At 37.0% G+C, this 230,686-nt stretch carries 197 protein-coding genes, 5 tRNA genes and 2 pseudogenes (1 of these 204 cut by a window edge); 88 read left to right on the forward strand and 116 right to left on the reverse strand.

Translation table 11 applies throughout. From position 1 onward, the window contains the following. From BGC7_RS03775 to BGC7_RS03825, 11 genes and pseudogenes are all read left to right on the forward strand, one after another. Positions 1 to 594, forward strand: a pseudogene (locus BGC7_RS03775) (UxaA family hydrolase); the annotation flags it as partial. Between the two features lie 160 nt (positions 595 to 754). Next, entirely contained in the window at positions 755 to 2,929 is a 2,175-nt protein-coding gene (locus BGC7_RS03780) for a pectate lyase family protein (RefSeq protein ID WP_082206456.1), read from the forward strand. Between the two features lie 151 nt (positions 2,930 to 3,080). After that, positions 3,081 to 3,653: an RNA polymerase sigma-70 factor gene (locus BGC7_RS03785; protein WP_050700242.1), complete on the forward strand. Its 573-nt coding sequence runs from the start codon at positions 3,081 to 3,083 to the stop codon at positions 3,651 to 3,653. A gap of 44 nt (positions 3,654 to 3,697) precedes the next feature. Next, entirely contained in the window at positions 3,698 to 4,651 is a 954-nt protein-coding gene (locus BGC7_RS03790) for a FecR family protein (RefSeq protein WP_050700243.1), read from the forward strand. Positions 4,652 to 4,854: 203 nt separating this feature from the next. Next, positions 4,855 to 8,163, forward strand: a complete 3,309-nt coding sequence (locus BGC7_RS03795) for a SusC/RagA family TonB-linked outer membrane protein (RefSeq protein WP_185112943.1) — start codon at positions 4,855 to 4,857, stop codon at positions 8,161 to 8,163. 14 nt (positions 8,164 to 8,177) lie between these two features. Continuing rightward, positions 8,178 to 9,749, forward strand: coding sequence for a SusD/RagB family nutrient-binding outer membrane lipoprotein (locus tag BGC7_RS03800; RefSeq protein WP_050700487.1), 1,572 nt, complete (start codon positions 8,178 to 8,180; stop codon positions 9,747 to 9,749). 25 nt (positions 9,750 to 9,774) lie between these two features. Beyond that, entirely contained in the window at positions 9,775 to 10,914 is a 1,140-nt protein-coding gene (locus tag BGC7_RS03805; protein WP_050700245.1) for a glycoside hydrolase family 18, read from the forward strand. Between the two features lie 33 nt (positions 10,915 to 10,947). Next, positions 10,948 to 12,093: a DUF1735 and LamG domain-containing protein gene (locus tag BGC7_RS03810; RefSeq protein WP_050700246.1), complete on the forward strand. Its 1,146-nt coding sequence runs from the start codon at positions 10,948 to 10,950 to the stop codon at positions 12,091 to 12,093. A 118-nt stretch (positions 12,094 to 12,211) separates the two neighbouring features. Next, positions 12,212 to 14,431, forward strand: a complete 2,220-nt coding sequence (locus BGC7_RS03815; protein WP_050700247.1) for a DUF4838 domain-containing protein — start codon at positions 12,212 to 12,214, stop codon at positions 14,429 to 14,431. 29 nt (positions 14,432 to 14,460) lie between these two features. After that, positions 14,461 to 16,689, forward strand: coding sequence for a GH92 family glycosyl hydrolase (locus BGC7_RS03820; RefSeq protein WP_050700248.1), 2,229 nt, complete (start codon positions 14,461 to 14,463; stop codon positions 16,687 to 16,689). Positions 16,690 to 16,826: 137 nt separating this feature from the next. Then, positions 16,827 to 16,898, forward strand: a tRNA-Arg gene (locus BGC7_RS03825). A gap of 405 nt (positions 16,899 to 17,303) precedes the next feature. Here the strand turns inward: BGC7_RS03825 and BGC7_RS03830 are convergent. After that, positions 17,304 to 17,669, reverse strand: coding sequence for a hypothetical protein (locus BGC7_RS03830; protein ID WP_157258657.1), 366 nt, complete (start codon positions 17,667 to 17,669; stop codon positions 17,304 to 17,306). 320 nt (positions 17,670 to 17,989) lie between these two features. Here BGC7_RS03830 and BGC7_RS03835 point away from each other — a divergent pair, with 320 nt between their 5' ends. Beyond that, a complete protein-coding gene (locus BGC7_RS03835) occupies positions 17,990 to 19,801 on the forward strand; it encodes a helix-turn-helix domain-containing protein (RefSeq protein WP_050700250.1) in 1,812 nt (603 codons plus the stop codon). A 70-nt stretch (positions 19,802 to 19,871) separates the two neighbouring features. Here the strand turns inward: BGC7_RS03835 and BGC7_RS03840 are convergent, their stop codons facing one another. The 13 genes from BGC7_RS03840 to BGC7_RS03900 all read right to left on the reverse strand — a co-directional run bounded on the left by BGC7_RS03840 (position 19,872) and on the right by BGC7_RS03900 (position 35,622). Then, positions 19,872 to 20,435, reverse strand: a complete 564-nt coding sequence (locus tag BGC7_RS03840; RefSeq protein WP_050700251.1) for a hypothetical protein — start codon at positions 20,433 to 20,435, stop codon at positions 19,872 to 19,874. Positions 20,436 to 20,476: 41 nt separating this feature from the next. Next, positions 20,477 to 22,090, reverse strand: coding sequence for a PKD domain-containing protein (locus BGC7_RS03845; protein ID WP_050700252.1), 1,614 nt, complete (start codon positions 22,088 to 22,090; stop codon positions 20,477 to 20,479). 4 nt (positions 22,091 to 22,094) lie between these two features. Further along, entirely contained in the window at positions 22,095 to 22,838 is a 744-nt protein-coding gene (locus BGC7_RS03850; RefSeq protein ID WP_050700253.1) for a hypothetical protein, read from the reverse strand. A gap of 25 nt (positions 22,839 to 22,863) precedes the next feature. Next, on the reverse strand, positions 22,864 to 24,510 hold the full coding sequence (locus tag BGC7_RS03855; RefSeq protein WP_050700254.1) for a lactonase family protein: 1,647 nt from the start codon (positions 24,508 to 24,510) through the stop codon (positions 22,864 to 22,866). Between the two features lie 20 nt (positions 24,511 to 24,530). Next, a complete protein-coding gene (locus BGC7_RS03860) occupies positions 24,531 to 25,319 on the reverse strand; it encodes a hypothetical protein (RefSeq protein WP_157258658.1) in 789 nt (262 codons plus the stop codon). A 651-nt stretch (positions 25,320 to 25,970) separates the two neighbouring features. Then, entirely contained in the window at positions 25,971 to 26,843 is an 873-nt protein-coding gene (locus BGC7_RS03865; RefSeq protein ID WP_050700256.1) for a helix-turn-helix domain-containing protein, read from the reverse strand. Positions 26,844 to 26,911: 68 nt separating this feature from the next. Then, entirely contained in the window at positions 26,912 to 27,835 is a 924-nt protein-coding gene (locus tag BGC7_RS03870; protein ID WP_050700257.1) for a UDP-3-O-acyl-N-acetylglucosamine deacetylase, read from the reverse strand. Positions 27,836 to 27,864: 29 nt separating this feature from the next. Further along, entirely contained in the window at positions 27,865 to 28,293 is a 429-nt protein-coding gene (locus BGC7_RS03875) for a thioredoxin family protein (RefSeq protein WP_050700258.1), read from the reverse strand. A 10-nt stretch (positions 28,294 to 28,303) separates the two neighbouring features. Beyond that, positions 28,304 to 29,206 carry a phospholipase A gene (locus BGC7_RS03880; RefSeq protein ID WP_050700488.1) on the reverse strand — a complete coding sequence of 301 codons (903 nt, stop codon included), beginning with the start codon at positions 29,204 to 29,206 and terminating at the stop codon, positions 28,304 to 28,306. 253 nt (positions 29,207 to 29,459) lie between these two features. Further along, positions 29,460 to 29,777 (reverse strand): hypothetical protein, encoded by a 318-nt coding sequence (locus BGC7_RS03885; protein ID WP_050700259.1) that lies wholly within the window; start codon positions 29,775 to 29,777, stop codon positions 29,460 to 29,462. Positions 29,778 to 29,906: 129 nt separating this feature from the next. Continuing rightward, a complete protein-coding gene (locus tag BGC7_RS03890) occupies positions 29,907 to 31,310 on the reverse strand; it encodes an efflux transporter outer membrane subunit (protein ID WP_050700489.1) in 1,404 nt (467 codons plus the stop codon). Between the two features lie 22 nt (positions 31,311 to 31,332). Further along, positions 31,333 to 34,494 (reverse strand): efflux RND transporter permease subunit, encoded by a 3,162-nt coding sequence (locus tag BGC7_RS03895; RefSeq protein ID WP_050700260.1) that lies wholly within the window; start codon positions 34,492 to 34,494, stop codon positions 31,333 to 31,335. 24 nt (positions 34,495 to 34,518) lie between these two features. Continuing rightward, a complete protein-coding gene (locus tag BGC7_RS03900) occupies positions 34,519 to 35,622 on the reverse strand; it encodes an efflux RND transporter periplasmic adaptor subunit (protein ID WP_050700261.1) in 1,104 nt (367 codons plus the stop codon). Between the two features lie 579 nt (positions 35,623 to 36,201). Here BGC7_RS03900 and BGC7_RS17840 point away from each other — a divergent pair. The 4 genes from BGC7_RS17840 (at position 36,202) to BGC7_RS03925 (ending at position 38,791) form a co-directional block, all read left to right on the forward strand. Continuing rightward, entirely contained in the window at positions 36,202 to 36,621 is a 420-nt protein-coding gene (locus BGC7_RS17840; RefSeq protein WP_157258659.1) for a hypothetical protein, read from the forward strand. Between the two features lie 131 nt (positions 36,622 to 36,752). Beyond that, the gene (locus tag BGC7_RS03915; protein WP_050700490.1) at positions 36,753 to 37,088 is read left to right on the forward strand and encodes a helix-turn-helix domain-containing protein; all 336 of its coding nucleotides are present in this window, start codon (positions 36,753 to 36,755) and stop codon (positions 37,086 to 37,088) included. 304 nt (positions 37,089 to 37,392) lie between these two features. Next, entirely contained in the window at positions 37,393 to 37,980 is a 588-nt protein-coding gene (locus BGC7_RS03920) for a BfmA/BtgA family mobilization protein (protein ID WP_050700491.1), read from the forward strand. A gap of 1 nt (position 37,981) precedes the next feature. After that, positions 37,982 to 38,791 carry a DUF5712 family protein gene (locus BGC7_RS03925; RefSeq protein ID WP_087880041.1) on the forward strand — a complete coding sequence of 270 codons (810 nt, stop codon included), beginning with the start codon at positions 37,982 to 37,984 and terminating at the stop codon, positions 38,789 to 38,791. A gap of 17 nt (positions 38,792 to 38,808) precedes the next feature. Here the strand turns inward: BGC7_RS03925 and BGC7_RS03930 are convergent, their stop codons facing one another. The 3 genes from BGC7_RS03930 to BGC7_RS03940 are packed head-to-tail and all read right to left on the reverse strand — an operon-like array spanning position 38,809 to position 40,937. After that, positions 38,809 to 39,372, reverse strand: a complete 564-nt coding sequence (locus BGC7_RS03930) for a hypothetical protein (RefSeq protein WP_050700264.1) — start codon at positions 39,370 to 39,372, stop codon at positions 38,809 to 38,811. An 11-nt stretch (positions 39,373 to 39,383) separates the two neighbouring features. Further along, the gene (locus BGC7_RS03935; protein ID WP_050700265.1) at positions 39,384 to 39,896 is read right to left on the reverse strand and encodes a hypothetical protein; all 513 of its coding nucleotides are present in this window, start codon (positions 39,894 to 39,896) and stop codon (positions 39,384 to 39,386) included. A 3-nt stretch (positions 39,897 to 39,899) separates the two neighbouring features. Continuing rightward, entirely contained in the window at positions 39,900 to 40,937 is a 1,038-nt protein-coding gene (locus BGC7_RS03940) for a hypothetical protein (RefSeq protein WP_050700266.1), read from the reverse strand. 458 nt (positions 40,938 to 41,395) lie between these two features. Here BGC7_RS03940 and BGC7_RS18285 point away from each other — a divergent pair, with 458 nt between their 5' ends. From BGC7_RS18285 to BGC7_RS03955, 4 genes are all read left to right on the forward strand, one after another. Next, complete coding sequence (locus BGC7_RS18285) at positions 41,396 to 41,557, forward strand: helix-turn-helix domain-containing protein (RefSeq protein ID WP_369799072.1); 162 nt, start codon at positions 41,396 to 41,398, stop codon at positions 41,555 to 41,557. Positions 41,558 to 41,560: 3 nt separating this feature from the next. Further along, a complete protein-coding gene (locus tag BGC7_RS03945; protein WP_050700267.1) occupies positions 41,561 to 41,845 on the forward strand; it encodes a DUF3876 domain-containing protein in 285 nt (94 codons plus the stop codon). Positions 41,846 to 41,848: 3 nt separating this feature from the next. After that, positions 41,849 to 42,130: a helix-turn-helix domain-containing protein gene (locus tag BGC7_RS03950; protein WP_050700268.1), complete on the forward strand. Its 282-nt coding sequence runs from the start codon at positions 41,849 to 41,851 to the stop codon at positions 42,128 to 42,130. Between the two features lie 114 nt (positions 42,131 to 42,244). Then, positions 42,245 to 43,198, forward strand: a complete 954-nt coding sequence (locus BGC7_RS03955; protein WP_050700269.1) for a hypothetical protein — start codon at positions 42,245 to 42,247, stop codon at positions 43,196 to 43,198. Between the two features lie 61 nt (positions 43,199 to 43,259). Here the strand turns inward: BGC7_RS03955 and BGC7_RS03960 are convergent, their stop codons facing one another. The 19 genes and pseudogenes from BGC7_RS03960 to BGC7_RS04050 all read right to left on the reverse strand — a co-directional run. Continuing rightward, a complete protein-coding gene (locus tag BGC7_RS03960) occupies positions 43,260 to 44,492 on the reverse strand; it encodes a site-specific integrase (RefSeq protein WP_050700270.1) in 1,233 nt (410 codons plus the stop codon). 645 nt (positions 44,493 to 45,137) lie between these two features. Then, positions 45,138 to 46,505, reverse strand: coding sequence for a Fic family protein (locus BGC7_RS03965; protein WP_050700271.1), 1,368 nt, complete (start codon positions 46,503 to 46,505; stop codon positions 45,138 to 45,140). Positions 46,506 to 46,507: 2 nt separating this feature from the next. Further along, complete coding sequence (locus BGC7_RS03970) at positions 46,508 to 48,895, reverse strand: amidohydrolase family protein (protein ID WP_050700272.1); 2,388 nt, start codon at positions 48,893 to 48,895, stop codon at positions 46,508 to 46,510. Beyond that, positions 48,889 to 51,603: a P-loop NTPase fold protein gene (locus BGC7_RS03975; RefSeq protein ID WP_050700273.1), complete on the reverse strand. Its 2,715-nt coding sequence runs from the start codon at positions 51,601 to 51,603 to the stop codon at positions 48,889 to 48,891. Before BGC7_RS03975 ends, BGC7_RS03970 begins: the two co-directional genes overlap by 7 nt. A gap of 11 nt (positions 51,604 to 51,614) precedes the next feature. After that, entirely contained in the window at positions 51,615 to 52,310 is a 696-nt protein-coding gene (locus BGC7_RS03980) for a M48 family metallopeptidase (RefSeq protein WP_050700274.1), read from the reverse strand. After that, on the reverse strand, positions 52,310 to 55,411 hold the full coding sequence (locus BGC7_RS03985) for a type I restriction endonuclease subunit R (protein WP_050700275.1): 3,102 nt from the start codon (positions 55,409 to 55,411) through the stop codon (positions 52,310 to 52,312). Before BGC7_RS03985 ends, BGC7_RS03980 begins: the two co-directional genes overlap by 1 nt. Before the next feature lie 5 nt (positions 55,412 to 55,416). Continuing rightward, positions 55,417 to 57,252, reverse strand: coding sequence for a restriction endonuclease subunit S (locus BGC7_RS03990; protein WP_050700276.1), 1,836 nt, complete (start codon positions 57,250 to 57,252; stop codon positions 55,417 to 55,419). Further along, positions 57,249 to 59,684, reverse strand: coding sequence for a type I restriction-modification system subunit M (locus BGC7_RS03995; protein WP_050700277.1), 2,436 nt, complete (start codon positions 59,682 to 59,684; stop codon positions 57,249 to 57,251). Before BGC7_RS03995 ends, BGC7_RS03990 begins: the two co-directional genes overlap by 4 nt. Next, positions 59,674 to 59,889: a helix-turn-helix transcriptional regulator gene (locus BGC7_RS04000; RefSeq protein ID WP_050700492.1), complete on the reverse strand. Its 216-nt coding sequence runs from the start codon at positions 59,887 to 59,889 to the stop codon at positions 59,674 to 59,676. The genes BGC7_RS03995 and BGC7_RS04000 overlap by 11 nt, the downstream gene beginning before the upstream one ends. Positions 59,890 to 60,051: 162 nt before the next feature. Beyond that, positions 60,052 to 61,587, reverse strand: a complete 1,536-nt coding sequence (locus BGC7_RS04005; RefSeq protein WP_050700278.1) for an AAA family ATPase — start codon at positions 61,585 to 61,587, stop codon at positions 60,052 to 60,054. A 139-nt stretch (positions 61,588 to 61,726) separates the two neighbouring features. Then, positions 61,727 to 61,915 (reverse strand): hypothetical protein, encoded by a 189-nt coding sequence (locus tag BGC7_RS17770; protein WP_185112944.1) that lies wholly within the window; start codon positions 61,913 to 61,915, stop codon positions 61,727 to 61,729. Between the two features lie 186 nt (positions 61,916 to 62,101). Continuing rightward, entirely contained in the window at positions 62,102 to 62,509 is a 408-nt protein-coding gene (locus BGC7_RS04010; RefSeq protein WP_050700279.1) for a hypothetical protein, read from the reverse strand. Between the two features lie 18 nt (positions 62,510 to 62,527). Continuing rightward, positions 62,528 to 63,445 (reverse strand): DUF5712 family protein, encoded by a 918-nt coding sequence (locus BGC7_RS04015; protein WP_050700280.1) that lies wholly within the window; start codon positions 63,443 to 63,445, stop codon positions 62,528 to 62,530. 1 nt (position 63,446) lies between these two features. Continuing rightward, positions 63,447 to 64,034, reverse strand: a complete 588-nt coding sequence (locus BGC7_RS04020; protein ID WP_050700281.1) for a BfmA/BtgA family mobilization protein — start codon at positions 64,032 to 64,034, stop codon at positions 63,447 to 63,449. A gap of 305 nt (positions 64,035 to 64,339) precedes the next feature. Next, positions 64,340 to 64,675 carry a helix-turn-helix domain-containing protein gene (locus tag BGC7_RS04030; RefSeq protein WP_050700283.1) on the reverse strand — a complete coding sequence of 112 codons (336 nt, stop codon included), beginning with the start codon at positions 64,673 to 64,675 and terminating at the stop codon, positions 64,340 to 64,342. Between the two features lie 159 nt (positions 64,676 to 64,834). Continuing rightward, positions 64,835 to 65,080, reverse strand: a complete 246-nt coding sequence (locus tag BGC7_RS04035) for an RteC domain-containing protein (protein ID WP_242034339.1) — start codon at positions 65,078 to 65,080, stop codon at positions 64,835 to 64,837. Between the two features lie 97 nt (positions 65,081 to 65,177). After that, a complete protein-coding gene (locus BGC7_RS04040; RefSeq protein WP_050700285.1) occupies positions 65,178 to 65,447 on the reverse strand; it encodes a hypothetical protein in 270 nt (89 codons plus the stop codon). Between the two features lie 639 nt (positions 65,448 to 66,086). Beyond that, positions 66,087 to 67,145, reverse strand: coding sequence for a zinc-dependent alcohol dehydrogenase family protein (locus BGC7_RS04045; protein WP_199318937.1), 1,059 nt, complete (start codon positions 67,143 to 67,145; stop codon positions 66,087 to 66,089). 57 nt (positions 67,146 to 67,202) lie between these two features. Continuing rightward, positions 67,203 to 67,811: pseudogene (locus tag BGC7_RS04050) on the reverse strand (NAD(P)H-dependent oxidoreductase); the annotation flags it as partial. A 173-nt stretch (positions 67,812 to 67,984) separates the two neighbouring features. On the opposite strand from BGC7_RS04050, the gene BGC7_RS04055 reads away from it, so the two are divergent. Next, entirely contained in the window at positions 67,985 to 68,326 is a 342-nt protein-coding gene (locus tag BGC7_RS04055; protein WP_050700287.1) for a winged helix-turn-helix transcriptional regulator, read from the forward strand. 171 nt (positions 68,327 to 68,497) lie between these two features. Here the strand turns inward: BGC7_RS04055 and BGC7_RS04060 are convergent, their stop codons facing one another. After that, a complete protein-coding gene (locus tag BGC7_RS04060) occupies positions 68,498 to 68,845 on the reverse strand; it encodes a YciI family protein (protein ID WP_050700288.1) in 348 nt (115 codons plus the stop codon). A 71-nt stretch (positions 68,846 to 68,916) separates the two neighbouring features. Further along, on the reverse strand, positions 68,917 to 69,723 hold the full coding sequence (locus tag BGC7_RS04065; RefSeq protein WP_242034340.1) for a helix-turn-helix domain-containing protein: 807 nt from the start codon (positions 69,721 to 69,723) through the stop codon (positions 68,917 to 68,919). A 330-nt stretch (positions 69,724 to 70,053) separates the two neighbouring features. On the opposite strand from BGC7_RS04065, the gene BGC7_RS04070 reads away from it, so the two are divergent. The 3 genes from BGC7_RS04070 (at position 70,054) to BGC7_RS04080 (ending at position 71,453) form a co-directional block, all read left to right on the forward strand. After that, on the forward strand, positions 70,054 to 70,338 hold the full coding sequence (locus BGC7_RS04070; RefSeq protein WP_050700290.1) for a helix-turn-helix domain-containing protein: 285 nt from the start codon (positions 70,054 to 70,056) through the stop codon (positions 70,336 to 70,338). 7 nt (positions 70,339 to 70,345) lie between these two features. Continuing rightward, positions 70,346 to 70,645: a helix-turn-helix domain-containing protein gene (locus BGC7_RS04075; RefSeq protein ID WP_050700291.1), complete on the forward strand. Its 300-nt coding sequence runs from the start codon at positions 70,346 to 70,348 to the stop codon at positions 70,643 to 70,645. A gap of 265 nt (positions 70,646 to 70,910) precedes the next feature. Continuing rightward, positions 70,911 to 71,453, forward strand: coding sequence for a cyclase family protein (locus BGC7_RS04080; protein WP_050700292.1), 543 nt, complete (start codon positions 70,911 to 70,913; stop codon positions 71,451 to 71,453). 49 nt (positions 71,454 to 71,502) lie between these two features. On the opposite strand, the gene BGC7_RS04085 is transcribed toward BGC7_RS04080, so the two are convergent. From BGC7_RS04085 to BGC7_RS04095, 3 genes are all read right to left on the reverse strand, one after another. After that, positions 71,503 to 72,720 (reverse strand): site-specific integrase, encoded by a 1,218-nt coding sequence (locus tag BGC7_RS04085; RefSeq protein ID WP_050700293.1) that lies wholly within the window; start codon positions 72,718 to 72,720, stop codon positions 71,503 to 71,505. 237 nt (positions 72,721 to 72,957) lie between these two features. Next, positions 72,958 to 73,030, reverse strand: a tRNA-Phe gene (locus tag BGC7_RS04090). A gap of 208 nt (positions 73,031 to 73,238) precedes the next feature. Continuing rightward, positions 73,239 to 73,685: a cold-shock protein gene (locus BGC7_RS04095; RefSeq protein WP_050700294.1), complete on the reverse strand. Its 447-nt coding sequence runs from the start codon at positions 73,683 to 73,685 to the stop codon at positions 73,239 to 73,241. Positions 73,686 to 74,059: 374 nt separating this feature from the next. Here BGC7_RS04095 and BGC7_RS04100 point away from each other — a divergent pair, with 374 nt between their 5' ends. Next, positions 74,060 to 74,638, forward strand: coding sequence for a DUF2284 domain-containing protein (locus BGC7_RS04100; protein WP_050700295.1), 579 nt, complete (start codon positions 74,060 to 74,062; stop codon positions 74,636 to 74,638). A gap of 70 nt (positions 74,639 to 74,708) precedes the next feature. Here BGC7_RS04100 and thiL read toward each other — a convergent pair whose 3' ends face one another. From thiL to BGC7_RS04120, 4 genes are all read right to left on the reverse strand, one after another. After that, a complete protein-coding gene (gene thiL, locus BGC7_RS04105) occupies positions 74,709 to 75,737 on the reverse strand; it encodes a thiamine-phosphate kinase (RefSeq protein ID WP_050700296.1) in 1,029 nt (342 codons plus the stop codon). A 348-nt stretch (positions 75,738 to 76,085) separates the two neighbouring features. Beyond that, complete coding sequence (locus tag BGC7_RS04110; protein WP_347339001.1) at positions 76,086 to 76,547, reverse strand: DUF3836 domain-containing protein; 462 nt, start codon at positions 76,545 to 76,547, stop codon at positions 76,086 to 76,088. Between the two features lie 145 nt (positions 76,548 to 76,692). Further along, on the reverse strand, positions 76,693 to 77,382 hold the full coding sequence (locus tag BGC7_RS04115) for an SGNH/GDSL hydrolase family protein (RefSeq protein ID WP_050700494.1): 690 nt from the start codon (positions 77,380 to 77,382) through the stop codon (positions 76,693 to 76,695). A 19-nt stretch (positions 77,383 to 77,401) separates the two neighbouring features. Further along, on the reverse strand, positions 77,402 to 78,010 hold the full coding sequence (locus BGC7_RS04120) for a hypothetical protein (RefSeq protein ID WP_185112945.1): 609 nt from the start codon (positions 78,008 to 78,010) through the stop codon (positions 77,402 to 77,404). A gap of 534 nt (positions 78,011 to 78,544) precedes the next feature. On the opposite strand from BGC7_RS04120, the gene sppA reads away from it, so the two are divergent. The 3 genes from sppA to BGC7_RS04135 are packed head-to-tail and all read left to right on the forward strand — an operon-like array spanning position 78,545 to position 82,187. Beyond that, positions 78,545 to 80,311: a signal peptide peptidase SppA gene (sppA, locus tag BGC7_RS04125; RefSeq protein WP_050700298.1), complete on the forward strand. Its 1,767-nt coding sequence runs from the start codon at positions 78,545 to 78,547 to the stop codon at positions 80,309 to 80,311. A 3-nt stretch (positions 80,312 to 80,314) separates the two neighbouring features. Next, positions 80,315 to 81,415 (forward strand): tetraacyldisaccharide 4'-kinase, encoded by a 1,101-nt coding sequence (gene lpxK, locus BGC7_RS04130; protein WP_050700299.1) that lies wholly within the window; start codon positions 80,315 to 80,317, stop codon positions 81,413 to 81,415. Then, positions 81,372 to 82,187, forward strand: a complete 816-nt coding sequence (locus BGC7_RS04135; protein WP_050700300.1) for a purine-nucleoside phosphorylase — start codon at positions 81,372 to 81,374, stop codon at positions 82,185 to 82,187. The genes lpxK and BGC7_RS04135 overlap by 44 nt, the downstream gene beginning before the upstream one ends. Before the next feature lie 73 nt (positions 82,188 to 82,260). Here BGC7_RS04135 and BGC7_RS04140 read toward each other — a convergent pair whose 3' ends face one another. The 15 genes from BGC7_RS04140 to BGC7_RS04210 all read right to left on the reverse strand — a co-directional run bounded on the left by BGC7_RS04140 (position 82,261) and on the right by BGC7_RS04210 (position 97,978). Beyond that, positions 82,261 to 84,918 (reverse strand): TonB-dependent receptor plug domain-containing protein, encoded by a 2,658-nt coding sequence (locus BGC7_RS04140; protein WP_050700301.1) that lies wholly within the window; start codon positions 84,916 to 84,918, stop codon positions 82,261 to 82,263. A gap of 167 nt (positions 84,919 to 85,085) precedes the next feature. Next, positions 85,086 to 85,158, reverse strand: a tRNA-Gly gene (locus tag BGC7_RS04145). 8 nt (positions 85,159 to 85,166) lie between these two features. Continuing rightward, positions 85,167 to 85,249: transfer RNA gene (locus BGC7_RS04150), tRNA-Tyr, on the reverse strand. A gap of 36 nt (positions 85,250 to 85,285) precedes the next feature. After that, positions 85,286 to 85,783 carry a 6,7-dimethyl-8-ribityllumazine synthase gene (gene ribH, locus BGC7_RS04155; RefSeq protein ID WP_050700302.1) on the reverse strand — a complete coding sequence of 166 codons (498 nt, stop codon included), beginning with the start codon at positions 85,781 to 85,783 and terminating at the stop codon, positions 85,286 to 85,288. A gap of 45 nt (positions 85,784 to 85,828) precedes the next feature. Further along, entirely contained in the window at positions 85,829 to 86,695 is an 867-nt protein-coding gene (deoC, locus tag BGC7_RS04160; protein WP_050700303.1) for a deoxyribose-phosphate aldolase, read from the reverse strand. A 1-nt stretch (position 86,696) separates the two neighbouring features. Next, complete coding sequence (locus BGC7_RS04165) at positions 86,697 to 87,023, reverse strand: nucleotide pyrophosphohydrolase (RefSeq protein ID WP_050700304.1); 327 nt, start codon at positions 87,021 to 87,023, stop codon at positions 86,697 to 86,699. Next, the gene (dtd, locus tag BGC7_RS04170; RefSeq protein WP_050700305.1) at positions 87,023 to 87,475 is read right to left on the reverse strand and encodes a D-aminoacyl-tRNA deacylase; all 453 of its coding nucleotides are present in this window, start codon (positions 87,473 to 87,475) and stop codon (positions 87,023 to 87,025) included. Before dtd ends, BGC7_RS04165 begins: the two co-directional genes overlap by 1 nt. A gap of 2 nt (positions 87,476 to 87,477) precedes the next feature. Next, a complete protein-coding gene (locus BGC7_RS04175; protein WP_050700306.1) occupies positions 87,478 to 88,995 on the reverse strand; it encodes an ArnT family glycosyltransferase in 1,518 nt (505 codons plus the stop codon). 103 nt (positions 88,996 to 89,098) lie between these two features. Beyond that, complete coding sequence (locus BGC7_RS04180; RefSeq protein ID WP_050700307.1) at positions 89,099 to 89,683, reverse strand: HdeD family acid-resistance protein; 585 nt, start codon at positions 89,681 to 89,683, stop codon at positions 89,099 to 89,101. 66 nt (positions 89,684 to 89,749) lie between these two features. Then, entirely contained in the window at positions 89,750 to 90,829 is a 1,080-nt protein-coding gene (locus BGC7_RS04185; RefSeq protein WP_050700308.1) for an acyltransferase, read from the reverse strand. A gap of 38 nt (positions 90,830 to 90,867) precedes the next feature. Next, entirely contained in the window at positions 90,868 to 92,667 is a 1,800-nt protein-coding gene (gene uvrC, locus BGC7_RS04190; RefSeq protein ID WP_050700309.1) for an excinuclease ABC subunit UvrC, read from the reverse strand. 72 nt (positions 92,668 to 92,739) lie between these two features. Next, complete coding sequence (locus tag BGC7_RS04195; RefSeq protein ID WP_369799070.1) at positions 92,740 to 93,291, reverse strand: adenine phosphoribosyltransferase; 552 nt, start codon at positions 93,289 to 93,291, stop codon at positions 92,740 to 92,742. Between the two features lie 83 nt (positions 93,292 to 93,374). Further along, positions 93,375 to 95,249, reverse strand: a complete 1,875-nt coding sequence (gene mnmG / locus BGC7_RS04200) for a tRNA uridine-5-carboxymethylaminomethyl(34) synthesis enzyme MnmG (protein WP_050700311.1) — start codon at positions 95,247 to 95,249, stop codon at positions 93,375 to 93,377. Between the two features lie 111 nt (positions 95,250 to 95,360). Then, positions 95,361 to 96,095 (reverse strand): copper homeostasis protein CutC, encoded by a 735-nt coding sequence (locus BGC7_RS04205; protein WP_050700312.1) that lies wholly within the window; start codon positions 96,093 to 96,095, stop codon positions 95,361 to 95,363. A gap of 50 nt (positions 96,096 to 96,145) precedes the next feature. After that, a complete protein-coding gene (locus BGC7_RS04210) occupies positions 96,146 to 97,978 on the reverse strand; it encodes a YgiQ family radical SAM protein (protein WP_050700313.1) in 1,833 nt (610 codons plus the stop codon). A 118-nt stretch (positions 97,979 to 98,096) separates the two neighbouring features. Between BGC7_RS04210 and BGC7_RS04215 the strand changes: the two genes are divergently transcribed. The 9 genes from BGC7_RS04215 (at position 98,097) to BGC7_RS04255 (ending at position 111,078) form a co-directional block, all read left to right on the forward strand. Continuing rightward, positions 98,097 to 100,406 carry a translocation and assembly module lipoprotein TamL gene (locus tag BGC7_RS04215; RefSeq protein WP_050700314.1) on the forward strand — a complete coding sequence of 770 codons (2,310 nt, stop codon included), beginning with the start codon at positions 98,097 to 98,099 and terminating at the stop codon, positions 100,404 to 100,406. A gap of 108 nt (positions 100,407 to 100,514) precedes the next feature. Further along, on the forward strand, positions 100,515 to 101,276 hold the full coding sequence (locus tag BGC7_RS04220; RefSeq protein WP_050700315.1) for a lipocalin family protein: 762 nt from the start codon (positions 100,515 to 100,517) through the stop codon (positions 101,274 to 101,276). A 208-nt stretch (positions 101,277 to 101,484) separates the two neighbouring features. Beyond that, positions 101,485 to 102,372 (forward strand): DMT family transporter, encoded by an 888-nt coding sequence (locus BGC7_RS04225; RefSeq protein ID WP_369799071.1) that lies wholly within the window; start codon positions 101,485 to 101,487, stop codon positions 102,370 to 102,372. A 122-nt stretch (positions 102,373 to 102,494) separates the two neighbouring features. Then, entirely contained in the window at positions 102,495 to 103,313 is an 819-nt protein-coding gene (locus BGC7_RS04230) for an enoyl-ACP reductase FabI (RefSeq protein WP_050700317.1), read from the forward strand. Between the two features lie 96 nt (positions 103,314 to 103,409). After that, entirely contained in the window at positions 103,410 to 104,018 is a 609-nt protein-coding gene (locus tag BGC7_RS04235) for an L-threonylcarbamoyladenylate synthase (RefSeq protein ID WP_050700318.1), read from the forward strand. Between the two features lie 89 nt (positions 104,019 to 104,107). Beyond that, positions 104,108 to 105,619 carry a S41 family peptidase gene (locus BGC7_RS04240; RefSeq protein ID WP_082206460.1) on the forward strand — a complete coding sequence of 504 codons (1,512 nt, stop codon included), beginning with the start codon at positions 104,108 to 104,110 and terminating at the stop codon, positions 105,617 to 105,619. Positions 105,620 to 105,649: 30 nt separating this feature from the next. Further along, positions 105,650 to 108,091: a bifunctional aspartate kinase/homoserine dehydrogenase I gene (gene thrA, locus BGC7_RS04245; protein WP_050700320.1), complete on the forward strand. Its 2,442-nt coding sequence runs from the start codon at positions 105,650 to 105,652 to the stop codon at positions 108,089 to 108,091. Positions 108,092 to 108,159: 68 nt separating this feature from the next. Beyond that, a complete protein-coding gene (locus BGC7_RS04250) occupies positions 108,160 to 109,371 on the forward strand; it encodes a cofactor-independent phosphoglycerate mutase (protein ID WP_050700321.1) in 1,212 nt (403 codons plus the stop codon). Between the two features lie 243 nt (positions 109,372 to 109,614). Beyond that, positions 109,615 to 111,078 carry a hypothetical protein gene (locus BGC7_RS04255; protein ID WP_050700322.1) on the forward strand — a complete coding sequence of 488 codons (1,464 nt, stop codon included), beginning with the start codon at positions 109,615 to 109,617 and terminating at the stop codon, positions 111,076 to 111,078. Positions 111,079 to 111,304: 226 nt separating this feature from the next. Here BGC7_RS04255 and BGC7_RS04260 read toward each other — a convergent pair whose 3' ends face one another. Both BGC7_RS04260 and BGC7_RS04265 read right to left on the reverse strand, forming a co-directional pair. After that, complete coding sequence (locus tag BGC7_RS04260) at positions 111,305 to 112,129, reverse strand: MBL fold metallo-hydrolase (protein WP_050700323.1); 825 nt, start codon at positions 112,127 to 112,129, stop codon at positions 111,305 to 111,307. A 91-nt stretch (positions 112,130 to 112,220) separates the two neighbouring features. Continuing rightward, positions 112,221 to 112,553, reverse strand: a complete 333-nt coding sequence (locus tag BGC7_RS04265) for a zinc ribbon domain-containing protein YjdM (protein WP_050700324.1) — start codon at positions 112,551 to 112,553, stop codon at positions 112,221 to 112,223. 170 nt (positions 112,554 to 112,723) lie between these two features. Here BGC7_RS04265 and BGC7_RS04270 point away from each other — a divergent pair, with 170 nt between their 5' ends. From BGC7_RS04270 to BGC7_RS04280, 3 genes are all read left to right on the forward strand, one after another. Further along, a complete protein-coding gene (locus BGC7_RS04270; protein WP_050700325.1) occupies positions 112,724 to 114,496 on the forward strand; it encodes an ArnT family glycosyltransferase in 1,773 nt (590 codons plus the stop codon). A gap of 9 nt (positions 114,497 to 114,505) precedes the next feature. Further along, positions 114,506 to 114,979 (forward strand): GtrA family protein, encoded by a 474-nt coding sequence (locus BGC7_RS04275; RefSeq protein WP_050700326.1) that lies wholly within the window; start codon positions 114,506 to 114,508, stop codon positions 114,977 to 114,979. A gap of 136 nt (positions 114,980 to 115,115) precedes the next feature. Then, complete coding sequence (locus BGC7_RS04280) at positions 115,116 to 116,246, forward strand: NUDIX hydrolase (protein WP_050700327.1); 1,131 nt, start codon at positions 115,116 to 115,118, stop codon at positions 116,244 to 116,246. Positions 116,247 to 116,307: 61 nt separating this feature from the next. On the opposite strand, the gene BGC7_RS04285 is transcribed toward BGC7_RS04280, so the two are convergent. The 6 genes from BGC7_RS04285 to BGC7_RS04310 all read right to left on the reverse strand — a co-directional run bounded on the left by BGC7_RS04285 (position 116,308) and on the right by BGC7_RS04310 (position 123,121). Next, a complete protein-coding gene (locus BGC7_RS04285; RefSeq protein ID WP_050700495.1) occupies positions 116,308 to 117,198 on the reverse strand; it encodes a transporter in 891 nt (296 codons plus the stop codon). 129 nt (positions 117,199 to 117,327) lie between these two features. Further along, the gene (locus tag BGC7_RS04290; RefSeq protein WP_050700328.1) at positions 117,328 to 119,946 is read right to left on the reverse strand and encodes a valine--tRNA ligase; all 2,619 of its coding nucleotides are present in this window, start codon (positions 119,944 to 119,946) and stop codon (positions 117,328 to 117,330) included. A 138-nt stretch (positions 119,947 to 120,084) separates the two neighbouring features. Beyond that, a complete protein-coding gene (locus BGC7_RS04295) occupies positions 120,085 to 120,780 on the reverse strand; it encodes a head GIN domain-containing protein (RefSeq protein ID WP_082206462.1) in 696 nt (231 codons plus the stop codon). A gap of 26 nt (positions 120,781 to 120,806) precedes the next feature. After that, positions 120,807 to 122,036 (reverse strand): DUF4097 family beta strand repeat-containing protein, encoded by a 1,230-nt coding sequence (locus BGC7_RS04300; protein ID WP_157258660.1) that lies wholly within the window; start codon positions 122,034 to 122,036, stop codon positions 120,807 to 120,809. Positions 122,037 to 122,047: 11 nt separating this feature from the next. Beyond that, entirely contained in the window at positions 122,048 to 122,584 is a 537-nt protein-coding gene (locus tag BGC7_RS04305) for a hypothetical protein (protein ID WP_050700331.1), read from the reverse strand. 6 nt (positions 122,585 to 122,590) lie between these two features. Continuing rightward, a complete protein-coding gene (locus BGC7_RS04310) occupies positions 122,591 to 123,121 on the reverse strand; it encodes an RNA polymerase sigma factor (RefSeq protein WP_050700332.1) in 531 nt (176 codons plus the stop codon). A gap of 644 nt (positions 123,122 to 123,765) precedes the next feature. Here BGC7_RS04310 and BGC7_RS04315 point away from each other — a divergent pair. Continuing rightward, the gene (locus BGC7_RS04315; RefSeq protein ID WP_050700333.1) at positions 123,766 to 124,845 is read left to right on the forward strand and encodes a DUF4831 family protein; all 1,080 of its coding nucleotides are present in this window, start codon (positions 123,766 to 123,768) and stop codon (positions 124,843 to 124,845) included. Between the two features lie 5 nt (positions 124,846 to 124,850). Further along, a complete protein-coding gene (locus tag BGC7_RS04320; protein ID WP_050700334.1) occupies positions 124,851 to 125,327 on the forward strand; it encodes a CYTH domain-containing protein in 477 nt (158 codons plus the stop codon). Positions 125,328 to 125,339: 12 nt separating this feature from the next. Here BGC7_RS04320 and BGC7_RS04325 read toward each other — a convergent pair whose 3' ends face one another. Next, on the reverse strand, positions 125,340 to 126,677 hold the full coding sequence (locus tag BGC7_RS04325) for a dihydroorotase (RefSeq protein WP_050700335.1): 1,338 nt from the start codon (positions 126,675 to 126,677) through the stop codon (positions 125,340 to 125,342). A gap of 91 nt (positions 126,678 to 126,768) precedes the next feature. After that, the gene (gene miaA, locus BGC7_RS04330) at positions 126,769 to 127,686 is read right to left on the reverse strand and encodes a tRNA (adenosine(37)-N6)-dimethylallyltransferase MiaA (protein WP_050700336.1); all 918 of its coding nucleotides are present in this window, start codon (positions 127,684 to 127,686) and stop codon (positions 126,769 to 126,771) included. Positions 127,687 to 127,873: 187 nt separating this feature from the next. Between miaA and rsfS the strand changes: the two genes are divergently transcribed. The 4 genes from rsfS (at position 127,874) to BGC7_RS04350 (ending at position 132,746) form a co-directional block, all read left to right on the forward strand. Next, positions 127,874 to 128,233 (forward strand): ribosome silencing factor, encoded by a 360-nt coding sequence (gene rsfS, locus BGC7_RS04335; protein ID WP_050700337.1) that lies wholly within the window; start codon positions 127,874 to 127,876, stop codon positions 128,231 to 128,233. Positions 128,234 to 128,313: 80 nt separating this feature from the next. Then, positions 128,314 to 130,347, forward strand: coding sequence for an ATP-dependent zinc metalloprotease FtsH (gene ftsH / locus BGC7_RS04340; RefSeq protein WP_050700338.1), 2,034 nt, complete (start codon positions 128,314 to 128,316; stop codon positions 130,345 to 130,347). Between the two features lie 158 nt (positions 130,348 to 130,505). Next, the gene (locus BGC7_RS04345) at positions 130,506 to 131,795 is read left to right on the forward strand and encodes an acetylxylan esterase (protein ID WP_050700339.1); all 1,290 of its coding nucleotides are present in this window, start codon (positions 130,506 to 130,508) and stop codon (positions 131,793 to 131,795) included. A 120-nt stretch (positions 131,796 to 131,915) separates the two neighbouring features. Further along, positions 131,916 to 132,746, forward strand: coding sequence for a phosphatidate cytidylyltransferase (locus BGC7_RS04350; protein WP_050700340.1), 831 nt, complete (start codon positions 131,916 to 131,918; stop codon positions 132,744 to 132,746). 28 nt (positions 132,747 to 132,774) lie between these two features. Here the strand turns inward: BGC7_RS04350 and BGC7_RS04355 are convergent, their stop codons facing one another. Then, the gene (locus BGC7_RS04355) at positions 132,775 to 133,746 is read right to left on the reverse strand and encodes a polyprenyl synthetase family protein (RefSeq protein WP_050700341.1); all 972 of its coding nucleotides are present in this window, start codon (positions 133,744 to 133,746) and stop codon (positions 132,775 to 132,777) included. A gap of 221 nt (positions 133,747 to 133,967) precedes the next feature. Here BGC7_RS04355 and BGC7_RS04360 point away from each other — a divergent pair, with 221 nt between their 5' ends. Next, positions 133,968 to 134,525, forward strand: coding sequence for an NAD(P)H-dependent oxidoreductase (locus tag BGC7_RS04360; RefSeq protein ID WP_050700342.1), 558 nt, complete (start codon positions 133,968 to 133,970; stop codon positions 134,523 to 134,525). A 77-nt stretch (positions 134,526 to 134,602) separates the two neighbouring features. After that, complete coding sequence (locus tag BGC7_RS04365) at positions 134,603 to 135,058, forward strand: hypothetical protein (protein WP_050700343.1); 456 nt, start codon at positions 134,603 to 134,605, stop codon at positions 135,056 to 135,058. A 189-nt stretch (positions 135,059 to 135,247) separates the two neighbouring features. Here BGC7_RS04365 and BGC7_RS04370 read toward each other — a convergent pair whose 3' ends face one another. The 6 genes from BGC7_RS04370 to BGC7_RS04395 all read right to left on the reverse strand — a co-directional run bounded on the left by BGC7_RS04370 (position 135,248) and on the right by BGC7_RS04395 (position 140,644). After that, on the reverse strand, positions 135,248 to 135,952 hold the full coding sequence (locus BGC7_RS04370) for a 16S rRNA (uracil(1498)-N(3))-methyltransferase (RefSeq protein ID WP_050700344.1): 705 nt from the start codon (positions 135,950 to 135,952) through the stop codon (positions 135,248 to 135,250). 1 nt (position 135,953) lies between these two features. Next, positions 135,954 to 137,042 (reverse strand): hypothetical protein, encoded by a 1,089-nt coding sequence (locus BGC7_RS04375; RefSeq protein ID WP_050700345.1) that lies wholly within the window; start codon positions 137,040 to 137,042, stop codon positions 135,954 to 135,956. A 12-nt stretch (positions 137,043 to 137,054) separates the two neighbouring features. Next, positions 137,055 to 137,624 (reverse strand): xanthine phosphoribosyltransferase, encoded by a 570-nt coding sequence (xpt, locus tag BGC7_RS04380; RefSeq protein WP_050700346.1) that lies wholly within the window; start codon positions 137,622 to 137,624, stop codon positions 137,055 to 137,057. 12 nt (positions 137,625 to 137,636) lie between these two features. Next, positions 137,637 to 139,019 carry a nucleobase:cation symporter-2 family protein gene (locus BGC7_RS04385; RefSeq protein WP_050700347.1) on the reverse strand — a complete coding sequence of 461 codons (1,383 nt, stop codon included), beginning with the start codon at positions 139,017 to 139,019 and terminating at the stop codon, positions 137,637 to 137,639. A 21-nt stretch (positions 139,020 to 139,040) separates the two neighbouring features. Then, on the reverse strand, positions 139,041 to 139,709 hold the full coding sequence (locus BGC7_RS04390) for a DUF2625 domain-containing protein (RefSeq protein ID WP_050700348.1): 669 nt from the start codon (positions 139,707 to 139,709) through the stop codon (positions 139,041 to 139,043). A 143-nt stretch (positions 139,710 to 139,852) separates the two neighbouring features. Continuing rightward, a complete protein-coding gene (locus BGC7_RS04395) occupies positions 139,853 to 140,644 on the reverse strand; it encodes a class I SAM-dependent methyltransferase (protein WP_050700349.1) in 792 nt (263 codons plus the stop codon). Positions 140,645 to 140,928: 284 nt separating this feature from the next. Here BGC7_RS04395 and BGC7_RS04400 point away from each other — a divergent pair, with 284 nt between their 5' ends. From BGC7_RS04400 to BGC7_RS04415, 4 genes are all read left to right on the forward strand, one after another. Beyond that, the gene (locus tag BGC7_RS04400; protein ID WP_050700350.1) at positions 140,929 to 141,873 is read left to right on the forward strand and encodes a phosphoribosylaminoimidazolesuccinocarboxamide synthase; all 945 of its coding nucleotides are present in this window, start codon (positions 140,929 to 140,931) and stop codon (positions 141,871 to 141,873) included. Positions 141,874 to 141,984: 111 nt separating this feature from the next. Beyond that, the gene (locus BGC7_RS04405; protein WP_050700351.1) at positions 141,985 to 142,557 is read left to right on the forward strand and encodes a zeta toxin family protein; all 573 of its coding nucleotides are present in this window, start codon (positions 141,985 to 141,987) and stop codon (positions 142,555 to 142,557) included. 24 nt (positions 142,558 to 142,581) lie between these two features. Next, positions 142,582 to 143,322, forward strand: a complete 741-nt coding sequence (gene ubiE / locus BGC7_RS04410; RefSeq protein WP_050700352.1) for a bifunctional demethylmenaquinone methyltransferase/2-methoxy-6-polyprenyl-1,4-benzoquinol methylase UbiE — start codon at positions 142,582 to 142,584, stop codon at positions 143,320 to 143,322. 154 nt (positions 143,323 to 143,476) lie between these two features. After that, positions 143,477 to 144,280, forward strand: coding sequence for a M48 family metalloprotease (locus tag BGC7_RS04415; RefSeq protein ID WP_082206466.1), 804 nt, complete (start codon positions 143,477 to 143,479; stop codon positions 144,278 to 144,280). A gap of 96 nt (positions 144,281 to 144,376) precedes the next feature. Here BGC7_RS04415 and ffh read toward each other — a convergent pair whose 3' ends face one another. Further along, positions 144,377 to 145,696, reverse strand: coding sequence for a signal recognition particle protein (gene ffh / locus BGC7_RS04420; RefSeq protein ID WP_050700354.1), 1,320 nt, complete (start codon positions 145,694 to 145,696; stop codon positions 144,377 to 144,379). Positions 145,697 to 146,203: 507 nt separating this feature from the next. Between ffh and fsa the strand changes: the two genes are divergently transcribed. From fsa to BGC7_RS04445, 5 genes are all read left to right on the forward strand, one after another. Continuing rightward, a complete protein-coding gene (gene fsa / locus BGC7_RS04425) occupies positions 146,204 to 146,860 on the forward strand; it encodes a fructose-6-phosphate aldolase (protein ID WP_050700355.1) in 657 nt (218 codons plus the stop codon). A 191-nt stretch (positions 146,861 to 147,051) separates the two neighbouring features. Then, a complete protein-coding gene (locus BGC7_RS04430) occupies positions 147,052 to 147,621 on the forward strand; it encodes a DUF5063 domain-containing protein (RefSeq protein WP_050700356.1) in 570 nt (189 codons plus the stop codon). Then, complete coding sequence (locus tag BGC7_RS04435) at positions 147,615 to 148,199, forward strand: 3'-5' exonuclease (RefSeq protein WP_050700357.1); 585 nt, start codon at positions 147,615 to 147,617, stop codon at positions 148,197 to 148,199. Before BGC7_RS04430 ends, BGC7_RS04435 begins: the two co-directional genes overlap by 7 nt. Positions 148,200 to 148,208: 9 nt before the next feature. After that, positions 148,209 to 149,132: a DnaJ C-terminal domain-containing protein gene (locus tag BGC7_RS04440; RefSeq protein ID WP_050700358.1), complete on the forward strand. Its 924-nt coding sequence runs from the start codon at positions 148,209 to 148,211 to the stop codon at positions 149,130 to 149,132. A gap of 18 nt (positions 149,133 to 149,150) precedes the next feature. Further along, positions 149,151 to 149,441 (forward strand): chaperone modulator CbpM, encoded by a 291-nt coding sequence (locus BGC7_RS04445; protein ID WP_050700359.1) that lies wholly within the window; start codon positions 149,151 to 149,153, stop codon positions 149,439 to 149,441. Between the two features lie 61 nt (positions 149,442 to 149,502). On the opposite strand, the gene BGC7_RS04450 is transcribed toward BGC7_RS04445, so the two are convergent. Both BGC7_RS04450 and BGC7_RS04455 read right to left on the reverse strand, forming a co-directional pair. Continuing rightward, complete coding sequence (locus BGC7_RS04450) at positions 149,503 to 154,053, reverse strand: translocation/assembly module TamB domain-containing protein (RefSeq protein WP_050700360.1); 4,551 nt, start codon at positions 154,051 to 154,053, stop codon at positions 149,503 to 149,505. A gap of 12 nt (positions 154,054 to 154,065) precedes the next feature. After that, complete coding sequence (locus BGC7_RS04455; RefSeq protein WP_050700361.1) at positions 154,066 to 154,425, reverse strand: arsenate reductase family protein; 360 nt, start codon at positions 154,423 to 154,425, stop codon at positions 154,066 to 154,068. Between the two features lie 148 nt (positions 154,426 to 154,573). Here BGC7_RS04455 and BGC7_RS04460 point away from each other — a divergent pair, with 148 nt between their 5' ends. The 4 genes from BGC7_RS04460 (at position 154,574) to BGC7_RS04475 (ending at position 157,825) form a co-directional block, all read left to right on the forward strand. Beyond that, positions 154,574 to 155,446, forward strand: coding sequence for a YicC/YloC family endoribonuclease (locus BGC7_RS04460; RefSeq protein WP_050700362.1), 873 nt, complete (start codon positions 154,574 to 154,576; stop codon positions 155,444 to 155,446). Positions 155,447 to 155,452: 6 nt separating this feature from the next. After that, positions 155,453 to 156,016, forward strand: a complete 564-nt coding sequence (gmk, locus tag BGC7_RS04465) for a guanylate kinase (RefSeq protein ID WP_050700363.1) — start codon at positions 155,453 to 155,455, stop codon at positions 156,014 to 156,016. Next, a complete protein-coding gene (gene nadD, locus BGC7_RS04470) occupies positions 156,013 to 156,591 on the forward strand; it encodes a nicotinate (nicotinamide) nucleotide adenylyltransferase (protein ID WP_050700364.1) in 579 nt (192 codons plus the stop codon). Before gmk ends, nadD begins: the two co-directional genes overlap by 4 nt. A gap of 61 nt (positions 156,592 to 156,652) precedes the next feature. Next, positions 156,653 to 157,825 carry a M24 family metallopeptidase gene (locus BGC7_RS04475; protein WP_050700365.1) on the forward strand — a complete coding sequence of 391 codons (1,173 nt, stop codon included), beginning with the start codon at positions 156,653 to 156,655 and terminating at the stop codon, positions 157,823 to 157,825. A gap of 116 nt (positions 157,826 to 157,941) precedes the next feature. Here the strand turns inward: BGC7_RS04475 and BGC7_RS04480 are convergent. The 4 genes from BGC7_RS04480 to guaA all read right to left on the reverse strand — a co-directional run bounded on the left by BGC7_RS04480 (position 157,942) and on the right by guaA (position 161,457). Then, positions 157,942 to 158,015: transfer RNA gene (locus tag BGC7_RS04480), tRNA-Ile, on the reverse strand. A 107-nt stretch (positions 158,016 to 158,122) separates the two neighbouring features. Then, the gene (locus tag BGC7_RS04485; protein ID WP_050700366.1) at positions 158,123 to 158,827 is read right to left on the reverse strand and encodes a CDP-alcohol phosphatidyltransferase family protein; all 705 of its coding nucleotides are present in this window, start codon (positions 158,825 to 158,827) and stop codon (positions 158,123 to 158,125) included. 5 nt (positions 158,828 to 158,832) lie between these two features. Continuing rightward, positions 158,833 to 159,498 carry a phosphatidylserine decarboxylase family protein gene (locus BGC7_RS04490; protein WP_050700496.1) on the reverse strand — a complete coding sequence of 222 codons (666 nt, stop codon included), beginning with the start codon at positions 159,496 to 159,498 and terminating at the stop codon, positions 158,833 to 158,835. A 438-nt stretch (positions 159,499 to 159,936) separates the two neighbouring features. Beyond that, complete coding sequence (gene guaA, locus BGC7_RS04495) at positions 159,937 to 161,457, reverse strand: glutamine-hydrolyzing GMP synthase (RefSeq protein ID WP_050700367.1); 1,521 nt, start codon at positions 161,455 to 161,457, stop codon at positions 159,937 to 159,939. Between the two features lie 466 nt (positions 161,458 to 161,923). Between guaA and BGC7_RS04500 the strand changes: the two genes are divergently transcribed. From BGC7_RS04500 to BGC7_RS04515, 4 genes are all read left to right on the forward strand, one after another. Beyond that, a complete protein-coding gene (locus tag BGC7_RS04500) occupies positions 161,924 to 162,505 on the forward strand; it encodes a bifunctional nuclease family protein (protein WP_050700368.1) in 582 nt (193 codons plus the stop codon). Between the two features lie 252 nt (positions 162,506 to 162,757). Beyond that, positions 162,758 to 163,144 carry a DUF6249 domain-containing protein gene (locus tag BGC7_RS04505; RefSeq protein WP_050700369.1) on the forward strand — a complete coding sequence of 129 codons (387 nt, stop codon included), beginning with the start codon at positions 162,758 to 162,760 and terminating at the stop codon, positions 163,142 to 163,144. Further along, the gene (locus tag BGC7_RS04510) at positions 163,144 to 163,704 is read left to right on the forward strand and encodes an RNA polymerase sigma factor (RefSeq protein ID WP_050700370.1); all 561 of its coding nucleotides are present in this window, start codon (positions 163,144 to 163,146) and stop codon (positions 163,702 to 163,704) included. The genes BGC7_RS04505 and BGC7_RS04510 overlap by 1 nt, the downstream gene beginning before the upstream one ends. A 21-nt stretch (positions 163,705 to 163,725) precedes the next feature. Next, positions 163,726 to 164,091: a hypothetical protein gene (locus BGC7_RS04515; protein ID WP_242034342.1), complete on the forward strand. Its 366-nt coding sequence runs from the start codon at positions 163,726 to 163,728 to the stop codon at positions 164,089 to 164,091. Positions 164,092 to 164,111: 20 nt separating this feature from the next. Here BGC7_RS04515 and BGC7_RS04520 read toward each other — a convergent pair whose 3' ends face one another. After that, positions 164,112 to 165,059, reverse strand: coding sequence for a hypothetical protein (locus BGC7_RS04520; RefSeq protein ID WP_050700371.1), 948 nt, complete (start codon positions 165,057 to 165,059; stop codon positions 164,112 to 164,114). Between the two features lie 189 nt (positions 165,060 to 165,248). Here BGC7_RS04520 and ychF point away from each other — a divergent pair, with 189 nt between their 5' ends. From ychF to BGC7_RS04565, 9 genes are all read left to right on the forward strand, one after another. Continuing rightward, complete coding sequence (ychF, locus tag BGC7_RS04525) at positions 165,249 to 166,352, forward strand: redox-regulated ATPase YchF (RefSeq protein WP_050700372.1); 1,104 nt, start codon at positions 165,249 to 165,251, stop codon at positions 166,350 to 166,352. 22 nt (positions 166,353 to 166,374) lie between these two features. Further along, positions 166,375 to 167,199 (forward strand): alpha-1,2-fucosyltransferase, encoded by an 825-nt coding sequence (locus BGC7_RS04530; protein ID WP_050700373.1) that lies wholly within the window; start codon positions 166,375 to 166,377, stop codon positions 167,197 to 167,199. Between the two features lie 20 nt (positions 167,200 to 167,219). Then, positions 167,220 to 167,648 carry a GNAT family N-acetyltransferase gene (locus tag BGC7_RS04535; protein ID WP_050700374.1) on the forward strand — a complete coding sequence of 143 codons (429 nt, stop codon included), beginning with the start codon at positions 167,220 to 167,222 and terminating at the stop codon, positions 167,646 to 167,648. 120 nt (positions 167,649 to 167,768) lie between these two features. After that, positions 167,769 to 168,419 (forward strand): HAD family hydrolase, encoded by a 651-nt coding sequence (locus BGC7_RS04540; protein WP_050700375.1) that lies wholly within the window; start codon positions 167,769 to 167,771, stop codon positions 168,417 to 168,419. A 194-nt stretch (positions 168,420 to 168,613) separates the two neighbouring features. Then, complete coding sequence (mutS, locus tag BGC7_RS04545; protein WP_185112950.1) at positions 168,614 to 171,196, forward strand: DNA mismatch repair protein MutS; 2,583 nt, start codon at positions 168,614 to 168,616, stop codon at positions 171,194 to 171,196. Between the two features lie 62 nt (positions 171,197 to 171,258). Next, positions 171,259 to 172,197 (forward strand): UDP-glucuronic acid decarboxylase family protein, encoded by a 939-nt coding sequence (locus BGC7_RS04550; protein WP_050700377.1) that lies wholly within the window; start codon positions 171,259 to 171,261, stop codon positions 172,195 to 172,197. Positions 172,198 to 172,258: 61 nt separating this feature from the next. Continuing rightward, complete coding sequence (locus BGC7_RS04555) at positions 172,259 to 174,100, forward strand: ArnT family glycosyltransferase (RefSeq protein WP_050700378.1); 1,842 nt, start codon at positions 172,259 to 172,261, stop codon at positions 174,098 to 174,100. A gap of 65 nt (positions 174,101 to 174,165) precedes the next feature. Next, on the forward strand, positions 174,166 to 175,728 hold the full coding sequence (locus tag BGC7_RS04560; protein WP_050700379.1) for a glycosyltransferase family 39 protein: 1,563 nt from the start codon (positions 174,166 to 174,168) through the stop codon (positions 175,726 to 175,728). A 106-nt stretch (positions 175,729 to 175,834) separates the two neighbouring features. Next, complete coding sequence (locus BGC7_RS04565) at positions 175,835 to 176,551, forward strand: glycosyltransferase family 2 protein (protein WP_050700380.1); 717 nt, start codon at positions 175,835 to 175,837, stop codon at positions 176,549 to 176,551. Between the two features lies 1 nt (position 176,552). Here BGC7_RS04565 and BGC7_RS04570 read toward each other — a convergent pair whose 3' ends face one another. Genes BGC7_RS04570 through BGC7_RS04590 form a run of 5 tightly spaced genes read right to left on the reverse strand, consistent with a single transcriptional unit; the run spans position 176,553 to position 182,096 of the window. Then, positions 176,553 to 177,680 carry a glycosyltransferase gene (locus BGC7_RS04570; RefSeq protein ID WP_050700381.1) on the reverse strand — a complete coding sequence of 376 codons (1,128 nt, stop codon included), beginning with the start codon at positions 177,678 to 177,680 and terminating at the stop codon, positions 176,553 to 176,555. Further along, on the reverse strand, positions 177,677 to 178,714 hold the full coding sequence (locus BGC7_RS04575) for a glycosyltransferase family 9 protein (RefSeq protein WP_050700382.1): 1,038 nt from the start codon (positions 178,712 to 178,714) through the stop codon (positions 177,677 to 177,679). Before BGC7_RS04575 ends, BGC7_RS04570 begins: the two co-directional genes overlap by 4 nt. A 28-nt stretch (positions 178,715 to 178,742) precedes the next feature. Continuing rightward, on the reverse strand, positions 178,743 to 179,354 hold the full coding sequence (locus BGC7_RS04580) for a DUF4254 domain-containing protein (protein ID WP_050700383.1): 612 nt from the start codon (positions 179,352 to 179,354) through the stop codon (positions 178,743 to 178,745). 10 nt (positions 179,355 to 179,364) lie between these two features. After that, complete coding sequence (locus tag BGC7_RS04585; protein WP_050700384.1) at positions 179,365 to 180,909, reverse strand: YifB family Mg chelatase-like AAA ATPase; 1,545 nt, start codon at positions 180,907 to 180,909, stop codon at positions 179,365 to 179,367. A 53-nt stretch (positions 180,910 to 180,962) separates the two neighbouring features. Then, complete coding sequence (locus tag BGC7_RS04590) at positions 180,963 to 182,096, reverse strand: TlpA disulfide reductase family protein (protein ID WP_050700385.1); 1,134 nt, start codon at positions 182,094 to 182,096, stop codon at positions 180,963 to 180,965. Positions 182,097 to 182,372: 276 nt separating this feature from the next. Between BGC7_RS04590 and BGC7_RS04595 the strand changes: the two genes are divergently transcribed. The 6 genes from BGC7_RS04595 to BGC7_RS04620 all read left to right on the forward strand — a co-directional run bounded on the left by BGC7_RS04595 (position 182,373) and on the right by BGC7_RS04620 (position 187,156). After that, the gene (locus tag BGC7_RS04595; protein ID WP_242034343.1) at positions 182,373 to 184,484 is read left to right on the forward strand and encodes a S9 family peptidase; all 2,112 of its coding nucleotides are present in this window, start codon (positions 182,373 to 182,375) and stop codon (positions 184,482 to 184,484) included. Positions 184,485 to 184,490: 6 nt separating this feature from the next. Then, positions 184,491 to 184,871 (forward strand): tautomerase family protein, encoded by a 381-nt coding sequence (locus BGC7_RS04600; protein ID WP_050700387.1) that lies wholly within the window; start codon positions 184,491 to 184,493, stop codon positions 184,869 to 184,871. 34 nt (positions 184,872 to 184,905) lie between these two features. After that, on the forward strand, positions 184,906 to 185,268 hold the full coding sequence (gene queD, locus BGC7_RS04605; protein WP_050700388.1) for a 6-carboxytetrahydropterin synthase QueD: 363 nt from the start codon (positions 184,906 to 184,908) through the stop codon (positions 185,266 to 185,268). Next, positions 185,249 to 185,830, forward strand: coding sequence for a 7-carboxy-7-deazaguanine synthase QueE (locus BGC7_RS04610; protein ID WP_050700389.1), 582 nt, complete (start codon positions 185,249 to 185,251; stop codon positions 185,828 to 185,830). The genes queD and BGC7_RS04610 overlap by 20 nt, the downstream gene beginning before the upstream one ends. A gap of 5 nt (positions 185,831 to 185,835) precedes the next feature. Beyond that, the gene (locus BGC7_RS04615) at positions 185,836 to 186,750 is read left to right on the forward strand and encodes a ribonuclease Z (protein WP_050700498.1); all 915 of its coding nucleotides are present in this window, start codon (positions 185,836 to 185,838) and stop codon (positions 186,748 to 186,750) included. Between the two features lie 127 nt (positions 186,751 to 186,877). Then, positions 186,878 to 187,156 (forward strand): T9SS type A sorting domain-containing protein, encoded by a 279-nt coding sequence (locus tag BGC7_RS04620; RefSeq protein ID WP_242034344.1) that lies wholly within the window; start codon positions 186,878 to 186,880, stop codon positions 187,154 to 187,156. A gap of 12 nt (positions 187,157 to 187,168) precedes the next feature. Here BGC7_RS04620 and cdaA read toward each other — a convergent pair whose 3' ends face one another. From cdaA to BGC7_RS04635, 3 genes are all read right to left on the reverse strand, one after another. Beyond that, the gene (gene cdaA, locus BGC7_RS04625) at positions 187,169 to 187,951 is read right to left on the reverse strand and encodes a diadenylate cyclase CdaA (protein ID WP_082206470.1); all 783 of its coding nucleotides are present in this window, start codon (positions 187,949 to 187,951) and stop codon (positions 187,169 to 187,171) included. Positions 187,952 to 188,130: 179 nt separating this feature from the next. Beyond that, a complete protein-coding gene (locus BGC7_RS04630; protein ID WP_050700392.1) occupies positions 188,131 to 188,997 on the reverse strand; it encodes a GNAT family N-acetyltransferase in 867 nt (288 codons plus the stop codon). A gap of 176 nt (positions 188,998 to 189,173) precedes the next feature. Continuing rightward, on the reverse strand, positions 189,174 to 190,076 hold the full coding sequence (locus tag BGC7_RS04635) for a DUF2156 domain-containing protein (protein WP_050700393.1): 903 nt from the start codon (positions 190,074 to 190,076) through the stop codon (positions 189,174 to 189,176). A 223-nt stretch (positions 190,077 to 190,299) separates the two neighbouring features. Here BGC7_RS04635 and BGC7_RS04640 point away from each other — a divergent pair, with 223 nt between their 5' ends. After that, positions 190,300 to 190,908 (forward strand): LuxR C-terminal-related transcriptional regulator, encoded by a 609-nt coding sequence (locus BGC7_RS04640; protein ID WP_050700394.1) that lies wholly within the window; start codon positions 190,300 to 190,302, stop codon positions 190,906 to 190,908. 51 nt (positions 190,909 to 190,959) lie between these two features. Then, positions 190,960 to 191,625 (forward strand): hemerythrin domain-containing protein, encoded by a 666-nt coding sequence (locus BGC7_RS04645; RefSeq protein ID WP_242034345.1) that lies wholly within the window; start codon positions 190,960 to 190,962, stop codon positions 191,623 to 191,625. Positions 191,626 to 191,629: 4 nt separating this feature from the next. Here the strand turns inward: BGC7_RS04645 and BGC7_RS04650 are convergent, their stop codons facing one another. After that, on the reverse strand, positions 191,630 to 193,117 hold the full coding sequence (locus tag BGC7_RS04650; RefSeq protein WP_050700396.1) for an O-antigen translocase: 1,488 nt from the start codon (positions 193,115 to 193,117) through the stop codon (positions 191,630 to 191,632). A gap of 207 nt (positions 193,118 to 193,324) precedes the next feature. Here BGC7_RS04650 and tatA point away from each other — a divergent pair, with 207 nt between their 5' ends. From tatA to BGC7_RS04665, 3 genes are all read left to right on the forward strand, one after another. Then, positions 193,325 to 193,516, forward strand: a complete 192-nt coding sequence (gene tatA, locus BGC7_RS04655; RefSeq protein WP_050700397.1) for a twin-arginine translocase TatA/TatE family subunit — start codon at positions 193,325 to 193,327, stop codon at positions 193,514 to 193,516. Positions 193,517 to 193,584: 68 nt separating this feature from the next. Continuing rightward, the gene (locus BGC7_RS04660) at positions 193,585 to 194,007 is read left to right on the forward strand and encodes a hypothetical protein (protein ID WP_050700398.1); all 423 of its coding nucleotides are present in this window, start codon (positions 193,585 to 193,587) and stop codon (positions 194,005 to 194,007) included. 17 nt (positions 194,008 to 194,024) lie between these two features. Continuing rightward, positions 194,025 to 194,975 (forward strand): NAD(P)-dependent oxidoreductase, encoded by a 951-nt coding sequence (locus BGC7_RS04665; protein WP_050700399.1) that lies wholly within the window; start codon positions 194,025 to 194,027, stop codon positions 194,973 to 194,975. A 37-nt stretch (positions 194,976 to 195,012) separates the two neighbouring features. On the opposite strand, the gene BGC7_RS04670 is transcribed toward BGC7_RS04665, so the two are convergent. The 21 genes from BGC7_RS04670 to gltX form a co-directional block, all read right to left on the reverse strand. Further along, a complete protein-coding gene (locus tag BGC7_RS04670) occupies positions 195,013 to 195,498 on the reverse strand; it encodes a low molecular weight protein-tyrosine-phosphatase (RefSeq protein WP_050700400.1) in 486 nt (161 codons plus the stop codon). A 16-nt stretch (positions 195,499 to 195,514) separates the two neighbouring features. Beyond that, positions 195,515 to 198,301 carry an excinuclease ABC subunit UvrA gene (gene uvrA / locus BGC7_RS04675; RefSeq protein ID WP_050700401.1) on the reverse strand — a complete coding sequence of 929 codons (2,787 nt, stop codon included), beginning with the start codon at positions 198,299 to 198,301 and terminating at the stop codon, positions 195,515 to 195,517. A gap of 155 nt (positions 198,302 to 198,456) precedes the next feature. After that, positions 198,457 to 200,889, reverse strand: a complete 2,433-nt coding sequence (locus BGC7_RS04680) for a DsrE/DsrF/DrsH-like family protein (protein WP_050700402.1) — start codon at positions 200,887 to 200,889, stop codon at positions 198,457 to 198,459. Positions 200,890 to 200,937: 48 nt separating this feature from the next. After that, positions 200,938 to 201,297 carry a MarR family winged helix-turn-helix transcriptional regulator gene (locus BGC7_RS04685; protein WP_050700403.1) on the reverse strand — a complete coding sequence of 120 codons (360 nt, stop codon included), beginning with the start codon at positions 201,295 to 201,297 and terminating at the stop codon, positions 200,938 to 200,940. 160 nt (positions 201,298 to 201,457) lie between these two features. Next, on the reverse strand, positions 201,458 to 201,937 hold the full coding sequence (locus BGC7_RS04690; RefSeq protein ID WP_050700404.1) for a hypothetical protein: 480 nt from the start codon (positions 201,935 to 201,937) through the stop codon (positions 201,458 to 201,460). Positions 201,938 to 202,079: 142 nt separating this feature from the next. Then, positions 202,080 to 202,301: a DUF2795 domain-containing protein gene (locus BGC7_RS04695; protein ID WP_006800744.1), complete on the reverse strand. Its 222-nt coding sequence runs from the start codon at positions 202,299 to 202,301 to the stop codon at positions 202,080 to 202,082. Positions 202,302 to 202,364: 63 nt separating this feature from the next. Beyond that, positions 202,365 to 202,925 carry a cob(I)yrinic acid a,c-diamide adenosyltransferase gene (locus BGC7_RS04700; protein ID WP_050700499.1) on the reverse strand — a complete coding sequence of 187 codons (561 nt, stop codon included), beginning with the start codon at positions 202,923 to 202,925 and terminating at the stop codon, positions 202,365 to 202,367. Positions 202,926 to 202,938: 13 nt separating this feature from the next. Next, positions 202,939 to 203,631: a class I SAM-dependent methyltransferase gene (locus BGC7_RS04705; RefSeq protein ID WP_050700405.1), complete on the reverse strand. Its 693-nt coding sequence runs from the start codon at positions 203,629 to 203,631 to the stop codon at positions 202,939 to 202,941. A 1-nt stretch (position 203,632) separates the two neighbouring features. After that, the gene (locus tag BGC7_RS04710) at positions 203,633 to 204,340 is read right to left on the reverse strand and encodes a porin family protein (RefSeq protein ID WP_050700406.1); all 708 of its coding nucleotides are present in this window, start codon (positions 204,338 to 204,340) and stop codon (positions 203,633 to 203,635) included. Continuing rightward, a complete protein-coding gene (locus tag BGC7_RS04715; RefSeq protein WP_050700407.1) occupies positions 204,337 to 206,118 on the reverse strand; it encodes a lytic transglycosylase in 1,782 nt (593 codons plus the stop codon). Before BGC7_RS04715 ends, BGC7_RS04710 begins: the two co-directional genes overlap by 4 nt. Positions 206,119 to 206,195: 77 nt before the next feature. Further along, positions 206,196 to 206,927, reverse strand: coding sequence for a lysophospholipid acyltransferase family protein (locus BGC7_RS04720; RefSeq protein WP_087880043.1), 732 nt, complete (start codon positions 206,925 to 206,927; stop codon positions 206,196 to 206,198). Between the two features lie 155 nt (positions 206,928 to 207,082). Further along, a complete protein-coding gene (locus tag BGC7_RS04725; protein WP_050700408.1) occupies positions 207,083 to 208,543 on the reverse strand; it encodes a discoidin domain-containing protein in 1,461 nt (486 codons plus the stop codon). A gap of 38 nt (positions 208,544 to 208,581) precedes the next feature. Further along, positions 208,582 to 210,432 (reverse strand): RagB/SusD family nutrient uptake outer membrane protein, encoded by a 1,851-nt coding sequence (locus tag BGC7_RS04730; RefSeq protein ID WP_082206473.1) that lies wholly within the window; start codon positions 210,430 to 210,432, stop codon positions 208,582 to 208,584. Between the two features lie 12 nt (positions 210,433 to 210,444). Further along, positions 210,445 to 213,669 (reverse strand): SusC/RagA family TonB-linked outer membrane protein, encoded by a 3,225-nt coding sequence (locus tag BGC7_RS04735; protein ID WP_050700410.1) that lies wholly within the window; start codon positions 213,667 to 213,669, stop codon positions 210,445 to 210,447. Between the two features lie 25 nt (positions 213,670 to 213,694). Next, positions 213,695 to 215,476, reverse strand: coding sequence for a RagB/SusD family nutrient uptake outer membrane protein (locus BGC7_RS04740; RefSeq protein WP_050700411.1), 1,782 nt, complete (start codon positions 215,474 to 215,476; stop codon positions 213,695 to 213,697). 12 nt (positions 215,477 to 215,488) lie between these two features. After that, on the reverse strand, positions 215,489 to 218,380 hold the full coding sequence (locus tag BGC7_RS04745) for a SusC/RagA family TonB-linked outer membrane protein (protein ID WP_050700412.1): 2,892 nt from the start codon (positions 218,378 to 218,380) through the stop codon (positions 215,489 to 215,491). Positions 218,381 to 218,443: 63 nt separating this feature from the next. Next, positions 218,444 to 218,698 carry a hypothetical protein gene (locus tag BGC7_RS04750; RefSeq protein ID WP_050700413.1) on the reverse strand — a complete coding sequence of 85 codons (255 nt, stop codon included), beginning with the start codon at positions 218,696 to 218,698 and terminating at the stop codon, positions 218,444 to 218,446. A 593-nt stretch (positions 218,699 to 219,291) separates the two neighbouring features. Then, the gene (locus tag BGC7_RS04755; RefSeq protein ID WP_050700414.1) at positions 219,292 to 220,470 is read right to left on the reverse strand and encodes a C1 family peptidase; all 1,179 of its coding nucleotides are present in this window, start codon (positions 220,468 to 220,470) and stop codon (positions 219,292 to 219,294) included. Between the two features lie 32 nt (positions 220,471 to 220,502). Further along, complete coding sequence (locus BGC7_RS04760) at positions 220,503 to 222,578, reverse strand: HD family phosphohydrolase (protein ID WP_050700415.1); 2,076 nt, start codon at positions 222,576 to 222,578, stop codon at positions 220,503 to 220,505. Between the two features lie 72 nt (positions 222,579 to 222,650). Then, positions 222,651 to 223,889 carry a 3-deoxy-D-manno-octulosonic acid transferase gene (locus tag BGC7_RS04765; protein ID WP_050700416.1) on the reverse strand — a complete coding sequence of 413 codons (1,239 nt, stop codon included), beginning with the start codon at positions 223,887 to 223,889 and terminating at the stop codon, positions 222,651 to 222,653. A 2-nt stretch (positions 223,890 to 223,891) separates the two neighbouring features. After that, the gene (gene gltX / locus BGC7_RS04770) at positions 223,892 to 225,412 is read right to left on the reverse strand and encodes a glutamate--tRNA ligase (RefSeq protein ID WP_050700417.1); all 1,521 of its coding nucleotides are present in this window, start codon (positions 225,410 to 225,412) and stop codon (positions 223,892 to 223,894) included. A gap of 208 nt (positions 225,413 to 225,620) precedes the next feature. On the opposite strand from gltX, the gene uvrB reads away from it, so the two are divergent. Then, complete coding sequence (uvrB, locus tag BGC7_RS04775) at positions 225,621 to 227,639, forward strand: excinuclease ABC subunit UvrB (protein WP_050700418.1); 2,019 nt, start codon at positions 225,621 to 225,623, stop codon at positions 227,637 to 227,639. 35 nt (positions 227,640 to 227,674) lie between these two features. Here the strand turns inward: uvrB and BGC7_RS04780 are convergent, their stop codons facing one another. Then, positions 227,675 to 228,199: a transposase gene (locus tag BGC7_RS04780; RefSeq protein WP_050700419.1), complete on the reverse strand. Its 525-nt coding sequence runs from the start codon at positions 228,197 to 228,199 to the stop codon at positions 227,675 to 227,677. Between the two features lie 132 nt (positions 228,200 to 228,331). Between BGC7_RS04780 and BGC7_RS04785 the strand changes: the two genes are divergently transcribed. Together BGC7_RS04785 and BGC7_RS04790 are read left to right on the forward strand one after the other, a co-directional pair. Next, positions 228,332 to 230,272, forward strand: coding sequence for an NAD(+) synthase (locus BGC7_RS04785; RefSeq protein WP_050700420.1), 1,941 nt, complete (start codon positions 228,332 to 228,334; stop codon positions 230,270 to 230,272). A 133-nt stretch (positions 230,273 to 230,405) separates the two neighbouring features. Then, positions 230,406 to 230,686: the beginning of an alpha/beta hydrolase gene (locus tag BGC7_RS04790; protein WP_050700421.1), read on the forward strand. The gene runs 592 nt beyond the window's last position; the window shows 281 of its 873 coding nt (coding positions 1-281); it begins with the start codon at positions 230,406 to 230,408; its stop codon lies off the right edge, out of view.

Consider the following 230,686-nt stretch of genomic DNA (forward strand, 5'->3'; position numbering starts at 1 on the left):
CCTGAAATGTTCGGTGCTGAGACTATACTAATGAACAGGGCTGAAACAAAAGAAGTATTTGACAATACGGTATTACTGATCAACAATTTCAAGCATTACTTCCGAAAGTTTGACCAGCCTATTTATGAGAATCCTTCTCCGGGAAACAAAGCAGGAGGAATAACAACTCTTGAAGACAAATCTTTGGGTTGTACTCAGAAAGGAGGAAACTCTGAAGTAGTGGATGTGTTAGACTACGGACAGTCGGTTACCAAGCATGGGCTGAATCTGCTGAATGCTCCCGGAAACGACCTTGTGGCGGCTTCGGCGCTGGCCATGTCGGGATGCCAGATTGTACTCTTTACAACAGGGCGAGGAACTCCGTTTGGGGCATTTGTGCCTACGATGAAGATATCAACAAACAGTAAACTCTACAACTTCAAGAAAAACTGGATAGACTTTAATGCTGGGGCTCTGCTGGAAGGAAAAAGTATGCAGACGGTTCTGGACGAATTTATCAATTTCACTGTCGAAGTTTGCAACGGGAAGCATCTCAAACACGAGGAGACAGGATTTAAAGAAATTGCTATATTCAAATCAGGGGTAACCCTATAAGAAAGAAAAAAGAAGAAATTTTACATACACATCAAGTAGGGATAGCCCTCTGCTATCCCTTTTTACATCCTTAATCTTAAATAAAATATTACAAAATCATAGTCATTAAGGCCTTGTCTAATAAATATATAAGGCTAAAACCATGTAAATTAATACCATTATGAAAAATCTAAACTGGCATTTTCTGCAAATAATGCTAATCGTTTTCTTTGCTCTTTCATGTTCAGATGACGAGGTGATTAAAGAAGAGGAAAATCCTCTTAATTTTATTCAGATAGAAGAACTAACAGGAACCTACAAAGTAACAGATTATCTTATCTACAAAACAACAGAGAATCCTGTTAAAGATGAGAGTAAAATTGGCAATTTCTGGCAAATCGAGGAAAAGAATATTTCAATTGATTGTTCTCAAAAGGCCTCTTTTAGTTATTCAAATAATGTTATTACCTCCAATGGTGTACGATATAGAATAAACAAAGAAAATGATAAGCTCATAGTAACATTCATTTCAGGCAGTAAAACAGAGATATATCTCGAGCCAACCACTGAGGCCTGTCCGGATGAAGGAGAGGAGAAAGAAGAAGAGAAGCCAATTACAGGGAATGTGGAGTTAGACAAACTATACGGATACGCCGAAGGAACTACAGGGGGACAAGGAGCAACAGAAGCTAATACTCATCATTTCGATAATGGGAAGAAGTTTACAGAATGGCTCAAATTAAGAGAGAAAAACAAATCGGAAGAACCTGCCATAGTATGGCTTAGTGGAACTTTTACTAAAGAAGATGGCAGAGATTCCAGTAGTCCTTGGTTCGACATAAAGAGAACTAATAATATAAGTATTTATGGAACAAACTCTTTCAAAATGGAAAATGTTGGTTTTTTCCTGAATGGAGCTAACAATATAATTATAAGAAACATATATATTAAAATGCCAAAGGCAGATAATGGAGCTGATGGTATATCGATGCAAGCATCGAGCAAAGTATGGATAGACCATTGTACTTTCGAGTCGATGAATCAAACTTCGGACTATGAAGATGGATCTTGCGATATTACACATGCAACAAAACAGGTAACCGTATCATGGAATCATTTTATAAAAACGCAGAAAACAGCTTTAGTCGGACACTCTAACAGTGCAACTGCCGATGCTGTTATTACAGCCACTTTCCATCACAATTATTTCGATAAATCTAGCTCAAGACATCCAAGAGTAAGATTCGGAAAAGTACATGTTTATAATAATTTCTATAACGGAGTTACAACCTACGGAGTAGGTAGTGCATATGAAGCAAAAGTACTTGTAGAGTACAATAATTTCGATGCTGTTCATTTACCAACAGATATTTGCACCTTCCCTGCTAAAAAATCAGGGAGTAGTTGGGTATCGAATCTCACTGGGAGTAAGGCCGGATATCTATATGAAAGAGACAATACCTTTACCAACAAGCCTTCGAACTCATCTGACCCATATCCTTTTGTCAATACAGAATATATTGCATACAACGGAGAAAAGTTGAACACACCTCTTATTTTTAATGACTTCAAACCTGAATATGAATATATCTTAGATGATTCGGAAAAAATAAATGAAATAGTACCATCCGGAGCAGGAGTAGGAAAGCTTCCAAATTTCGAAACAGCTCCTATAGATGTAAACAATGGAAATATAACCGGAGGGAATGAAGGAGGAGGAGAAAATCCAACTCCTGACCCCGATCCAGAAGAGGGGAAGGAACTTGGTGGAGGTTGGTATGCGTTGAATATAGGAGATGCAGATGGAACGAACTCCATATCGACAGATAAGAAAGCCATTACCATGACAGGAAAAGGTAAATTTGAAAGTGGAAAACAGGAGTTTAGCTATGTATACAGAGAAATTACAGGCGATTTTGAGATAACTGTTTCATTAGACGACTACACTACAGCCAGCTCATCCAATCAGTCGGAAGCCGGGCTTTTATTCACTCCCGATATAACTACTACAGGCAATGATTTCATGCACGCACTAAGTGGCAAAGGAGGAAATGCCTTCAACTATTCCCATCGTATATCTGTTGCCAATTCGTCTAAAGGAGGACTGGATACACCTACAACTTCGGGAGGAAAAACATATTTGAAATTGAGAAGAGTTGGTAACAATTATTACTCATCCTATTCCCTTGATGGAGGAATAACATATGGTAAAGAATCGACGAAAACATTTACCATTGAATTACCGAATAAACTATATGTAGGGCTAGTTGTAAATAGTGGCAGTACAAGCCAGACAGCAACAGCGATATTTAGCGATCTGAAGATAAATGGCATAGCTTATCTGTTCGGGGATTAATAAACAAAGACAAGATATAAAGGTATAAAATTAAACGGGCTTCTATCTAAGGAAGCCCGTTTTCTGTTAAATTAGAGAACTTTATTTTTTTTATTTTCTTTTTCTAGTACTTTTGTTTATAAAGTGGGCAATACAAATATACCTTTACAGTATGGCTGAATCCTTGGGGTTACATTTTTTCAACCAATTATACACAGATTATAATCTGAGGTTTGTCCGTTTTGCCAACTCATACGTTCGAAACATTACTGTTGCAGAAGATATAGTTACCGAAGCCTTTGTTGCCTACTGGGAAAATAGAAATAATTTATCAGAGAATTCGAATATCCCTGCATATGTATTGACTATTATACGCAATAAATGCTTAAATTATCTCCAACAACAAAAAATACACAATGAAATTTTAGACAATATACAGGCTCACTCCAACTGGGTATTAGATATGCAAATATCAACATTGGAAGCCTGTAATCCGGAAGCCCTATTTTCGTCCGAAGTACAAAAGATAATAGATGATACACTTGCATCCCTACCAGAAAAGACATTAGAAGTTTTTATAATGAGCAGATATAAAAATATGTCTCACAAAGAAATAGCAGAAGCTCTACAAATAACAACAAAAGGTGTCGAGTTTCATATTACTAAGGCACTTGCCCAACTCCGTAAGAATCTGAAAGACTATACTTTTATCTTTTTAATATTATTTCTTTACAATAACCACTAGGGATATGCTTCTCTCATCTGTTATTAATATAGATAACAGATAAAATGAATTATAAATTAATATATAAATTTTTTGAAGGCCAAACTTCTATGGAAGAAGAGATGGCTCTACGAGAGTGGATTAATGAAACTCCAGATAACGAAAGACTATTTTTAGAAGAGCGTAATATATATGATGCTTTTATTCTAAATAGTGAGAATAAAACAAAGGCTGAATCCTATCCTGAAAGAAGAATTATATCTTCAAATAAGAATAAACATTATCTAAAAGAATTTCTAAAAATTGCAGCAGTATTTCTGGTAACTGCATTGGGCACATGGTACTACTTCTCAGAATCAAAGATCTCAGATACAATGCAAACAATATCGGTACCGGCAGGACAGAGATTAAACCTTATCTTACCTGATGGCACTAACATCTGGCTAAACGCAAAAACGACAATAAAATATCCAATAACATTCAACAACGACAAACGCCTCATATACTTAGACGGACAAGCATATTTTGATGTCGTAAAAAATGAAGATGTTCCATTTATTGTAGACACAAAAATAGGACAAGTAAGAGCTTTGGGAACAAAATTTGATGTATTAGCTTATTCCGACGACACCATATTCGAGACAACCTTGATGGAAGGCAAGGTAAAAGTAAATTTACAGCACAACCCTCAGCAATCTGTTATACTAAGTCCTAGAGACAAATCCGCATTAGAGAATGGAGAATTAAAAGTATCCATTATAGAAGATTTTAGCAAATATGAATGGCGAAACGGATTTATAAGTTTTAGAGACGAAACCTTTGAGAATATCATGAAATCTTTTGAAAAAATATACGATGTAAAAATTGTGATACAGAACACAAAGGTTAATAAGTTCACTTTCACAGGAAAGTTCAGAGTAACAGATGGAGTCGATTATGCCTTACGTGTATTACAAAGAGACGTGAAATTTAGTTACGAACGAGACAATGAAAAACATATAATATACATAAACCAATAGAAAACCTCAAAAAAATCTAATGCCTATGAAATAAATGAAAAAGTACAAAAAAGCCAATAAATGTTGCAGCATTTATTGGCTTAAAGAGTCAATACAATTTTTTAGATCGTATTAATTAAAAACATCGTAAATCTATGGAAAATAATGTCTTTCAAGATCATTTACACCCGAAAAATAAAAAAATTAAACATTTTTTTAGAATTATGAAAATCACAACTTTATTATTCTTTTTAGGGGTACTCTCTATTTATGCAGGAGACTCATACTCCCAAAATGCGAGGGTCACAATTAATAGAAAAAATGTTCAGTTAGAAACACTTCTAACCGAAATAGAAAAACAAACCGATTATCTGTTCATTTATAATAATCAGGTAGAGGTAAAACAGGTTGTATCAGTAGATGCTGAAAATAAGCCTGTTTCTCAATTATTAAATGATGTGCTTAAAAAAACGGATATAAATTACGTTATGGAAGGCACACACATTGTTTTATCAAACAAAAAAAATAAATCTTTTGAAGATGGGAACAGTTCCCTACAACAAAGTAAAAAAATAATAGGAACAATACGGGATGGAGCAGGAGAACCATTGATAGGAGTCAGTGTTTCAATAAAAGGCACTACAACTGGTACGATGACCGATATAGATGGAAATTTTAGTATCAACGCATCGCCTGACGATATTCTTTTATTTTCTTATGTAGGATATAACCACCAAGAAAAAAAGGTCGGAACCAATTCAACCTTTAGTATTATTCTTACCGAAAACACGACAATATTAGATGAAGTTGTTGTTACGGCATTAGGAATCAAACGTGCAGAAAAAGCATTAAGCTACAATGTGCAGAAAATAACAAATGAAGATCTAACATCTGTAAAAAATGCGAACTTCATGAATTCTCTTGCCGGTAAGGTAGCAGGTGTTCAGATTAACTCAAGTGCTGCTGGTCCGGGTTCTGCCGTTAAGGTAGTTATGCGCGGAGCTAAATCCATTTCTTTGAGCAACAATGCGCTATATGTAATAGATGGTATTCCAATGAACAACTTTACAGGAAATAGTGGTGCAGAAATGGGTTCTCTATCTTCTCAGCCGGGTACGGAAAGTATTGCAGATATCAATCCCGACGATATAGAAAATATGTCTGTCTTGACAGGGCCATCTGCTGCTGCTCTTTATGGTTATGAAGGTGCTAACGGAGTTGTTCTTATTACAACAAAAAAAGGAAAGGCAGGTAGAACCACTGTTACATACAGTAATAGTACTACTTTCTCTGATCCGTTAAAGATGCCAAAATTCCAAAATGTATATGGGAATGTCTCCGGACAAAGTAAAAGTTGGGGTGAAAAACAGAATAATTACAGATATGATCCTAAAAACTTTTTCAATACCGGAACTAATGTAGCAAATACCGTTTCTCTTTCTACAGGAAGTGAAAAAAGCCAAAGCTATTTCTCTGTATCGGCCAACAATGCTTCAGGTATTCTCCCCAACAATGACTATGACAGATATAACTTTACCTATCGCAATACAACCTCATTTCTGAATGATAAATTTGTTCTGGATGCGAGTGCAAATTATATTTTGCAAAATAATAAAAACATGGTTTCTCAGGGACAATACTTTAATCCGCTGCCTTCACTCTATCTTTTTCCTCGTGGCGAGGACTTCAGTGATGTTCAGGTCTATGAGCATGATGATCCTGCAACAGGAGCAACTACTCAATTTTGGCCATATGGAGATCAGGGATTATCATTGCAAAATCCATATTGGATAATGAACAGAATGAACAGAGAAACAAATAGAAAGCGCTATATGCTATCAGCTAGTTTACAATATAATATTACAGATTGGCTAAATATAGTAGGGCGTGTAAACATCGACAATTCTACAGTAAAAAATACAGATAAACGTTATGCAGGTACACTAAATACATTCGCCGGGAAAAAAGGACGCTATAGATTAGGACTTAGAGATGACAGACAGGTATATGCAGATGCAATGGCAACAATAAAAAGAAATATATCTGATTTTTCTTTCGATATAAATTTAGGTACATCGATTAAAGACCGTCGTTGGGAGAGTAATATGATTGAAGGTGATCTCAATAAAGCTACAAATTGGTTCTCGACAGAGAATATGGGGCGTGCTGTCGGTGTTTTCAAAATAGATGAAGATGGCCTTAAACGTCAAACCCAATCAATATTTGCAAACGCAGAAATCGGATATAAAAATTTCTTATACCTTACTCTTACCGGCCGTAACGACTGGGATTCAGCTCTTGCTTATTCAGAATCAAAGGAAAGATCATTTCTTTATCCTTCAGTCGGTTTATCCGGACTTATTAGTGAAGTCGTAAGTTTACCTAAATGGTTCAGTTATCTAAAGGCACGTCTTTCATTTACTTCTGTAGGTTCTTCTTATGATCCATACCTAACAAGAGAGTTTTACCACTATGATGAACAAACCGACTCATATAAATTAGCTGAATTAATTCCTAATTATAGATTAAAACCTGAGATTACAGATTCTTTTGAAGCTGGACTTAACATGAGATTCTTAAATGGATCCCTCAATTTAGATGCTACTTATTATTATTCTGACACTCGTAACCAAACTCTGAAAAGAATGGTAGATACAAGTGGTGGTTATAAAGGAGAATATATACAGGCTGGTAGTGTCGCTAATACAGGAATCGAATTAGCTCTAGGATATAATAATAGTTGGAGTGGATTCTCCTGGACTTCCAATTATACGTTTACTTACAATAAAAACAAAGTAAAAGATATCTTAGGGAAAAAAGGGAAAGAGACAAATATCAAAGAATATGATACAGGTGTATTAGGAAGCTCTGGTTCTCCAATAGTAAGATTAACAGAGGGAGGCACAATGGGTGATATATATATGACTTCCGATTTCAAACGAGACAATAATGGTTATATCTATTTAGATCCTGCAACACTATTACCCTCTATGGTTAGCCTCAAATCGGAGGATTATAAAAAAATAGGATCTCTATTACCAAAAATCCATATGGGATGGCGCAATTCATTCTCTTACAAAGGAGTGAGCCTTAATGTATTACTTTCCGGTCGATTTGGAGGCCTAGTTGTTTCTAACACACAAGCAATACTTGACCGCTATGGAGTCTCTGAACATAGTGCCCAATTACGTGAATCTGGAGGAGTAAGTATTAATGGAAGACAAGTCTCTACTCAAGATTTTCTCAATGTAGTTGGTGAGGGTACTGGTAAAGCAGACTATTATGTATATAAAGCAGATAATATACGTCTACAAGAAGTAAGCATGGAATATACTTTACCAAGAAAATGGGTGAACAATATTGCTGGTATAACAGTCGGAATTGTCGGAAGTAATCTTGCGATGTTATATTGTAAAGCTCCATTCGATCCTGAATTAGTTGCATCAGCTTCAAGCACATTCTATACAGGTGTTGATTATTTTATGCAACCAAGTCTTAGAAATATAGGATTCAGTCTTAAATTACAATTCTAAAAGAAATGAAAACAATGAAACAATATAATCTGAAAGAAATGATAATGGCAATAGCTCTCTCATTTGCTATTCTCTTATCATCATGTATAGATGATAAACTAAATTTGCATCCGACCGATCCAACCGAAGACGACTTTACCGAAGCAGAGATATTAGGTCTGCTTTTCCCCACATTGATATCCACTATGCACTATGCACAAGAGAATCGAAACCAAATGGTAGACCAGATGGTTGGAGCACAATATGGAGGGTATATGGTTACCATCAATAATTGGCAAGGAACAAATTTTGGGACATTCAACCCTTCTACAAACTGGGTAGATTATTCGTTCTCTACAATTATGGTTGACTTTTACTCCAATTACAACAAAGTAAAAAGAGTAACAGAAAGCAAAGGTTACATATATGCCTGGGCGAATATATTAAGAGTGGGGACAATGCTCCGTGTCACAGATATTTATGGTCCTATTCCGTATTCCCAAACCGAAGCAGGTTTTGAAGCAGTAAAATATGATAATGTACAAGATGTATACCATAATATGATAGCTGATTTGAACAATAGTATAGAAGTTTTGAATAGCTACATATTAAGTAGCCAAGGTCAGGAAAGTCCATTAGCCGAATATGATAATGTATATAAAGGTGATTTTAGTAAATGGGTCAAATTTGCCAACTCATTAAAATTAAGGATGGCAATCCGCATTGCTGCTGTAGATACCGAATATGCAAAAAAAGCTATTGAAGAAGCTATAATAGCCGGCCCAATAGTATCGAATGTCGATAATGCTTTCATTCCTACTGATGACAACCCTTATTATAAAGCTTCTGTATCATGGGGAGATTTAGCTATAAGCGCAACATTATCTGCATACATGAATGGTTACACGGATCCCCGTCGCTCAGGATATATGACAATGGCTACCGGCTCTACTTATAGAGGTGTACGTATGGGTATAAAAGATATAGACAAATCAGTATATTCTGGTTCTAATTTTTCAAAACCAGCTTTTAATGCGCAATCTCCATTATTAGTATTTTGTGCTGCCGAAACTGCTTTTCTTAAAGCAGAAGCTGCTTTAAAAGGATGGATAGCAGGAGGAGATTCGCAAGCTAAAGCTTTTTATGAAGAAGGAATAAAACTTTCGATGGAACAACACAAAGTTTCTATAGGAAACTATTTATCAGGAACAACTTCTCCAGAAGAATATAAAGATATCTCCGCCTCAGGTAATAATATTACAGTAAGTAATCCTATTACCGTTTCTTGGGATAATTTTGGCACCACACAAAACACAAAATTGGAAAAAATTATAACTCAGAAATGGCTGGCAAACTTCCCTCTTGGCATGGAATCATGGAGCGATCATCGTCGCACCGGTTTCCCTCAACTATTTCCAGCCAAAGACAACCTAAGTTCTGCCGGATTTATAGGAGCAGTTACCAATACATCTTCCCGTATGGCAAGACGCCTACCTTTTCCTGACTCTCAGTATAGAGGAAACAGTGAAAATGTCAAAAAAGCAGTACAAATGTTAGGTGGAGATGATGTGGCAAATACTGATCTTTGGTGGGCTAAAAAACCATAAGTAGATACCTTAAAAATAGAAGATTATGAAAATAAGAATTTTAAATATATCGTTTTTATTTATTGCATTATCCATTTTTTCCTCTGGATGCAGTGACTGGACAGAAGAAAAATCTATTAATGATACAGATTTGAATTCAACAATAAAAACCGATGAATATTATGCTGCACTTAGAGCTTGGAAAAATACACCAAATCTACCTCAGGTATTTGTCTGGTTCGATAACTGGACAGGAACATCTCCAACCGGAGAGAATAGTTTGAGAGGGTTGCCCGACTCCGTAACTATCGCATCTAACTGGGGCGGACATCCAAAATTTGAGTTGAGTGCAGACCGCAAAGCTGATATGGAATATGTGCAAAGAGTAAAAGGAACAAAGGTTGTAGTAACTTTATTCTCGGCAAAGGTAGGTGATGACATGCCTTGGGATGATATCTATAATATAGGGAACAGTAGTGACGAAACCCTAGTTAGACCGGCTATAAGGAAATATGCTGAAGCAATTTATGATGCAGTAGTCGCCTCGGGATATGACGGATATGATTGGGATTATGAACCTCAGGGAGGAGGTGAATCCTCTGCTTACCTCTGGAAAAACAAAGTACAAAGGACAATCTTTGTTGAAGAACTTGGTTATTGGTTTGGATTAGGTTCTCAAAGGACTGATCGAGATGGCAGAAAACCGGCAAAGCCGGGATTACTATTTCTTGTTGACGGAGAAATAGGAATCAGAGGTCGTATGGATAAAGATTGGGAATCGCAATATATTGATTATTTTGTATTACAAGCCTATGGAGGAATGTCTAATAGCCGTATGGCAGGAGTAATTGTAGATATGAGTGAACACATTGCTGCCGGAAGAATCACAGCGACAGAAGTTGTGCGCAGAACAATAATCACAGAAAACTTCGAATCATATGCTAATACCGGAGGTGGATTTTTGAATATGTCAAGATACATATATAAAGCTCAATATGAAGGAGAAGAAATTGATCAACAAATTGGAGGCTGCGGTTTATATCGTTCCGGATTCGATTACATCCCTAAAGGAAAAGGAGACTATGATGGATCACCTGAATATTATTTCCTGCGTCAGGGAATCACAAATATATACAGGACTTTCTACGAAAGACAGAATCCTGCACCTGAATCTGAACAACCATAAAGATTTGTATTGATAACTTGTAAAAAGAATAATATGAAATATATATATATATTATGTTTTAATATCGCATTACTAGGCATTCTGTTTACCGGATGCAATAATGCTGAATATGATGAAAAAGATAATAGCATTTATATGTCTGATGCTGCATCATCCACTAAGTCTATAACTTTAACGATGGATAATGGAGTAGATATAAATATAAATGTACGTTTGGCAAAAGCAATAAATTCGGATGTAGAAGTAGAGATCAAACTAAATCCTACATTGCTCGATTCTTATAATGAACAAAATAGTAGTGAATATCATCCTGTTCCTAACTTCCAACTACCTACAGGTGCAAAAGTTGTAATTCCAGCGGGAGAGCTAGGTGCTGTATATAAAATTAGCGTTGAAGATTTTGAAACTGAAGGAAAGCAATATGCACTTGGAGTAGAATTGGGTAATGTAGTAAAAGGCAGTATAGAAAAATCTGCTGCCATGTCTAAATTCATCTACCTATTATCAAAGCCACTAAATGTTTCTGTTCCTATAATGAAGGGTGTTAATGGAGGTATGGTTAAAGCAGACCCGGAAACAAACTGGGGTATTACTACCTCACAATGGAGCTTAGAATGTTGGGCCCGTATGTCAGCATACAGTAAAAACAATCAGGCAATTTTTAACACAGGAAGTAGCGACCATGAAATATATATTCGATTTGGTGATGCAAATAAACCATATAACTACCTACAAATAAAAACATTAAAAGGGCAAGTACAAACACCAAGTAATCTCGTTGCTAATAAGTGGTATCATTGGGCTTTCGTATATGATGGAACGACACTCAAAATATTCCAGAATGGAGAAGAAATCGTTAAATTTGATCCTCCGGCTCCAATTGGAGGAGCTGTACGCTTCGATTTCTTACAAATGATTTCAAGTGGTGCGACTTATTTTCCTGATAGATGTGCTATGAGTCAGGTACGCCTATGGAAAACAGCTATAACGCAAAATCAAATAAAGAACAACATGATTTATTCTGTTGACCCAAAGAATCCGGATCTTATCCTATATATACCAATGGACGAAGGTGAAGGCAGTAGTTTCTCTGATATTACGGGTAATGGACATAATGCCGTAGCTAGTAGCGGAATATTACAAGGATGGGAGCACAATATTCGCTTCGATCAACAATAAATACAAGATTTATTTGACCTTTTTAGGTTAACTAAGTAACTTTAAAGTCTAAAGAGAGCGGCTTCCGCCGCTCTCTTTGTCTTTTTCAATAAAAAGTATAAATAATCTAATAACAAAGATGAAACATAAGAAGCAACTTTTTTCTTTTATATTAGTATTTCTGAGCCTAAGTATATCAAATATAAATGCTCAAACTACTGTACAAAATGGAAAGCCAAAAGGGCGGATTATTATTACAACCAATAGTATCCCTGAGAAGAAAGCAGCAGAATTATTACAAGATTTTCTACAACGTATAAGTGGAACTAAGCTACATATAGTAGAGAATATAACTCCCAATAGAGGTGATATTGTAATTGGTAATGAAAATCAGAACAAATCTGTATTTACAAAAGACTTGACCGAAGACGGATTTCGCATAACTAACTCAGATGGTATATTACACATTGTATCAGGAGGAGGTAATGGTTCTATCTATGGAGTAGTTACCCTTCTCGAACGCTTTTTAGGAGTTGGATATTGGGGCGAACATGAATATTCTTTTCAACCTCAAAAAACAATAACTTTTCCTTCTATAGACATAGCTGAAAATCCGGCTTTCAGATATAGACAAAGTCAGAATTATGCATTAGCGACTGACTCTATATACAAACTATGGAACAGATTAGAAAGTCCGGACGAAGTATTCGCTGCTGATTATTGGGTACATACATTCGACAGACTACTTCCATCTGAAAAATATGGAAAAGAGCATCCCGAATATTATTCTTTCTTTAATGGAAAACGTCATCCGGGGAAGGCTAGCCAGTGGTGTTTGACCAATCCTGAGGTATTGGAAATAGTAACAGCTAAACTCGATTCTATATTTAAGGCCAACCCTCAAAAGCATATAATATCAGTGAGCCAGAATGATGGAAACTATACTAACTGCCAATGCGAAAAATGTAAAGCGATAGACGAACATGAAGGGGCATTGTCTGGAAGCCTTATACACTTCATAAATAAATTGGCTGATCGATTTCCTGAGAAAGAAATATCTACCCTCGCCTATCTATATACAATGAAACCGCCAAAACATGTAAAACCTCGGCCAAATGTCAACATCATGCTCTGTAGTATTGATTGCGACCGCGAAGTAACATTAACAGAAAATGCTTCGGGCAGAGAATTTGTAAAAGCGATGGAAGGCTGGAGCCGAATTTCAGATAATATATTTGTTTGGGATTATGGCATCAACTTTGATAATTATCTAGTTCCATTTCCAAACTTCCACATATTAAGAGAAAATATTCGCCTTTTCAAAAAAAATCATGCTACAATGCATTTTTCGCAAATAGCAAGTAATCTAGGAGGTGATTTTGCTGAAATGCGCACTTGGCTTGTATCCAAACTTATGTGGAACCCACAAGCCGACACAGACTCTCTGCAAAATGTATTTCTAAAAGGCTATTATGGAGATGCTGCTCCATACTTATACCGCTATATAAAGATAATGGAAGGAGCTCTAATAGGTAGTGGTCAAAGGCTTTGGATATACGATTCGCCGGTTTCTCACAAGTACGGAATGCTAAAACCTGAACTAATGAGACGTTATAATATACTTTTCGACAAGGCTGAACAGGCTGTAGCAAATGACAGCACTTATCTAGCCAGAGTACAAAGGTCTCGTCTGCCTATCCAATATTCCGAATTGGACATTGCCCGCTCGGAAAGTAATATGGATGTAGAAGATATAATAAAAAAGCTAGATCTATTTGAACAAAGAGTCAAGTTATTCAATGTTCCTACCTTAAATGAACGTAACAATTCTCCTATAGAATATTGCAACCTTTACAGAAGCCGATATATACCAAAAGAAGAGAATACCATATCCAGAGGAGGAAAAATATCTTATATAGTACCACCTACCGGAAAATATGCAGAAGTCGGAAAAAATACATTGACGGACGGACTATATGGCGGTGCAACATTTGTTGAAGGATGGGTTGGCTGGGAAGGTATTGATGGTTCTTTCATTCTGGATTTAGGGGAGCAGAAAGAATTTAATACTATCCAAACAGATTTTTTACATCAGCTTGGTGCGTGGGTGCTTCAACCTACAAATGTAACCTACTCAATATCTGATGATGGAGTAGATTTTAAAGAAGTGAAATCGTTAGATAACCCTGAAGATCGGGATGTAAAAATAAAGTTTGTAGATATTACATATACAAGCGAAAAACTAATGAAAGCCCGATATATAAAAGCTGATATTACCGGAACAAAAACATGTCCGCACTGGCATTACGGTGTAGGACATCCATGTTGGTTCTTTATTGACGAAATTGTAGTAAAATAGTATTTTTATATAATCAAAAACAAAGAAGTATGAATATAAAAAGCTTAGCCTGTATAACTCTAGCAAGTTGCGCAATAATGATCTCCTGTGGTAAAAACGAACAGGAGCCCGTTCTGCAAAACCTCACTCAGTATGTAGACCCTTACATAGGAACCGGTGATCACGGACATGTATTTGTGGGTGCTAATGTACCATTCGGACTTGTACAGCTCGGACCAACCAACATTACTGAAGGCTGGGACTGGGTATCGGGATACCATATTTCCGACTCCACTATATGGGGATTTACCCATATGCACCTCAGCGGAACAGGTATCGGAGACCTTTGCGATATTGCCTTCATGCCTGTGACAGGAAACCCGACTCTGGGCAAAGGTGTTATCACAGATCCAAACTCCGGGATGTATTCCCTTTTCAGCCACGAGAAAGAAACAGTTAAAGCAGGGTATTATGCTGTGCATTTGGACAGATATAATATTGATGTAGAGTTGACAGCAACAAAACGTGTTGGTTTCCATAAATATACTTTCCCTGCTTCTGAGCAGGCTAAAGTAGTCATAGACCTGAAAAGTAAAATAAACTGGGACGAGCCCACAGACACATATATCATACAAGAAAATGATTCGACTGTTTCAGGATATCGCTATTCCAAAGGATGGGCTAACAACCAAAAAGTATATTTCACAGCTTCTTTTTCTAAGCCTATCAAACAATTTATAGTCTCTATGGGGCAGGATATAAAAGAAGGAACTGAACTTAAAGGTACAGGTGTGATAGGACAAGCATTGTTCGAAACAATGAAGGACAAAGAAGAGCTGTATGTGAAAGTAGCCTTATCTCCTGTAAGTATAGAAAATGCCAAGCTAAACATGAAAGCAGAACTTCCCGGATGGGATTTTGCTGCTACCATAACCGAAGCTGACAAGGCATGGAATCAGGAACTCAATAAGATACTTATACAAACTGATGACAATGTCATTAAGAGGACATTCTATACGGCTCTTTATCACACGATGATAGCCCCTTCAGAATTCTGCGATGTAAACAACGATTATAGGGGAGCAGATGGACAAATGCACACAGATGCCACATTTAAAAATTATACGACTTTCTCTCTCTGGGATACCTACAGAGCTGCTCATCCTCTGATGACCATCATACACCCCGAAAAGGTGAACGATATGATAAATACTATGCTGACAATATATAAACAGCAGGGAAAACTACCTGTATGGCACCTCGTGGGATGCGAAACGGACTGTATGGTAGGTAATCCGGGGATTTCTGTTGTAGCAGACGCCATATTAAAAGGATATGATGGGTTTGATCATAAACTGGCTTATGAAGCGATGAAGAAATCAGCAATGCTCGACGAACGGGGGCTTAATTATCTGAAAGAATACGGATATATTCCTTACGATAAAGAAGAGGAAGGATTATCTAAATGTATGGAGTATGCTATTGCAGACTGGGCATTGGCTCAAGTGGCTCTCAAGATAGGAGAAACTCAGGATTATGAATATTTCCTCAAACGGAGTAAGGCTTATACCCACTACTTCGACAAGTCGACAGGTTTTATGAGAGGGCTGTCTGCTGACGGAAAATTCAGATCGGGACTTAATCCTTTCGAGTCGGTACATCGTGAAAATGACTATACAGAAGGTAACGCATGGCAATATACATGGCTGGTTCCTCACGACATAAAAGGATTGGTAGATCTGTTTGGCAGTAAAGAGGCTTTTGTTACAAAACTCGACTCATTGTTTATCGTTGAGGGAGCATTAGGAGCCAACGCATCACCTGATATTAGTGGTCTTATTGGACAATATGCGCATGGAAATGAACCAAGCCATCATATATTATACATATATCCGTATGTAAGCCAACAATGGAAAACTGCACAAAGAGTTAGACAAGTGCTTGCCGATCTATATCACGACAAGCCTGCGGGACTGTCGGGGAATGAAGATGTAGGACAAATGTCTGCTTGGTATATACTCTCAGCTATGGGATTCTATCAGGTAGAACCGGCCGGAGGAAAATATATATTTGGAAGTCCGATCGTTGATCAGGCCGAAATAAGAGTTAAAGACGGAAATATATTCAAAGTAATTGCCAAAAACAATAGCAAAGAGAATATATATATACAGTCCGTTACCCTCAATGGTAAACCTTATGACAAGTATTATATCGACTTTCAGGATATACAAAAAGGAGGTGTCTTAGAATTCCAAATGGGAAAGAATCCTAACTCATAATAAGAAAAGCAAATAAGAGAATGCGTCTCGACTCACTATATTCGAGACGCATTTTTATTAAAGATGAGCGGAGTAAACAGCTTTTCGAAGATAGTTACCCGATAATAAGAATTATTTTATATTTTTGTGTCGTTTTAGGTCCTGTAGTTTAATGGATAAAATAAAGGATTCCGGTTCCTTCGATGTGGGTTCGATTCCCGCCAGGATCACAGATATATAAATAAATCGACTGATTATATTGTTTATAATCAGTCGGTTTTCTTTCAGGGGAGTTATGAGAGGTGTTATTTTAGTGAGAGCGTTTCAACTCAATAAATCAGCCATTTGAAAAATATAGTTTATATAGTACAAAGGAAAGACCTTTAATTTGATTTTAAAGTTTTTTTCTATAAATATTTAATTTCAATTTGATTAGGCTCATATCCTTCAAATGTTATCGATATATATTATAGTCCCTCCAAATAGAATTAATTTATCCTCTAATACGAGAAACACATTCAAATACAACTAAATATCTACACAGCCACAATATAAACGATAGAAAATTATATTAAATAAAAAAAAGCCATAATCCAATTAGATTACGGCTCTACAGTAAAATACTTCTTATTAAATCACTTTTTTCCAGAAAATGTATAGTAATATCCCGAATTACTCGTTATCCTAACAGCATTATCGTTTACCATGAACTGAACATATGGAGAAGTCGCAACAGACTGCCAAATACTTGCAGCAGAAGCTTCTATAGTAACATCAAACGGAGGTGGTACTTTACGTCCTGCTATATCTGAAAAGGTTAAAGTATAAGTGTTACCTTCTTTTTTGGTCACAACAAGACTCGTTTCTTTAGTATCTACAGTAATGTAGTTACCATAATAGGTTCCTGTAATATCAACCTTAGCTTTTTCATCATCATCGCCACATGAAGACAGCATACTGAAACCTACAAATAGGCATAATGCAAAAATTAGTTTTTTCATAATTTTGTAAATTGTATTCGTTTTATCGTATCAATATTAAAAACACTTGGTCTTTAATTATAAAAAACAAAAGTCATTATAATCATCACAACTTTTACAATAAAGAAGCAAATAAGGAAGCGCATAACAGCAAAAAATGATTTTTCGCAAAAAAATGCAATAAGCCATATTTAACAACAAACACTCCAACCATCTACAAAACAACTATTTGCTATTTAGATACACTCTTCTTGCGCAAAATACAATGTACATATTAGCAGGATCTCTATTATTATTATGATCTTTATATCCGATATCCAAACTTTATAAAAATTAACTTTATGATTTCAAACTTTATAAAAAGAACTATTCACTTTATTTTATTATCTCTTGTTCCACTTCTCTCTTATGCACAATCTGAAGATAAAAATGAAAGTTATGCCGATAGTTTGATGCAAATAGTGAATAAAACAAAAGGGAATGAAAAATTAGAAGCCTTGAGTAACCTTACGGACAGAATGGAATTAAGCTCTAAAGGATTGTTATATGTAAATATGCTAGAAGAAGAAAGTATTAAACAAAAAAATGATCGAATGTTAGGAAAAGCTTATTTTCATAGAGCAAATCATAACTTTTTTGTAAAGAGGAAATTAGACAGTATTGAAGTATATCTAAATAAAGCAAAAGAATTAGGTTTTGAGGATACAGATCTAAAAATGACCCGTTTATTAATTGGAGCTTACATGCATAGTGCTAAATATACTTCTGCTTTATTTTTGTTGAAAGATATTTTAAGTAATGGAACGATACCAAAAAATTCAATAGAAGAGGGGCTTATTTATGGAGAGTTGGAACACGTTTATCGAGAATTGAGAAACTACGAAGGGGCTATAATTGCTGGTAATAAAAGTATAGAAGCTCTAAATCAATATGCAACTACTCATGCCAACTTCAATTTCGAATCTTATGCCGAATCTAAATTTAACACACTATGGGGTTTAATAGATTCATATAGACATACAAAAAGATTTTCAGAAGCTATCAACATGACAGATTCAGTTTTTACATTAATAAAGCAAGCAGATAAAGAAGCCAAGGATAAGTTTCATTATAAAGGATGGTTTCTGACTACTGCATTTCTAAAAAGAGCATCTACATTTTTGGATGCCAATGATTTGCACAATGCAAGAATAAATCTCGATAGCGTTAAAAACAATCAGGACAGAATAATGTTTGATTATACCCGAAGCAGTTACATGTTTACAGAAGGAGTATATTATAGAAAAAAAGGAGATTTCAATAGATCATTAGAATATATAAATAGAGGATTTGCAATAACAGATGCAGAAAAAATGAACACTGATGCTGTAATTCATGTAAATTTAACAAAAAGCGAAAGCTTGTATGGATTGGGAAAATTTTCTGATGCTTATGAACTGTTAGATGATATATTTCAGAAAAAAGACTCTTTGGATGCAAAATATATGTTATCTCATTTATCTGAATTACAAACGATCTACGAAGTTAATCAAATGAAATCTGAGATAGAAGTAAAAACTGTTTCATTACAACGCACAAAGACTATCATACTTGCACTTAGTGGAGTTTTGCTATTATTATTGATTTTATTTATTGTAACTAAAAAAAATAAAAAAGAGAGAGAAAAAAGAAACAAAAAAATATACGAACAATATCAATTGATGAAGTCTTACTTAGGACAAATCAGGGAACAACGAGACCAATTGGCATTTTCAAGGCAGAAAGAAGAAGAAGATTCTGTAATAAATTGGGCTGAACGGGCGCACAGCTACCTTCTGGAAACAGAAGATTTTAAGAAAGAAGATCTGTCACGAGATAGCTTAGCTATTGCTTTAGGCACAAACAGGCAATACTTAATAGATGCAATAAAAACAGAAACAGGCAAAACATTTAAGGAATATATAAATAGTATTCGTGTAGAATATGCTTACGAAATTCTCATTACAGATAGTACAGCAAGTATAGAAAGTATATATATAGCAGCCGGATTCACAACTCGCAGTACATTTAACCGAGCCTTTAAAGAGCAATATGGAATGAGCCCCATAGAAATGAGAGAGGCATCCAGACAAAGAGAAGAAAATATTGTAAATAAAGTAAACGATATTAATTAAATATCATCGACAATAAAAGTGAAGTGACTTATTAAAGCCACCTCACTTTTGATTCAAGAGCAAGAATTATTTAAAATTTATAAGCTATCCCTATTTTAAATACAGCTAAATCGTAACCGAGTTCGGCCATTCCAGCCAATTTATCTGTAAAATAATATCTTGCTCCAAGAAAAGCTCCAAAATCAATGCCACTTGCAGAAGCACTATATCCATCATAAGCTCCGCTAGTACTTCCCGATACAATATCGTAACCAAGTGCGAGTCCGGCATAGGTATCTAACTTATCCACTAATTGGTAATGGAGAGCACCTCTGGCTCCTATGATGAAATCGCTATACTTATACTTAAATTCAGAAATGTATCCTATACTATATTTGTATTCGGAAGAAGCATACCCAACGTATCCTCCGACTCCCAATGAACTTTTACTGTCGAATAGCTCGTCAATAATACATACTTCAAATGAGCCTGTAATAGGAGGAATCTTTGTAGAATAGCCACTACCTGTATGCAAGGTACTACCAAAACCAATACCCACATTGATAACCTTGTCATCTTTACTAAATGTGTTTTGTGCCGAAGCCACCATGAAGCTTGTAAGTATACAAACGAAAGTTAATACAATTTTTTTCATAACTGAATTTGCTAATTTGTTGAAATTAAAGAGTTTTATATTTAATAATTCATATTGGTTATATTATAATTCACAGGAATACTACAAGAGCCAACTTCAATAACCTTAACCCGTATTTTGTCTGTTAATACAGAGCCATTCGCCCTATATGGAGTCAGGGTTAGTGTATAACTACCTTGTTTGCTATAAGTATGCTTCAATACGTGAATGAGTACTGTCATATCTGTCGTGTATTCAATCGGAGAACCATCTCCAAAATCCCATGCCAGTTTATCTATCTGGTTTACCCCCGATCCGGAATTGACTTGTACCGAGATTGTTAATTCCATCTTTTGGCATACATCAGTAGGAGATAATTCTATTTCTTGCATAGCAAAGTAAGATGTTAAAAATGGAGGCAACCCAAAATTTGGTTTATATGTCGCATCAAAGAAGTTTGGTATAATAGCAGTCTCTGTTCCTCCTTCATTCGGATTTAATATTACATATAAATTTCGGCTGGCCGAACCATTATTGGGATGTATAGCAGTGAAATCAGCCCCTCCAATTCCATAAATTCTCCCATCGGAAGCCAGTTGTAATGTCGTTACTAAAAAGTTTGATAACCCTCCCAGACTAGTAGTCCAATATAGCACCGGATTAAAAACATCCACTTCTTCTACACAGATTCCATTACTTCTTAACGAACCGATATAAACATATTTACTATCTTGAGAAAATTCTACTCCATATGGACCTAGTCCATAACCTAAAGGATCACTAAATACAGATGTTTTAATATCTGTAATTATTCCTGTTTTATTGTCAAATTTACCACGGGTAAAGTTTAATGAGTTGTAATCACACTGAGCAATGCGGGTTCCATCAGGAGATATCTTTATATAGCCGATGGAACGTGATCCATATGCGACATACTCATCCAATCCGGGACGCTTATTTATTTCGTCTATATCGATGCCGGCATCCGATACAACAGCATATTCGCTAACACCCTGCGATGTAACTAAAAAAGAAAAGAAATAACGTTTTATACGGGTTACTATCCAATAATCTTTACCATTATAATGTCCTGTGGCTGTTATATTTTCAGCAGTCCATTTTTTATCATATGATATAGGTGTACCATTGAGATACCCCTGTATGGGTATATTAGTGTTTTTTTCAATAACAGCACCTAGTCCTCCATTCTCATTCATATCTACCAGCGAATAGCACAATCCGGGAGGTAAAATCCCCGGTCGGGGATGACCTGGTGTATTTAAGCTCCACTCTCGTCCGGGAACAGTGAATACATAATAAATATGAGATGAACCAGGTACCGGTATTGCCAATCCTGCATTGGTCGATGACAAATCTCCATATAAGTCTGTACCATTTTGCATTACAACCATATTTTTATCAAATATCGTTGAGCCATCAGAACTAAAAAGAAGATTTCCTTTTTTCTCTGATATAGAAAAACACCCCTCATATGTATTTATTGGCCCTGAAGCAAAAGTAGGCAGGCTGGATATTCCATTGATTGTTTGAGTATTGTTAAAATTCATCCCTGCTCTATAACCAAAATACCAAAGATTAGCTTGTTTCTGTGCTGCTACTGATATTGTAGCCAATATTAAGGACAGGGTACATATAATATATTTAATATTTATCATTAGCCTATTTTATTATAAATACTACGTTAACAAATGAGTTTGCATCCACATCTAAGCTCTTTATTTTGTAGGTCATTACCCCATTTGCATTCACGCTCACACTCTCTATTATTCTATTATCGTAGTAAGTGATAGCAAAATCCAACTCTGATCTTTTATAAAGGCTTCCTGAGTAAGGTGCAGGAATAGTAGACAATGCAGGATTACTGCTGATAAATGCCGTATTTCCTGTTTTGGTAAATTGATTTGCATATTGTGCATAAAGATCGTAAGTTAAAATAGAGCCAATGGTAGCCAATGGAATATTGAACGATGGTGGTGAAAAATAACGGGAATCATCTTTTGTCTCCAGTTTCCATCTTCCTCCATCCCATATATAAACCCCTTGTCTGAATATTTTTTCTTTATTTGTTTCTGTACCCGGACTTACATAAATATTGTAGACCATAAGCCCTGCATGCTTTTCTTTTATTTTACTCGTAGTTGCATTTACCCACTCTGTATCAGTTGTGGGAATGAAAGGCTCCAAAGTATTCTTGTCAACAAGAAATACACGAGGTAATCCCAAACCTCCTTTAGTAGATGTTACATTATCCGAATTAGGCTCTTGTGTCTTTATTTCCAATAAAGATGCTCTCTCCGGAGGAACAGATGATCCTATTGTTACTTGTCCATATAGTACATTTACGACAAACAGAAATACGAATAAACTAAGTGTTTTTATCAGATGTGAATAGTATTCTCTCATTATAGTTGTGTTCAAGTAAATTTTATTAATACTGATGAATATTAGGGTTGATAGGAAGAAGACAGGATCGGACTTTTATCAATGCTGTTTTTTTCATTCCTTGCATTTCTACTCCATAAGCATCATATGCTGTAATGCTAAGATTGTAAGTTCCTATTTTATCGTAAGTATAACTGACAGTTTTAGTTCCTATTCCAATATAACCGGGATCTAAGGGTGAAACATCAGGACTAAAAGTGAATATAGAATTTGGTTTTCCATCTCCGAAATCGACAACAATAGTTTTCATATCATCATATCCCTCTCCTCCATAAATTTGAAAGTCGAAAGAACTTGTATGATTGAAACAAGCTATAGCCTCAGGAAGTGGTATAATTTCGAACCTAAACCAAGGTGCTGCGGCAGTAGGAAGCCCCCATGAGAGATTTCCTGTAGTTATTATATTTTCTAATTTGTATATCCTTATATTAGTAGGATCATCAGGATTATCAATAACATACATGTTCTTATCAGAAAAAGATTGGGGAATATACATCCTTCCATCCGGAGCCAAACCTATTGCTCCTAAATGAGGATTACCCTCTGATTGGCCTTGTGGCTTGATAGGTAAGAAAGATGGGTTGAACTTAAAGGTATTTATAGGGTTCGTTGTTGTAGGATTCGCTAATAGAGCATCTATATCATAAATAGTCAGATTAGATCCATAAGGGCTAATTTCAGCACCAGATACACTTGTTAAATACAAGTATTTTCCATTTTTACTAAACGCTACGCCATAGCCATGTCCATCATTATTTCTGGTTCCTAGCTTTTTTATATATCTATTACCAAATTTTCCTGTGCTATTATCAAACTCTCCGAAAACAAAATTCACAAGAGCATTCTCCTGACTTTCACCATAACAGTTCCACGCAAATTTACTTCCATTGGGGCTGAACACAATATAGCCATTGGGATACATATCTGCACGTGGAGCAGAGCCAACGCTCACTATATAGTGTGGAGTATGCTGTACTCCATTTTTGTCTACTTTCCACACATTGAGGAATGCAGCATAGTTTGTTGATGGATCAAGGCCCCGCCCTACAGCTACAATCCAAAAATCTTCTCTATTGGAATGCCTTACTGCCGTCAATGTTTCTCCTAGCATCCCTCTACGACCTATTGATATCAAAATATTCTTTTTACCCGGCATTACATCTCCAAGACCTTGTCTAAGAGTCATATCTATGATAGAATAAGACAGATTGTCTGATATATTAGCACCCAAAGTAAAAGCAATATATTTATTATTATCTCCCGGATATGGTACTATAACTCCGGATTGGGAAGACGAAGAGTGCCCTGTAAGATCTCCATTGGCATTAGGCATCGGGGTTCCATTCTTGTCCCAAATTGTTATCCCATTCGAATAGAACAAGAGATTACCGTCTACATCTGATATGGCAAAACACCCTTCATGTGTATAAATAGAGGATGGTATTTCGGTCGGGATTCCAGATAGAGTTGCATCTACAGCCGTACCAAACAACCCTATAGCAGGAAAATCCCGAGTTGTTTTCCAAGTTAGACCAACATTACGGGAAAATAACCAATTGTAGTTTTCTTTCTGAGCATATAATCCTTGTCCCAAATATAAGAACGATAGTAACATCATTAGTGTCCGTTTCATCTGTGTCTAGTGTGTATTTATTAGTCTCTGATTATAAAAATGATATTTATAAATGATGTTGGTTTAGGATTCACTGATTTCACTCTATACTTCATAATCCCGTCCGGATCTATGCCGGAAATAGTCAATACGGATTCATCGTAATGAATAACGACATAGTCCAATTCATTTTTACTGTAAAGTTTATCTGAAGATTTATCAGGGATCATGCCTAAAGTAGTATTACTGCTTGTGAAAAGGTTATTTCCAGATTTAGTAAATCGTTGTTGATAAACAGCATAAAGGTCGAATACTAGGTCTGGATCATTTGCTTCCGATATAGCAGGTAGAGGAAGGTTAAACGGTGGGCAGGGAAAAAAAGATGTTTGAGGAGAACTTTTAAAAGCTAAGTCCCATTCTTCTCCGTTCCATGTATATATTCCTTGTCTAAATATTTTATTTCGATCAACTTCTGTATCGGATGAAGTATAAGTATTGTATACCATAAGCCCGATATGCTTATCTTTAATTTTGTTGATAGATGCATTTGCCCAATCAACATCCCCTATAGAAATAAAAGGTTCTAAAGTTGTTCTGTCCACAAGAGAGACACAGGGTAGTCCCAATCCACCCTTTGTAGAGGTTACATTACTTATATCTATAGAAGATACAGGAAAAGTGACTTCCTGAGTTTTCAGCTCTAATAAACTACCTTTTGCCGGTGAAGTTAATGTACCTATTGTAATTTGTGCTTTTATAAAAACGCATGGGGCTAGTAACAAAAAGAAAATCACTAATTTCTTAGTGTATAAATTAATAATTCTGTCCAAATAGTTCATCTTTTGTGTAAATACATTTTGCTGTTTTTATTTTCAACAAAAATCGACAAAAACACAATATATCAGTATGTATATACGCAAATTCAGTCTCGTTATTCAGCAAAATAACAATAGTGAACAGGCATCAACAGACACATATCCAAATAATTGCAATTTAGATGTATAGCTTTTGCAAATAGATATATAGCAACCGATAGACTCAGTCTTCTATCTTCCTACTTTTTTCTTTATCTCTATATCAATTATAATATTCTTTAAAGTACCTTTTTTGTAAATATAATATGTTAGCCTTAATATATTTTGGGCAAGTTTCAACAATAAGAAAATTTGTTATCAGGTGTAAAATATTACCGAAAAGTGAGGAGACTACTGTAAAAGGAAAATCCTCCGTAAGTTTTTGTCTTACAGAGGATTTTTTTAGTTATTTGTGGTGCCACCAGGAATCGTTATTTTGATTTAAGTGACTTATATTCTTATAGATATGATTTCAAAAAAGCAGTATTCTCCCGCTATTGCTCCACCAAATTGTCGCATTACTTTGCGGTGAACTTCTTCACTACACATTTCCTATAACAAAAATAGAAAATTTCATTGAAAATACATCCAATCTAATTAAAACAAAATAAATAATCTGTAAAGCAATTATACTTCATTTGACACGATAGAAATGCGCCGAACTTTCACCTTATTTCGATATTCACTAGGAGAAATACCCGCATGTCTTTTAAAATAGCGACCTAAATAAGATTGATCTGGAAATTTGAGATCTTGAGCAATCTCCTGAATTGATAAGTCTGTAGACTGCAATAATATCTTTATTTCTAGAATAAAGCGTTTATCTATAATCTCTTTAGGAGATTCATGGGATGCCAATTCATCTGTAATCATCCATAAATATCTGGTAGTTATGCACAACTGTTTTGCATAGAATAAAACATCTCGCTGTTCTCGACAATGCGTATCAAGTAAAGAAAGAAATTGATGATACAGCTCTTGCTTTCGACTATATTTTTTCGTCAAAAATCCAAAATGATCTTGAACTGCTCCATACAAATACATTAAATAATTCTGCACGAAATTTCTCTGCATTTGCATTTGATACGGTTCATTATCTTGATTCTGGATCAAATCTGCCATATTCATCCAAATCTGAATATTCTTTAGATATTCAGATTTATCTTCATGTATATAAAAAGGATATTCCAGCAGGAATCTTGAAAACGAGATGCCTAATCTCAAACCTACTTCATCGTATAATTCTTTCGAAAAGATAAAAATCCTATTTGTGAAATCTTCTGTAGATTGCAACAAACAAAAAGTAGTGCCTGGCAATATAATCATCTCAGCATTTCTCTTTATTATGTGCTTCTGGACACCAACAGAAATAACAGCTTCTCCTTCTGTGCAATAAAGAACAAGCACTCCTTCCAACTGATAAGGACAATCTAAAAACATTTTTAGATTAGACTCCCCGGACCAAAATTCTTTATTAAATAATAAAAATGCCGAATCCATATTTTACTTGATACGTTAATTAAAATAAGATATAGTCAAAGATAATATATTCTAACTCAGATTTTCCTTTATATCTTAGCTTGTTTTAAGTTACATTCTCTTATTTTTCGAGCAAAGAGTGTATTAATTTTATGTCCGGGACATTTTGCTATAATCTTACCTTTTACAAAACCACCACATAAGGCTAAATCTCCGAGAATATCTAATATTTTGTGCCTGGCTGGTTCATTCTCATATCTTAAAGGCTTATTCATTATATACCCTAAACTCTTAAAAGAACGCTTTTCTATATTCATTAAATAAGCCAATTTATCTAACTCTTCTTGAGGTATAGGTTTGTCATAGATTACAATAGCATTATCAAGATCACCACCCTTTATTAGATTATTTTCCAATAGCTCTTTTATTTCTCTTACAAATACGAATGTTCTTGCAGAAGCTATTTCTCTACAAAAATCATTTAAATCATCCAATACTGCACTTTGGTGATTTAGTAATGGAGAATCAAAATAAATATCTGCGCTTACCGCTAGCTTCTCATTCGGTAGCAATAACATGGATGCTCCGGTCTCTGAATCTTTAACAAGTACCCTTTTCCTTTTAAAACTTATATACTGTCTTTTCTCTAATTGATTACGAATACCGATTTCTTTAATTTTACGAATGTAATGGATGGAGCTCCCATCTAATATTGGAAACTCTGGCCCATTTATTTCTATTAAGCAATTATCTATACTACATGCATATAATGCGGCGAGAGCATGCTCAATTGTACTTACAGAAAAGCCTTTGCCGGATAACACTGTACCTCTTTGCGTTCCCGAAACATTTTCAGCTAAAGCCTCTATTACAGGCTTACCTGAGATGTCTGATCTTCTAATTTTATACCCTTCATTCTCAGATGCTGGATTAAATGTGATTTTAAGGTCTAAACCTGTATGCAGTCCTTTACCTTCCAATGTAAAACTTTTATTTAATGTTCGTTGTAGCATATCTATTTTTACAATATTGTATAAACTAATTATTTTATTTGACGTTTATATATCATTTCCAGATTTGAATATGGAACAATACCCATTATTCGCTTATTTTCAACACCCTCCCTGAATATTAATACACTAGGAACTCCGGATACGTTATATTTATCAATCAGCTCTGGATATCTATCCACATTGACTTTATAGATTTTGATATTGCCTGTATTCAATCGAAGATTTTCCAGATTATTTTTCATTTCATTACAAATGTCTGAATCATTTATATAGAAAAGTAAAAAGCATAAAGGCTCTTTCTTTAACGAATCAGCGAAGAAAGTACTCTTGACTTCAGGAATATTATCTTCTATTAGTCTATATTCTTTCCTCTTGAAGTCTCCAATGAGATACAAGCCTCCTGTAAGGGCAATAATCAAAAAGATAAAGTGAATCTCTCTAAGTTGAAATGTTTTCATAAACAGATAATTATAAGAAACTATAAAAATCGGGTTTTATACAAATACCCACTCTAAGGTTCGTACTGTATTTATTATAATTAAGCAGGCTTTCTCCAACGCCATCACTAAACCTCAAAAAGAATGATTGATTTAATTTTTCTGAGGGTTTATAACCTATACTCACAATTGTATTTATATTTCCCCATCCCTTGCGGGGAGTCATTTCAGTTGTGATCCACCATTTCCGGTTTCCTGTAATTGCATTAAAAGATATTGTTCCCAATCCTCTGTATTCTAGTAAGTTTTTATTTTCACCACCGTCAACATACGGGATCCACACCTTGAATCCGATTGATAAAAGCATGTTTATAAAATATTTTCCATTAATACTTATATAGTTCCAGCTTCGGGACTCTTTATCCTCACGTCCATTAGATTCATGCTCGAAAGCCACTAGAAGACCTCCTCGGAGTTGATTCTTTTCAATGATGTATTTTCCAATTCCAATCCCCGGATTATAGTTATTGTCACGAAAAGGAGAGGATTCCCTGTAAATATCCCAGAAAGACTTTTGAGTATATGTCAGATAGAGAAATGAATTAAAAGGCAGAATACTTTTTGTTAACCGCTGCCTGATGCTAAGTTGAAAAACAGCATCTGCCGTGTTACGGGTAATTTGTTGATTCAAGGGAACTCCTGTTACAAAATAAGTATCTTTATAAATGCCAAAAGACGGCATTCTATCCATTAGTTTGATTATTTCCCGCTCATCAACGTTTATACCTCTATCTCTATAAGATGCAAGACGAAATTCCTCTTTTATTACTTTTCTCAAACTGTCTCCGGCCATATTAATGAGTTCATTTTCCTGCGCACGCAATACTTGACCACTCAATCCGGTTAAAAGGATCAACAAATAAATAAACCTCATAATTTTCATCTTTAGATTATTGCTTATTTATATCTGTTTGATCTTTTTTGAAAATTGCGAGGATAATATAACCAAAGAATAAGGCTCCATAGGTACAGTTAACCCAGCACTCAGAAGATAAGGGATATGTTCCCCAATAACAGCCCCACAGGAACCAATGCAAATAACCAAGAATAATACCGATGGAAACACCAATCAGGGGAAGAACATTAATTCGGATAAATTGAATTATTATTTTTATCATATTCTAAATTTAAATTATCTGATCATCATTTGTTTCTAGGTTTATTTTCCGGATATTAGGGTCATCCTGATTTATTTTGATGACGACCCAATGATGCAACCTCAAGTTGTCTCGTAGCATTTTTAACTGGCCTTCAGTCTTATGTCTATATTTTCCCTTCGGTAGGAATATCCCTTCGGTAAATTCATTTTCCAGATATATTTTCTCTCCTTCTATAGGCATTCTACTCTCATGAAAGAACACATGTAATTCACCAATAGAATCTGAATTGGAAATGAAATTGTAAACAATTCTGACCCTAACATTTTCTGTTTGTTTCGTTAACATTGAATACTTTTTTATTGTCGTTTATAAGCTAATACATCTTTTCATTTGCGCATAAGAAGAACACAGGAACCGGATTCTATAAAGAATCGGTTCCTGAATTCAAACTAATTAAGGTATGAAAAGTAGTGTTTATTCAGAGCCTCCTCCGAGAGCTCTGTATAAGTTTACGGAATATTGCAATTGTTCCAGCTTATCACTAACCTTCCCGAGTTGTGATTGTAGCAGGCTCTGCTCGGCATTCAAAACTTCCGTGTAGTTTGCTTCTCCGGCTTTCAGTAATTCCTTGGTGAAACGAACTGCTGTAGCAGTCGATTCAACCTGTTTATCTCTGATTGGATTTTTGTCGACGGACGATTGGTAGCTGTACAAAATATCCGATACTTCTGCGCCTGCTGCCAATACTGTTTTTTCGAAACTTAACAACGCCTCCTCCTGCTGGGCTTTGGCTATTTTCAGATTTCCGATAAGTTGTTTTCTTGCAAACAACGGCTGAGTTAATCCTCCAATAATATTGGCAAAGATATTCTCAGGTTTGAAAAAATTAGACAGAGTATTTGCTCCATATCCGACCGTTCCCGAGCTTAATCTGATAGAAGGATAAAAACTAGCTTTAGCTGCATAAGTCAATTCGAAAGCAGAACGAAAAGCTAGTTCGGCTTGCTTTACATCCGGACGTTTGGATAATAACTGAGCAGGAATACCTGTATTTAAGTCTTCTGCGATGATTTGTCTGTCCATCGTCGAGCGGTCGATATTTCCGGGTTTACGCCCTAGAAGAATACAAATGGAATTCTCAGTTTGTCTAATCTGGCTCTTGATTGTAGGAATAGTAACCTCCGTACTATATTGAAGCGATTTACTCTGCTCTACTGATGCTCCATTTAATATTCCGGCATCCATCAAAGATTGCATTGTTTGTGTACTCTCTTTCAGTAAACCCACCGTTTCTTCTGTTATTCTTAATTGCTCATCCAAAGCCAGCAACGTATAATAAGATGTTGCAATATTAGCAATCAATGATGTTCTTATCAGATCTTTGTAAGCATGACTATTTAAAAACTGAGCATATTTGGCCCTCGATTGCCTGTTTAGTTTACCCCAGACATCAAGTTCCCAACTTGCACTAACTCCTAAAGTATAATTAGTCGAATGATAGCCTAAGACATCTTTACCGTTGCTCCCATTACTATTTCTCAGATGTTCAGCTTGTGCAACCAAAGATACGTCCGGAAAATAGGCAGCTTTTGCCATTGACAAGTTTGCTTCGGCTTGTTTTATGCGGCTCACAGCAATTTGCAAATCATAATTCTTCTGCAACCCTTCATCAATATATGCTTGTAATATAGGATCAGAGAAATAAGTTTGCCAAGGGATATTAGCGATTGTATTTGTATCAACGGCAGCTTGTTCCCTATATAAATCAGTGGTATCTATATCGGGCGATTTATATTTATTTGTTACCTGGCAGGATGTAAATCCTATTGAGGCGACAAGCCCCAATAGAATTATATGATTAATCGATTTTGTTTTCATTTTTGTATTTTTGAAATCATTTTTATTCTTCACCATCCTCTTTTTCTGTATTTAATAATCCGGACTGAGTGAATTTGTCCTGAATAAGTTGAAAGATTATATATAGAGATGGAATAACCAAGATACCAAGAATAGTACCGATCAACATACCTCCTACAGCACTGATACCTATCGAACGGTTACCGATAGCACCAGCCCCTGTGGCAAACATCAGTGGAAGAAGTCCGGCTATAAAAGCAAAAGAGGTCATTAAGATAGGTCGCAAACGTGCAACAGCTCCATTTACAGCAGCATCAATGACACCCATTCCTTGTTTTCTACGCTGGATAGCATATTCTACGATAAGTATTGCATTTTTAGCCAAAAGACCAATAAGCATAATAAGTGATATCTGAACATAGATATTATTCACAATACCTATATGCAAGCCAAAAATCATCAAAAATATATACACACCGGCTAACCCAACAGGTAATGAAAGAATAACAGCAAGGGGAACGATATAGCTTCTGTATAATGCCGATAATAAGAGATATACAAATACCAAAGAGAGAATAAAGATAATAACTGTCTGGTTGCTACTGCTTACGGCCTCTCTGGTAAGCCCGGAATATTCGTAAGCGTAGCCTATAGGTAGAATTTGCTCACTTACCTCTGTTACAGCCTGTATAACATCTCCGGTACTATATCCTTCCATAAAATTGGGGATAATAGTAACATCATTAGACATAAACATATTGAAACGCGTCAGATTTTGTGGTCCTGTAATGTCTTTTATCTCTACAAACCCAGTGATAGGAGCCATTTTTCCACTATTTGTCCTTATGGAAAGGGTGTTCAGGTCATTGAGTTTTGCCCTATATTCCGGTGCTGCTTGTACCATTACACGGAATTGTTTTCCATACAGGTTGAAGTTGGAAATATACATACTACCGACATATGCCTGTATCACTTCCATGACCTCACTCAAAGTCAAACCTGCTTCTTTTATTTTAGGAATATCAGCTATAATTTGTTTCTGAGGAAAATTAGGATTAAAATTTGTCATAGCTATCATCACTTCTTTACGTTGACGCATAGCATCCAGAAATTCATTTGTTATTCCTGTAAACTTATCCATATCTCCACCTGTTTTGTCTTGTAATTGCAGCTCCACCCCTGAACTCATACCAAAACCTTGCAGTGTAGGGTTACTGAAGAATAGAGGGTTTACATCTTGTATGCTCTTAGTTTTCTCTGTCAATATCGCAACAACCTCATTAGTAGATAACTTGCGTTGATCCCATGGCTTCATTTTAATTACAATTGCACCATAAGAACTTCCCGGACCACTCATAAAGTTGATACCTGAGAGGTTTTGTATAGATTCAATATCCTCTATTTCATTTGCAATCTTTACAACATGTTGCATAATGGAATCTGTTCGTTCCAACGATGTTCCCGGAGACATGCTGATCATACCCATTATTCCATCGCTATCTTCCTGAGGGACAAAATCGGTAGGTGAAAATTTTATCATTCCAAACAAGGCAATTGTACTGACAAGTATAATAGTTGCTGTAATCCATCTGTGCCCTTTTTTTCCTAAAAAGTGAAGAGCCGATTTGTATTTACTTGTACCTGTGTTAAATGCAATATTGAATGAATAGAAGAAACGTTTAAGAAAACTCTTATTCCCAATCTCTTGATCTTTATGCCCTTTTAAGAATAGAGCACACAGAGCCGGACTCAGTGTTAAAGCATTTACCGCCGATATAATAATAGCTATAGCCAATGTTAGACCAAATTGTTTGAAGAAGATACCTGTTGTTCCACCAATAAGACTGACCGGAATAAATACGGAAGACATAACCAATGTAATAGAAACAATTGCCGGAGCTATTTCTTTCATTGCTATTATTGTAGCTTTCCTCGCATTCTTTTCTCCATTATCAAGCTGGGCATGCACAGCCTCGACGACGACAATTGCGTCATCGACGACAATACCAACGGCCAGAACTAAAGCAAACAAAGTGAGGAGGTTTATTGAAAAGCCAAATAATTGCAGGAAGAAAAACGTTCCGATAATAGCTACAGGAACCGCAATCGCCGGAATTATTGTAGATCTTATATCTTGTAGAAAGATAAAAACAACAATAAACACAAGAATAAAAGCTTCGATCAAAGTTGTTACAACTTTATGTATGGAAGCATCCAAAAACTCACTGCTATCCATCAGGTAGGTGACTTTAATTCCCGGAGGCATTGTTTTCTGAGCTTCTTCTACAACAGCTTTGACGTTTTCGATCAACTCTTTTGCGTTAGAGCCTGCTGTTTGATTGATATAGAAAGAGGAGGCTACATTTCCATCGAGGTGATTTGTGAGTGTATAATCGACAGAGCCCAACTCTACATTTGCAATATCTTTTACGCGTAATATATTTCCATCTTCCGAGCGTATGATAATATCTTCGAAAGCTTTTACTTCTTTCAATCGACCTGTGTATTTCAGAGTATATTGAAAAGACTGATTGCCATTTTTACCAAGTTCACCCGGGGCAGCTTCTATATTTTGATCTTGTAAGGCTGCAATCACTTCCGATGGACTGATCTTATAAGATGTCATTTTATCAGGCTGTAGCCATATACGCATCGAGTAATCATTGTAACCCCATATTTGGGCATTCCCCACTCCAGGTACACGTTTTATTTGAGGAAGAAGATTAATATTCAGATAATTGTGAATAAAGGTCGCATCGTGCTCAGGATTCTTGGAGGATAGACTGATTATCATAATCATACTACTCTGCTGTTTCTGAACTGTTACTCCTTCTTTTGTAACCTCTTGTGGCAATAGTGGGGTTGCTTTAGATATTCTGTTCTGCACATTTACAGCAGCCATATCAGGATCTATTCCCTGACGGAAATAAACAGTGATTTCGGCAGTACCGAGATTGGATGCCGTAGATGTCATATAGGTCATTCCCTCCACTCCGTTGATTGCTTCTTCGATAGGAACAATAACACTATTCATCACCACATCGGCATTTGCCCCTGTATACATTGTCTCTACTTTGACCGTAGGCGGAGCAATATCAGGATATTGTTCGACAGGCAAGGTCGCCAGACCAATTCCTCCCAATATCACTATAATAATGGAGATAACAGTGGCTAATACTGGATTGTCTATTATTGATTTTAACATCGTTTTATATTATATTGAGATTACTCATTCTTTAATTGCTATTTTCTGTCCGTGACGTAGAGTCGCTATACCTTCGCTGACTATACGATCTCCAACTGACAATCCACTTGTTACAGCATAATTTTGACCATCAGGCATTTCAGTTGCTGTGATTATCGTTTGCACAACAGAATCTCCCGAAACCTTATATACCTGAAGCTTATTTTGTTGAGAGAAAGTCGATTTCTGCGGAATAATAATTACATTATCAAGCATTTCAGGAATGGATATTCTACCGCTGGCTCCACTGCGTAATTTTCCTTCTTTGTTAGTGAATTCAGCCCTGAAATTGACAGATCCCGTGGTACCATCAATAATGCCCGATATTGTCTCAATCTTTCCTTTTTCAGAATATATACCCCCATTGGCTAGCTTAAGAGTTACCTCGTGAAGATTTTTTATCTTTTCTTTTTGAGATTCACCTGTCGTCGCATCAAGCAACCGCATTAGTTCTTTTTCGTTCAAAGAGAAATAGGCATACACATTACTTGTATTTGCAACTGTAGTTAATATATCAGCGTTACTCACAAGACTACCCTGACGAAAAGGAATTGTTCCTACAATTCCATCAACCGGACTAACCACATTAGTCCAACTAAGTGCTGCTTCTGCATTTTCAACTTCGGCTTGAGCCTGTGCAAGTTCAGCCTGTGCTGTTTCATATGCATCCTCTGCCGTTTGTAACTGTACTTTGCTTATGATGCCTTGTTCGGCTAAAGGACGCAGCCTGTTTACATTTGTCAAGGCTGTATTCAAGCGAGCTTTGTTACTTTTCAAGCTTGCCCTAGCGGATTTTAGGGCTTGTTCAGATGATGGTGAATTAATTTTAAATAAAGATTGTCCTTTTCTCACAATAGAACCTTCATCTACATGTATGGCATCAATGAAGCCATCTACTCGTGGACGTATCTCAATGTCTTCCTGTCCCTTAATAACTACCGGATAGGATTGTTCGAGCTTTGCACTTTGGTTTGAAACTACTACTGTTTGAAAAGATTGTTTGGTTTCTTGTTGATAATTATCGTTTTTATTAGAGCAAGAAAACCCTAGCAGAGCTATTACTCCGCAAAAAATGCACTTAAATTTCATATGATTTTAATTAGTTATTTAACTCTAAGGAAGGATCTCTAAGTAATTATTTTACATCATTATTCTTTAGACATTCACATTAAAAAACATCACATTAATATTTATATAGAATTCATATTTTTAAAATTATGCTTATGATACCATTCTTATAAATACTTCTTATTTTATACTCAAAAGTACTCGATGAAAAATAAATAGACAAACTTGCATTCCGATTATGAATATTAATTTAGTTTTTATGAAAATTTAGATAACTGGTGAAAACCTTAAATTTGTATTAAGGTAAACTATTATGAAGATTCTTATAAAGAAGATATTATCTATTTTTTTAATAAGATTTCTAATTTAAAGTTATCCTTATGAATAATCTACTAGAAACAGAGCTTCTTAATTTATTAACTGAAGACCGATCAGTTTCGAACCATGAAATGAAACTCGCCTATGGTAATTTTGTGACACAAGTAAAAGCTATAATTCAATCTGAGGTTGATTTTTCTAAAATCTTTCGGATATTGAATCTTACTCGTATTGAGTTTAAAGTATTACAGAAACAAATTTTATGCGAGGAGGGGGAAAAATGTGCTAAAAAATGTATATCTACAAAAGGCAATCTGGTATCTCAATGCTGAGATTGAACTAACAAAATTGATCTTTTCTCAGTCAGGACGAGCACCAATTCAAAATTCATACAATTCAAAAGTATATTTTGCCCCTAATTCGAAAGGCTTAGGGATCGATAGCATGGGAGAGCTTGCCTTAACACTTGATCTATCTAAACAATTTATGGACGAAGAAGGAAAACCTGTTCCGTTCATACATATAGCTCATACCTTAGAAGATGCATTTAACTTCACTTTTGGGGATGCCTATAAATCCAAAGGCAGAATATTCATTCGCAAACCTTACAATCTAACTAAAGCATTGGACTATCTCAAAAATCTTCTTACTCGTGAGAGCCGAAATAGGAAGATGAAAAAAGATGGATCTATAAATGCTTAATTATAAAAAACTTATAAAGCAAAAATAGGGGAGTATATAGGGATTCCCCTATTTTTCTGTCTCTAATTGTCAGTCCTTTGCTTTACCAATCGATTGGAATTAATCAATTATTAATTTCAAAACAAAGAATTATGTATTTAGACAATGAAGACTTTCTATCATGGATGGAGAAACTATTCAAGAAACTTACAGTTATAGGCAGTGACCTAAAAGCAATGATGGCAACAGGAGAAGCATTTAACAATGAAGATAAATTATTAGACAACCAAGATCTCGCTTTTCTTCTCAAGGTGAGTTATCGGACTTTGCAACGTTATCGGGATTGTGGACAACTTCGCTATTTCCTAGTCAGGCGAAAGACCTTCTATCGCATGGCAGATGTCAAAGATTTTATTCAATCCTATGCCTCAAAAAAAGAGATTGTGATGTTCAATAAAGGCATAAAAGAGGATAAAATCCTTAAATGATTCTGCATCAATTCATCTAAGCAGAATGAAGCAAAAGGGTGAGGGCTGTGTCTAGTCCATCACCCTCTCTACAGGCTCCGCATTTAGCAGAAACACCCTCGCTCAACCGCTTCGGATTGTTTAGCTAAATTGAGCAAGAGGGAACTGGACTATCGTCCTGTTCTCCTCTTGCCCTTCGGGGCAAAGCCTTCGGCTTTAGTGCTTTATTGAAAAGCACTGTTATAACACTTGCTATAACTGGAATTGATAGACAATTCTATTTAAGCAAGTTAAATATATGAATAACTATAAAATAGTTATAACTATGGAAAAGCAGAATAGAAAAAACATATTTACAACCATAGCGATAGATAAGGAAACGGATAGAATTATAGAAAAACTCGGTAAACGCTATTCGCTGAAAAAAGGAGAAATTACAAAGCTAGCTTTTCAGTATCTAGATAAAGCAAATATCAATCCGAGCGAAGCTCCCGAATCAACAAAAGCAGAACTAAGGAAGATCAATAAACGACAAGATGATATTATTCGTTTTATCCGACACTACGAAGAAGAACAACTTAATCCGATGATTCGTACAAGTAATTCGATTGCCACAAGATTTGACAATATAGTCAAGTCCATGGAAGATATTATTCTCTCTCGGTTGCAAGCAAATCAAGAAGGGCAGAACAATCTACTAAAGATGCTAAGTGAGAAATTCACAGGACATGCTGATACCATTAACAATCAAGGGAAGCAATTATCGGCACTTTATAAGAATCAGCAGAAGGATAACAAGAAATTGCTACAACTTATTAGCCTCTATTCTGATTTAGCGAATTGTGGAGTAATGGAATCCAAGAAAAAGGAAAATCTAAAAACTGAAATTGCCAGCCTGATAAACAGCCAATAATATGAATATCGATTTTCCACCACCATCCAACGGAATATATAATAATGCAGGCAGTTGTAAGCGGCTCTCTGCGTACCTCGAACATGAAGATCTTGAACGTATGGAGAAAGGTATTTACACGGAAGGCTTTTTCAGCTTGACAGAAGAAAACCTGTACAAATCGCAAGTTGTAAAAGACATCGACAGCAATAAAGCCCAACTCCTGAAAACGGATGCTAAATTCTACGCTATCCATATCAGCCCATCGGCTAAAGAATTACAAGCAATGGGAACAACAGAGCAGGAGCAAGCAGAAGCTATGAGAAGATATATTCGGGAGGTCTTTATACCTGAATATGCTAAGAATTTCAATAAAGGATTAAGTGAAAATGATATTAAGTTTTATGGAAAGATTCATTTTAATAGAGATAGATCAGAGAATACAGAAGGGAATATGCACTGTCATATTATAATCAGTCGAAAAGATCAAGCTAATAAAATTAAACTTTCCCCATTGACCAACCATCGTAATACAAAAAAGGGTGTAATCAAAGGAGGATTTGATAGAACAAATCTCTTTCAACAAGCGGAAAAAGGGTTTGATAAGCTGTTCAATTATAACCGACCTCTCGACGAAAGTTTTGAATATTATAATGTTATGAGGAATGGTTCTATTTCTGATCAGCTCAAAATGCAAGAACTCACTAATTCATTACAGCATGATGACATGAATTCAGTAAGTCAGCCATGCAATCAGTCAGAAATACAGAAAAAGCAAGAGGCAGAAAATAAACAAAATATTAAACAACAACGAAATAGACTTAGATTCTAGAATGCCATTCTACTTTATTAATAATTTATTTTAATAACAGACATATAGGAAAAACCTATACTATCTTTACCAAAAGTAAGATTTGATTTATCCTTCCATAGGGTCGCATAATCAAAGTTATATGTGCTTTCTCCTCTTGGGCTATCAAAATAGATCGTATCATTCACAACCTTATATTTACCCTTCAAATGTGTAGAAAAGGAATAATCGTATTCATAGGTATTATTCCCATAAAGAGTCAACCAACCATTGTTCCCTGCAACTCCATCTAGGTATGCAACCAACAGTTCTCCTTTATAAAAGTGTTTTTTGGAGAATATACCTCCTGAAAAAATAAGAGGTATCGCCATTACAATAATCAACAGTAGGGTTAAAGCGTTGTTTTTTTTATCTTTGAATTTAGCCTGAACACTTCTAACAATGCTATATATCAAATAACCGATTGCAAATATAAAAATGACAAAGTATGCCAATGAAACTATCCATGCAGAGGTGCCTATGTTGTTTATCCAATAAGGGCTGGTATTCTCATATAGGAATATAATGATAATGAGAGTTACCAGAAGAAAACGATTTTTCATAGAAATATTAGTTACTCTTTTAGACTATTTGCATATATTATTATGGAATTGATATAATCAGTATCAAAAGAAATCATCATAAGTGAATCCATTCTATATAAATCATAGCCGTCAGCCCATATTCCCTTCGCTGATATATCTTTGAATCTTATAGATTTATTCAGAATTTCAAGTATTCTGCCGATATAACATACCGATTCATCTTTTCCGTCAATTTGGAAAGGTGTTTCCGTATCTTTTAACCATTTCATTAACTTTTTTGTTGAAAGAGGAATAGATAGTCTAGATGGCAAATCCATCTTATTATTAGCACTCAATACTTTTTCAAAAAATATTTCGTTTTCGCCTCTTTCAATGGTTTTGATAAATTTCTTATTAAAAAGTATAAAGCCATCGACCATATAATCTGAGAATATATACTTTGTTAAAATCCAATCTTCACCCTCATCTATAACAACCCCTTGCTCTTCCTGTTTTCTAAATTTTAATTTGAAAGAGTAATAAAATCCTTTTTCTATTTTCATTGTTCAATGGTATAAAGTTTTAAGAAAATGTATTTTTATTTTCTCATTGTCTATTTCAATAGTTCCAAACAGTTTATCTTCTTCCGTTTCTTCTCGCAGTATACTAAAATTTAAGAAGTGTCTATCTTTTTCTAAATTGTATAAATAGTTTACCTGTGTCTCAATATTAAAGGTATACCTATGTTCTAGCTTATTGTCAACTATTTCTGTAAGATATACTTTATTAGAAGAAGGATATTCATTCCACATTTGCAACATTCTTCCTTTGTGAACAAAAGAACATATAATATTCATATCAAAAGTATCAACAAGGCATCTCAATCCATCCATTTTATACCTTTCTTTTTCACTACTCTCTGCCCTATTATTTATGAGGTCATTCTTCGTACCTTTAAAAATCTCCATTTTTATAGGGTCATTAATTTCATAAACAGATGAATGACCCATTAAATGACCCAGATAGTTTGTTACATAATAGTTCCCATTGAACTTGTTCACATTTATAGCTTCGTTAGAATATCCTCTATATATTTTTTTAGTTTTTTTATCTAGGAAATAGACCATTCCACCCCATTCTCCATGGGTTGTTTTTAGAACGATAAACTGTTCATCTTCATAAATTGGGGCTTCTGAATTTTTAATTTTCTTGAGCTTGCTCAGTTTTGTATCTATCTGATACATTGATATATCCATATGACTATAATCTACAACTAAGAGTTGATTATCTTTCTTGGCATAGTTAAGCATCCAATGCCTATCTATTTTATCAGGTAAAAGAGATGAGCCTATAAAGTCGCCATCTTCATCGAAAGCAAACAGATTATATCCTTTATCTAACCCATATGCATAAAATTTTCCATCAAATTGTATCGCTGCAAAACACTCTTTCTCTGTTTGTAATACAATCGTATCAATCTCAATAGAAACATAAGGAGTCTCTATATTAATCTTATTGTGTCCGACTTTTTTGTTTTGTGAACATGCAGATGTTATAGTTACAAAGAATACTATAAGAAATAAATAACACTTGTTTGAACGCATAGAAATTAAGGTTTTTGTTATTATCGTTCGGTTTTTCTTGTCTCATAAAGCTAGTGATTTTATCTACACGATCAATCTATTAATATAGAAATTCAGAACCATCTTAAATCAAAAGTTATTTACCGTCCAAGTTCGGTTATTTCCGCTTATAGCTACCTGCTGTTTGGAGGGGCGGTAGCTCGCAGAATAACCGCTTGTCCAATAATAACTTTTGACGAATAAAGCCAATCACAGCCAATACCTGACATAGCATCCCGATTCTAAAAACCTATTCAAATTCTGATTTATTTTACAGCAAATCATTGCCGTGAGAATAAAAAGTATAAATCAATAAATTCAGAATTATGGAAATTATAGCAATCGAGAAAAGGACTTTCGAGCAGATGGCACAGCATCTTGAAAACTTTGTCAAACAAGTCAAAAATCTTTGTGGAAGTTCCCATGATAGTAGCAAGTGAATAGATAATACAGAAGTTTGCGAACTATTTCAAATCTCTCCCAGAACGTTACAGTCGTATAGAGATAAGGGTGTTTTGTCTTATTCTCAAATAGGTCGTAAATGTTATTACAAGACAACAGACATAGAACAGTTAGTCAGTCAATCACAAATAAAAAAGTAGCCCATGAAAGAAGAAAAATATACAATCGATTTGAGAGCGTTGGTGGGTAATTGGGAAAGTATCAACCTTAATCCAACAATTATCATTTACAGGGATGATGCCCAATATTTAATAAGTGTTATCCACATGAACGAGACGAGCAAGCAGGCAAACCCTGCCACTTATGAGATACAGGAAGATGAGAGTGGGCTTTTCATTAACTACAATCTGAAAAGAACAGCTATCAGCTACGATGCAAAACTAGATTTATTAACGATCTCTACTTTGGGAGACTATATACGTAACTAAAATATGAAAATGTTAAATAGAAAATCAAAAGAGATAGATTCTTTTTTCACGGCTTTAGCTGAACTTTCAAGTCTTATCCAACAAGCGATGAAAAACCGAACGCCACACCTAAACGGAGAAAAATTCTTATCAAATAGTGATATTTGCCAAACGCTTCATATCTCATCTCGTACCTTACAGAATTGGAGAGATACAGGAATTATTCCTTTTATTCAGATTAGAGGCAAAATATTGTATAGGCAGTCTGATGTGATAAAATTAGTAGAGAATAGTATTGTAACCTGATATATAAAATCATCCCTTTATGAAAGATCAAAGATTTTACTCTTTGGTCTTTTTTAATATGTATTTTTACAAGTGATAATATATCTTTAAAAAGTATAGCTAAATAAAGTAGTTATGAAATATGTTTATATAGATTGGAATATTTTTAATAAAATTGAACAGAAAGACAGCTTATCTGATGAAGAGTTTCTCATTTTTGATAAGATAGAGAGACTCATACTAAATAAAGATATCATTTGTCCATATTCAAATGCACACATTAATGATTTATTAAGAGGATATAAAAAAAATTCTATTTATATAGATGGGCATTTAGAAATATTAAAATACCTAACAGGAGATTTATGCATTGTACAATATTGGGGACGTAATAGTGCAACATGGCATTATAGAGATGTTAAAGAATTCTTTAACTCGGCAATAAAGGATGGTCATTCGTTGCCAGATTTTTATTTAGATCTATGCTCATGGGATGAAACTGGACTCTGGGCACAGCAAATAAATCTTTTACGTTCTATTAAAATTCCTACTAATCTCAAGGATATATATAAAGCTAATCCGATTTTTGAAGCAATGTTTCCAAAAACAAAGGAAGATATGAATATTCTCGCAATGTGTGAAGATCTATACCAATTTTCAAATAATGCCAAGAAAGATTATTTGCTATACAAGTCTCTTAAAAAATATATGAACCAAAGTCGGGCACGCCTAAAACAACAGCAAAAAATACTCAAAGATATTAATAAAAGTATGTCTGAAATTCCTTCATATTTAGAAAATGATAGTTTTTATGAAAAATATTTACCTAAAACAAAAACAAGCAATAATGATAAAAACCAACAAATCACTGATACTTTTTTTAAATTAGATATAAAAGGATTTAAGTCTGATGAAAAGTTTGCTAATATGATAGATGATTCATTACACACATTTTACGGAGCACATTGTGAATATTTTCTTACAATAGATGATAAATGTCATTATAAAGCGACTGAAACATATCATAAACTTGGAATACCAACTATATGTCTAAAACCCTACGATTTCATTAAGATTATAGATATCTAAATACTAAAAAGGTGCTAACTTCCAAGAGAAAAGCACCTTTACACTATTCTGGAGATGAAGATTATACAGAAGTTCCCACCAAATTACTCCCCACTTTCTTCATATCATTCAAAATACTCTGATCCAACACACGAGCATAACGTTTAGTCATTTTTATATCTGAATGTCCGAGCATTTTAGCTACATTCTCAATACTAGCACCATTGGCTAGGCAGACTGACGTAGCATAGCTATGGCGGGCTGAATGTGTGCTAAGGTTTTTCTTAATCCAGCACAAATCGCTAATTTCCTTCAAGTAAGAGTTCATCTTTTGGTTGCATGGAACAGGCAATAATACATTCCGTTTTCCACAAATGGGATAACCTTTGTATTTCTCTATAATAGCCAACGGAATATCCAGTAGTGGAATATTACACATATTCTTTGTTTTTTGACGAGCCTTCCTAATCCAATAGTTTCCCTCTCGGTCTTTTACTATATGTTCTAATGTAAGTTGCTTTACATCTATGAATGATAATCCGGTAAACGCACAAAATATAAAAATATCCCGAACCAAATCTATGCGAGGTAATTCAAACTTTTTGTTTATAACTGTTTGCAACTCATCCCAAGTAAGAAACTCTCTGTTTACTTCCTTCTCCTGAAACTTTATCCCCATAAAAGGGTCTTTTACAATCCATTCATTGGCTAGTGATAGGTTGGTTATCTTTTTCAAGCACTTCATATAACGGATAACTGTATTTTGAGCACAGTCCTTTTCTGTTTTCAAGTAGAAGTCGAAAGCCCGAATAAATTCTCCGTTAATATCCTTTAATGGTAAGTCGTCTTGATTATAATTGAGTTTGATCAGTTCTGCTAAATAGCGTTTACAGCTTTCATAACGGCGTATAGTTATCAAGGCAAAGTCTTTCCCCACTAACTGCATACAACGATCGTTATGCTCCTGAAAAACGGCTATAAGTGTTTTAGGTTCTTCTTTCTTTTCCAAGCAGAAGAACTTATCCCGCAAAATTTCTGCTGTGATGACTAATCCTTCCTCCTTTAGTTCGTAATGAATATTGTACAGCCTTATTCTAGCTTCATCAATAAACTTATTCAGGTCGTTTGATTTGCGGTCTTTCCCGCGAGAACATTCTTTTGCCTGATTCCACAAAGCAGGGTTAATGCTTTTACGAATATTCGTTTCAGAGCGAACATTATTAACCGTAATCCTCATACATACAGAGGCTTCGCCATTTTTCAATAGTTTAGTTTTCTTTAGGAAGAACAGAACAGCAAACGAATTTTTTTCCATCATTTTACTACTTTTTAAGTGATACAAAATTATGGAAATGGAGTGAAGTTTGATTGATTTAAATAACTGCCAATCAATGACTAATAACGCCAAAAGGTGGAGATGAATTATCCTTAAATTTGCTCCACCTTTTGCTCCACCAAAGTAGGTCTAAATTTACTGTTTTTTGCGTATTGGGCGAAAATAAAAACTCCTGAATTCTATTGAACTTCAGGAGTTTACTTCTTTTTGCTTTCTCTAAAAGTGGTGCCACCAGGAAGAGAACTAATGCTCCAACTATATTGACAACCAGTATTTTATTATTTTCTAAATTTGGAATCCCTCACGATTTAGCATACGATTTATTTTCATCGTTCTGCTCGCTATTAGCATGATTTCAAATACAAAGTTAAGGAAAATATCCATAACCATGAAGGCTTCTTTCGAAATTTCACTCCAAAACAGTGTTTTAATATACTGATTAACAGCTTACAATATTGATTTCTACATAATAAACTAATAATTGCACAACACAATAAACTAATAGGAAGATGCAATTATTGTTCTGTGAATAGGACAAAAACAGTATGTTTTTGTTTTGTCTATAAAACAACATTCTTTCTGTTACCGCTGTAACTGTTACGGCGATAACAGAAAAAAATATACCTATAATATTTTATTTTTCAACTGCTTACCGAATATTGTTAGGCGATATTTTTGCAAACGACTATTCGGTTTATCAGGCTTTGTCATTTCTATGTAGCCTTGTTCTAATGCAGGTTTTAAATATTTCGCTCGAAAATTCTCTCTATCTGATAAATTCAATTTCTCTTGTATTTCCAAACGATTCATTTCTTTGTTCAATACACTAATAAGGGCTTGAACTTGCTGGGTGACTTGCTGGGTGACTTGCTGGGTGACTTGCTGGGTGACTTGCTGGGTGACTTGCTGGGTGACTTGCTGGGATGCAGGAAATGTCATTCGCAAGAAATTCTCTGTAAACTTGAAACATTCTTTCCCATAACTTCTCAAAATACGAGGAACACCTGAACCTAAATGTTCAACTAAATCCAAATCACGGAATACGCGCATTAATTCTTTATTGCGAGGAACAGAATATCCTTCAAAAAACTCTTTTTCGGTCATACCTTGGGGCAGGCTTCCGAACGAAGTGATTTCTATTCTATCATCGAAAAATTCAAATTTAGGTGGTACTTCTGAAGTGTAATCGTTGTGAACTATTGCATTGATTATAGCTTCCCTCAAGGCTACAGAATTCCAAAGTCTCTTTTCTTCTCGTTCTTTAGATGTTATCTTTGCTAATGTCTTATTCTCAACGTCAATCTTATCTAACACTTGCTTTGTTGCTTTGACTAACGAACAATAACCATACTCGTTATTTTCCGTTAAATCCACTCTATCCAATCCATCATACTTTGCCACCTTTATTGACATTCCATTTACATCAGCCAGCAAATAGGCAACATAATTATATGATCCGTCTTCGGTAAGTAATTCCAGATTAGATGCAAACTGTTGATTTAGTGTTTTCTTTGAGCCTTCATAGTATATCTTAAGTTGTTCAAAGGTAAGATTCTGATTTAAAGATTTAATTTTACCTATGGAGTTGCGAGTACGCTTCGCAAACAAAGATTCTATCATTCGAACGGGCATAGGCTCTGCTGCCGTTCCGACACGGATAAATGTGCCTTTTTCTGACATTCCGAGTTTTTTGATATAGTATGGCTTCTCTGTTCCACTTGCAAATGTAATCTTAATGATATCTTTGGAATCAATACTCTCTGTTATCACATCAAACAGCCCCATACTAGACGGCATAATATTGTTTTTTAGGCGGTCTTTGATTTTGAGCATATCACCATCAATATCAAAAACGCCAATAACTTTTCCTGCTTTGTCGATTCCAATATATATTATACCTCCTTCTTGGTAATTCAGAAAAGCAATTGCTTCTTTTTCTAAATCTTCCGTGAGTTGCTGTTTGTATTCTATACGGTTAGTTTCAGATCTCATGATTATGTAAATTTATATATCCTTCCATTTTTATCCAAATTCTCAATCACTTTCATCGCTTCATTATGGCTCACTTTATTGGATGTAATTAAGTTACAGTAGATATTTGCATATTCATTATATATATTAGTTGCAAAGATTCCTGTATCATCTGTTCCAACAACTATAGGAGGTATCGCTTTTCCCTCTTTTTCCCATTTCAGCCAATTCCAAAGATGATATGTGTCAAAATTATAATGATGTCCGATTCGTACATTACTGGTTGGAAGCGTTTCAATTACGATTTCTTTCTCATGTAATAATGCAAGAGTTTGGAGCTGTAGTTGCCGTAATTCTTCCGGATTATAAAATTCTTCCGTTTTAATTTCAATAATCTTATTGTATTCCTTTCGATAGACTTCTGAATGATATTTTCTTAATAATTCTACTCGCTCATCGTGGAGCGAATTGGGTATTTCTTTCTTAATATCACACCATTCATGTTCGTCAAAGGTTTCAAAAATCTTAGCATCTTCTTTTGAGTCTGCGAACAATAAGGAAGGACAAAAGCGTCGTGATAACCAAGTCGACTCCAATATTCCCAGTGAATATGATTTTTTATATATCCGATAGGATAATTCCTGAATTCTATTTATCAGGAGAGGAATTTTTCCTTTTAACAGTTCATTATCTTTCGATATAATAAGATGATAAGTAAATAAGAGGTCATCTAAATAACCACCTTGCCGTATAAATAGTTTATTGCCCACGTTACGAATCCATACATCAGGACATATTCCCATAGCAGTGGCATGCCCTATCCTATCCCCATAGGATAAATTATTAAATTCAACGGCTTCATAGATTGCCCTCAATCCGCTGACAATATGAAAAAAATCCTCTCCAGCATGGTAGGTGAAATGTCTGAATCCCTTACGACGCAGGTAGCGGAAAGAGGGAGCGAATACCTCCGGCGGCGCATCAAATTCACTTGATGCAGCATCAATCCCGACCACATTTTTCATTTGATCTGGATAATGATTTTTCAACAACGCTAAAACCTGTGCTTTCGACCAAACTTCATAACGAAGGCTTTTATGCCTTATCTCTTTGGAAATGCTATTTTCTTTCTTTTTTATAAAATGTGCAATAAGTTTCAGTTGGGGAAGTTCTTCACCAGGTAATTTCAACTCGGCTTTTAAATTTTTTATTAGAGATTTCCATCCCGAATCAATTGAATTCAACAAATCTACATTTTCTGCTTCCGTAGATTTAGGAGAAAAACGTCCCTCTAAAAAACAAATATTCCTCTGTTCATTTCCGTGTAGCTGCAAGAATCTGTTTCGATATGACTTTTCGCTATATTCTCTTAATTCATTTACAGTTAGCTTTTGGAATTGCTCAAACCCAAACTGATGATTTTGTTGCACTAGAAGCCTGTTTGATAAACCGAGTATAAGCAAATAGAAATGCAGTAGGGATGCTATAGATTCTCTCGGATTGTCCTCTATGTAATTAAACACGAGTATATACATCAATCCTTCCACAGCCATCGGATACCGGGCATCGCTACCATTCTCACATATTAGGTCAGCAAATGGATGATGGATAGATCCGTGTTGAGAGTCAAGCATATTAGCCAGTAGTTTTTCGGTGGAATCTATCTTACTAAAATCAAATTCTTTTGAGTAGGAATAAAGCATACTGAAGAAATACTCCCGGAGGCTTCTTGCACACTGTAGTAAGTTTCTAAAATCCAATGGAGAACCTAGATAAGATTCTTGTTCCAGTTGCTCGCGAACGAAGGAATCATCCTCTTTTTCCAGTAATTCCTCATACACCTTATCCGGTTCTGATAAGAAATCCTGCCAAGCTATATCCACTTCTGTAGAACCGTTGAGATGCATATGCAGATCATGTAATCCGCTTTTCTCTTTTATGTAATTTTCAATTTGAGGAATATAGGGATAGGGTAAAGCAGTATACTTTGCATTAGGCAATATATATTCTCTGAAATATTCCCTTATCCCTTCTATTTTCTTATTATAGAATGGCTTCTCGATATGAAGAAAAGCCATTTGTAAAACTAGAGGTGGAATATAGGTAATCAGTTCCTGCCAGGCGTTCTGCTTTTGCTGTTGTACATGTATCCTGTTATCCCTTAATTCTAAGTATTCTTTAGCCAAACGGTAAAGCCCAATCCTTATTAAACCTTCTAATGATTCTATTCCATCCAAACTCTTTTCTTGGTTCAAACGATAATAGTGATCAGGTATATGCCGATTCTCCTGACGTTCAAGCAGTAGTAATCTCCGCTTAACATCTTTAAATACAGGAAGTTTTTTATTGATATAATCCGATAAAGAGTCTTTGTCGGATAGGAGATGTTTTATAATAGAAGAGGTTACCATGGCTGTATATTATTCTTAGGATCAGATATTTTTTTCCGTGCTTCTTTAATGGGATGTTCTCTAACATTTGTACTAAAGAGCTTTTTTAAATATGGAATAAGTATATCTATTTTTTGATTCATAAAATCATCATAGCTGATATTATTCTTTTTCAGATGATTTACAGTTTCCTTTATACTCTCTGTTCCATAAGAAAAATTCGGCAACTTGGCTGGGATTGAAAAATTAAACCTATGCGAATTCATTTCTGTATTTTGAATTATTTTTTTCTTCCCTAAAATTGACACTTTCTTAAGGTTTGAATATATTGATTCTGTCCATGCGATTTTAGTTTCTGTATTGTTTATTTGTTTGTTTATGCTTTTGATATATTCATTATCATTATCAATAAATGAAATAAATAATGGGCAAGAGAATATCCATCTAAATAGCTTGAGTTTTTTTAAATCATCAGAATCTATTTTGTCCATATTTCCTTTAAAAATACGTATATTATCTCGGGGATTATCATTACTTAACATTGTTCCAATAAATTCTCTTGCTTCTTCTACTAATATTGTATTATAGAGTATGATAATACGGTTATGCATCGCATCTCCTAAGTTATCTATCTCTTCTGTATCTTCCAGATTTTTTAAGGCATAAAACAATCTTGTAGATATTTTTCCTAACACATGAGGAGATACTACATAATATTTAGGATATTCCTTAATCCAGATTGTAAGACTATCAATTAGATTAGAAGGGCGGGTATCTGTTTTATCTTTTGACTCAGTTTCGGTTTTTTCTTCTTCGTCTGGATATTCTGAAATAGAATGATATTTAAAATTTGGCATGCCATAGCTCCGTATCTGAGATAATTCGCCAAGAGTTTTACCTAAATCAGCACTTTCTTTATCTTGTTTAATTATTTCTCCTATCGCAGCTAATAATAGATATACAGAATAGGTTGTAAATGAGGCTTGCTTGTCATTAGGTTGAGATATGCTAACAGGAATGAAAGCAATTTGTCTTTTATATAATGGTTCATCTTTGAATACATAATCTATTCTCATGCTTAAATCCCCACTCCCCTTAGCACTTTCGCTGGGCGCGTAAATAGGGATTGTTCCACCCCAGGATGATTTATTTTCTTTTTCAATATTAAGAAATGCCCTTATATAAGCGGTCATAGATCCCAATATGTCCCGGTAAACCCTATCGAAATATATTGAAGAATGCTTACACAGACTCTCAATAGAGGGTTCTAATGCAGAGTCTGTATCTTTTTGATAAGGTAAGACACTGGATAGATTTCTTATATAGCCAATTCGTATGAAGTAATCAAAAATTAAATATGCATTGTCTGTACTTCTTTGACTGAAAAGAAAGCTTAAAGCCGCTAAACTACTGTTTCGGCTTCCATCTGTAGTAGTTGGTTGAAGTTGGTATGCCTCTTCTAAGGTATGTTCCTGAAGCAATAATTTTAATATGACAGTATTAAGGTATTTAAGATTAGCTTTTGCAGTACCTATATCCACTCTTTTTTCATAGAGATCACTTAAGAAGGCGTCAGTCACATCCGCTTCCTCAAGTGGATTTTCTTTCAGTTCCAAAAGAAACTGTATCTGGGTACGAATAGGTAATCCTAATAGGAACGAGCGATAAGCCTCTTTCTGATAGGTATTTTTAATCCCGAAGTTTTCCAGAATAATATCATAGTATTTATCTATGCGATTAGCTGGATCGTTCTTACTTTCTACGTAAATATTTATTTTATCTTTTCCACTTTTATTTATTTTCTCCTGTATCGTCGTTAAATGAATTCTTCGTTGAGGTTGCATAACCTTTTGTAAGTATTGCCCTTCCATTTCTGTGACTAAATCGTCATAGTCCGACATTCTTTTCAGTTGTTCTCCTTCGTTTTTCAATAAGGCTTTCCCAAAGTTTTTCCACTGTTGTTTCCTGATCGCTTTGGAGAAAAGCTTTAAATCTCCACTTAATAAAGTGATGATATATGGTGATGTTAAGTATTTCCGAATAATTTCTAATACTGGCCAGCCTTTCTGAAAATCAATATCGATATCGTCTAATGCAAGAAGATAGGCTTTTTTATCCTGTATTTCAAGTCCTATCTCCAATAGTTCATTAAAATCGGATTCAAGACTTACTGCTGCACTAACACTTCTCAATCCTTTATCCATAATAAATTCAGCATCCTGCCATTTTTCATAGCCAAGACCAATTTTATCCAGAGAAGGTATGCCTGCTGCAAGATCTTTAAGTTTTTGTCTCCAAGTTCTATTCTTGCGATAAGATTCACTCTCTGGATTACAATCACTTTTTGATAATACTTTATCAACCTCTTTTTTTATTTGGGATAAGATAGTCAGAAAGACATGGCCTTTTTCTTCTATTAATGTCGGATCGATATTGATAACGACAACATTTTTTTCTTTTCTATAATATTCTAATAAGCTATAGATAAATGTTGATTTACCGCTTCCCCTGCTACCTAATATAGTTATAGTATCATGAAGACGTACTTTTTTGTTCTCTTTTTCTTCTTCTGTAAGACACCTGTCATTCTCCCTTTTCTGTAAAGCTATTTCTATTCGTTTTTCTATCCACCTCTTGACTTTATCAAACTCCCCTTTATGAATTAGTTCGTTTTCGTCAAACGGTTTTGCATTGGTGCTTTCTATGAGTTTTATTTCAATGTTTCCCATGATATTATTATTTACACTATAAATTCATTCAATTCATCCCTATACACTCCCCATTGAGGCAAATGGGTGTTAAGTATTGAAATAAATCGATCATTGTGTTGTCGCTCAATTAAGTGAGCAAGCTCGTGAACAACAATGTATTCAATACAATGAGTTGGCTTTTTAGCTAGCTCAAGATTAAAGAGCAGTCTTTTTGTTCGAGTATTGCAACTTCCCCATCTTGTTTTCATCTGTTTTATCTCCCAATGCTTAGGAGATACATTCAATATTTGCGACCATTTCTCAACCAAAGGCAATAAAGTTTCCCTCAACTCTTTTCGATACCATTCTTTCAAGACTTCTGCTCGTTTAGCGACTGTTGCATCTTCTCTCACATAAAGGTTAATAAAAAACTTTCCACCTAATTCAACTCTAGGTATGTCTTTGTGATATATGACTTTTAAACGGTAGCGCTGTCCTTTGAAATAATGGTTTTCTCCAGATACATATTCCCTTGGAGTTTGTCTTTCTTGTTGAAGGACTTTTTCTTTTTGCTTACTTATCCAACTTAGCTTTGAAATGACATATAAGCGAACGGAATCGGGTTTCATCGTTTCCGGTGCGGAAATATGCACCCTTCCATTAGGAGGATAAACTGATAAGTGAATATTCTTAATTTTTTTATATTCGACTTCAATCGGAATGTTATTTACAACTATTCGCTCCATTAATATTCTCCTTGCCCTTTCGCTATGTTTAGAATATCAGTAACTCTCTCATCATCTTCTTGCAACTCCATAACCTTAGCGATAGCCCGCCTTACTTTTTTTGTTTTTGTCGGTGGAACCCCATCTTTCCATCCGTCCATTGCATTTGTAAGAATACTATTGTGTACAACTAATGCTAATTCTTCATCTTTGTCTAAATTATCATACAACGCTTTTTGCGCATCAGTCTTTATCTTTTCCGGATATGTGAATTGAGTTTTATTTTTATTGTTCTGAACAAGCTCAATTAGCTTTTTGATATGTTCCTTATAATCCGTCTTTCCTTGTTTAACTTCATCTATTAACTTTTGCAAAATATCTGATAATTTATCATAGTATGCGGGATTGTTTGGTCTTTCATAAATGAAAACCTTCCGCATGTTTGCCTGCAAAGTTTCTGCTATCGATTTCAGATTATTTCGAATTCCTTTAGGTAGTTTTCCAAAAGCATTCTCTCCTGCCATTGCGACTAAATCAAGAAATGAAGTATCATTAAACACCAATAATTCCTCACTATCATCGGCTCTGACATAAGCATCAATTAGCTGACGCATAGCAGGGTCGTACATCTTAAGGTCTATAGCATCGGCACTTTTAAGTTTAATCTCATCTTTCAGATCATTATAAAAATCAACCTGCTCTTTCATTTTAGATGCTTCTTCCTGAGTATATCCGGCAGCATAGATATCATTAGCAATGTCAATGTATTTTCTGACCAGATTACTCACTAGCTTATATAACTTATCACGTTTTTCTGCGTTGTCCTCTCTCTCTTGTGGTTGTAGTTCATAAGGAGTTGATTCGCTGTAAACGAAGTATTCAAAAAACTTTTCACGAGTTTGCGGGTAAACAACCTCGCACAATGTAACAACTGCCTGTAATGCATCTTCCAGTGCTTTTCGACCTTCTTGAAGGCGATCGGTAAGTAGTCCTTGTATGTCTTCTTGGTCGTACTCTTCAAATGCTTCGGTGGTATAATCTTTAATAGAAGAGGCTATTGAGTTGAATAAATCTTGATAATCTATAATATAACCATAATCTTTTTCTTCTCCATTCACTCTATTTACACGGCAAATAGCTTGAAACAGATTATGATTTACCATATTTTTATCAATATATAGATATGTTGCCGAAGGCGCATCAAATCCGGTCAATAACTTATCAACCACAATAAGGAGTTTCATTGAAGCCGGATTTTTTATGAATTCTTTTTTAGCCCATTCTTCATATTGTTCTGGCGTTTTACCATCCAACATTTTTTTGTAGATATCAAACTTGAATTCTTCTTCAGTTTTTCCTTCACCTACACATTCGCCTTTTATGTCGTTCAGTTCTGCACCATAACTGGTAACAACCGCACAATATCCTTTTAATGTTGTTTCCTGAAATACTTCCCAATAACGACAAGCTTGATAAATACTGTCGGCAACAAGCATAGCATTACCATAACCTCCTGCCAATGCTCGCTTAGTATCCATATCTTGACAGATATCAGCAACAATACGTTGTACTCGTTCCTTACTGCTAAATAGTTTTTCCATACGTGCCCAACGTTGTTTTAATATAGCCGAGGCAACATTAGAAAGACCTAATGTCCGTTTTTCAAACCATTCATCTATTTTGTTTTTATTACCAAGATATTGCTCCACATTTCGGGCTTCATAACGTAAGTCCAAAACAACTTTATCTTCTACCGCTTCATTAAATTTATAGGTATGGATATAGCTACCAAAGGTTTCTAACGAAGTCTTTTTCTCCGTTTTCAACAATGGAGTTCCTGTAAAACCGACCAACATAACATCATCGCCCATGATTTTTTTCATGGCTTCGTGCATGTAACCACCTTGAGTTCTGTGACACTCATCTACAAACACATATAAATTGCCTTTAGCTTTAAAATCGGCTGGTAGTGAATTTACAACTTCTTCCAAATATCTATCCAATGGTTTTCGACGTTTTCTACCATATAAGTCTTGTTCTTCATCGGCTGAACCCTTCCCAAATTTGTGAATAAGTGAACAAATAAGCCAAGGGTTGGCATTATTCAGCATACCAATTAGTTGATAACCACTCTTAGCTCTTTTTACTTCTTCTCCTGCATTTTTGAACGCATTTTCGATTTGTTTGTCTAACTCATCGCGGTCAGTTATGATTATTACACGTGCATCATCTATATTTTCATGAATCCAACGTGCAAGCCATACCATTGTTAAGCTTTTACCTGAACCTTGAGAATGCCAGATTATTCCACTCTCTTTACTTCTAGCACGGGGTTGTGCTGCTTTTACACCAAAGTATTGATTGGGACGACATGCCTTTTTTCGTCCTCCATCAAAAATAATGAAATCATGAATTAGCTCTAAGAAGCGATCTTTATCGAAGACCTGAAGAATACTTCTGTCCAATTCATTTTTTTCTTCAGGATTACTTTCTTTCCAACGAAGCCAGAATTTCTCGGGTGTATCAATTACTCCATAATATAATCCTTCTGTATCATTGCCTGAAAAAAGGAATTGCGTTGTGGTAAAAAAATGAGGAATAAAAGCATCTTTCTGATTGTCCAGATTTTGACGGATACCATTGTGGACTGAACTCGTGCAACGTTTTAATTCAATAACACCTAAAGCAATCCCATTGACATAAATAACCAAATCTGGGCGTTTCGTTGCTTTCTCTCTTCCTTTTATGGTTACTTCTTCTGCTATGTAGAAATCATTTTCGTGCGGATTGCTCCAATCTATCAAATGAACGTATTTCTTTTGCTCACCCACCTCCGGTAAGATATTTACTCCATAACGTAAAAGATTATAAACTCTCAAATTGGCTTGATACAAGCCGTTGCTCAAATCATTCGCGTCACGTTTAAGAATTATGATCGCTTTAGTTATTTCGGAATCGGAATATCCTTTCTTTTTTAGATATTTCTTCAACTGTTTTTCTTCGATATTACTATTTTCACGATCTTTCCAATCGCCCAGAACAGTATAACCTAAACGTTTCTCGAATAGTCCGATTAAACGTTTCTGTGTCCGAATTTCTTTTTCGCCAATGTGAGAATCCATAGGTCTTATATTTTAAATAGTCTTATACTCTCATTGATTGCTCTTTGAATATGTACATCTGAAAAATGCGGTTTATCTAATTTTCCTTTCCATTTAGGTATGGAAGAAAGATATGTTTTCACTATACTAACAGTCGCTTTTACTCCTTTTTCTTCCAAATCGTTTATTGCCATATCTACCGTTGCTAATGTTTCCAAATCCCACGGCTTGTATTGTCGAAACTGTTCAATCCATTTCTGGATATCCGTTCCATACCACTGAGTAAAATAATCAACGGCTTCTTGAATATTTTTTTGAGGAACAAAAGCATCATAACCCTTAGCATCTTTTATCAAATCGAAATATCCATTTTCTTTTCCTATTTTCTCAGGACCTCCATATCTTGACTTTGGGTTATAAGGTCCGGCTGCAAACTTTTTGTAATCCACAACTACGCAATCATGTTTTCTATGAATAAAATACGATAGTTTTGTATACATAAAGCGGGATAATGGTTCTGTTGTTGATCCAAATTTATCGATCAAAAAACTAACTATTACAGCCTCGTCAAATTGCTTACTATGTTTCTTCTTATTATCTGTCGAATAATTCTTAATTTCTACCTCTTGTGTTTCTGAACAAGAAGTAGTATTCATCAACCGTATTTGTCCGGTTAATAACTGCTGCATCATACCCGATTTTATTTGCAGATATTTATCTCGTTTCTTTTCTAACTGCTCAATTTCGTTATTCATATCTGTTAGAATTTGGGCAATAGCTGTTTGTTCTTCTTTTGTGGAAGGAAGTATCAGTTTAACTGTTCCTAATTTACTCCGTGCGATTCGAGTTCTTGTAGTTCCACCACATCTTTCAGCAATATCTTTAAACCATTTATCTGTATTTATAATATATGAAATAAAGTATTTATCGTAGAGGCTTTCTAATGGACGGAATATCGTCACATCTACCGACGTTATCATCTTTTCTTTAAGATCTGGAGCAATACAAGCTCTTCCTGCCGGTTCTGCAAGCCTACAAATTAGTATATCCCCACCAAATATTTCTTTACAATTTAATAGGTTAAATGAAGATTCTGAAATAAACCTTTTGTTATTATTTTCTTTAAAGTGCCCGACCCCAATATTTCCTGTTTGAATAAGCCTAACTCCAGAATCAACAATATAAGGACTTTCAATCCAATCCCCATCTATAAATCGGTTAGAATAGCTTCCTGCTATTTTTTCTAAGGTTATTTCTTCCCATTTATCAGCAAATCCTTGCAATCTCTTCTTTCCAGTAAGCAATTCCTGCATTGCACCTTGTTTGATATTCTTTTTCTTTTCAATCTGCTTATTTAAAGCACTTATCAAAGCATCAATATCGGAAAGGGCTTCTGATATGGCTTGTTGCTCTTTTAGTGGAGGAAGGAGTATTGCCATTTTAGTAATCATTTCTCTGCGTACAGAATCTACGGAAGATTTTGCAGTCATTTGCATTACCTGTCCATAAAAATAATTACTGAAATATAAATAGAAATAATATCCGTTCATATTATTCCTAAAATCACTTATTTTATATACTCTTTGATGAAAATCGAATTTCCCTTTTACATAATGAAAAACTTTACCTGTACCAACTCCATCTCCTGCAGTTAAAACAGCTTCTCCATCGTATGAGTAAGTATCAATTTTTTCTATTTCTTGAGATCTTACAAAGAAGGGATATTTCCCAAGAGGTTTATTATCTTGAGTATTTTTATTACCAGTTGTTACAGATGCCAAATTTCCAACAACATCTATCTCCCAATCTTCTGGAATTATCCCTATGTCAGTGTCCTTATATCCTTTTTTGAGTTTTTTCATAACTGGAATCCCATCTTCTCCAAATGTTTCATTACTTTCGCCTCCAACGATTCTACCTCCTTGTTTATTTCAGGTAGAGTTTGTTCATAGCGTTTTTCCAAACTTTGTAACTGGCTGTTTAATGACTGACTTACTTGTTGGATTTCAGAAGCTAATCTATTGCCAAAAGCTACTAACCATTTGTTTGTTACTAATTTTTTTATTTCTTCTTCGGAGAGAAAGGTGTATTTCTGCAACACTTGCTCCAACAAGTCAGAATTATCATCCTTCAACTGCTTTTTATAACCGGCAATAATATTCGAACGATTGATATATTCCTGTAATATCTTAGCTTCTTCACCCTCTGCCACTTTCAGCCTTTTCTGTATATTCCCTTTATTCAGTTTATTATCTACATAATTATTTGCATCTAAATAAGAGTCGGAATATTCTTCTACCAGCTCATTCAGGTTAGTTTCTGTTGCTAATAGCTTTTCTTCTAAAAAATCGATTTTCTCTTTTTCAGTCGAAAAATATTTATCTACAATACAATCAACAGGGAGTAAATCGCACGCAATATCCTTTATTGTTTTGGCTTCTTTTTCTTTTTTCGGCTTTTCCTCTGTCCCTTCTTTCTTTTTTTTCTCTGTTGGTTGAGGCACATAAGTTTGTACTTTCCAGCCATCAGATTCAATTAAATAAAGGTCGTCCTGAAGTGTTTCCGCACAATAATTCATAAGTTGGTCATATACATCATACTTATCAACCAACTTAGAATTGGCAAATTTTTCCAATACAGAATCTCCCATATTTTCAATCATTTGCTTGGGATTGAAAGAGTTTGGTCGCAATTCTTCAAATTGAGGCGACCAAATCTGACTCCATTCCGCATAACTTTGAAATAGCTCTCTATGTTGATTCTCGAAATCAGGATGATTGCTTATAGTTTCTTTTAAATTTTGTTTATCAGGGATAAATTGGAAAAATCCTTTTCTGTTGCCCTTCTTGAATAGGACTTGTTGTAAAGAAGGACATGCTTCCCAATAGCGATAAAACTGTTCTACATCGTGTTCCGGAATACCTCCTTTTAGATGAGCCTCAATGTTATGGATTACTTCATCGTCCTCTGCATCAATATAGCGAGGCAGGTTTAAATTATATTCATTCTTCTTTATCTCTTCGTTTTTCACAAATCGGGCATAATGAAGTACATCCTCAAAAGCATCCCATGTATCAACAATGCGCCGAATATCCTGTTCCCGTAAACGGTTTTTATTGCCATCTTTGATAAATCCATTTTTGGCATCTATCATAAATATGCCTTTACGGCTAGCCGCTTCTTCTTTGTCAATAATTATTATACAGGCGGGAATTCCTGTTCCGTAAAAGAGATTTGAAGGTAATCCAATAATCCCTTTTATATAGCCTCTTTTTATAAGATATTTTCTGATATCAGCCTCAGCATTACCTCTAAACAAAACACCATGCGGAAGAATACATGCTCCTTTTCCTTTATCTTTTAACGAACGAATGATATGAAGCATAAAGCCATAGTCGCCATTTTTTTCGGGAGGCACTCCTATCGTGTGTTCATTCCAACGTTCATATTTATCATTTGTCTTTGCACTCTTAAGCCATGATTTCTGTGAGAATGGAGGATTTGCCACGGCATAGGAGAACGTCGTTAAATTATCATCTTTTACAAATTGAGGATTGTTAAGCGTGTCGCCAGAACGAATATCATAAGTTTCATAACCGTGTAATATCATATTCATTTTAGCCAATCCTACGGTAGTTATATCATACTCCTGCCCGTAGAGAGCCGCTCCATTAGGGGCTTCGGATAGGGCCCGCAACAATAGCGATGCAGATCCGCATGTTGGATCATATATGGACACGTTGGGACGTGTTTCCCTATTTAATCCGATCACTTTTGCCATTACTCGGCTTACTTCTGCCGGAGTATAGAACTGTCCCTTACTTTTTCCGCTTTCAGTGGCAAAATGCTTCATCAGATATTCATAGGCATCGCCCATTAAATCGTCATCACTTGCTTGATTTTTCCCAAAATTTAATCCGGAAGATTGGAATATGCCAATTAAATTGCTAACTGTCTGAACTAAATCTTTCCCTTTTCCTAACTTGCTTTCATCACTAAAGTCAGCCTCTTTAAACATTCCGTCTAAATCGTTTGCTTCTTCCCAAGCTGCAAGCTTTATATTCATTTGCTCGCCAATATTCGTTTTCCCTTTTAGTTTGACCATATCATCAAAGGAACAACCTTCGGGAACTTCAATCAACGATTCTACATTATATTTTGCTTTGTCTGAAACGTACTTAACGAATAGCAAAGTCAATACATAATTTTTGTATTGACTCGCATCCATCCCTCCACGCAGTTCATCACAACTACGCCAAAGGGTACTATATAATTCTGATTTTTTAATTGCCATTTTCGTTTTCCTGATTGTCTTCTTCGATTAATAAATCTTTCACGCTTACTTGAAGTAGTTTTGCTATTTCATAAAGAGTCTCTAAACTCGGCTGCTTACGGTTACAAGCATAAGCATTCACCATTTTGAAACTTTTACCTAACTTCTCGGCGAGCCATGTCTGTTTGATTCCTTTTTCATTGAGAACCTCTTTAATTCGATTCATGGTTAAGAAATTTAATTTGTTCCCAAAGATAGGGAATTTTGCGGGATATTTATGAGAACTGTTCTGTGCTTGTAGTATAAGCACCAACCTAAAATATACCTTTGTGTACAGATAAATAAAGGATTACCCTAATTCCTATTATCAGAATAGGACGGGTTGAAATTATAAATCTGGAGAGAAATGAGAACAGATATTTTGTAAAAACAACTGTAACTCATTGAAATATTGAACACCTTCTGTTGTTTGCAAAAATGCAGCCCAACAGAGATCAAAAGCATTATTTCGATCAACAGCGACTGAACACTCCACCATTTTATTGAAAAGAGCATGAGGGTTTGTATTTTCTAAATGATATTTTAATGTTGAATTAGCATTGTTTATAAGGAATTTCTCTAAAAGGAATTTCTCTGGGGCTCTGTCTGAAAAAATAAAAAACAAAAGAGCATCTGTTGGATATAAGGGATTACTATTACTATCTTTTTTGTTCTTCATATCTCCATCTAAAACGCAAGCATAACCTGTCTTTATTTTTCTTGCATCATAAGTTCGCTTATCAACTATAAAATTAGTATGAGTTTTATCTGCAGACCCAGAAACTATTATATTAATAAATTCTCCAAAGTTTGATATGTTTTTTATGTTTTGAATTTCTACTATAGCTCTCTTTATTATGCTTTCAGAAATGTCATCTTCACAATATAAGTTTATGAGAGGATAAGAACGAGAATCCATTTTTGTAAATGCAGCATTTATGCTAATTTCTGATATTGATTTTAATATCCCATTACTTTGTCGTTCTATAAATATTCTTGATTTTCTATTGAAAGCACTAATTATCGTAGGTGAATGAGTAGATATTACAAATTGCTTATGTTCAGTTCTTGCAATGAAATATAAAATGTCAACTAGTCTTCTCTGTATTTTAGGGTGCAACCCAATTTCAATTTCATCAATTAATATTAAAGCATTTCTATCTGCTTCCACTACATCAATTAGTATTCTAGTCAAAACATCTTCACCAGAAGCAGAATTATAGCTAGAATATTCATTTGAATTTTTATAGCGAAATACATCTTTATCTGTAAATTGAACAATTTTATTAATTTCAAAGTTCTCTTCTAAAATATATGAAAGATAATCAAATACTTTTTGTTTGTTAGTGATAGAGATATCAGATAAGGGAGCCTGTTTTGCTAAGGTATATAGATGCTGTGCTGAATTTCTTATAGGAGAAATTCTATCTAAATCAATAAAAATGACTTGCCTGTCTTTTATTTGTGATTCTTTTTTTGCAATTCCATTCCATTTATTTGTAGCTGCTTTTCGCTGTCCTCTCTTCTTCTCAATTTTTGTTCCAATCCGATACTCAAGCCAGTATGACCAATCTGATAGTTGTTTATCATATTTAGTAAATCTCATGATGGATCCCCATGTAAACCTTTCTAATTTGCCATTCGATGGATTTCTTTTATCAAAACGAAAATGGCTACAGGCAATTGCGATTAGAATTGTAGATTTACCAATCCGATTACTTCCTGTTAATATAGAGATAGGGTGAATAAAGTCTATTTTTAGATCTAATATATGTCTAAATGGCCTTAATTCTATACTTTTTAAATATTTCGGAAAATTACTTACTTCTTCTATATTTAGAGTATCAATATATTGTCTGTCCGAATTTGGATTAATTGAAGCCATTTTCTTTGTTTTTTTGCAAATATAGTAAATACCAATATAATACTAACTATTAGATGTTTTTATTAGATAGAAAGCAGAGTAATGATGCCCTCTATTTATAAACTTTGCCCTCTTCGCTTTTTCTTTTCATAGGAGTTTGTTATTCTTCCTCTTTATTAACATCAGGAGTGAGTAAACCGAAAACAGAAGATAATTCTAAATCTGGCACATTAATGTTGGGTTGTTTATTATCCAATTGTTGCAATGTTGGTATGTCCGGCTGTATCGCTGTCCCAATGTTTGGCTGATTAGCTGGCTGTATCTGTCGGAAACACTCAATCCCCAACACATATTTTTTCTTTTTTTAATTGATAGACTTTTCATTCATGCAGGGAATAGATAAGACAATACTTTTTAGAAATTTACTCTTTTTGTGAAGCAAAATGGAAGAAATTTCTAAAAACCGATTGCGGCTTGGTTTTGGTGTTCTATTACCGGAATGTACCTTTGTAAATCAAATAAATAAAGAATTATACTATCTTCTATCTTGAAAATATGATAGGAGATTCTTTACCGATATTGCATAGCTAGAGCCGTCTATTGAGTAGAAACCTAATTTTTCGGCAAAGCTTCGACTTTTCTCGTTGGTCGATTCTATTCCGATATGCTTGTAAACATATTTTAAGGCTGTTTCTGACAGAAAACGAACGAAATTAGAGCCGTGCCCTGCACGCTCTTTATTGAAGCTGATTCGGGCGATAATAAGGCAATCGGGCGGGAACAGGCTTTCTATCCTGCGGATGCGCAAATATAAATCTACTCGGCTGTTTCTGCGGGTGCTAATGATATTATCAGGCGTAAGACTGGCAAGGGATAGGCGATATTTGAAGCGTTTCATCAGGTAGACATCTATCTCTTTTTGGATTTCTTCGTATTCACTCATATTGTTGATTTTTACAGTTTATCTTCTTTGTCCTCGCTTGGGCTGCTTCTTTTTCATCGAGAGTTGCGGTTCTTCCTCTTTGGAAATATCAGGTGTAAATATCCCTAATACAGAAGATATTCCTAAATCCGTCTGACTAGGAAAATGTGTCTGTTCTTGCTTGTTCTCCTGCTTATCTGCCGATATGCCTATCTGCACATCTGTATTTGTGCCGACTTGTGTGTCTGTATTCATTCTTCTTTCATAGGATATTCGTTTCTCCTGCATATTGAGTTGTTCGGAGATACTACCGTTTTTCATGGTGTTGTAATACTCAAAGGATTCGGTTAGTTGCCTGTCGTAGTTAAACAACCTATCAAATCCTTGCTCTGCTTGTTGGAACAGGTTCTTCCTGTCGAAACCGCCTGTTATTACTCCTTTCTTCGTGTTCTTGTGATTGGTTAATGGAGACAACTTGATTTTATTCGATTGATCTTTCCGACTGACAATCAAATGACAATGCATATTACCTTCTTTATTTTCCGATCTATCTCTATCGAAATGTACCTTTCCGTAGAATTTAATATTCTCTGCTGATAAACCTTTATTAAAGTTCTTGGCATATTCAGGAATAAATACTTCCCGAACATATCTTCTCATCGCTTCGGCTTGTTCCTGTTCTGTACTTCCCATTACTTGCAATTCCTTTGCAGATGGACTAACATGGATAGCATAGAATTTGGCATCGGTCTTTAAAAGTTGAGCTTTGTTGTTATCAATATCTTTGACAACTTGAGATTTATAAAGGTCTTCTGCTGTCAGATTAAAAAAGCCTTCGGTATAAATTCCTTTCTCCATTCTTTCTAAATCTTCATGCTCTAAATAGTCGGCTAAACGTCTACTACTGCCAGCATTGTTGTACGTTCCGCTTGATGGTGGTGGAAAATCTATATTCATATCATTGGCTATTTATCAAGTTTACAATTTCTGTTTTCAGAGTCTCTTTTTTCTTACCTTCCATCACTCCACAAGTAGCCAATTCGCTATAAAGAGCAATTAACTTTAGCATTTTCTTGTTGCCTCCTTGTTGCACTTGAGCCACAGACGAAATTTGTTTACTTTGATGATTTATTGCATTTGCATGCTCTGTCAATTTATCACTAAGTAGCTTTAGCAAATTACTCTGCCCTTCCTGATTGGCTTTAAGATGGGAAAGGATAACATCTTCCATCGATTTAGCAATGTTCTCAAATCTAGTTGCAATAGAATTGCTTGTGCGTATCATCGGATTGAGTTGTTCTTCCTCATAGTGACGAATAAAACGAATGATATCATCTTGCCGTTTATTAATCTTTTTCAACTCTGCTTTTGTTGATTCGAGAGCTTCGCTTGGATTGATATTTGCTTTATCCAAATACAGAAAAGCAAGCTTTGTAATTTCTCCTTTTTTCAGTGAATAACGTTTACAGAGTTTTTCTATAATTCTATCGGTTTCTTTGTCTATAGCTATTGTTGTAAATATGATATTTCGGTTTTGTTTGGTCATAGTTATAACTATTTTATAGTTATTCATATAGCTAACTTGCTTAAACAGGATCGTCTATCAATTCCAGTTATAGCAAGTGTTATAACAGTGCTTTTTGATAAAGCACTAAAGCCGAAGGCTTTGCCCCGAAGGGCAAGAGGAGAACAGGACGATAGTCCAGTTCCCTCTTGCTTTGGTTTAGCTAAACAATCCGAAGCGGTTGAGCGAGGGTGTTTCTGCTAAATGCGGAGCCTTTAGGGAGGGGGATGACCTAAACACAGCCCTCACCCTTTTGCTCTATTCTGCTCAGATCAGTAAATGCAGAATCATTTCAAGGTTTTGCCATCTTCTATGCTCTTGTTGAACATCACAACTTCATTTTTGGAGGCATAGGATTGGATAAAGTCTTTGATGTCAGCCATACGATAGAAGGTCTTTCGCCTAACTAGGAAATATCGAAGTTGACCACTATCCCGATAACGTTGGAGTGTTCGATAACTCACCTTGAGAAGAAAGGCAAGATCTTGATTATCCAATAATTTATCATCATTGGTAAATGCTTCTCCTGTTGCTATTACTGCTTTCAAATCGCCACCTATAGTTGTGAGCTTCTTGTTGAGTTTCTCCATCCATGATAGGAAGTCTTCATTATCTAAATACATAATTCTTTGTTTTTGAAATTAATATTCTGATTAATTCCAATCGATTGGTAAGGCAAAGAACTGACAATTGGAGACAGAAAAATAGAGGGGTAGTTAACTTCCCCTCTAATGATTGTTTGAAATATGCTTATATACAATGTATTACAAATGTATTATTTTTCATCTTGTTTCTTTGTCCTTACGCATGATCATATTGCGAAGAAAATCAAGAGCTTTGGTTCGGTTGAAAGGTTTTCGTTTATATATCTCACTGGTCTTGTCAGAAATATCTCCAAACGAAATATTAAATATTAATTCAAATTTGTTTCCAATCTGGCTTCTACTTGCTGGCTTACCTTCTTTATTCAATATCTCCTTACTTAGATAGAGGCTTTCGACTATCTCAGCCAATGCAACAATCCCCAAGTCTTTTGACTTAGGGATTATATGCAGATCGGATTTAAATGTCTGCTCTTTTACGAATCGTTCAGGATGGGTAAATCTTGTTTCTAATAAGATTAGTTCATAATCGACAACAGCAATAGCTTTCTCTAAATAGAGATTTTTTACGGCATTTTTTCCCCTGCTCGTATAAAATTTGTGATTGCAATGACCGGAACTCTACACGAGCTAAGCTCATAGTTCGAAAAACAACCTGATAGTCTGTTTCTCCCTGATTAAGGATTTCTACCTCTGCTAAAAAATCTTCATAGGCTCTTTGTATTTCTTTATTTGTGACCTGCAAAGGTTCAGATAATAAACCAATAAATCGGTCTCTAAACATTTCGTTCATATGCATAAGTTTTAGTAAAAATATTAATAGATAAGGCTCTCACCTTCATTTACGCTATATGAAAGGATATTTCTTAGGATTTTAGATTGGTTCTTTAAGAATTAAAAAAAACTTCTTTGTTGTTAGCTCATTGATTATTCATGGCGTTATCAATATTCTAGATTTCACGATAATATGGGTTGATTATTTTTCATTTATTATAAACTTCTGCAAAAGGTTTTACAAAATCTTTAAGCTTTGTTTTACTTAATCTTAGTCGATTCTGATAATAGCCATTATATAACCTTCCATTATGTTAGCCTTATTGCATTTCTACTAGTCTTTAGCAGCTTTTTCATTAAGGTTTATTTATATCTTTTATCAGATACAAAAGCTGATTTTGGATCTTTGAGGTATACAATTACTTCTCCTTAAATTCAGGCTACTTCATCATATGTTAATTCTTCATTGGCAACATAACGGATTGTTCTTTCTGCAAAAGGTTTTTCGATGTCTTCAATAACAACTCTTGCCGTTACTTTGTGGTAATGGCAAAAATTGTTGCCACTTTTATAGAAATAACTATATATCTCTATGTTCTGATCAATAAATTAATTATCTTAATTTATTGATTTCCTTCATAAGTGTCTCTAAATTATCCTAATCATGACGGATCACAACTTTGCCAACTCTCTTGCCGTGTTCAAAATGTTCAAACGCAGCACGTACTTTGTCGAAATTGAAGATGCAATCAATGACAGGATGTATGCCGTGGTATTCTATTGCACGGTTCATCTGCTCGAAATGGAGTCGGCTTCCCACACGAGTTGGATGAAGATGTAGCCCTCGCATCATGAATTTGAGATCCATGTTATAGTCGTTCACCAAGTCCATGGCACCGACCATACTAATCCTTCCATTTTCACGAGTTAAACTAACTGTATCATTCCAATTTGATGGTCCCACTACATCAACTGTCACATCAACACCTCGACCATTAGTTGCGGCGAGTACCTGCTTGTGCCAACCAGCTCCCTGAGAAGTGTCAATGACCACATCTGCACCAAGGGCTCGTAAGGTCTCCATCTTGGCAGGCGAGGTCGTTGTTGCAATAACGCGTGCACCCGATATTTTGGCAAATTGAAGTGCGAATACTGATACACCACCGGTACCCTGTACCAATACATCTTCTCCAGGAATGAGAGGTATATCTCCAAAGAGTGCAGCCCATGCAGTCACACCTGCACATGGCAACGTGGCGCCTTCCTCAAAGGACAAGTGTTTGGGAAGATGTACAAGTTCGCTTTCGTCGAGTAGCGTCAGCTCTGTCAGCATACCATCATTACCTTTAATACCACGACCAAACATTTGAAGAGAATCAGGTATCGGCCCAGCTATCCAATCCCAATGAAAAATTGCAGCTACGCGATCTCCAGGTTTAACGCGGGTTACATCAGGCCCGACAGCCACGACTTCACCAGCACCGTCGCACAGCGGAAATCGGCCATCTCGGATAATTTCCTCACCCAAAATACCTTTTTTCAATGTGAGCAAATCTTTGAAATTTAGAGAGGAAGCACATACGCGCATAAGTACTTGTCTTCCAACTGGTGTACTTGGTTCCGCTTCCTCTACTTGCTGCAGCCCCTCTATACCAAAGTATTTAAGATGATATGTTTTCATTGTTTTAGTTTTAGTTTCATTATTCATTGATTCCATAATTTACTTAATTTTACGGTTTGCTGATTGTTATTTATTACTTTTTGCGACATATAATCAAATTCGTCCACTTAGATATCCTTGCGACTGTAGTTTTGCCAAAAGTGCCCCGTTACCTATTTTGCCGATTCTTCCCAATTCCACATTGAAAATCTGGTCTGTAAATTCGGATGCCTCTTTCAGGTAGTTTTGTCGTTCTTCATCGGTAGATGATGCGATATTCCTAAAATATTTGAGTGCTACATCACAGAAGCCAACAAAACCGAAAAGATTATCCCAAAGAAATTCAATCCCCTTATATTGGTTCGACAATTCAAGGTATGTATCCCCGCTTCCCATCGTGAAAAGAGAAAAGATTCGTTTACCTTGTAATAGACCATTCCCTTTTTCATCGTAACCGAAACCCATGACGAACAGTTTGTCAAAATATGCTTTCAGAAATCCGGGTACGTTACCAAACCAGACAGGAGATATGGTAACTAAAACATCTGCCCAAAGGATATCTGCTTGTTCGGATTTGACCTCACTTGTATACTCCTTTGTCTTCGCTGCCTTTAGATCTTCCGGACGCATAACTGGGTCGAAATTCATTTTAACAAGGTCTTTTACTTTAACATTAGCACCTCTTTTTTCGAGGTTCGTGATAACGGTATCTAATAATGCTTTACAAAAGCTCCCATCTCATATGGGTGTGAATAAACAACAACTACATTCATAATGATTTTTCTTCTTAATTTAAATAATATTGCAGTGATTACAGACACTTTTTTTAGTATCTGATACAAAAATATAAGAAAAATAGTATACTTTTAATACCAGTTACATAAAGGATACCAGGTATGAATGATGAGAAAATGACAACAGAACAAAGTATCAAGTATATGCAGGATACTTTATATGTTCTAAACGGGAAATGGAAACTTCCAATATTAATTGCTATACATCAGGGAAATAATCGATTTCGAGAAATTCAACGTTGTGTCTCTGGAATTACATCAAGAGTACTCTCTAAAGAGTTAAAAGAATTAGAATTAAATAAATTAATTAGGAGAACAGTCTATGACACTAGTCCTGTTTTGGTCGAATATACACCCTCCTCTTATTGTAGTACATTACAGAATTTAATAGAAGAAATGATAAAATGGGGAAAAGATCATAGAGATAAGATCAGGGAAGAATAAGATAATGATATAGAAGTATTATAGTATCGTCTTACTCTTGCTGGAACAGCGATTTATTAGCCTCTTATTTTATATATCAGATATATTCAATGATTAAGATTAGCTATTTTCAGAAAAGACAAAGGGTAGCACTGGCTTATGATACCCCTCACATCGTTATTTATAGTAAAGTCAATCATTCCCTTTTATGAATTTGGCAATTTCTCGAACTTCCACACTACCTCCAATTTTGAAAATTGGGTTAGCTTTAGCTATTTCTACAGCCTCGTCAATCGTTTCGGTTTTTATGACCACATATCCTGTTACGATCTCCTTGCCTTCTGAATGAGGACAGTCTGTAATACTTTCATCAGAATGAATTGTTTTTGCACCTGCGGGAGATAAGGTATTCCCTTTATCTGATACTTTATTCTGCTTTATTAGATTACCAAACCATTCCGTTCTTTCTTTCACTTGTTCGGGAGATGGTTTTATCTCTGAATCTTTATCTAACCTGAATATCAATAGAAAATCTTTCATATCATATATTTTAATTAATATTAAAAACTAATACAAATATAAAGGTGTCAATATGAAATGTATCAGGACTTTTAGGGTTGTTTTCGGTACTTTTTAATAAAAAAACTAGGTGAAAAACCTGTCTTTTTCTTAAAGATTCGCGCGAAATATGAGGAATCTTCGAATCCAATCTGAAAAGTAATTTCATTTATATTGTGATCTGAGTATATCAATAAGCGTTTAGCTTCTGTTATCTTAAGATTTAGTAAATATTGCTTGGCTGAGATCCCAAGTATCTTTTTACATGTTTCATTTAACTTTTCTTCTCGAACATTTAGTCTATCTGCGTAATAAGCTATTGTATGTAATCTCGAATAGTCAGATAAGATCAAACCTTTCAGTTGTTCTATTAATGCATTATTTTGATGTGTTTTTATCTGTTTCTTTTGTGCTATTCGGAATAATAAGCGGGAATAATATAAGAGTCCTGCTTTTATATTTTCCTCTGAGGCATCATCCTTGTATAACAGTTCCTTATTAACATTATCAAGGATAGATAAATGAAGGGATATATCAATGTCATCAATATCAATATAAGGAAAACTATAGCTCAAATTTATATCCAATCCAGCTAGTTGATCGATAAAAATAATATATCCCTGAGCATCATCATAGAAACTCCAATTATGGATTTGTTTTGGAGCAACGTAAAATACCCTTTGCGGTTTTATTATATATTCTTCCGAGTCAATAACGTAGAATCCGCTTCCATGAGTAAACCAAACAAAAGAAAAGAAAGAGTGACTATGAGGCCATTCTATTCCTACATCTTCTTCTGATTCAAAATGCCTGATAAAAAATGATTCTGATAAGGCATCATCAGGTAAAACTTCCGCCATGGAGTATTCTTTTATCATATATCAAATGTAATTAAAAATGACATGTCTCTATTAATTGAATATCATTTTTTCTTTTCAACTGATAAACCACCCATTTAAAAAGAGAATAATAAAAGCAAGGTTTTGATAAATAATACTCTTTCGTAGAAAGGAAGATTATTTATTCAAACTCGCAGAGCTAGACCTTGCTGAATTATTCTCTTGATTATATCTTCGTGTTCAAATGAAAGAAAGACAATAGTACACATTTACTGTCACAAAACGATATTTTTGACAATCAATATTTTACAGGTTTATATTTGTTGGAAAAACAAGTAAAACCAAACAAATATGAATATTATCGCAATAGAAAAAGACGCTTTTGAATCCTTCAAGAAGATATTGGAGCAAATGGCCTCATTAGCTCCAAAGCAATCCTCTAATAACACACATCTCATTGAACAGGAATGGATAGAGGGTAAAGAATTGGCTACCTCTCTGAATATATCTCTACGTCATTTACAAACACTGCGAGAAAATGGAAAACTTTCATTCTCTACCATCGGAAAGAAAGTCTATTATCGGATTGCCGAAGTGAAGTCATTATTGGAAGAACATAAAATCAGCTCAAAATAACTTTTCCATGCAACTATATACCAATCAGGATAGCCAAGAATTACTACAGGCATTAAACGATACCCTGCCATATATTGAATACGTTTTGAAAACTCACAAGCCATTATTTGACGGTGAACGCTATCTGACAAGTGAAGAGCTATGCTCTATTCTCAAAATAAGTAGACGAACTTTACAGGATTATCGTAGCAATGGAGTTTTGCCATTTATCCAATTGCCTGGCAAAGTGTTGTTTCGGGAGTCAGATATTAGGACGGTGTTGGAAGAACGGTTTCGTCCGGGTTATAATTTTGATTATAAAGGATAACTATCAAAACTGGATGAAGGAGAAGTTCAGTTTAAACAGGATCGGTATTACAATTATAATACGAAGTTGGGTTTATAAGATATTTATATCCTATCTTTGCGACTGATTACAATATGAAAATGAAAAAAGTAGTAAAAGTTTATAATCCGGCCTTTTGGTGATTGTGTTTACAGAACATTTTTTTACCTAAATATTTCACCTTGAATACTGGTTGTGCATATATAGCCATGTTTCGAGGCCTGTCGAATTATAAATAAAAAACAAAATGAATTTGCATATTGAATTAGATTCCAGCCATCCCGCATATGAATGGTTGGAAAAACAAGCCGATAAAATCGGTGCCAAAGGTCACTTCGGGACACATATCGATTGTTATACTTCCTCTCCGTCTGAAAATAAATATAACCTCCCTATTTATCTGATGAATTGTATCAATGGTATGTCCTCGGCTGAAACCATACAATCATTGTCCCAGTTGAACGGACAGGCGCTTATCCTCTATACGGGTAATCTCCATAGAAACGGATATGGGACGCAAGAGTATTTCGGAGCTGACACAACTTTATCTCGGGAAGCATTGACTTTGATACTGGAAAAGAAACCCTCTTTTATATTGATCGATTCTTATGGTATCGGGCATCATGGAGAGAACCATCAAAGTCTGGATAAGCAATGTGAGGCATCCGGTTGTTATGTAATTGAGAATATTTGTATTGCTCCTGAAGAAGTTCAGAAGATACAACGTATCAATATCGAATTTGATCTTGACTATCCTTCTTCGGGTAAACCGTGTAAAGTAACATATTGATGTAAAATAAGAATAGGCTGATTCCATTGTAGAATCAGCCTATTCCCTTTTATTTAGCAAAGCTCTTTCTTACTCCCTGCATATCTCGAAGAATACTCCGGTCCATTACTTTTGCATATCGTTGTGTCATCTTTGTGCTGGTATGACCTAGCATTTTAGCTACATTCTCTAATGATACATTGTTCGCTAAGGCAACTACAGTCGAGAATGTGTGCCGCCCGGTGTGCGTGGTCAGGTGCTTCTTAATTCCGCACATATCAGCGATTTCTTTCAAGTACGAATTAAGCTTTTGATTCGCCATTACAGGTAATAGAATCCCTTTCTTCTGGCAATACGGATGCCCTTCATATTTCGCTAAAATCTGCAAAGGAATATCAAGCAGAGGAACATTGCACATAATTTTTGTTTTTTGTCTTGCTTTACGAATCCATAAATTACCCTCATTGTCGGGAACAATATGTTCCTCTTTCAGTTCTGATACATCTATGAAGGCAAGCCCAGTCCAGCACGGGAAAAGAAAAACATCGCGAACTAATTCCAAGCGGGGAATATCAAATTCTTTGGAGCGAAGCATTTCCAATTCTTCTTTAGTTAAGAACTCCTTGTGTACTTCCTGTTCATGGAATCGGATATTGACAAATGGATTCTTCGTCATCCAATCATTTGCCAAAGCCAGATTGGTAATCTTCTTGATCACCTTCATGTAACGAATCAGGGTGTTTTCCGATAATCCTTTCTCCACTTTCAAGAAGTGAATATAGTCTTGTATAAATGCGTGATTGACCTCTTTGAGCAGAATATCTTTAATTCGATATTTTTTCAAAGTCATTTCCTTCATGTATTTCAGACAAGTATCAAAGCGAGAGATAGTAACTTTGGCATAATCTATCCCGATTAGCTCCCTACATTTGTCGTTATGTTCCTGAAACACCTGAAAAAACATTTTGTGTTCTTCGTCCAAGCCAAGAAATTTCCGCTTGATCTCCATTGGATTGATTAGCTTGTCTTCCAACTCTAAGTTTCGATGAATGTCCAATAAACGGAGTTTTACCGAATCGAGATAACGGTTGATTTCCATAGATGCGGCGTCTTTGCCTGTGCATCGTTCTTTCTTTTGATTCCACAGATTTGGTTTTACAGCTCTTTTTAGCTGCATCTCGGCTAATTGTCCACCAATAGAGATACGCAACATAATTGGATTCTCTCCTGATTTTAATGCTCGTGTTTTTCTAATAAAGAAAAGCACGTTAAAAGTTTGACGTTTCATACGCTATAAATTAATGGTTTAAAGATACTTAAACCATGCCTTTTGGCGTGCATTCAACGATAAGACAATCAGAGACTTATAACGCAAATCGTGGACACTTTTTTTGTGGACAAAATTGTCCACGATTTAGCCTTGCGGAATTGCCTAATATTGCCTAAAAAGTGGGGGTGTTGGAAAAAGAAAATCCCTGAAACGTTTTATTTTCAGGGATTTACCAAATTTGAAATCTTTTAAAAGTGGTGCCACCAGGAATCGAACCGGGGACACAAGGATTTTCAGTCCTTTGCTCTACCAACTGAGCTATGGCACCATAGTACTGTAGTTTTGTGTTTGCGTGTGCAAAGATAGAATATATTTTACATTATCCAAAAATATACTGTGAAATATTTAAAGATTGTATTCTATATTTCCTTGCGTATAATATTCATTTTACAATAATAATCTTATTATCAGAGTATTCATAATACAATAAAACTACTTACTCTTCTCTATAAATAAAATACTGAACAGTATTTTATTTATTTAGCAAGACACACGTTTATTGCATTCATGCCTCTCGGGCCTCGTTCTAATTCGAAATTAACAATATCGCTTTCAGAAATATCTCCCTGTACATTGCTTTTGTGAAAAAAGTATTTTTCTACACTATTCAGATCCTTAATAAAGCCAAAACCTTTAGATGAATCAAAAAATTCAACTCTTCCTTTCAATTCTGTAGGCTCGTCTACTTCAGTCTTTTTAGGAGTAGAGACTAAAATATCTTCTATTTCTATTTCTTCTTTATTTTGAAAATCAGGAGGAGTATCTGTTATCACTCCATTTTCGTCAACATATGCAATCATATCTTCAAAAGAAGTATTACCTGCATTAGCTTTTCTATCTTCTTTACGTTGTTGTTTTTCAAGACGTTTACTTTGCTTTTTCTTTTCTATTTCTCTTTTATTAAATGAATTTGATTTTGCCATTTATATTTATTTAAATTTAGTATTACTATTTATACAAATATATCATAATCAGAAGATTATAACTAAAAACAATAAAACCTAAAAATTATCTAGCTTCTTTATTTCAATTATGTAGAAAGTCTACCGGTAAGTAATATAATACTCTCTCGAGTATTTAATATAATATGACTCAAATAATATACATTGTTATTTAATTATAGCAAGTATATCTTGAATAAGAAGAAAACGAAATAATTTGAAATATAGATCATTTACTGATGTACCAAAGGTAATCATTTTTTTTCGGTAATTTTGCCTTATATATTTCTTTTTCAGAAGATAGATAAATTTATCTTAGAAAAATAAACATATATTTACCAATATATATAATGATAATGTATATTTTAAATAATTATATAGTTCATATTGATACCAAAAATTACATTGCAGATTACAGGAATCCTGAAAAGTTCATCGGATTTTGCAAGCAATGTAATAAATACAATAATTGCTGGGCATGTCCTCCTTATAATTTTGATACTGAATATAATATTACAAAATACAATAGAGTATATATTATAGGAACAAAGATAATCCCTTCTGAAACTATAAGATCAAGATGCGACAATGCAGAAAATAGCAAACAAACAGGTGCAGATATAATAACTCATGTAAGGAGTAAATTAGATAGACAATTATTAGATCTGGAAATAAAATACCCGGAAAGTAGAGCTTTTTTTGCCGGTACGTGCCATGTATGTGGTAAAGAAGATTGTACCCGACTAACGAATAATCCTTGCCGCTATCCGGAAAAAATACGCCATTCTTTAGAATCCTTTGGATTCGATATAGGAAAAACCACCAAAGAATTGCTCGATATAGAACTCAAGTGGAGCAATGACGGCTTACTCCCTGAATACTTTACTTTGGTAAGTGCACTATTTACAAATGAGGAAATAGATATTCAATTATAGAAAAGAGAGATACCTCTTATTTTGGTATCTCTCCTATTATGTATAATCAGGTGGAAACACTGATAAACATTTATTTACCTATCGAATCCCATCCCTGAGCTTTCAGTTCTATCTCTGCACCATCGCGAGTTTCGAGCATAAGTCCATAATCTGCTTTAGTAATATGCCCTATAACATGTACTCCTTTTATTTTCGAAACCTTATCGTGCATATAAAGAGGTACTGTAAATAATAATTCATAATCTTCACCTCCATTCATGGCCACAGTGGTAACGTTCATATTAAACTGTTCGGCCATCATTGCAGTCTGATAGTCGATAGGAATACGTTCTTCAAATACCCTGCACCCTACCCCACTCTGCTTGCAAATATGCTTAAGTTCGGACGACAAACCATCGGAAATATCAATCATCGAAGTAGGAACAATTCCATCGTCAGACAAGAACTTTACTATATCTTTACGTGCCTCGGGCTTCAATTGACGCTCGAGTAAATATTCTTTCCCTGTAAAATCGGGCTGAAAATCCTTTTCACCATCATACACAGCTTTTTCACGCTCAAGAATCTGTAAGCCCATGAAAGCTGCACCCAAATCTCCCGAAACACAAATAAGATCGGTATCTTTCGCACCGTTACGATAAGCTATTTTATCACTTTCTCCTTCGCCAAGACAAGTAATACTGATTGTAAGCCCTGTAAGCGAAGCAGAAGTATCACCTCCTACTATATCTACCCCATGATGTTCGCATGCCAGATAAAGCCCTTCATAAAAAGCCTCCATATCTTCTACCGAGAAACGTTTAGAGATACCTATAGATACCGTTATCTGTTTCGGTTGACCATTCATAGCATAAATATCCGAAAAGTTGACCATAGCCGACTTATATCCCAAATGCTTTAAAGGAACATACATCAAATCGAAATGAATACCCTCGAGCAACAGATCTGTAGTAACAAGAGTTTTTTTATCGCCATATAATAATACGGCAGCATCATCTCCTACCCCTTTCTCTGAGCTCGTATTTTTCAATTCTACACTCTTAGTGAGATGTTCTATAAGTCCAAATTCACCTAAACTGGATATTTCTGTTCGTTGCATTTGTTGTTATCATTTTATAATGAGAGATGCAAAGTTAAGTATTTGTTTAATATAAAAAAGATACTATTGTAAAAACCAAATTTTAACTAAAACCTGACAAACTTGTACACTATCAAGCCCCTCTTCGTCTCCCCAAAGGGGGAGAAACTGCTGACGTAAAAAATTTGTTCCTCCTATGCTAACTGTTAACTGATTACTGTTAACTGATCAATTTTCAACCCTCTTGGCTTTGCCTAAGCCTCCCTTTTGGGGAGGTTGGAGGGGCTTTATAGATAAAGTTCTGTAAACCCATAAAAAAAAGCCCTTATCAGTATTTGATAAGAGCTTTCAATATTGCAATGCTTTACATTACTTCTGAGCCATAAATTCACCATTATTGTCTATCTTGATATGTTTTACTACCAACAGGCCTCCCTGATTGTCATATACATGTATGAATTGTTCTATTTTCGAAGACCAGCTGCTCATATTATTATCCCACTCTGTATATGTCAAATAATCTACATTTCCGCTATTATTATACACATAGTCATATTTATTCACTGCTTCCCATCCGGTCTTACTATCCCACACATATGAAACTTTCTTTTGCATATTTCCATTAGCATCGTAATGATAAACCGATTTGCTTATAGCTTTTGAAATAGCTTCATCGTAGGTAATAAATTCTTTAACGCATCCTATCTCCGTTTTTTCTATATTGGAATAAACCTTCTGAGTATTTGCTGCTGATAAATTTACTATTGAAAAAAGTATTGTTGCTACTGCTGATAAAATAATTGTTTTCATAACTTGTATTTTTTTATTGATTGTTGTTTATAATATTTTCAATTCTTATTTAAGCGCTTTCTGAAAATATGACGTTGCAATAATAAAAATGGTTACAATATTTTGATTTATTTTTTTCAAAAATATTGTAACCAACTAAAATACAATTATATAATTTATAAAAAAATTATTTTATAACTTCATCTATTACTTTTTTCACCACTTTCTCCATCACTTTATAGCCTTCATCGTTAGGATGCACACCATCGTTTCCGTATGAGCCTATAAGAGCCAGATTATCATCATGCATCACTGCATAATAGTCTACATAAGCAAAACCATTAGATGCTGCATACTCTTTTATACCTCCATTCAAAGACGCTATTTTGACTGGTACATTTTTTATCTCTTTTCTCCAAGGATACTCCCCTACCGGTAACACTGACGAAAGAATTACTTTTATTCCGTTCGCCTTGGCAAGTTCTGCCATAGATTTTATATTGCCAAGAGTAAAATTTTCATCGTAAAGTCCCGTATTTTCAGCAATATCGTTTGTTCCTATATTGATAATTACAGCTACAGGCTTCAGATTAATTACATCCTGACGAAAGCGTGACAACAACTGAGGACTGGTCTGCCCGCTTATTCCACGACCAACATAATTGTTAGATTTAAAAAAATCAGGACGTTTTCCGGCCCATCCTTCTGTAATAGAATTACCAATAAACACTACCCTTTTTTCCCCTTCCGCCGGAGCAGGTAATTCTGAATTCGCCTTTCCATACTTCTTCAGATTGATTAATTCATTGAAACCCTGAGCACCTAAATAAAAACTAAAAACAGACATAAATAATGCTATAAACACAATTTTCTTCATAATTATATAATTTTTCAATTTAAAATCTGAATGTATAACCTATCGAATAAAACAGATTATCACCATAAGGTGAGTTCTTATTCTGAACAACATCATATTGTATCATAGCTATCATACCACCAAGACGCACTCCCCCTCCTATAAGAAACGAAGGAACGAATTCATTTTCGCTATGCTTGTATCCGTCATTGTATTTTAGTATTTGCCACAAACGGCTTATTTCGGGCTGAACTCCTATAACCAGATATTCTACAGGATAGAAACGGCCAAACAAATTGAAACTTAGATAACTGCCACTATAGTCGTAATCGTAAAAATCTTCTTTAAAATAAGTATATCCCAATCCGGCTCCGGCAGTTAAATATTTAGAAAAATCATACCCCACCTGAGGCGATATGCCGACCAATGTATAATCTCCGAATTGCAGGCTAAGATTTCCTCCTATAGATAGCTTAGAAACATCGAATGAAGATGCCGACTTCTTCTGAGGTAAAGTCCTTTGAGAAGTATTTGTAGCGGTTGTTTTCCTCTGATCGTAAACATTACCATTTTTGTCTACATATATTTGAGAAAAAGAATTTAAGCAAATTCCCAAAAGCAATATAAGCAATATACTATTTTTATTCATCTATTATAATTTTTTAGAGACATACTCTCCTATTAAAGAGTTATCATCAATTATATTAATATTATATTTTTCTTTTTAATATTCAAAAAAACTTATTGTGATCATAATTGGCTGTTAATACTGTTCATTCTTTTTATAGAAAATACTTGTATTATCTGTTATTAAAATCTTATCAGTAGATAAAACAAAGTTATTAAACGAATCAAAATTATACAATTTATTTATATAAAGCTTTTTATGAACTTTATTAAAACATTGTTAATAACTACGATTGTTTAAAACTATTTTTGAGGAAAATACTTTTTGTTGTTAATAGTGTCTTAATATATCATTTGATAATTAGTAGTGATTTTTAATTGTTAGTTGCGACTTATTTTATATATGGCAATGAGATTGATAAAACAATCATTTTTGTTTAATAAATATATCAACAGTTTTTAACAGGTTATCAACAGTGAGAATTTGGGCTATTAAATAACCTATTACCAGATAAATATATTAATTTTGTTATTAGTTAAAATAAAAAACGATAAAATGAAAGATTTTTTTAAGAGTTTGTTAGCTTCCATTCTGGGATGTTTTATTGTTCTGGGATTGTTTTTTCTTATAATATTTGTCTCTATAGCAGCTATGTCTTTTAGTTCTTTAAGCTCTACAGATACGTATACATTGAAAGATAATACAGTATTAACACTTAAGCTCGAAGGAGAGTTGTTGGATAGGGTAGAGGAAGAAAATCCTTTTCTGGCTCTTTTGGGACAAGCATCCGATTCGCAATTGGGATTGGACGACATTCTGTTGTCTATAAAGAGAGCTAAAGAAAATGATAAAATAAAAGGTATTTATATAAATGCGGGGATGTTTCAGGCATCGAGTGCATCGCTTAAAGAAATAAGAGATCAGCTTTTGGATTTTAAAGAGAGCGGTAAATTTATAGTTGCATACGGTGATGTTTACACACAAGGATGTTATTATCTTTCTTCTTTAGCCGATAAAATTATTATGAACCCGCAAGGTAACCTCGATCTGCATGGTTATGCCGCTAATCCTATGTTTTATAAGGGGTTGCTCGAAAAGGTAGGTATAGAAGTACAGATATTTAAGGTAGGTACTTTCAAATCGGCTGTAGAACCTTTCATTCTCGACAAGATGAGTGATGCTAATAGGGAACAGGTATCTTCATATTTAGGTGATATGTGGTCTACTCTTACTTCTGATATTTCAGCTTCAAGAAATATTTCAGTCGAAAAATTGAATCAATTCACCGATTCGCTGGTTACATTCAAAAAAGCAGAGCAAACTATACAGTATGGTCTTACCGATACTTTGATGTACGAAACAGGAGTGAAGGAATATCTGAAAACATTGCTCAAAGTAGATGATGTAAAAGATGTACGTCTGGCATCAATAAAAAATATATCTTCTGTTCCATCTCTTAAAGAGAGTAATTCGGGTGATGTTATAGCTGTTTTGTATGCAGAAGGAAGTATTACCGATGGTTCAGGTAAAGATGGCATTACCAGCAAAAGATATATGAAAGAAATAGAGAAATTGAAAGATAATGATAAGGTAAAAGCTGTTGTTTTTCGTGTAAATTCTCCCGGAGGTAGTGCATATGCTTCCGAGCAGATATGGAAAGCCATTAGCGACCTGAAAGAGAAAAAACCTGTTGTAGTATCTATGGGAGACTATGCTGCATCGGGCGGTTATTATATTTCCTGTAATGCGTCTAAGATAATAGCGCAACCTAATACTCTTACAGGATCGATAGGTATATTCGGTATGTTTCCTAATGCAGAGGGTCTTACTAAGAAGATAGGAGTATCGTTCGACGTTGTGAAAACAAATAAATATTCAGACTTTGGCGATCTCACCCGCCCTATGAGAGAAGATGAAAAAGTGATACTTCAAAATTATATAGAACGTGGATACGATTTGTTTCTTACCCGTTGTTCCGATGGTCGTGGCATTGCTAAAGATTCTTTAGATAATATTGCACAAGGTCGTGTATGGACAGGAAAACAAGCTCTCGAAATAGGTTTGGTAGATGCTTTAGGTAGTATAGATACTGCAATAGAAGAAGCTGCTAAATTGGCTAAACTGGAAGATTATTCTTTGAGTTCTTTTCCTAAAAAGACAGACTTTTTTGAAAGTTTCTTATCTAACCAGAAAGAAGAACTTACTACAAAAGCTATGAAAGAATATCTTGGTAGCGATTATCAGTTCTTTAAAACTTTGAAAGAAATAAAAGATCAGGATTTTGTACAGGCTCGTATGCCTTACGATGTAGTTGTAAGATAATTTATGATAAAAACGAAGCCTGTACATATCAATAAATGGTTACTTCCTTTTTCTTGGTTGTACGGGCTTGTTGTATATATACGTAACAAGTTTTTCGATTTAGGGATTTTAAAACATGAAGAGTTTGATGTTCCTGTAATCTGTATTGGTAATATTACGGTAGGAGGTACCGGAAAAACGCCGCATACCGAATATCTGATCAGTATTCTGCAAAAAAAATATAGGGTAGGGGTGCTCAGTAGAGGATATAAGAGAAAATCGTCAGGTTTTGTGCTTGCTACTTCACAGTCTACAAGTAACGATTTGGGAGACGAATCGTTGCAAATAAAACGTAAATTTCCGCAAACAATAGTTGCTGTGGATGGAAACAGAAGAAGAGGAATCAGGCGTATGCTGGCACTCGATGATGCTCCTGAAATCATATTGCTCGACGATGCCTTTCAGCATAGGTATGTAAAGCCATCTTACACAATTATTTTATCGGACTTTAATCGTCCTGTATACGAAGATAGCCTTTTGCCTGCCGGGCGTTTGCGTGAACCTGCTTCGGCTCTTAAAAATGCAAATATGATAGTAATTACCAAATGTACGGATGATTTGCAACCCATCGACTTTAGGATAATATCGCATGATATAAATGCATTTCCTTATCAGGAATTGTATTTTACTACATTTGCTTATAAAGGGTTATACCCTGTATTTGATGGTAGCGGCGATAAACTACCTTTAGATAGTCTCGAAGATAAACATGTTCTGTTGGTTACAGGTATAGCTTCTCCAAAGATGTTGATAAAGAAACTATCTGAATATACGGATAGGATAGATACAATATCCTATCCCGATCATTATAGTTTCAAGAATAAGGATATAAAACATATTACTAACAAATTCAATAATATACCGTCCGATAATAAAATCATTTTAGTTACAGAAAAAGATGCAACACGGCTACTTTTCCGAGAAGATATAAGCGATGATATAAAAAATAGTTTATATTATCTGCCTATCGAGGTTGCATTTATGGACAAAGAAGACAATTTTAAAGAAAAAATATATAAACATGTTAGAGAAAATTCAAGAAACCGCAACATTTATAAGAAATAAAGTGAATGTGGTTCCTGATATTGCAATAATTCTTGGTACAGGACTTGGCGAATTGGTACACGAAATAAGCAGCAAAACAGAAATTCCTTACGAATCAATTCCTAATTTCCCGGTTTCTACAGTAGAAGGGCATAGTGGAAAACTTATTTTGGGAAAGCTCGGGGATAAGGATGTTATTGCTATGCAAGGCCGTTTCCACTATTACGAAGGATATATGATGCAGGAAGTTACATTTCCTATTCGTGTATTTCAGGCTTTGGGAATCAGTTATTTGTTTGTTTCTAATGCAGCAGGAGGAATGAATGGTAGCTTCGATATAGGAGATATTATGCTTATCGACGATCATATCAATCTTTTCCCTGAGCATCCTCTGCGTGGCAAAAATCATAAGGAGTTGGGAACTCGTTTTCCGGATATGAGCAATGCTTATGACAAGGAGCTTCGTATAATGGCAATGCAAATAGCTAAAGAAAGTAATATAAAACTTCAGCACGGGGTATACGTAGGTACACAAGGACCTACTTTCGAAACGCCTGCCGAATACAATTGGTTTCGTATTATCGGGGGCGATGCTGTGGGTATGTCTACAGTTCCTGAAGTTATAGTAGCCAATCATGCCCGGATGAAGGTGCTGGCATTCTCTATAATCACCGATATAGGCATTATCGGCAAAATAGTAGAGGTGACACACGAAGATGTCCAGGAAGCCGCCAAAATAGCTCAACCCAAAATGGCATATATTATGCAAGAGGTAATAAAACGAATATCTTAAAGGGTAATATTTATAAAGTAAAAAAGCACTGATATGTATTTTATCAGTGCTTTTTCTATTTTAAACGAGGGAATTATCTTTTATTGATAACTTTGTGTTCATTAATAATTATTCCTTCCTCTGTAATGCCTTGAATAATGACAGTGTATTCAGCCTTACTATCAGAAGTAAAAAAACTTAAAGAAGCATTACCTTCATTAGTAGTATTAATGTTTGGTTGCCAAAATAAAGTAGGCCTGTAATCTACATGAGTACTTTCTCTTTCTTCTTTTGTTTCGTATTTTGGAGAATAAAATTCTTTTGGAACTGTGTATCCTAAAGGTTTTATTTCTTTTGTATTATATCTGATTCTTTCAATACTTGAAAAATTAAAATTACCACTTTTGGTAGTAATTGAAATAACACCTTTAGAACCTCTGCTTCCCCAAATAACAGTACTTCCTCCTTTGAAAATGTCGACCCTTTCTACATCAGGCATATTTATTATATCGAGGTCAAAGCCTTCATCAAATCCTTCTTGGTCGATTGCATCCACAATAACGCCATCAATAGCTATAGCTGCATAAGAATTTCCATATATACTCGATTGCCCTCTTATTATAACTTTATTTCCAGCAAGTCTTATTCCAGGAATTCTTCTTAATAATTCATGTATGCAAGTGGCATTTAACTCTTCTATTTTTTTACTATCGAATGAAACATCAGCCATTGCTGAATAGGTAGATTCCGGTTTATTTATTTTTGGAGCATTTACATATACTTCGCTAAGTTTTATAGTGCGTATACTACTAATATTCTGATCATGTTCTGTTACTTTTCTTTCATTGATAAAAGGCAAATCTGTAATATCAACTGTTGGGTATTCATCTTCATTTATAGAAAGTGACACCCAATCACTGCCTTTAGTATCATAGGCCTGTAAGATGAAATTGGTATTGTTTTTAAAATCTAATCCAATAAAAGAGAACTTTCCATCTTTATCTGTAAGTGTTTCATTCGCATATGTATTGTCAAATGATATTATTCTTACAGGGCTATTGGCTATGGCTTTCTTCTGGGATATATTTTTTACTGTGCCTGATATTTCTTGTCCCAATTCTATAAAACCCGATGATTCTTGTATCTTTCCCTTTATTATTTGTGGTATGTCATATCTTGTCCAACCTTGTGTCAACATAAGGTTGTCCAGTGCTTTTAATGACTTTTGTCCATCTTTTTTGAAGTAATAGGATGGTTCTTCTATATATCCTCTCAAATCTGATGTTAAAAGTATGTAGGTGAGTATATTTAAATTATTATCTACACTCGTATAATTGTTATCTGTTACCGACATCGAAAGATTTCCTTTAATGGGATTGTTATCTTTATCTTTGATTGATATATCTAATTTTACTTGCTCTCTTTCATTGTAATTTTGTTTATCTGCATTTACAGATGAGTACGCCTTGTTTTCATCATTGATACAGAATACTATTCGTTCACTTAACGGATTATAATCAGAGTCTAATAGTATTATTTTTAGAATACCTGAAGGTAGATCTTTTTTAGCAAAAGCTAATGAAGGTATATTCTTATCCCATTTTTTCATATAACTTATAATACCTCTCGAATGAATAAGAAGATACATAGGATTTTCATTGTAATTAGGCTTATTCTTTTGTCCATTTACTGCAACTATTAATTTACTTTCAGACCATTTTGCCGAAATTGATAATATATTGTCAAGTGCTTTTGGTAAGGTAAATACAGATGTATCATTCTTTTCATTTATCATTGTTGCATAATATGTTCTACCTGCTTCAGGTTTTAGAGAGAAAGAGCCAATACCTTTGAAAAGAGTTGATACATTTTTCAGAACAATGTTTCCTTCATTGTCTGAAATATATCCGGATACTTCCTCCGAAATGCCTTTCGTATTTAATGCTTTCATTCCTACTAAACAATCTGCACCATTTATTAAATATCCACCTTCGGGGAAAAAGGATACATCAAATTCTTCTTTCGGATATGGAATATTAATGTATTTATCAAAAGATATATTTTCATAGTCGAATCGTAGATGTAATATACGGCTTTTGTTATTATCTGCTATTTTGAATGATAACTCTCCAGCATTGTTTTTGCTCATATTCAATACTTTAGTATAATCATTATTAATAGATATTTGTACTTCTTTTACAGGAATTATCTCCTCATTATCAGGTCTTGTAAAGTAAAAAGAGGCGGTTATTTTATCTTTTTTAAAATTGTAGCTTATATTTTCCTTTACCTTTGAAGAAGAGTTTACGATATATATATTCTTGTTAAAGAAATAGTCATGTGGCATTTCGTACATTGTTCCGGTATAGGCACGTAAGTAATAATTCCCTTCGGGTAGGGTAGATGGTATTCCTATTTGTCCGTATGAGTCTGTTTTTCCTATTTTTATTTTTTGTCTTTTTATGATTGAACCAATCGGATTTATCATTTCCACGTAGGCAAATCGACTATTTTCGGAAGGTAAATGGACTATTGCATCAATTAAATATAGTTTGAACCATAATGTATCGCCAACAATGTAGGATGTTCGGTCGGTATGCATATATATTTTTTCTTGAGGCGATGCTTTAATTTGTTCAAGAAATTTATTCTGATATAAATTTAATGAAAGCGGATCTGAATTTTGTGTATAAGCCTTGTTGAGATTGATAAATAAACCAAGAAGGATAAGTAGGTAACAATTATACTTCATATGTTTTCATTTTAGTAGATTAGATATATATTATATTATTTATGAATAGATTAGATGTATTCATAGCAATAAATATGGTTGCGCAATATACTAAAAATATTTAAGGTTTATTTCCAAGTATATATAAAAAAAGACGACTACATTTCTGTAATCGTCTTTTCATTGAGAGCGGAAGACGGGGCTCAAACCCGCGACCCTCAGCTTGGAAGGCTAATGCTCTATCAACTGAGCTACTTCCGCAAAGTTAGTGGGCAGTGATGGATTCGAACCACCGTAAGCGTAAGCTATCTGAGTTACAGTCAGACCCATTTGGCCACTCTGGTAACTGCCCGGTTATCTTTTGCGATTGCAAAGGTAACACTTTTATTTATTCCTCCAAATTTCTACGATAAAAATCTATCATTTTTAATGCCGTTATTGCGCATTCATCCCCTTTGTTTCCATGTATGCCCCCTGCTCTTTCTTCGGCTTGTTTCATGTTGTCTGTAGTTAATAAACCGAAAATGAATGGGATATCGTATCTTATATTCATATCGGCAATACCCTGAGTGACTCCGCTACATACATAATCGAAATGTGGAGTATCTCCTCTGACTACACAGCCAAGAGCTATTACTGCATCCAATTCTTTATTTTCTACCATATGTTTCGAGCCGAAAATAAGTTCGAAGCTTCCCGGAACAAAGTCTATAATTATATTTTCCTTTTTCACACCATGCTTCAATAGTGTATCGTGTGCTCCTTGGAGTAGGGGAGTGGTTATAGTTTCGTTCCATTCCGAAACAACGATTCCTATTCTCATATTCTCTCCGCTGGGAACTGTTTCAGGATTGTAAGATGATAGGTTGTGGTATGCTGTTGCCATAATTCCTTTTTTATAGTTATTTTATTTTTTGTTTAAAGATAAGATTTATTCTTTTATATCATTTAATAAATTCTTTGCAAGGCGGCTTGCTCCGATTCTGAAATATTCGCTAGTTAAATATTCTTCGCCTAGCACTTCTTTTACTATCGTATAGTATTTGACAGCGTCTTCGGTGGTGGAAATTCCTCCAGAGGCTTTAAAACCTGTCTGACGGCCATTCTTAGAGGTGTATTCTTTTATTGCTGTACACATTACGTATGCAGCCTCTAATGTTGTCCCTTCATATACTTTGCCGGTAGATGTTTTAATGAAGTCGGCTCCCGAATATAGAGAAAGTATTGAGGCTTTCATAATATTTTCTGCCGTTTTCAATGCACTTGTTTCCAGTATTACTTTCAACTTCGCTTCGCGGCATGCATGTTTTATCTCGTCTAGTTCTTCTGTCAGTTCTTCGTAATTTTCATCGAAAAAGAATCCCAGATTGAGAACGGTATCTATCTCGTCAGCTCCACTGGCTACGGCCAGGGCTGTTTCGGCTATTTTTACTTCAGTAAATGTTTGAGACGACGGGAATCCGCCTGCTACGGATGCTATTTTAACATCAGCTGTCAGAGCTTCTTTTACGGTTTCTACAAAGTTGGGGTACACACAGATTGCTGCTACATTATTTATGTCGCTCGATCCTTCAAAATCGTTTACACCTTCTGTCAGATTCCAGATGCTTTCTCTTGTATCTGTTGCGTTAAGAGAAGTTAGGTCTATGAGCGAATATATCTTCTTATAAACTTCTTTTGTATTGTTTTCTGCAAATTTCTTGCTTATTATTTCATTTACTTTTTTGGTAATGTCCGAATCTTTCAGATTGGTCTCATATTTTTTGAGAGTATCGGTATACTTGTTTACTTCTGCCATTTTATTTTAATTTATCGTTATTTATATGCCTGTCTTTATCTCTGTTTGTTTTCTTTTCTATATTCTTTTTGAATGCCTCTGTCAGATCTATTCCTGTCTGATTGGCCAGACATATAAGTACCCATAGCACATCGGCCATTTCGTCTCCTAGATTTTTGTCTAAATCTGATTTCTTAAATGACTGATCTCCGTACGTGCGAGCCATTATACGAGCTAATTCGCCTACTTCTTCGGTGAGGATAGCCATATTGGTAAGTTCGCTGAAATAACGTACTCCTATGGTCTTTATCCAGTTGTCTACTTCTTTCTGAGCTTCTTCTATAGTCATTATTCTTTTGTTTTAGAATCTATCCATATGGTGACAGGTCCATCGTTTATTAATTCGACTTGCATGTCTGCTCCAAATTCTCCTGTTTTAACTTCTTTTTCTAACTTATCTTGTACACAAGCACATAGCTGCTCATAGAGGGGTATAGCTACTTCGGGCCTTGCTGCTTTTATGTACGATGGTCTGTTTCCTTTCTTTGTTGATGCATGAAGAGTAAACTGAGATACAATTAATATCTCGCCGTCTATTTCTGATATAGACTTATTCATTACTCCGTTTTCGTCATCAAAGATACGTAAATTAACCACTTTTCCCGACAACCATTCGATGTCATTTATATTATCGGCGTCTTCTATGCCTGCCAATATAAGTAGTCCTTTTCTTATTTTAGACTTTTCTGAGCCGTTTATGCTTACAGATGCTCTTTGCACACGTTGTATGAGTAATCGCATTTTTATTTTCTTTTGTATAGGTATATTTCGCCATACGGGTCTTGCATTTCTGTATAAGTTGCTATCATCGTATAATTTTCATTCAAATAAGGAAAATTGGTACGTGATGTAACAATGAACATAGGGCCTGAATTTTTAACTATATTTTTTTGAAATTCAGATATATCCGGGAATACTGTGTTGTCTATGGCAGGGTGGAAAAAGTATTTATAAGAAGGAACTATGTCAGCTGCCATATATATTCCTTTATCTAATTGCAGATCGAGTAGGGTAGGGTTATGTTCTTTATTTATAATTTCTGCAAATTCTTTTTGACCATAGCTGCAATTCTCTTTGCAGAAGAGTGCAGATCGCTCGTTTGCCAGTAATCCCTGATTGTAGATATTGAGAGCCAGTATGCAGATAAATGAAAGTATGTAGATGGGATAATGATTACTCTTTTTTTTCATCAAATATTTGTCTAAAAATCCGAAAATATATACCAGACCCATAATTGCAAATACATAAAGAACAATATATGCATAGAGATGGTGATCCCTGCTGTTTACAATAGGTAAATATAGAAAGACGAAAGAAAAGAATATCCCTATTTTATATTCCTTTTCTTTGATATATTTTTTTGTAAATATTAGTACTGCCAGCCCCAATAAGACTAAAGGAAAGGCAATGTAAAACCGTGATGTAAGTTTTACAAAGCGTACTGCTATATTTAATACTACATCTATAGTAATCCCTGTTGATGCGTACATGGAATTGAATGTAAAATAGGCAAAAATGAAATCTGCAAAAGCATTATTCAGCAGAAAATAGAGTAAAAAAGGGAAAGCTAATATTATAAATCCTACCATAAAATACATGAAACAAAACACAATCTGTTTGTACTTTTTTTCTGTGTATATTCGGTAACATATTGCTAGTATAAGGGGAGCCCAGAAAACACAAACGCTAAACTTCACAAAGAATGCAAATGCAAATGTGAATCCCTGTATCAGCATTATCTTATACAGCCCTTTTGGAGATTGATAATTACCATTGAAATAGGAAAGAAAATAATAGAAACTAATAGTTATAATAGGCACAATAAACTCGTCGGCAGAGCCTCCTGATCCACTTTTGCTATACAGAATAGTAGTATATAGCAGTGCTATGATAAAGGATGAGATATTGCTTAAGAATAATTTGGCAGTGCGGTATGCAAACAGTATGCTTAGAAACCAGAAGCAAGATTGTATGAGATATATACCAAGGAGTGAAGTATTAGATACCAGATAGCCGATTCCATATATGAAATAGATGAGAGGTCCTTTATGGTCGAAGAGGTCCTTGTATGGTACTTTTCCATTGAAAATACCTTTTCCTATAGAGAAATATATTTGAGGATCGCACCATTCATTAAACAGGTAATATGGAGAATTTAATGTATTGAAGAAACAAACTATAAAAGAGAATAGTAGAAAGATAAAAATAAAATAGCTGTCTTTTTTTATAGATAAAGAATTATTTGTTAGGTTATTAACCATTTTATTGTCTGCTGTTTTGAAAAAATAAGGTTGTATATTCGGTACAAATATACAACCTTAAAATATAATGCAGTTTCTTTTATATTTTTTTGGATAATATCTTTTATTCTTTTTCCATATCGTCTAGTTCTTTATGCACAGTCCTCATTCTGAAACCATAATATATTCTCATAATACCATAGCAGAAAAGTGCAAATGACATAAGATATATTATAAATCCGGCGGCGAATAATGGACTACTAATAAGGATGAATGCCAATATGAGAGTTAATATGGCAAAAGCAAGTATCCATCCCCAGCCTTTAACTCCGTTCCTTTGCAAGTCTATCGCTGTACCAATGCCCCATATAGCCTGAAACATAACCCAAAAGCCTACCATGAAGAGTATAACGGCTATTGTGCCAATCGGCATGGCTATAAGTAAGAGACCAAACAGCAGGTCTATTATACCACTGGCTAAGGTCCATCCCCAACCTTTCAGGGTATTCATATTTGATAGTGAGAATACTATTTCGAATATTCCACTAACAAGGAACCCTGCAATAAAGAATGCTCCCAAAATAGAAAGAGTTGCGCCCGGATTGCCCAAACACCATACACCTAGAATAATGGCTATAACTCCGATTATTGGCGAAATCCACCAATATTTTACAGCCTGTTTTACTGAGTAAAAAAGATCATTTTTCATAATGCGTTGTTTTTAACATTGTCATATAATATAACGCACAAAAATGAACTATTGTTCATTTATTTTTTAAATGATCCACTTATTGAGAACAGGTATTTTTTTGATGATGAGTACAACGCTCAGCGAACATAAATATACGAATAGGGCGAGTATGGGAACTGATATAATAGCCGGAAATGTCCCTGTGTTTATATTTAATAAACTGAGCAATACATTAAACAGATCGTGAACAAGATATATGCCCAGACTGCAATTGGCCAGTAATGTTATATACTTATTATTCTTCAGTTTTTGAATGCCTGTATTGCTATTTATAAAATTTTTTGCAAAAACAAAGACTGCATATGCTACTATCATTGTCAGCGGACTTATGTTTTCGAAATAATGGGTGCTTAAAGTGTGTTCGGTAACAGCTGTGTATGTTGACCATGATAACATCCATATCATTATACAGATACCGGCAGTGTATAGTGACTTCTTTTGGATAGATGTAAGGTCATATTTCGAGAAAAAATAACCTGCTATAAAATAGCCGGTGTATGAGTATAATTCATTTATTCCGAAGCTTATATGTAGGTTATAGGCGGCATCTATTTTGGGTATTACAGCTCCGAATATGAGATAGAGAATAAGGAAGTATATATAGTGTTTTTTTTCGGCATTGGCTGTAAAAACTCTTATAAGTGGTGATAAAATATAGATAGAAATTATTGCATACATAAACCATAAGTGATGCCATGGGGTACCGAATAGTATATCCAAATATATTTTTTTCCAATCATCTGAGGTTACCTCTTTGACTTGTAATAGCATGGATACAATAGGTGATAATGTTCTGTATACTATAGCCCAAAATATAAGAGCAATAATGAGTCTGGGTAATGTTTTGGTATATAGTTTTTTAAATGTAAGGTTGTATTTGGGATCAAGAATTATTATACCACTCAGCATAAAAAAAACAGGAATACACCACCTGAACATCGTCATAAAAGTATTTAGTACATACCATTCTGATGTACCTATTGTAGAGTACCATCTGACTCCGCATATATGTATTATAAGAACAGCATATATTGTGAATGTTCTTAAGATATCAGCATATAATATTCTCTCGTTACTTTTATTTTCGATTCTTATTTCTGCCATTTTGTAAAAAATAGGGGTGTCTTTATGTAAAGATATTATTAGTTACTTTTATCTTCAAAATATTTTTTCAATAAAAGAGTTTTGTGTTTACCTACTATTTTTTCCAGCTCTTGTTGAGATGCGGCTTTTATTCTTTTTACGCTTCTAAACTCTTTGAGTAATAATCTTTTAGTTTCGTCACCAATACCTTTTATATTGTCTAGTTCCGATTTTACCTGACTTTTGCTTCTTTGGTTTCTATGAAAAGTAATACCAAATCTGTGAGCTTCATCTCGCAGATGCTGGAGAACTTTCAGAGATTCAGAATTTTTGTCGAGGTATAACGGTATTGAATCTTCAGGGTAGTAAATTTCTTCCAGCCGCTTGGCTATACCTACAATGGCAACTTTGCCGTATATGCCCAATGACTTGAGCGATTCGCATGCTGAACTTAATTGCCCTTTTCCTCCGTCTATCACAATCAGTTGGGGTAGGGGAGAGCCTTCTTCCAAGAGTCGGTGATAACGTCTGTATACTACTTCACGCATAGTCGAAAAATCGTCCGGACCTTCTACTGTTTTCACATTGAAGTGGCGATAGTCTTTTTTCGATGGTTTTCCCATTTTGAATACTACGCATGCCGATACAGGATTAGTTCCTTGTATATTCGAATTGTCAAAACACTCTATCTGTACAGGTAATTCTTTGATATTCAGATCTTTCTGTATTTCTTTTAGTATTCTTATGTTTCTTTGCTCGGGATTCAGACTTTCTGCTTTTTTTAATTTGTCTATTTTATACTGTCTTACATTTTGTGTGGATAGAAGCAAAAGCTTTTTTTTATCTCCTCGCTGAGGAATTACGTATTCTACACCCTCGAGAGCCAGATCGGGATAGAAAGGTACTACAATTTCTTTTGCTTTCGACCCGAAACGTTCTCTCATCTCTACTATACCCATGCCGAGAAGATCTTCTTTACTTTCTTCTATACGCTTTCTATATTCAAAGGTATATACTTGTATTATAGCTCCATTATGAACATTCAGATAATTTATAAATGCTGAGTTTTCATCTTCATCGTAACTGTATACATCGATATTGTAATTTATATTGCTTACAACAGTCGATTTGTTTTTGAAGTTTTCAATCAGCAGATATTTATTCTTAAGCTCGTTCGCCAATTCAAACTCTTGTTTTTCCGCCATTTCTAACATTTGATTATAAATACGGTCACTCACAAGATTTGTATTTCCTTTTAGAATTTCTTTTATAGATTCTATGTCCTTATTATAGTCTTCGTATTTTTGTAAACCTACACAAGGAGCAAGACATCTTTTGATATGATATTCCAGGCACACCTTATATTTTCCTTCTGCTATTTTCTCCGGAGTCAGATTTAACGAGCATGTACGGATAGGATATAATTTATGTATAAATTCGAGAAGAACTTTTACACTTGGTACATTAGAGTAGGGACCAAAATATTGTGATCCGTTTTTTATAATTTGTCGTGTTAATTCTACTCTTGGATAAAACTCATTTCTTATAGCAATAGAAGGATAAGACTTGTCGTCTTTTAACAATACATTATATCGCGGTTGAAATTCTTTTATAAGATTATTTTCAAGAAGGAGAGTGTCTGCCTCAGTATCTACTATAATGTATCTGATGTCTTTTATCTTACTTACTAATATCCGTGTTTTGGGACTGTCGTGATTTTTTGTAAAATAAGAAGAAACTCTTTTTTTCAGATTCTTTGCTTTACCAACATATATAATTATACCCTTGTCATCATAATATTGATAACATCCCGGCTTTTCAGGAATATTTCTGATGATATTTTTTAGATAATCATTCATATACTGATGGCTTTTTGTTAATAAAATAGTCTGTGTTAAGAGCGTTTAAATTCTTTATAATTCTCTATGCTTTTAAATAGAGAATGTTATAAGAGATTTTATATCTACGTCGGCAGGAAATACTTCTCTTCCTCTCAATTCTTCTAGCTCTATGATAAAGTTAATGTATATCTTCTTAACTCCCATCTTCTTTACAAGTTTATATGCTGCAAGCATTGTGCCGCCTGTTGCAAGTAAATCGTCATGTATAAGAACTACATCATTCTCTCCGAGAGAATCTTTATGTATTTGTATTTTGTCTACACCGTATTCTTTTTCATACTCTTCCTCGTAGACTTCTGCCGGAAGTTTGCCCGGTTTTCTAATTGGGACAAATCCTGCACCAAGTTCTAATGCCATTATGGGTCCCATGATAAATCCTCTTGATTCTATGCCTACTACTTTTGTTATTCCAAGATCTTTGTATTCGTCCAAAAGTGTATCAGTGAGCATAGATAAAGACTCCTTTGTGTTGAAGAGTGGGGTGACATCTTTAAACTGAATTCCTGGGATAGGGAAGTCCGGAATGTTTCTTACTGTTTTTCTTAACTCTGCTAATTTTTCCTCCGATGTTAGTTCTTTCATGTTCATTAAAGTTGATTGTTCCACGTGGAACAAATCCGATTTATACTTGTTTTTATTTTGTGTTCCACGTGGAACAATTTCGTTTATCGTCCTAAAAGTACTAATAATACTGATATGTCGTTTGGTGAAATGCCTGGAATTCTACTTGCTTGGGCTATTGTTTCAGGATCTATTTTCGATAGTTTTTCTCTGGCCTCGGTGGAAAGGGATAATATCTCTTTGTAATTAAACTTCCCCTTTATCTTTATTGTTTCCAGTCTGGAAATCTTGTCGGCTATAAGTTGCTCTCTTTTTATATATCCGTCGTACTTTATTTTTATTTCGGTAGCCTCTATTATTTCTTCTTTTCTGTTTGGTATTTTGTCCAATTCGCTTTTTAGGGCAGGGATGAATTCCGAAATATTCTCTATTGTTATTTGTGGACGTGTTATAATATCCTTAAGTTTTACTTTTTGTTTTAGAGGAGTTGTACCTAAAGATGTGAGTCCTTCATTAATGTATTCCGGTTTGATAGAGTAGGAGGCTGTGAAATCTATGAGTCTTTCTATTTCCTCTCTCTTCTGGTTTAGCAGGTCTATTCGTTCCTGTTTTGCCAAGTTGATATCGAACCCTTTTTCGGTTAGTCTCATGTCTGCATCATCCTGGCGAAGAAGGATTCTGTATTCTGCTCTCGATGTAAACATCCTGTATGGTTCGTCTACTCCTTTTGTAACAAGATCGTCTATCAACACACCTATATATGCTTCATCTCTTTTCAGAATAAATTCATTTTCGCCATGTGCATTTATATGTGCATTTATTCCTGCGATAAGTCCTTGTCCTCCGGCTTCTTCGTATCCGGTAGTTCCGTTTATTTGTCCGGCAAAAAATAGATTTTTTATCAGCTTTGTTTCCAACGTATGCTTCAACTGTCTTGGATCGAAGAAGTCATATTCTATAGCATAGCCCGGTCTATATATATGTATATTTCGAAATGCCGGAATTTTTTGTAATGCCTCAATCTGTATATGTAGTGGGAGAGAAGAAGAAAATCCATTCAAGTAATATTCCTGAGTGTTTACTCCTTCGGGTTCTAAGAATAATTGATGAGCAATCTTATCGGCAAAAGTCACTATTTTAGTTTCTATGCTCGGACAGTATCTTGGTCCTATACTTTTTATCTGACCGTTATATAGTGGAGAATCATCCAATCCATCGCGCAATGTATTATGCACATCTTCGTTGGTATAAGTGATCCAGCAGCTGAGTTGTTTCAAAGTGCGTGCAGGATAGTCGAGGTATGAAAACTTGTGGAAGTCATCATCTCCTTTTTGCTCTTCCATAAGGCTGAAGTCTACGCTTCTTCCATCTATTCGGGCAGGCGTTCCGGTTTTCATCCTGTCGGTTGTAAATCCAAACTCTCTTAGTTGTTCGGTTATTCCCGATGATGCCGGTTCCGATACCCGACCTCCTCCTAATTGAGTTTTCCCGATATGCATCAATCCATTAAGGAAAGTACCATTGGTGAGAACTACCGATTTGGCAGAAAAGGTCACTTCCATCGCAGTTTTTACTCCCACTACAGTGTTGTTTTCTATTACCAGTGATTTAACAGTGTCTTGCCAAATGAATAGATTTTCTGTGTTCTCTATTATTTCTCTCCACTTAAGAATGAATTGAGCTCTGTCGCTCTGAACTCGTGGACTCCACATTGCAGGGCCTTTCGACTTATTGAGCATTCGAAATTGTATGGCTGTTTTATCGGATACAATTCCCATTTGTCCGCCCAAGGCATCTATTTCTCTTACTATTTGTCCTTTTGCTATTCCTCCTACGGCAGGGTTGCAGCTCATTTGGGCAATTTTGTTCATGTCCATTGTTATGAGCAGAGTTTTAGATCCCATGTTGGCCGCAGCTGTAGCCGCTTCGCAGCCGGCATGACCCGCACCGACGACAATTACATCATATTTGAAGTTCATCTTATTTTATAAAAGCTAGCTGTAAAAATTTATTTCCGGCTACAAAGGTAATACTTTTATACAGTAAATTTTTATTGCCGTAATCGCTGTAAAAATTATTAACACTGTAGATTAAATATTATTGGCATTTTTTATCGCCTTACTTACTTTTTCTTTGTCCGTTTGTAGTATTACGAACTCTTCTTCTTCACAAAATGCCGGAGCCATATATGTCATTTTGCTTCTTACCGGACTTCTGAACGATCCGTGAAATTCTTTCAGGCCTGTTGAGTTTACGAGATCTCTTACATTATCTTCCGTAATGCCTCCACCAGGCATAATGATGATTCTGTCTGCTGCTTTTTCTATAAGTTGCTTTATGATCTCTTTTCCAGCAAGAGCTGTTTTTTTACCTCCCGAAGTTAGTATTCGATTGCAACCTATTTCTATTATATCTTCGAGTGCTTTATATAGATTGGAAGATCTGTCGAAAGCCCGATGAAATGTTACTTCCATCTTGTATTGATGTGCTATTTTTACAAGTTCCTGATTCCTTATTTTATCGATAGAACCGTCAGGATTCAAGATACCGAAAACTACTCCGTTACACTTAGCCTGTCCACAATAATGAATGTCTTGTTTCATTGTCTCAAACTCGAGGTCAGAGTACAGAAAATCACCTTCCCTCGGTCTTATTAATGTATTAGTCTGTATATCAGATAGTTGTTTGGATTTTGTGATTTGTGATGGAGAAGGAGTTGTTCCTCCTTGCGCCAGATTATCGCAAAGCTCTATTCTGAATGCTCCACCCTGTTGAGCTTCTACCGCAGATTGTACCGAACCGGCGCATACTTCTACTAATATCATATATGTAAATTGTTGATATATAGATTATTAATATCTATTCGAGAGAATGATTACTTCGAAGGATAAAGTTTATTTATTAAATCTTCTCTTTTTATCTTTCTTAATGATCTTATTATCTGTGGCTTATAGTCTTTGTCGTACCAAAAGAAGAATTGTCTTTGAGCTAATTTCTGTTCTTTGGTGCGTGCAGTATAGACTTTTTCGAGAGTATAAGGATGATATCCTGTATAATACATTTCGGTAGCTACAGTCATTGGTGAAGGAGTAAAATCCTGTATCTGCTCCAGTTTAAATCCTAAAGGCTTCGTTTTTACAGCTAATTCTGCCATATCCTCTTCTCCACAGCCGGGATGCGATGATATGAAATAGGGAATAAGCTGCTGTTTTAGTCCGGCTTGCGTGTTTATTTTATCAAATATTTTCTTAAACGCATAGAACTGTTCAAAGCTGGGCTTTCTCATGTATTTGAGGACAAGGTCAGATGTATGTTCCGGAGCTACTTTAAGTCTTCCTGATACATGATTGACTATTAGTTCTTCTGTGTATCTCTCTGCGGCTTTGTTTAGAGCCTCGTTCTCGCTTCGGTGTAATAACATGTCGTAGCGAACACCACTCCCTATAAATGATTTTTTTATCTGTGGTAAAGCATCTACTTCTTTATAAATTTCGAGTAGTGAGGTGTGATCCGTATTGAGATTCTTACATATCTTAGGGTGTATACATGAAGGACGTTTGCATTTTGCACAGATCTGTTCATCTATTCCCTTCATATTGTACATATTGGCAGAAGGACCACCCAAATCGCTTAAATATCCCTTAAAATCCGGCATTTCTGTAATGTTTCTTACTTCGTTGATTATTGATCTTTTAGATCTTGAAGCAATAAATTTACCTTGATGTGCCGATATGGTACAGAATGCGCAACCCCCGAAACATCCTCTGTGCATATTGACCGAAAATTTGATCATTTCGAATGCCGGAATTGTTTTTCCTTTATATTTAGGATGAGGTAGTCGTGTGTATGGCAAATCGAATGAAGCGTCTATCTCTTTTTCCGACATTGGAGGGTAGGGAGGATTGATAATTACCGCCTTTCCATCACAATATTGGATAATGCGAGACGCGTTCATCATGTTAGATTGTTCTTCAACTATTTTAAAATTCTTCGCTTGCTTTAGTTTGTCGGTCAGACATTCTTCGTGCGAAGCCAGATATATATCGTCTTCTTCGTTGAAAGACGCATTTAAATCGTTTTTATCGCTTAAATATACAGTTTGTGGTATCTCGGTAAAGCTTTGTGCTTTTTCTCCGTTCTTTAGCCTCGATATTATCGTTTTCAACGGTGTTTCACCCATACCATATACAAGTAAATCTGCTTTGGAATCTATTAGTATAGATTTGTGTAGTTTATCGTCCCAGTAATCATAGTGCGTTACTCTTCGCAACGAGGCTTCTATACCCCCCAGTATAACAGGAACATCTGGAAAAAGATCTTTTAAAATGTTGGTATATACAACCGAAGTTCTGTCGGGGCGCATATCTGCCCGTCCGTCAGGTGTGTAAGCGTCGTCGGAACGAAGACGCTTATTGGCTGTATAATGATTAATCATGGAATCCATTGCACCGGCCGTTACTCCGAAGAATAATTTCGGTTTGCCCAGTTTTTTGAAATCCCGCAGATCATCGCGCCAGTTTGGTTGCGGTACAATAGCTACTCTGAGCCCTTCTGCTTCAAGAATACGACCTATTACTGCAGCTCCGAAAGAAGGGTGATCTATATACGCATCTCCCGAAAACAGAATTACGTCAAGTTCATCCCATTTTCTTAATTCTACTTCTTTTTTTGTAGTAGGCAGCCAGTCTGTCAATCGGTATTCTTTCATAATCAGGCACAAAGATATTCTTTTTTTTCCCTGCTATATATAGCCTAAGACTATTCTTAACATTTTTGAGTTATACTATTTGTTAAACATTGTATATTTGTAATGTGTTTATAAACTAATGAGAAAACTTAGCTCTTTTTTAATTTCAATGCTATTCCTTGGGTTTGTTGCCTGTAGTACAACAAAAAATATACCTGAAGGTAGCTACCTGCTCGACAATTTCGAAGTTAAGCATGATACAAAAAATGCGTCTTCAGATCTGGAAGACTTCGTCCGTCAGCAGCCTAACTCCAGTATGCCATTGTTGGGAAAGGTAAGGCTTAAAATATACAATATGGCAGGACAGGATACAAGTAAGTGGATGACTCGTTTTATTCGAAAAATGGGGCAGCCTCCTGTTTTATATAACAATTCGCAGACAGCAATATCTGCAAGCCAACTAAAAAAGGAACTGAACAATCAGGGGTATCTGAATGCAGAGGTCGATACTATTCTTAAAATTAAAGGGAATAAGATGTCTGTAGTCTACAACATAAAGGGACATACTCCTTATCGTATCCGAAATTATACGTATGCCATATCAGACACTACGATGTCTCGTATAATGAATAAAGTACCCTTGAGGCCATTACTGAATAAAGGCGATTTCTTTGATATGTCTATGCTCGAAGAAGAGAGGCTTCAGGTGAATACTGTGATGAGAAATGTAGGATATTATAACTTTTCGAAAGAATATGTTTATTTTAAAGCAGATACAACACTAAACTCTCATCAGGTAGATTTATTTCTCGATATCTATCCTACCAAAGACAGTGTGCCTTATCCCAGATATAAGCTTGATAAAGTGACAATAATTTCGGGTATAAATTCGATAGATAATATGATGGGCCCGGGTGGCCAGATAAATACAAACAGATGGTTTTTTAGAAATGCTGATACTACCGAATATCGGGATATTAAGATAATACGGGGCCGTAATAAATTTCTTCGATCGACTAGTATTTACCGAAATAACTATGTGAGGCCGGGATCTTACTTCTCTGATATGGCTCAGAGTTATACTTATCAGGCTTATACCAAAATGGGAGCCATAAAACAGGTAAATATAACGATGAATCCATCCGTCACAGATAGTACAAAGCTAGATGCTACTATTATTTTACTACCTGCCAATGCTCACTGGTTCAAAGCTGCCCTCGATGGCACAAACTCTGCCGGAGACCTGGGTATAGCCCCGAGTGTATCTTATCAGCACCAAAACCTGTTTAATGGTTCTGAGCAATTGAGTATTAAGTTGAAAGGAGCCTATGAGTTTATTACAGGAGGTCATAGTACCGATCTTATGAATCAGAGTTTTTATGAATATGGAGCAGAGACCAGTCTTACATTTCCTCTCTTTCTATTCCCATACCTGAAAAAAAGCTGGCGGGAAAAACCTACTGCAACAACTACTTTTACAGTCGGACTGAATAATCAGCATCGGCCGGAGTATACACGGCAGTTTTTTAATACAACGATCAATTATGGTTGGACTACCTATAAAAGCAGGTTGAGACACAGTTTCGATTTTGTAGATATAAACTACATACGTATGCCTTGGATGTCGCAGAATTTTAAAGATAATTATCTGAACAATTCTGATAATACGCTTTTGATGGAAAGTTACAGGGATCAGCTGGTTGCTAGAAATGCCTATACAGTAACATTGATAAACGGAAGACGATTCAATCCTTTATATCCCACCTATTCCCTTCGTGGAACGATAGAAGTGTCCGGAGCTATTCCCAGACTGGTGACAACAATAAATGGTTCAAAAGTAGATGAATACGGGCAAAAAAGAATACTGGGTGTTGCATATGCCGAGTATGTAAAAGGAAGTGTGGATTATGCCCGTACATTTTATTTTTCGAAGAAGCATTCGCTGGCATATCACGTAATGCTCGGATTAGCCCATCCTTATGGAAATTCAGATATCCTTCCGTTCGAAAGACGTTTTTTTGCAGGAGGTGCAAATAGTATAAGGGGATGGTCTACACGCTCTTTGGGACCCGGATCGTACCGAAAGAATCGGGAAGGGAGTGATTTTGTAAATCAGACCGGAGATATGAAACTGGAACTTAGTATAGAAAATAGGATGAAAATAAGTTCTATGTTCGAATTTGCTCAATTTATAGATGCAGGTAATGTTTGGACTTTACTCAGTTATAAAGAACAGCCGGGAGGTTTGTTCCAGTTCAATTCTTTTTATAAAGAAATAGGACTGGCTTATGGTGTAGGTCTTCGGCTCGACTTAGACTTTCTTCTACTCCGATTCGATGCGGGGATGAAAGCCTATGATCCCGGATTGGAGCAATCGAGACGTTTTGTTTTATTTAAACCTACTCTCAATCGTATGGCATTTCATTTTGGTATAGGCTATCCTTTCTGACAATGTTTTAAATGTCATATGTAAAAATATAAATTTGTCAGTTTTCTATCTCTTTCATATTTTTGTAGTTGTATACATGAAACCTTTAACATAAAACAAACAAAAAGTATGAAAAAACTGTTTTTACTATTATTACTCACTCCTTTTTTATTTGCAGCTTGTAGTTCCGATGATGACGGAAGCAACGATAGCATGGCCGTTATTAAAGTAGAGTCGGAAGTTGTATCATATAATACAATCAAACTGAGTTGGCCAAAAATTCTCAACGCATATAGATATCAGGTTTTCTTCAAGGCCGAAGGAGGTGCCGAATGGCAGAATTCTAATTCTATAATGCCTGTCGATCAGTCTACAAGCGTTATATTTGAGCAGTCTTATTTTACTCCCGATACAAAGTATACGATCGTAGTCAAAGCATTCAGAGACTCGGGAAGTGGTTCTATTATTGGCGAATCGGAGGAGTTTGTGCTTAAAACCTTTAAGCCTAATGAGGAAAATATTATAGGAACTTGGGATTTTGTTTCTTTCGATCCGATAGTAACCGCATCTAGTGATGAAATAAAAAAAGCAGTAGAAAAAGCCGTTAATAATGATATCGATTTTTTTGATTATATTACTTTCAGCGAAGACGGAAAAATCTCTGATAGTGGGTCTGAAAAGAATGGGTCTTACAGCCTATATGGTAATAGTCTAACTGTGACATATCTTGATGGTGGCAAGGAATATACAGATGTCGCTGATATTTCTATGTCCGAAAACAGACTGATTATTTATACCGATGATACAGAAGCTTACATAGAAGAATTTCCGGGAGTGAGCAAAGTGATTGTGAAATCAACTTACGAAAGAAGGGAAAGTCCTGCAAATTGATTCTTTTTTAAATTATAGAGTCCTGTTATCATTGCGATAGCAGGATTTTTTTATTTATGCGGTTTTTAGGACTATGCTTCACTCTGTCGAATATTGTTTCGTTACTTTTTAGCAAAAAACTGTTTCTTAAGATTTGAATGATTACTTTTGCAGGCTCTATTTTAATTACACAGACAAAATAATAAAATAGGTCTTATGACCTAAATAAATGATGGACAAAACAAAAGGTATTATATTAGCTCTTATCTCTTCCGGTACATTCGGACTTATAGCATTCTTCTCTCTACCATTGCTGAAGGCAGGCATTCATGCCCCTTCTATCCTGTTTTATCGTTGCCTTATATCTACTATTCTGATAGGGATAGTATCTCTCGCAAGGAAAAAAAATCTTAAGATTTCACCCAAAGCTGCTGCTCAGCTCATTTGTCTCGGGCTTTTATATCCTATAACGGCTATGGGTTTGCTCTATTCTTATAGCTATATCTCTACCGGAGTATCTACTACACTCCATTTTCTTTATCCTATATCGGTTTCTTTTCTGATGATTATCTTTTTCAGAGAAAAGCCCTCACGGAATTTGTTGTTTGCTGCAATACTGTCGCTGATCGGAGTTGCACTGCTCAGTTGGAGCGATAATGGTTTTATCAGTACCAAAGGTTTACTGATTGTTTTGCTCACAGTGTTCACCTATTCCATATACATTGTATGGCTGAATAGTAAAGAGATAAAGAAGTTGGAAGCGGAGACAGTGACTTTCTATGTTATGCTTTTTGGTATATTTATTTTCTCCGTGTTTTCTCATTTTACGACAGGCATACAATTGATTCCCGATACCGGATCGTTGTTCAACCTGATTGGACTATCTGTTTTTGCAACCGTATTGTCCAATCTTGCGCTTGTCAGAGCTGTCAAATATGCGGGGTCTACTATCACATCTATACTTGGTTCGTTAGAGCCTGTGGTCGCTACCCTTGTGGGTGTATTTCATTTCCATGAGCCTTTCGGATGGAATAGCCTTTTGGGGCTTATGATCATTATCGGAGCTGTAATTTTTGTAATATTGAGCACTAAAAAACCTTCGAATAATCAGGGATGAGTATTTTTAGGGCAATTTTAGATTATATATTGCACATTTTTACTAATTTTGTGCGATAACCTGATTCTAAAAATACGTTTTAGTATATTAAAGAATTGACAATCAACTAAATAATAATAAATATGAGTAACAATTTATTAAAAGGTAAGAGAGGTATTGTCTTCGGAGCACTGAATGACAAATCAATTGCCTGGAAAGTAGCTGAAAAAGCAGTAGAACAAGGAGCTATAATAACTTTGTCTAATACACCTATGGCTGTAAGAATGGGTGAAACAAACGCACTGAGCGAAAAATTGAATACACAGGTAATAGCAGCTGATGCAACCAGTGTCGAAGATCTTGAGCAAGTGTTTGTAAAATCTATGGAAATACTTGGTGGTAAGATCGATTTTGTTCTTCACTCGATAGGTATGTCACCGAACGTACGTAAAGGACGCGATTATGACAATCTTGACTATGGCTTTTATGATAAGACGCTAGATGTATCAGCTCTTTCGTTTCATAAAATGATGCAAGTGGCCAAAAAACTTGATGCTATTGCAGACGGTGGTTCTATACTTGCTCTTACTCATATTGCTGCACAACGTACATTTACAGGTTATAACGATATGGCCGATGCCAAAGCATTGTTAGAGTCTATCGGACGCAGCTTTGGTTATGTGTATGGACGCGACAAAGGTGTACGTGTAAATACTATCTCTCAGTCACCAACAATGACTACCGCCGGACAAGGTATCGGAGGTATGGGTGCATTCTTCGATTTTGCCGAAAAGATGTCTCCACTAGGCAATGCCAGTGCTGACGAATGTGCAGACTATTGTATAGTGATGTTCTCTGACCTCACGCGCAAAGTTACGATGCAGAACTTGTTCCACGACGGAGGATTTTCTAGTATGGGTCTCACTCAGGCGATTGTTACAGATTATATCGAAAAGAAATAAGAAATAACGATAATTGGTGAAAGGCTCATAAATAACAATTTATGAGCCTTTTTCTCATATAAATCACTAAATTTGGGAATTAAAATTACCTGTAGCATGTTTATAAAGTTATACGACGAAAATCCGAACCAGAAAGAGATAGATAAGATTGTGAAAGTTTTGCAGGATGGAGGTCTTATTATCTATCCTACGGATACTGTCTATGCTATTGGTTGCGATGCTCTTAATGTAAGGGCTGTGGAAGAAATCTGCAAAATGAAGGATATTAATCCGGCCAAAAGTAATCTTTCTATTATCTGCTACGATTTGAGTAATATAAGTGAATATGCGAAGGTAGACAATGCCACCTTCAAGCTGATGAAAAAGAATCTTCCCGGGCCATTTACTTTTATCCTCAATACTACATCTTCCCTTCCCAAAATATACAAGAATAAGAAGACGGTGGGCATACGTGTTCCCCATAATAATATCATCCGTGAACTGGTTAATGCACTTGGCAATCCTATTTTGACCACTTCGGTGAAAGATGAAGATGAGGTGATTGAATATACTACCGATCCCGAGCTTATTTATGAAAAATATGAGAATCTGGTAGATATAGTTATCGACGGAGGATATGGGGGCATAGAGGCTTCTACAGTTGTCGATTGTACAGGAGATGAGCCCGAGATAATACGTCAGGGCAAGGGTGAATTAATTTTGTAATAGAACATTTAATCTATATATTTGCAGACATCTGCAAATACATATTCTTTGCGAGCAAAAATATATTAATGCTAATATAATAAGTCCTTATGAAAGTAAAATATGTGAATTTGCTGTCACTTGTACTGCTTCTGGTCATGCTGGTTGCATGTGAAGATAAAGACGAGGGTAAAAATAAAAAACAACGGGCCGATAATGAATATGTAAATAATTGGATCTACCAAAACATGGATTTCTATTATTATTGGCGAGACAAGATGTCTTCAGAAAGGACGTTGGATAAGACAATTTCTCCTTCTGATTTTTTCGATAAACTTTTATTTCCCTATAACGAAACTACATACGAGGGCGATAGATTCTCTTGGATACAAGCCAGCTATGTAGATCTGCTGAATTCGTTAAGTGGTGTTTCTTCTAAAGAGATCGGATTTGATTTTATACCTTATCTCAGACAAGAGGGAAAGTCTGATGTTATGTTTTATGTAACATATATAAAGAAAGGAACTAATGCCGAAAAATCGAATCTTAAGAGGGGACATGTTATAACGAAGGTAAACGGTGTGGAACTGAATGATAAAAACTGGTCGAGTGCATTATATCAGAATGCGGCGGAATACAAACTGGAAGGACTGAATTTTTCGGGAGCTATAACCGTGCAGCCTACCGGTAATTATTCCGAAAATCCTATCTATCTCGATAGTATTTATACCGACAACAAGGGGAAAGAGGCCGGCTATATTGTCTATAATCAATTTACGATGGACAATGCAGATGGATCATATAAATATGACAAACAGCTAGCTAAGATATTTTCTAAGTTCAATGATAGGAATATAACTACCCTTATTCTCGATTTGCGTTACAATGGTGGCGGATATGAGACTTGTGCGCTAAATATAGCGAGTGCCTTAGTCCCCGGCAGAAATAGCACGTCGAAGCTCTTTGCATATAAAGAATTTAATCCGGTATTCACAAGCTATGCAAAACAGGAACTGGGAAGGAATTACAACAGTTTTGTAAATAGTTATTTCAAAGAAAACATAGAGGTTCAGGACTCGAAGGGTAACATTACTGTTTCAGACTTCATCCCCAAATATGGAGACAAGATAGAAAAGCTGTATATTCTTGTAGGTAGGAATACTGCTTCTGCTAGTGAACTTGTTATCAATGGGCTATATCCTTATATGGGCGATAAAATAGTTTTGATAGGAGAGCGAACGTATGGAAAGAATGTCGGCTCTTTCTCTCTGTACGAAGAAAACGACAGTCGCAACAGATGGGGTATGCAACCAATTGTCTCTAAGACTTATAATAGTGAGAACAAGTCTGAATATGCAATGGGATTTACTCCTGATTTTATTGTCGATGATTTTACCGGAATAGAAAATGGATTGCTATACTCTTTGGGCGATGAGAACGAAACTCTTCTAAATTTTGCTCTTGCTAAAGCAGGAATAAAATCTCAGAAAAAAACAGTTAAAACAAAGCCTGCTACGATGAAATCTATCGGATGGTCACGTGCCCTTAAAAGCGGTACTTACGACTTGATAATTAATGATAATAGAATTCAGCAATTAATAGATTCTAAGTTGCAATACTAATTAAAGAAAAATAAAGATTAAAATATACTGATGAAAGTAATGAAATTTGGTGGAACCTCGGTAGGTTCTGCTACTAACATAGCCAATGTAAAAAAAATAATAGGGGCAGTAGAAGAGCCCATAGTTGTAGTTGTTTCTGCTTTCAAAGGTATTACGGATAAATTATTGATGACGTCCGAACTGGCGGCTTCCGGCGATTATTCTTACGAACGTGAGTTTAGGGAAATAGTCGAACAACATATCACTGTTGTCAGCAAGCTTAATATATCGGACGAAAAAAGACCGTTGTTGGAGTCGGATGTGAATAAGCTGTTGGAAGAACTGAGCAACATCTTCAAGGGCGTGTTTCTTATCAATGACCTGTCTCCTAAGACTTCCGACAAGATAGTAAGCTACGGAGAGCGTTTGTCTGCATTGATTATAAGTTATGCCTTTCCCGAGTTTGAACTGTGGGATGCAACAGAGCTAATCAAGACCGATTCGGCTTTCGGAAAGCATACTCCCGACATCGAATTGTCGAGTAAACTTATTCAGGATGCGTTTGAACTTTCTTCTAAAAAGATACTGGTTGCAGGGTTTATCTCTACTTGCAAAACCAGCGGAGAAATTACTAATCTGGGGCGTGGAGGATCAGACTACACTGCCGCAATTTTTGCGTCGGCGCTCAATTCCAATATTTTAGAAATATGGTCAGATGTAGATGGTTTCATGTCTGCCGATCCGAAGGTTATAAACGGAGCGCATGTGATCGAAAATCTGTCGTTTACCGAAGCTACGGAACTGTGTAACTTCGGAGCAAAGATCATTTACCCTCCTACAATATTCCCTGTCTATCATAAGAATATACCTATCAGAATAAAGAATACCTTCAAGCCCGATGCTCCGGGAACATACATTTCGCACAACGGAGAGTCGAAAAAAAGTAAAGCTCTGATAAAAGGAATATCTTCCATTTCCGACGCATGCCTTATCACTGTCCAAGGGCTGGGTATGGTAGGTATTATCGGGGTAAATTTCAGAATATTCAGGGCATTGGCCAAGAACGGCATCAGCGTGTTCCTTGTTTCCCAGGCTTCATCCGAAAACAGCACTTCGATAGGAGTCCGTTCGGTAGATGCAAATCTTGCAGTACAAGTGCTCGAAGAAGAGTTTGAAAAAGAAATAGCTTTGGGCAGCATCAACCGTGTTCTGCTCGAAACCGAATTGGCAACAGTGGCCATTGTAGGCGAAAACATGAAATATACTCCGGGTATTGCCGGCAAGCTGTTCGAAACGCTCGGAAAGAGTGGCATCAGCGTTATTGCCTGTGCTCAGGGAGCATCGGAGGTTAATATCTCTTTCGTTATCAAAAATAAATATTTGCGTAAAGCATTAAACTCTATTCACGATTCGTTTTTCCTTTCCGACTACAAAGTTCTCAACCTTTTTGTTGTGGGTATAGGTACTGTAGGTGGTAATCTTATAGAACAAATTTGCCATCAGCAGCCAAAACTTATGGAACAATATGGACTGAAACTCAACGTAGTAGGAATAGCCAGAGGAAGTAAGGTCTTGTTTTGTAGAGAAGGTATAAATCTTGATAATTACAGAGCCGAACTTGAAGAAAAAGGTATCCCCAGCAATCCCGAAATACTTAAAGACGGTATTATAAACATGAATATTTTCAATGCCGTGTTTGTAGACTGTACTGCCAGTGAGGCTGTATCTAAGATTTACGGAGAACTGATGTCGAAGAATATTTCGGTGGTTACGGCAAATAAGGTGGCTGCATCTTCGGCATACGACAATTATATTCAACTGAAGAATACAGCCCGCGAACGTAATATTAAGTTCCTTTTCGAGACGAATGTCGGAGCAGGACTTCCTATTATAAATACGATGAATTCACTTGTTAATTCGGGCGATAAAATTGTAAAGATAGAAGCTGTTCTTTCCGGAACGCTCAACTTTATATTCAATACTATCAGTGCCGATATTCCGTTCAGTAAAGCGATCTATCTGGCCAAAGAAAGCGGTTATTCAGAACCCGATCCACGTATCGACCTGAGTGGCATGGATGTAGTTCGCAAGTTAGTTATTCTTACCCGCGAGGCAGGTTACAGAGTAGAACAGCCCGATGTACAGAAAAACTTGTTTGTTCCTCAGGAGTATTTTGAAGGAACAATAGAGGAATTTTGGGCAAACATAAGACAACTGGATGCCGAATTTGAGAGTAGGAGAGAGAAGCTGGAAAAAGAGCATAAGCATCTCCGCTTTGTAGCCAAGTACGAAAATGGCAGTTGCGAAGTAGGTCTTCAGGAAGTAGGACAAAACCATCCTTTTTATGATCTCGAAGGCAGTAATAATATAATCCAGATAACGACCGAGAGGTATAATGAATATCCGATGATAATAAAAGGCTACGGAGCCGGAGCCAGCGTTACGGCAGCCGGGGTATTCTCTGATATTATCAGTATCGCTAATGTGAGATAATCAATCGCCTGAATCTTCCTGTGAAAAACAGAAACTAAGTAGTATAATTCTGTTTATATTTTATTTTTATGAAAACTATTATAATCTTGGCAGATGGTGCTGCCGATGAACCTATTGCCCAACTGGGTAATAAAACTCCTTTGCAGGCAGCAAAGAAGCCATATATAGATATGTTGGCTGCCAAAGGAAAGAGTGGAGAACTGGATACTATTCCTGCCGGCTTTAAGCCTGGGAGCGAAATAGCTAATCTTTCGGTATTGGGTTACGATGTGCCGAAGGTATTTGAAGGCAGAGGCTCACTTGAGGCTGCCAGTATGGGTGTAGATATTCTGCCCGGAGAAATGGCTATGCGTTGCAATCTTATTTGCATCGAAGACGGAAAGATTAAGAACCACTCTGCCGGACACATATCGAGCGAAGAGGCTGCGGAGCTTATTCAGTTTCTGGATAGTAAATTGAATGACGGAAAGGTAAGCTTCTATCCGGGAGTATCGTACCGCCATTTGCTTAAGCTGAAAGGCGGAAATAAGAACTTGGATTGCACTCCGCCACATGATGTTACGGGTACACCATTTAGTGAAGTCCTTATAAAGGCGGAAACATCCGAAGCCCGCGAATCTGCCGATTATCTTAACGAGATAATCCTCAAATCGCAGGAATTGCTCAAAGATCATCCTGTAAACCTGAAACGCATATCGGAAGGAAAAGATCCTGCCAATAGCATCTGGCCTTGGTCGCCGGGTTATCGTCCACAAATGCAGACTTTACAGGAGTTGTATGGCATCAAAAGCGGATCGGTGATATCTGCTGTAGACCTTATTATGGGTATCGGTGTGTATGCCGGTCTTAAACTGATTCATGTAAAGGGTGCGACAGGGCTTTACGATACCAATTATGAAGGAAAGGCTCAGGCTGCTATCGATGCTCTTAAAAATGACGATTTTGTATATCTGCATATCGAAGCCAGCGATGAGGCCGGACATGAGGGAGATTATGCTTTGAAAACAAAGACCATCGAGTATCTGGACAATAGGGTAGTAAAAACTATATACGAAGCTACTAAAGACTGGGACGAGCCTATTACCATTGCCATTCTTCCCGATCATCCTACTCCTTGTGCTCTCAAAACACATACAAATAAGCCTATTCCGTTCCTTATCTACCGTTCCGATGAGGCAGGGGATGCTGTACAGGTTTATGATGAATTTGAGTCTCCTAAGGGTGCTTATGGGCTTATAAGAGGAAATGAGTTTATGAAAACTCTTTTTGGGAAAATATAGTATTCGCTAAAACTTTATCTATAAAGCCCCTCCAACCTCCCCGAAAGGGAGGCTTAGGCAAAGCCAAGAGGATTGAAAACTGATCAGTTAACAGTAATCAGTCAACAGTTAGCATAGGAGGAACAATTTTTTTGCGTCAGCAATTTCTCCCCGGAGGGGAGACTAAGAGGGGCTCGTACAAGTTTGTCAGGTTTTAGTTAAAATTGTATTTAAATGCAGAGGAATAAGAGTTCATTCTAAATAATGATTGATACCGAAGTAAAAGTACATGACAATTTTTCATTGGAATTTAAAATAGGTTTTATTACCAATGGGAGTGGGGCAGACATCAACGAGTTTAAAATTAATACTTGGATGTTTGTTCCTAATAGTCTTGATATTAATCGCTTCACATATCAGAAACCTGATTTTTATAAGGATGTAAAAAATAATATTCGCTTGATTACTCCTGTCTACTCTTTAGGCGAAATATTAAAAACAGGTCGGGGGCCTATTCCCCGTCTGCAAAAAGCGGTAGATGAATTAGCTGTTGATCCGGAAAATGCCGTAAAAACGGAAAGCTATGTGTATCAGGTAAAAATGCTTGTTTGTATTGTCAAGAGTGCCCTGCGTCGTCAGGTACAGGTTGTAACAAAAGCGACTTCTGACGAAGAAATTATCTCTGAAATAAAATCCTATATTGGCGATGTCAGAGAGATAGCATTGCAATACAGGGAAATATGGGAAGAATTGGAGAACCCTGAAATTACGGTGCAACAGCGTGAATATTTTCTTTTCGGAGACAACTTTCTGGGAAATATTATCGAGCAGTATACTTTCCAAATAATCAAGTTTCTGAAAGGGAAACCTGTATTCGAAATTCTTAAACCTGAACTAAATAAGCTGTTGGAAGACGAAATAGCTCATCGTAAAAAACGAGGCTTTATGTTGCTCGAAAAAGAAGATGAGAAGCACAACAGTCTGGTGATAACTCAGCGGAATATTCTCAAGAAGTTTGTAGAAAGTGACCTCTTTCTTCAGACTTTGAAGAAGAAAGACGGTCTTTTAGCCCAGCAGTTCTATTATAGCATTGCTGCCGGTATAGCTATGATATTTGCTACTGTAATATCTTTTTTCGCCACTCAGCGCTTTGGTAATTTTACTACCGACCTTTTCATTATACTCGTCTTTAGCTATATGTTCAAAGACCGTATCAAAGATATGATGCGCTACTATTTTTCGTCGAAGCTCGGGAAAAAATATTATGATACGAAGCTTAAATTGAGTATCCGTAAGCAAGAGATTGGCTGGGTGAAAGAAGCATTCGACTACATCGAAGAAAATAAGCTGCCCGAAGAGGTTCGTAACCTGCGTGCTCGAAGCCCCCTTGTAGAAGCAGAGAATGAAGTGTATGACGAAAAAATTATTCTGTATCGTAAGTGGGTGAATCTGTCGAAAGAGGAGATAGAAAAGTATAAGGAATATCGCCTGTCGGGGATTAATGATATTACCCGCTTCAATCTGTTGAATTTTACTCAGAAGATGGACAATCCGTATATTCCACTTTATCTGGCCGATGAAGAAAAAGGATTTGTTAGTATCGAAGGCAACAAAATGTACTCACTGTATTTTATCTTACAGTGTATATCTGACGAAACAGAATATTATAAAAAATACCGTATCCTGTTTAATCGCAATGGGATAAGTGATGTTACAGAGCTTGCTTAAATGAAAGTCATAGGCAAGTTTCTACGTCTTTCTTTCTTCTTTTTCTGAATATATGCGTATACGGCGACACTAGCTACAGCCGCTACTAAAGTTGCTGCTAATACTTTCTTTGTCATATTATTGTTAAGATTAAGTCAATTTATTTATAAGTAAAGATAGGAACAAAAAATTGAATTAGTATCTTTCGTTTGAGGGATTTTTCTATTTTATGAAAAGGAGGTTGTTGTCAAAACTCTCTTAGTCCCGAAGCTTTATATCTGCTGAGGGTTTCGAGCCTCACGGTTTCCCCTATTACAGCACCTTTCTCTTTCAATGCCTGTTCTACTGTTTTGAAGGCTATTTCAGGATGATTATTGTCCTGACTGAGATGGCAGAGCCATATGTTGTATAGGCTTTTGTTGTATATGCTGGCTATAAATTCGGCCGACAAGCGGTTGCTCAGGTGGCCTGTACCATTCTTGATTCTTTCTTTCAGATAATAAGGATATTTGCCTGCCTGCAACATATACTCGTCGTAGTTGGCCTCTATCACCAAATGGTTGGCAGTGGAGGCATATTCTTTGATTTTGTCGGTAATGCAGCCTACATCGGTGAGGAGTACGAATGTCTGTTCGTCAAACTGTATTTGGTAACCTACGTTTGCTATACTGTCGTGCGGTACATCAAATGCTGTTATCCGGAAGTCATGTATAGAGAATGTTTCTTCCTTGTTTATTGCTCTTCTGGTTTGTTTTAGGCTGGCTTGTACGGCTCTGTTTCTTAAAATACCTTCGTGTACGGTTTCTGTAGCATAGATGGGGATATTATATTTGTCGCCAAAACATCCTACAGTTTTTATGTGGTCGGCATGGTCGTGTGTAATGAGTACGGCTGCTATTTTGTCGAACGAAACACCGTATTCACGTAATGTTTTTTGAACATTGCGTATGCCCACACCGGCATCTATTAGTATGCCATAATCGTTGGTTCCCAGATAATAACAGTTCCCGCTGCTGCCGCTTCCAAGGCAAAAGAATTTGTATTTATATTGTGTAAATAAGTTGTATTGCATGATGCTTGCAAAGTTACTAGAGTCTGTCCATAAAAAAAGTGCCCGTAACGTTAAAGTTATGAACACTTCAGTTTATTTTTATCAAGTAATGTTAACCTTTTTTCAGAAAGCAAGTCTTTAAGACAATACTCGATCCGTCTATCTTACAATCCACTTCGGTTGGTTCTTCTGTCAGGCGGATGCTTCTTACTTTTGTTCCACGTTTTATTACCATTGACGAGCCTTTCACCTTCAGGTCTTTTATTACAGTTACTGCATCTCCGTCGAGAAGCTCGGCTCCATTACTGTCGCGGGGGGTAGTGTCTTCAATTTCTGTGTGCGCTTCGCCTGTCCATTCATGAAAACAATCGGGACAAATAAAAGCTGTTCCGTCAAAATAAGTATTTGCCATATTACAAGCCGGGCAATTCGGTGTTTCTTCCATCTCTAAGTTTGTTTTTTATTAGTGTAATCTTTGCAAAGATAACCTAAATAAGGCTAGGCTGCAACTGTATATATTCCTAATAGGGGTTATTACTTTCAATAATAGCAGTTAATTATAATCTTGAAAACGAGAAAAAACTTATCTTTGCAGAAATATTCAAATGGCTATATATGAAGAAGTCTCATTTTTTACAAACGCTTTACCTTCAAAAGCCCCTTCTTTTGATTCTGCTTATTGCAACATTATCCACTTTGCCGTGGATAGGTTTAGGGGATTTTTATACTAAAGGAGAGCCTCGTGAGGCCGTTTTAGCTGTTTCTATGATAGAGAAAGGCGAATGGGTGATTCCCTCGAACTATGCAGATGAATTTGCATATAAACCGCCATTGAATCACTGGATGATTGCCGGATTGTCTTTGGTGCTGACCAAAGGTGAAGTTACTCCGTTTACATCCCGCTTGCCTTCTACAATCGCTTTCATTGCTATGATAGGCGTTTGTTTTATGTTCTTTGCACGCCGTCGTCCTGTTTTGGAGGCCTTTGTCTCTTGTCTTATACTTATCACCTGCTTTGAAATACATCGGGCTGCTATGACTACCCGTGTCGATATGGTTCTTACATTCTTTCTTGTAGCGGGACTTATACAGATGTATACGTGGTATGAAAAGCGGCGAATAGGACAACTTATATCCGTTTGGTTTTTGCTTAGTATGGCTACTTTGACAAAAGGGCCTGTCGGAATACTACTGCCATGTATGATATTTGGAGTATATCTCCTTTGCCAAAAGGAGAATTTCTTCAAAGCAGCTTTGAAATGTATTGTAGCCGGATTACCGGCATTGATAATTCCGCTTATATGGTATTATGCTGCTTATGAGATAAAAGGAGACGCATTCTTCGACAGGGTTTTCTATGAAAATATAGGAAGGTTTATTCACATGCAGTCGTCAGACCTCAATGCTGGCTACGAATTGGGGCATGAAGGATCTTTCTGGGTATATTTTGCATATCTGGCTTCGGGCTTCCTTCCTTGGACTATTTTGTTGGTTATATCCCTGTTTTTTATCAAATACAACAAACCCGGTTCGCTGAAAGCTATTGTAAATAGACTGCTGTCGATGGATAAGGTTCTTCTATTTAGCCTGTCTGTTGTAGTAATATCGCTGATCTTTTATTCGATACCTATTTCCAAGCGTAGTGTTTACATAATGCTTGTCTATCCGTTTTTGGCTATATTTATTGCGCGCTTCTTCATATATCTTGCCGATTTCAAGCCGAGAGCAGTACGTATCTCTACATGGATATTAGTTTCTATAGCTTTTATTGCACTACTTGTTGTGGGATTGTCTTATACAGGCGTACTCAATATAGAAGAACTGTCTCATAATTTCTCTAAACGAGAAAGAACATTACGGGATATGAAAATATTCTCCGATATGTTTCTCAGTCCGGGAGGCTTCGGCTTGTTTGCCCTTTTTGTTCTGTTATGGGCTATTATAAATAGCATTTATTTACTGAGCAAAAGAATGAATGTGAAGATTCTGATGGCAGGATTTGGAGTTATGCTGGCAATCAACATCTTTCTCGATGCTTATCTTCTACAGGGATTTAAGAATACATACTCTTCCCGTCCTTTTGCAGAACATCTTTCTCAGAAATACGATCTGGAGGGTAATGTGTATGTAACTAATAATCTTGAGAAATATAATAACCTTTACGGTCTGAATTTTTATTTACACAATATTTTCCAGAATATAGATATCGCAAAACCTGAAAAAGGGTACTTTGTTACTCTCAACCGATACTCGGAGCAAGTTCAGGAAGAATACAGCAATTATAAATTTACCTTGTTGCAATCAAGCGATAAATACAATGACTTGAAAGATGAGATTCTCTTTTTCAAAATAGAAAAGAAAGAGAGTCCGAAAGGAAATACAAACTAAAAACTACACATGAAGCAAAAGATCGTAGATCTATCTAAAAACAAATCAGTCAGGCAACTGATAAAATATGGAATAGTAGGATCTGTAGGAGCGCTGATAGATTTTGGAGTATTCTATTTACTTGCAATAAAACTATCGGTACATTATCCCTTTTCTCCACATATTGTAGACTTACTAGGCAGTAAATTGCCTGTTCACATCATTGATATGGATGTGTCACATATTATTAGCAATATTCTGGCTATTATCAATAATTTTGTACTGAATAGTTATTTTACATTTAAGGTAACTGACAACAAGCTTAAGCGTTTTTTCTCTTTTGCCGGAGTTGCTGCTATTGGTCTGGTAATAAGTACAACCCTGATGACAGTATTTATTGGTCAATTCGAAATACCCGAAATGGTTTCGAAAGGCTTGTCTATTGTTATAGTTGCTGCTATTCAGTTTGTTATAAATAAGCTATTCACATTCAAAGAAAACTAAAAATTGAGACGTCCTAATTTTAACTTTTGAGATCTATAAATCGGCAAACAATATTAAGATTCATTTGTTTATTAGGGTATATACAGACCTTCGATCTATATTAATACGGACTTCCTACTCTGACAATTGTAAAAATATGCTAAATAAGGGAATTAGAAAATATGTATCCAATCCGGCTATCGGACTTTTGCCATTTATATTATTTATTGTTCTACGGTCTTTTACCATCTCTGTAGGGCCGGCTCTGATTATATCTTTTGTGTGGACTGTAGTCTGTGAGATGTTTCTCAGACTATCATATAAAACCAGAGGCTTTAGCCTTACTTTCTATATATCTGCAATAGCCATCCTCATCACTCTTATTGTTTGGTTTTTTTCATATAAGTATGTAAAAAAGCCCTTTGTCTATGTTGTTGTTTTCGAGGCATGTATAGTCTGTTTGTTTATGATATTGAGAGCTAGTAAATTATATATAGGAGTATTCTTTTTCCGGCAGAAAAACTTAATAGAGAAAGCGTTATTGAATGAGTTTTATGATTCCGTCACTCTTATACAATATGGACTTACCCTGCATATATTCAGTATATTATTATATACACAATTTACAATCAGTGTACATGAGGCTGTTGTGTTAGACATAATTATGTTTACTGTAATACCATCTCTTATTATCTTGCTTGTTGGTGTTTATCAGGTCTTCAAAGTAAGTACACTGGCATCTAAACTGAGAAAAGAAGAATGGTTGCCGATTGTTACCGATAAAGGTGAAGTGACAGGAAAGATAGCAAAAAGTGTATCTCTCAATATGAAGAATAAGTTTCTTCATCCGGTAGTGAGAGTGGCTCTTATATCGAATTCGAAGGTTTACTTACAGGAACGTCCTCTAAGTGACAATCTGAGTCCGGGAAAGTTGGACTATCCGTTCGAGAAATATATGCTCTATAATCACGAAATAAATCTGGCTGCACGCAATAGTATAAGGCAAATGCTGGGGCAAGAAATGGACTTGTCTATAAAATTCTTGTTGAAATATGTTTTCGAAAACGATGATACAAAGCGTCTTATATTTCTGTTTGTAGTTCATCTGGATGATGAAGACCTTATAAAACGTGATGGCAAGATGAAAGGTAAATTCTGGACTGTAAAACAGTTAGAAGAGGCTTTTGCCGATGAGGTTTTCAGCGAATGCTTCGAGTTAGAATTTGAGTATTTAAAGAATATGGTTCTTGTACCTTCCGATATAATGGCTCATCCTAGTGGTAACTAAAACCTACGTTATATTTTTTACCTCTATTTTTGTGTTAACGTGAAGGAAAAAAGCCATTAAGCTATATTCCTTTTCGGTTTCTCCATACCTGATAAGAATTTACTATATTTTGCCAAAGCACATAAGCTCCCGGTCCAATGGATGAAATAGGATTCAGATATGTTTGAGCCATCCATATGGCAAGGATTGTGTTTTTCTGTCCTAAGCCTTGACCTCCTGCTATTGTGTCGTTGTATATTCGTCCTAGTCGGCGTCCGATAAGAAATTGACCTATACAGATGATGAGCGCAATCAGAGCAATACTAATCTCGACTGTAAATTGAGGGTTCTCCTGATCTATTATAAACTGAACGGTCTTTCCTGTAATAATAATAAGTGCGACCGACCAAAGATAGAACGGTAGTGATTTCGCTTTCTGAATTTCGTGATGTACCCTTGGCAAGTATTTTTGCAATATTAAAGCTCCGAACAGAGGAATGAATAATAGAACAAATACTTTACTGAATACAATCCAGAATGAATTGACAAAAGAAGCTGCATCGACTTCTCCTGTGAATGCAAAGATAATGGGTGCAATAACGATAATGGTGAGGTTGCACAGCAAGCTGTATGTTGTGAGACTTTCTACACTTCCACCCAACATACCTGTTATTACGGGAGCAGATGTTGCCGTAGGAGCCAATATACAGATCATAGCCCCTTGCGCAACAATATGATTGAGTGGTAACAACAGAAGGTAGACCACTATACTTCCTGCTACCTGTATAACTATTAGCCATAAGTGGAGGCGAGTAAAGTGCAGTTCACGAAACGAAATGCTACAATAGGTTATTAGTAGCATGATGGCTATGAGGTATGGTGTAAGAAAAGATAACTCTCCCACATAGCGATGAAATATAATACCTATTGCCATCGCAATAGGCATCATATAAGCTTTTATTTTACCAATCATATTGCTGTATTTCATTATCTTTTGTTCTGACTGAAAGAGAATGACCAAAGGCAATATTTAGCCTTTTAATTACTACGTATAAAGTTAGTGAAAAAAGAAGGGATAACATTCGTTACCCCCTCTGTTTCATTATTGCTTATTCAGGTTAGTTATACTTTCCTTTATCGTCTTTATCTTGCTTTCCGCATCGGCCTGTTTCTTGCGTTCATTGTCCACTATTTCAGGTTTTGCATTGGCTACGAATTTTTCATTGCTGAGTTTATTTGCTACCGACTTGAGGAAGCCTTCGAGATAAACTAATTCTTCGTTCAGTTTCTTTAATTCGGCCTCTATGTCGATGTTGTTTCCCAATGGGATGGAAAATTCGGTAGTACCTACCAGGAATGAAGCTGCGGTAGGGTCTTTTTCTTTTACTATGTTGATAGCAGATAAGTTGCCCATCTTGGTAATTACACTGTTGTATCGTATGTTGTGTTCGCCTGCAACATCAAGAGCCAATTCCTCCTTGTTTGGTATGTTCTTTTGAAGTCGTATTGTGCGTATGCCCGCGATAATTTCTTTTGCCTTATCGAACGTTGCGAGCAAATCATTATCAATGGCTGTCTGTTTCGGTATTGATGAGGTCATAATGCTTTCCCCTTCACCTCTCTCTTTCAACGCTTGCCATAGCTCTTCTGTGATAAATGGCATAAACGGATGGAGCAAACGAAGCAAAGAATCGAAATACCCGAGAGTAGCCTCGTAGGTTCTTCTGTCTATCGGTTGCTGATAAGCCGGTTTTACCATTTCGAGATACCAAGATGAAAACTCGTCCCAGAATAGCTTGTAAACAGCCATCAGGGCTTCAGAAAGACGATACTTTTCAAACAGGTCGTTTAGTTCGTTTATTGTTTTCGACAATGTGTTTTCGAACCATTCTATAGCTGTTTTTGCAGCTTCGGGTTGTTCTATGCTATCGCTAACTTCCCATCCTTTTACAAGGCGGAAAGCATTCCATATTTTATTGTTGAAATTACGTCCCTGTTCGCACAGTCCTTCATCGAAGGGCAGGTCGTTTCCGGCAGGGGCGGTAAGGAGCAATCCCATACGGACTCCATCGGCACCGTATTTCTCCATCAATTCGATAGGATCGGGCGAGTTACCTAATTGTTTCGACATCTTACGTCCCAGCTTGTCGCGCACAATTCCTGTGAAATATACATTTTCGAAACAGGCTTTTCCTCTGTATTCATATCCCGACATAATCATGCGGGCTACCCAGAAGAAAATGATATCCGGCCCTGTTACAAGATCGTTTGTAGGATAGTAGTAATTTATTTCTTTATTGTCAGGGTTGTTGATGCCATCAAATACGGATATTGGCCACAACCATGATGAGAACCACGTGTCGAGGCAGTCTTCGTCTTGACGTAGATCAGCCATCGTCAGATTTGGATTCGTCTTCTGAGCTTTTTCCAAAGCTTTTTCATCTGTTTCGGCAATAACAAATCCTCCTTCGGGGAGGTAATATGCTGGTATTCGATGTCCCCACCACAACTGACGGCTGATGTTCCAATCCTTGATGTTCTCCATCCAGTGACGGTATGTATTCTTGAATTTTGCAGGATGGAATTTAATCGTATCATTTTCTACTGCATCAAGTGCAGGTTTTGCCAGATCTTCCATTTTCAGGAACCATTGCATAGATAGTTTCGGCTCGATAGGAACATTTGTACGTTCCGAAAAACCTACACTATTTGTATATGCTTCTACTTTCTCGAGCAGGTCTGAGGCTTCCAGATCTTTTTCTATCTGCTTGCGCACATCGAATCTGTCTATACCTTCGTATTGCAGGGCATGGGCGTTAAGAGTACCATCATCGTTTAGTATGTCGATGCTCTCAAGATTATATTTTTCTCCCAACATGTAGTCGTTCACATCGTGGGCAGGAGTTACTTTCAGGAATCCTGTACCAAACTCCACATCTACATATTCGTCTTCTATAATAGGTACTATACGGTTAGCAATAGGTACAATAACCTTTTTGCCCTTCATATGGGCTGTTTTTGGATCGTTCGGGTTGATACATACAGCAACGTCTCCGAATATTGTTTCGGGACGGGTTGTAGCTACTACAATGTATCCATCTTCTCCCTCTACTTTATATCGTACATAATATAGTTTGCCATTTACTTCCTTGTGTATTACTTCTTCGTCCGACACTGCTGTTTTTGCAGCAGGATCCCAGTTTACCATACGGATGCCCCGGTAGATGAGCCCTTTTTCGTAGAGGTCGACAAATACTTTGAGTACACTTTCGGAACGCTTTTCGTCCATTGTAAAGCAAGTTCGTTCCCAGTCGCATGATGCACCCAGTTTTTTCAACTGTTCGAGTATAATACCTCCGTGCTTGTGTGTCCAATCCCATGCGTGCTTTAGGAATTCGTCACGGCTCAGGTCGGTCTTCTTTATTCCTTCCGTGGCAAGCTTAGCAACTACCTTTGCCTCCGTGGCAATAGACGCATGGTCTGTACCCGGTACCCAGCAGGCATTTTTGCCCATCATGCGTGCACGCCGCACAAGTATATCTTGTATGGTATTGTTCAGCATGTGCCCCATATGTAATACTCCGGTGACGTTGGGTGGAGGAATAACAATCGTATAAGGTTCGCGACTATCCGGCTCGGAATGGAATAATTTATTTTCCAGCCAATATTTATACCATTTGTCCTCTACTTCGGCAGGGTTGTATTTACTTGCAATTTCCATATTAATAGTTGAATAACTTTTTAGAGGGAACAAAAATACGAAATAGTTTCTTATTTATTAGTATAGATAAAAAAGGAGTTGTCTTTTTTACTATTAAGACACCTCCCTTTTAAACAGTTATTTATTATCCGAAAGATTTTATTTTCTTATACTTCCTCCTCCTGATTTTTTTGAGTTGAGGTTATCACATCTAAATTCTTTGATATCCACATCCGATCCTCCACTGGCGATAATATCGGCAGACTTGGCTTTTCCTTTCAGTTCTACGTCTGATCCTCCGCTTACTGCTATTTTCACATAATCGGCATCTGCAATATTTATATCAGTATCGCTGCCTCCCGACGCTGCAAGATTAAGATTTTTTACCTGAAGATTTTTGATATCGCAATCTGCACCTCCCGAGAGGGCTATTTTACAGTCTTCTGCAGCTAACCTGCCTATTTCTATATCTGCACCTCCCAATGCTGCTATAGAGAAGTCTCCCTTATTGGTTACTTGCGTTGCTTTAAAGTCTGCACCGGAAGATATAGCAACTGCATTGAGGTTGGGGGCTGACACATATGCATTTATTTTTACATTGTTATTTCTTCTCATTTTGGTGTTTCTTCCCAGATTGAGGGATTTGTCAGTTACGCTTACTGCTATCTCTTTCATGGTTTCGGCATCGGTTTCTATTTCTACCGAGTACGAACTGCCTTGAGTAAAATATACATTTATTCCTGCATTAGCGTTTATCTTCTCGAAATTAGCAGCTTGCCTTTTTTCCTTAATCACTTGAGCAGATATGCCAAATGATATAGAACAGCAAATGAGTAAAAGGGTGATAGTTTTCATAATGTAATTTTTAATTTATTAGAGTGTTATCTTATAACGATATCTGCATAGGCGTTAGACACTTCTATTTTTGCAGTAGGAGTTCCGGAGCCAATAATACCTTTTTTTGTAATCCGGCCTATCGCTTCTGAAGATTGAATATGCTTTACCGGATATTTCTTCGATATGCTGATGTCACCGTAAGTGAATGCTGCATCAAATTCTACAGTGAGCGTGGAAGGTAGAGATATGGCAACATCTGCATAACTGCCTTTTATTTTTATCGCTTTCAGCTTCGGCGAAACTGATTTTACAGTAAGGTCGCCGTAGGTTGTTGTTGCTGTCAGATTCGATATAAGATTGTCGATGACAATATTTGTATATTTGAGATTGATATCTATATTTGTTGCTGTTCCTACCTTTAGGTCTCCGTATGAAGATTGATTGCTTTTTGTTATTATTTCGTTTGCTTCTCCAATTTTATAGTTAGAGTAGTTTCCCCAAAACTCTATCTTTTTTGCCTTGGTTATGCTTACATCAGAATACGATCCTGTTATATCAACATTCTGTATTTCTCCTATTTTTACATCGCTATATCTTAACTTTAATTGTACTTTGTCACTATTCAGGCTTTGTGCATTCAGGTTACTGTACGACAAGTCTGCTGTAAAAGGTCCTTGATATTTGTCCAGTTTAATATTGCCATATTTAAGATCAATATCTAATCCTATGTTTCGCGGAATACTTATAATGTAATTGATCTTTGCTCCTCGGTTTCCACTACTTGTACCGTTGGTACTAATAGATAGAAGCTTGTTTGTAGTAGATACATTACATGATCCTTTCATGACTCTCGAGTCGAAATATTGTATTTCCAGATCTATCTGATTCGATGTAGCTTCCCGTATGATAATGTCCCCGTATTTGTGAAAAAACTCTATTTCGGATATATTGGTAAATGTTTTCTTTTCTATCCTTGTCGGAGTTTTGTCATCCGTTTTTTCAGAGAAGCTGAAATTAAAGATCTTCGTTCCGTTCCTCTTTTGCATATCCAATACGAGGTCATTGCTGCTGGAGTTGAAGGCCATAATCATCGAAGAATCAAACTCGGGGATGTCTATCTTCAGATCTTTCAGGCTTTCGAAAACTTCTTCCATATCCGGTAAGCCTGGTTTCTTTTCACGTTGAGGTATCGAGTCTGAAGAAAGAGATGCAAATATCAGACTCGGAAGCATAGCCAGAACAAATAAACAGGCCGTTGATATATACTTTTTCATATTTTGAGTTTTTAGCATTTTGTATGTTTACCTAATTTTTCATTTATATTTTCCAGTGCTTCTATGTTTGCTTTATAATGCTTTACAAGATAGCGCATGGCTATTTCTTTATTATCGTTGTTTTCCATTTCGCTCACAAATTTAGAATTATTATCTACTATCTTCTGTAAGTCGGCAGTTAGCTGCGCCTGATTTTCGCTGTCTGTATTTGCCAGCTTACACATAATATCGGCAATTTGCTCTTTCATTTGTTCATTGTAGTAATCGTTTGTGGCCTGAAATTCGTCTATAGTAATGCTGTTTTCTATTGGTTTTTCACTTCCCATATATGGCATATAGAATTTCGATGAAACGAATACCAGAATGGCGATGGAAGCCGCAACAGATATTATGGCAATAAGATTTTTTCTTATTGTGCGTTTCTTCACAGGAGTTTCGCCCTGTTTGTTCAATAGAGCTTCGAATCGTGCGCTATGTCCTTCCTGTGGATTTTCGTCGTCAAATATGGCTCTGTTGTCTTCTATATATTTTTTCCTGTCTTTTTCCATATTCTCTCAAATAAGTTCTATCAATTTTTGCTTCGCTCTCATGTATTGTACCCGGATTGTGCCGGGAGCTGTTTGCAGTATTTCAGCTATTTCGTCATGGTCGTATCCTTCCATGAGGTATAAGCTCAATATAATTCTGCTGGTTTCAGGTAACTTTTTTATTGCTGCTTTTACTTGTTCTACTTTGTTTATTATATACTCCCATTCGTCACTATCATTTTCTTCGGCAGTATCGAAGTGGATATTTTCGTTCAGATTTATAACATCCAGATCCTTTTTCCTCAATTTGTCGATAGAGGTATTGATCGCAATGCGTACCAACCAAGCTTCGAAAGGGGTAGCTTCGTCATATTCGTTGAGTTTCGAAAATACTTTCAGAAAGCTTTCCTGCATAGAGTCTTCCGCTTCGGACGAATTTTGCAGCACCCGATAGCAGGCATTGTACACTCTCTTGGAGAAAGTATTGTACAATTGCATCTGCGCTCTGCGTTCGCCTCTTCTGCATTGTTCTATTATGCCGTAATCGAAACTAATCATCTATCTTGGTTACCCTTTCATTATATATGTACGGACGAAAAAAATGATTGTTACAAAAGAATGAATATTTTTTGTAAATTTTTCCGGTTTTTAAATAATCAATAAGAATTACCGATATGTTTTTGTCGGCGTAACCCTTGTGGTTACCCTCAATTATAGAGCAGGTACAAGCCCTGCCCTTATAGATAAAAATATGGCTATAAATTATAAATAAAATTTCTTGTCTTGTTTAAATCTTGTTTTGTCTTGTCTTATTATATAGTATAGGTGAGCGTATCACTAACTGTATCTTATAAGATACGCTTGATGATACTTTTCGTGAAATTTCCGAAGGTTTATCTATAAGGAAAAGCCTCTCAAGCCCCTCCCACCTCCCCTGGGGAGGCTTAAGCGAAGCCAAGAGGGTTGAAAACTGATCAGTTAACAGTAATCAGTCAACAGTTAGCATAGGAGGAACGAATTTTCTGCGTCAGCAGTTTCTCCCCCTTTGGGGAGATGAAGAGGGGCTTGAAAAATGTACAACTTTGTCAGGTTTTACTTAAAATCGGGTTTTGCCAAGATTCAGAAAGTGATAATGTGAGATTACTAGATTTTAATAAAAAATACTTAGCTTTGTCAGACTAATATCTTAAAATATAAGACGTATGAAATATTATATAAGCCTGTTCTTATCGCTTACTATAGCTGCCAATACTTCTTTTGCTCAAACAACAGTGAAAATGAGCGCAGTGAAAAGTAACAACTACGGAGTAGCTTATTCTCTGCCCAAAACAGCAATAAAGGTAACGGCCGATTATACTAAAACTACCCGTAAAGCAGGAGAGTTTTATCAGTATGCCGAGCGATATCTGAGCATAAGTAATCCGATAACAGAAGATGCAGTTATATATTCTTTGGCCGGTATTGATGCTGTCACCGAAGGGGTTGTGGACAAAGACAAGTCTTATCTGGTAGAATTCAGGTCGAATAGCACTTCTCCTTTTGTTACTCTAAGCAAAGATGGTTTGATATGTGCGATCAATGACGATTATACTTTTCCTAAGCCTGAGGTTGCCAGAGTGGCTACACCGGATGCGGTGCAAGCGGTGAATCCTCGAAGCTATCTGTCGGAAGAAATATTAAGAGCCGGCTCTACTGCCAAACAGGCAGAGCTGATTGCCAAACAGATATATCGCTTGCGTGAAAGCCGCAACAATATACTTACCGGCGAAGCCGATAATATGCCGCCCGATGGCAATGCCTACAAACTGGTTATGGCACAGCTTGAAGAACAGGAAAAAGCCCTGACTGCAATGTTTGCCGGAACAGAAATAAAAGAGCAGGGGTATAAAGAGTTCAGGATAGTACCTGATGAAAAAGATATTGCCAATAAGATTCTTTTCAGGTTTTCTTCGAAGTTGGGAGTTGTTGACGCCAACGACCTGTCGGGTGCTCCTGTCTATATCTCGTTAGTGAATAAGGCTCCTCGTGCCGAACAAATACTTACCCCGAAAGAAGAGAAAGAGATGGATAAGAAATTCTCTTCGGGTATCATATACAATATTCCAAACAAGGCAAGCCTTCAGATCACATATAGTGGTAAGGACTATGTCCGTAAAGAGTGTGATGTGGTTCAGTTCGGAGTGCAGGATGTGCTTACCAAGCAAATGTTTGATAACAATAAGCAGCCGATCAAGGTTATTTTCTACCCTGACTTGGGTGCTGTAAAACAAATAATTCAATAGGGCTTATGGCTTTGGAAATCGAACGGAAGTTCCTTGTTTCGGGAGATTTTAAGAAAGATGCTTATGCCCATCAAGAGATTGTGCAAGGTTATCTTTCGTCTGTGGCAGAGCGTACTGTGCGTGTGCGTATAAAAGGGGAAAAAGCCTACCTTACTGTAAAAGGAGAAAGCTCTTCTTCGGGCGTCTCCCGCTTCGAGTGGGAAAAAGAGATATCGACAAGCGATGCCCGTGAACTACTGACTCTCTGCGAACCGGGCATAATAGATAAAATCCGCTATCTGGTGAAAATGGGATCTCATGTTTTCGAAGTAGACGAATTTCACGGCGAAAATGAAGGCTTGATTGTTGCCGAAATTGAATTGCAAAACGAATCTGAGCCTTTCGAAAAACCCGAATGGCTAAGTATTGAAGTAACAGGAGATATCCGTTACTACAATTCTTCACTAATAAAAAATCCGTATAAAAACTGGAAAGGGCAGTAGCGTACTATCCTGTTATCTGTCGAACTCAAGCATCTGCCCTCTGACTTCGTTCACTATTCCGTTCTCGAATGCTATCTTTCCGTTGAGGAATGTCTTTTCTATCGAGGTAGACATTGTTTCACCCTCCAGTGGAGACCATTTGCACTTGTAGAGGATGTTGTCCTGAGAGATTGTATATGGCTTATTTGGGTTGACGAGTACAAGGTCGGCAAAGTATCCTTTGCGTATGTATCCACGCTTGTGTACCTGAAAGAGGGCAGCCGGAGCATGACACATTTTACATACTACCTGCTCTTTGGTTATTTTTCCTTTCTTAGACAGCTCGAGCATCATTTGCAGCGAGTGCTGTACAAGAGGCCCTCCGGATGCAGCTTTGAGCGCACCGCCTTGTTTTTCTTCTAACAGATGGGGAGCGTGGTCGGTAGCTATTACATCAAGTTTGCCTTTTAGCAAGCCTTGCATCAGAGCACCTCTGTCTTGTCTTGTTTTCACAGCAGGATTCCACTTTATGCGTGTTCCATACTTGGAATAGTCTTCGTCCGAGAACCAAAGGTGGTGTACGCATACTTCGCCTGTTATCTTCTTTTCTGCCAAAGGCTTTATGTCGAACAAGCTGATTTCTTTCTCAGTGGAAAGGTGGAGAATATGCAGGCGTGACTGATATTTGTCAGCCAATTCGACAGCTTCGGCTGAAGAGCGGTAACATGCTTCTGCACTTCTGATAAGCGGATGATATTGAATAGGTATATCTTCTCCGAATTCGGATTTGTAGCGTGCTATATTGGCTCTTATTATCTCCTCTTTTTCGCAATGTGTTGCTATCAGCATATCCACTTCGGCGAATATCGATTGCAGCACGCTCTTGTCGTCTACAAGCATATTTCCGGTAGATGAGCCCATAAATACTTTCACACCCGGCACTTGCTTCGGATTTACTTTTTTTAATTCAGCTAAGTTTTCGTTGGTAGCACCCAGATAGAACGTGTAATTGGCGTACGATGATTTGGCTCCTATTTCAAATTTTTGCTCGAGCAGTTCTATTGTTGTTGTAGGAGGCTTCGTATTGGGCATTTCCATAAATGAAGTAACTCCTCCGGCTATTGCCGAACGGCTTTCGCTGGCTATGTCTCCCTTGTGGGTCAGTCCCGGTTCGCGGAAATGTACCTGATCGTCTATTACCCCGGGTATTAGCCAAAGATCTTTAGCGTCTATTACCTGAGCCTTTTTCAGTATCTGTTCAGGGATTTCTTCTGTTCGGTATATCTCGGATATTTTATCGTTCTCGATGAGTACCGATCCTATAAAAGACAGTCCTTCATTGATAATGGTTGCTCTATGTATAAGTATCATGTTCTAAATGTTTTTTACAAAGGTATATTTTATTATGCTCATCAACAACAGTATTGCTCTGTGTAAAGAAGCTCTCTGTTGTTGTGGAAGCTTATTTGATAAGTAGAGATTTTACTGCGCCTGTTTTCTCTTCCATAGGTAAAGTCGCATCTATCCAGTGGATATGTACTCCCCGCTTTTCCATTCCTCTGAACCATGTCATTTGTCGTTTGGCAAACTGATGAATGGCTATTTCGAGCTGCGAAAACATCTCGTTGTATGTCAGTTGTTTTTCGATATAGAGAGTTATATATTTATATTCCAATCCGTAGTATATGAGATCTTCGGCGCTAACGCCTTTATCGAGTATATTCTGTATCTCTTCTATCATTCCTTCTTCCAAACGGGATTTTAACCGCTTCGATATCTTATTTCTCCGTAGTTCTCGTTCTATGTCTACACCTACAACCAGACTATTGAGTGGGGGAAATTCGTTTTGTTCCAGAGGATGAGCTTTCTTGTACTCTTCTATTTCTATTGCCCTGATTGCCCGTTGTGCGGTATCTACATCTGTGGTGTTGTGCAGGGCTTTGTAGCTCTCCAGTATTTTTTTCAATTCGGGAAGGGTGTAGTTCTCGTATTTTTCTCTTAGCTCTTTGTCTTCGGGTACATTGACCAACGAATATCCTCTTAGCACCGATTCTATGTATAAGCCGGAGCCTCCGCACAAGATCGGTTGTTTGCCCCTGCTCTTTATTTCTGTATACGCCTTATGAAAATCGTGCTGATATTCAAATATGTTATACTTGTCTCCAGCTTCGCGTATATCTATGAGATGGTAAGGAATATTTCTTCCGTTTACGATGTAATCTTTAAGGTCTTTTCCCGTGCCAATATCCATAGACTTATACACCTGACGCGAATCTCCGCTGATTATTTCCGTATTGAGATCATATGCCAGATGGCAGGCAAATTCTGTTTTGCCCGAAGCTGTTGGCCCTACTATTGTTACCAGATCATAATCGTTCATCTTGCAAATGTAGGTTATTTTTGAGTAAAAAGAGTTGGATCGGCTTTGTTTTGTTGGACTCTGTTTTTATGCTGTATTTAATTTTTTCTTCATTAAAACTTTGTTCTTCCACGATATATGAGTGTGTCTTCAAAAAATCAGATTATATTTGTAAGTTCAAACAGATTCAAACACTTTAATATTTCTAATGAAAGAAGGAAAGAGCTTAGTAAACGATATTGTGGCTGCATGCCAGGATAAGAAAGCAAAAAATATTGTAATAGTCGATATGACTGATCTTCCGGGAACTATTTGCCAGTATTTCGTTATTTGTGAAGGAAATACCCCTATACAGGTGGGAGCTATCTCGGACGAAATTGTAGACTACCTGAAAAAGAAAAAGAAAGAACGCCCGATCTCGATAGACGGCTTGCGTGAAGGTCGCTGGGTAGGAATAGATTATGGTACGGTTATTGTACATGTCTTCTTGCCTGAGTTGCGAGATTTTTATAATATCGAGCACTTATGGGCTGATGCTAAACTTGAGAGCATTCCTGATATCGAATAACAACAATTGTATAGATGAGGTTGTTATATAAAATCAGACTTGAAAAAACTCAAGAAATATAATCAAGAATAATATTATAAATGGATAATTACAACAAAGGAGGAAGCGATAATAAGCCTAAACCGTCGAATACAAAAGGGCCCAAAATGCCTTTTAATCTATATTGGGTTTACCTGATTGTATTCGGGGCAATAATAGGAATGTATTTCTTTACAGAAGGTAGTGTAACAAAAGAAGTTCCTTGGTCCGACTTTCAGGGCTATGTAAAAGATAATAGCATCAGTAAGATTGTAGTAGATAACAAAGCTAGTACGCTAACGGCATATGTAAGGAAAGATTCGGTAAACCATGTTTTTAAGGGAGAGGCCGAACGTGCGGGAGATAATCCTGCCATAGCTGTACGTATTCCTTCTGCTGACAAATTTTCTGACTTCTACGATAAAGTACGTGCAGAGCATAAATATGATATAGATGTAAGCTACGAAACAGGAACAAGTTTCTTTGAAATATTCGTAAGTTTTCTTCCTATTCTTCTCATATTCGGTCTTTTTATATATATGATGCGACGCATGTCCGGCGGTGGATCCGGTGGCGGCGGCGGAGTATTTAGCGTAGGCAAATCGAAAGCTCAGCTATATGATAAAGGTTCCGATCTGCGTGTGTCATTCAAAGATGTAGCCGGACTGTCTGAGGCAAAAGAAGAGATAGAAGAAATTGTTGAATTTCTAAAAAACCCTTCACGTTATACCGAAATAGGAGGTAAAATACCGAAAGGGGCATTGCTGGTTGGTCCTCCGGGAACAGGAAAGACGTTACTTGCCAAAGCGGTAGCTGGAGAAGCCAACGTGCCGTTCTTCTCTCTTTCGGGTTCCGATTTTGTAGAGATGTTTGTCGGAGTGGGAGCTTCTCGTGTGAGAGACCTCTTTAAGCAAGCCAAAGAAAAATCACCTTGCATCATTTTCATTGACGAAATAGATGCCATCGGGCGTGCCCGTGGACGAAACGTAAATATGGGTTCGAACGATGAGCGTGAAAATACGCTGAACCAGTTGTTGACAGAAATGGATGGTTTCGGTACCAACAGCGGTATCATTATATTGGCTGCTACCAACCGTGCCGACATACTAGATAAGGCTCTGCTTCGTGCCGGTCGTTTCGACCGTCAGATAACAGTCGATCTCCCTGATCTCAACGATAGGAAAGAGATATTTAAAGTGCACCTTCGTCCGGTGAAAATAGATGATACGGTGGATGTGGAATTTCTAGCTCGCCAGACACCCGGATTTTCGGGAGCGGATATTGCAAATGTGTGTAACGAAGCTGCTCTGATTGCTGCCCGTAAGGGTAAGAAAGTAGTGCAAAAAGAGGATTTCACCAATGCTGTCGATCGTATAATAGGCGGGTTGGAGAAGAAAAATAAAGTTACGACTCTCGACGAACGTAAAACAATCGCGATACATGAGGCGGGACATGCTACACTTAGTTGGTTCTTGCAATATGCCAATCCGTTGGTGAAAGTAACAATTGTTCCTCGTGGAAAAGCGCTTGGTGCTGCATGGTATTTGCCCGAAGAAAGACAGATTACTACAAAAGAGCAGATGCTCGATGAAATGTGTGCTTTGCTAGGTGGTCGTGCTGCTGAGGAGGTCTTTGTAGGACATATATCGTCAGGAGCGGCAAATGATTTGGAGCGTGTTACAAAACAGGCTTATGCGATGATCTCTTATTTGGGAATGAGCGAAAAAATGCCAAATCTAAGTTATTATGATTCGTCAGGCGAGGCTTATGGTTTTACTAAACCATATAGCGAAGAAACAGCTTTGTTGATTGACAAGGAAGTACAGAACATGATTAACGAACAGTATGAAAGAGCAAAGAGTCTCTTGAAAGAGCATGCTGATGGACATGGGAAATTAGCCAATCTGTTGATAACAGAAGAAGTGATTTTTGCTGATGACTTGAAGAAAGTATTTGGGGAGCGTCAATGGACATCCCGTTCGGAAGAATTATTGAAAGAAGCAGAAGACTTGCCAAAAGATGTTGAAATAGAAACTCTAAAAGATAAGGATGCTCCGGGTATTATAGCACAAGAGGATCAATCTACTGAGGAGTAAGATAAACTGAAATATATGAAGAAGGAGCAAACTTTAGAGGTTTTGCTCCTTTTTTTATAAAATTCTGACTTGTGTATATCTTTTTATTTAAGAGAGTTTTATTACTTTTGTTACCGTTGACTTAATCTGAATAACATTATAACACATGAATTGAATTTATGAAAACAAATTTTTTTGTATTTATCTTTCTCGTATTTTCATTGTCTTTGATGGCGCAGCCCGGCGAGCGACTCGTAAAAGTGACCATCAAACCGAACAGCCCCGATTGGAATTATAAGATAGGGGATAAGGCTTCTTTCGATGTAGTTGTTACCAAAAACAGCATTCCTATAAAAGATGCGGAGATTAGATATGAACTGTCTTATGATATGATGACCCCTTTCGAAAATAAGGCCGTTACTCTTAAAGATGGTACGATAAAAATAGAAGGAGGAACAATGAAAGTTCCCGGATTCCTTCGTTGCCGTGTTTTTGCGTCATATGATGGGGTAGAATATGAAACTCGTGCTACTGCTGGATATACGCCCGAGGCTATTAAGCCAACGGCTGTGATACCGAGCGATTTTACCGAATTTTGGGATAAAGCGAAAGCCGAAAATGCGAAAATACCTCTCGATGCCCGCCTCAAACTTTTACCCGAAAGAAGTACTGAAAAAGCAAATGTATATGAATTGAATATTCAGAACTATCAGGGATCGCGGATATATGGTATTTTGTGCGTACCGAATGCACCGGGGAAATACCCTGCAAAATTGAAAGTGCCCGGAGCGGGTGTTCGTCCATATAGTGGAGATGTTAGAGAAGCCGAAAATGGAATAATCACTTTGGAGATAGGTATACATGGAGTTCCCGTTACGATGGATAGGGTAGTATATGATAATCTGGCTGCCGGAGCCTTGTCTGGATATTATTTTGATAACTGGGATAATCGTGATAAGGTATATTATAAGCGTGTCTATCTGGGATGTGTGAAAGCTATAGATTATATTTTCTCTATGGAGAAATTTGATGGAGAAAATCTGATTGTACAAGGAGGAAGCCAGGGTGGGGCATTGTCTATCGTTACAGCAGCACTGGACAATAGAGTGAAAGGATTGATTGCTTTCTATCCTGCATTGTCCGACCTCACAGGATACGTAAATAAAAGAGCAGGTGGATGGCCTCATTTATTCAGAGATACTAATGAAGACTCTACCGTTTTGGCTCAGAAAATAAAAGTATCGGGCTATTACGATGTGGTCAACTTTGCTCGTAGGCTCAAAGTTCCCGGGTTTTATTCTTTCGGGTACAATGATATGGTTTGTCCTCCTACATCTATGTTTTCGGCTTATAATGTAATAAGTGCTCCTAAATCTGTATTCTTGGTGCAGGAAACTGCTCATTATACCTATCCCGAACAATGGAATAAAGCAGCTGAATTTGGAAATAAAATATTGACAGGAAAGTAAAAATACAATTCTAAACAGAGAAAGCACAAGGTAGACTTGTGCTTTTTTAGTTTGAGAGCATGAATAATGTAATGATTTTTACTACTTTTGCCATCACTATCAATTAAAATATTATTTGCCTTGAAGCTACCTAATATCGTTGTTCGTATTCTTGCCGGAGCTGTATTTGTCAGCTTACTTTTAGGGGGGATTTTAATAAATCAGTACACTTTTGTTATCATATTCTCTGTGCTTACTGCATTGTCTCTGTATGAATTTTATGGCTTAGTGGAGAAGGATGCTAAAGTTCCTGTTATCAGGACATGGAATGTATTGGGCGGATTCTTCTTATTTCTCGGAGGGTTTTATTATTGTGCTCATGAGGCTTCTGTGATAGCTTTTGTACCTTATATGATCTATTTGCTTGCGTTGTTTGTCAGCGAATTGTATATGAAGCGCCAAAACCCTATTCAGTCTCTTTCCTATTCCCTTCTGGGGCAGGTATATATTGCAGCGCCTTTTGCACTTACTAATTATTTGGTCTTTGCCTACGAGCCCGGTAGCTACCACTATGTGTATATATTAGCCCTATTGGTATTTATATGGGTAAACGATTCATTCGCTTATCTTACAGGCATTGCTTTTGGTAAACATCGTTTATTTGAACGTATATCTCCTAAAAAGTCGTGGGAAGGATTTATTGGAGGTGCAGCTGTTGCAGTGGCCTCGGCTTTAATATTTGCCCATTTCTTTGCAAACTTGTCTGTTTTTGCATGGTTGGGATTTGCTGCGGTGACTGTGGCATTCGGTACATGGGGAGACCTCTTCGAATCGCTGATAAAACGTACATTGGGTGTGAAGGATTCAGGGAGTATGATTCCAGGGCATGGGGGCATTCTCGATCGTTTCGATAGTACAATATTAGCTATACCGGCAATATTTATATATCTGCAACTTATAACTCTTCTATAGTCAATTTTAAAATTGGTTTTTCTACTTATTAATAAGCTCTTTCTACAATATAGTCTAAAGCTACATTCAGTGCTTCACGTACTTCTGTGTCAGCTATAGTGGCTATTATCTTTTCAGACTCGGCTTTTAGTTCTTCTATCTTATGGTATGCATAATCAATACCGCCATGATCTTTGGCGTAGCCTATCAGTTTTTGTATATTTTCGTCGGTATAGTTATATGAGAGTATAATGGACAGGAGGTCTTTTCTTTCCTCTTCGGGTGCTTCTCTGAGGGCATATAGTAGAGGTAAAGTTACTTTACCTTCACGGATGTCATTCCCTGTGGGTTTTCCGATAGAATCGGTAAAATAGTCGAATATATCATCCCGTAGCTGAAAACACAAACCCAGTAATTCTCCCAACTTGGAAAACATTGCTATAGCTTCTTCTGTAGCGTTCACGGATATAGCTCCCACCCGCATGCAAACAGACATAAGTGAAGCTGTTTTTTTCTTTATTACCTCAAAGTATTCTTTTTCGTCCAATATGAGTTCTTTCACCAGCGACAACTGGTTTAGCTCTCCCTCTGCCAAATCGCGGCCAAGATCCGATATATTGGATATGATATCGATGTTACCCGTCAATACACTTTTGATAAGGGCGGTAGATAGAAAATAGTCTCCTGCCAAAACTGCCATCTTGTTGTCGTATATAGCATTTAAGGAAGCCATGCCTCTTCTCATTTTCGACTCATCTACCACGTCGTCATGTATAAGCGATGCTGTATGGAGAAGTTCTACTGTGACTGCCGAACTGTATGTCACATTATTTATCTCACCACAGGCCTTTGCCGCAAGGAGCAATAACGTCGGACGAATTCTCTTTCCATCCGATTTCATTATATAATCTATGATTTCTTGAATTCTGGGATTATTACAGAAAATAGAATTTTTGTAATAATTATTGAAAATCTTTAGTTCTTCCTCTACAGGTTTAGCTATCAAAAGCTTTTTGTCCATATCGTTATATTGTTGAAACGCAAATTTAAGAATAATTCGGCGTATACCATTATATATTGCCAATTTTACATACCTCAGTCGTGCTTTTTATAGAATAATTAAACACTTTATAATTCTGTCTTCTTTTAAGTTTTGATTTTTAACTTTATCTCTTATAAAAACAGAAATTGTATCTTTACAAATGAGGAATGATTATACAAAAATTAAAATAAATTAGACTAATGGTAACAATTGTATTTAGCCATCCCTGGCACGGTAGTTTCAATAAGGCAATACTGGATGTAATCTGCTCAACGCTCGATAAACAAAACAAGCCTTATGAAGTTATGGATTTGTACAAGGATAAATTCAATCCTGTTTTCTCAGAAGAAGAGCTTGCTGTATATAATCAGGGAAAGGCCCTCGATCCTTTAATAACAAGATATCAGAATATAATTAAGAACTCGGACGAAATCGTGTTTATTTTTCCAAACTGGTGGAATACAATGCCTGCTATATTGAAAGGATTTTTCGATAAAGTTCTTCTTAAAGATTTTGCTTTCAATTATGAAGGAGGTTTCAATGCTCTGCTTTCGATAGAAAAGACCACAGTTATTACCACCTCCGAGCATCCAAGTCCCAATTTCAGGTTTGTAATAGAGAATTGCTTTATAGGAGACATGCTCAACCCCGTAGGGATCAAAAATGCCACATGGCTCAGTTGTGAGGGAACTTCGAAGGGCACAGATGGACAGAGAGGCGAGTTTCTACAGAAAGTAACAGATCATATTTCGGGATAATAATTTATTGTATATTGAGTGCAAAATAATTCTGACATTGAATATTTTATAAAATACAAACCCTAAATAACCAAGTTATGCAAAAGAAAAATATCATTAATGGATTCATTGGCACTGTTGGTTTTCTTATCGTTGCTTTTATTGCTTTTTCTATAAGGTACGGATTGTCCTGGTGGATATCTACTGATAATGAGATGCTCATATTTTTCCCGATATGGGCTATTGGAGCATTTTATATAGGATATAGCGCTTCCGCTTATTATCATAGAAAAAAGGTATTGTTTTATACTGAGGAAAAAAATGTTGTAAAAGCAACTGAAAATTGGAAACTGTATAAGTGGTTTATGCTATCAAAGCTTCTAATTTCAGTGGCTAAGTTGTTTGCAATAATGACACCGTTCTATATCTTAGCTTATTTTGATGGCTCGAGAATACTAAAATCAAGTCCCCTTCTTATTCTTATTTTTGCTATAATTGGTGTCTTTTGTTTTGTATTAAGCAAAGTGATACAAAGAGGTCGTCTCAACTTTTAATTTAAACCACAGAGTAGAAGGAGTAACGCGGAGTTCTCTCATTTTTAGATGAAAACACCATAGTATAAAGGTATACATTTTCGAATAATGAACTCCTTTGCCCTCTTCTTATTCTGTGTTTTAAAAGTCAAGATCAACTCAAAGATCAAAGAAGTCTTTTACAGAAAAAATATTAAGTATCAAAAATTGTTACCAGTTCAGGACATGTATTGCATGGCAGGCAGCTAAGGCTGCTGTCTCTGTACGGAGGCGGCTTTCGCCAAGCGATATTGGCTGAAAACCATTGCTCAAAGCCATTTCCACTTCTTTCTCTGAGAAATCTCCTTCGGGGCCAATGAGTATCAGAGCATTTTCTCCTTTGTTATATACTTCTTTCAGAAGCTTTTTTTCGTGCGGGTAGCAGTGGGCGATGAATTTTTTGCCTTCAAATTTTTGTCCGATGAAATGGGTGAAAGTCTGCATGTCGTTCAGTTCGGGAAGCAGTGCTTTCTGAGACTGTTTCATCGCCGAGACAAGTATTTTTTCTATTCTCTGAGGCTTTATCTCCTTTCTTTCCGAATGTTGGCAAAGAATAGGAGACAGGCAGTCGATTCCTATCTCTGTTGCTTTTTCGGCAAACCATTCTACTCTGTCCATATTCTTAGTTGGGGCAAAGGCTATTTGCAGGTTAAAGTCCCATCCTTTAGGTTCTTTTATTGCTTCCAATATGTTTACAATGCAATGTTTCGGGTTTGCCTGTATAATCTCTGCATCGTAAAAATACCCCTTTCCATCGGTTAAGAATACTTTATCACCTTCTTTTTTTCGCAATACCTTGATGCAATGCTGAGCTTCTTCGGTTGGCAATTCGGTATTGCTCAGAATATCGGGCGTGAAAAATATAGTCTGTTCCATATCAGATGGTTTTATTCAGCCATTTGTCTATCTCTGCCGCAGATAATACTCTCGTCACTTCTATTTCGGCTTTCAGGTTTCTGAAAGTTCGTTGTACTTTGCTGCTTCTGCTATATGGCGCTTTGCCCAACAAAATAATGCGGTAGCCATCGTAAAACGAAATATCATCAGGTTTCCCCTCCGACCATATCCATGTGCTTTGTATATCTTGAGAAAGGGATGGTTTTTCTTTTCCTTTTACCTGCGACTCCCAGTCGGGTAGGCTGCACAGTTCCAGATTGTACATATTCCATCGGCTCTCTATCGACCTTTCAGAAGTTTGATCGCCTGTTCCGTTAATTATGCTGAGGTCTTCTTCGCTTATCAGGCTTTTGCCATCGTTAAGCAAGGGTATGCTCATCAGTAAATGCTGAAGCTGATAATTGTCGGATATTCCGTTTATCTTTCCTGCAAAACCAATCTCTTTGTCTATATCTATTACAATTATTTGCTCATCGAACAGAACCGAGAAAAGAGTGTCGATCCAATAACATCCCTGATTGAAACGGCCTACATATGCTACCCTCTCTCCAAGCTTTTCTTTGGCTTCATAGAAGTTCTCTTTGTTGATGCTAAAAAGAGAGATGGCGGCGGCATAAAATTTATCCAAAGACGTTACTGCATTGTAAACCTCGGTGCTGATCGTTTCTTTATCATTTATCAGATCGGCAAATATCTGATCTATCTTATTGTCTCTGTCCTCGTCCGTTTCGTCAATCGTTCTTATCTGAGAAAAGAACATGTCATAGAAAGGTTTAGACGTATCTAACAGTCTAATGTATAAATTTATTAAGTCATCTAAGATCGCATTGTCTGGAAATCCTCTTTCTACCAGATACCCGCAGATAGTAGAAGCAAGGGAGGCTCTTTCCATGTCGGGTAGGGAAGTAAGAGCAAAAACACGCTTCATGAAATGGCTCACCTCCTCTTCGTTGCTATTAGGCAACAGCCCAAAGCAAGCCTGTAGAGAAGAATTCACCTCTTCGTTCGAAGACATAACATCTGACATAACCCTTACAAGGTTATCCGTTTCATTCTGTAATGTTTGCATAAACAGCGAGTTTTAGTCTTCAAAGATAATCTTATTCTCTCCCAGTTCTTTTATTTTAGCTAAAGATTCTACCCGAATGTCTAGTTCGCGCAATCGTCCGCCACCATCCTGAAAGCTTTTTTCGATAATAAATCCCATGCCATACAGTTCGGCACCGGCTTCTTTTATCAGATTATAGATGCCTATAGCCGCATTTCCGTTGGCAAGGAAATCGTCGATGAAAACAACCTTATCGTTAGAATTAAGAAAGTCTTTGCTCACACATATTGTGTAATCCTTGTCTTTGGTAAAAGAGTGGGCAACGGTAGAAACCATATTTACCATTGTCTTAGGTACAGCCTTTTTGACAAATACAACAGGTAGTTCGAGGAGGTAGCCCAACATTATCGCAGGGGCTATTCCACTGGCTTCTATCGTTATTATTTTATTTATCGGTAAGTTCCCGAATCTACGAACAAATTCGACTCCTATCGATTTCATCAGGATGGGATCCATCTGGTGATTGATAAAACTGTCTACTTTCAGTATTCCTCCATCAAAGCTTTTTCCATCTTTTAGGATACGGTCTTTCAGTAACTTCATATAAGTGAGATTTTAATCTTTAATTCTGATAATTATATTGGCTATAATAGCAACTACACCACCTGTGGTAATTCCCGATGAGAAGATACCTTTTATGGTAGTAGGCATTTGTGAGAGAATGTCAGGAACAAGCTCTACTCCTAGCCCGCACGCAAAACTTACAGCCAGTACCAGAATTGCTTTACGATCTATATCTTGCGATGCGATGATACGCACACCCGATGCTGCAACAGTACCGAACATCAGTAATGTAGCTCCACCTAAAACAGGTTCAGGTATGATGGAGAACAGACCTCCGATGAATGGAAAAGCACTAAGGATAACCAAAAATGCAGCAATATAATATCCTACTCTGCGGCTGGCAACTCCCGTCAGTTGGATAAGTCCGTTGTTTTGGGCAAAAATAGAATTGGGAAAAGAGTTAAGTACTCCGGCTATTGTAGAATTTATTCCATCGGCAAGAACACCTCCCTGCACACGCTTCATAAATTTAGGCCCTTCTATCGGTTCACCACCGATCATAGAGTTTGCTGTGATGTCTCCGTATGCTTCGATAGAAGTTATGAAGTATATAAGGGCAACAGCGATAAAGGCAGACAAGTCGAAGCCTAGTCCATATTTGAATGGTTGAGGAATTGTAATTGAGCCTATCTCTCCCATATTGCTGAAGTCGAGCCATCCCATGAAGTAAGAAACGACATAGCCTATCACAAGGCCTATTATAATGGAACTCATACGTATATACTTATTCCGTATGCTATTCAGTATGAGGATAGATCCGAGTACAAGTGCCGCCAGTCCCAGGTTTTGCATACTGCCGAAAGATCTTTCACCTTCTGCTCCCATAGCTACAAAACCTCCTCCGCACGATATTATTGCTACTTTGATAAGTGACAAACCTATCATAGTAACCACAATACCCGATACCAGTGGGGTTATAATCTTTTTGGTGTACTTAAGCAGGCGGCTAACTATCATCTCTACCGGCGATGCTGCAATACATACCCCGAATATGGCGGCCAGAATAGCTGCTTCACCCATATCTCCTTTTGCGGCAAAGCTTGCTGTAAGAGCACCTATAAAAGAGAAGCTTGTTCCTTGAATACACAACAATCCGCATCCGACAGGGCCAAAACGGCGACATTGTATAAATGTAGAAATACCCGAAGCTAATAACGCCATAGATACAAGGAATCCTGTAGTTTCAGCAGTGAAGTTCAGTGTTTTTGCTATTATCAGCGGTGGGGTTATTATTGCCACAAAAATAGCCAATAGATGCTGTAGGCCAGCAAAGGCTGCCTCTCGGAAAGGAGGTTTGTCTTCTATCTGATAGATTAGATCTGTCTTTCTGATCGGTTGTATTATTTCATCCGCCTCTTTTTCTGAAACCTGCATAAGTGTGATTGTATTTATATATTAAAATAATGAATCTTTCATTTCCATATTGAAGCTGTACACTTCTTCTATAGCTATCGCTTTTCGCGAGACGGTGTTTATATCCGCACCTTCTTTTGTCCAAAGGAAAGGTACAAAACTGTAAGCATAATCGGCGGGAAAGTCTTTTGCATCTTCTTGCCAGTTTTGCCAGCGTAAGCCTGCATAAAACTCATTCATGTCTGTTTCGAAACAAAAAAGAAGAAACTGGCTGTATCCCATGTTCATCGGAAGCCATTTCAGCGACTCGGGGGCAAAGTAATACATATTGCCTGCATCTTGTCCCAGCATGCCGCCATTGATGGCAAAAAGCCCACCAAGCATATCGTCTGCCACAAGAAGATATGGGGCAGGTTCTCCAAATTCAGAAAATGTTTTTCCTTTATTCCAGTCGGGAAGGGTTCTTTTTATCTGTTCCGATCCGGAGCCCAGTATTCTGATCCATCCATGATCGATCAGCAGACCTCCTGTTTCGTAGACTATTGCTCCCATCAGGGAACGTGTGGTAACTTGTGTTTTCAGCAGAGACTCTTGAGCCCGTTTTGGTTCGCAAGGTAAAATTTCTACCTTGTTCTTGGCCATATCTATCCATTCTTTTATAACAGGCCAGCCGGGATCTTCTTTGTTAACTAGCTCCTCGAGTGTACGCATTGGTACATGCTTTTTTAAATAAAGTGCAAAACTACAACAATTATAGGGAAGAGAGAAAAGAATTGAGGAAAGAATAAATTAAAAAACACAGAATGAATTTCTTTCCGGTAACCACAAGAGTTACCCCTATAATGATGTAATTATTAAGAGAACATTGTTTCGCCGCTATAGAAGTCGTTGATTTGTTTGCATACAAATATTTGTTTCTCCGATTTATCTTCAAATACTTCTTCTTTAAATCCTCCAAACTTATGAGTAATTTTAAATCCATTAATGCTTAAATATGTATCTAGCTCTTTTGGAAAAAACAGGCGCATATCCAGACTTTGAGTAGAATCAAATTTTCCGTTTATATAAAAATGCCATTTTATACGATTGATCTGAGTTTTGTTTTCATAGATCATTGTCTGTTTTATAACAACATTTCTTCCATCTTTAGTCGTATATTCAGCAATAACTTTTTCCTCTTTTTCTGAATCTACGATATAGTGAATATTAGGATTGAAACAATCGAATATGAAATATCCATTTTTCTTTAGATGTTTCTTTACTCTTGTTAATACATTAAAGAAATCTTGATTAGTATATAAATGATGAATAGAATTAAATGGAATAAAAATTATATCATAAACCTCTGGCAGGTCTAACGTTCTTATGTCTGATTTAATAAACTTTATAGGAAGATCTAATCTATTTGCTTTTTCTTCGGCTTGTTTCAGCATCGATGTATTGTTGTCTACGCCAATGATATCACATCCTTCTTGTGCAAGAGGAATCGTAAGTCTGCCTGTGCCACAACACAATTCAAGGATTTTACCTTTCTTCTCTTTTTTGAGCCAATGTGAATAAAATGGTAGATCAGCTATTTCTGTATTCATGCCATCATAGATGCTACCATCGTAAATTAATTCGCCTACTTTATATTTCTCTTCCATATATGAGTTTATTATCGCCAATAAAAATACTAAATATCTGGATAACAGCCACAATCTTCTCTCGAAACTGTTACCTTTTATTTTTTTTGATATTTGTATTTATAGAGACGCTCTATAAGAATAGTGTCACATACAATTTAGAATATTGGTGTTATCTGATTAGACGGAATATTTTGAAGTGTTTGTTTCAGGTCTTTTCCTTTTCTTATTGTATTTTTATCAACTTTAGCGTAACTTTGAGACTACTTTTTTGTTATAAGGTAAAACAAATTGCAATATATAAAATGAAGAATACTTTAGTCAGAACAGATTTTAATTTCGCAGGACAAACAAATGTTTATCACGGTAAAGTAAGGGATGTTTATTCAATAGAAAATGACTTGCTGGTAATGATAGCAACAGACCGTATTTCGGCATTCGATGTTGTATTGCCTCAGGGCATTCCTTACAAGGGACAAGTTTTGAACCAAATTGCTGCAAAGTTTCTGGATGCAACATCCGACATAGTTCCCAATTGGAAACTGGCAACACCCGACCCGATGGTAACAGCAGGTTTGCGTTGCGAACCATATAAAGTGGAAATGGTGATTCGTGGCTATCTTACCGGGAGTGCATGGCGCGAATACAAAGCCGGAGCGAGAGTTCTTTGCGGTGTTTCTCTTCCGGATGGAATGAAAGAAAATGAGAAATTTCCGGCTCCTATTATAACTCCGACAACAAAAGCGGATGAAGGGCACGATGAAAACATCTCGAAAGAAGAGATAATAGCACAAGGTCTGGTTAGCAAGGAAGAGTACGAACAACTGGAGAAATATACATACGCTTTGTTTCAGAGAGGAACAGAAATGGCTGCGCAAAAGAATTTGATTCTTGTAGACACAAAGTATGAGTTCGGTAAGAAAGATGGAAAGATTTATCTTATTGATGAAATTCATACACCCGATTCGTCTCGTTATTTCTATGCCGATACCTACAGCGAATTATTCGAAAAAGGAGAAGAGCAACGTCAGCTGTCTAAAGAGTTTGTCCGCAAATGGCTGATGGAAAATGGTTTTCAGGGAAAAGACGGACAGGCTGTTCCTGAAATGACCGAAGAGTATTGCAACAGTGTTTCGGAACGTTACATAGAACTTTATGAAAAAATAGTAGGTGAAAAGTTCGTGAAGGCAGACGTGAGTAATGTTGCTGCGCGTATAGAGAAAAATATTAATGAATATTTGAAAAAATAATCTGCTGTTAGTAACTACTCTGTAGGATGTCTTCGTGCAGAGTAGCGGCTAACATACATGACCAGAGGCAAATTTTATAAACCTATAGAAGAATATTAGAGACTAAACGATATGCCAAACCTCTATATAATATCAGGATGTAATGGAGCAGGAAAAACAACGGCATCGTATGCCATGTTTCCTAAAATGCTCGACTGTAAAGAGTTTATCAATGCAGACGAAATAGCAAAAGGTTTGTCTCCTTTCCAGCCCGAAACTGTCGCCATAGATGCCGGAAGGCTTATGCTTATGCGAATGAATGAAATGCTTCGTTTGCAGGAAGATTTTGCGATAGAGACCACTTTGGCTACAAAGTCTTATGCCAATTTTATAAAGAGGGCACAAAAAGAAGGGTATTTTGTTACTCTTATCTATTTCTGGCTTGAATCTCCCGAATTGGCTATCCGCAGAGTAGAACAACGGGTTCGCTTTGGAGGGCATCATGTTCCCGACGACGTGGTTAGACGTAGATATTATGCGGGAATGAGAAACCTGTTTTCAATGTTTATCCCTATTTGCGACTATTGGCTGTTGGTAGATAACTCTACAGACCCGTTTCAGATGATAGCCGAAGGTAATAAGACTAAGGTTATAGACATTTATGATGAGGAGTTGTTTTATTATCTCCGTTATTTCGAGTTCTAATTTTACTATATCAATACGAATATAATGACTTACGAGGCAGAGAAGGTTGTTCCCTATGCAGAGAAAGATGAGAAGAAAGGTGTTCAGGTAGAGCGCATGTTCGACTCCATAGCTGAGAATTATGACACGCTTAACCGTACTATGTCGATGGGAATTGATCGAAGTTGGCGTAAAAAGGGGATTACTATGTTGAAGGATTTAAAACCCCAGTCTATACTCGATATAGCTACCGGCACGGGCGACTTGGCAATACAGGCCTACGAGATACTCAAACCTCAGTCGATATTGGGAGTCGATATTTCGGAGGGGATGATGGAGATTGGTCGTCATAAAGCAGCAAAAGCAGGTTTGTCCGAAGTCATATCTTTCGAGAAGCAAGATTGTATGGCTCTTGACTTACCCGACAATTCGTTCGATGCTGCTATGGTTGCTTTCGGAGTTCGCAATTTTGAGGATTTGGATAAGGGCTTAAAAGAAATACACCGTGTATTGAAGCCGGGAGGGCGCTTAATGATCCTTGAGCTGACAAGTCCGCGTAACTTCCCTCTAAAGCAGGGTTATTGGTTCTACACTAAGTTCTTTATTCCTACAATCGGGCGATGGATATCGAAAGATAAAACAGCTTACTCTTATCTGCCTAAGAGTATAGAGGCATTTATACAAGGAAAAGAAATGGTCAGCACACTTCTCAAGAGTGGATTCGAAAAGGCTGAATATAAAGCCTACACTCTTGGTGCTTGTACTATGTATTTAGCATATAAGTGATTAATCTCTTCTTTATGATAGATATTACCCTTTTTTAGACCATATTTTTGAATAAGTTTTCTTAAATTAAGAATATTATAATATATTTGCGGCTTCGTATGGTGTTAGAAAAACATCAATGTATAAACCATAATTAGAACAAACATTAAAAACTATGATGAAGAAAGCGATTATCGCGACAACTTTAGTTGCTGCGATGTGTATTTTTGCCCTTCCTGCAAACGCACAATTTGGTAAAGGTCTTAAAAATTTAGGTAAATCTGTATCGAAAGCCGCAGGTGATATGGTTGGCGATATGGCAGCCGATGTGGCTGCAAATAAGGTTTCAGAAAAAATGGTTGAATTCATGGACAATAATAATACAGTTGCTCCTGAAACATCTGACTATTACAAGAGATTGGCAGGATTAGTTGCTAAAGATTATGTTTCTGTAGATGGAGTGAATCTTAATTATAAGATATATGAAAATCCTGAAGCTAACATAATAACTACAGCAGATGGTAATGTCCGTATCTATACAGGTATGATGGATATGTTAACAGATGACGAATTGGTTGCTGTTATTGCAACACAAATAGGTCACCTTGCTAATAAGGATATACGCGATGCATTAATGAAAGTTGCGTCAGAAGATAACGCTTCGAAAGCAGGAACAGCTCAGCTGGAAAAACTTCTTTCTTTCACAGGAGATAAGATGGGAACAGTAATAAACGAGCTTCTTCAAGTTCCTTATACTGACGACCAAAACAAAAAGGCCGATACTTATGCTTTCAACTTGCTTAAGCAAAAAGGAGCTAATACTAATGCTTTAGTTTCTGCTCTTAGCAAATTTGCAGAACTGGAAGCAGCAGATAAAGTTGCATCTGAAAGTGAAGAAGGAGAAGTTAGTGCAGCTTCTAAATTTATAGGAGTTAACTCTAACAATGCACTACGTGCTTCGATTATTTCTTCCAAATAAATAGATAAGAGACTCTATAAAAACGGGCCATTGAAAAAATATTCAATGGCCCGTTTTCTCTCATATAATGAATGTAAAGATTGTGTCTGTTCTTTATTATCGTCTCATTTTAGGCATCTTACCACCTTTCATTTGAGTCATCATTTTCATCATTTTACGGGTTTCGTCAAATTGCTTTATCAGCTTGTTTACCTCTTGTATTGTGGTTCCGCTTCCTTTTGCAACACGTTGGCGACGGCTTCCGTTTAATATCTCCGGATTCGATCGTTCTTTTGGCGTCATCGAATATATAATCGCTTCGATACTTTTAAATGCGTCATCGTCTATGTCCAGGTCTTTAATGGCTTTGCCTACTCCCGGAATCATTGATGCAAGATCCTTAAGATTACCCATTTTCTTTATCTGCTGTATTTGTCCGATAAAGTCGTTGAAATCGAATTGGTTCTTTGCAATCTTCTTTTGCAGGCGGCGTGCTTCTTCTTCATCATATTGCTCCTGAGCTCTTTCTACAAGGGATACAATGTCTCCCATTCCTAAAATACGGTCAGCCATACGTTCAGGATGGAATACATCAAGTGCCTCCATTTTCTCACCTGTTCCTACAAACTTGATAGGCTTGTCTACTACCGAGCGAATAGAAAGGGCGGCTCCACCGCGAGTATCACCATCGAGCTTTGTTAGAACAACCCCGTCGAAATTGAGCCTGTCGTTAAACTCTTTTGCTGTATTCACAGCATCCTGTCCGGTCATGGAGTCTACCACAAAGAGTATTTCGTCAGGTTTTACAGCATCTTTTATTGCTGCAATCTCTTTCATCATCTCTTCGTCTACTGCCAGACGTCCTGCAGTATCTATAATGACAAGGTCGTGCCCGTTCTGTTTAGCTTGCTTAATAGCATTTTGTGCTATCTGTACAGGGTTTTTATTATCTTCTTCGAAGTATACAGGAACTTCTATCTGTGTACCTAGTATTTTTAATTGTTCGATAGCTGCAGGACGATATACGTCTGCTGCTACGAGTAACGGATTCTTTCCTTTTTTCGATTTTAGCATTTTTGCCAATTTCCCCGAAAAGGTTGTTTTTCCCGAACCTTGTAATCCTGACATTAAGATAATAGCCGGAGAGCCTTTCAGATTGATGTCGCTCGCTGTTCCTCCCATCAGGGCAGCAAGTTCGTCGTGAACGATCTTCACCATCAATTGTTCCGGCTTCACTGCAGTTAGAACGTTTTGTCCCAGTGCTTTTTCCTTAACTGTCTCTGTAAATTGTTTCGCCGTCTTATAGTTAACGTCAGCGTCGAGTAAAGCCCGACGTACATCTTTTAGTGTTTCGGCAACATTTATTTCGGTGATTTTCCCTTCACCTTTCAGGATTTTAAACGAACGTTCTAATCTGTTACTTAGACTTTCAAACATATTGTATGTTGTTATTTATATTCAAAATATATACGGGAGCACAAAGATATAAACTTTTGGTATAAAGTGAAAACACAGCGTTGTTTTCTTGCTAAGTTTCAGTTCTATACTTCGTTTTAAATTCTTTTTAGCCTTTGTTATCGCACCTTTTCTTATTATACGATATTCAATTTTAACTAAAACCTGACAAAGTTGTACACTTTTCGAGCCCCTCTTCGTCTCCCCAAAGGGGAGAACCAGCTGACGCAAGAAATATTACCTCCTATACTAACTGTTGACTGATTACTGTTAACTGATCAGTATTGGCTTCGCTAAGCCTCCACTTCGGAGAGGTACTAGGAGCTGTTTATAGATAAAGTTTAGAAGAAGTTGTGAAATAATATCTGAAAGACTTATTCATATAGTTTTCTGTGAAACAATAATCTGGTCTTTATTGTTTTTATTAAATTATATACCGATATTTAAGCAACATTGTACCTAAGAAAGTTCACTTTAAAAACATATATCATGAAATTTTTTATCGACACAGCAAACTTAGATCAGATCAGAGAAGCTAACGATCTGGGAGTTTTGGACGGTGTAACCACAAACCCGTCATTAATGGCTAAAGAAGGTATAAAAGGGATAGACAATCAGCGCAAACATTATCTTGATATCTGCAAAATTGTAGATGGGGATGTGAGTGCCGAAGTTATTGCGACCGATTATGAGGGTATGATAAAAGAGGGTGAAGAATTAGCCGCTTTGCATCCTAACATTGTAGTAAAGGTTCCATGTATTGAAGCCGGCATAAAGGCAATAAAATATTTTTCAAATAAAGAAATCCGTACTAATTGTACTCTTGTGTTTTCAGTAGGACAAGCCTTACTTTCCGCTAAGGCAGGAGCGACGTATGTTTCTCCGTTTGTAGGTCGTCTCGACGATATCTCGAGTGATGGTATCGAGTTGGTTAGCAAAATTGTAGATATGTATGCTACCTACGAAATGAAGACGCAGGTACTAGCAGCATCTATCCGTAGTACTCAGCATATTATACAGTGTATAGAAGTTGGAGCCGATGTAGCCACATGTCCTCTGGCTGCTATCAAGGGGTTACTAAAACATCCATTGACAGACAGTGGATTGGCAACGTTTCTTGCCGATTATAAAAAGGTGAACGGGTGAGAGTGTAAGTAATTAGCTCATATTGACGGTATATTTACTTATAATAATATGAGTAGTCTTTATGATTACTCATATTATTGTACAGATAGAATCAAGCCCCATCCGGTTAAAGATTTTTAATTAAATCTTTTTCTTCTGCTTGTTTAACAAATTATCACCTAAATTTGTTATTCTGATAAAATAATATGATAATGGCAGACCAATTAAAAGAAATAGTTTATTCGCGCGATAGTATCGAGTTTGTTACGGTAGCAGTACAATATTGTGCTTTTCTTGAGAATTTTGAAGAAACTACTGAATCGGAGTTGACTGATAAATTGACAAAAATACTTCCTTTGTTATATCTTAAAACATCTCTTGTTCCCGAAACAGATTCTGTGAATGAAGATGAACCTGAAATAAGTGTGACGGAGGATGATTATAATTATATTTCTTCGAAACTCTATAATGTATTTTTGAATAACGATACTTACCTCGAAGTTTTCCTTCAGGATATGAAATATAGTGAAACTCCTATTTCTGCAAATATTAGCGAGGATCTTGCTGATATCTATCAGGATCTGAAAAACTTCATTACAATATTTGAAAGAGGCATAACCGAGAATATGAATGATGCCTTATATGTATGTACCGAAAATTTCAAAACATATTGGGGGCAAAAACTTGTGAATGTTTTGAGGGCATTACATTCTTTAAAATATGCGACAGACCATATTGAGTCGGATAATGAAGTTGCGGATGAAAATGAAGAACTATGGTAAATTCTATTACAAAAGATGAATTGGCAGTAATGCCCCGAGAAACTTTTGAAGGAAGAATTATTGTAGTACAATCGGAACAAGAGGCAATAAAGGCGATTTCTTATCTAAGTACATTCAAGGCTATCGGCTTTGACACAGAAACACGGCCTGCTTTCAAAAAAGGGGTGTCTCATCAGGTTGCTTTGATGCAACTATCAACCGAAGATACCTGTTTCCTGTTTCGACTAAATATAATAGGATTTCCCGACTGCTTGGCAGAAATTCTAGTAAATCCTGCGATAAAAAAAATAGGACTTTCCCTGAAAGATGATTTTTCGGCGATGCACAAACGCTCTCTTCTGGTTCCTTCCAACTTCATTGATCTTCAATCTTTTGTTAAGGATTATGGAATTGATGACAACGGATTGCAACGTATTTATGGCATACTTTTTGAAAAAAGAATATCGAAAGGACAACGCCTGTCAAATTGGGAAGCCGATACTCTCTCTGATGCTCAGAAGATGTATGCGGCTATTGATGCATGGGCATGTCTTAGAATATTTGATGAATTAAAAAACAGAGAAAAAGTAAAAAAATAAATATATAATATGGCATTTATAGATTATTATAGCATTTTAGGTGTATCTAAAACTGCCACTGCTGACGAAATAAAAAAGGCATATCGTAAGTTGGCTCGTAAATATCATCCGGACATAAATCCGAACGATGAAGAAGCCAAACGAAAGTTTCAGCAGGTGAACGAGGCCAATGAAGTTCTCTCCGATTCGGAGAAACGAAAAAAATATGATGAATACGGAGAGAACTGGAAGCATGCCGATGAATTTGAAAAAGCTCGTCAACAGCAATCTCAGAATGGAGGATTTGCCGACTTCGGAGGTTCTGGCGGAGGTTTTTCGGGTGGTACATATAATTTTGGAGGTGAAGACGAAGGTGGTTTTTCCGACTTCTTCGAATCCCTCTTCGGTGGTAGCAGAGCTTCATCGGGGCGGAGAGCCGGACGAGGTTTCCGAGGGCAGGATTTTACTTCCGAACTACATCTTAATCTTCGCGATGTATACGAAACTCATAAACGGACAATCACGATAAACGGAAAGAATCTGCGTATTACCATACCTGCGGGTGTTGCCGATGGGCAAGTGATAAAGCTGGCCGGACAAGGTGGTGCAGGGGCAAATGGTGGCCCTAACGGAGATCTTTATATTACGTTTGTAATTGCAGAAGATCCCGGTTTTAAGAGAGTGGGAGATGATCTGTATGCTACTGCCAATTTAAATCTTTATACAGCTGTGCTTGGTGGAGAGGCTACGGTGGACACTTTTACAGGTAAAGTTAAACTGAAGATTGCGGCAGGAACTCAGAACGGGACGAAAGTCAGACTAAAAGGGAAAGGCTTTCCTGTTTACAAGATAGAAGGACAATTCGGAGATCTCATTATTTCTTATTCGATAGAAATTCCGAGCAATCTGACTGCTGAGCAAAAAGAATTATTTGAAAAGTTGGCAAAGTCTTAATCTAAAAGAATTACAATTATGAAACCGGAACTGATAATAATAGAAGAATATTGTATTCAGAGCGAAATAGAGCCAGACTTTATAATCCAACTTGAAAATGAAGGCTTGATAGAAATTTATATAGTAGATGATAAACGTTATATTGATTCCTCTCAACTGAGAGATATAGAACAATATGCCCGTTGGTATTACGACCTGTCTATCAATATAGAAGGGATTGATGTTATCCGAAATTTGTTAAGTAGAATGACAGAAATGCAGGAAGAAATTTCTCGGCTGAGGGAATATACAAAACTGTTGAATGGATAATTGAGGAAAAGAGTTGTATATGAGAACGGGGGTTGTCTAAAATGAGATAATCCCCGTTTCGTTATTTTTTCTTTTCTTCATTAACAGCGGGTTGTTTCTGTATGTCTGTTTTTGTATTATCTTCCTGTTTAGCCGGAGCCTGTGATTGTGACTCTGCATTTCGGTTTCTTCTTCTCGGTTTAAATGACTGGAAGAGGCGTTTAAGCGTAGCAGCTTCCTTGCTGTAAACAATACCTATGCCTTGCGTAGTGAGAGCTTGTCGGTAATATTTATCATTCGTATGGCTATATCCTCTCAATGTCCACATACTATTCAGCTGATATTCTACATCAAAATCGCCAATCAGGTTGTCTGAATTCGTTTGGTCGGCTCTGTATCCAACATCCGTTTTTATTTTTAGCCTATCGTCAAAAAATCTTTTAGAGACATTTACTCTGACGTCCATATCGGAAAGAGTACCGTCATTCGATTCTATATTGGTTCCTACTTCCCATCCTTCTCCCAATACATTCCCTACAAGGTTATTCAGAACCTTAGACATTTGGCCCGATGCAAAGCTGGTCCATATACTTTGTCCGAAATTGCCTGTGTTTCCTCCCGATTCCGAATAGAAAGATCCTGCAGCAATTAGGTAGGCAAACTGTTTAATCTTCTGTTCGTCTGTAGTTATCAGACTGCTCACTTTGCGTTGCACATCGTCGCTGGCATCAGGCAAACTTATGTTGTACGTAAGTTCCATCTTATCCATGTTTCCGGCGATACCCAACACACAATCTACATCTACTCGCGGAGAAGCTATGTCGTCAAGTTCAAAGCTGTTGTCAAGTGTGGTCAGGTTAGCTCTGACTCTATGATAAGCTGTTATGTCGAATTGAGTTTTGAGCGGATCGCCAACAAACTTGAGCTTGCTGCCTTCCCTTATCTGAAACTCGAGTTTCTTTATGCTTTGCAGATTCAATTTTACCTTTCCGCTCGATATGGTGTAATCTCCGAATGTAGACATGTTTTCTGTCATGAGGTCGTAGCTGAAATTTACTGTTCCACTACCTTTTGCTTGCATGGCATCGCCCGTTATAGGGTCTATTATTACTCCTACAGTAAAATCGGGAGTGATGTCAAGTTTTACTTTCAGGTTGATTGGGAGTGGTGTATATACTTGCTGTTTCAGCGCATTTGCAAGCTCCTGTTGTAGTTTTTCTTCGGGAACATTGATATATACTACACTTTTGTAATCTGTTGCTTCAGCTCGCTGCGGAAGAAGAATATTTAAAGAAGAGTTTTTCTCATTCTTTATTTGCATATTCATATTTACTGCATTATCGTCTCCCTCTATTCTTACATTGCCCGAAGCAAATACACGCCCATAAAATAAGCTGTCGGTTCTATGCTCGGTATTTAGCACCATCAGTTTATTCATTTGCATATTGAGTGAATATTTCATTTGCTCAAAATTCTTATGGGTGACGGTAGCACTTACATTTGCCGTGTTGCCATAACTGTCTTTTAAGGCTAGGTTTTCGAAGCCTATTCTATCGGGACTTATGCTTATGGTATCCGATATTGTATATAACACATTGGTGTAGTCTATACCTATCTGAGTATTGTTGAATCCAATAAAACCTCTTAATAGCGGAGCTTTTGTGCTTCCCTCTATCATAATATTGGTACTTACGCTACCCGATATTTTATTCACCATGTCAGAAACAAAGGGTTGCATCCAGCCCATTGGCATCTGATCGAGCCGCAGTTGTAAGTCTAAAGAATCTTGATTTGTATATACAGTTCCGTCTATCTCAGCCAGTTCTTTATCTCCTTTTAGTAATGTTGCATTAAGCTCAGCTCCTCCAAAATAGTCGCTCCATTGACTTTCCATACGCATTGTGCCTAAGGTATCACCAAAAATTACAATATCGGCCATTTCAAGCCCTTTCGTGTAAACTTCCGGCTGCTCCAACAGATTTGTGAGCAATATATCGCCATGTATACATCCTCGTATATTTTTTATATCGAAAGCTTCCAGCAAGTCGCCTATTTCAGCATGACTGAAATAAGCCTTGAGGCTATCGGTCTTCTGATCTGAGATTACTCCGTCTATTCCAAAATATGGTTTTGTATTTACTCCTAATCCGAAATCGTGTACTTCTGTGCGCGAACCTACGTTTAATATCTGTGCCGGAAGTAAATTTACCGAGAGCTTCCCAACTTTTATTTTCGATGGATTCACCTTCAGTGACGATACCAGTTCTTTCTCTTCATTTCTGCTAAATTGTGCAAGAGCTTCAAGCCTTCCGTCTATTTTGATAGCAGTACTGTCGCTTTGTATATCTGCACGAGTTGTTATATTGTCTTTAGCTCCGTCCAGCAATAAGGATAATTTATACCTTCCCTTGTCCATAAATACCTGAGCATTGGCTTGGGCATAAAACGAAGTGTCGGCATTAGCCATATCCAATATGGTATTTCTTATATTATACTCGCCATAACGTATATGGGGAATCTTGCCTTGTAGTCTTGCGGTTTTTTCTATCGTATTGATGCTTCCGTCTATTGTTGCAGGAACGATAACATCTACAGGTAATTGCAGTATTCTTCCCAGCTCTTCCGTATTGTTGGCTGTAATGTTGAATGTGAAATCGTTCTTATTCTTATTTTGTCTTATCCACGATTTCTTTATTTGGGGGAATACCGCAGGCAGATAGTTGTGCATAAGTTCGTCTATTTCCTCGGGGAGAGAGGTAAAAGAATATTGTCCGGTTATATTTGCTCTGAGTAACGATGATTCGAAGTCTATATACTTATCATTATTTTCTTTCTTGCCCGATTCAAGACTGAATTTTCCCGGTGTGAAGCTAAAAGTTGCGTCATGGAGATCGAGACTGTCTATATTGACAAAGCCGACCATATTGTCTATGTCCAGCCCTTTTATATTTCCATTCAGAGAGAGAGATAAACGGGGTTCTATCCAATTTTCATTCTTGTAGAAGTGGTCTATATGTAGTGTATCTACTCTTAGCCGGACTTTAATATCCGGAACTTTCTCTTGTGTCATACTTGCAATAGCAGTTATCTTACCGATAGCCCAATTCGCTTTTGCCGAAACACCCATTTCCTTCGAGTTGTAGTAGGCTTCGAGAGGAACATTTGTGAGGGTTTCCTTGTCATATTGCAAAGAGGTAAGATTACCTTTTACCTGAGCTTCGAGTGGGGTTCTTTCACTTTGGGTTGCTCTCAGGTTTATATTGGCTGTCAGACGTCCTAATCCGGTATCTTCTCCAAGTAATTTGCCCAAGGAAAATCCTTGTGTCTTTAGCCCTGCGTCTACTTTAAAATTTGTGAAAGTGGTATCAACTGCTCCTGTTGCCAATAGATTTAGGGAGCCGTGTCTGCACCATGTTTCGGCATCGAGTTTAAACTTGTTTAATCTGCCGGTTAATTTTCCTTTCAGATATATATCCCCCAGATCTTTTAGTATATCGGGTGCTATAAATGTCGAATCTCCTAAACGAGCAAAAGATGTTATTGCCGCAGGAGTGGCTTTAAATTTGTCTATGGAAAGGAATATCTCGGAATTTCCATACTGCTCGTAGCTTGCTATACTGGCTTTACCTGTCAGATAGAAGTCTTCTCCGTAAGTGAGGTTTATATCCTTTATGTCGATTTTTGGCAATGTGCCTGTTATTGTAGTGTTCAGTTTTATGTTATTCTTCAAAAACTTCAGATTGGGGAGAAATGCTACAGCATCGAGAGGTGAAATTTCGGTATCTTCTGTTGCTATCTCAAATTCGTTCGAGGCAAGATTGTACCTTACCTTATTTGTTCTAAGATGTGATTGTGGCAAATCGAAAGAAAGATTATCCACCCATAGTTGATCTTTCTCTGAATAAAGATGCCCTTTAAGCGAGGTGATCTCTATTCCCGATTTCTCTTTTACTGACAGGTTGTTTAATGCTATGTTCAGCCTGTCTGTATCTATCGAGTTCAAATCCAGATTGGCATTGAAATCGGTAAGAGAAATATGTGATGCGTTGAAAATACCCGGAGTTATAGTGTCTGAGAGCACATCATAGTTTAAGCGTCCATGTTTCAGGCCTATATCTTTTATGACAATGTTCAGCGAGCTTTTTGTTGTGTCTGTTTGGGTTGTATCTGTGCTTGAAAAAGCATCGATAATAAACTGAAAATTGAAATCACTGATGCTGTCTTTCTGATTGACGTTAATAACGAAGTCTTCTAAAGTAATACTTGTTATTGCCAGCTCCTTATTCTTTATTAATTCCCACGGGCTCAAAGTTCCATTCAGGTCTTTGGCATATAATAGTGTGTCTTTTGTCTGGTCTTCGATATATATGCCCTTCAAGGATACCCTGTTAAAAAGGCTGAGACGAACTTCATCTATAGATACTTCGGTCTTTAGTGTGTTTTTTAGCTGACTGACAGCAAAGTCGGCAACCTTCTGCTGTATGTATGGTATAGATAATAAAGCATATAAAAGCACATTAAGCCCTATAATTATTAAGGCAATATATAATAAAACCTTTAAAACTCTTTTTGTAATGTTTCTTTGTTTAGGTTTTATTTCTTCTGTACTTTTTGTCTCTTTGTTTTCCTCCATATAATTAGCAGCCTATTTCAATTTTTCCGTCCACTGTTCTTCATTAAATCCTATCAGAACGAGATTGTTCGCAACCAGAATAGGACGCTTCACCACCATGCCATTAGAGGCTAATATTTCTAACAGCTCTTTCTCGGAGGCAGTTTTCACTTTTTCTTTCAGGTTGTTTTCTTTGTATATGTTTCCCGATGTATTGAAAAATTTAGCAATAGGTAATCCACTTGTCTTTATCCACTCTTTAAGTTCCTGCACAGTCGGGTTTTGTTTTGTTATATCTCTGTCTTTTACTTCTATATTATTTTCTTTAAGCCATTTAGCGGCTTTGCGACAGGTTCCACATTTTGGATAATGTATAAAAAGTGCTGTTTTCATAAGAAGAATAACTTAATTTGAATTTAACTATTGCAAAAATATAGAATTACTAATGATAAACGCCTTCCTGCGATCTAAAGTTCTACCTCTTTTACATAAAAGGCATAATATTTTATGTATTTTTGTATCTAAAATAAAAAAGAACAATATGATACAATCAATGACAGGCTTTGGGAAAGCAACGGCCGAACTGGAAAAAAGAAAAATTACCGTTGAGGTAAAATCTTTGAATAGCAAACAACTAGACTTGTCGGTGCGTATAGCAAACCTATATAAGGAGCATGAGATGGAGATTCGCAATCAACTATCCCGCCAATTGGAACGGGGAAAAGTTGATTTTTTGATTTATATAGAGAATATTGGTAACGAAACATCAACGCAGATAAATCAAAATCTTATTGAAGGTTATTTTAATCAGATAAAAGATTCTGCCAACAAGCTCGGAATAGACACACCTGTCGATTGGTATCCGGTTTTATTGCGTCTGCCTGATGTGCTTAAATATGAAGCGCAGGAAGTAGATGAGCAAGAATGGGTTGCTGTGACTAAAGTTATTGACGAAGCCATAACACAATTACAAGCTTTTCGTAAGCAGGAAGGTGCGATGCTGGATAAACTTTTTGAAGATAAAATAGCCAATATAGCATCTCTTCTGGAAGAGATAGAGCCATATGAAATGGAGCGCGTAGAAAAAGTGAAAATCCGTATCACAGAGGCTTTGCAGAAGATAGAAGATTTCGACTATGATAAAAATCGTTTCGAGCAGGAAATGATATACTATATAGAAAAACTGGATATAAATGAAGAAAAATCCCGCCTGTCAAACCATCTGAAATATTTTTTAGAGACTATGAAATCAGGATCGGGACAAGGCAAAAAGCTTGGCTTTATAGCTCAGGAAATCGGGCGTGAAATAAATACAATGGGTTCTAAGTCGAATCATGCGGATATGCAGCAAATAGTTGTTCGTATGAAAGACGAATTGGAGCAAATCAAAGAACAGGTGTTGAACGTACTATAACTAAGGATGAGTAAACTGATAATATTTTCAGCTCCATCCGGGGCAGGTAAGTCTACAATTGTAAACTATCTGCTCTCGCAGGATCTGAATCTGCAATTCTCTATATCTGCAACTAGTCGTTTGCCCAGAGGGGCAGAGCAACACGGTGTAGAATATTATTTTCATACACCGGAGGAATTTCGCCGGAAGATAGAGAATAATGAATTCTTAGAGTATGAAGAAGTCTATGAAAATAGATTTTATGGTACTCTAAAGTCGGAAGTCGACAGGATATTGAATGACGGAGGCAATGTTATTTTCGATGTAGATGTTGTCGGAGGCTGTAACATTAAAGATTATTATGGAGAAAGAGCCTTGTCTATATTTATAGAGCCGCCCTCCATAGAAGAATTGCGTACCAGATTAGAAAAGAGGGCTACAGATAGCCCCGAGACCATCGAAGCCCGTATTGCAAAAGCCAAATATGAAATCACATTTGCTGACAAATTCGATGTTGTTATTGTTAATCGGGATTTGGAAACAGCCAAACAGGAGGCTTTAGAGATTGTAAAAGCATTTTTATCAGAATGAATATAGGTGTATTTTCCGGTTCTTTCAATCCGATTCATATCGGCCATGTAATCTTGGGTAACTATATTGTCGAATATACTGATGTTGACGAGGTTTGGTTTTTGGTGAGTCCTCACAACCCTTTGAAAGAAGCAGACTCTCTTTTGGATGAAAATACTCGGTTGGAAATGGTAAAACTAGCCCTTCGGAAGTATGATAAACTAATAGCCAGTGATTTCGAATTTTCGATGCCAACACCATCATATACAATTGGTACGCTAGATGCTCTGAGTGCAAAATATCCTGAGCAGAACTTTACCCTTATTATTGGAGGAGACAATTGGGAAGTATTTGAAAACTGGCGGGACTATGATCGTCTGCTTCAGAATTATAAGCTCAAAGTATATCCTCGTATCGATTCGCGTATATCTATATCCGGAAAATTGAGAAATCAGGTGGAGGCGTTGGATTCTCCCATTATCGAGATTTCTTCCACATTTATCAGAGATGGAATAAAAGACCATAAAGATGTGCGCTCTTTCCTTCCCGATGGTGTCTATGAATATATTATAGAAAGAAAATTATATAATAAATAGTTATATAACAGAGCATCTACTTGTTGCTGAAGATGACTATATAAAGAATAGGGCAAAAGAAATGGAAAAACAACAATTACAGGAAGATATAAAGGTACGCCGTTCACGGCTTCAAGAAGCTATGCTGGCTGCAGATATTGAAGGCTGTATATTGACGACGGCTGTCAACGTATTTTATATGACAGGTAAGGTATATAATGGATATTTTTACCTGTCTGTTGATGGGAAAGTAATTCATTTTGTAAAAAGGCCGGAAGGTATTGATTTTGAGAATACGATTTATATTCGTAAACCCGAGCAAATGGCAGAAGAGCTATGTTCAGCCGGATTCTCCCTTCCTAAGTCACTTTTGTTAGAGACCGATGTTGTTTCCTTTGGCGAATGTACCCGCATACTCAATACTTTCAATCTGAAAGAAGCGGCCAATGCATCGGTGCTGCTCCGCAAAATACGTAGTGTGAAAACTCCTTTCGAATTGGAACAGGTGAGAGCCTGTGCCCGTCGCCACGAAGCTGTATATAAGTTGATCCCGTCTTTGTATAAACGGGGAATGACTGATGTCGAATTGCAGATTGAGATAGAGCATGCCATGCGCCAGCATGGATCTTTGGGTTTGTTCCGAAGCTATGGAGATAATATGGATATCTATATGGGCAGTCTGCTTGCCGGAGAGAATGCAGAAGCTCCTTCTCCTTTCGACTTTGCTCTTGGTGGGGCAGGGGAAACGCCTCTTATTCCTATAGGAGCCTCGGGGGAAAAGATGAGAGAAGGACAAACCATAATGGTAGATATGGCTGGAAATTATACTCCTTGGATGACGGACATGACACGAGTGTTTTCTATAGGTAGAACATTAGATATTGCTTATCGTGCCCATCAGGTATCTATAGATATTCATAATAAGATAATGGATATAGTGAAACCTGGAATCGGCTGTGCCGAAGTGTACAATGTAGCTATGGAAATGGTGAAAGACAATAACCTTGAGGCATATTTTATGGGTACTAAGCAGCAGGCTAAGTTTGTAGGACATGGTGTAGGACTCGAAATAAACGAGCCACCGGTGATGACTCCTCGTTCGAAGGAACTGTTTGAGCCGAATATCGTCTTTGCCTTAGAGCCTAAGTTTGTTATTCCTGAGGTCGGTGCAGTCGGTATAGAGAATACTTATGTTATAACCGAAGATGGAATAGAAAAGCTGACTGTATTGGAAGAAGGAATTATTGAATTGTAGTGGAGAATAAGAAATGAGAATGATATATTAGAAATATACGTTTAATATATTAGATACGAGTCAGTTCTAAAGTAAATAAAGAAAGCACTTACAATTTGTAAGTGCTTTCTTCTGTGTGGTCCCACCTGGGCTTGAACCAGGGACCCCCTGATTATGAGTCAGATGCTCTAACCAACTGAGCTATAGGACCTGATTTTCGGAGGTTATCCCGAAATCGGATGCAATGTTAGTGCTTTTTACTGAAATCTGCAAATTTTTAGCAAGAAAAGAATAGATAAAATATCATCTAACACAGATCTATACTGGTTTTCTGCTATTTATGATAGATAGGGCAATGTATAATAATATCCCTCCGGCAATGCCTAGTACTCCAATATAAGCAACTAAGGCAATAATAAATATAGCCAAGAAATAACGATATTCATTTCCTTTCAGTTTCAGACTCTTTATTTTTAGCGAGAACATAGGTATTTCTGATACCATAAGGGCAGAAAATACAAATATGCCAACCAGTAAAGTGTATATCAGCCCCACACTTATAGAAGGTATATTATAGGTAAGACCATAGCATAAACTTACCCAAAACAAGGCATTTGCCGGTGTGTTGAGTCCAATGAAAGATTCTGTCTGACGTTCATCTACATTGAATTTAGCTAAACGCAAGGCGGAAAATACAGCCAATAAGAAAGCAATATATGGGAGATAGTCTACAACAAGAGAATTGTCTGATATCTTATATACATTTGCCGATAAAAGACTAAAAACGGCTACGCTGGGAGCTAAGCCAAAACTAACCATATCGGCTAACGAATCTAATTCTTTTCCGATAGGAGAATAGGCCTTTAATAGACGAGCGGCAAATCCATCTGAGAAGTCAAATAATGCTGCAATGATTACCCACACTACAACCCATAGAAATTCTCCCTGAAAGGCCATAACAGTAGCTATACTCCCCGAAAAAAGATTCATGGAAGTGAGCATGTTAGGTATATGCTTTTTCATATCTCTTAAGATTTAAATTTGGCGATGACAGTCTGATTACCTGTTACCTTCTGATCCATCTCTACAAGTATCTCTGTGCCTACAGGAAGATATACGTCAACTCGCGATCCGAGCTTAATAAATCCCAGATGCTCATCTATATGGGCAACTTCTCCCGGTTGTGCATATGTGACAATTCGTCTGGCCATGGCTCCGGCAACTTGTCTCAATAAAATTTGATGGCTGCCATCTTCTGTTTCCATAACCACTGTAGATCTTTCGTTCTCTGTGCTCGATTTGGGTAGATATGCTGCCATAAACCGTCCGTCATGGTGCTTAGACAACAAAACCTTCCCGTTGATAGGGTACCAGTTTGCATGCACATTGAACGGAGACATAAATATGGAGACAATTATTCTTTTATCATTAAAGTATTCACCTTCATAGACCTCTTCTATTGCTACAACTTTTCCGTCGGCTGAAGCTACAACAACATTATCTGTCTCACCCTTGAATTGGCGATATGGGCTTCTGTAAAAATTGAGCACGATAAGGAACAGCACCAAGGATATAGCACCTATAATATAGGATAGGAAAGAATGTTGGAAAAAGTACCACAGTGCTCCGTTAAGCAGAACAAGAATAATAAAGTATGTTGTTAAAACGCCACGTCCTTCGTGATGAACTTTCATGTTATTATATTGTAATAATATATCTATTGTAAGTTGCAAAAGTATCTTTATTTGCCGATATATACAAATTTGACCTCTTAATTTTGAAGGCAAAGGAAAAGAGAGACTTGCTGATTAGTGAAAATATCGTCTGCTCTTTTTCTATTATAGATGCCTATCAGTAGTTGACCTTTATATAAAACGACTATCTGTAAGATTTCTGTAAAGTGTCATTTTAACTAAAACCTTACAAAGTTGTACATTCTTTAACTTGTTTTCATTTTGTTCCTTTTTGACCTGTCTTATCCGATCCCGTCTTTCTATAGATAAAGTTTTGTTAACCTTATAGGAGAGTAAAGCTCTCCTGTAAGATGTAGATTAAATTACAGGTTTGTATTATACATAAAAATAGCCGGAAGATATTATTTTCCGGCTAATCTTTTTATATAATCGAATATCTTACTCCCACTCGATGGTAGCAGGTGGTTTTGAAGATATATCATAAACTACACGGTTTACACCTTGTACCTTGTTGATGATTTCATTAGATACCTTTGCCAGAAACTCGTAAGGAAGATGTGCCCAATCGGCAGTCATCCCGTCAGTAGATGTCACTGCTCTCAATGCAATGGTGCTTTCGTATGTGCGTTCGTCACCCATTACTCCTACCGAGCGTATCGGTAATAAGATAGCACCTGCCTGCCATACTTTGTCATACAATTCATATTGACGAAGCATGCGGATAAATATATCGTCGGCATTTTGTACTATTTCTACCTTTTCCGGTGTAATATCTCCAAGTATGCGAATGCCCAGTCCCGGTCCCGGGAAAGGCTGACGTTTTATAAGTGTTTCTTTCATACCCAATTCCAGCCCTACTCTGCGCACTTCATCTTTGAATAGTAAGCGAAGAGGTTCTACTAATTTAAGGTGCATTTTTTCGGGTAGTCCACCTACATTATGATGCGACTTGATAACAGTACCGGTTATAGAAAGAGACTCTATCACGTCCGGATATATAGTACCCTGTCCAAGCCATTTTATATCTTTCAATTTATGAGCTTCTTCATCGAATACTTCGATAAACCCTTTACCTATAATCTTGCGTTTGCGTTCAGGATCGGTTTCTCCGGTCAAAGCTTTGTAGAATCGGTCTTTTGCATCCACTCCTATCACATTCAAACCGAGATGTTCATAGTCTTTAAGTACATTCTCAAATTCATTCTTACGAAGCAAGCCGTGATTTACAAATACACATGTCAGGTTCTTACCTATGGCTCTGTGTAGTAAAACAGCAGTAACAGAAGAGTCTACTCCTCCCGATAGGGCAAGTATTACTTTGTCGTCGCCAATCTGAGATTTTAGTTCTTCTACAGTAGAATCGATGAAAGAAGCCGGACTCCATCCGCGTTTCGAGTGACAGATATTAAGGAAGTTACTCAAAAGGCGTGTTCCGTCTGTCGTATGATATACCTCGGGGTGAAATTGTACAGCCCAGGTTTCTTCTCCTTTTATTTTGTAAGCAGCAGCTTCTACATCTTCTGTGCTTGCTACAACCTCAAAGCTTTCGGGTAAAACTGTAATAGAGTCACCGTGCGACATCCATACCTGCGATCCTTCCGATATACCATCAAATAGAGGTGCGCCTTGTTTTATCTGAGTAAGATGTGCTCTTCCATATTCGCGAGAATCGCTTTTTTCTACTTTACCTCCCGATATGTATGCCAGATATTGTGCACCATAGCAAATTCCTAATATTGGATATTTCCCTCTTATTTCGCTCAGATCAGGCTTGAAAGAATCTGCATCGTTGACAGAAAAAGGACTACCCGAAAGGATAACTCCTTTTATTGTTTCATCCCCAAAAGGGAATTTATTGTAAGGGACTATTTCGCAGTAAGTATTTAGTTCTCTGACCCGGCGGCCAATAAGTTGGGTGGTTTGTGACCCGAAATCGAGGATAATGATTTTCTCTTGCATAGGATTAATAATATGTGAGAGTTATTATTTTTATGCGCACAAAGATACATCATTTTTTTGATATACGAATATTCGAAATCCTTTGAACCGACTCGAAACATATGCTCTTTCCTATTCTGCCAATCGATATGTATTTTAAACTCGTCTTGGCTTTTCAACCACGAAGTGGCACAGAGTAGCACGGAGTATAAAATATCGGGAAGAAAGGCTATTTTACACATTTTTTGTTCAAGAACCGTTTCGTGATCTTGAAAAAACTCCGTTTTACTCTGTGGTTGAAATAAAAGTCGAGACGACTTCGTAGATAAAGTTTAGAGAATCAGTTTATAAAGACTTCTGGCTACAGTTTAATTTATCAAAATGTTTTAAAACAAAATTTTTTACAATGGCTATAATAAAATAAATAACTAATTTTGAGCATATATAAACAAAGAGAGTTAAAAAGGCTACAACCTTGTATAAAAATATGGATGCGAAAGTACGTTTGTCAGTTTTAGGGTTTTCTTTCAATCAAACACAGTCCGGGGCATATGGTCTTGTTTTGGCTGAAGAAGATGGTGTGCGTCGGTTAATGATAGTTGTCGGAGCACCCGAAGCTCAATCTATAGCATTCAATTTGCAGGGTTCTGTACCTCCCCGTCCGCTCACTCACGACTTGTTCAAGTCGTTGTGTGTCGAGTTGGGTATAATACTGCGCGAAGTGGAGATATATAAATATGAAGACGGAGTTTTTTTTTCAAAAATGATTTTTGTACAAGGAGATAAAACAGTACAAATTGAGTCGAGAACATCTGATGCTGTGGGAATAGCTCTCAGAACAAAATCCCCCGTATATACTACCGAGCTTATAATGCAGGAACAGGCTGTGGTTTTTGAAGATAATGTTATTCAGGAAAATCCGATAGAGGACGAAAAAGACAATCTTGCTCTCGACTATTCTTTGCTGAATCAGGATGAACTCGAATCGCTGCTGAAAGACGCTATAGCCGGAGAAGACTATGAGCTGGCATCATTGATTCGTGATGAACTGAGAAAGAAGCAGGAATAAATACTTTATTATTTAATCAGGCTTGTAGAATTTGAGCTTATATATGCCCATTTAGAATGAAGACAACCGCAAGGACTACCTCTTCAAAATGTGATAGCAATTATTTTTATTTATTAAAGTGTTTAAAATCAAATATTTGTGTTTCGTTTTTTAATTTTATTTCAAAAAAAAGAGAAAAACTGTAACCAAATGTGTATTCGGGTAGTCATATTTACGAAAACAGAATATTAATGATATAAATAATATTGAATTATGGAAGATTTTATGGATGGTCTGGTGCCAATACTTGGTGTGATATGCATATTTGGACTCCCTGTTATATTGGGCACATATCTGGTCGCAAAATCTATATCTGCAAGACGTGAAGAAAGAATGACTTTGGTAAGGCAAGGTATAATTCCTCCCGAAAAAAGAAAACCGACTCCGAACAAATACAGATCGCTTCGCAATGGCTTCTTATGTATCGGAATAGCAATCGGACTTATAGTCGGTATTGTAATAATAGAAACTGCACTGAAAGATATGGACTATGATTTCCTTATACCTGTGGCATGCGTCATGCTATTTCTGGGTATAGCCTATGTGGCCTTTTATACAGTTGTTAAGGATAAATCGGAACTGGACAACGACGCCGAATAATGGACGAAAAGCTACAGATACGCAAAGTTCTGAAAGGAGATACTTCTGCTTTCGGATACTTTGTGGATACCTATCAAGACATGGCCATTACTATAGCCTACCGCATCTGTGGCAACAAGCAGGATGCGGAAGATATAGTACAGAATGCCTTTGTCAAAGCTTTTCATAACTTACATACTTTTCGGTCCGACAGTAAATTCTCTACTTGGTTTTATCGTATAGTCTATAATACGGCTGTAACAGAAACACGCTCTTCGACATACAACACGGAATTTGTTGACTACAAGCTTATTGATTCAGACTCTTCTTTTTCCGATCTGGACACAATGGCTCAGGTAGAAGACAGAGAACGTAAGGCAATGGTTAACGATGCTCTGGAAAAAATGCCTAAAGATGAAGGGGTTTTGCTCACGTTATACTATCTGGAAGATACCTCGGTGAAAGATATAGCCCAGATAACCGGATTGACAGATACAAACATAAAAGTTAAACTGCATAGGGCACGAAAGCGGTTTGCCGAAGAGATGAGTAAGCTTATGAAATATGAAGTGCCTGATTAAAAATTTTATTACTTTTGAATTATGGATAATAATAACATACAAAAAATGCAAGATGATAAGATCAAAGATCTGCTTTCAGGCACTACGCTGAAAGCCTCTGATAATCTTAAATATAGAATAATGCATCAGATTGAGGCCGAAAAAGCCTTAGCTCCCAAGAAGGCTACAGCTTCGCGCTTCCCTCTCGAAAATATGCTTTCTATTTTTGGTATAATGTACGCACTTATAGCCGTTGTTGGTTTGGTGGTATATTTTACATCGGGTGCAGAGTCTCTTCTGTCGGCTGTATTCTACATCCCTGCGCTATCCATAGCATCTATATGTATGATGTTTTGGGCAATATCTGTGTTCGATGACAAAAGACGAAGCGAACATAAAAGTAAATAAGAAATCTAAACTTACTTGTCTTACCTTTGTAAAGGTTCTGCAATTATGGCACAAATACCTCGTTGATTTTTTCCTCCAACCCAATTGTTTGCCTGTACTAAGCAGATAGCAGTTGTAGGTGTAATCCATATTTCGGCAGGAGGAAAATCACGATGATTATTCTTAAATAGCTCATTGTATTTATCCCTCAATGTAGTTTGAGTTATATCTTTACCTTCATAAATATATTTCGATGGACCATATAGTTCTGTTATATATGAACTAAGGAAAGTATATTCCATTTTATACTTGACTTCCAAGGCCTCTCTGTCATCGCTGTCTGGATGCCAATTAAAATCATTTATGTCAGGTGTCGATATTGTTTTTGTGCTTTTAAAATTAGACTCTGCCGACCAAGGTACTAAAAACATTTCAACATACTCTCTATCTATATCTTCAACTATATAATATAGATTTAAACTCACCCCTCCTATTTTTGTCCACCCTTCATGGGTTGGAAGATAGTTGTTAGGAGTAAGCCCTGTAGTATAATATAGATATTCATTTTTAATCTTGGTATTCCATTTTATATTAAAAAAATCTCCCTTTGGTTTTTCAACTGTATATGTAACGGAATCAATACTGACAGCCTTTCCATCCTTGTATCCTAATGCATACGCTTTATTTTCCCCGATACGGTAATCCGTAATTCTTATATCCCTTTCGTCTTTTTCCCCAGCAAAGAAAAATATTCCATACACTACTCCGTTTGTTTTCCATGTGATGCTGTCGTAAGTATTGTAGAGTAAATCCAGATCGACGTCTATACTCAATTTTATATCCTCAAAAGGAACAATGCTGGTTTTTGATGCTATGAGCTTTATTGAAGAGTCTGGCTCTACATGTATTTCATCATCATTTGAACAAGCCGAAAACAATAAAGTTAATGAAAAGAGAGCTAAGCTAAGTTTTAAGAATGAGTTTCTCATAAGTTTGTTTCATTAGGTGTTATTCGCAAGACAAATATAATAATATAAAATGGAACAAGAACAGTGTTTTAACTATCAATAGCTAGTATTGATTAAATAAGTTTTCAATGTCAATTCGTACCGTTGTATATATTCAGTGAATAAAAAGTTTTATCTTTGTAGCCTGAAAATAAAAACTATAAAAGAATAATGGCATTACAATGTGGTATAGTTGGGCTTCCCAACGTAGGTAAATCGACTTTGTTCAACTGTTTATCAAATGCGAAAGCTCAATCGGCAAACTTCCCTTTTTGCACCATAGAACCCAATGTCGGGGTTATAACAGTTCCTGACGAACGGTTAAATAAGCTTTCAGAGTTGGTGAAACCAAACCGTATTGTTCCCACTACGGTAGAAATAGTGGATATAGCCGGTCTTGTAAAAGGAGCCAGTAAGGGAGAAGGATTAGGAAATAAATTTTTGGCGAATATCCGTGAGACAGATGCTATCCTGCATGTATTGCGTTGCTTCGATGACGACAATATTACACACGTGGACGGTAGTGTAAACCCTGTTCGCGACAAAGAGATAATAGACATAGAACTCCAGTTGAAAGATCTGGAAACCGTACAAGCCCGATTACAAAAAGTAGAAAAACAAGCAAAAACAGGAGGCGACAAAGACGCTAAACGTGCCTATGATGTCCTTTTGCAATTTAAAGAGGCTTTGGATCAAGGCCGGTCTGCACGTACAGTTAAGTTCGATAATAAAGAAGATGAAAAAATAGCCAAAGAGGTGTATTTGCTTACCTACAAACCTGTACTTTATGTATGTAATGTTGACGAAGCCAGTGCCGTATCGGGTAATAAATATGTGGAGCAGGTGCGTGAGGCTGTAAAGGACGAAGATGCAGAGATACTGGTTGTAGCAGCAAAGATAGAATCGGAAATCGCAGAATTTGAATCTTACGAAGAGCGTGAAATGTTTCTTTCCGAAATAGGGTTGGAAGAGTCCGGAGTAGCCCGTCTTATCAAGTCGGCTTACAAGCTTTTGGGCTTGCAGACATATTTTACAGCAGGAGTTCAGGAAGTTCGTGCATGGACGTTTACTGCCGGATGGAAAGCACCACAATGCGCCGGAGTTATACATACCGACTTCGAAAAAGGATTTATCCGTGCAGAGGTTATAAAGTTCAATGATTTTGTAACGCTTGGTTCCGAAGCAGCAGTGAAAGAAGCCGGTAAAATGAATGTAGAAGGTAAAGAATATGTAGTGCAGGATGGTGATATAATGCACTTCCGATTTAATGTATAAAAATATAGACATCCTTTAAGAAATGATTATAAACTACGATTCTCCCGGACAGTTATGTAATAGAATATGGTCTTTAGTGCCATCTATCGCCTACGGTCTCAAATACAAGGAGAAAGTTTTAGTCATTAATATGGATGGATACACAGAACCGTTCGACAATCTTAATAAAAATAGACTGGTACGGTTTGCTTCCCGCAAATTGCTTAAAAGAACATTGATGTCTTTCAAAGCTAGAGGCTATATACAGAACGGAAGATCGAATATATTCAGAAGACTGTTTGGATTTAATTTTGTCGAAGGCTGGTCTAACAGATTAGGCAATGCCGAAATGGTTGAAGAACAATCGACTGAAATAAGGAATATTTTTTCTTTCAATACAAATATCGCAAATGCGGTCGATTCCGAATTCGCAGTATTACCCCAATCGGTGATTGTTGTAGGAGTACACATCAGGCGTGGAGATTATAAAGAATGGCTCGGCGGAATATACTATTATACCGATGAAGAGTATGTGTGTATTCTTAGAAATATCAAAGAGCAGTTTGAAAGTAGAGGGCAACAGGTAAAATTTCTGTTATGTTCGAATGAAAAGATAAATCTTGAGAATTACAATAGCCTTGAATGTTTTACTTTGAGTTGTTCATCAGGATCACATGATTTATACGCTCTTTCTAAATGTGATTATATTATTGGGCCTCCAAGCTCATATTCACAGTGGGCCTCTTTTTGGGGAAGAATACCTGTCAAATTTATAAAGTCGGCTAAAGAAATAATAACCTTATCGGATTTTTCAGAAATCATTTCATTCAACAGATTTAGCAATGGAAGTATTCTGAATATTGATTAACATATTAAAAAAAGAAAACAATGATTGTTTCTGCTGTTAAAAAAGATTATCCGGTGTTGATAGATATATGGGAGAGTGCGGTAAAAGCTACACACCATTTCTTGTCGGACGAAGACTTCGAATTCTACAAATCCCATATTCCGATCTATTTTCAGCATGTTACACTATTTGTATATAAAGATGACAAAGGTGTGATAAAAGGATTTTTGGGAGTGGAGGATGATAGTATCGAAATGCTGTTTGTAGATAACGAAAGCCGTGGAACCGGCATAGGACGCGTTTTACTCGATTATGCCGTAAATACGCTTAATACTCGCAGAGTAGATGTGAATGAGCACAACACTCAGGCTCTCGAGTTTTATTATCACTTTGGTTTCAGAGAAGTAGACAGATCTGAATACGATGGTGAAGGAAAAGAATACCCCATTCTGCATCTCGAGAAAAGTTAATTGTTTGGGTTATAATACCTCCGCAACGGCATTTTTATACATTACTAATTTGTAGACCAAGAAAAAATATCTTACTTTGTTTAGTTATTCTTGGCTGATAATGATTAATGAAAAAAAACAATGGCAAAAGGGAAAATTACAACTGTATTATTCGGATTAGATGGAGTAGTTGTTGACACAGAGCACGACTACGATAAGTTTTGGAGCAAAGTGGCAGAAGACCATGAATTGAAGATTAACAATTTTTCTTCAATTATAAAGGGAATGACTCTTAACTCCATAATTGAGCTTTATTTTACTATTTCTAGTCCTGAAGAAAAACAGGCCATAAGGAATGCTGCTTCCGAAATGGAACAGTCTCTCGATTATAAAAAAATAACTATTCCGGGCGTTCTTGATTTTATCAAATACGTGAAAGATAGCGGGTATAAGGTTGGTTTGGTTACCAGTTCTCCTGCCGGCAAAGTAAATGTCGTACTAGACCAATTGTCTCTGGTCGATACTTTCGATACAGTGATTACATCCGATAGTATCAAGAAAGGTAAACCAGACCCAATGGGTTATGTGTTAGCAAAGACAAATTTGGGAGTACTGTCTGCCGAATGTGTTGTATTCGAAGACTCATTTACAGGAATTAAAGCTGCTACTTATGCGTTTATGAGAGTTATAGGGGTGGCTACAACATTAGGGGAAGATTTTCTTAAAGACTATACATTCGGTACAATCACCGATTTTACAGATACAGAGAAATTGAAGAAGTATTTAGATTGATCCCTCTTTTACTAACTTATACGGGGCTGGTTCTATAACAGGATCAGCCTTTTTCTATTTTCTTTGCGAACACACTTTTTCTAAAATCGCTGATTCCTATATTTTTTTCTATCTTTGTTTGTCCATAACTAATTATAAAGAACCCATCTAAATAAGATAATATCGTGTCGAAAAAAGTAGCAGAAACCCCGTTGATGAAGCAGTATTTTGAGATCAAGAGCAAGCATCCCGATGCTATATTACTGTTTCGTGTGGGCGACTTTTACGAGACCTTTTCTCAGGATGCTATAGATGCGGCCGAAATACTTGGGATAACGCTTACTCGGAGAGCCAATGGGGCAGCTCAGTTTGTCGAATTGGCGGGTTTTCCTCATCATGCGTTAGATACTTATCTGCCAAAACTGGTACGTGCCGGAAAACGTGTCGCCATTTGCGATCAGCTGGAAGATCCTAAACAGACAAAAACGTTGGTGAAAAGGGGAATAACCGAGCTGGTAACTCCCGGAGTTTCTATCAACGATAATATACTTAATCACAAAGAGAATAATTTCCTTTGCGCTATCCATTTTGCAAAAAGTGGTTGCGGCATCTCTTTGTTAGATATTTCGACAGGAGAATTTCTTGTTGCCGAAGGGACAAAGGAATACGTTGATAAGCTTCTTACCAATTTCTCCCCTAAGGAAGTCTTGGTGGAAAGAAGTAAAAAAAAGTTTTTTGAAGAAAATTTTGGATCCCGTTTCTTTATTTTCGAACTCGAAGATTGGGTTTTTACAGAAGATACTGCCCGCGACAGACTCCTTAAACATTTTGAAACGAAGAATCTGAAAGGTTTCGGTGTAGAGCACCTTGTCAATGGTGTGATCGCTGCGGGAACTATATTGCATTATCTGGATGTTACCCAACATACGCAAATAGGACATATAACGTCTCTTTCGCGTATAGAGGAAGATAAATATGTACGTCTCGATAAGTTTACTGTTCGTAGTCTTGAGCTTATTTCTACAATGAACGAAGGGGGAAAAAGCCTTCTTGATATTTTAGACAAAACCGTATCACCAATGGGTGCGCGTATGCTTCGCCGTTGGCTGGTATTCCCGTTGAAAGACGAGAAGCCTATAAACAGCCGCTTGTCTGTGGTCGAATATTTCTTCAAAGATCTTGAATTGAAGAATCTGTTGGAAGAACAGTTGTCGCTCATCGGAGACTTGGAGCGTATTATCTCTAAAGTTGCAGTAAACAGGATTACTCCTCGCGAAGTAGTTCAACTAAAGGTTGCCTTGAAGGCAATAGAACCCATTCGCAGCGCTTTTCTTGCTTCGGACGAGCCAAGCCTGCGCGAAATAGGAGAGAAGCTAAACCCATGCCCCGTAATAAGAGACCGTATAGAAAGAGAGATACACCCCGATCCTCCAACAATGATCAACAGAGGCAGCGTTATCAATAAAGGTATAAACGCTGATCTGGACGAATTGCGTGATATTGCTTTCTCCGGAAAAGACTATTTACTCAAAGTACAGCAAAGGGAAACGGAGGCAACAGGTATATCTTCTCTCAAGATTAGCTTTAATAACGTTTTTGGCTACTATATAGAAGTTCGTAATACACACAAGGATAAAGTTCCTGCCGACTGGATTCGTAAACAGACTCTTGTAAACGCTGAGCGTTACATTACACAAGAGCTAAAAGAATATGAGGAGAAGATACTGGGAGCCGAAGAGAAAATATTATCACTGGAGACTAATATCTTCAACGACTTGGTACATAGCCTTATCGAATACATTCCTACCATACAGGTAAATGCTAATCTGATAGCTCAGACAGATTGCTTACTTTCTTTTGCGAAAACAGCAAAGGAAAATAAATATATTCGTCCCCAGATCAACGATTCGGATACTCTTAAAATAAAAAATGGACGCCATCCCGTTATAGAGAAGCAGTTGCCATTGGGAGAGTCATATATTGCAAATGATGTTTTTCTCGATAGCGATTCTCAGCAGATCATAATTATTACAGGACCCAATATGGCGGGTAAGTCTGCTCTCCTTCGTCAAACAGCATTGATAACTTTGATGGCACAGGCAGGAAGTTTTGTGCCGGCCGAATCGGCTCAGATAGGTTTGGTAGATAAGATATTTACCCGTGTAGGGGCCTCTGATAATATCTCGCTAGGGGAATCTACCTTTATGGTGGAAATGAACGAGGCTTCGGACATACTTAACAATCTTTCGCCGAAAAGTCTTGTTTTATTCGATGAATTGGGGCGTGGAACAAGTACCTATGATGGCATATCCATTGCATGGGCTATTGTAGAATATATACACGAACATCCCAAAGCAAAGGCAAAAACGCTGTTTGCAACACACTACCATGAGCTTAACGAGATGGAGAAATCTTTTAAGCGGATCAAGAACTTCAATGTATCTGTCAAAGAAATAGATAATAAGATAATTTTCTTACGAAAACTTGTTGCCGGAGGAAGCGAGCATAGCTTTGGTATACATGTGGCTAAAATGGCAGGTATGCCGCAAAGCATCGTGAAGCGTGCAAACAATATCCTTAAACAGTTGGAGACAGACAACCGTAAACAAGGAATATCTAAACCTATAACAGACATTCAGGAAAAGAGAGAGGGCTATCAGCTTAATTTCTTTCAGCTCGATGATCCTGTATTGAGCCAGGTACGTGACGAAATAAAATCGCTTGATGTAAATAATCTGACCCCTGTAGAGGCTCTGAACAAGCTCAACGATATAAAGAAAATTGTTTCTGGTAAGTAGACGAGGTTTTCTTACTATTTTTTTATTTCTTTGCATTCTCAAACATTCTGATTTACAAAATAATGAATCATAAAAAAATATTAGTTACAGGAGGAGCCGGATTTATAGGTTCTCATCTTTGCGAAAGATTGCTTGCCGAAGGCAACGAAGTGTTGTGCTTGGATAATTATTTTACCGGATCGAAAGATAATGTTGTTCACTTACTCGACAATCCTTATTTTGAACTGATAAGACACGATGTTGTGCATCCTTTCCATGCGGATGTGGATGAAATATACAATCTTGCATGCCCTGCATCTCCGGTTCATTATCAATACAATGCGATTAAGACCATCAAAACATCTGTAATGGGCGCTATAAATATGCTTGGTTTGGCAAAGCGTTTGCGAGCAAAAGTTCTACAAGCATCCACCAGCGAAGTATATGGTGATCCGCATGTACATCCACAACCCGAATCTTATTGGGGCAATGTAAACCCGATTGGAATCCGTTCGTGTTACGATGAAGGAAAACGCTGTGCTGAGACTCTCTTTATGGACTATCACCGTCAGAATGGAGTGAGAATAAAAATAGTACGTATATTCAATACTTATGGACCACGTATGAATCCGGAAGACGGACGGGTTGTGTCTAATTTTATTGTACAAGCATTGAGGGGAGAGGATATCACAATCTACGGAGATGGTTTGCAGACGCGTAGTTTTCAGTATGTAGATGATATGGTTGAGGCTATGGTGAGGATGATGGCTACTGACGACTCTTTCGTAGGTCCTGTAAATACAGGGAATCCGGGCGAATTTACTATGCTCGAACTTGCCAATCTGGTTTTGGAACTTACCGGGTCTAAGTCGAAGCTAATATTTCAACCACTTCCAAGTGATGATCCTAAGCAAAGAAAACCGGATATTAGTCTTGCTAAAGAGAAACTGAACTGGGAGCCTAAAATAAAATTAAGAGACGGGCTTGTGAAAACAATTGAGTATTTCGATAAAGTCATTTAATCTCTGTATGATTTTCCTTAACACAGGAATTTTTTTATTTGGGTTGTTACATTTTTTGTTGATGTGGCAAGTTGTGTTTATCTACAAAAAGGATTGGAGAAGTGCATTTGTTTCTGCAGCTCTCTATTTTGGTCTTTTTATTTGTATTCTGACAGAGCTTTTGAGTGTTTTTAATTCCCTTGGTTTTGTCGGTGTGTTGTCAGGATGGTTGATATATGGTATTTGCCTTTCGGTTTTTCTCTTTGTTAAGTATAAGAAAGGAGAATTCTCTGTTCTGAAAATACCTTTTTCCTTCCTTCGGAAAAAGGAAAGCCTATTTCTAGGGTTCCTTTTGCTTGTTACTTTCTTTATTGCAGTTTGTTATCCTCCCAATAATTGGGATTCAATGACCTATCATTTGCCAAGAATAGAGCATTGGTTACAAAATGGGAACTTAGATCATTATTATACATCCAATCTCAGACAAGTTGTCTCTGCTCCATTTGCAGAAATTGCAATTCTACATGGAAGAGTTTTGTCTGGTGACGATTGGCTTATGAATCTTGTCCAATGGTCTGCATACTTAGGAACTATTATTGTGATTTCGAGAATAGCGGCTTCTCTCGGGTTAGACAGAAGAAAGCAGATAATCGCTTCTCTCTTCTTTGCAACTTTACCCATGGCTATACTTCAGGCATCGAGTACACAAACTGATTTGGTCGAGGCTTTTTGGATAGTTTGTCTGGTTGATAGATTCTTTTCGTGGAAAAAAGAGAGAACTTTACTGCTTAGCGTTGATTTCGGAATTGCTCTTGGGCTGGCTATCTTGACAAAAGGGACGGCTTATGCATTTGCTCTTCCTTTCGTTGCCTATTTCGCCATCCTTTGTTGCAAAGATTATCGGAAGTATATGGTTGGGGCTGTTCTTGCTGCTGTTATATGTCTTGCTATTAATATGCCACATTTTACAAGAAACTATATATCATATAAGAATCCTTTAGGCATACATAGTGATAAGACGGTTTCGGACTTCTCTCTTAGCTCATTTGCTATATCCTTCGTTTCTGGCGCTTATGTAAATGTTCCGGTTCCATTGCCTTTCAGCATTGAGATAAATAATGCTTTAAAAGAGGTTGATAAATCAAAATTTCCGTATGGAAGCTTACTTGTTCACTCCTATGGTAGTTGGAAAAATGACATTAAAAATATTCCTCCCTTCCATGAAGATACTGCACGAAATACATTACATTTCATTATTTTTTTAATTGCTCTTTTTGTCTCTCTCTATAAGAAAAAATATAGGGTATATGCTTCTCTTGTAGCTTTATCATGGTGTGTATTTGCATTTTTTATTCCTTGGCAACCATGGGTAACTCGTTTACAGGTTCCTCTTTTTGCAATATCTGCTCCTCTCTTTGCGGCTCTTTTCGATAGCGAAAAAAGATTGAGATCCTTGAATTTTATATTGTTATTTATATGCTGTTTTTCTTTACTACCTTTATTTTTTAATAGAATACGGCCTTTGCTTTCGATTAATCAAATTCCTGTCATCAAAAACTGGACTGTGAAGGAAAATATTTGGAATACTAGTAGAGAAAGATTGCTTTTCAATAATAAATCATATCTTTATGAAGATTATAGGGATGCGTGCATTTCATTAAGTGAAAACAATGTTCAGGATATTGCTCTTGTTATAGGGGGAGACTCGTGGGAATATCCTCTTTGGTATCATTTAAGACACTCTATGGTTTCCTTGCCCCATATACAACATTTGGCAATTGATTCAATTCAAAACAGTTCACAGAAAGTTTTCTTTATAAATATTCAGCGTGATGAAACTATTACTATTGACTCAACCTCAATAGAAGTAAAGAAAGATATTCCTTCTGTTTATTACAGAGATAATGCAAACAAAACAAAGTAAAAGAATAAAACTATTTGTGCGATTTTATTATCTTTATCCACAAAATTATATCTTACAACACAATCATGTACGAACAACTTGAAAACCTGTCGAAAAAGAAAACTATTATACTCTTCACTTTTGTCTTTTTATTTTCTTCTGTTTTATATTCTATTGCTATATATCTGGCCGGAGTTAATCTTGCTTTCGACGAACTATATTCGATAGCGATGACAGACTACTCGTATAGCGAAATTTATAATATTACTGCACGCGATGTACACCCACCTTTGTTTTACTGGCTTCTGAAGCTTATTGGTGGTCTGTTTACATTTTCTCATTTCGAATTGTATGAATATCGTTATATAACAGGATTCTTTTATCTTACATCTTTGCTTGTTTGTTTCTTTCCTGTGAGAAGAATGTTTGGGAATACAACAGCATTTGCTACATCCCTTATTCTGGTTTTGTTACCGGTAGCGTTCTATACTTACAACTATGTGAGAATGTACTCTTTGGCCGTACCTTTGCTGTTGGCTGTATTCGTTTATATGTATGATGCTTATAGGAACAACTCCGGTTGGGCATGGGGCAAATTATTTATATTTTTGCTGGCTTCCATGTATACTCACTACTATGCACTTTTAGCTGCATTTTGGGGAATGATACTCTTTGTCGTTCTGATATTAGTAACTGAAAAGGGCGAAAAAAGAAAATCCGAAATCAAAAGATATTTTATTCTAGGGGCTGCTTTAGTTGTTTCTTATATACCTTGGTTGATAGAATTATACAAGCAAGTTACGACAGTAAAAGAAAATTACTGGATAACTAAGCCTACCATTGCTGAATTCTTATTTTCTTTACAATACTATTTTTCTCCAAAACATTTCGAAAAAAAATACACCGATTTCTTCTCATCATCGTGGCCTTTATTTTTTTCATTTTTGCTATTAGGCTTAACTCTTCTTATCTTTTATGTTGGACTCAGATCAAAAGAAGATAAAGAGAAGAAAACAATGGGGTTGTATGCCTCTTGCATTATGTGGGTAACAATAGCTTTCATAGTCTTATATTCATATTTGTTTAGTCCGGTATTCTTTGTGCGTTATCTTAGTACATATATAGGTTTATTTTCTGTAAGCTGCGCTATTTTTATTACTGCTATTATTAAAGAAAAAAAGAAGAGTGGAAATCTTCTTGTAGCTGCTTTTTTCTCTGTTCTTATCTTCTTATCTTGCATCTGCTATTATCTGAATGGTATAAGAAGAATAAATTCTCCGAAGGGAAATAAAGTGTACACCGAAAAGCTTGAAAAATTTATGAGAGGTACTAATGGTATAATATATACAGAAGAGATTTTATCTCCTAACCTTGCTACTATGTCCATGAACTATCCTCAATACGAGTATGTTATTTTAGATGATGGTATTACACCCCCTGAAATGTCATTCGTTCCAGACTTTAAGAATGACCCTTATGCTTTAGCCCCTTTCAGGTTGCTGAAATCTACGACCCAACTGAGTATTGATTCATTAAGTGTATATGCTACACCTTTTCCTGAGAGTATCGAACGTATTTTAGGAAAAGAATATGAAGTCGTAGAGCACCTTGATGGGTCTATATTATATAAATTCAGAAAAAAAGAATAACCCATCTTGAAATTATGTATAAGGCATTGTTTGAATAAAAGCCTGATAATGATAGTCAAATCAATTATATTACTTACTTTTGTATAAAATATAACGACAAATTTTTATGAAGCTCTCCATAGTTATTCCTGCTTACAATGAAGCCAGAACAATCCATTTGATTTTGGATAAAGTTATTGCTGTCGATCTTATTAATCATTTTACTAAAGAAATTATCATTGTTAATGATTGCTCTAAAGATGACACTATCGAGGTTGTGAAAAAATATATTGCCGAGCATCCTCAGGCTGATATGAAGCTTTTTGAGCAACCTGTAAATATGGGAAAAGGGGCTGCTCTTCATCGGGGTATAAAAGAAGCTACCGGAGATTATATAATAATACAGGATGCTGATCTCGAATACGATCCGGAAGAGTACAATATTTTGCTAAAACCTGTTGTTACAGGTTTTGCCGATGTCGTTTATGGTTCCAGATTTATGGGAGGTAATCCTCATCGGATCTTATTTTTCTGGCATTCGATAGGTAATAAGTTACTGACCACTGTTTCTAACATGTTTTCCAACCTGAATCTTACAGATATGGAGACTTGCTATAAACTGTTTCGTGCAGATATAATACAATCTATACCGCTTCAGGAAAGACGTTTCGGGTTCGAGCCGGAAGTAACGGCTAAGGTTGCCAGATATCCTAACGTAAGAATATATGAAGTTGGGATTTCTTATTATGGAAGAACTTATGAAGAGGGTAAAAAAATTGGATGGCGCGATGGTGTAAGAGCCTTTATCTGCATGCTCAAATATGGCCTTTTCAGAATGAAATAACCTAATTCTTTAGAGAATGGAAAAAAGATTCGATTGACTTGGTGAAATTATCCCATGACAATCGTTTTTTTTCTTTCTTAAGGTTCTTTCTGTATTCTTCTATATTATTATTCTGATCAAAAAAGTCTTTGATTCCTTTGGCAATATCTGAATGTGTAGGTTGTGGAACAACGAGTCCTGTTCCCGACTCTTTTACTGTAGTTCCCAAGGCTCCCACATTGGTCGCTATCATGGGCAATTCCATCTGATAAGCAAGAGCAACAACTCCACTCTGTGTTGCAGATCTGTATGGTAAAACTAGCGCATCTGAAGCCGAAAAGAGGGTAGATACCATATCGTCGGGGATGTACTGTTCGAAAACTACAATATTGTCCTTTAGCGACGATTGGTTTATAAGAGTAGCATATTTGTCGAAGCTTCCATAGCTTTCTCCTGCTATGATTAGCTGATACGAATTGTCGAACTCAGACATAGCTTCTATGAGAAGATCCAAGCCTTTGTAGTCTCTTATAAGTCCGAAGAACAATAGATTTTTTTTATCACTTTTTATTCCCAGCTTATCACATGCTTCTTCTTTCTCTATTCGTTCGGCATACTGGTCATATATAGGATGAGGTTGCAATAAGATGTTTGCATCCTTTCTGAGGGTTAGCAGGTCTTTCTTTACAGGTTTGCTCATCACAATAAAGGCATCACATCTGTTAAAAAAGAATTTAGCTAACGGCTTATCTATAATAGTTCGTTCATGAGATATGGCATTGTGAACAAGTGAAACAACCTTTGTTTTTTTATTTAGGAACATACATACCGATCCGTATGCAGGAGCTAGAAATGACATCCAATAGGGAATGATAAGCAGATCGGGAGAATATTTATTTATTAGCTTCGCTGTTTTTATGTACGACAAAGGGTTGACGCTGTTCAATATTCTTATGCTATCTATTACGGTTACAGGATCACCATCTTGTACATATTGGGTTTTTCCAGGAAAGAGAACGTTAGGGTATAAAGTTGTAAAAGTATAAGCTTTTACTTCATTTTGTTTCGACAATTCTGTATACAGTCTGGCATTTAGTTGAGCCAGACCTCCCCGATATGGGTAAAAAGGAGAAAGAATTGCTATTTTCATTCTGTTTTCTTCTCTAAAACTTTATGTATCTGTTCGACGATAGATGTTTCCGATATTCTATTTAGGCAGGCATAGTCTACCCGTTGACAAGGTAAGTCGCCAAAAACAGAGCAAGGACGACAATCCAGATCAATTTGTATGGCATTTTTCGGATCTTGTCTAAACCCATAAAAGCCAAGAGATGGATGGGTGGCACCCCATACGGACACAACGGGAACCTGTACCAGCGATGCAAGATGCATATTTGCCGAATCCATAGATAGCATTACATCTAAGTACGATATTAGTAATAGCTCTCTCGATAGGTTCAGTTTTCCTGTTGGGTTAATTATGTTTGGGTATTTCTGTTCCCATAGTGAAAGAACCTTTTGTTCTTCTTTTCCCGATCCAAAAAGGAATAATGTGGTGTTCTCTTCTTTAGACAGGGCTTCCACAACTTTTTCCATTTTTTCTAAAGGGTATATTTTTCCTTTGTGTTTAGAAAATGGAGCTATGCCTATCCATCTGCCTTTTTTCTCTGAAGTTATTGACTTTAGAGCGGAGAAATTTCTTGGCACAAAGTCGAATAGGTTGTTAAATACCATAGGAGCAGGAAAGCCCAGCTTGTCAAAAACATCCTGATAACGTTCGATTGTATGTTTTAGTGGTGGATATAATGTCTTATTGTCTATTGCGGCTTGCTTCTCTTCTCTGCCTTTATTTATATGTGCCGTTTTTCTGCCGAATATTTTCATTGAGTATCGAATGCCCTTCGACCGCAAAACATCATGTTCGTCAGCAATATGTGTATAACCTTGTGAAAGTATTTTCTCTGTTACTTTAAAATAGCCGCTAATTCCTTTATGCTTTTTACCAAGGTCGAGAGGAATAACGTTTATGTTAAAGCCCAGATTTTCGAACAACGGACTAAATGCTTTACGTGTCATTACAGAGAACCTATCCTGCGGATATTTCGATGCTACAGAAAATATCACAGGAACGAGCATAGCTACATCACCAAAAGAAGAAAATCTTATAACTAATACTTTAGCCATAATTAGGAGTGAGTGAACATTTATATGTTTATTTTATAGATTTACCGTATAATACAGGGTTTAGTGAAGGATCGTTGTACATCTTCATCTGCTTATATACCTTCATATATTTTTTTCCCGATTCTATATCTTCCAACAATTCTTCTATGGCTGTAGAAAGATCTCTTCTTTGTGTAAGAAGTGTGTCTAGTTTGTTCTTTGCTTGTTCGCGGTGTTCTACAGAAGAGTTTTCCCTATCAGCCTCTTGTTGCATATGATATATTTTCAGAGCTAAAATAGAGAGCCTGTCGAGAGCCCATGCCGGACTTTCTGTATTTATGCGGGCATCTGGAAGTGCTTTCGTATCTTTGTATTTGTCAAGGAAATAGCTGTCTATCAATTCTACAAGGTCTGTCCTATCCTGATTCGATTTGTCTATTCTTCTCTTTATCCCAAGAGCGTCTTGCGGGTTAATGTCGGGATCTCTGATTATATCTTCAAGATGCCACTGTACGGTATCTATCCAGTTTTTAAGATACAAATAATACTCTATTGATTTAACCGTATAAGGGTTATTTACAGGCGCATCTACATTATCCATTGTGTGATAATCAGATATCGTTTTATCAAAGATGGCATTACTTAATTCAGTAAAAGTCATATTTTATATTTTATAATTTATTCCCCCAATTTTCCCTATCCAAATTTCGGTAATTAATTGCTTCTGCCAAATGTTTTGGCAATAATTTTTCAGAATTATCCAAATCGGCAATCGTGCGCGATACTTTTAATATGCGGTCGTAGGCTCTTGCTGATAGGTTAAATCTATCCATTGCTGTTTTTAATAGTTGAAGCCCATCGCTGTCAGGTGAAGCATACTTTGCCAGCAGCTTTGGAGTCATTTGAGCATTGCAATGTATATTTTCTTCTTTCTCGAACCGCTTGTTTTGTATTTCCCTTGCTTTTATGATGCGTTTTCTTATTGCTTCACTCGTTTCGGCCGGAGTTGTATCTGATATTTTTTCGAAAGGTACGGGAATAATCTCAATGTGTATATCTATACGATCCAATAATGGCCCTGAAATTTTATTCAGATATTTCTGTACAGATCCTCCAGGACATACGCATTCTTTTTCCGGATGGTTATAGTAGCCACAGGGACAAGGATTCATCGATGATACAAGCATAAAACTTGCAGGATATTCTACCGAAAATCTAGATCTTGATATTGCAATTTTGCGGTCTTCGAGCGGTTGACGCATGACTTCTAATACACTGCGACTAAATTCAGGTAATTCGTCAAGGAATAAAACACCGTTGTGTGCAAGGCTTATTTCTCCGGGCTGAGGATAGGCTCCTCCTCCCACTAATGCTACATCTGAGATTGTATGATGAGGGCTTCTGAATGGGCGTTGTGACATTAAAGATGTTTCAGTACTGATTTTGCCTGCTACACTGTGTATTTTGGTAGTCTCAAGAGCTTCGTGTAGTGTAAAAGGAGGAAGAATGGAGGGCATTCGTTTTGCCATCATAGACTTTCCTGCACCCGGAGGTCCTATCATTATAAGGTTATGACCACCTGCTGCTGCTACCTCTAATGCTCTTTTTACATTTTCCTGTCCTTTAACATCTGAAAAGTCAAATTCGAAGTATTGTTGGGCATCGTAAAATTCGGCACGGGTATCTACTTCCGTTTTGCTTAAAGTTTGTTCTCCGTTGAAGAATTCTACAACTTCTGTTATGTTATCAACCCCGTATACTTCAATGTTATTTACTACAGCGGCTTCTCTTGCATTTTTATTTGGTAAAATAAGACCTTTGAAACCTAATTCTCTTGCTTTTATTGCGATGGGTAATACTCCTTTTATGGGGAGTATACTACCGTCGAGGGATAGCTCTCCCATTATGAGAAAGTCCTCCAGCTTGTCGTGTTCTATGCTTCCCGATGCTGCTAATATTCCAATAGCCAATGGAAGATCGTATGCTGTACCTTCTTTGCGAATATCAGCGGGAGACATATTTATAACGATTTGTTGTCGTGGAAATTTGTAACCGTTTACTTGCAGGGCTGAGATAATGCGTTCGTGGCTTTCTTTTACAGAAGCGTCAGGAAGCCCGACCAGCATAAATTTTATACCTTTAGAACAATTTACTTCTATTGTGATTAAGGTGGCTTCTATACCTTGTACAGCAGCTCCAAAAACCTTGACTAGCATCTACTCGCATGTTTTGTTAAAAAACAAAAGTAAGAAAATAAAATATACTTATGCTACTTTTGGTTACTAAGTTCCAGTTCTTTTAATTTCCCAGGCAGAGCAGAGATGCGCAAATCCCTTTCCAATATATAGCCTGTAGGAGAAATAAGAATATTATATGGTATTTCACGAATATAGTATGTGTCGAATGTTTTTGCGCCCCATCCTCCATTTACAGGTATGATATTCCACTTTATAGAATCTGAAATATTGTCGTCAAGAGGTTTTTGTTCTATATCCTTTACAATTGTTACAAACTCGATATTTTTCTTTTGTTTTTTCAGTTCGTTATAAATTGCTATAGCATCTTTTTTTTCGTCTTTACATATATCGCATGTAGTGGAAACAAACGCAAGAAGGAGGTATTTTCCTCTAAAGTCTGTTAGCTGTATATTCTTGCCTTGTATGTTCGTTAATGAAAAATGAGGGGCATAAGTGCCAACAGATGATGCTTTAACTTTATCTCTGAATTTCTTTAATTCGGCAGTAAGAGGAAAGTCAATAGCCTTTCCTTTTAGTAAGGCGAGATTTTCGTCAAGACGAGGAAGAGCTGATTCGTCCTTGAAGAAATTGTTGATAAGCATGACACTTGCTATTTTGTCAGGATTCGCTTTTATATATGCAGCTGCTATATTCGATAATTCGAAGTTTATGTTTTTAAGCTCTACCACATAATCTTTTACAGGCAGGCTGTCATTGTTGGTGTTGCTTCCTCCCGTTGACATCAGAATATCTGCTCTGGATTTTAACAGCTCACTGTTTTTGTTCTTGAAAGAAGTAAGATCGTCATTAACACTTCCACCTTTAACGTCTATCAGATCAGTGTATAAGAGGTCTCCTTCTATTTTTACATCCCATCCTTTATCTACAAGAATGAAAGTGTTTTTTATATTCTCGTTAAAATAGAGTGACATTACGGTAAGAGTATCTATTTCACCTTCGAATGAGAATTCTCCGTTTTTGTCTATTGTAATTGTTGTAACATGTACAGAGTCGCCACGCTCATACGAAGCGTAAAAATGACCAGCTTCGGCATTTGCCAACTTGCCCTCTACTTTGTAAATATTAGGGTCTCTATTACAAGAAGATATTAATGTGATTAATAATAGAATAACTGTATATAGATATATATTGATTTTAGACCCCATCTTTTAGCAATTTTGTTTGATTACCACTTTTTCTTATTATAACGTACAAAGATACCTTTTATTTTTAAAACGTTTAAAAAAATAAAATTGTTCTAAAAAAAACTAATTCCTCTCTATTTTGCTCTGCTAGCTCATTTAATCATAGTTCCATTTCTATTAAACTGTCAGGAAGTTAAATCTTCAAGGGAGAAAAACATTATCTTTGTATTCTCAAAAAACAAGATAGATATGAGGTTCACGCACTTTATTTTTTTAGCTACAAGTTTATTACTCCCAATGAAATCATATAGTCAAGATATTCCCCTGACACTGGAAGACCTTATTCCGGGAGGGAAAACATATTACAAGTATCGTGCCGAAATGCCGCGTCAACTGACTTGGTATGGAGAAAATCTAGTGTATGCAAAAGGAGACTCCTTGATGATTGCTCCTTATACAGACAAAGAAAAACCCAAAGTGTTGCTTACCTTGGCTGATATAAACAATAGTATTCAGATCGATCAGTCTCAAAAGCCCGGCTCGTTGAATAGAGTACAGTTTGTTTCTCCTCAGTCACACTTACTTCGTATTGTTTCCGGAGGAAGTATATACCTGTATGATATGGTTACAAAAACGGTTAAGGCAGAATATAAATCTTTGGAAAAAGCTGAAAATCGTGATTGGGCAGAAGGAACAGACTATATGGCATATACAAAAGATAATAATTTGTATATACAAGATGGAAAAGGTAAGGAAATCGCTGTAACTAACGAAAGCAATAAAGGAGTTGTTAGTGGGCAGACAGTTCATCGCAACGAATTTGGAATAGATAAAGGTACATTTTGGTCTCCTCAAGGAGATTTGTTAGCTTTCTACAAGATGGATGAGACAATGGTAACTGATTATCCTTTGGTAGACATTTCTGCCCGGGTGGCTCGTCTTAAAGATATAAAATATCCAATGGCAGGAATGAAAAGTCATCATGTTACTATTGGTATTTACAACCCCGTAACGAATAATACAGTCTTTCTAAATACAGGAACTCCTAAAGAGAAATATCTAACTAATGTAACTTGGAGCCCCGATGGCAAATCTGTATATATTGCAGAACTAAACAGAGGGCAAGATACATGTGTGTTGAAGAGCTATAATGCAGCTAGTGGAAAACTCGAAGCAACTTTGTTTACAGAAACGCATAAAAAATATGTAGAGCCTGAACATGGCGCTATTTTCTTGAAGAGTGATCCTTCCAAGTTCTTATGGTTTAGCAAACGTGATGGCTTCAATCATCTGTATTTGTATGATGTGTCGGGGAAATTAATCAGGCAAATCACATCGGGCAGTTGGGATGTTTTGTCTGTATTGGGATTTGACGAAAAAGGAGAAAATCTGTTCTATCTTTCTGCGGAGGCTAGTCCCATTGAAAAACATATATACAAACTGGACCTTAAGACAGGGAAGAAAATTCAGCTTTCGAAAGAAGAAGGGATGCATTCTGCTATGTTGAGCGCTTCGGGCAGATATATAAGTGATGTATATAATTCTCAATACAATGCTGGAAAAGCTGCCATAACTGATACTAAAACAAATAAAACTCATATATTTCATTCTGCAAAAGATCCTTTTAGGAACACGAAATTGCCTGAAATAACGCTTGGATCTATTAAAACCGATGATGGTAAGACCGATTTGTACTATCGGTTGGTTAAGCCGTTAAACTTTGATCCAAACAAAAAGTATCCCGTTGTGGTTTACGTATATGGAGGCCCTCATTCGCAGATGGTAAACAATTCGTGGATGGCTCAGACCAGAGGGTGGGAGATCTATATGGCGGAGAAAGGATATATTGCATTCTCTCTCGACAATAGAGGTACAAGCAACAGAGGATTCGATTTCGAAAACATCACACATCGCCAACTTGGGGTAGTAGAAACAAAAGACCAGATGTCAGGTGTGGCCTATTTGAAATCATTGCCTTATGTCGATGCCGATCGTATAGGCGTGCATGGATGGAGTTTTGGTGGTTTTATGACAATGAACCTGATGCTTCGTCACTCCGATGTGTTCAAAGTTGGTGTAGCCGGAGGGCCTGTTACCGACTGGAAGTATTATGAGATAATGTACGGAGAACGTTATATGGATAGTCCACAGGAAAATCCTGAAGGATATAAAGAGACGAGTATGGTAAACCGTGCGAGCGATCTCAAAGGGCGTTTGCTTATTATTCATGGTGATGAAGACCCTACTGTTGTTATGCAACATAGTCTTCAGTTTATCAAGTCTGCCATAGGTAAAGGTACTCATCCCGACTTTTTCGTTTATCCCGGTCATGGTCACAATATGATAGGTCGCGATCGTGTACATCTGCACGAACATATAACGCGATACTTTGATGACTTTTTGAAATAACAGCTTATGCCTACAATAAAGATAGAATTAATAGAAGGGCTGGAGAAGCAAATGCTTTTTGATCTTCGGGATGTTGTGACAGATGCTGTCGTATATACTCTGCAAATGCCTGCCGATGACAGAAATGTACGTGTTATTGAATATCGTGCAGGTTTCTTTGAAATGAAGCCTCCCTATGAAATTCTTATAGAAATAGCCCTGTTTTCGGGTAGAACAAAAGAAACAAAAAAGAAATTATTCAGAGCTATTGTTGATAACGTTGAGAAAATCGGTGTCAATAAAGATAAAATAATGATTATGCTGAATGAGCAACCCCCTCAAAACTGGGGTGTAAAAAGAGGAATACCGGCGGACGAGGCTCCTCTTGACTTTAAAATTAATATTTGAGACAAGATAATATTAAATAATAGATCAACCATACATGTACAAAATAAGTAAACAATTCTCATTTTCGGCTTCCCATATTCTTGAGGGTTTGCCGGAAGAACATCCTTGCTCGCGGCTACATGGACACAACTATGTGGTAACAGTTCACTTGAGAGCCGAAAAACTAAATGCAGTCGGTTTTGTAAAAGATTACAGAGAACTGGACAATGTAAAACAATATATAGACAATACTCTAGATCACAGACATCTTAACGATGTTTTTGATTTTAATCCCACTGCCGAAAATATTGCCAAATACCTCTATGACGTCTTTCGGAAAGATTTGTCCGAACTATACGCGGTAGAAGTATCGGAAACGCCTAAAACAACTGCTATATATGAAGTTGAATGTAAATGAGATTTTCTACTCTTTGCAAGGTGAAGGTGGGAGAAGTGGAGAGCCTTCTATATTTATTCGCCTAACGAAGTGTAATCTGGCGTGTAGTTTCTGCGATACTGATTTTGCAGAAGGAGAAGATATGTCTATTGATGATATCCTGAATAGGATAAAACCTTTCCCATGTAAGTGGATTATATGGACAGGAGGAGAACCTACAATCCAACTAAAAGATGAACATCTCGAAGTGTTTCGTCAACATGGATATATGCAGGCGATAGAAACAAATGGTACACGCAGAGTTCCTTCGTTGATAGACTATATCACATGTAGCCCTAAACAAGACTACGGCAGTATTAAAGGCCGAATTCCGAAAGTTGAAGAAATACGTATTCCTATTGCTGTGGGAGATACACTTCCTGATGTATCGGTCTTTCCTGTGGCTGATAATTATTTTCTCAGTCCTATTTTCGATGGAGATAAGATAAATCAGGCTAATGTCGACTATTGTGTTGCCTTGATAAAAGATAATCCCCAATGGCGCTTGAGCCTTCAAATACACAAACTGATACATATAGAATAGGCGGGATGGAGAAATTTGAACTCGATATACTGGGTTGCGGTTCTGCCACACCTACTACGCTTCATAACCCTTCATCGCAAGTGTTGAATATAAGAGAAAAGCTATTCATGATAGACTGCGGTGAGGGTACTCAACTGCAATTTAGGCGAAGTAAATTGAGATTTGGTCGTTTAAACCAAATTTTCATATCTCACCTGCATGGAGATCATTGCTTCGGTCTTATTGGCCTTATATCCACTTTGGCTTTGCTTGGTCGTACAGGCGATTTGTTTATTCATTCAGTTGCAGGTTTAGAGAGAACTCTTCGTGCAGAACTTGATTTCTTTTGCCGCGACAATCCTTTTCAAGTAAAGATAAATGTATTCGATCCTCATAATAGTGAAACTATATACGAAGACAGATCACTTACTGTAAAGACAATACCGCTTTCTCATCGGGTACCTTGTGCAGGTTTTCTGTTTCAGGAGAAGCAGAAGGAAGCTCATCTTTTGCCCGACATGATTAAGTTCTATAATATACCTGTAAAAGAGCTGTCACGCATAAAACAGGGAGCGGATTTTATTACCGAAGAAGGAAAAGTTGTACCCAATGGTATCTTGACCAAACCTTCGGAGCCGGCTCGCTCATACGCATACTGTTCCGATACGGCATACGATGAGAGGATTGTTCCTCTTATAGAAGGTGTAGATTTGCTTTATCACGAATCTACTTTTGCCGATTCAGATATTGCCCGTGCCAAAGAGACAGGGCATTCTACTGCCCGTCAGGCGGCACAGATCGCAAAAATGGCAAAGGTTAAGAAGTTAATGCTGGGGCATTTTTCGGCTCGTTATCCTGATAATAGTATCTTGCTGGAAGAAGCCCGGGAGATATTTCCTGAGACCATATTAGCCAACGAAGGCTTACGTGAAAAATTGTAAAATGAAGAGCATTTTTCTCTTTTTTTATTCTTTTCTAACTATTAATCTCTATATTTGTGTCAGTTAGGCGTGAAGTATGGTTAATTATAAGAAAATATTACTTCTTTTTTGTTTTGTATGCACAGCTATGACAGTTGTGTCCAAAACGTCTGATATCTCATTCCCTTCTCTGTCGGTAGAGCAGGATGATAAAACCATGACTTTGCGACTACTTATAAATGCTACTTCTTCAATAAAAATGGAGAATGTTCCTACAGTTGGTTATCTTGAGGTTTATAGCCTCTTGGGGGTAAAAGTAAAAAGTGTCAACCTCAAAAACTGTATTGGAGAATATCCTCTCGACTTACCTAAAGGCCTGTATATCTTAAAAGCAGGTAAAGTTGCTACAAAGGTAATCGTAAGATAAATAAATCCTCTTTTATTTTTTCTTCTTCCCACTCATGGACTCTATAAGGAATTCCTGTAGTTTTTCGGGCGTTATATTGGCTTCTATCCTGCCTTCATCTACAAATGAGATTTTACCACGCTCCTCGGATATAACTATAACTTTTGCATCTGTTTCCTGCGATATACCCAATGCAGCCCTATGGCGTAGTCCGAACGATTTAGGTATGTCCTGATTCTGAGATATGGGTAGTATACATCCTGCAGCCTTTATCCTGTTTCCCGATATAATCATAGCCCCATCATGCAGAGGTGTATTCTTAAAGAATATGTTTTCTATAAGACGGGTACTTATATCAGCATCTAATTTTTCTCCTGTATCTGCAAATTGGTTGAGAGACATCTCTTGTTGTATTACAATAAGTGCCCCTGTATATGTTTTAGCCAGATTCATACAGGCCAGAACCATTGAAGTAATGGAGGAATCATGCACTTCGCTCACTCCTTTCGATCTGAATAGCCTCGAGAAGTAGCGGAAGGTTCGGTTTGAGCCTAATGAGATAAGAAAGCGCCGTATTTCGTCCTGAAAAATGATGATGAGTACGAAAAGCCCGATGTTTACAAATTTGTCGAGAATAGCTCCCATCAGACGCATCTGCAACACCTGCGATATTAGAATCCACAGAATGATGAAGGCCAATACTCCGTTAAAGATAGCTCCCGTTCCCGATTTAGATACAATGCGGTACAATTGGTACATTACTGTAGCTACCAGCAATATGTCAATTATATCCTTTATCCCAAAATTTTCCATCAGATGCCACGAAGTTAAGGTCGCAGACCTATTTGTTATTTATATAGTATAACATCAGCAAGCCGCTATGTTACAGAATATATGATTAGATATTCTCTTTCACTTACTTAATAATAGTCAAAGATAATTTATTTCTTTTATAGTTGATCAACAAAACGTTGTCACTGTTCTTAAAAAACCTTTTATTCTAGCATTAGGTTCATTACAGGATGATGGGCTGGAAAATATTTTCTGTAAATAGTCTCCTGCTCGTTAATCTTATAACCGAAGAGTAACCGGCACAAAGTTCGACTGCCAACTTCTAAGTCCGGCTGCTTGTTTTCAGAAATCATAACACTTCCTTTGTTTACATCCAGTATGCGGGAAGGGACACCACCTTCTCCTTTTATTTTTATACATACATCTTGTGAAGGATTTCTTTTTGCATAGAGCTGTAATAGTCTATCTGCATCTATAATTCGAGCCATTCCTGCAATGTTATACTTAGGAGGAAAGCTGTCCATTATTTGCTCTTTTACTATAGTCCTAAAATCGGACAGGCTTTTCTGTACACAGAAATCTTTGTGCCTATATAGAGAATCGAATTGAAGATATGCACCCTCTAGCGACTGATGAACTTGCAGTATATCCTGTATTGGGTACAATGGTTTCATCCCTTCTTCAAAAACCTTTTCGTATCCATATTTTTCATAAAAGGCAAATAGCCAGTTTTCGGCAGGTACGAGTATCGCTAACGGAATTTCTCTTGCTGCAATTACCTCATGTGCCTTGTAAATGAGTTGAGCCATATAGCCTCTTTTGCGATATTCGGGTAGGGTACACAATCCGGCCAGATAGGAAAAAGGGATTGTTTCTTCATAGAAAGTAATTGTATAAGGTAGCATTTGTAGAGCTGCAACAGCCTTGCCCTCTTCAAAATAGAGTAGGGTATTCTCCGGTTTATATTTTTCAGAGAAAAACAGATCTATAAATTCATTCGTGTCGTCGAAGCATAATTCCCACAACTGACGTACCAAGTGCGATGTTTCCTTATCTGCAAACTGTATCATATCTACCTCCTGTTTCGCTGTCCGTCTTTTTTAACTAAAAAGTGACAAAAGTTACAGTTTTCCGACTATTTCTTAATTGTTACTTTTCTCTCTAAGCTAAATATCTATTATATCCTGTTATCCTTTATAGATAAAGAATATCTTATAATATCGAGAAGTTAAAGATACATACTTTTTTAAGAATTTTTGGGTAATATTATTCCTTCTTCCAGAAGAATGTCGGGATAATAAGACATCTTCGCCTTACGTAAATTTTCCAGTCCCATATCTTCTTCCCTGTTTATGTATGTAAACTCAGAAGCTTCATGCTCTATAAATTGCTGGTTAATAATGGTGTATGCTCCATTCATGTCGGCAAAGGCTTTCTCTACATGCACTACGAAAGAATCTGTAGTCAGAGGTTCGCCTATTGTGAATGCTACTATTTTGCCATTCACCTTCACAGCTCCTCCTCTTAGACGGAGGTATTCAAAGTTTTCCAGCATTAGTCTGGTCGCTATATAGTCGTATCTTAGAGTTTTGTCGATCCGTGATTCTACACTTTCTTCCCATTCATCGAGCATCTTTATGCACTCTGCCAGTTCTTTCTTTTCGGTAAGGGGAAAATATTCCCAGTCGGGATTGTCGGCTTTAAAACGATTGATGTGATTGCGTTTGCTCTGAAGTTTTTTTCCTGAAAGTTTGATTAGCTTTTCGGAGAGATAAATATATTCGTCATTATTTCGGTCGGGTATATACTGGAACATATCTGGCATTTCCTTTTGTATATTGTCCCACATTCGGGCTGTGATGCCTTTCATCCGGAAAGGAATTTTATTGTCCTTGGCATCTTGCTTTATTAACTCGAAAGCGTCTTTTAATGGCATTTTGCCGATGGGCATCATATAGTACACATATCCGTCAGATTCTGTGAATTTAAGAAATATTGTACGGTGTGCAATAGCAAATACTGTTTTGAATTTAGCGTTCCATGTATATAGATTCGTGAAGCAAAAATCGCAGGCTCTATATGTATTCCCTGAAAAACAGTCATCTATATCTTTTTTGTCGGAAAGTGTAATTTGTTTAAAGTTTATCATAAATGTAATTTATCAAAATAGCCGATTGTTAAACAAAGCTAGTACAAATTTTGTTTAGAATGTGCATGGATGTAAACGGTTTTTAAGATAATAATGTGGAAAATATAAAGATAACAAATCTTTGTCTTCATTATGTGCCCGTATCATTTGCGTATAATATTATTTATAACGAAATTTGCTATTTATAAAGAACCATTCTATATAAGGACTTTATCGAATAAAAATGTCGAATTCAAAAAAAGTATTAGCAGTAGCCGAAACTTCATATATTATCCGAAAAGGGTTAGTCTATGTCTTGTCTCAACTGGCGAGCGTGGGTAAGGTCGTAGAACTGAAAGAAATGGAAAATATCAATTACCAACTTGATATTCTGAGACCTGATGCAGTCCTTATCAATCCAATGCTATTGGGACATACATCGAGACAGGATATACGCCAGCAGCTCAACCTAAATAATAAGACAGCGATTATAGCTCTTGTGTATAATATTATCGATGAGCAGTTTTACAGATCGTACGATGCGGTGATAAAAATTAATGACTCCGAGTCGAAAATAGAAGAAATCCTCCTTAATTGTCTGAATAAAGAACAAAATAGTCAGACAGATCAGGAAGAGTTGAGCGATAGAGAAAAAGAGATCCTTATCAGTGTGGTGAAGGGTATGAGTAATAAAGAAATTGCAGATCATCACAATATTTCTATTCATACGGCTATAACCCATCGCCGCAACATAACCCGTAAATTGAAAGTACATAGTATTTCAGGTCTGACCATCTATGCCATAATAAATAAGCTGATAGACATTTCTGAGATAAAATATCAGGACGAATAAAAACACAACGATATGCAAAATGTAACTATTATATTTAAAAAGACGATGAAAATGTCGGATCTTATAGATGCCGATTATCGTTTGTTATATCTTCTTAGCCGTTTAAATATTTCTCTCGGATTTGGAGAGAAAAGTGTCGATACTGTTTGCAAGGAAAATGACTTTGATACCAATTGCTTCTTATTTCTTGCCAACTTTCAATCCAATAAATCAATAATTGATGTAGAAGCCACTTTCGAGTCACTTCCTCTAAGGCCGCTCTTGCGATATCTGAAAAGCTCCCATAGCTATTTTCTCGAAAAAAGGTTGCCTAACATCCGTCGTAAACTGGAACTTGTCTTCTCTGATGCCGACAGAGGGCTTCAGCAGGCTGTTCTCGACTTTTTCGACAATTATACAAATGAGGTTTATGAACATATGCAGTACGAAGACGAAGTTGTATTCCCATATGTTTATTCGCTGATGGAAGAATCTTGTAAAGAGCCATATTCGATAAATATATTCGAAGAACGACACAACGACATAGAAGGCAAGATGAATGATCTGAAACAAATACTGATGAAGTATGTGTCAGGATCTAAAGATCAGATGCTAATGGTGAATATACTTACCGAACTCTACATGTCGGAAGAGGAATTGGAAGCGCATACCTTTATCGAAGATAGTCTGGTGATACCAAGAGTAAAGAGGATTGAGAAAGAAAGAACACAAAAGTGAGAATCTAAGAATCTTTGTGTTTAAACCAATTTTTTAGATCGCTAGGTCGGAAGACCTTGCTAAGCTTAAATAAAGCATATCCTGTGCTCAGGATAAAAATTGCGATTTCAATAAAAATGCCATACTCAATTTCGAACCGGGATATTCCGAATGCACATCCTATAAGGCTAAAATTAATAATTGCCATTTTTATAATATTGGAAGACCACACGAAATCTGAAACATGTCTTGCTCCGAGGTATACTATTGGTAGGTATATTGCATATGCCACAAGGTATGCTATCCCCCACGCATTTAGTCCATAGTCGGAAGATAAAATATAACCTGAGAGGAGATAAATTATGTAATATACGACCTCGGAAAAGAGGAAAAGCAATCCTTTGTTTTTTGCAAGAAGGATGAATGCAATAGGCCAGCTCAGCACTTTGAGGAAAGTACCTGCAACCTGCCATTGCAGAAGAGAATTTGCGGGAATAAAATCGGATGAATAAAGAATGGATATAACCAGTCCTGAGAAGGCAATCATTCCCACTATTACCGGAGAGGAGATTATCAGAACAATATATGTCTGCTCATTTACCAATTGTTTTGTTTTGTTCTTGTCATCGGATATGGCAGATAGTCTTGGAAAAAAGTCTGACCCCATCGAGCGAAGTATAAGTATCAGAGAAACATTCGTTATTGCCCATGCCGACTGAAACAGTCCGGCTGTCTCTATATCTATAGTATGTGTAATAAATGCTTTTACTGCAAACATGCTGGCTGTACCAATGAAAGTGGCAGACACAATAAAGATACCCAGTTTCAGAGATTGCAATCCCGTTTGGTATGTTTCTTTATATGATAAAGGGACCCTCTTTATATTTTGTTTGCGATAGAAATATTCCACACAGATAAAGGAGATCAATCCTGTTCCGATAAAAGATGGAAGGATCCCTTCAATTCCGAATATGTAATACAGAGGGATAGTCATTACCAGCCCTGCGATACTGCCTATTATGGTCGATTTTGCTATTTCGGGAATACGTCTTATTCCTTGCAGCAAAGTAGTGCGTCCAGAGGTTAGTATCGCCAGAAATACACACACGGACAGAGCCGCTATATAGAAGCTGTATTCGTCACTGTCAAACGCCCAGATACTAATTGGATAGCTAAGGCCGATACATATGATAAACCCGATTACGGCTGATGTTTTAAACCATTTATTGAATCGTGTTGCTGTCTTATTAAAAGTATCTTCGTCTTCGTCTTCTTCTTGTCGGGCTTGGGCTATTTCTTTTACTCCTGCTGTGTCGAGTCCCATGCTGCAAGCCGAACGCAATGTTTCTATTACCGATTGATAAATACCGATGAATCCCACTCCGGTTGTTCCCAGCAATAGAGCAACCACTTTAGCTCTGATGATACCTGCTACAATGACTACAAACTGAGAGCCTCCGAATATTGTCGTCGACTTTAGAATCTGATTATATGACGTATTGTTTTTTTTCAATATCCGCTTTTTATTATGCGTACATTTTTTCGTAATACAAATCTATTATTTTTTAGCGAGATTATCTTTAGAAAGATCGTGCAGAAGATATCTGGGATAATCTTTATTTGGCTATTTCTGCAATTAAAAATTGTAAAAAGCTCCGATAATAATTTTATTCTGATTATTTTAGCAAGCAGAATTTATAATTAATGTAAAATAAACCAGATGAACACACTTTTATTTTTAGGAAATCTAGGCACCGGCGAAATTATCATTATAGCAATTGTTGTTTTATTACTTTTTGGAGGTAAAAAAATTCCGGAACTAATGAAAGGGATTGGCAAAGGTGTCAAAAACTTTAAGGATGGTGTAAGCGGCCTTGAAGATGATATTAAAGGTACAACAGAGAAAGAGTAAATGTATATATCAGATATTAGAGACCCGGACTTGCATTAGTTCGGGTTTTTATTTTAATAGATTCAATTATGGATATTTGTATAGATTTTGACGGAACATGTGTTTCTCATGAATTTCCACTGATAGGAAAAGATATAGGTGCAGTTCCTGTACTAAAAGCTCTTACCGACAACGGGCATCGTCTTATTCTCTTTACTATGCGAAGCGATCGCAAAAAGAAGAAAAAGGTCGATGGAGTCGAGGTTGTTGTTGAAGAAAATGTTTTAACAGAGGCTATTCAGTGGTTCGAGCAACAGGGAATACCTTTGTATGGTGTACAGAAAAATCCTACACAGAGATTTTGGACTTCTTCGCCGAAGGCTTATGGACATCTTTATATAGATGATGCAAATCTTGGTTGTCCGCTTATAATGGATGATCCGGAGGCGGACAGACCATATGTCGACTGGGAGCAGGTGGCAAAAATACTCGAAGAAAAGGGAATTTTATAACTATAAATGGCCAGTGCATGAAAAAGATATTAATGGGACACAACTTTGTTCGTGAAGGATTCCGAAGCCTCGAAGGAAAGTTTGACATAATCTATCCTCAAAACGATTTGTTTAAGAAAGAAGAAGTTCTTGAACTGATAAAAGATGTGGATGTTTTGGTTCCTAATTTTTCGTTTCAGACGAATGCAGAAATTATAGATGCGGGTGCAAATCTTAAACTCATTGCTAATTTTGGAGTTGGATATAACAACATAGATGTGGCTTATGCCTCCTCGAAAGGTATAACAGTAACCAACACCCCTCAGTCGGTACTGGAACCTACTGCCGAACTTTGTTTTGCTCTTATTATGGCTACTTCACGAAAAGTTGCTTATTACAATCATAAACTGCATAATGGTGTTCGTCTCGATTGGAGCCTCTTTGGCGATCTAGGCATGTCTCTCTATGGGCAAACTTTGGGTATATATGGTATGGGGCGAATCGGACAGGCTGTTGCTCGCAGGGCTGTTGCCTCGGGTATGAATATTATCTATTATAATCGGCATGCTCTGCCAAAAGAGATAGAGGATAAATATGGTGCAGTCTATGTCGATTTTGAAACACTATTGAAGAAGTCAGATGTGATTTCACTCAATGCTCCTGCTACAGCCGAAACTTATCATTTGATCGGAGAAAAAGAACTTCGAGAAATGAAACCGACAGCTATTCTAGTTAATACAGCCAGAGGGCAATTAGTAGATGCATCTGCATTGGCTAAGGCCTTGAAAGAGGGAACTATTTATGCAGCCGGATTGGATGTGTATGAAAATGAGCCAAAGATCCCTGAAGAATTGGTCGGGCTTGATAATGTAGTACTATGTCCTCATGCCGGAACTAAAACATATGCCGGACGGATAGCAATGGAAGAGGAGGTTGCTAAAAATATAACAAACTTCTTTGAAGGAAGGCAGATAGATAAAGTGAATTAACCGACAAACAAATATAAATATAGATCAGATATCTGATCTATATTTGTTCTTTTATCTTTTTTAGTAGTCCTTCACAGGCATCTTCAAGTAAGTCGAGAACCTGTTCGAATCCGTCAGACCCTGAATAATAAGGATCGGGAATATGATCATGTCCATATTTTTCCGAGAATTCTACCATACGATGGACTTTACCTTTAGACTCTAAATCGAGAGCCAGACGTACTATATTTCTGTAATTGTTGTCGTCCATCGCAAGAATGAGGTCGAAATTGTCGAAGTCCCGACTTGTAAATTTACGAGATAGGCTATCGAACTGATATCCCCTGTGAGTTCCGTGCTGGCGCATACGAGGATCGGGTAATTCTCCATCATGGTAGCCCGATGTTCCTGCCGAATCTACTGATATTTTGTTCTCTAGCCCCTGCTCTTGTATCATCTTTTTGAGGATGCCTTCGGCAGCAGGAGAACGGCATATATTTCCCAGGCAGACAAAGAGAACCTTATATTTCTTGTTTTCAGCCATATTCAATTACTTTAATTTATAGTTTTTCTTTCAAAAACTTTCCTGTATACGATTGTTTGCATTTGACGATAGTCTCGGGAGTACCTTCACATACTATATTGCCTCCCTCTTTACCTCCTTCAGGACCTATATCGATAATATGATCGGCACATTTTATCACGTCCATATTATGTTCTATTATTATGATGGTATGACCTCTCTTAATCAGTGAATCGAAGGCTTTCAACAGTGTTTTTATATCGTGGAAGTGAAGTCCTGTAGTTGGTTCGTCGAATATAAACAGTGTTGGTTCGGGTTTTTCATCTACCAAGTGGAAGGCTAGTTTTACCCTTTGATTTTCTCCTCCCGACAGAGATGAAGAAGATTGTCCAAGCTTGACATAACCTAAACCCACATCTTGCAAAGGTTTCAAACGTTTTACTATTTTCTTTTCTGTGTTTCCTTTTCCTTCCTCGAAAAACTCTATCGCCTGATCGATGGTCATTTCCAACACATCGTGTATGCTGGCTCCCCGATACTGTACATCCAATACATCTTGTTTGAATCGTTTACCTTTACAGACTTCGCATTCTAATAGCACGTCTGCCATAAACTGCATCTCTACGAGAATCTTTCCTTCTCCGGCGCACTCCTCACATCGTCCGCCTTCTACGTTGAACGAAAAATAGGCAGGCGTAAAGTGCATTTGTTTAGCTAAAGGCTGATCTGCAAAAAGTTTGCGGATTTCATCGTAGGCTTTGATATAAGTTACAGGGTTAGACCGTGACGAACGTCCTATAGGATTCTGGTCTACCATTTCGATGTCTTTTATCAGCTTGAGATCGCCTACCAGACTGTTGTATTGCACTATCTGGTCGCCCTTGCCTTTATAGTGTCGCTCAAGAGCCGTATATAGTACATCGCATACGAGAGAGGATTTTCCCGATCCGCTTACACCCGTTACTACGGTCATTACATTCAACGGAAACTTGACGTCTATATTCTTAAGGTTGTTCTGGCGTGCTCCTTTTATTTCTATAAAATTGTTCCACTTGCGTCGTGTCTTGGGAACTTCGATTTTTTCTTCTCCGTTGAGGTAGCGCACAGTGTAGCTGTCCGTTTGTTTTCTCAGTCCGGCAACATCACCCTGATAAACGACCTCTCCTCCGAGCCGTCCCGCTTTAGGCCCCATATCTATGATGTAATCCGCAGCACGGATTATTTCTTCATCGTGTTCTACTACCACAACTGTATTGCCTATTGCTTTCAGTTCTTGCAAAACTTTTATGAGCAGATCGGTATCGCGCGAGTGAAGCCCTATACTTGGTTCGTCCAATATATAAAGAGATCCGACAAGGCTGCTGCCTAGCGATGTTGCCAGATTGATACGCTGGCTTTCTCCCCCCGACAACGAGTTGGACAAACGGTTAAGGGTGAGATACCCCAGCCCAACATTCACAAGATATTGTATGCGGATATTTATATCTGTCAAAAGTCGTTTGGCTATGGCGGCGTCAGTCTCGTTAAGGTCGAGATTGTCAAAGAAATCCTTTAACTCTGTTATTGGTATTAATACGAGGTCTGCTATATTCTTTCCTCCTACTTTTACATAGAGTGCCTGAGGTTTCAGTCTTGCGCCTTTACAGGCAGGACAAGTGGTTTTTCCTCTGTATCGGGCTAGCATAACACGGTATTGTATTTTGTATTGATTTTCTTCTACCATCTTAAAGAAGTCGTCAATACCATGCAAGCCCTTGGCGCCGTGCCAAAGCAAAGTCCTTTCTTTGTCGGAAAGTTCGTAGTAAGGACGATGAATAGGGAAATCGTATTTGCTTGCCGAACGGATAAACTCATTTTTCCATTCGCTCATTTTCTCCCCTTTCCAGCACACTACAGCGTCTTCATATACCGACAGGCTTTTGTCAGGGACTACAAGATCTTCGTCTATGCCCATCACACGTCCAAAGCCTTCGCAAATAGGGCAGGCTCCTACAGGACTATTGAAACTGAACATCATGTCGGTAGGCTCTTCGAACTGCATGCCATCGGCCTCGAAATGACGAGAAAAATCGAATGATTCTATTTTATCTCCTACATAGAAGCGGATAACACAATCGCCTTCTCCTTCGAAGAAAGCTGTTTCTATCGATTCCGAAAAACGGCTGATATTCGCTGCATCATTATCACATGTCAATCGGTCTATCAGTAAAAGCAGTTCATCCGGCTTATATTTATCCTTTTGTTTTAAGATATCTTCTATCCGTTCAAATTTACCTTTTAGCTCTACCCGCGAAAAACCTTCTTTGAGTAAAATTTCCAATTGCTCATTCAATGAACGGTTATCACGTAATATAATCTTTGTGAGTATTGCCAGACGTGTATCTTCGGGATATGTCTGCATTTTGGAAACGATATCGCTCACCTGATGTTTCTTTACTTCCTGCCCCGATATAGGAGAAATTGTTTTTCCTATGCGGGCAAACAATAACCTGAGATACTCGTATATTTCGGTGGAAGTTCCGACAGTAGATCGTGGATTGCGGGCACTTACCCGCTGCTCTATTGCTATTGCGGGCGGAATCCCTTTTATATAATCGCTTTCGGGCTTATTCATACGCCCAAGAAATTGGCGTGCATATGAAGAAAGGCTTTCTACATAGCGGCGCTGACCTTCTGCATAGAGCGTATCGAATGCCAGAGAAGACTTCCCTGAACCAGATAATCCTGTAATAACTACAAATTTATTGCGGGGTATTTCCACATCTATGTTTTTCAGATTGTTAACCCTCGCTCCCTTTATGAATATATTTTTTTCTTCCGACATACCTTTGTTCAAAAAATGGATACAAAATTACGAAAAAAAGACCACATTTTGTATTTAATAATTATTGCTAAACTCTAAAAATAGAAATAGGGTATTACCAAACTGGCAATACCCTATTCTGAACGACTTTTTTATTATCTAGCAGTCTTACAATATCAGATGAATAGGTTGACGTTTGCATTTTCTGCTCTGTCGAGGTAAGCAGCTACTCCGCCTATAGTGATACCGTTCATTAATTCTTCTTTCTTGATGCCCATCACATCCATAGACATAGAGCAGGCTATAAACTCTACTCCATTCTCTTTGGCTTGTTGCATCAGGTTTTCCAGACTGTCTATATTTTTACTTTTCATTATATAGCGCATCATTTTGCTACCCATCCCTCCCATATTCATTTTAGATAGACTGAGCTTTTTACTGCTTGAAGGAAGCATAAACCCAAACATTTTAGCTATGAAATCTTTTTTTACCGAAGGTTTTCTCTCTTTCTTTATCACATTCAACCCCCAGAAAGTAAAGAATATGCTTACCTTTTTGCCCGATGCCGCTGCACCATTTGCGATAACAAATGAGGCTAATGCCCTGTCCAGATCGTCAGAAAAAACAATTAATGTTTTGTTGTCTCTTTTCTGTGCTTCTTTGGGCATAGCTGGTTGTTTTTCTATAGTGGCAGAAATAGTCCCGCCGATATTGTTTATATCGAGTAATTTTGCGCCTACCATATTGCACCATCCTGATAAGTCTTCGCCGAAGGCCTGATCCGTAACTTTTATTTCCAATCGATCCCCGTTTTCTATCTGATCATAATTTTTCTTCAGTTGCATTATAGGGCCCGGACACTGTAGGCCGCAAGCATCAATGGTTATTGTTTTCTTTTTTTCTGTTTTAAGCATTTCATTATCTATACGAATCTCTTTTGTACAAGTAGGTGCCGGTGCGCTTTCAGTTGCACACAGATATGTCTTGTAGCCTCCCGACAGATTGTATACATTGGTATATCCATTTTGAATAAGAATGCGGGATGCAAGATAGCCTCTTAGCCCAATAGCACAATATATGATGATTTTTTTGTCTTTGGGTATTTCTGTTAATCGTGCTCTCATCTCATCTATAGGAATATTGACCGATCCTTTTATATTGCCAAATAGGTGTTCATCGGCAGTTCGTGAGTCAATCATAAATACCTCAGAATGATCGGAACTTGATAATTCGTTCCAATGGATGATGTTTACTTTTCCTTTTAGGATATTGTCGGCTACAAAGCCAGCCATATTTACCGGATCTTTGGCTGAAGAGTAGGGTGGAGCATAAGCATGCTCTATCTCTTGCAGGTCGTATATTGTACCTCCTTTTCTGATTACTTCGGCAAAGAGATCTATCCGTTTGTCTACTCCATCGAATCCAACAACCTGTGCCCCAAATAATTTACCATCGGAAGGAGAAAAATTTATCTTGATGGATAAAGGCAGAGCATCAGGATAATAACCTGCGTGGGAACTGCTATGCGTATATGATTCTATGTGTTCTATTCCTTCTCTTTTTAGCAATTTTGTTGATGCTCCTGTGGCTGCAACAGTGAGGTCGAATACCTTGGCTATGGATGTACCTATCGTTCCATTATATTTGTATTTGTTGCCCTCTGCAATGTTGTCTGCGACTATGCGTCCTTGTTTGTTTGCCGGACCTGCAAGAGGTATAAGTGCGTGTTTTTTTATTACGGGGTTGAATACTTCAACAGTATCTCCCAAAGCATATATGTCTTTATCGGAAGTTTGCATATATTCATTTACTTTTATGCCGCTAAGGCTTCCTATATCTAATCCGGCCTCTTTTGCTAGTTTAGCTTCCGGACGGACTCCGATACTGAGTATGACCATATCCGTACTTAGAGGTTGTCCTTTCTCCAGAAAGACCTTTATGTTATTTTCATTAGATTCAAATCCTGTTACCCCTTCTTCTAAGTAGAGCTTTATTCCTTTTTGAATGAGTTGTTGGTGTACAATTCCAGCCATGGCATAGTCTATTGGAGTCATTACCTGATTGGCTTTTTCCACAACAGATACTTGTAGACCTGCGTCATGTAAGTTTTCGACCATCTCCAGTCCTATAAAACCACCTCCTACGACGACTGCCGATTTAGGTTTATATTGGTTTATATAAGCTTTTATATTATCCATATCGGGAACGTTGCGCAAAGAAAATATTCTTGGATTGTCAATACCCGTGATCGGAGGTTTAATGGCTTCTGCTCCTGTAGATATTACAAGTTTATCATAACGTTCCTCATAGATATTACCGGAAGATAGATTCTGAACAGTTACGGTTTTCTCTCCGGTATTGATTTTTGTTACTTCAGATTCTACTCTGATATCTATGTTAAAACGGCTGACAAAGCCCTCCTTTGTTTGGACGAAAAGCCTGTCTCGTTCGCTTATAGCTCCTCCTATATGATAGGGTAATCCACAATTGGCATACGATACATACTTTCCTCTTTCGAAGAGTATAATTTCTGCATTTTCGTTCATGCGCCTTAGTCTGGCTGCGGTGGTAGCTCCTCCGGCAACGCCTCCTATTATTAATATTTTCATTGTTTTGTATTATAAATATTTGTTATTAGCAATTAAGTGTGTAAAATTTTATTCAACCAGAGTAGAGATAAGAGCCGAAAGTTTAGAAAAATCCATTTTTTGCGACTGCATTTCTTTTGTTTTCTCCTTCCCTTGATCTGTGAGGGTGAATATCATTTGTCTTTTGTCTGTAGTGCCCATCTTGCGCACAATGAATCCTTTTTCTTCTACTGTGGTGATAATACGTGATACTCGAGAGTTGGACAATCCTACAAAATCGCACAGGTCGTTTGCCGACTTCGGCTTACCGTCCTTCAGGCAACACAACAGCATCCCCTCGTTTATTGTTATACCGTTATTTTCCGCAAAGTCTTTTTCGAAGCTGTACAGTGCCTTATATATATCTTTTAGTTTACAGATTGGTTCCATGTAAAATATTTGCTAATATAAAATATTTTCAAAGTAAAATATATTTATTCGTTATAGCAAATATTGAACAGTAAAAAATAAAGAGACTGAGAAGTATCCTCCTTAGCCTCTTTATTAATAATGCGTTGTCTTCGCTCTATATTAGATATTCTCTAATATTTTATTGTTCTTTAAATTCTATATTTCCTGTATAATCATTATTTACCACTATTGCCAAAGCCGGACGAATAGTAAATGATTGTTTTTCTCCTTTGCTTACTTGGTAAGAGAATAATATGTTCTCTCCTTGTTTCGAGAGTTCAATAGGAGTTATGGTTGTTGAGTTATCGGTTTTAGGCACAATAACTGCAATTACGTATTGTTTCGAGAAATCAATTTCTGTAGGTGTGCCTCCTTGCCCCATGACAGGAGCTTTTCCGAAATAGTTGTCAAAATCTTTCTCATTTGTAATTTTTAGAGTATATGTCTGATCGTCGACTGTATTGTTGACAAAATATCTTTCGGCAACCAAGAAAGGAATACCTGATTGTTGAGATTCTACGCTTTCTGCTTTTGCATTTTCTGTGTTATCTGCTTTTGTATTTGTCTTACATGCAGATACTAAGCCAAGAATGATGGCAACTAGAATAATTTTTTTCATTGTGTATATTTTTGTATTTAATAATTTAAACAACTAAAAGTATATAAAGTTTGAAAATAATGCAATACAAAAAAGGTATTAATAATTAAGTGACTATTAATACCTTTTATATTCTTTATAGGCTTATTGCGCTTCCAGAGACCTAATATTCGTCCTCGTTAAAGAAAAAGTCTTCTTTGCTCGGATAATCAGGCCAGATGTCTTCGATTGTATCGAAGATTTCATCTTCATCTTCTATCTCCTGTAAGTTTTCTATAACTTCAAGTGGAGCTCCTGAACGTTGAGCATAGTCTATTAACTCTTCTTTTGTTGCAGGCCATGGTGCATCCTCCAGTTTTGATGCGAGTTCTAAAGTCCAGTACATAGTATATCAAGTTTAATTGTTTTTATTGTTAAGTTACTTTCCGCAAAAATAGGATATTATTTCTTATATCAAACTCTGATTCCAAAATATTTCATTTCCTTTCTTATTACTCTCTTTTCTGGCTAACAGGAAAAAATAGTCAGATAGCCTGTTTACAAACATCATAATATTGTCATCGACCGGAAATTCGTCTTTCACTCTGTATATACAACGCTCTGCCCTCCGGCATACAGTGCGACATATATGCGCTCTGGAAGCCGATTCGCTACCTCCCGGCAATACAAATTGGCGTAGAGGTGGTAGGGATGAATCTATTTTATCCATCTCGTTTTCCAGTAATGCGATATCCTTGTCTGTTATAATACTTGCTGCCTTAGGAGATATTGCTTCTGTTTCCGTTGCCAGATACGAGCCTACGGTGAATAATTTATGCTGAATGTAAGATAATATCTCTAAATCGTGTGTGTCATCTATTTGTTCTGATAAAAAGCCAACAAAAGAGTTTAACTCGTCAGTAGTTCCATATGCTTCCAGTCTTATATGAGCCTTCGCTACGCGTTTTCCTCCCACAAGCGAAGTCATACCTTTATCTCCGGTTTTTGTATACACCAAACTTTTTTTCATTTGCTCTGTTTTTTTAAAAGCTAATCTGATAACTCCATCTATATAGTTTACTATCGAAGAATACAATACCCAAGTTGAACAGATCTAAGACTGCTGTTCGGGACTCCATATTCATGATACTTCTCCATAACGTTTGACACCTTTTATTTGTTCGGATACCTTTTACAATAATAAACGATTTTTCCGTTAAATGGATTGATAGATATTGCGTTATATCTGATCCAAAATCATTAAAATGGTTTAAATCTATATATATACAATCTTGTTTATTATTTAATATAGGCAATTCTTTTTGTGTATACAAACGAATGTTCCTATCCCATCCTTTATAAATGAGTTTTGCTTTCTCCGATTTTTTTTGTGATTCTTCTACACATATACACTCTATATTGGTAGAAGGAGCTGTCAGACAAAGAGTATTTATGCCATAACCCGAACCTATCTCCAAAATATGGATAGCCTCAAAGTAATTTATAAGTCTAAAGCAGAGAAGATTAATTTTATCTAGTTTTGTTTGTTGTTTTCTGTCTGACTCATTGTTTATTATCTGCTTTACATCCTCATAAGCATGATAAGGAGTTTTTTCTTCTATAACCTTTGTTATCAGATTGAATACGAAGGGGGAGTGTATTCCGTGCCCCCTATGGTGTCGTATCTTGTATAATAACTTAAGGCCAGTCTTTGAAAGTTTATATATGCGCGGCATATCAGAACATCTTGACGTAATATGTTAGTTTTGCTGAAATTACCCTATTGGCCGAACGGGGAAAATAATCGGCTTTACTGTTATTATATATATCTCCTAGTCCGAAAACATATCGTCCTTCCAAGGAGAAATTTCCAATTCCTGTTCTGAATTCAAGGCCTAGTCCGGCCATGATACCATAATCTATTTTTTTTTCAGCATCTCTGTAATACTGGTGAGTAACGAAGTTTTTAGACATATTGCCGCTACTCAGATAGTTTGCCAAAGATTCGTTCATTTCTTCTTTTTCACTTATCAGATAGCCTAGCTTTGGTCCTAAGTTTATTATCACACGTACTTTTCTCCCAAAATAGATATGTGTCAGGAGAGGCATTTCCAGATAAGTGAGCTGATGAGAATGTGAAAAGGATTCATATTCGGGAACTCCCGAGAAATCCTGATCCCAGCCTTGTTGGCTGTAGTTAAGCTCAGCAATAAATCCCAGATTCTTTTCCGACAGGTATCTTATAGCCACACCACCAAAGTATTGTTGTTTGCTTTTAGTAGCCAGTTTAGCTGATCCCAATCCGGTTTGAAAGTCGACAGACGAAAATGTAGGACCAAATCCGATTCCGACATTCCATTCGGGTTCGAATTTTTTAGTTTGTCCGTTCACTCCAGTCACAAGACCTATGAAGAACAAGATGAAAAGGATGTTTCTTTTTATCATTTACTAATGTCTGTTTTTTCTATACCCGATTCTGGTTTATAACGTATAAAGTATATTCCTCTGTTCACAAAGCCTTCATTGCTTACCTGTTGTTTGAAGTAAATAGCAGACTGTAATGTTGGTACATGTATGTCTGATATGTTCTGGTCAAAATGGCTTCCATTCTTTCTGAGTGCTGTAAGGAAATAGAGTCCTGTATCATATCCCAGATACCCATATTTAGGATACGAATTTATAAGATCTTTATTGTACCATCTTTTATATTCGTTGGCAAAGTTCTGAACTGCCGATTGCTGCTCGTCAAGAAAGAAAATACTGTATATATGTGCTTCATGCTTTTGCAAACCCGAAGTCTGTTGTGTGTATGTCTGCCATTCCGGATATCCGAATAGGGTAAAAGAATTTTCAGATATACTGCTTGTAGCGTTCAGTATTCTTTTTAGCGTAGCTTCCGATGAAGAGGTTGGTATCAGGATGTTCTTTTTAGAGGTACTCAAAGCACTGCTTATGTCAGTAAGCAGATTGCCTGAGCTACCGATCGTTTTAAATTGTATTGATGCTCTAGTGAGCTCTTTTTTCAACTCTTCGGTAAAGTCACTCTTGTCATTGTTGGATCCTGCTTCGGAGATGAAAATAACATTGTAGTTTGAAAACTCTTTTCGGAATGTTGATATTATTTCAGGGTATAGGCTCGAATGAGGTGTTGTCATCTGAAACAATGTCGGAGTAGATGCTATTTCTTTACTTGAACCGAATGGGATAGCATATTTGATACCTGTCTTCTTCGAGAAGCGGATAAGTACGTCTATCTGTTGTTTCGAAACACCACCTATAATTAGGTGCAGATTTTTCATTTCGTTTGTACCCAATAAGCTTTCAAGCTTTTTTGTATCTCTTTCTGTTCCTATGTCGAAAGTATATATCTCTGCATTAAGACCTTTCGATTTCAATTCTTTAACTGCCAAAAGAAACCCTTCGTAATATTCGGTCAGCTTCTCTTTCTGAACACTGCCTTTATCGTCTAAAAACGGTAGAAGGACACCAACTCGTACAGTCTCTCCTTTCGAAGCATAAGGAGTCTCTATCTTTGTTACACTTGTATTTGTGGTAGAAACGATTTGTTTGCTTCTTTCTTGCTTAGTTGGAATGTTAACAGAGATTCCTTCTCTCAGTCCTCCGTTTTTCAAGTCCGGATTTGCATCCAGCAGATCCTCTACGGATACATTATAAGCTCTTCCTATGCTGTATAATGTCTCTCCTTTTTTTACTTTATATTTAGTTTCTTTATTTGTTCCGGTTGTTCTTTCAACAGTCTCATTCGTTACCTGAGTGGCATTGCCAAATACCGGAATGCGAATGGTACGGCCTATATTAAATGTATCTTCTCCGAGGCTTGGATTAGCTTCTTTCAGGTCTTCTACAGAGATATTATACATCTTCGAGACTGAATACATAGTCTCTTTGGCTTCTATTTTATGACTGCTGTATCTGGATGGAGTTTTTACTTGCTTTATTAAGAGCTGTTCTCCGGCTTTGATTCCTTTTTTCGATTCCGGATTCAGTTTGTAGATTTCATCTACTGTAGTGTTGTGTGTAGCTGCAATAGAATACAGAGTTTCCCCTTTTTTTACAGTATAAGATATTACATTGTTTCGCTTTTGTAAAAGGACAAGCGATTCGGACACACTTGATACATTATCTTTACCTACAATACGATTGTTGTTGGCAAAGCTTATCAATAATATAAGGAAAAGAACAAGTATGCTTTTAAATTTCATGTCGGATGTTGTTAAGTAAAGACACAAAAGTACAAAAAAATGGTATTGTAATTTTGTTCTGCATTTCTAATTAGCTTTTATTTGTATTTATCCCATAAGCCTGAATGGACAATTTCGGTACATTTGTTTATAAATTCAGACATATTATCATCAGTAAGATCTTCTGTAGAAATAGGTTCATGTACTATTAGCTCCAGTTTGCAAGGATTGATTAAATAGGTTTTGATCTTCATCAGATCGTATGGGCCATTTACTGTAACAGGTACGATTGGCAGGTTCATCTCCTTTGCAATAAGAAATGCTCCTCTTTTGAACCGCCCCATTTTTCCGGTCTTTGTTCTAGCCCCTTCCGGAAATATGACCATAGAGGAATCTTTTGTCAACTGGGCTTCGGCCTTTGTTATAGTCTCTTTCATCGATTTCAAATTCGACTGGTCTACAAATACATGCCCAGCTATTTCTGATGCCTTACCTACGAATGGAATCTTTCGTAGTTCTTGTTTTTGTACCCACTTTATATTTTGATTCAGATAGCCATATATCAGGAATATATCGAATGCGCCTTGATGGTTAGGTATAAAAACATAAGATTGGTTAGGGTCGAGTTTACTCTTGCGAACGACTTTTATTCTGCATAAGGCTAAACGACAAGCCAGTTTTCCCCATAGGTGTGGAGGATAGTATCCCCAAAACGTTTTTTTGCCAAAAAGACAGCCGATCATAACTATAACAGCAGTAATGATGGTTGCCAAAATAAATATAGGAGCAAATATCAGTAGCTCGTATAATAAGAAGATAATTTTCTTCATAATTTTGATATTTGGTTCAATTTACAAAAATACATCTTTTTTTTATAAGAGTATCTTGAATCTATTCTTGAACTTGATATTTCAAAATAAACAAAGCCTGCTAAGCTATCAAGAGCTTAGCAGGCCAGTTTATTATTGCAATTATGCGAAAAATATTATTTACTCAATCCGAATTCGCCTATTTGCATAGAACTTCCCGAAGTTGCACCACCAGAGTTGTCACTCCAGTTTGTTAGAGTTACCTTCACATAGCGGTATTCGTATTGACCATTCAGTGCAATATCATAACGGTTGGCATCAGCTCCATTTGCAGCACCGTATGTATTAGGAATCTGAATTCCTGATTGAATTTCTGACCAGTTCTCGCCATCGTTACTTCCTTCAATAGATATTGCCCAAACTCTCAGGTATGTATATGAGTTGTTGTAACGATGATTCCATCTCAGAGATTTGAATTTACAAGGCAATAACATATCTACTGTAAACGAGTTAAATTGTCCGCTTGGAGGCCCTACTGATCCACTATAAGATTTTCCTGGTTTCACAAGAGATAAAAATGTAGTATTTTTATCGTCAAACATATCTTCTGGCTTGCCTGTACTGCCATCAGTCACATAGTTTTGCCCATTAGAGTATCTGATATTAGTATCTACCCCCCAGAATAAACGTGTAAGGTCTTTATTCTCTGCGCCCACATTAATTGTAAACTGGTTAGTAATACCATATTTACTTTCTATTTTTACTTCTGCTGTTCCCGGAGATAAAGCCGTGAGTATATTTTCACTATCTATAGATATTACACCAGTACCGCTTGTGATAGTATAGGTAAGTTTCCTATTTTCTTCACGCACATTTGTAGGTAGAGTGGAGTTTATCAAGTCTAGAGGGAATTTCTCTCCTACATAAATAGTACCATTATTCAGATTTTTGTGTAGAACGATAGATGTCACTTCTATTTCATTTACAACATTTAGTTGCAGGTCTGCTGTTACACTCGGATTATCATCTGATACAATATGGATATTAATTACTCCTGCTGAAATACCGGTGATGATTCCCTCATCGGTAATGTTTGCAAATGCTTTTGATGCTTCATCTAATGAAAAATGAAGTTTTTTATTGTCGGCATGTCCGGGTAATACAAAAATAAGAGGAGCTATATCCAGTTCATAACCTTTTTCTATCAGTGCTTTTTTCGCTGCAGACGTAATTAAAATACGCTCAACCGGATGATAATCTTTATGAATTTCTATCAGGATAGAGGTCGATAGGTTTGCATCGGCACGAGAGATAATATCTACTTCAGTAGTTCCTTTCGCTACAGGTGTAATAGCTCCGTCCTCTGCAATTTTGACAATGCTTTCGTCTGCAACTTTAAATTGGAATCCACGATTGTCATAGACAACAGTAGAATCGTTCGGGTCTTCGAGCATTATCTGATCTGTATTATATTGCTCAATACGCAAGGTATTGCCATCCATTGGGTTTTTCACTGCTACTTTTCTCCCTTTGTAAAAGTCTTTGTTGATCTCATAATATTTGTCCTCGCAAGAAGAAAATATAAAGGATAAAACAAGACAGAATAAGGAGACTAAGCCTATTATATTCTTTTTCATATATTTGTGATTATAAAATACATAACTTAAATTCTAAATTACCATCCCGGATTTTGGAGCAATTTACCTTTAGCCGATCCGTATTCTTTCAAAGGTATAGGTAAATGGTACATTTTGCTTTGAAAGTAGTGTTGTTCTACAGGTTGTATTGACCAAGTGAAAAAGATTTCTCCATTATCTTCCCCAATTTTTTCCCAGACAGCAGCGTGAGACCATTTATTGTTCATTTCGGTAAACAGTTTGCGTCTTTGTAAATCCCAGAAACGATTTCCTCCTTCTATAACAAATTCGATTCGTCGTTCATTGAGAATAAAATCAATCATTTCTTCTTTACTTAGGTTTAACGGAATTCCATAGCGACTGTCGTTGCCTACTAAAATGCCCGCACGTTTACGGATCTTGAATAGGAGTTCTTCAATTTTAGTTTTGTTTTTAGAATAGTCAATTTCAGTCATAACCTCTGCATCCATCAATAGGATATCTGCATAGCGGATAAATGCGAGCCCTGTACCTCTTACCTCACTGTTAGATTGATTACCGATAACATCAGTCTTACATATTTTTGCATAATAATAACCTGTTGGCGATCCCGAACTAAAAATACCATCGTTTGGAGCTCCCCTATAGGTATATACTGGTTCTTTGCTTCCATCAGTCAAACGTCTCCACATGGCACCATTATATAAAAATGTGTAGTAGAAGCGTGGATCACGGTTCAAATAAGGTTCATCTGGATCGTACAATGTATTGTCTTCATTATACCTTCCGGGAGATGTGTAATACTTATTCTGAGAATCTTTGTCGCGAATATCTACTCCGTCTTTTGTAGGGAAAGCTTCTGTTAGTTCATGATAAGGGACAATTTTGGGACTACCTGATCGTGACTTGGGAAGTAATGAGCTATGAGGCCATGTATTTCCTCCAACACCGTCTACCAGCCAAAACCAGATTCTTTCTTTTGAAGATCGAGAAGTAGTTGCTGTATAAAATCCTTTTCCATTTGCTTCTTCGATAAGCTCGTAATAATTTTTTTCGTTATTATAACTATAGAAATTGTCAATTGCGTCTTTTGCTCTCTGCCAACGGCTTGTCTGAAAATCGTCATAACCTACTAATAGACGGTTTGATCCTGATCCTACATTTCCTCCATTAGATAAAGGACTGGCAGCATAATGGAACAGTTTCACCAACATAGCCAAAGCTGCTCCTTTTGTGGGACGACCGTACTCTTGTAAGTTTTGCACATCAGGTAAGCTTGTTGAAAGATAAGTAAACTCTGTTGCAAGATAGTCTACCGTTTCTTCGAAGCTAGAGCGTGGTAAGTCATAATTTTCAAACGGGCTTAATGTATTATCTCCTACTATCGGTATACCTCCAAAGTTTCTTAATAGGTGAAAATAATAAAATGCTCGTAAAAAACGTGCTTCTAGCTTCATTCCTTCTATGGTTTGTTTAGTAAGAGGTGCTCCATCTATACTCTCCAGTACCTGATTACATATACGGATATTGCTATACATTGAAGTCCAGAGATTAAGAAAATGTTCAAAATCTGCATTAATCCCATTTTGTGTAAAATCCGCTTTCATAAACGCAGGTGAAAATCGCTGACGATTATTAGATACTTCTTTACCATCGTCGGTAGCAGAACTGTAATCTTCATAATCTGTAAGGAACCATCCCGCTTTACGAGGAGCATAAAGAACAGATGGTATTTGCCAGTAAACAGTTGCCAGATATTGCTTTGTCATCAGACTGTCTGAAAATATCTGGTCGATAGTTATTCCTTCCGATTTGTCGTCCAGGAAGCCTTCGGAAGTCTCTGTACAGCTGATAGCCATTATTAGGAGGGCAATCAACAAGGTAAAGGATAAATATTTTATTTTTTTCATATTATAGCGATATTAAAAGTTGATCTGACATCCGAAATTATATACTTTCTGTTGAGGATAAGTAGTGATACCTGATTTTGTACTTTCCGGGTCAATCTGATAGTCATCCAAATCTGACCATGTATATAAATTTTGGGCGGTAAAGTAGAATCGAACACTGCTCAATCCGATTCGGTTTGTCCAAACACTAGGCAGTGTATAGCCGACCTCAACGTTTTTCCAACGGATATAGTCTGCCGAACGAAGCCAGAATGTTGACATTTCTTTATTCACTCCGTTTTCTCTTGTTAGACGGGGATAGGTAGCATTCTTATTCATTTCGGCCAATTGTCCGGCATCAGTAACAAGGTTGCCGCTACTATCGTAATTCCTCCATCTCCCCTGATGGATAGGCATTGGTTTACCATTTTTATCTCCTACTGAAGGGTTAATTGTACCTGAAGCCAGACGCAACATTTCTTCTACGCTCACAGAAGCTCCGCTAGCCCCTTGAAATAGAGTTGAGAAGTCAAAGTTTTTATAATTAAAACCTATCGAAATACCATAGGTAAGATCCGGTACATCTTTGCCTATAGCTACACGGTCGTACTCATTGATCAAGCCATCAGGAGCTCCGTTAGGACCACTTATGTCTTTAAATTTGATATCACCGGGAGCAAGAGACTCTTCTCCTTTTCTTACGTCGTAAGGACTATTGGCAATATCTTCATAAGATGTATAAAAGCCATCGGCCACATAGCCAAAAATAGTACCAATAGGGCGCCCTGTTTTCATGCTTAGGGTATAAGGACTTGGAGCTTCGTCCATAAACAAGATCTTGTTTTTTGCATAAGAGAAAGTTCCTCTAAGAAAGTATTCTACTTTACCTATTTTATCTCTCCACGATAATTCTCCATCCCATCCTGAGTTTTCGGTGCTACCGATATTCATATAAGGTAAAATTTTCATTACCTCATTTGCTTTTACAGCCGTACCACTAGCGCCAGAGAATATGTTATAATAACCGGCATAATAGACAATACCTTCTCGTTCGGCTAAGATATCCGTACGTTTGTTGTAAAAGTAGTCTGCTGTTAAAGATAAACGTCCTTTGAGCATCTGTATATCAATACCTATATCTGTCTTTTTCTCTGTTTCCCATCCCATCAGAGGATTTGCATAATAAGACATAGCTATTGCTCCGATCTTATTTGCGCTGGTGGCTGCTGATTCTCCAAAATGGTAGTTCATTACGACATCATATATGTCTTTATAGGCGAAAGCTTGTTTCATTTTATCCGAACCTGTTCGTCCATAAGAGCCTCTCAGCTTGAACATCTCTATGTGAGCAGCATCGGCTATTGGTTTCAGATAAGGTTCTTGAGCCAGATTCCAACCAAGGGAGACTGCCGGAAACCAATCGTAACGGTGTCCTTTGGCAAAAGCATCAGAGCCGTTATAGGCTGCACTAAATTCAACCATATAGCGGGAGTCGAAGTTATATCCTACACGTCCTGTAATGTTGACAGAGTTACGAGGAGCTCCGGCGCCATCGCGATTCGAATACCAGTTGGCAAGTGCCAGGGCGTTAACTGTGTGAGGTCCGAATTTACGGTCATAAGACATATCGAAACGTGTATTTATTTGCGTGATTGGAGAATATCCGTCGGGTACTGATGAAGATGCTGTCAATAATGGTAGGATATATTGATTGGTAACTACCGGAGCTAAAGCATCGGTTGCCGGTTCATAATAATAGTCTAGTACTTCATCACGGGTTAAACTTCTGCGCCATCCCCATGTGTTAGTTAAACCCATTACTGCGCGGGCTTTTAAGCCTTCGGTAACTTTTCTCAGATCATATTCCAGCGTGATATTCCCATTCAGGTTATTTTTGAAATTTCTTTTATAGCCACCATAGGTAAGCCAAGCTAACGGGTTAATATAGGTTCCAGAATAGCCTCCAAAAGAACCATTTTCCTGATAAGCAGGATAGGAGTATGGTGCTATACCGGCACCTATGATTCGACGAAAGATATTAACATCGGTCATCTTTCTTGGAGTAGCAGGCATGTTTGGTTCATTAATCTCTGTAAGGATTGCATTGGCATTAATTTTTGCAGTAAGATAATCGGTTACCTTAATATCAAAATTAGAGCGAAGGTTGTAACGATGTTGGAAATAGTCGTTATTGAAATCTTCTTGCTTTTTCAGATTTTTAAATAAGCCTTGTTGATCCAGATAAGAAAAGGAAACAAAATACTTCACCCTATCTACACCGCCTTGAACATCTGCTGTATATTGTTGCTGTATAGATGTTTTCTTGTATAATAGTTTATACCAATCCACATCCGGATATACATATGGCATATCTTGTAGACGGTAATGCTCAAGAGCTTCGTCGCTAAAGTACTTTTCATTACTTAAGTCTGTAACGTTCTGATCATTTGTATGCAACTCTTTCAATAAAGTTAGAGCATCATAAGAATTCAGAAATTTATTTTTATAAGTAGGGCGCTGTAAGCCATAGTCCATACGGAGGGTAACTTTAGGCTTTCCTAATTTTCCGCGTCGGGTAGTTATCAGAATAACTCCATCAGCACCTTTGATTCCAAAAATGGCTGTACTCGCTGCATCTTTTAGTATAGAAATGTCTTCAATATCATTTGACGAAATACGTGAAAGAGTTGATATATCCGATTCTATATCATCAATCAATACAAGAGGATCATGAGACACTCCATCATTGAAAGAACCTTGTCCACGAATAAACAAGCTTGCCGCATCAGCTCCCGGTTGACCACTTCCCTGTAATTGGAATAGTCCCGGTATACGGCCTGCTAATGCATTTTGGATAGAAGAAGAGGGTAATTGTCTGATTTGTGAGGCATTGATCTGGCTGATAGACGCGATATTAGAGATTCTGGATTTAGTACCAAAACCTTGTCGCACTATCTCTACAGCTTTTAGCATGTTTTCATTTCCAGCCATTGTAACTTTCATATTATCAGAAACATCTAGCGTCTGAGATACAAAACCAATATAACTTAATGTTATTTTTGATTTTGCAGAAGCTACTTTCAATACAAAGTCTCCATCGAGGCCGGTAACAACGCCGTTTGTGGGCTTACCTACCTCTACCACGCTTACTCCGATTAATCCTTCACCGGTTTCATCGACAACTATACCTTTTACTGTATATTGAGCCGATAGGCAGATAGGAATGAGTAATAATATGCTTATTAATATATGTTTCATATATCTGATGTTTTAAATAGTGTTTTTAATATGACCAGCCGGGATTTTGTACCAGAGCGTTGTTTCCCCACAATTCGACTCTAGGTATCGGATACCAGTACATATGAGGAAGGAAAGAAGATGTCGCTGCAGTTTCATAAGAATAAGTAAATGTTCCATTATCATTTTTTGTAATTCTTATTCCTTTTATAGGCTTGTTCATAACATCTTCAGCTATTTTCCAACGGCGAATATCCCAGAAACGGTGCTCCTCGAAGCAAAGCTCAATGCGTCGTTCGTTACGGATTATATTTCTCATAAGTTCCTGGCTGTATGTTCCTGCGGCAGGCAGGCCATAGCGACCGTCATCTCCAGCCTTGATCCCTGCACGTTTGCGCAATTCTATCAGACCATATACAATTTCAGCATCATTTGTAGGCTCAGCTTCATTGATGGCTTCAGAGTAATTCAATAGGATTTCGGCATAGCGCATTATCTGATAATGGTGGTAGTATGCTGTATAGTTAACAACATTACTATTATCTCCTAAGAACTTTTTCAAGTAATAGCCGGTACGGGTATAGTTTAGATTCTGTTGAGCTCCACGGTTGGCTCCTCCATCGAATGTTTCCACAGCTTTTTTCAGCCACATGTCTCCATTAAGGAAAATGAAGCGTTTAAGACGTGGATCCCGGTTGGCATAAGGATCTTGTGGATTATAACTCGCTTCATATTCTTTCTTTGGATCATAGTCTTCGTAAATTGATTTTCCGTCGAGCGTAAGGAAGGCATCTACCAAATTTTGGCTAGGGCTGGTGTATCCGTTAGTATTTACCAGTCCCGAAGCGGTGGTATAAGAATAACCTGTTGGAGCATTACTCTGCTCAAGACCTACAGTTGGACTTCCTACGAGTTTTATCATAATCATCTCCTTGTTAGGGAAATCTTTTGGTTCCATTGCGAACTGACGAAATTGCGCTGAAGGGTTATTATAAAGATCATATACATGCAAATCTATTAGGCGTTTTGCCCAGTTTGCTGCTGTTTGCCATTTTGCTTTTCTCTCGTTGCCACTTTCATTGTATAAGTCACTGGCAAGATATAAGTGTAAACGGGAAAGTAGTGCTAATGCTACACCTTGGTTCACATGTCCTACCATATTTCCTTGGTTGCTTGGGTCCTGATCATCTACAATAGCCTGAGCCGGATGTAAGTCATTGAAGCAAGATCCGGGTACATCCGGACTGATTTCATTGGTAATGTAATCAGCTACTTCCTGAATACTGGATCGAGGAATATTGAGATCATCTTTTGCAGTCAGTACTCTATCTCCTAGCATAGGTACACCACCCCAACGTTTCAGCATTTCGAAATAGTAGAAACTACGTAGTAAGCGGGCCTCAGCTTTCATTTGTTTTATATAGTCTGCCGGAACCTGTGCCGAAGGTGGAAAAATACCTACTTTACTCAAAAATAGATTTACTCGGCGAATACCTTGATATCCACTAGCCCAAGCTCCACCATCAGGAAGATTACTTGCTGATACGAGATTGTTTCGGAAATAATCTAAGGTGGTATTGGTTCCGGTAGGAAGAGCATCATCGGTAGCTGCATCCAAGTAAGAAGAGCCGATACGAGTGTGTAAAGTTGGTAAATTTAAGTAACATGCATAAAACAACTGCTTTACAGCACTGTTATCAGTCGAATCTCCGGGATTCAGTACTCTGTCTTCCGAATTCCAGTCTAGAGGCTCTGATTCGAACGAATCGCAGGAAGCAAAAAACAGGATATGGAAACAGAAAAGTAATAGATATATATTTTTTTTCATATTCTGATAGAATTAAAATTGAATGTTCAAACCAACATTATAAGCCTTTATATTAGGAACAGTGTTACCATAACTTGGAATTTCCGGATCTCTGTATTTGAGAGAAGTAATGGTTAAAACATTGTATGCGTTAGCAAACACTTTAACACCGGATAAGCGGATAGATTTTAGCCAGTTTTGAGGTAGATCGTAAGACAATTCAATGTTTTTCAAACGTAGGTAACTGGTGTTTTTTACCCAAAAAGTAGACGTACGCGTATTGTATGCGTTACTTCCTGCTGTAAGTCGAGGATAGCTTGCATTAGGATTGTCTGGAGTCCAATAGTCAAGATTCTCTTTAAAAGCATTGCCATAAGCATTATTATTACGAGCAAAAGGCATGGTATAGATTTGATCCTGAGAATTACCTAACCCTGTCCATTGCATACTCAGATTAATTCCTTTCCATCCTGCATTCAGGTAAACGCCATACTCTATACGTGGTGCATTAGAATATATTTCATCGATATCCAAGCCATCTATTTTATAGTCACCATTTAAGTCTTTATATCTGATGTCTCCTGGTTGAGGAGTATAACCATCTATATAATACTGAGTCAGGTATTGATCTATTTCTTCTTGAGATTGAAATATCCCTTCTGCTATATAACCATGTACCTGATGACGACTCCTTCCCACAAATTGCATATAAGATTCAGGGAACTCTGGTTCTCCATTCTTTAGCGTTTTAGTTTTATAGATTGTTGCTTGAGGATTTATTATAAATGAAAAATCATTAAACTGCTTTTGATAAGTTAGGCTAAGTTCAACTCCTTGTTGGCGATAAGATGCAAAGTTTTCAGCGACAGGATCTATACCCAGTAATCCGCTATAACTTTTAGACATATTTACCGCAAGAATGTCAAAGTGATGATTGTTGAAATACTCTACTCCAAATTTCAGAGATTTATCAAAGGCTTCGATATCGAGGCCTACAGCTAGTCGTAAGCTTTTTTCCCACTGAGAAGTATATGCAAGACCTTTTTCTACTAATGTGGAATAAGGTGTAGAATTCTGTCCTAATATTACGTTTATTTGGTCTCCATCAGAATTAGTTGCAGGACCATAAGTTGGAATGTAGGTATAATAATACGAGGTAAGATTTCCTGAGGCGTTCCTAAAAAATGATCCTGTACCATCGTTCCCATTTAACCCAATAGTTGCCCGTAATTTTAATGTGTTGATTGCATCAAACTTAAAAAAGTCTTCATTGGCTATATTCCAACCTAGACCTGCAGCAGGAAAGAATCCCCATCGATGTCCTTTCTTCAGGTAGTTGAGGCTATTGGTTGACAGGCTTATCTCGGCCATATATTTTTTATCGAAGTCGTAAGTGGAATGAAAGTTAAAGCCTTGTTTATACATAGGAAGGGCAGTGCTCATCAGCACGAACTGATTGTTCCAGTAAGTGAGTCTGGTCTTTATATTGTTTAAGCCAATATTGAAATCATATCCGGAATGAAGTTCTATATATTGAAGACGATTTTGACGATTATATCCGGAACCTCTTGATGGCGTATCTCCAGTAACTATCTTCTTATAATTAGATGGATCGTTCGGCTCTTTAGTGTCATCTGTATAGGTATACTGCCATACATCGAATCCTTTAGTATTAGTTCTTGTTTCACGATACGATGAGTTGTAAGAGTATATACCCTTTACATAGAGTCCGTTAAGATCTCCAGTGAAACGGTGTTCAAGCGACATGTCGAAATTCAGATCTGTTTTCGGATATAGTATATATCCTGTTGCCAGACTTTGAGCATATAAATTTTTCGGATAGCTGGTGTTCCCTCCATAAGATTGTTCCAATACACCCTTTCCGCTTAAGTTGGCAGGAGGGTTGAAAATAGGGTAGGCATTTGCCGGAGTTGTATGAATTCCGTTATATATTCCGCTCATCATAGACGTTCCCGGTGTATTTTCACGAAACATCTGTCCGAAAAGATTTACCGAAAAAAGGGTAGTTTTAGTTAAGTTTACATCTACATTGGCGCGTAATGACCATTTTTTGAAACTCTCGCTTGTGTTATAAGAATTCATAGATTTATCCTGTTTGAGGAATCCTTGTTGATCAAACATATTGAGATCAATGAAATATCTTGCAGATTCGTTACCTCCCGACAGATTAAGATTATATTGTTGAATAGGAGCTTTGTCTCTCATCAATATAGAATACCAATCATTATTGGGGTGAGTGTAAGGACTCTCTCCAGTTCTATATAGCTCCAAATCGCGCTCAGAGTATAGTGGAGTGGATCCATCATTGATTAAGGCTTTGTTTAATAAATCTGCATACGTATAAGCATCAAGAATTTCGGGGCGGTAAATTTGTTGCGCTTGGGCGTATTGAGCTGTAAAATCAATTTTGATCTTGTTAGCCGCACCTCTTTTTGTTTTTACATATAAAACACCATCACCCGATGACATTCCCCATGCAGCCAAACCTAAACCATCTTTTACTAAGGTAATAGATTCTATTTGGTTAGGTGATAGATTAGCATCGGATCGAGGAATACCATCGACAACTATCATCAGATTTCTTTGTCTCATTTGTAAGCCTAAACTTTCAGTTGGATAACCGTTGTTTAAGTTTACATAAAGGCCGGGAAGGGTTCCATCCAGAAACTGTTCCATTTGAAAGGCTGGTCGATGTAATAGACGGTCACTTTTTACAGTCGAAAGCGATTGTAATACTGTTGCCGAATCTTGTGCACCCATCAACAGGACATCGACTTTTCCTTTTTCTGATTGGGTATTTTCTGCTTTTTTCTGCGCTGATATGGAAATCGCTGAACAGAAAAAGGAAAGAGAAAGCAGAATCTTCCCAAATTTTCGGAGTTTTTCTTTTACATTACTTGTCATAGTTTATTAGAATTTAACTGTTTTCTATAATTGGGTATTATTTTATATTGGAGGTCGTTTTGATTAGTTATTGCTTAAAATCATAAATACCGTGTTTTGAATAATTAAAGCAATTATCCAAAACACGGTATTTATAGCTAAAGTATAAGTAAAGGTGTTCTTTTTCTGAGAAAAAAACCTTATATTCTCTCTCTCTCTCTCTCTCTCTCTCTCTCTCTCTCTCTCTCTCTCTCTCTCTAACAAAATATAGCTAACAGCCAAATTATCAGTTGAAAAAATGGCTTTAATATCTGCTATACTTTTTGCTTTTGTGTACATAATATCTGACTTAAGACTTGTGTTGTAAATAAGTTTAGAACAGTGTATTAATTGAATTTTTATTGTCTTTTACAAATTGATATTCGTTTTGAAAAATATACTGTTTGCGAAATACTCATTCAATTGATTATTCAGCAAGGCTCTACAAGGAAGTTGTAAATTGATGAAAATTGTAATAGCTTATTTTATCGTGCGAATCCATATTTGATTTAAGACCTTACAAAAATGGGGGATTTCAAACTTATGCCGTTACGGTATTAGTTTTTTCTTTTACTCAAATTGTCAAAAGTCTAAAAAAATGATAAAAAGAAGATGTCCTGTAGTTCTATGTAAAGTGATTGTTGTATGCTGTAACTTTCTTTATGCTATGTTGTTAGTTATTTTATTCGAGTGTATTTGAAGAGTTAGTATGCAGTTGAATTTATAAATTGTTAAAACTTATTTGATAATATTTATTTAAAGGTATTCTAATTACTTTTATAATAGAATTAAAGATTATTGTAGTATGTTTTAATCTATATTTATGTCATATCCTCTTAAAAAAAAGAAGTCCGAAAATTTATTTTTCGGACTTCTTTTTTTAGAGTCAGAGCTTATTTTATTCCTAGCTTCTTTGCTAGTCCGCTAGGTAAAGCATCCTTATGTATAACTATGCTCATAGTCTTATATTTTACAAAAGATTCTGAGGCATACCATAATCCTTTGTAAGTACCTGCTTCGCCCCATGAGTTTTTTACCATATAGTATTTACTTCCATTTTGGTCTTTTGCAATACCATATATTTGCATGCCATGGTCGTCAGTAGTCTCTTGATTGTCAAAAGCTATCTGGCGCATTTCCTGAGTTATTACTTTTTCTTTTGCAGGGCCTTCTTCTATTTTTGCTTTAAGCTTATTGTTTCTTTCTGTTTGAGATAAGCCTAACCAATGAGCCTGATCTGATCCTACATTTTCAGGAGCTTCATCATCCGGCATCACAGCAAGACCATTACGGGTAAATCCAATTTCGCTCACGTCCGATGCCCAAGCTATTGTATAACCATTGTTGATAGCGTAGTCGAATACTTGCATAAGCTCATCTATGGGTAGATTGTAGGAAAGAGACCAACGCCAGTTGTCCGGAATTTCCAAAGCAAAAGCAGAATAAAAAGGATGATGAGAATATGATGTCAGAGAAATGTAATTTTTACTCTCCAGTCCCAGAGATTTACCTAACGACTGAGGTGTATAAGATTTACCCTTATAGTCGAAGTTTTGAGGAATGGCTCCAAAATATGCATCAAGAATACCATTAAACCCTGCTATCCATGCTGTAGAAAGACGTCTGTTTTTATTTTCATTTATTCCTTTTACATATCCGCTAAGACCAGCTTCCAGTTCTCCATGTTTGTGTCCGCTTTCACCATAGTTAAGACCAGTATATAGATTCATTGGTATAACTCCATATTCGTCAAGGGTTTCCACTACATCAGCGAAAGAACCTCCTTGCGAGAAGTTGATATTTCCTCCAACCCGTACATACTTTTGAGCTTTGTCGTTATAATTGCGACGGGCGATGTACATAGCCGATAGATCGTGTTCTCCTTTACCTGTGCGGATAAGTTCCGATTCTAAGAAAGCAAGTCCTGAAAAGCTCCAGCAAGTGCCGCTGCTTCCTTGGTTCTTGATAGATGTAATAGGGTTTTCTTTAACTGTTTCGAATTCATATCCTTTATTTTGAGCCGATATGTTCAAGGCAATCAGGATAAGTGAAAATAATAATAGCTTCCTCATTTTTACTTTGTTTTTATTTCAATATCTTAATGTTATTTTGTTTCTATGGATTTCTTTAGTTCCGGATAAGCAACTCTCAGATGTCTCATGCTTACTAACTTTTCGCAAAATACTTCTTTTACTTGCTCAATATCTTTGAATGTAATAGGGGCATTTTTTAAAAGTCCGTCACTTACCTGAGTATCTATCAAACGGTTTACTAGTTCGGTAATAGCTTCTTTACTGTTGTCTTTCAAACTTCTTGATGCTGCTTCTACCGTATCTGCCATCATTAATATTGCCGTCTCTCTCGAAAATGGATTGGGGCCAGGATAAGTAAAATCAGCCTCATCGACAACCTCGTTCGGATGATTGTTTACGTAAGAATTGTAAAAGTATTTCGCCTTTCCTCTTCCATGATGGGTTTCTATAAAGTCTATGATCTGTTGAGGCAGATTGTTCTTTTTTGCCAGCTTTACGCCTTCAGCTACATGGTCTATTATAATACGGGCACTTTCTTTTTCTGTTAGTCCGGCATGAGGGTTCATCCCTTCCGACTGATTTTCTGTGAAAAAGATTGGATTTATCATTTTTCCTATATCATGATATAGTGCACCTGTACGAACGAGAGTTGCATTTGCCCCAATACGTATTGCAGCAGAAACAACGAGTGTAGATACTTGCATAGAATGCTGAAAAGTACCCGGAGCGACTTCTGATAATTGTTGCAGTAATGGCCTGTTTGTATTAGATAGTTCTACCATGCTTACTTCTGATATAAACCCAAAAACCTTCTCGCACATATATACCAGGAGATAGGCAAAAGAAACGAAAACGAAGTTGATGCAGAAGTAAATATACAAACGGGAGTTCTCTTTAATCAAAGATACGTCTCCTTCTGTACATAATATCCATCCGGAGTATGTGACTATATATGTAAGGAGGATAAATAAAGAGCAATATACAAGCTGAGAGCGTTCCGAAAGATTTCTCAGGCTGAAAATGCACATATATCCCACCAGTATCTGTATAATTATAAATTGTGCCATTTGTGCCAAAGGTAGCATGAGTGCACAGATCATTACCGTTACCATATGGGTTGTCATCGCCGTTCGTGAATCTATGAAAGTACGGATCAGTATGGTTGGTATGGCAAAAGGTAATAGATAGATAAGGGTGAACATTTTAGTGTCGGCCATCAGCCCTGTTATGATAGGGAAAATAACTACCATTAACAACATGAATATAATATTCTTCCTGTTACGGTATTCTTCCAGTCTATAGAATTTGAGATAAACCATCAGCGTCATAATTAGGAGAGTTATCATTATCACTTCTCCTACGAATAGCCATCCCGGTTTTGCCTTTGTTCCTACTTTACTCTCTACCTCTTTGTTGTACGAGTCGAGAATGTTTCTTATATGAGGAGATACTATCTCTCCCCGATCTATGATTTTTTCCCCCGATTGTACTTCTCCTTCATACAGAGCTACTTGCTTTAGCAACTCTTCTTTGTAATTGGAGGACATCTTATCGTCATAAAGAATGTTGACATTCAAATAATCGTTTAGGTTCAACGATCTTAATGTGCTTGATTCTATATGAGCAGGAACATCATCTATTATTTTGTCATATGCCTGTTTAGGAGTATAGAATGATGCAACGTGTCTTGTTATAGCGATGTTATTATCTGTAAGCAGATGTAGTTGCTTTTTATTCAGGTTCTGAACTTTATCGTAATCATCAGCCGGAATAATTCCTGCCTTATATACTTCGGCTAGCTTTTTTGTAATATAGCTTATATACTCGGAAGGTATACTCCTTGCATTTGCATCCTGTGTAAACTGGTTTATAGCCTTTCTCGAAACGTCCTGATCTGTTTTATAATATGGCTGGTATGATTGTAGAATGCTATCTTTCTCAAAGTTTACCTGCTTGTCAGACTTGTGAATATGGAAATTGAAAGGAGCTGTCAATAGTCCGTATTGCCACGGTCTGTTCTCAGTATATGAGTACTTATATTTACCTTCACGAGGCAAAAAGTACATAATGATCAGAATCGTAGCAATAAAAAATACGGGGGTGGGAATCTTTATTTTCCCATTCAATATCTTATTTATTTGTGCCATAATACTATGGTTTAAAATACAAATCTACAAGATTATTTTTTATTATAAGAATAATGAATATAAAAAGGATATTCAGAACTTCAGCTCTTGCATTACTCTGTCCACTACTCCTGCATTCGATTTTACATAATCTCCTGCGTGTTTACCTGCTGCACTTAGGGTGTTCTCGTATTGGAGAAACTCATCCATCAGACCTCTGAACGACTGATAATCAGATATGGAATATCCTCCTCCCTGTTCCATTAGTTGCTGTGCCTCGCGGAACTTCTTAAAGTTAGGACCAAATATTACAGGGATATTATACACTGCTGCTTCAAGTACATTGTGTATACCTACACCAAACCCGCCTCCTACATATGCTACTTGTCCATAACGGTAGATGGAAGAAAGAAGGCCAAAACTGTCTATAATCAGACAATCATAATCTGCCATCATTTCGGGAATAGCTTGCGAGTACCGGATATGAGGCCGTTGAAGATTGCTTTCTATATATTTGAGATGTGCCTCATCTATTTCGTGAGGAGCTATGATGAGCTTTACATCTGTAGTAATGTTAAAGTATGGAATTACAATATCTTCATCTTTCGGCCATGTGCTTCCGGCTACAAATATTTTCTCATTTTCGGTCTGTGCCTTACGGGCAAAAGATTCTACGATATTTAACTGTTTGGCCTGACTGCGGATGTCCAATACCCTGTCGAACCGGGTATCTCCACATACTTTTACATTGGTGATGCTGATTGACCTTAAAAGCTGTTCGGAGTTGTTGTCCTGAACGCAGATACACTTATAGTATTTTAGTAATTTCCGCATAGTGCCGCCGTACCATTTAAAGAATATCTGAGACGGACGGAATATTGCTGAGACCATATAGATCGGTATATTCCTTTTATGGAGATTGTTCACAAAGTTATACCAGAATTCATACTTGATAAATATGGCTTTTTCTATTTGTACGAGTTTCAGAAACTTCTTTACATTCCTTTTCTTATCGAAAGGAAGATAGCAAACTATATCTGCTACAGGATAATCTTTACGGACTTCGTAACCCGATGGAGAAAAGAAAGTGAGCAGGATTTTAGCTTCCGGTTGTTTTCTGCGAATCTCTTCTATAATTGGTCTTCCTTGTTCAAACTCGCCCAAAGATGCAGCATGAAACCAAATGTATTTGGTATTGGGATCTACTTTTTCCTTAAGTATCTTATAGGTCTGTTTATGTCCTATAATCATTTTCCTTGCTTTCTTGTGAAAAGGGGAAATAATGCGTACAACAAATGCGTACAGATATATGGACAAATTGTAGAGAAACATAGCTAAAGAGGTTTTATTTCGTTGACCGCCTTTTCTAGGCGTGCTATTGTTTCTTCTTTTCCTATTGCAGCCGTAATGTCAAACATGTGAGGCCCTTTAGATTCACCTACAATAGCCAGGCGGAAAGCGTTCATTATGTTCCCAAGATGGTAACCTTTTTCTTCTATCCAGCCTTTTATCACTTCTTCCTGATGTGCCGAAGAGAAATCATCTATTCCTTTAATTATATCGGCTAACTCTGTCATCTGTACTGGAGAGTCTTCTTTCCAACGCTTCTTAACGACCTTTTCGTCGTAAGATGTGGGTGCAACAAAGAAGAATGAAGACTGATCCCATAATTCTTTTACAAAAGAGACTCGCTCTTTTACCAGCCCTACTACAGAGGTAATGTAATCAATAGACATGTCTACTCCTTTTTCTTCGAGAATAGGGTAGAACAGGTCGGCTATTTCATTATCAGACTTTAGTTGTATATATTGATGGTTGAACCACTTTCCTTTCTCGTAATCAAACTTAGCGCCGCTTTTGCTGCATTTTTCAAGAGAGAACAAGTGTATAAGATCCTCCATAGACATAATTTCCTGATCGTTGCCCGGATTCCATCCCAGCAAGGCAAGGAAGTTTACTACAGCTTCAGGCAAGTAACCGCTTTCGCGATACCCCGATGATATCTCTCCCGTTTTAGGATCTTTCCACTCCAAGGGAAATACGGGAAATCCGAGACGATCGCCGTCTCTTTTGCTTAGTTTACCGTTGCCTTCCGGTTTCAGAAGCAAAGGTAAATGTGCAAACTGAGGCATAGTATCTTCCCATCCGAAAGCACGGTACAGGAGTACATGCAACGGAGCCGACGGCAACCATTCTTCTCCTCTTATCACATGAGTGATTTCCATCAGATGGTCGTCTACTATATTTGCCAGATGATATGTTGGTAGGCTGTCAGCCGATTTGTACAGCACCTTGTCGTCCAGCACCGAAGAATTGTATTTTACTTCTCCTCTGATAATGTCGTTTACTATTACTTCCCGATTGGCTTCTATCTTGAAACGTACTACATATTGATTTCCTCCATCAATAAGCCTTTGAACTTCGGACTTATCCAAAGTCAGAGAGTTTCTCATCTCAGAACGAGTAGATGCGTCATATTGGAAATTCGAGACAGCAGCTCGTTTTGCATCCAGTTCTTCCGGTGTGTCGAAAGCAATATAAGCAGCTCCTTTTTCTAACAGAACATCTACATACTTCTTATAGATATCTTTCCGGTCTGACTGCCTGTATGGAGCATAAGCACCACCAAGATGTGTGCCTTCGTCAAATTTAAGACCAAGCCATGTAAGAGCTTCTATGATATACTCTTCTGCTCCCGGAACGAAACGTTGAGAGTCAGTGTCCTCGATACGGAGAATGAAATCCCCTCCGTTCTTCTTTGCGAAAAGATAATTGTATAATGCTGTACGCACACCTCCTATATGTAGAGGTCCTGTAGGACTGGGGGCGAAACGTACTCTTACTTTCTGAAACATACCACGTGCTTTTAGTAAAACAGGATACAAAAGTATATAATTATTACGAAATAGCAGAGAAAGCTCTCAACAAATAACGTAACGGTGTTGCTTACATTGTGTCACTGCCATTTGTCGTATATGTTTTTAAGTTAATAGAAGTTGCCTCCTGTATTGGTTGTGCATAATTCTTACTATCTTTGGGTTATCATATGCCGTATAGATAAAAATGAATTTTAAACTTACCTCCAATTATAGCCCTACCGGAGATCAGCCGGCAGCTATCGGTGCATTGTCCGAAGGTGTTACGGACGATATTCCTGCACAAACTCTTTTAGGAGTGACAGGATCGGGAAAGACGTTTACTGTAGCCAATGTTATTCAGAATGTGAATAAGCCGACTTTGGTGCTAAGCCACAATAAGACTCTTGCAGCGCAGTTGTATAGTGAGTTTAAAACATTTTTTCCCGACAATGCGGTAGAGTATTTCGTATCCTATTACGACTACTATCAGCCCGAAGCATATATCCCATCCACGAATACCTATATAGAAAAAGACCTCTCCATAAATGACGAGATAGAGAAACTGCGGCTTGCTACTACTACCTCTTTGCTTTCGGGCAGACGAGATGTAATCGTGGTGTCGTCAGTGTCGTGCCTTTATGGTATGGGAAACCCCGAAGATTTTGAGAACTCTACTATATCCATACAAGTAGGTCAGAAGCTGGTACGGGATGTCTTCTTACGCTCTCTTGTCAGTGCTTTGTACTCCCGTAACGAAGTCGATCCCAAGGCGGGCAACTTCCGGGTAAAAGGTGATACGATAGATGTATTTCTTGCCTATGGAGATCCTATTGTAAGGGTTGTGTTCTGGGGAGATGAGATAGAAAGTATAGAATGTCTCGACCCGCTTAGCGGGGTGAAGATAGACCAATATGATGATTTCCGTATCTATCCGGCAAACCTTTTTGTGACTACCAAAGACCGTATGGTGAGAGCAATAGGCGAGATCGATATCGACTTGGGCAGGCAGGTCGACTTTTTTCAGTCGATAGGTAAACCGCTGGAAGCAAAACGCCTCTACGAACGGGTAACTTACGATCTGGAAATGATACGCGAAGTAGGGCATTGTTCGGGGATAGAGAATTATTCCCGCTATTTCGATAACCGTAAGCCGGGTACCCGCCCATTCTGCCTGCTCGACTTCTTCCCCGACGATTTCCTGATGGTGATAGACGAAAGCCATGTCACCATTCCTCAGATACGGGCTATGTACGGAGGTGACCATTCCCGAAAAGAGAATCTGGTCGAATATGGTTTCCGCCTTCCGGCCGCCTTAGACAACAGACCTTTAAAGTTTGAAGAATTCGAGTCGCTTGTTCCTCAGACTATCTATGTGAGCGCTACTCCTGCCGATTATGAGTTGATGAAGTCGGAAGGGGTGGTTGTAGAGCAACTTATACGTCCTACGGGGCTGCTCGATCCGCCTATCGATGTGCGTCCCAGTCTGAATCAGATAGACGATCTGATGGAGGAAATCCAATTGAGAATAGAACGTAATGAACGAACGTTGGTGACTACTCTGACCAAACGTATGGCTGAGGAGCTGACCTCCTATCTAGCCAATAATGATCTGAAATGCGCTTATATCCACTCCGATGTAGATACTCTCGACCGTGTACAGATTATGGACGATCTGCGTTCGGGTGAATTTGATGTTCTGGTCGGAGTCAACTTGTTGCGTGAGGGACTCGACCTTCCCGAAGTATCGCTTGTGGCTATTCTCGATGCCGACAAAGAGGGCTTCTTGCGCTCGCATCGTTCTCTTACTCAGACGGTGGGGCGTGCTGCGCGTAATGTGAACGGCAAGGTAATATTCTATGCCGACAAAATGACCGACAGTATGCAAAAGACCATCAACGAGACTAATCGCCGCCGCGAGATACAAATGATATACAACGAAGAGCACGGTATAACTCCTCAACAGATAAAGAAGGCGATTTCCTCCGTTTTCAGCCGCAACAAAGCAGAGGAATCTGCAACACCGAAATCCTATATTCAAGATGCAGACATGGCTATTGCCTCTGAAGATCAGATACAATATATGAGCAAAGATGATCTTAAAAAAGCGATTGCCAAGGCTAAAAAACAAATGACTGCCGCCGCTAAGAAGCTCGAATTTCTGGAAGCTGCTCAGTTTCGCGATCAGGTTGTCCGTCTTGAGGATGAACTGAAAATGAAAGGCTGATACCCGATGTTTTTTTAACTAAAAAGTGACAAAGGTTACACATTTACTTCTTGTTTTCTCATTCTTGTATTTGGGGATATATATGTCTGACTATTTCTGTAAACACCCGATCTGTTTTTTAGGCTGAGGATGATTTCTTCTTTTGTTCTGGTAGCAGGATGTATATTTCCTTTTTTGTTACTTTCTTCCTTTTTACTATCGCTGTGCTCTAATGCCAATTTTATGACAGAAGCCTTTGCCGCCACTTTCTTCTTGGTAACTGTTTTCGATTTCATTGTTTGCCCATCATATCCGTCGTCTTGGTAAACAATTTTTTCTGTTATCTCTACATACCCCTCTAATTGTTCACGCAACGAACGGCGTGCCAGTATTGCAAGGCTACTGTCACGACGAGCTTCGGCATCTTCCAAAGCCTGACTAAATTCGGGTTTCGTGCTTTTCCATTCATAAAACGTGTTGCGGCTGATCCGCAAAGCATCACAAATTTCGCTGATAGTATAAGTATCCTCTTCTATCAGTCGTACTATTTTTTCTACTAAACGATCACTATACTTTGCCATAATATAAAAAGTTTTCTTTACAGATAAAGTTTCCGGAATTTGATGATGGATACAAGTAAGTTATATGAAATAATAAGCAGTTCTGCGAACATGAAGTGAAAAATTCTTATTTTTGTAAAAATATGATATTCTATGGATAACTTCGGCTTTGTCCGCGTTGCGGCAGCTACTCCTGCTCTTAAGGTTGCAGATTGCGAATATAATACAGAAAAAATAATACAGATGATAAACGATGCTGAACAGAAAGGTGTTTCAGCAATTGTTTTCCCCGAATTATGTATTACTGCTTATAGTTGCGGCGACCTGTTTCTTCAGCGGTTGTTGTTGCAACAGGCAGAACGCTCTTTACTGCAAATTCTCGATGCGTCAAAAGAAGTACATCCTGTTATTATCACAGGTATGCCTCTGGAAGTATCTAACAGGCTTTACAATGTTGCGGTTGTCCTGTCTGCCGGAAAGATTCTGGGTGTAGTTCCCAAGACCTACCTGCCTAATTATAGTGAATTTTATGAAATGCGATGGTTTTCTTCTTCACGAGAGCTGAAAGAAGATACTGTCTGTTTATGTGATAGTTGTGTGCCTATAGGAACAGATTTGATTTTCGAAACAGAGCAATTCCGCTTTGCTATCGACATTTGCGAAGATCTGTGGACACCCGTACCGCCATCGAGCATATCTTCTTTGCATGGAGCTGAGATTATATTCAACCTTTCGGCAAGCAATGAAACCACAGGTAAGCATTCGTATCGTAAAGCTCTTGTCAGTCAACAGTCGGCTCGCTGCATTGTCGGATACGTATATGCCGCGGCAGGTAATGGAGAATCTACTACCGATATTGTTTTTGCCGGCAGTAGCCTGATTGCCGAAAATGGGGCTATACTTGTCGAAGGAGAACGGTTCTCTTTCGACAGTAAACTCACAGTGGCAGATATAGATGTGGAACGGCTGAGAAACGATCGTCTGAAAAATAAATCGTTCTCATCGTCCGAATGCAAAATACTCAGCCTTGCTCAATATAGGAATGTATTTGTTGAACAAAAGACTCATGTGTCAGATTTCTCCCTGTCTCGTTATATTTCTTCCTCTCCTTTCGTTCCGGTAAATGACGATACATTAAACGAACGTTGCGAAGAAATATTCTCGATACAAATAGGCGGGTTGGCAAAGCGAATGTTGCATACCAATATCAAGACAGCCGTAATAGGTGTTTCGGGCGGATTGGATTCTACTCTAGCGTTGCTGGTTCTTGCCAAAACATTCGATAAAATCGGACTTTCCCGTCAGAATATATATGGTATCACCATGCCTGGATTTGGAACTACCGACCGCACATACAGCAATGCGATAAAACTGATGGAAGCACTCGGTGTGACGATAAAAGAGATATCTATAAAAGATGCGGTAATACAGCATTTCAAAGATATAGAACACAGCGAAGACGTACACGATATAACATACGAAAATTCACAGGCTCGTGAGCGTACACAAATCTTGATGGACTATGCCAATAAGGTGAACGGGCTTGTTATAGGAACAGGCGATTTGTCCGAACTGGCATTGGGTTGGTGCACATACAACGGCGACCATATGTCTATGTATGCCGTGAATACCGGAGTGCCTAAAACACTGGTTCGCACATTGGTTTCGTGGATAGCCGATACCCGTATGGATGCAGCATCCCGACTTATATTAGACGATGTAGTGGAAACTCCTGTTAGCCCTGAGCTGCTGCCGGCAGATAAGGATGGTAACATTGCTCAGAAAACAGAAGATGTTGTAGGGCCGTATATTTTGCACGACTTCTTTTTGTATTATGTCCTGCGTTTTGGCTTTTCGCCTTCCAAAATATATTTTCTGGCTCGTAATGCCTTTGTCGAACAATATGCAGATGGGGAAATCTTGAAGTGGCTGAAAGTCTTTTTCCGCCGTTTCTTTACCCAACAATTCAAAAGATCGTGTTTGCCCGATGGACCAAAAGTCGGTTCTGTAAACCTTTCTCCTCGTGGCGATTGGCGTATGCCTAGTGATGCCTCTATGGCTCTGTGGATGAAAGAGGTCGATTCTTTGGGTTGAAAAAAGGTAGAAACTAGAAGACTTTGTGGAGGACATAAGTTTATTTATTGGCTTATCTTCTTTCTTTTTGTCTCTTTTGATTTAAACCTTAAAATATTTACCTTTGAAAATAACATTTTGATAATAAAAAGATATGAATAAGTTCGTTTGCAGTGTTGTATTATTTTTGTTTGCATTTACAAATATGAGTGGACAGAAAACTATAAAATTATGGGAGGGAAACCCTCCGTCAAGTAATGAGATAACAGAAGCCGAAAAATATGAGAGAGAAGGGGGCTGGGTAACTAACGTAACTGTACCCGAAATTACAGTATACTCTCCCGAGAACTCTAAAAACACAGGTATGGCTGTAGTTATTTGTCCGGGTGGGGGATATGGTGGTCTTGCCATTGCGCACGAAGGTTCGCAATTTGC

It is taken from the genome of Dysgonomonas sp. BGC7, assembly GCF_001261735.1.
Classification (GTDB): Bacteria; Bacteroidota; Bacteroidia; order Bacteroidales; family Dysgonomonadaceae; genus Dysgonomonas.

Coding starts and splice junctions, on each gene's coding strand:
- BGC7_RS03780 (WP_082206456.1), top strand. CDS start 755: ATGAAAAATCTAAACTGGCATTTTCTGCAAATAATGCTAATCGTTTTC.
- BGC7_RS03785 (WP_050700242.1), top strand. CDS start 3,081: ATGGCTGAATCCTTGGGGTTACATTTTTTCAACCAATTATACACAGAT.
- BGC7_RS03790 (WP_050700243.1), top strand. CDS start 3,698: ATGAATTATAAATTAATATATAAATTTTTTGAAGGCCAAACTTCTATG.
- BGC7_RS03795 (WP_185112943.1), top strand. CDS start 4,855: ATGAAAATCACAACTTTATTATTCTTTTTAGGGGTACTCTCTATTTAT.
- BGC7_RS03800 (WP_050700487.1), top strand. CDS start 8,178: ATGAAACAATATAATCTGAAAGAAATGATAATGGCAATAGCTCTCTCA.
- BGC7_RS03805 (WP_050700245.1), top strand. CDS start 9,775: ATGAAAATAAGAATTTTAAATATATCGTTTTTATTTATTGCATTATCC.
- BGC7_RS03810 (WP_050700246.1), top strand. CDS start 10,948: ATGAAATATATATATATATTATGTTTTAATATCGCATTACTAGGCATT.
- BGC7_RS03815 (WP_050700247.1), top strand. CDS start 12,212: ATGAAACATAAGAAGCAACTTTTTTCTTTTATATTAGTATTTCTGAGC.
- BGC7_RS03820 (WP_050700248.1), top strand. CDS start 14,461: ATGAATATAAAAAGCTTAGCCTGTATAACTCTAGCAAGTTGCGCAATA.
- BGC7_RS03830 (WP_157258657.1), bottom strand. CDS start 17,669: ATGAAAAAACTAATTTTTGCATTATGCCTATTTGTAGGTTTCAGTATG.
- BGC7_RS03835 (WP_050700250.1), top strand. CDS start 17,990: ATGATTTCAAACTTTATAAAAAGAACTATTCACTTTATTTTATTATCT.
- BGC7_RS03840 (WP_050700251.1), bottom strand. CDS start 20,435: ATGAAAAAAATTGTATTAACTTTCGTTTGTATACTTACAAGCTTCATG.
- BGC7_RS03845 (WP_050700252.1), bottom strand. CDS start 22,090: ATGATAAATATTAAATATATTATATGTACCCTGTCCTTAATATTGGCT.
- BGC7_RS03850 (WP_050700253.1), bottom strand. CDS start 22,838: ATGAGAGAATACTATTCACATCTGATAAAAACACTTAGTTTATTCGTA.
- BGC7_RS03855 (WP_050700254.1), bottom strand. CDS start 24,510: ATGAAACGGACACTAATGATGTTACTATCGTTCTTATATTTGGGACAA.
- BGC7_RS03865 (WP_050700256.1), bottom strand. CDS start 26,843: ATGGATTCGGCATTTTTATTATTTAATAAAGAATTTTGGTCCGGGGAG.
- BGC7_RS03870 (WP_050700257.1), bottom strand. CDS start 27,835: ATGCTACAACGAACATTAAATAAAAGTTTTACATTGGAAGGTAAAGGA.
- BGC7_RS03875 (WP_050700258.1), bottom strand. CDS start 28,293: ATGAAAACATTTCAACTTAGAGAGATTCACTTTATCTTTTTGATTATT.
- BGC7_RS03880 (WP_050700488.1), bottom strand. CDS start 29,206: ATGAGGTTTATTTATTTGTTGATCCTTTTAACCGGATTGAGTGGTCAA.
- BGC7_RS03885 (WP_050700259.1), bottom strand. CDS start 29,777: ATGTTAACGAAACAAACAGAAAATGTTAGGGTCAGAATTGTTTACAAT.
- BGC7_RS03890 (WP_050700489.1), bottom strand. CDS start 31,310: ATGAAAACAAAATCGATTAATCATATAATTCTATTGGGGCTTGTCGCC.
- BGC7_RS03895 (WP_050700260.1), bottom strand. CDS start 34,494: ATGTTAAAATCAATAATAGACAATCCAGTATTAGCCACTGTTATCTCC.
- BGC7_RS03900 (WP_050700261.1), bottom strand. CDS start 35,622: ATGAAATTTAAGTGCATTTTTTGCGGAGTAATAGCTCTGCTAGGGTTT.
- BGC7_RS03915 (WP_050700490.1), top strand. CDS start 36,753: ATGTATTTAGACAATGAAGACTTTCTATCATGGATGGAGAAACTATTC.
- BGC7_RS03920 (WP_050700491.1), top strand. CDS start 37,393: ATGGAAAAGCAGAATAGAAAAAACATATTTACAACCATAGCGATAGAT.
- BGC7_RS03925 (WP_087880041.1), top strand. CDS start 37,982: ATGAATATCGATTTTCCACCACCATCCAACGGAATATATAATAATGCA.
- BGC7_RS03930 (WP_050700264.1), bottom strand. CDS start 39,372: ATGAAAAATCGTTTTCTTCTGGTAACTCTCATTATCATTATATTCCTA.
- BGC7_RS03935 (WP_050700265.1), bottom strand. CDS start 39,896: ATGAAAATAGAAAAAGGATTTTATTACTCTTTCAAATTAAAATTTAGA.
- BGC7_RS03940 (WP_050700266.1), bottom strand. CDS start 40,937: ATGCGTTCAAACAAGTGTTATTTATTTCTTATAGTATTCTTTGTAACT.
- BGC7_RS03945 (WP_050700267.1), top strand. CDS start 41,561: ATGAAAGAAGAAAAATATACAATCGATTTGAGAGCGTTGGTGGGTAAT.
- BGC7_RS03950 (WP_050700268.1), top strand. CDS start 41,849: ATGAAAATGTTAAATAGAAAATCAAAAGAGATAGATTCTTTTTTCACG.
- BGC7_RS03955 (WP_050700269.1), top strand. CDS start 42,245: ATGAAATATGTTTATATAGATTGGAATATTTTTAATAAAATTGAACAG.
- BGC7_RS03960 (WP_050700270.1), bottom strand. CDS start 44,492: ATGGAAAAAAATTCGTTTGCTGTTCTGTTCTTCCTAAAGAAAACTAAA.
- BGC7_RS03965 (WP_050700271.1), bottom strand. CDS start 46,505: ATGAGATCTGAAACTAACCGTATAGAATACAAACAGCAACTCACGGAA.
- BGC7_RS03970 (WP_050700272.1), bottom strand. CDS start 48,895: ATGGTAACCTCTTCTATTATAAAACATCTCCTATCCGACAAAGACTCT.
- BGC7_RS03975 (WP_050700273.1), bottom strand. CDS start 51,603: ATGGGAAACATTGAAATAAAACTCATAGAAAGCACCAATGCAAAACCG.
- BGC7_RS03980 (WP_050700274.1), bottom strand. CDS start 52,310: ATGGAGCGAATAGTTGTAAATAACATTCCGATTGAAGTCGAATATAAA.
- BGC7_RS03985 (WP_050700275.1), bottom strand. CDS start 55,411: ATGGATTCTCACATTGGCGAAAAAGAAATTCGGACACAGAAACGTTTA.
- BGC7_RS03990 (WP_050700276.1), bottom strand. CDS start 57,252: ATGAAAAAACTCAAAAAAGGATATAAGGACACTGACATAGGGATAATT.
- BGC7_RS03995 (WP_050700277.1), bottom strand. CDS start 59,684: ATGGCAATTAAAAAATCAGAATTATATAGTACCCTTTGGCGTAGTTGT.
- BGC7_RS04000 (WP_050700492.1), bottom strand. CDS start 59,889: ATGAATCGAATTAAAGAGGTTCTCAATGAAAAAGGAATCAAACAGACA.
- BGC7_RS04005 (WP_050700278.1), bottom strand. CDS start 61,587: ATGGCTTCAATTAATCCAAATTCGGACAGACAATATATTGATACTCTA.
- BGC7_RS04010 (WP_050700279.1), bottom strand. CDS start 62,509: ATGAGTGAATACGAAGAAATCCAAAAAGAGATAGATGTCTACCTGATG.
- BGC7_RS04015 (WP_050700280.1), bottom strand. CDS start 63,445: ATGAATATAGATTTTCCACCACCATCAAGCGGAACGTACAACAATGCT.
- BGC7_RS04020 (WP_050700281.1), bottom strand. CDS start 64,034: ATGACCAAACAAAACCGAAATATCATATTTACAACAATAGCTATAGAC.
- BGC7_RS04030 (WP_050700283.1), bottom strand. CDS start 64,675: ATGTATTTAGATAATGAAGACTTCCTATCATGGATGGAGAAACTCAAC.
- BGC7_RS04040 (WP_050700285.1), bottom strand. CDS start 65,447: ATGAACGAAATGTTTAGAGACCGATTTATTGGTTTATTATCTGAACCT.
- BGC7_RS04045 (WP_199318937.1), bottom strand. CDS start 67,145: ATGGAATCAATGAATAATGAAACTAAAACTAAAACAATGAAAACATAT.
- BGC7_RS04055 (WP_050700287.1), top strand. CDS start 67,985: ATGAATGATGAGAAAATGACAACAGAACAAAGTATCAAGTATATGCAG.
- BGC7_RS04060 (WP_050700288.1), bottom strand. CDS start 68,845: ATGAAAGATTTTCTATTGATATTCAGGTTAGATAAAGATTCAGAGATA.
- BGC7_RS04065 (WP_242034340.1), bottom strand. CDS start 69,723: ATGGCGGAAGTTTTACCTGATGATGCCTTATCAGAATCATTTTTTATC.
- BGC7_RS04070 (WP_050700290.1), top strand. CDS start 70,054: ATGAATATTATCGCAATAGAAAAAGACGCTTTTGAATCCTTCAAGAAG.
- BGC7_RS04075 (WP_050700291.1), top strand. CDS start 70,346: ATGCAACTATATACCAATCAGGATAGCCAAGAATTACTACAGGCATTA.
- BGC7_RS04080 (WP_050700292.1), top strand. CDS start 70,911: ATGAATTTGCATATTGAATTAGATTCCAGCCATCCCGCATATGAATGG.
- BGC7_RS04085 (WP_050700293.1), bottom strand. CDS start 72,720: ATGAAACGTCAAACTTTTAACGTGCTTTTCTTTATTAGAAAAACACGA.
- BGC7_RS04095 (WP_050700294.1), bottom strand. CDS start 73,685: ATGGCAAAATCAAATTCATTTAATAAAAGAGAAATAGAAAAGAAAAAG.
- BGC7_RS04100 (WP_050700295.1), top strand. CDS start 74,060: ATGTATATTTTAAATAATTATATAGTTCATATTGATACCAAAAATTAC.
- thiL (WP_050700296.1), bottom strand. CDS start 75,737: ATGCAACGAACAGAAATATCCAGTTTAGGTGAATTTGGACTTATAGAA.
- BGC7_RS04115 (WP_050700494.1), bottom strand. CDS start 77,382: ATGAAGAAAATTGTGTTTATAGCATTATTTATGTCTGTTTTTAGTTTT.
- BGC7_RS04120 (WP_185112945.1), bottom strand. CDS start 78,010: ATGAATAAAAATAGTATATTGCTTATATTGCTTTTGGGAATTTGCTTA.
- sppA (WP_050700298.1), top strand. CDS start 78,545: ATGAAAGATTTTTTTAAGAGTTTGTTAGCTTCCATTCTGGGATGTTTT.
- lpxK (WP_050700299.1), top strand. CDS start 80,315: ATGATAAAAACGAAGCCTGTACATATCAATAAATGGTTACTTCCTTTT.
- BGC7_RS04135 (WP_050700300.1), top strand. CDS start 81,372: ATGTTAGAGAAAATTCAAGAAACCGCAACATTTATAAGAAATAAAGTG.
- BGC7_RS04140 (WP_050700301.1), bottom strand. CDS start 84,918: ATGAAGTATAATTGTTACCTACTTATCCTTCTTGGTTTATTTATCAAT.
- ribH (WP_050700302.1), bottom strand. CDS start 85,783: ATGGCAACAGCATACCACAACCTATCATCTTACAATCCTGAAACAGTT.
- deoC (WP_050700303.1), bottom strand. CDS start 86,695: ATGGCAGAAGTAAACAAGTATACCGATACTCTCAAAAAATATGAGACC.
- BGC7_RS04165 (WP_050700304.1), bottom strand. CDS start 87,023: ATGACTATAGAAGAAGCTCAGAAAGAAGTAGACAACTGGATAAAGACC.
- dtd (WP_050700305.1), bottom strand. CDS start 87,475: ATGCGATTACTCATACAACGTGTGCAAAGAGCATCTGTAAGCATAAAC.
- BGC7_RS04175 (WP_050700306.1), bottom strand. CDS start 88,995: ATGGTTAATAACCTAACAAATAATTCTTTATCTATAAAAAAAGACAGC.
- BGC7_RS04180 (WP_050700307.1), bottom strand. CDS start 89,683: ATGAAAAATGATCTTTTTTACTCAGTAAAACAGGCTGTAAAATATTGG.
- BGC7_RS04185 (WP_050700308.1), bottom strand. CDS start 90,829: ATGGCAGAAATAAGAATCGAAAATAAAAGTAACGAGAGAATATTATAT.
- uvrC (WP_050700309.1), bottom strand. CDS start 92,667: ATGAATGATTATCTAAAAAATATCATCAGAAATATTCCTGAAAAGCCG.
- BGC7_RS04195 (WP_369799070.1), bottom strand. CDS start 93,291: ATGAAAGAACTAACATCGGAGGAAAAATTAGCAGAGTTAAGAAAAACA.
- mnmG (WP_050700311.1), bottom strand. CDS start 95,249: ATGAACTTCAAATATGATGTAATTGTCGTCGGTGCGGGTCATGCCGGC.
- BGC7_RS04205 (WP_050700312.1), bottom strand. CDS start 96,095: ATGATATTAGTAGAAGTATGCGCCGGTTCGGTACAATCTGCGGTAGAA.
- BGC7_RS04210 (WP_050700313.1), bottom strand. CDS start 97,978: ATGAAAGAATACCGATTGACAGACTGGCTGCCTACTACAAAAAAAGAA.
- BGC7_RS04215 (WP_050700314.1), top strand. CDS start 98,097: ATGAGAAAACTTAGCTCTTTTTTAATTTCAATGCTATTCCTTGGGTTT.
- BGC7_RS04220 (WP_050700315.1), top strand. CDS start 100,515: ATGAAAAAACTGTTTTTACTATTATTACTCACTCCTTTTTTATTTGCA.
- BGC7_RS04225 (WP_369799071.1), top strand. CDS start 101,485: ATGATGGACAAAACAAAAGGTATTATATTAGCTCTTATCTCTTCCGGT.
- BGC7_RS04230 (WP_050700317.1), top strand. CDS start 102,495: ATGAGTAACAATTTATTAAAAGGTAAGAGAGGTATTGTCTTCGGAGCA.
- BGC7_RS04235 (WP_050700318.1), top strand. CDS start 103,410: ATGTTTATAAAGTTATACGACGAAAATCCGAACCAGAAAGAGATAGAT.
- BGC7_RS04240 (WP_082206460.1), top strand. CDS start 104,108: ATGAAAGTAAAATATGTGAATTTGCTGTCACTTGTACTGCTTCTGGTC.
- thrA (WP_050700320.1), top strand. CDS start 105,650: ATGAAAGTAATGAAATTTGGTGGAACCTCGGTAGGTTCTGCTACTAAC.
- BGC7_RS04250 (WP_050700321.1), top strand. CDS start 108,160: ATGAAAACTATTATAATCTTGGCAGATGGTGCTGCCGATGAACCTATT.
- BGC7_RS04255 (WP_050700322.1), top strand. CDS start 109,615: ATGATTGATACCGAAGTAAAAGTACATGACAATTTTTCATTGGAATTT.
- BGC7_RS04260 (WP_050700323.1), bottom strand. CDS start 112,129: ATGCAATACAACTTATTTACACAATATAAATACAAATTCTTTTGCCTT.
- BGC7_RS04265 (WP_050700324.1), bottom strand. CDS start 112,553: ATGGAAGAAACACCGAATTGCCCGGCTTGTAATATGGCAAATACTTAT.
- BGC7_RS04270 (WP_050700325.1), top strand. CDS start 112,724: ATGAAGAAGTCTCATTTTTTACAAACGCTTTACCTTCAAAAGCCCCTT.
- BGC7_RS04275 (WP_050700326.1), top strand. CDS start 114,506: ATGAAGCAAAAGATCGTAGATCTATCTAAAAACAAATCAGTCAGGCAA.
- BGC7_RS04280 (WP_050700327.1), top strand. CDS start 115,116: ATGCTAAATAAGGGAATTAGAAAATATGTATCCAATCCGGCTATCGGA.
- BGC7_RS04285 (WP_050700495.1), bottom strand. CDS start 117,198: ATGATTGGTAAAATAAAAGCTTATATGATGCCTATTGCGATGGCAATA.
- BGC7_RS04290 (WP_050700328.1), bottom strand. CDS start 119,946: ATGGAAATTGCAAGTAAATACAACCCTGCCGAAGTAGAGGACAAATGG.
- BGC7_RS04295 (WP_082206462.1), bottom strand. CDS start 120,780: ATGAAAACTATCACCCTTTTACTCATTTGCTGTTCTATATCATTTGGC.
- BGC7_RS04300 (WP_157258660.1), bottom strand. CDS start 122,036: ATGAAAAAGTATATATCAACGGCCTGTTTATTTGTTCTGGCTATGCTT.
- BGC7_RS04305 (WP_050700331.1), bottom strand. CDS start 122,584: ATGGAAAAAGACAGGAAAAAATATATAGAAGACAACAGAGCCATATTT.
- BGC7_RS04310 (WP_050700332.1), bottom strand. CDS start 123,121: ATGATTAGTTTCGATTACGGCATAATAGAACAATGCAGAAGAGGCGAA.
- BGC7_RS04315 (WP_050700333.1), top strand. CDS start 123,766: ATGAAATATTATATAAGCCTGTTCTTATCGCTTACTATAGCTGCCAAT.
- BGC7_RS04320 (WP_050700334.1), top strand. CDS start 124,851: ATGGCTTTGGAAATCGAACGGAAGTTCCTTGTTTCGGGAGATTTTAAG.
- BGC7_RS04325 (WP_050700335.1), bottom strand. CDS start 126,677: ATGATACTTATACATAGAGCAACCATTATCAATGAAGGACTGTCTTTT.
- miaA (WP_050700336.1), bottom strand. CDS start 127,686: ATGAACGATTATGATCTGGTAACAATAGTAGGGCCAACAGCTTCGGGC.
- rsfS (WP_050700337.1), top strand. CDS start 127,874: ATGAAAGAAGGAAAGAGCTTAGTAAACGATATTGTGGCTGCATGCCAG.
- ftsH (WP_050700338.1), top strand. CDS start 128,314: ATGGATAATTACAACAAAGGAGGAAGCGATAATAAGCCTAAACCGTCG.
- BGC7_RS04345 (WP_050700339.1), top strand. CDS start 130,506: ATGAAAACAAATTTTTTTGTATTTATCTTTCTCGTATTTTCATTGTCT.
- BGC7_RS04355 (WP_050700341.1), bottom strand. CDS start 133,746: ATGGACAAAAAGCTTTTGATAGCTAAACCTGTAGAGGAAGAACTAAAG.
- BGC7_RS04360 (WP_050700342.1), top strand. CDS start 133,968: ATGGTAACAATTGTATTTAGCCATCCCTGGCACGGTAGTTTCAATAAG.
- BGC7_RS04365 (WP_050700343.1), top strand. CDS start 134,603: ATGCAAAAGAAAAATATCATTAATGGATTCATTGGCACTGTTGGTTTT.
- BGC7_RS04370 (WP_050700344.1), bottom strand. CDS start 135,952: ATGGAACAGACTATATTTTTCACGCCCGATATTCTGAGCAATACCGAA.
- BGC7_RS04375 (WP_050700345.1), bottom strand. CDS start 137,042: ATGCAAACATTACAGAATGAAACGGATAACCTTGTAAGGGTTATGTCA.
- xpt (WP_050700346.1), bottom strand. CDS start 137,624: ATGAAGTTACTGAAAGACCGTATCCTAAAAGATGGAAAAAGCTTTGAT.
- BGC7_RS04385 (WP_050700347.1), bottom strand. CDS start 139,019: ATGCAGGTTTCAGAAAAAGAGGCGGATGAAATAATACAACCGATCAGA.
- BGC7_RS04390 (WP_050700348.1), bottom strand. CDS start 139,709: ATGCGTACACTCGAGGAGCTAGTTAACAAAGAAGATCCCGGCTGGCCT.
- BGC7_RS04395 (WP_050700349.1), bottom strand. CDS start 140,644: ATGGAAGAGAAATATAAAGTAGGCGAATTAATTTACGATGGTAGCATC.
- BGC7_RS04400 (WP_050700350.1), top strand. CDS start 140,929: ATGAAGAATACTTTAGTCAGAACAGATTTTAATTTCGCAGGACAAACA.
- BGC7_RS04405 (WP_050700351.1), top strand. CDS start 141,985: ATGCCAAACCTCTATATAATATCAGGATGTAATGGAGCAGGAAAAACA.
- ubiE (WP_050700352.1), top strand. CDS start 142,582: ATGACTTACGAGGCAGAGAAGGTTGTTCCCTATGCAGAGAAAGATGAG.
- BGC7_RS04415 (WP_082206466.1), top strand. CDS start 143,477: ATGATGAAGAAAGCGATTATCGCGACAACTTTAGTTGCTGCGATGTGT.
- ffh (WP_050700354.1), bottom strand. CDS start 145,696: ATGTTTGAAAGTCTAAGTAACAGATTAGAACGTTCGTTTAAAATCCTG.
- fsa (WP_050700355.1), top strand. CDS start 146,204: ATGAAATTTTTTATCGACACAGCAAACTTAGATCAGATCAGAGAAGCT.
- BGC7_RS04430 (WP_050700356.1), top strand. CDS start 147,052: ATGGCAGACCAATTAAAAGAAATAGTTTATTCGCGCGATAGTATCGAG.
- BGC7_RS04435 (WP_050700357.1), top strand. CDS start 147,615: ATGGTAAATTCTATTACAAAAGATGAATTGGCAGTAATGCCCCGAGAA.
- BGC7_RS04440 (WP_050700358.1), top strand. CDS start 148,209: ATGGCATTTATAGATTATTATAGCATTTTAGGTGTATCTAAAACTGCC.
- BGC7_RS04445 (WP_050700359.1), top strand. CDS start 149,151: ATGAAACCGGAACTGATAATAATAGAAGAATATTGTATTCAGAGCGAA.
- BGC7_RS04450 (WP_050700360.1), bottom strand. CDS start 154,053: ATGGAGGAAAACAAAGAGACAAAAAGTACAGAAGAAATAAAACCTAAA.
- BGC7_RS04455 (WP_050700361.1), bottom strand. CDS start 154,425: ATGAAAACAGCACTTTTTATACATTATCCAAAATGTGGAACCTGTCGC.
- BGC7_RS04460 (WP_050700362.1), top strand. CDS start 154,574: ATGATACAATCAATGACAGGCTTTGGGAAAGCAACGGCCGAACTGGAA.
- gmk (WP_050700363.1), top strand. CDS start 155,453: ATGAGTAAACTGATAATATTTTCAGCTCCATCCGGGGCAGGTAAGTCT.
- nadD (WP_050700364.1), top strand. CDS start 156,013: ATGAATATAGGTGTATTTTCCGGTTCTTTCAATCCGATTCATATCGGC.
- BGC7_RS04475 (WP_050700365.1), top strand. CDS start 156,653: ATGGAAAAACAACAATTACAGGAAGATATAAAGGTACGCCGTTCACGG.
- BGC7_RS04485 (WP_050700366.1), bottom strand. CDS start 158,827: ATGAAAAAGCATATACCTAACATGCTCACTTCCATGAATCTTTTTTCG.
- BGC7_RS04490 (WP_050700496.1), bottom strand. CDS start 159,498: ATGAAAGTTCATCACGAAGGACGTGGCGTTTTAACAACATACTTTATT.
- guaA (WP_050700367.1), bottom strand. CDS start 161,457: ATGCAAGAGAAAATCATTATCCTCGATTTCGGGTCACAAACCACCCAA.
- BGC7_RS04500 (WP_050700368.1), top strand. CDS start 161,924: ATGGATGCGAAAGTACGTTTGTCAGTTTTAGGGTTTTCTTTCAATCAA.
- BGC7_RS04505 (WP_050700369.1), top strand. CDS start 162,758: ATGGAAGATTTTATGGATGGTCTGGTGCCAATACTTGGTGTGATATGC.
- BGC7_RS04510 (WP_050700370.1), top strand. CDS start 163,144: ATGGACGAAAAGCTACAGATACGCAAAGTTCTGAAAGGAGATACTTCT.
- BGC7_RS04515 (WP_242034342.1), top strand. CDS start 163,726: ATGGATAATAATAACATACAAAAAATGCAAGATGATAAGATCAAAGAT.
- BGC7_RS04520 (WP_050700371.1), bottom strand. CDS start 165,059: ATGAGAAACTCATTCTTAAAACTTAGCTTAGCTCTCTTTTCATTAACT.
- ychF (WP_050700372.1), top strand. CDS start 165,249: ATGGCATTACAATGTGGTATAGTTGGGCTTCCCAACGTAGGTAAATCG.
- BGC7_RS04530 (WP_050700373.1), top strand. CDS start 166,375: ATGATTATAAACTACGATTCTCCCGGACAGTTATGTAATAGAATATGG.
- BGC7_RS04535 (WP_050700374.1), top strand. CDS start 167,220: ATGATTGTTTCTGCTGTTAAAAAAGATTATCCGGTGTTGATAGATATA.
- BGC7_RS04540 (WP_050700375.1), top strand. CDS start 167,769: ATGGCAAAAGGGAAAATTACAACTGTATTATTCGGATTAGATGGAGTA.
- mutS (WP_185112950.1), top strand. CDS start 168,614: ATGAAGCAGTATTTTGAGATCAAGAGCAAGCATCCCGATGCTATATTA.
- BGC7_RS04550 (WP_050700377.1), top strand. CDS start 171,259: ATGAATCATAAAAAAATATTAGTTACAGGAGGAGCCGGATTTATAGGT.
- BGC7_RS04555 (WP_050700378.1), top strand. CDS start 172,259: ATGTGGCAAGTTGTGTTTATCTACAAAAAGGATTGGAGAAGTGCATTT.
- BGC7_RS04560 (WP_050700379.1), top strand. CDS start 174,166: ATGTACGAACAACTTGAAAACCTGTCGAAAAAGAAAACTATTATACTC.
- BGC7_RS04565 (WP_050700380.1), top strand. CDS start 175,835: ATGAAGCTCTCCATAGTTATTCCTGCTTACAATGAAGCCAGAACAATC.
- BGC7_RS04570 (WP_050700381.1), bottom strand. CDS start 177,680: ATGAAAATAGCAATTCTTTCTCCTTTTTACCCATATCGGGGAGGTCTG.
- BGC7_RS04575 (WP_050700382.1), bottom strand. CDS start 178,714: ATGGCTAAAGTATTAGTTATAAGATTTTCTTCTTTTGGTGATGTAGCT.
- BGC7_RS04580 (WP_050700383.1), bottom strand. CDS start 179,354: ATGACTTTTACTGAATTAAGTAATGCCATCTTTGATAAAACGATATCT.
- BGC7_RS04585 (WP_050700384.1), bottom strand. CDS start 180,909: ATGCTAGTCAAGGTTTTTGGAGCTGCTGTACAAGGTATAGAAGCCACC.
- BGC7_RS04590 (WP_050700385.1), bottom strand. CDS start 182,096: ATGGGGTCTAAAATCAATATATATCTATATACAGTTATTCTATTATTA.
- BGC7_RS04595 (WP_242034343.1), top strand. CDS start 182,373: ATGAAATCATATAGTCAAGATATTCCCCTGACACTGGAAGACCTTATT.
- BGC7_RS04600 (WP_050700387.1), top strand. CDS start 184,491: ATGCCTACAATAAAGATAGAATTAATAGAAGGGCTGGAGAAGCAAATG.
- queD (WP_050700388.1), top strand. CDS start 184,906: ATGTACAAAATAAGTAAACAATTCTCATTTTCGGCTTCCCATATTCTT.
- BGC7_RS04610 (WP_050700389.1), top strand. CDS start 185,249: ATGAAGTTGAATGTAAATGAGATTTTCTACTCTTTGCAAGGTGAAGGT.
- BGC7_RS04615 (WP_050700498.1), top strand. CDS start 185,836: ATGGAGAAATTTGAACTCGATATACTGGGTTGCGGTTCTGCCACACCT.
- BGC7_RS04620 (WP_242034344.1), top strand. CDS start 186,878: ATGACAGTTGTGTCCAAAACGTCTGATATCTCATTCCCTTCTCTGTCG.
- BGC7_RS04630 (WP_050700392.1), bottom strand. CDS start 188,997: ATGATACAGTTTGCAGATAAGGAAACATCGCACTTGGTACGTCAGTTG.
- BGC7_RS04635 (WP_050700393.1), bottom strand. CDS start 190,076: ATGATAAACTTTAAACAAATTACACTTTCCGACAAAAAAGATATAGAT.
- BGC7_RS04640 (WP_050700394.1), top strand. CDS start 190,300: ATGTCGAATTCAAAAAAAGTATTAGCAGTAGCCGAAACTTCATATATT.
- BGC7_RS04645 (WP_242034345.1), top strand. CDS start 190,960: ATGTCGGATCTTATAGATGCCGATTATCGTTTGTTATATCTTCTTAGC.
- tatA (WP_050700397.1), top strand. CDS start 193,325: ATGAACACACTTTTATTTTTAGGAAATCTAGGCACCGGCGAAATTATC.
- BGC7_RS04660 (WP_050700398.1), top strand. CDS start 193,585: ATGGATATTTGTATAGATTTTGACGGAACATGTGTTTCTCATGAATTT.
- BGC7_RS04665 (WP_050700399.1), top strand. CDS start 194,025: ATGAAAAAGATATTAATGGGACACAACTTTGTTCGTGAAGGATTCCGA.
- BGC7_RS04670 (WP_050700400.1), bottom strand. CDS start 195,498: ATGGCTGAAAACAAGAAATATAAGGTTCTCTTTGTCTGCCTGGGAAAT.
- uvrA (WP_050700401.1), bottom strand. CDS start 198,301: ATGTCGGAAGAAAAAAATATATTCATAAAGGGAGCGAGGGTTAACAAT.
- BGC7_RS04680 (WP_050700402.1), bottom strand. CDS start 200,889: ATGAAAATATTAATAATAGGAGGCGTTGCCGGAGGAGCTACCACCGCA.
- BGC7_RS04685 (WP_050700403.1), bottom strand. CDS start 201,297: ATGGAACCAATCTGTAAACTAAAAGATATATATAAGGCACTGTACAGC.
- BGC7_RS04690 (WP_050700404.1), bottom strand. CDS start 201,937: ATGAAAAAAATTATTCTAGTTGCCATCATTCTTGGCTTAGTATCTGCA.
- BGC7_RS04695 (WP_006800744.1), bottom strand. CDS start 202,301: ATGTACTGGACTTTAGAACTCGCATCAAAACTGGAGGATGCACCATGG.
- BGC7_RS04700 (WP_050700499.1), bottom strand. CDS start 202,925: ATGAAAAAAAGTTTGGTGTATACAAAAACCGGAGATAAAGGTATGACT.
- BGC7_RS04705 (WP_050700405.1), bottom strand. CDS start 203,631: ATGCCGCGCATATATAAACTTTCAAAGACTGGCCTTAAGTTATTATAC.
- BGC7_RS04710 (WP_050700406.1), bottom strand. CDS start 204,340: ATGATAAAAAGAAACATCCTTTTCATCTTGTTCTTCATAGGTCTTGTG.
- BGC7_RS04715 (WP_050700407.1), bottom strand. CDS start 206,118: ATGAAATTTAAAAGCATACTTGTTCTTTTCCTTATATTATTGATAAGC.
- BGC7_RS04720 (WP_087880043.1), bottom strand. CDS start 206,927: ATGAAGAAAATTATCTTCTTATTATACGAGCTACTGATATTTGCTCCT.
- BGC7_RS04725 (WP_050700408.1), bottom strand. CDS start 208,543: ATGAAAAAGAATATAATAGGCTTAGTCTCCTTATTCTGTCTTGTTTTA.
- BGC7_RS04730 (WP_082206473.1), bottom strand. CDS start 210,432: ATGAAAAAAATAAAATATTTATCCTTTACCTTGTTGATTGCCCTCCTA.
- BGC7_RS04735 (WP_050700410.1), bottom strand. CDS start 213,669: ATGAAACATATATTAATAAGCATATTATTACTCATTCCTATCTGCCTA.
- BGC7_RS04740 (WP_050700411.1), bottom strand. CDS start 215,476: ATGAAAAAAAATATATATCTATTACTTTTCTGTTTCCATATCCTGTTT.
- BGC7_RS04745 (WP_050700412.1), bottom strand. CDS start 218,380: ATGACAAGTAATGTAAAAGAAAAACTCCGAAAATTTGGGAAGATTCTG.
- BGC7_RS04750 (WP_050700413.1), bottom strand. CDS start 218,698: ATGTACACAAAAGCAAAAAGTATAGCAGATATTAAAGCCATTTTTTCA.
- BGC7_RS04755 (WP_050700414.1), bottom strand. CDS start 220,470: ATGAGGAAGCTATTATTATTTTCACTTATCCTGATTGCCTTGAACATA.
- BGC7_RS04760 (WP_050700415.1), bottom strand. CDS start 222,578: ATGGCACAAATAAATAAGATATTGAATGGGAAAATAAAGATTCCCACC.
- BGC7_RS04765 (WP_050700416.1), bottom strand. CDS start 223,889: ATGTTTCTCTACAATTTGTCCATATATCTGTACGCATTTGTTGTACGC.
- gltX (WP_050700417.1), bottom strand. CDS start 225,412: ATGTTTCAGAAAGTAAGAGTACGTTTCGCCCCCAGTCCTACAGGACCT.
- uvrB (WP_050700418.1), top strand. CDS start 225,621: ATGAATTTTAAACTTACCTCCAATTATAGCCCTACCGGAGATCAGCCG.
- BGC7_RS04780 (WP_050700419.1), bottom strand. CDS start 228,199: ATGGCAAAGTATAGTGATCGTTTAGTAGAAAAAATAGTACGACTGATA.
- BGC7_RS04785 (WP_050700420.1), top strand. CDS start 228,332: ATGGATAACTTCGGCTTTGTCCGCGTTGCGGCAGCTACTCCTGCTCTT.